Annotated in this window: 212 protein-coding genes, 1 tRNA gene and 3 pseudogenes (2 of these 216 cut by a window edge); 117 read left to right on the top strand and 99 right to left on the bottom strand. The window is 62.3% G+C overall.

What is annotated here, in order from left to right:
* The 5 genes from AU381_RS06795 to AU381_RS06770 form a co-directional block, all read left to right on the top strand.
* A protein-coding gene (locus AU381_RS06795) for a haloacid dehalogenase type II (RefSeq protein WP_064240995.1) crosses the window boundary here: on the top strand, positions 1 to 409 show its 3' portion. The gene continues 260 nt to the left of window position 1, outside the view; only the last 409 of its 669 coding nucleotides appear in the window; its start codon lies beyond the left edge, outside the window; the stop codon is at positions 407 to 409.
* 529 nt (positions 410 to 938) lie between these two features.
* Positions 939 to 1799, top strand: coding sequence for a phosphotransferase enzyme family protein (locus AU381_RS06785; protein ID WP_244520030.1), 861 nt, complete (start codon positions 939 to 941; stop codon positions 1797 to 1799).
* A gap of 105 nt (positions 1800 to 1904) precedes the next feature.
* Positions 1905 to 3239: an aspartate aminotransferase family protein gene (locus tag AU381_RS06780; protein ID WP_064240992.1), complete on the top strand. Its 1335-nt coding sequence runs from the start codon at positions 1905 to 1907 to the stop codon at positions 3237 to 3239.
* Between the two features lie 71 nt (positions 3240 to 3310).
* Positions 3311 to 3787: an Lrp/AsnC family transcriptional regulator gene (locus AU381_RS06775; protein WP_064240991.1), complete on the top strand. Its 477-nt coding sequence runs from the start codon at positions 3311 to 3313 to the stop codon at positions 3785 to 3787.
* Positions 3788 to 3862: 75 nt separating this feature from the next.
* A complete protein-coding gene (locus AU381_RS06770) occupies positions 3863 to 5137 on the top strand; it encodes an NAD(P)/FAD-dependent oxidoreductase (protein ID WP_064240990.1) in 1275 nt (424 codons plus the stop codon).
* Between the two features lie 352 nt (positions 5138 to 5489).
* Here AU381_RS06770 and AU381_RS06765 read toward each other — a convergent pair whose 3' ends face one another.
* Genes AU381_RS06765 through AU381_RS06755 form a run of 3 tightly spaced genes read right to left on the bottom strand, consistent with a single transcriptional unit; the run spans position 5490 to position 8357 of the window.
* Positions 5490 to 6188: a 4-hydroxythreonine-4-phosphate dehydrogenase gene (locus tag AU381_RS06765; protein ID WP_082909684.1), complete on the bottom strand. Its 699-nt coding sequence runs from the start codon at positions 6186 to 6188 to the stop codon at positions 5490 to 5492.
* A 1-nt stretch (position 6189) separates the two neighbouring features.
* Complete coding sequence (gene pdxA, locus AU381_RS06760; protein ID WP_064240989.1) at positions 6190 to 7191, bottom strand: 4-hydroxythreonine-4-phosphate dehydrogenase PdxA; 1002 nt, start codon at positions 7189 to 7191, stop codon at positions 6190 to 6192.
* Positions 7188 to 8357 carry a four-carbon acid sugar kinase family protein gene (locus AU381_RS06755; protein ID WP_064240988.1) on the bottom strand — a complete coding sequence of 390 codons (1170 nt, stop codon included), beginning with the start codon at positions 8355 to 8357 and terminating at the stop codon, positions 7188 to 7190. The genes pdxA (AU381_RS06760) and AU381_RS06755 overlap by 4 nt, the downstream gene beginning before the upstream one ends.
* 76 nt (positions 8358 to 8433) lie before the next feature.
* Between AU381_RS06755 and AU381_RS06750 the strand changes: the two genes are divergently transcribed.
* Entirely contained in the window at positions 8434 to 9318 is an 885-nt protein-coding gene (locus AU381_RS06750) for a LysR substrate-binding domain-containing protein (protein WP_064240987.1), read from the top strand.
* A gap of 94 nt (positions 9319 to 9412) precedes the next feature.
* On the opposite strand, the gene AU381_RS31020 is transcribed toward AU381_RS06750, so the two are convergent.
* Complete coding sequence (locus AU381_RS31020; protein WP_014761032.1) at positions 9413 to 10081, bottom strand: FadR/GntR family transcriptional regulator; 669 nt, start codon at positions 10079 to 10081, stop codon at positions 9413 to 9415.
* A gap of 227 nt (positions 10082 to 10308) precedes the next feature.
* Between AU381_RS31020 and AU381_RS06740 the strand changes: the two genes are divergently transcribed.
* The 7 genes from AU381_RS06740 to AU381_RS06710 all read left to right on the top strand — a co-directional run bounded on the left by AU381_RS06740 (position 10309) and on the right by AU381_RS06710 (position 19203).
* Entirely contained in the window at positions 10309 to 11973 is a 1665-nt protein-coding gene (locus AU381_RS06740) for an ABC transporter ATP-binding protein (protein WP_064240986.1), read from the top strand.
* 36 nt (positions 11974 to 12009) lie between these two features.
* Positions 12010 to 13674, top strand: a complete 1665-nt coding sequence (locus AU381_RS06735) for a peptide ABC transporter substrate-binding protein (RefSeq protein WP_064240985.1) — start codon at positions 12010 to 12012, stop codon at positions 13672 to 13674.
* A gap of 70 nt (positions 13675 to 13744) precedes the next feature.
* A complete protein-coding gene (locus AU381_RS06730; protein WP_064240984.1) occupies positions 13745 to 14695 on the top strand; it encodes an ABC transporter permease in 951 nt (316 codons plus the stop codon).
* A gap of 34 nt (positions 14696 to 14729) precedes the next feature.
* A complete protein-coding gene (locus tag AU381_RS06725) occupies positions 14730 to 15608 on the top strand; it encodes an ABC transporter permease (protein WP_064240983.1) in 879 nt (292 codons plus the stop codon).
* Between the two features lie 273 nt (positions 15609 to 15881).
* Positions 15882 to 17192 carry an NAD(P)/FAD-dependent oxidoreductase gene (locus AU381_RS06720; protein ID WP_064240982.1) on the top strand — a complete coding sequence of 437 codons (1311 nt, stop codon included), beginning with the start codon at positions 15882 to 15884 and terminating at the stop codon, positions 17190 to 17192.
* Positions 17193 to 17278: 86 nt separating this feature from the next.
* Positions 17279 to 18613: an NAD(P)/FAD-dependent oxidoreductase gene (locus AU381_RS06715; RefSeq protein WP_064240981.1), complete on the top strand. Its 1335-nt coding sequence runs from the start codon at positions 17279 to 17281 to the stop codon at positions 18611 to 18613.
* Positions 18614 to 18726: 113 nt separating this feature from the next.
* Positions 18727 to 19203 (top strand): Lrp/AsnC family transcriptional regulator, encoded by a 477-nt coding sequence (locus tag AU381_RS06710; RefSeq protein WP_064240980.1) that lies wholly within the window; start codon positions 18727 to 18729, stop codon positions 19201 to 19203.
* Positions 19204 to 19333: 130 nt separating this feature from the next.
* Here AU381_RS06710 and AU381_RS06705 read toward each other — a convergent pair whose 3' ends face one another.
* On the bottom strand, positions 19334 to 19807 hold the full coding sequence (locus AU381_RS06705; protein ID WP_064240979.1) for an Lrp/AsnC family transcriptional regulator: 474 nt from the start codon (positions 19805 to 19807) through the stop codon (positions 19334 to 19336).
* Positions 19808 to 20328: 521 nt separating this feature from the next.
* Here AU381_RS06705 and AU381_RS06700 point away from each other — a divergent pair.
* The 10 genes and pseudogenes from AU381_RS06700 (at position 20329) to AU381_RS06655 (ending at position 29626) form a co-directional block, all read left to right on the top strand.
* A complete protein-coding gene (locus AU381_RS06700; protein WP_064240978.1) occupies positions 20329 to 21729 on the top strand; it encodes an aspartate aminotransferase family protein in 1401 nt (466 codons plus the stop codon).
* Between the two features lie 16 nt (positions 21730 to 21745).
* Positions 21746 to 22525: an amino acid ABC transporter ATP-binding protein gene (locus AU381_RS06695; protein ID WP_064240977.1), complete on the top strand. Its 780-nt coding sequence runs from the start codon at positions 21746 to 21748 to the stop codon at positions 22523 to 22525.
* Positions 22526 to 22559: 34 nt separating this feature from the next.
* Complete coding sequence (locus AU381_RS06690; protein ID WP_064240976.1) at positions 22560 to 23375, top strand: transporter substrate-binding domain-containing protein; 816 nt, start codon at positions 22560 to 22562, stop codon at positions 23373 to 23375.
* A gap of 60 nt (positions 23376 to 23435) precedes the next feature.
* Positions 23436 to 24149 carry an ABC transporter permease subunit gene (locus tag AU381_RS06685; RefSeq protein ID WP_064240975.1) on the top strand — a complete coding sequence of 238 codons (714 nt, stop codon included), beginning with the start codon at positions 23436 to 23438 and terminating at the stop codon, positions 24147 to 24149.
* Between the two features lies 1 nt (position 24150).
* Positions 24151 to 24832 (top strand): annotated as a pseudogene (locus AU381_RS06680) (ABC transporter permease).
* Between the two features lie 23 nt (positions 24833 to 24855).
* Positions 24856 to 25209 carry a cupin domain-containing protein gene (locus AU381_RS06675; RefSeq protein ID WP_064240974.1) on the top strand — a complete coding sequence of 118 codons (354 nt, stop codon included), beginning with the start codon at positions 24856 to 24858 and terminating at the stop codon, positions 25207 to 25209.
* Positions 25210 to 25476: 267 nt separating this feature from the next.
* Positions 25477 to 26442: a hydroxyectoine utilization dehydratase EutB gene (gene eutB, locus AU381_RS06670; RefSeq protein ID WP_064240973.1), complete on the top strand. Its 966-nt coding sequence runs from the start codon at positions 25477 to 25479 to the stop codon at positions 26440 to 26442.
* A 16-nt stretch (positions 26443 to 26458) separates the two neighbouring features.
* The gene (gene eutC / locus AU381_RS06665) at positions 26459 to 27454 is read left to right on the top strand and encodes an ectoine utilization protein EutC (protein WP_064240972.1); all 996 of its coding nucleotides are present in this window, start codon (positions 26459 to 26461) and stop codon (positions 27452 to 27454) included.
* Between the two features lie 195 nt (positions 27455 to 27649).
* Positions 27650 to 29146 (top strand): NAD-dependent succinate-semialdehyde dehydrogenase, encoded by a 1497-nt coding sequence (locus tag AU381_RS06660; RefSeq protein WP_064241837.1) that lies wholly within the window; start codon positions 27650 to 27652, stop codon positions 29144 to 29146.
* A gap of 127 nt (positions 29147 to 29273) precedes the next feature.
* Positions 29274 to 29626: pseudogene (locus tag AU381_RS06655) on the top strand (cupin domain-containing protein).
* A gap of 180 nt (positions 29627 to 29806) precedes the next feature.
* On the opposite strand, the gene AU381_RS06650 reads toward AU381_RS06655, so the two are convergent.
* From AU381_RS06650 to AU381_RS06630, 5 genes and pseudogenes are all read right to left on the bottom strand, one after another.
* Entirely contained in the window at positions 29807 to 30646 is an 840-nt protein-coding gene (locus AU381_RS06650) for a GNAT family N-acetyltransferase (protein ID WP_064240971.1), read from the bottom strand.
* Between the two features lie 289 nt (positions 30647 to 30935).
* Positions 30936 to 31282: pseudogene (locus tag AU381_RS06645) on the bottom strand (cupin domain-containing protein).
* 129 nt (positions 31283 to 31411) lie between these two features.
* Positions 31412 to 32734: an NAD(P)/FAD-dependent oxidoreductase gene (locus AU381_RS06640; protein WP_064240970.1), complete on the bottom strand. Its 1323-nt coding sequence runs from the start codon at positions 32732 to 32734 to the stop codon at positions 31412 to 31414.
* 29 nt (positions 32735 to 32763) lie between these two features.
* Positions 32764 to 33189, bottom strand: a complete 426-nt coding sequence (locus tag AU381_RS06635) for a RidA family protein (RefSeq protein WP_064240969.1) — start codon at positions 33187 to 33189, stop codon at positions 32764 to 32766.
* Positions 33189 to 34367, bottom strand: a complete 1179-nt coding sequence (locus AU381_RS06630) for a DSD1 family PLP-dependent enzyme (RefSeq protein WP_064240968.1) — start codon at positions 34365 to 34367, stop codon at positions 33189 to 33191. The genes AU381_RS06635 and AU381_RS06630 overlap by 1 nt, the downstream gene beginning before the upstream one ends.
* A 91-nt stretch (positions 34368 to 34458) precedes the next feature.
* Here AU381_RS06630 and AU381_RS06625 point away from each other — a divergent pair, with 91 nt between their 5' ends.
* On the top strand, positions 34459 to 35388 hold the full coding sequence (locus tag AU381_RS06625) for a LysR family transcriptional regulator (RefSeq protein ID WP_064240967.1): 930 nt from the start codon (positions 34459 to 34461) through the stop codon (positions 35386 to 35388).
* On the opposite strand, the gene AU381_RS06620 is transcribed toward AU381_RS06625, so the two are convergent.
* From AU381_RS06620 to AU381_RS06595, 6 genes are all read right to left on the bottom strand, one after another.
* Positions 35382 to 36809, bottom strand: a complete 1428-nt coding sequence (locus tag AU381_RS06620) for an aldehyde dehydrogenase family protein (RefSeq protein ID WP_064240966.1) — start codon at positions 36807 to 36809, stop codon at positions 35382 to 35384. The genes AU381_RS06625 and AU381_RS06620 overlap by 7 nt on opposite strands.
* A 205-nt stretch (positions 36810 to 37014) precedes the next feature.
* Positions 37015 to 37458, bottom strand: coding sequence for an Lrp/AsnC family transcriptional regulator (locus AU381_RS06615; RefSeq protein ID WP_064240965.1), 444 nt, complete (start codon positions 37456 to 37458; stop codon positions 37015 to 37017).
* A gap of 18 nt (positions 37459 to 37476) precedes the next feature.
* A complete protein-coding gene (locus AU381_RS06610) occupies positions 37477 to 38262 on the bottom strand; it encodes a homoserine kinase (RefSeq protein ID WP_064240964.1) in 786 nt (261 codons plus the stop codon).
* Positions 38263 to 38275: 13 nt separating this feature from the next.
* Complete coding sequence (locus AU381_RS06605; RefSeq protein WP_064240963.1) at positions 38276 to 39691, bottom strand: aspartate ammonia-lyase; 1416 nt, start codon at positions 39689 to 39691, stop codon at positions 38276 to 38278.
* Between the two features lie 116 nt (positions 39692 to 39807).
* Complete coding sequence (locus AU381_RS06600) at positions 39808 to 41223, bottom strand: aldehyde dehydrogenase family protein (protein ID WP_064240962.1); 1416 nt, start codon at positions 41221 to 41223, stop codon at positions 39808 to 39810.
* Complete coding sequence (locus tag AU381_RS06595) at positions 41220 to 42281, bottom strand: homoserine dehydrogenase (protein WP_064241836.1); 1062 nt, start codon at positions 42279 to 42281, stop codon at positions 41220 to 41222. Before AU381_RS06595 ends, AU381_RS06600 begins: the two co-directional genes overlap by 4 nt.
* A gap of 824 nt (positions 42282 to 43105) precedes the next feature.
* Here AU381_RS06595 and AU381_RS29555 point away from each other — a divergent pair.
* The 6 genes from AU381_RS29555 (at position 43106) to AU381_RS06575 (ending at position 47782) form a co-directional block, all read left to right on the top strand.
* Positions 43106 to 43321, top strand: a complete 216-nt coding sequence (locus AU381_RS29555; RefSeq protein ID WP_156528555.1) for a hypothetical protein — start codon at positions 43106 to 43108, stop codon at positions 43319 to 43321.
* Between the two features lie 310 nt (positions 43322 to 43631).
* Positions 43632 to 44120, top strand: a complete 489-nt coding sequence (locus AU381_RS06590; protein WP_082909680.1) for a YdaU family protein — start codon at positions 43632 to 43634, stop codon at positions 44118 to 44120.
* Entirely contained in the window at positions 44113 to 44766 is a 654-nt protein-coding gene (locus AU381_RS06585; protein WP_064240961.1) for a hypothetical protein, read from the top strand. Before AU381_RS06590 ends, AU381_RS06585 begins: the two co-directional genes overlap by 8 nt.
* Before the next feature lie 157 nt (positions 44767 to 44923).
* Positions 44924 to 45091 (top strand): hypothetical protein, encoded by a 168-nt coding sequence (locus tag AU381_RS30080; protein ID WP_162273404.1) that lies wholly within the window; start codon positions 44924 to 44926, stop codon positions 45089 to 45091.
* Positions 45066 to 45812 carry a hypothetical protein gene (locus AU381_RS30445; RefSeq protein ID WP_174552520.1) on the top strand — a complete coding sequence of 249 codons (747 nt, stop codon included), beginning with the start codon at positions 45066 to 45068 and terminating at the stop codon, positions 45810 to 45812. The genes AU381_RS30080 and AU381_RS30445 overlap by 26 nt, the downstream gene beginning before the upstream one ends.
* 929 nt (positions 45813 to 46741) lie before the next feature.
* The gene (locus AU381_RS06575; RefSeq protein WP_064240959.1) at positions 46742 to 47782 is read left to right on the top strand and encodes a porin; all 1041 of its coding nucleotides are present in this window, start codon (positions 46742 to 46744) and stop codon (positions 47780 to 47782) included.
* A gap of 541 nt (positions 47783 to 48323) precedes the next feature.
* On the opposite strand, the gene AU381_RS29550 is transcribed toward AU381_RS06575, so the two are convergent.
* The 4 genes from AU381_RS29550 to AU381_RS06555 all read right to left on the bottom strand — a co-directional run bounded on the left by AU381_RS29550 (position 48324) and on the right by AU381_RS06555 (position 53722).
* Entirely contained in the window at positions 48324 to 49259 is a 936-nt protein-coding gene (locus AU381_RS29550) for a tyrosine-type recombinase/integrase (protein ID WP_064240958.1), read from the bottom strand.
* Between the two features lie 164 nt (positions 49260 to 49423).
* Positions 49424 to 50425, bottom strand: coding sequence for a porin (locus AU381_RS06565; protein ID WP_064240957.1), 1002 nt, complete (start codon positions 50423 to 50425; stop codon positions 49424 to 49426).
* 293 nt (positions 50426 to 50718) lie between these two features.
* Positions 50719 to 51615 carry an alpha/beta fold hydrolase gene (locus AU381_RS06560; protein WP_064240956.1) on the bottom strand — a complete coding sequence of 299 codons (897 nt, stop codon included), beginning with the start codon at positions 51613 to 51615 and terminating at the stop codon, positions 50719 to 50721.
* 40 nt (positions 51616 to 51655) lie between these two features.
* The gene (locus tag AU381_RS06555) at positions 51656 to 53722 is read right to left on the bottom strand and encodes a lytic transglycosylase domain-containing protein (RefSeq protein WP_064240955.1); all 2067 of its coding nucleotides are present in this window, start codon (positions 53720 to 53722) and stop codon (positions 51656 to 51658) included.
* 300 nt (positions 53723 to 54022) lie between these two features.
* Here AU381_RS06555 and dapA point away from each other — a divergent pair, with 300 nt between their 5' ends.
* Together dapA and smpB are read left to right on the top strand one after the other, a co-directional pair.
* Complete coding sequence (dapA, locus tag AU381_RS06550; protein WP_064240954.1) at positions 54023 to 54907, top strand: 4-hydroxy-tetrahydrodipicolinate synthase; 885 nt, start codon at positions 54023 to 54025, stop codon at positions 54905 to 54907.
* Positions 54907 to 55386, top strand: coding sequence for an SsrA-binding protein SmpB (smpB, locus tag AU381_RS06545; RefSeq protein ID WP_014327765.1), 480 nt, complete (start codon positions 54907 to 54909; stop codon positions 55384 to 55386). Before dapA ends, smpB begins: the two co-directional genes overlap by 1 nt.
* 114 nt (positions 55387 to 55500) lie before the next feature.
* Here smpB and AU381_RS06540 read toward each other — a convergent pair whose 3' ends face one another.
* On the bottom strand, positions 55501 to 56079 hold the full coding sequence (locus AU381_RS06540) for a LabA-like NYN domain-containing protein (protein WP_064240953.1): 579 nt from the start codon (positions 56077 to 56079) through the stop codon (positions 55501 to 55503).
* Between the two features lie 465 nt (positions 56080 to 56544).
* On the opposite strand from AU381_RS06540, the gene rpoZ reads away from it, so the two are divergent.
* From rpoZ to era, 8 genes are all read left to right on the top strand, one after another.
* Positions 56545 to 56949: a DNA-directed RNA polymerase subunit omega gene (gene rpoZ, locus AU381_RS06535; protein WP_064240952.1), complete on the top strand. Its 405-nt coding sequence runs from the start codon at positions 56545 to 56547 to the stop codon at positions 56947 to 56949.
* Between the two features lie 104 nt (positions 56950 to 57053).
* A complete protein-coding gene (locus tag AU381_RS06530; RefSeq protein ID WP_064240951.1) occupies positions 57054 to 59279 on the top strand; it encodes a RelA/SpoT family protein in 2226 nt (741 codons plus the stop codon).
* Positions 59280 to 59456: 177 nt separating this feature from the next.
* Complete coding sequence (locus tag AU381_RS27695; protein WP_064506653.1) at positions 59457 to 59609, top strand: DUF3563 family protein; 153 nt, start codon at positions 59457 to 59459, stop codon at positions 59607 to 59609.
* A gap of 251 nt (positions 59610 to 59860) precedes the next feature.
* Positions 59861 to 60415, top strand: a complete 555-nt coding sequence (locus tag AU381_RS06525; RefSeq protein ID WP_064240950.1) for a DUF2062 domain-containing protein — start codon at positions 59861 to 59863, stop codon at positions 60413 to 60415.
* Positions 60412 to 60831, top strand: a complete 420-nt coding sequence (gene acpS, locus AU381_RS06520) for a holo-ACP synthase (protein WP_064240949.1) — start codon at positions 60412 to 60414, stop codon at positions 60829 to 60831. The genes AU381_RS06525 and acpS overlap by 4 nt, the downstream gene beginning before the upstream one ends.
* A gap of 103 nt (positions 60832 to 60934) precedes the next feature.
* Positions 60935 to 61678 carry a signal peptidase I gene (lepB, locus tag AU381_RS06515; protein ID WP_064240948.1) on the top strand — a complete coding sequence of 248 codons (744 nt, stop codon included), beginning with the start codon at positions 60935 to 60937 and terminating at the stop codon, positions 61676 to 61678.
* Entirely contained in the window at positions 61678 to 62394 is a 717-nt protein-coding gene (rnc, locus tag AU381_RS06510) for a ribonuclease III (protein ID WP_156528575.1), read from the top strand. The genes lepB and rnc overlap by 1 nt, the downstream gene beginning before the upstream one ends.
* An 8-nt stretch (positions 62395 to 62402) precedes the next feature.
* Positions 62403 to 63332, top strand: a complete 930-nt coding sequence (gene era / locus AU381_RS06505) for a GTPase Era (protein ID WP_064240946.1) — start codon at positions 62403 to 62405, stop codon at positions 63330 to 63332.
* Between the two features lie 35 nt (positions 63333 to 63367).
* Here era and AU381_RS06500 read toward each other — a convergent pair whose 3' ends face one another.
* Positions 63368 to 64366: a glycerophosphodiester phosphodiesterase family protein gene (locus tag AU381_RS06500; RefSeq protein WP_064240945.1), complete on the bottom strand. Its 999-nt coding sequence runs from the start codon at positions 64364 to 64366 to the stop codon at positions 63368 to 63370.
* Between the two features lie 656 nt (positions 64367 to 65022).
* Here AU381_RS06500 and AU381_RS06495 point away from each other — a divergent pair.
* The 3 genes from AU381_RS06495 (at position 65023) to AU381_RS06485 (ending at position 69401) form a co-directional block, all read left to right on the top strand.
* On the top strand, positions 65023 to 66279 hold the full coding sequence (locus AU381_RS06495; RefSeq protein ID WP_064240944.1) for a cyclopropane fatty acid synthase: 1257 nt from the start codon (positions 65023 to 65025) through the stop codon (positions 66277 to 66279).
* 263 nt (positions 66280 to 66542) lie between these two features.
* On the top strand, positions 66543 to 68846 hold the full coding sequence (locus AU381_RS06490) for a Tex family protein (protein ID WP_082909677.1): 2304 nt from the start codon (positions 66543 to 66545) through the stop codon (positions 68844 to 68846).
* 240 nt (positions 68847 to 69086) lie between these two features.
* Positions 69087 to 69401: a hypothetical protein gene (locus tag AU381_RS06485; RefSeq protein WP_064240943.1), complete on the top strand. Its 315-nt coding sequence runs from the start codon at positions 69087 to 69089 to the stop codon at positions 69399 to 69401.
* Positions 69402 to 69564: 163 nt separating this feature from the next.
* On the opposite strand, the gene rkpK is transcribed toward AU381_RS06485, so the two are convergent.
* The 3 genes from rkpK to AU381_RS06470 form a co-directional block, all read right to left on the bottom strand.
* Positions 69565 to 70878, bottom strand: a complete 1314-nt coding sequence (rkpK, locus tag AU381_RS06480; RefSeq protein WP_064240942.1) for a UDP-glucose 6-dehydrogenase — start codon at positions 70876 to 70878, stop codon at positions 69565 to 69567.
* 131 nt (positions 70879 to 71009) lie between these two features.
* Complete coding sequence (locus tag AU381_RS06475; RefSeq protein WP_064240941.1) at positions 71010 to 72035, bottom strand: NAD-dependent epimerase; 1026 nt, start codon at positions 72033 to 72035, stop codon at positions 71010 to 71012.
* A gap of 71 nt (positions 72036 to 72106) precedes the next feature.
* Positions 72107 to 72439, bottom strand: coding sequence for an ArsR/SmtB family transcription factor (locus tag AU381_RS06470; RefSeq protein ID WP_064240940.1), 333 nt, complete (start codon positions 72437 to 72439; stop codon positions 72107 to 72109).
* Between the two features lie 51 nt (positions 72440 to 72490).
* Between AU381_RS06470 and AU381_RS06465 the strand changes: the two genes are divergently transcribed.
* On the top strand, positions 72491 to 72973 hold the full coding sequence (locus AU381_RS06465) for an SRPBCC domain-containing protein (RefSeq protein WP_064240939.1): 483 nt from the start codon (positions 72491 to 72493) through the stop codon (positions 72971 to 72973).
* 12 nt (positions 72974 to 72985) lie between these two features.
* A complete protein-coding gene (locus AU381_RS06460; RefSeq protein ID WP_064240938.1) occupies positions 72986 to 73348 on the top strand; it encodes a VOC family protein in 363 nt (120 codons plus the stop codon).
* 108 nt (positions 73349 to 73456) lie between these two features.
* Here AU381_RS06460 and AU381_RS06455 read toward each other — a convergent pair whose 3' ends face one another.
* Positions 73457 to 74203, bottom strand: a complete 747-nt coding sequence (locus AU381_RS06455) for a L,D-transpeptidase (RefSeq protein WP_064240937.1) — start codon at positions 74201 to 74203, stop codon at positions 73457 to 73459.
* Between the two features lie 217 nt (positions 74204 to 74420).
* Between AU381_RS06455 and recO the strand changes: the two genes are divergently transcribed.
* Positions 74421 to 75167, top strand: a complete 747-nt coding sequence (recO, locus tag AU381_RS06450; protein WP_174552519.1) for a DNA repair protein RecO — start codon at positions 74421 to 74423, stop codon at positions 75165 to 75167.
* Between the two features lie 54 nt (positions 75168 to 75221).
* Here the strand turns inward: recO and AU381_RS06445 are convergent, their stop codons facing one another.
* Complete coding sequence (locus AU381_RS06445; RefSeq protein ID WP_064240935.1) at positions 75222 to 77225, bottom strand: PhoX family protein; 2004 nt, start codon at positions 77223 to 77225, stop codon at positions 75222 to 75224.
* 253 nt (positions 77226 to 77478) lie between these two features.
* Here AU381_RS06445 and AU381_RS06440 point away from each other — a divergent pair, with 253 nt between their 5' ends.
* From AU381_RS06440 to AU381_RS06405, 8 genes are all read left to right on the top strand, one after another.
* Positions 77479 to 80277, top strand: coding sequence for a DUF2339 domain-containing protein (locus AU381_RS06440; protein ID WP_064240934.1), 2799 nt, complete (start codon positions 77479 to 77481; stop codon positions 80275 to 80277).
* The gene (locus AU381_RS06435; RefSeq protein ID WP_064240933.1) at positions 80274 to 80930 is read left to right on the top strand and encodes an HD domain-containing protein; all 657 of its coding nucleotides are present in this window, start codon (positions 80274 to 80276) and stop codon (positions 80928 to 80930) included. Before AU381_RS06440 ends, AU381_RS06435 begins: the two co-directional genes overlap by 4 nt.
* Positions 80931 to 81011: 81 nt before the next feature.
* Positions 81012 to 81863 carry an MOSC domain-containing protein gene (locus AU381_RS06430; RefSeq protein WP_064240932.1) on the top strand — a complete coding sequence of 284 codons (852 nt, stop codon included), beginning with the start codon at positions 81012 to 81014 and terminating at the stop codon, positions 81861 to 81863.
* A gap of 130 nt (positions 81864 to 81993) precedes the next feature.
* On the top strand, positions 81994 to 83235 hold the full coding sequence (locus AU381_RS06425) for an MFS transporter (RefSeq protein WP_064240931.1): 1242 nt from the start codon (positions 81994 to 81996) through the stop codon (positions 83233 to 83235).
* 167 nt (positions 83236 to 83402) lie between these two features.
* Positions 83403 to 84482 carry a quinolinate synthase NadA gene (nadA, locus tag AU381_RS06420; RefSeq protein WP_064240930.1) on the top strand — a complete coding sequence of 360 codons (1080 nt, stop codon included), beginning with the start codon at positions 83403 to 83405 and terminating at the stop codon, positions 84480 to 84482.
* Positions 84483 to 84527: 45 nt separating this feature from the next.
* The gene (locus AU381_RS06415) at positions 84528 to 86126 is read left to right on the top strand and encodes an L-aspartate oxidase (RefSeq protein ID WP_064240929.1); all 1599 of its coding nucleotides are present in this window, start codon (positions 84528 to 84530) and stop codon (positions 86124 to 86126) included.
* Positions 86127 to 86179: 53 nt separating this feature from the next.
* Positions 86180 to 87082, top strand: a complete 903-nt coding sequence (gene nadC / locus AU381_RS06410; protein ID WP_064241834.1) for a carboxylating nicotinate-nucleotide diphosphorylase — start codon at positions 86180 to 86182, stop codon at positions 87080 to 87082.
* A gap of 101 nt (positions 87083 to 87183) precedes the next feature.
* Complete coding sequence (locus AU381_RS06405) at positions 87184 to 87702, top strand: superoxide dismutase family protein (protein WP_162273415.1); 519 nt, start codon at positions 87184 to 87186, stop codon at positions 87700 to 87702.
* A gap of 57 nt (positions 87703 to 87759) precedes the next feature.
* Here the strand turns inward: AU381_RS06405 and AU381_RS06400 are convergent, their stop codons facing one another.
* From AU381_RS06400 to AU381_RS06365, 8 genes are all read right to left on the bottom strand, one after another.
* Complete coding sequence (locus tag AU381_RS06400) at positions 87760 to 88740, bottom strand: NUDIX hydrolase (RefSeq protein WP_064240927.1); 981 nt, start codon at positions 88738 to 88740, stop codon at positions 87760 to 87762.
* Positions 88730 to 89269 (bottom strand): tyrosine phosphatase family protein, encoded by a 540-nt coding sequence (locus tag AU381_RS06395; RefSeq protein WP_064240926.1) that lies wholly within the window; start codon positions 89267 to 89269, stop codon positions 88730 to 88732. The genes AU381_RS06400 and AU381_RS06395 overlap by 11 nt, the downstream gene beginning before the upstream one ends.
* Position 89270: 1 nt before the next feature.
* The gene (locus AU381_RS06390) at positions 89271 to 89879 is read right to left on the bottom strand and encodes a YfbR-like 5'-deoxynucleotidase (RefSeq protein WP_064240925.1); all 609 of its coding nucleotides are present in this window, start codon (positions 89877 to 89879) and stop codon (positions 89271 to 89273) included.
* Entirely contained in the window at positions 89876 to 90724 is an 849-nt protein-coding gene (ygfZ, locus tag AU381_RS06385) for a CAF17-like 4Fe-4S cluster assembly/insertion protein YgfZ (RefSeq protein WP_064240924.1), read from the bottom strand. The genes AU381_RS06390 and ygfZ overlap by 4 nt, the downstream gene beginning before the upstream one ends.
* Before the next feature lie 191 nt (positions 90725 to 90915).
* Positions 90916 to 91665, bottom strand: a complete 750-nt coding sequence (locus AU381_RS06380) for a hypothetical protein (RefSeq protein WP_064240923.1) — start codon at positions 91663 to 91665, stop codon at positions 90916 to 90918.
* Between the two features lie 28 nt (positions 91666 to 91693).
* A complete protein-coding gene (locus AU381_RS06375) occupies positions 91694 to 91963 on the bottom strand; it encodes a hypothetical protein (RefSeq protein WP_018239227.1) in 270 nt (89 codons plus the stop codon).
* Between the two features lie 262 nt (positions 91964 to 92225).
* Positions 92226 to 92669, bottom strand: a complete 444-nt coding sequence (locus tag AU381_RS06370; RefSeq protein ID WP_064240922.1) for a TIGR02301 family protein — start codon at positions 92667 to 92669, stop codon at positions 92226 to 92228.
* Entirely contained in the window at positions 92666 to 93136 is a 471-nt protein-coding gene (locus tag AU381_RS06365) for an NUDIX hydrolase (RefSeq protein WP_064240921.1), read from the bottom strand. Before AU381_RS06365 ends, AU381_RS06370 begins: the two co-directional genes overlap by 4 nt.
* Before the next feature lie 60 nt (positions 93137 to 93196).
* Between AU381_RS06365 and AU381_RS06360 the strand changes: the two genes are divergently transcribed.
* Entirely contained in the window at positions 93197 to 93973 is a 777-nt protein-coding gene (locus AU381_RS06360) for an SOS response-associated peptidase (RefSeq protein ID WP_064240920.1), read from the top strand.
* On the opposite strand, the gene AU381_RS30225 is transcribed toward AU381_RS06360, so the two are convergent.
* Positions 93970 to 94137 (bottom strand): hypothetical protein, encoded by a 168-nt coding sequence (locus AU381_RS30225; protein ID WP_164476166.1) that lies wholly within the window; start codon positions 94135 to 94137, stop codon positions 93970 to 93972. The two genes, AU381_RS06360 and AU381_RS30225, sit on opposite strands and share 4 nt — an antisense overlap.
* 513 nt (positions 94138 to 94650) lie before the next feature.
* On the opposite strand from AU381_RS30225, the gene cysS reads away from it, so the two are divergent.
* From cysS to rarD, 7 genes are all read left to right on the top strand, one after another.
* Positions 94651 to 96051 (top strand): cysteine--tRNA ligase, encoded by a 1401-nt coding sequence (cysS, locus tag AU381_RS06355; RefSeq protein WP_064240919.1) that lies wholly within the window; start codon positions 94651 to 94653, stop codon positions 96049 to 96051.
* Between the two features lie 39 nt (positions 96052 to 96090).
* Complete coding sequence (locus AU381_RS06350; protein ID WP_064240918.1) at positions 96091 to 96576, top strand: GFA family protein; 486 nt, start codon at positions 96091 to 96093, stop codon at positions 96574 to 96576.
* Complete coding sequence (locus AU381_RS06345; protein ID WP_064240917.1) at positions 96569 to 97045, top strand: GFA family protein; 477 nt, start codon at positions 96569 to 96571, stop codon at positions 97043 to 97045. Before AU381_RS06350 ends, AU381_RS06345 begins: the two co-directional genes overlap by 8 nt.
* Positions 97045 to 97545, top strand: coding sequence for a GFA family protein (locus tag AU381_RS06340; RefSeq protein ID WP_064241833.1), 501 nt, complete (start codon positions 97045 to 97047; stop codon positions 97543 to 97545). The genes AU381_RS06345 and AU381_RS06340 overlap by 1 nt, the downstream gene beginning before the upstream one ends.
* Positions 97542 to 98504 carry a prolyl aminopeptidase gene (gene pip / locus AU381_RS06335; RefSeq protein ID WP_064240916.1) on the top strand — a complete coding sequence of 321 codons (963 nt, stop codon included), beginning with the start codon at positions 97542 to 97544 and terminating at the stop codon, positions 98502 to 98504. Before AU381_RS06340 ends, pip begins: the two co-directional genes overlap by 4 nt.
* Before the next feature lie 44 nt (positions 98505 to 98548).
* The gene (cimA, locus tag AU381_RS06330; RefSeq protein ID WP_064240915.1) at positions 98549 to 100165 is read left to right on the top strand and encodes a citramalate synthase; all 1617 of its coding nucleotides are present in this window, start codon (positions 98549 to 98551) and stop codon (positions 100163 to 100165) included.
* A 178-nt stretch (positions 100166 to 100343) separates the two neighbouring features.
* Positions 100344 to 101282 (top strand): EamA family transporter RarD, encoded by a 939-nt coding sequence (gene rarD / locus AU381_RS06325; protein WP_064240914.1) that lies wholly within the window; start codon positions 100344 to 100346, stop codon positions 101280 to 101282.
* A gap of 1 nt (position 101283) precedes the next feature.
* Here the strand turns inward: rarD and AU381_RS06320 are convergent, their stop codons facing one another.
* Positions 101284 to 101901, bottom strand: coding sequence for an LOG family protein (locus AU381_RS06320; protein WP_064241832.1), 618 nt, complete (start codon positions 101899 to 101901; stop codon positions 101284 to 101286).
* Between the two features lie 242 nt (positions 101902 to 102143).
* Here AU381_RS06320 and AU381_RS06315 point away from each other — a divergent pair, with 242 nt between their 5' ends.
* From AU381_RS06315 to AU381_RS06300, 4 genes are all read left to right on the top strand, one after another.
* On the top strand, positions 102144 to 103865 hold the full coding sequence (locus tag AU381_RS06315; protein WP_064240913.1) for a LysM peptidoglycan-binding domain-containing protein: 1722 nt from the start codon (positions 102144 to 102146) through the stop codon (positions 103863 to 103865).
* A 160-nt stretch (positions 103866 to 104025) separates the two neighbouring features.
* Positions 104026 to 105918, top strand: a complete 1893-nt coding sequence (locus AU381_RS06310; protein WP_064240912.1) for an ABCB family ABC transporter ATP-binding protein/permease — start codon at positions 104026 to 104028, stop codon at positions 105916 to 105918.
* Positions 105919 to 106126: 208 nt separating this feature from the next.
* On the top strand, positions 106127 to 106825 hold the full coding sequence (locus AU381_RS06305; RefSeq protein ID WP_064240911.1) for a phosphatidylserine decarboxylase: 699 nt from the start codon (positions 106127 to 106129) through the stop codon (positions 106823 to 106825).
* A 9-nt stretch (positions 106826 to 106834) separates the two neighbouring features.
* Positions 106835 to 107698: a CDP-alcohol phosphatidyltransferase family protein gene (locus tag AU381_RS06300; RefSeq protein WP_064240910.1), complete on the top strand. Its 864-nt coding sequence runs from the start codon at positions 106835 to 106837 to the stop codon at positions 107696 to 107698.
* A 165-nt stretch (positions 107699 to 107863) separates the two neighbouring features.
* On the opposite strand, the gene AU381_RS06295 is transcribed toward AU381_RS06300, so the two are convergent.
* The 5 genes from AU381_RS06295 to alr form a co-directional block, all read right to left on the bottom strand.
* Entirely contained in the window at positions 107864 to 108604 is a 741-nt protein-coding gene (locus AU381_RS06295) for an SDR family NAD(P)-dependent oxidoreductase (RefSeq protein WP_064240909.1), read from the bottom strand.
* 12 nt (positions 108605 to 108616) lie between these two features.
* Positions 108617 to 110107: an amidophosphoribosyltransferase gene (gene purF, locus AU381_RS06290; protein WP_064240908.1), complete on the bottom strand. Its 1491-nt coding sequence runs from the start codon at positions 110105 to 110107 to the stop codon at positions 108617 to 108619.
* A gap of 144 nt (positions 110108 to 110251) precedes the next feature.
* A complete protein-coding gene (locus AU381_RS06285) occupies positions 110252 to 110851 on the bottom strand; it encodes a CvpA family protein (RefSeq protein WP_064240907.1) in 600 nt (199 codons plus the stop codon).
* Between the two features lie 142 nt (positions 110852 to 110993).
* Entirely contained in the window at positions 110994 to 112397 is a 1404-nt protein-coding gene (gene radA, locus AU381_RS06280) for a DNA repair protein RadA (RefSeq protein ID WP_064240906.1), read from the bottom strand.
* A 230-nt stretch (positions 112398 to 112627) separates the two neighbouring features.
* Positions 112628 to 113767, bottom strand: coding sequence for an alanine racemase (gene alr / locus AU381_RS06275; RefSeq protein ID WP_064240905.1), 1140 nt, complete (start codon positions 113765 to 113767; stop codon positions 112628 to 112630).
* A 127-nt stretch (positions 113768 to 113894) separates the two neighbouring features.
* Between alr and AU381_RS06270 the strand changes: the two genes are divergently transcribed.
* The 3 genes from AU381_RS06270 (at position 113895) to AU381_RS06260 (ending at position 115828) form a co-directional block, all read left to right on the top strand.
* On the top strand, positions 113895 to 114752 hold the full coding sequence (locus AU381_RS06270) for an AraC family transcriptional regulator (RefSeq protein WP_064240904.1): 858 nt from the start codon (positions 113895 to 113897) through the stop codon (positions 114750 to 114752).
* A gap of 120 nt (positions 114753 to 114872) precedes the next feature.
* Positions 114873 to 115526: an AzlC family ABC transporter permease gene (locus AU381_RS06265; protein WP_064240903.1), complete on the top strand. Its 654-nt coding sequence runs from the start codon at positions 114873 to 114875 to the stop codon at positions 115524 to 115526.
* Positions 115523 to 115828 (top strand): AzlD family protein, encoded by a 306-nt coding sequence (locus AU381_RS06260; protein ID WP_064240902.1) that lies wholly within the window; start codon positions 115523 to 115525, stop codon positions 115826 to 115828. The genes AU381_RS06265 and AU381_RS06260 overlap by 4 nt, the downstream gene beginning before the upstream one ends.
* Before the next feature lie 222 nt (positions 115829 to 116050).
* Here AU381_RS06260 and AU381_RS06255 read toward each other — a convergent pair whose 3' ends face one another.
* The 5 genes from AU381_RS06255 to rpsF form a co-directional block, all read right to left on the bottom strand.
* Positions 116051 to 117550 carry a replicative DNA helicase gene (locus AU381_RS06255; RefSeq protein ID WP_064240901.1) on the bottom strand — a complete coding sequence of 500 codons (1500 nt, stop codon included), beginning with the start codon at positions 117548 to 117550 and terminating at the stop codon, positions 116051 to 116053.
* Positions 117551 to 117878: 328 nt separating this feature from the next.
* Positions 117879 to 118454 carry a 50S ribosomal protein L9 gene (rplI, locus tag AU381_RS06250; RefSeq protein WP_064240900.1) on the bottom strand — a complete coding sequence of 192 codons (576 nt, stop codon included), beginning with the start codon at positions 118452 to 118454 and terminating at the stop codon, positions 117879 to 117881.
* Between the two features lie 35 nt (positions 118455 to 118489).
* Complete coding sequence (locus tag AU381_RS06245; protein WP_064240899.1) at positions 118490 to 119443, bottom strand: YybS family protein; 954 nt, start codon at positions 119441 to 119443, stop codon at positions 118490 to 118492.
* A 189-nt stretch (positions 119444 to 119632) separates the two neighbouring features.
* Positions 119633 to 119881 (bottom strand): 30S ribosomal protein S18, encoded by a 249-nt coding sequence (rpsR, locus tag AU381_RS06240; protein WP_012707461.1) that lies wholly within the window; start codon positions 119879 to 119881, stop codon positions 119633 to 119635.
* Positions 119882 to 119905: 24 nt separating this feature from the next.
* Positions 119906 to 120355 carry a 30S ribosomal protein S6 gene (gene rpsF, locus AU381_RS06235; protein WP_064240898.1) on the bottom strand — a complete coding sequence of 150 codons (450 nt, stop codon included), beginning with the start codon at positions 120353 to 120355 and terminating at the stop codon, positions 119906 to 119908.
* 354 nt (positions 120356 to 120709) lie between these two features.
* Between rpsF and AU381_RS06230 the strand changes: the two genes are divergently transcribed.
* Positions 120710 to 121042 carry a four-helix bundle copper-binding protein gene (locus AU381_RS06230; RefSeq protein WP_064240897.1) on the top strand — a complete coding sequence of 111 codons (333 nt, stop codon included), beginning with the start codon at positions 120710 to 120712 and terminating at the stop codon, positions 121040 to 121042.
* Positions 121043 to 121182: 140 nt separating this feature from the next.
* Here the strand turns inward: AU381_RS06230 and AU381_RS06225 are convergent, their stop codons facing one another.
* Complete coding sequence (locus AU381_RS06225) at positions 121183 to 122226, bottom strand: aldo/keto reductase (RefSeq protein ID WP_064240896.1); 1044 nt, start codon at positions 122224 to 122226, stop codon at positions 121183 to 121185.
* A 329-nt stretch (positions 122227 to 122555) separates the two neighbouring features.
* On the opposite strand from AU381_RS06225, the gene fabD reads away from it, so the two are divergent.
* The 7 genes from fabD to gmk all read left to right on the top strand — a co-directional run bounded on the left by fabD (position 122556) and on the right by gmk (position 129556).
* A complete protein-coding gene (fabD, locus tag AU381_RS06220; protein WP_064240895.1) occupies positions 122556 to 123500 on the top strand; it encodes an ACP S-malonyltransferase in 945 nt (314 codons plus the stop codon).
* A 25-nt stretch (positions 123501 to 123525) separates the two neighbouring features.
* Entirely contained in the window at positions 123526 to 124263 is a 738-nt protein-coding gene (gene fabG / locus AU381_RS06215; protein ID WP_064240894.1) for a 3-oxoacyl-[acyl-carrier-protein] reductase, read from the top strand.
* 338 nt (positions 124264 to 124601) lie between these two features.
* Complete coding sequence (locus AU381_RS06210; RefSeq protein ID WP_003531676.1) at positions 124602 to 124838, top strand: acyl carrier protein; 237 nt, start codon at positions 124602 to 124604, stop codon at positions 124836 to 124838.
* A 216-nt stretch (positions 124839 to 125054) separates the two neighbouring features.
* Positions 125055 to 126320: a beta-ketoacyl-ACP synthase II gene (gene fabF / locus AU381_RS06205; RefSeq protein WP_064241831.1), complete on the top strand. Its 1266-nt coding sequence runs from the start codon at positions 125055 to 125057 to the stop codon at positions 126318 to 126320.
* A gap of 290 nt (positions 126321 to 126610) precedes the next feature.
* Positions 126611 to 127801: an endolytic transglycosylase MltG gene (mltG, locus tag AU381_RS06200; protein ID WP_064240893.1), complete on the top strand. Its 1191-nt coding sequence runs from the start codon at positions 126611 to 126613 to the stop codon at positions 127799 to 127801.
* A gap of 204 nt (positions 127802 to 128005) precedes the next feature.
* Positions 128006 to 128893: a YicC/YloC family endoribonuclease gene (locus tag AU381_RS06195; RefSeq protein ID WP_064241830.1), complete on the top strand. Its 888-nt coding sequence runs from the start codon at positions 128006 to 128008 to the stop codon at positions 128891 to 128893.
* Positions 128894 to 128896: 3 nt separating this feature from the next.
* Positions 128897 to 129556 carry a guanylate kinase gene (gene gmk / locus AU381_RS06190; RefSeq protein WP_064240892.1) on the top strand — a complete coding sequence of 220 codons (660 nt, stop codon included), beginning with the start codon at positions 128897 to 128899 and terminating at the stop codon, positions 129554 to 129556.
* Positions 129557 to 129571: 15 nt separating this feature from the next.
* On the opposite strand, the gene rsmA is transcribed toward gmk, so the two are convergent.
* From rsmA to lptF, 6 genes are all read right to left on the bottom strand, one after another.
* A complete protein-coding gene (gene rsmA / locus AU381_RS06185; protein ID WP_064240891.1) occupies positions 129572 to 130396 on the bottom strand; it encodes a 16S rRNA (adenine(1518)-N(6)/adenine(1519)-N(6))-dimethyltransferase RsmA in 825 nt (274 codons plus the stop codon).
* The gene (pdxA, locus tag AU381_RS06180) at positions 130396 to 131424 is read right to left on the bottom strand and encodes a 4-hydroxythreonine-4-phosphate dehydrogenase PdxA (RefSeq protein WP_064240890.1); all 1029 of its coding nucleotides are present in this window, start codon (positions 131422 to 131424) and stop codon (positions 130396 to 130398) included. The genes rsmA and pdxA (AU381_RS06180) overlap by 1 nt, the downstream gene beginning before the upstream one ends.
* Positions 131425 to 131434: 10 nt before the next feature.
* A complete protein-coding gene (locus AU381_RS06175; RefSeq protein ID WP_064240889.1) occupies positions 131435 to 132379 on the bottom strand; it encodes a SurA N-terminal domain-containing protein in 945 nt (314 codons plus the stop codon).
* A 193-nt stretch (positions 132380 to 132572) separates the two neighbouring features.
* Positions 132573 to 134921, bottom strand: coding sequence for an LPS-assembly protein LptD (locus tag AU381_RS06170; RefSeq protein WP_064240888.1), 2349 nt, complete (start codon positions 134919 to 134921; stop codon positions 132573 to 132575).
* Positions 134921 to 136003, bottom strand: a complete 1083-nt coding sequence (lptG, locus tag AU381_RS06165; protein ID WP_064240887.1) for an LPS export ABC transporter permease LptG — start codon at positions 136001 to 136003, stop codon at positions 134921 to 134923. The genes AU381_RS06170 and lptG overlap by 1 nt, the downstream gene beginning before the upstream one ends.
* Positions 136000 to 137172: an LPS export ABC transporter permease LptF gene (lptF, locus tag AU381_RS06160; RefSeq protein ID WP_064240886.1), complete on the bottom strand. Its 1173-nt coding sequence runs from the start codon at positions 137170 to 137172 to the stop codon at positions 136000 to 136002. The genes lptG and lptF overlap by 4 nt, the downstream gene beginning before the upstream one ends.
* A 309-nt stretch (positions 137173 to 137481) precedes the next feature.
* Here lptF and AU381_RS06150 point away from each other — a divergent pair, with 309 nt between their 5' ends.
* Complete coding sequence (locus AU381_RS06150; RefSeq protein ID WP_064240884.1) at positions 137482 to 138975, top strand: leucyl aminopeptidase; 1494 nt, start codon at positions 137482 to 137484, stop codon at positions 138973 to 138975.
* Between the two features lie 23 nt (positions 138976 to 138998).
* Positions 138999 to 139448 (top strand): DNA polymerase III subunit chi, encoded by a 450-nt coding sequence (locus AU381_RS06145; RefSeq protein WP_064240883.1) that lies wholly within the window; start codon positions 138999 to 139001, stop codon positions 139446 to 139448.
* A gap of 230 nt (positions 139449 to 139678) precedes the next feature.
* Here the strand turns inward: AU381_RS06145 and AU381_RS06140 are convergent, their stop codons facing one another.
* Positions 139679 to 140605 carry a Gfo/Idh/MocA family protein gene (locus AU381_RS06140; RefSeq protein ID WP_064240882.1) on the bottom strand — a complete coding sequence of 309 codons (927 nt, stop codon included), beginning with the start codon at positions 140603 to 140605 and terminating at the stop codon, positions 139679 to 139681.
* Positions 140606 to 140798: 193 nt separating this feature from the next.
* Here AU381_RS06140 and AU381_RS06135 point away from each other — a divergent pair, with 193 nt between their 5' ends.
* Positions 140799 to 141638: a GNAT family N-acetyltransferase gene (locus AU381_RS06135; RefSeq protein WP_064240881.1), complete on the top strand. Its 840-nt coding sequence runs from the start codon at positions 140799 to 140801 to the stop codon at positions 141636 to 141638.
* A 37-nt stretch (positions 141639 to 141675) separates the two neighbouring features.
* Here the strand turns inward: AU381_RS06135 and AU381_RS06130 are convergent, their stop codons facing one another.
* Positions 141676 to 143565 carry an ABC-F family ATP-binding cassette domain-containing protein gene (locus AU381_RS06130; RefSeq protein ID WP_064240880.1) on the bottom strand — a complete coding sequence of 630 codons (1890 nt, stop codon included), beginning with the start codon at positions 143563 to 143565 and terminating at the stop codon, positions 141676 to 141678.
* On the opposite strand from AU381_RS06130, the gene AU381_RS29530 reads away from it, so the two are divergent.
* The 3 genes from AU381_RS29530 to AU381_RS06120 all read left to right on the top strand — a co-directional run bounded on the left by AU381_RS29530 (position 143552) and on the right by AU381_RS06120 (position 147043).
* Positions 143552 to 143821 carry a hypothetical protein gene (locus tag AU381_RS29530; RefSeq protein ID WP_156528552.1) on the top strand — a complete coding sequence of 90 codons (270 nt, stop codon included), beginning with the start codon at positions 143552 to 143554 and terminating at the stop codon, positions 143819 to 143821. The two genes, AU381_RS06130 and AU381_RS29530, sit on opposite strands and share 14 nt — an antisense overlap.
* 65 nt (positions 143822 to 143886) lie before the next feature.
* The gene (locus tag AU381_RS06125; protein WP_064240879.1) at positions 143887 to 144165 is read left to right on the top strand and encodes a hypothetical protein; all 279 of its coding nucleotides are present in this window, start codon (positions 143887 to 143889) and stop codon (positions 144163 to 144165) included.
* 214 nt (positions 144166 to 144379) lie between these two features.
* Positions 144380 to 147043, top strand: coding sequence for a non-ribosomal peptide synthetase (locus AU381_RS06120; protein WP_064240878.1), 2664 nt, complete (start codon positions 144380 to 144382; stop codon positions 147041 to 147043).
* On the opposite strand, the gene AU381_RS06115 is transcribed toward AU381_RS06120, so the two are convergent.
* The gene (locus AU381_RS06115) at positions 146984 to 147496 is read right to left on the bottom strand and encodes a DinB family protein (protein ID WP_064240877.1); all 513 of its coding nucleotides are present in this window, start codon (positions 147494 to 147496) and stop codon (positions 146984 to 146986) included. The two genes, AU381_RS06120 and AU381_RS06115, sit on opposite strands and share 60 nt — an antisense overlap.
* Before the next feature lie 135 nt (positions 147497 to 147631).
* Here AU381_RS06115 and AU381_RS06110 point away from each other — a divergent pair, with 135 nt between their 5' ends.
* The gene (locus tag AU381_RS06110; protein ID WP_064240876.1) at positions 147632 to 148321 is read left to right on the top strand and encodes a glutathione S-transferase family protein; all 690 of its coding nucleotides are present in this window, start codon (positions 147632 to 147634) and stop codon (positions 148319 to 148321) included.
* Between the two features lie 113 nt (positions 148322 to 148434).
* Positions 148435 to 148857: a nucleoside-diphosphate kinase gene (ndk, locus tag AU381_RS06105; RefSeq protein WP_012707487.1), complete on the top strand. Its 423-nt coding sequence runs from the start codon at positions 148435 to 148437 to the stop codon at positions 148855 to 148857.
* 104 nt (positions 148858 to 148961) lie between these two features.
* On the opposite strand, the gene AU381_RS06100 is transcribed toward ndk, so the two are convergent.
* Together AU381_RS06100 and AU381_RS06095 are read right to left on the bottom strand one after the other, a co-directional pair.
* Complete coding sequence (locus AU381_RS06100; protein ID WP_064240875.1) at positions 148962 to 149465, bottom strand: hypothetical protein; 504 nt, start codon at positions 149463 to 149465, stop codon at positions 148962 to 148964.
* Positions 149462 to 150022 (bottom strand): CGNR zinc finger domain-containing protein, encoded by a 561-nt coding sequence (locus tag AU381_RS06095; RefSeq protein WP_064240874.1) that lies wholly within the window; start codon positions 150020 to 150022, stop codon positions 149462 to 149464. Before AU381_RS06095 ends, AU381_RS06100 begins: the two co-directional genes overlap by 4 nt.
* A gap of 160 nt (positions 150023 to 150182) precedes the next feature.
* Between AU381_RS06095 and AU381_RS06090 the strand changes: the two genes are divergently transcribed.
* Entirely contained in the window at positions 150183 to 151079 is an 897-nt protein-coding gene (locus tag AU381_RS06090) for a branched-chain amino acid ABC transporter permease (protein ID WP_064240873.1), read from the top strand.
* 10 nt (positions 151080 to 151089) lie between these two features.
* On the opposite strand, the gene AU381_RS06085 is transcribed toward AU381_RS06090, so the two are convergent.
* The 5 genes from AU381_RS06085 to AU381_RS06065 all read right to left on the bottom strand — a co-directional run bounded on the left by AU381_RS06085 (position 151090) and on the right by AU381_RS06065 (position 155506).
* The gene (locus AU381_RS06085) at positions 151090 to 151554 is read right to left on the bottom strand and encodes a molybdenum cofactor biosynthesis protein MoaE (RefSeq protein WP_064240872.1); all 465 of its coding nucleotides are present in this window, start codon (positions 151552 to 151554) and stop codon (positions 151090 to 151092) included.
* A gap of 4 nt (positions 151555 to 151558) precedes the next feature.
* Positions 151559 to 151819, bottom strand: coding sequence for a molybdopterin converting factor subunit 1 (gene moaD, locus AU381_RS06080; protein WP_064240871.1), 261 nt, complete (start codon positions 151817 to 151819; stop codon positions 151559 to 151561).
* Positions 151816 to 152403, bottom strand: a complete 588-nt coding sequence (gene pgsA / locus AU381_RS06075; RefSeq protein WP_064240870.1) for a CDP-diacylglycerol--glycerol-3-phosphate 3-phosphatidyltransferase — start codon at positions 152401 to 152403, stop codon at positions 151816 to 151818. Before pgsA ends, moaD begins: the two co-directional genes overlap by 4 nt.
* A gap of 320 nt (positions 152404 to 152723) precedes the next feature.
* Positions 152724 to 154745, bottom strand: coding sequence for an excinuclease ABC subunit UvrC (gene uvrC, locus AU381_RS06070; RefSeq protein WP_064240869.1), 2022 nt, complete (start codon positions 154743 to 154745; stop codon positions 152724 to 152726).
* On the bottom strand, positions 154742 to 155506 hold the full coding sequence (locus AU381_RS06065) for an SDR family oxidoreductase (protein WP_064240868.1): 765 nt from the start codon (positions 155504 to 155506) through the stop codon (positions 154742 to 154744). Before AU381_RS06065 ends, uvrC begins: the two co-directional genes overlap by 4 nt.
* 370 nt (positions 155507 to 155876) lie before the next feature.
* On the opposite strand from AU381_RS06065, the gene AU381_RS06060 reads away from it, so the two are divergent.
* A complete protein-coding gene (locus AU381_RS06060; protein ID WP_064240867.1) occupies positions 155877 to 156515 on the top strand; it encodes an outer membrane protein in 639 nt (212 codons plus the stop codon).
* A 72-nt stretch (positions 156516 to 156587) separates the two neighbouring features.
* Here the strand turns inward: AU381_RS06060 and AU381_RS06055 are convergent, their stop codons facing one another.
* The 4 genes from AU381_RS06055 to AU381_RS06040 all read right to left on the bottom strand — a co-directional run bounded on the left by AU381_RS06055 (position 156588) and on the right by AU381_RS06040 (position 159373).
* Entirely contained in the window at positions 156588 to 157178 is a 591-nt protein-coding gene (locus AU381_RS06055; protein WP_064240866.1) for a glutathione S-transferase, read from the bottom strand.
* Positions 157179 to 157192: 14 nt separating this feature from the next.
* Positions 157193 to 157912 carry a ribonuclease T2 family protein gene (locus AU381_RS06050; protein ID WP_162273406.1) on the bottom strand — a complete coding sequence of 240 codons (720 nt, stop codon included), beginning with the start codon at positions 157910 to 157912 and terminating at the stop codon, positions 157193 to 157195.
* Positions 157894 to 158337, bottom strand: a complete 444-nt coding sequence (locus AU381_RS06045) for a hypothetical protein (protein ID WP_064240865.1) — start codon at positions 158335 to 158337, stop codon at positions 157894 to 157896. Before AU381_RS06045 ends, AU381_RS06050 begins: the two co-directional genes overlap by 19 nt.
* Positions 158338 to 158491: 154 nt before the next feature.
* Positions 158492 to 159373: a 23S rRNA (adenine(2030)-N(6))-methyltransferase RlmJ gene (locus tag AU381_RS06040; RefSeq protein WP_064240864.1), complete on the bottom strand. Its 882-nt coding sequence runs from the start codon at positions 159371 to 159373 to the stop codon at positions 158492 to 158494.
* 68 nt (positions 159374 to 159441) lie between these two features.
* Here AU381_RS06040 and AU381_RS06035 point away from each other — a divergent pair, with 68 nt between their 5' ends.
* The 4 genes from AU381_RS06035 (at position 159442) to AU381_RS06020 (ending at position 166317) form a co-directional block, all read left to right on the top strand.
* Entirely contained in the window at positions 159442 to 161574 is a 2133-nt protein-coding gene (locus tag AU381_RS06035; RefSeq protein ID WP_064240863.1) for a molybdopterin-containing oxidoreductase family protein, read from the top strand.
* A 59-nt stretch (positions 161575 to 161633) separates the two neighbouring features.
* A complete protein-coding gene (locus tag AU381_RS06030) occupies positions 161634 to 162230 on the top strand; it encodes an NUDIX domain-containing protein (protein ID WP_064240862.1) in 597 nt (198 codons plus the stop codon).
* A 95-nt stretch (positions 162231 to 162325) separates the two neighbouring features.
* Positions 162326 to 164938, top strand: coding sequence for a bifunctional lysylphosphatidylglycerol flippase/synthetase MprF (gene mprF, locus AU381_RS06025; protein WP_064240861.1), 2613 nt, complete (start codon positions 162326 to 162328; stop codon positions 164936 to 164938).
* Positions 164935 to 166317 (top strand): virulence factor family protein, encoded by a 1383-nt coding sequence (locus AU381_RS06020; protein WP_064240860.1) that lies wholly within the window; start codon positions 164935 to 164937, stop codon positions 166315 to 166317. The genes mprF and AU381_RS06020 overlap by 4 nt, the downstream gene beginning before the upstream one ends.
* A gap of 298 nt (positions 166318 to 166615) precedes the next feature.
* Here the strand turns inward: AU381_RS06020 and purN are convergent, their stop codons facing one another.
* Positions 166616 to 167281 (bottom strand): phosphoribosylglycinamide formyltransferase, encoded by a 666-nt coding sequence (purN, locus tag AU381_RS06015; protein WP_064240859.1) that lies wholly within the window; start codon positions 167279 to 167281, stop codon positions 166616 to 166618.
* Positions 167278 to 168348 (bottom strand): phosphoribosylformylglycinamidine cyclo-ligase, encoded by a 1071-nt coding sequence (gene purM / locus AU381_RS06010; RefSeq protein ID WP_064240858.1) that lies wholly within the window; start codon positions 168346 to 168348, stop codon positions 167278 to 167280. Before purM ends, purN begins: the two co-directional genes overlap by 4 nt.
* A gap of 238 nt (positions 168349 to 168586) precedes the next feature.
* On the opposite strand from purM, the gene AU381_RS06005 reads away from it, so the two are divergent.
* The 4 genes from AU381_RS06005 to ppx all read left to right on the top strand — a co-directional run bounded on the left by AU381_RS06005 (position 168587) and on the right by ppx (position 174212).
* Entirely contained in the window at positions 168587 to 169753 is a 1167-nt protein-coding gene (locus tag AU381_RS06005) for an AI-2E family transporter (protein ID WP_064240857.1), read from the top strand.
* Positions 169737 to 170426: a DnaA regulatory inactivator HdaA gene (gene hdaA / locus AU381_RS06000; RefSeq protein WP_064240856.1), complete on the top strand. Its 690-nt coding sequence runs from the start codon at positions 169737 to 169739 to the stop codon at positions 170424 to 170426. The genes AU381_RS06005 and hdaA overlap by 17 nt, the downstream gene beginning before the upstream one ends.
* A 64-nt stretch (positions 170427 to 170490) precedes the next feature.
* On the top strand, positions 170491 to 172677 hold the full coding sequence (locus AU381_RS05995; RefSeq protein WP_156528573.1) for an RNA degradosome polyphosphate kinase: 2187 nt from the start codon (positions 170491 to 170493) through the stop codon (positions 172675 to 172677).
* An 11-nt stretch (positions 172678 to 172688) separates the two neighbouring features.
* A complete protein-coding gene (gene ppx, locus AU381_RS05990) occupies positions 172689 to 174212 on the top strand; it encodes an exopolyphosphatase (protein WP_064240854.1) in 1524 nt (507 codons plus the stop codon).
* 57 nt (positions 174213 to 174269) lie between these two features.
* Here ppx and AU381_RS05985 read toward each other — a convergent pair whose 3' ends face one another.
* From AU381_RS05985 to AU381_RS05965, 5 genes are all read right to left on the bottom strand, one after another.
* Complete coding sequence (locus AU381_RS05985; RefSeq protein WP_064240853.1) at positions 174270 to 175625, bottom strand: esterase-like activity of phytase family protein; 1356 nt, start codon at positions 175623 to 175625, stop codon at positions 174270 to 174272.
* A gap of 144 nt (positions 175626 to 175769) precedes the next feature.
* Positions 175770 to 176837: an adenylate/guanylate cyclase domain-containing protein gene (locus tag AU381_RS05980; RefSeq protein ID WP_064241828.1), complete on the bottom strand. Its 1068-nt coding sequence runs from the start codon at positions 176835 to 176837 to the stop codon at positions 175770 to 175772.
* Positions 176838 to 176993: 156 nt separating this feature from the next.
* Positions 176994 to 178145 carry a ribonuclease D gene (rnd, locus tag AU381_RS05975; protein ID WP_064240852.1) on the bottom strand — a complete coding sequence of 384 codons (1152 nt, stop codon included), beginning with the start codon at positions 178143 to 178145 and terminating at the stop codon, positions 176994 to 176996.
* A 79-nt stretch (positions 178146 to 178224) separates the two neighbouring features.
* A complete protein-coding gene (locus AU381_RS05970; protein ID WP_064240851.1) occupies positions 178225 to 179625 on the bottom strand; it encodes a multicopper oxidase family protein in 1401 nt (466 codons plus the stop codon).
* A 74-nt stretch (positions 179626 to 179699) separates the two neighbouring features.
* Positions 179700 to 181193 (bottom strand): MFS transporter, encoded by a 1494-nt coding sequence (locus AU381_RS05965; RefSeq protein ID WP_342028724.1) that lies wholly within the window; start codon positions 181191 to 181193, stop codon positions 179700 to 179702.
* Between the two features lie 87 nt (positions 181194 to 181280).
* Here AU381_RS05965 and aspS point away from each other — a divergent pair, with 87 nt between their 5' ends.
* Both aspS and AU381_RS05955 read left to right on the top strand, forming a co-directional pair.
* Positions 181281 to 183068, top strand: coding sequence for an aspartate--tRNA ligase (aspS, locus tag AU381_RS05960; protein WP_064240849.1), 1788 nt, complete (start codon positions 181281 to 181283; stop codon positions 183066 to 183068).
* A 232-nt stretch (positions 183069 to 183300) separates the two neighbouring features.
* Positions 183301 to 183681, top strand: coding sequence for a rhodanese-like domain-containing protein (locus AU381_RS05955; protein ID WP_064240848.1), 381 nt, complete (start codon positions 183301 to 183303; stop codon positions 183679 to 183681).
* Between the two features lie 162 nt (positions 183682 to 183843).
* Here the strand turns inward: AU381_RS05955 and AU381_RS05950 are convergent, their stop codons facing one another.
* From AU381_RS05950 to AU381_RS05910, 9 genes are all read right to left on the bottom strand, one after another.
* Positions 183844 to 185169 (bottom strand): extracellular solute-binding protein, encoded by a 1326-nt coding sequence (locus AU381_RS05950; RefSeq protein ID WP_064241827.1) that lies wholly within the window; start codon positions 185167 to 185169, stop codon positions 183844 to 183846.
* An 81-nt stretch (positions 185170 to 185250) separates the two neighbouring features.
* Positions 185251 to 186102: a carbohydrate ABC transporter permease gene (locus AU381_RS05945; protein ID WP_064240847.1), complete on the bottom strand. Its 852-nt coding sequence runs from the start codon at positions 186100 to 186102 to the stop codon at positions 185251 to 185253.
* Positions 186099 to 187034, bottom strand: a complete 936-nt coding sequence (locus tag AU381_RS05940; protein ID WP_064240846.1) for a carbohydrate ABC transporter permease — start codon at positions 187032 to 187034, stop codon at positions 186099 to 186101. The genes AU381_RS05945 and AU381_RS05940 overlap by 4 nt, the downstream gene beginning before the upstream one ends.
* The gene (locus AU381_RS05935; protein WP_064240845.1) at positions 187027 to 188127 is read right to left on the bottom strand and encodes an ABC transporter ATP-binding protein; all 1101 of its coding nucleotides are present in this window, start codon (positions 188125 to 188127) and stop codon (positions 187027 to 187029) included. Before AU381_RS05935 ends, AU381_RS05940 begins: the two co-directional genes overlap by 8 nt.
* Positions 188128 to 188373: 246 nt before the next feature.
* Positions 188374 to 189885: an arabinosylfuranosidase ArfA gene (arfA, locus tag AU381_RS05930; RefSeq protein ID WP_064240844.1), complete on the bottom strand. Its 1512-nt coding sequence runs from the start codon at positions 189883 to 189885 to the stop codon at positions 188374 to 188376.
* Between the two features lie 106 nt (positions 189886 to 189991).
* Positions 189992 to 190918: an ArsR/SmtB family transcription factor gene (locus AU381_RS05925; protein ID WP_064240843.1), complete on the bottom strand. Its 927-nt coding sequence runs from the start codon at positions 190916 to 190918 to the stop codon at positions 189992 to 189994.
* Positions 190919 to 191155: 237 nt separating this feature from the next.
* On the bottom strand, positions 191156 to 192784 hold the full coding sequence (gene groL, locus AU381_RS05920; protein ID WP_064240842.1) for a chaperonin GroEL: 1629 nt from the start codon (positions 192782 to 192784) through the stop codon (positions 191156 to 191158).
* A 93-nt stretch (positions 192785 to 192877) separates the two neighbouring features.
* Complete coding sequence (locus AU381_RS05915) at positions 192878 to 193096, bottom strand: hypothetical protein (RefSeq protein WP_011975002.1); 219 nt, start codon at positions 193094 to 193096, stop codon at positions 192878 to 192880.
* A gap of 199 nt (positions 193097 to 193295) precedes the next feature.
* Entirely contained in the window at positions 193296 to 194489 is a 1194-nt protein-coding gene (locus tag AU381_RS05910) for a hypothetical protein (protein ID WP_064240841.1), read from the bottom strand.
* Positions 194490 to 194909: 420 nt separating this feature from the next.
* On the opposite strand from AU381_RS05910, the gene parC reads away from it, so the two are divergent.
* Positions 194910 to 197186, top strand: coding sequence for a DNA topoisomerase IV subunit A (gene parC, locus AU381_RS05905; RefSeq protein ID WP_064240840.1), 2277 nt, complete (start codon positions 194910 to 194912; stop codon positions 197184 to 197186).
* A 146-nt stretch (positions 197187 to 197332) separates the two neighbouring features.
* A complete protein-coding gene (locus AU381_RS05900; protein WP_064240839.1) occupies positions 197333 to 197656 on the top strand; it encodes an ArsR/SmtB family transcription factor in 324 nt (107 codons plus the stop codon).
* Between the two features lie 18 nt (positions 197657 to 197674).
* Here the strand turns inward: AU381_RS05900 and AU381_RS05895 are convergent, their stop codons facing one another.
* From AU381_RS05895 to hemB, 4 genes are all read right to left on the bottom strand, one after another.
* On the bottom strand, positions 197675 to 198586 hold the full coding sequence (locus AU381_RS05895) for a DMT family transporter (RefSeq protein WP_064240838.1): 912 nt from the start codon (positions 198584 to 198586) through the stop codon (positions 197675 to 197677).
* A gap of 3 nt (positions 198587 to 198589) precedes the next feature.
* Positions 198590 to 199369 carry an arginyltransferase gene (locus AU381_RS05890; RefSeq protein WP_064240837.1) on the bottom strand — a complete coding sequence of 260 codons (780 nt, stop codon included), beginning with the start codon at positions 199367 to 199369 and terminating at the stop codon, positions 198590 to 198592.
* 181 nt (positions 199370 to 199550) lie between these two features.
* The gene (locus AU381_RS05885; RefSeq protein ID WP_064240836.1) at positions 199551 to 200015 is read right to left on the bottom strand and encodes an RDD family protein; all 465 of its coding nucleotides are present in this window, start codon (positions 200013 to 200015) and stop codon (positions 199551 to 199553) included.
* 77 nt (positions 200016 to 200092) lie between these two features.
* Positions 200093 to 201106 carry a porphobilinogen synthase gene (hemB, locus tag AU381_RS05880; protein WP_064240835.1) on the bottom strand — a complete coding sequence of 338 codons (1014 nt, stop codon included), beginning with the start codon at positions 201104 to 201106 and terminating at the stop codon, positions 200093 to 200095.
* Positions 201107 to 201288: 182 nt separating this feature from the next.
* On the opposite strand from hemB, the gene AU381_RS05875 reads away from it, so the two are divergent.
* From AU381_RS05875 to AU381_RS05845, 7 genes are all read left to right on the top strand, one after another.
* A complete protein-coding gene (locus AU381_RS05875; protein WP_064241826.1) occupies positions 201289 to 201726 on the top strand; it encodes a DUF6163 family protein in 438 nt (145 codons plus the stop codon).
* A 130-nt stretch (positions 201727 to 201856) separates the two neighbouring features.
* Positions 201857 to 202369, top strand: a complete 513-nt coding sequence (gene ldtR / locus AU381_RS05870; RefSeq protein WP_064240834.1) for a transcriptional regulator LdtR — start codon at positions 201857 to 201859, stop codon at positions 202367 to 202369.
* A 347-nt stretch (positions 202370 to 202716) separates the two neighbouring features.
* The gene (locus AU381_RS05865) at positions 202717 to 204045 is read left to right on the top strand and encodes a L,D-transpeptidase family protein (protein ID WP_064240833.1); all 1329 of its coding nucleotides are present in this window, start codon (positions 202717 to 202719) and stop codon (positions 204043 to 204045) included.
* Between the two features lie 185 nt (positions 204046 to 204230).
* A complete protein-coding gene (gene glyA, locus AU381_RS05860) occupies positions 204231 to 205526 on the top strand; it encodes a serine hydroxymethyltransferase (RefSeq protein WP_064240832.1) in 1296 nt (431 codons plus the stop codon).
* Between the two features lie 12 nt (positions 205527 to 205538).
* Positions 205539 to 206012: a transcriptional regulator NrdR gene (gene nrdR / locus AU381_RS05855; protein WP_026612571.1), complete on the top strand. Its 474-nt coding sequence runs from the start codon at positions 205539 to 205541 to the stop codon at positions 206010 to 206012.
* Positions 206013 to 206027: 15 nt separating this feature from the next.
* Complete coding sequence (gene ribD / locus AU381_RS05850) at positions 206028 to 207218, top strand: bifunctional diaminohydroxyphosphoribosylaminopyrimidine deaminase/5-amino-6-(5-phosphoribosylamino)uracil reductase RibD (RefSeq protein ID WP_064240831.1); 1191 nt, start codon at positions 206028 to 206030, stop codon at positions 207216 to 207218.
* Positions 207203 to 207823 carry a riboflavin synthase gene (locus AU381_RS05845; RefSeq protein ID WP_064240830.1) on the top strand — a complete coding sequence of 207 codons (621 nt, stop codon included), beginning with the start codon at positions 207203 to 207205 and terminating at the stop codon, positions 207821 to 207823. The genes ribD and AU381_RS05845 overlap by 16 nt, the downstream gene beginning before the upstream one ends.
* A 63-nt stretch (positions 207824 to 207886) precedes the next feature.
* On the opposite strand, the gene AU381_RS05840 is transcribed toward AU381_RS05845, so the two are convergent.
* The 7 genes from AU381_RS05840 to AU381_RS05810 all read right to left on the bottom strand — a co-directional run bounded on the left by AU381_RS05840 (position 207887) and on the right by AU381_RS05810 (position 214772).
* The gene (locus AU381_RS05840; protein ID WP_064240829.1) at positions 207887 to 210106 is read right to left on the bottom strand and encodes a xanthine dehydrogenase family protein molybdopterin-binding subunit; all 2220 of its coding nucleotides are present in this window, start codon (positions 210104 to 210106) and stop codon (positions 207887 to 207889) included.
* Positions 210103 to 211080 carry an FAD binding domain-containing protein gene (locus AU381_RS05835; protein ID WP_064240828.1) on the bottom strand — a complete coding sequence of 326 codons (978 nt, stop codon included), beginning with the start codon at positions 211078 to 211080 and terminating at the stop codon, positions 210103 to 210105. Before AU381_RS05835 ends, AU381_RS05840 begins: the two co-directional genes overlap by 4 nt.
* A 2-nt stretch (positions 211081 to 211082) precedes the next feature.
* A complete protein-coding gene (locus tag AU381_RS05830) occupies positions 211083 to 211628 on the bottom strand; it encodes a (2Fe-2S)-binding protein (protein ID WP_082909823.1) in 546 nt (181 codons plus the stop codon).
* A gap of 295 nt (positions 211629 to 211923) precedes the next feature.
* Positions 211924 to 212802 (bottom strand): helix-turn-helix domain-containing protein, encoded by an 879-nt coding sequence (locus tag AU381_RS05825; protein WP_244520029.1) that lies wholly within the window; start codon positions 212800 to 212802, stop codon positions 211924 to 211926.
* A gap of 207 nt (positions 212803 to 213009) precedes the next feature.
* The gene (locus tag AU381_RS05820; protein ID WP_064240826.1) at positions 213010 to 213360 is read right to left on the bottom strand and encodes a hypothetical protein; all 351 of its coding nucleotides are present in this window, start codon (positions 213358 to 213360) and stop codon (positions 213010 to 213012) included.
* A gap of 327 nt (positions 213361 to 213687) precedes the next feature.
* A complete protein-coding gene (locus AU381_RS05815) occupies positions 213688 to 214224 on the bottom strand; it encodes a GNAT family N-acetyltransferase (RefSeq protein WP_064240825.1) in 537 nt (178 codons plus the stop codon).
* 2 nt (positions 214225 to 214226) lie between these two features.
* The gene (locus AU381_RS05810; RefSeq protein ID WP_064240824.1) at positions 214227 to 214772 is read right to left on the bottom strand and encodes a cupin domain-containing protein; all 546 of its coding nucleotides are present in this window, start codon (positions 214770 to 214772) and stop codon (positions 214227 to 214229) included.
* A gap of 245 nt (positions 214773 to 215017) precedes the next feature.
* On the opposite strand from AU381_RS05810, the gene ribH reads away from it, so the two are divergent.
* The 4 genes from ribH to AU381_RS05790 all read left to right on the top strand — a co-directional run bounded on the left by ribH (position 215018) and on the right by AU381_RS05790 (position 219633).
* Positions 215018 to 215479: a 6,7-dimethyl-8-ribityllumazine synthase gene (ribH, locus tag AU381_RS05805; protein WP_064240823.1), complete on the top strand. Its 462-nt coding sequence runs from the start codon at positions 215018 to 215020 to the stop codon at positions 215477 to 215479.
* Positions 215476 to 215958 (top strand): transcription antitermination factor NusB, encoded by a 483-nt coding sequence (nusB, locus tag AU381_RS05800; protein WP_064240822.1) that lies wholly within the window; start codon positions 215476 to 215478, stop codon positions 215956 to 215958. Before ribH ends, nusB begins: the two co-directional genes overlap by 4 nt.
* Positions 215959 to 215964: 6 nt before the next feature.
* Entirely contained in the window at positions 215965 to 217194 is a 1230-nt protein-coding gene (locus tag AU381_RS05795) for an MFS transporter (RefSeq protein ID WP_064240821.1), read from the top strand.
* 303 nt (positions 217195 to 217497) lie between these two features.
* Positions 217498 to 219633, top strand: a complete 2136-nt coding sequence (locus tag AU381_RS05790; RefSeq protein ID WP_064240820.1) for a sodium-translocating pyrophosphatase — start codon at positions 217498 to 217500, stop codon at positions 219631 to 219633.
* Between the two features lie 66 nt (positions 219634 to 219699).
* On the opposite strand, the gene AU381_RS05785 is transcribed toward AU381_RS05790, so the two are convergent.
* Entirely contained in the window at positions 219700 to 220206 is a 507-nt protein-coding gene (locus AU381_RS05785) for an outer membrane protein assembly factor BamE (RefSeq protein WP_064240819.1), read from the bottom strand.
* A gap of 137 nt (positions 220207 to 220343) precedes the next feature.
* Between AU381_RS05785 and AU381_RS05780 the strand changes: the two genes are divergently transcribed.
* The 6 genes from AU381_RS05780 to AU381_RS05755 all read left to right on the top strand — a co-directional run bounded on the left by AU381_RS05780 (position 220344) and on the right by AU381_RS05755 (position 224933).
* Positions 220344 to 220883: a ubiquinol-cytochrome C chaperone family protein gene (locus AU381_RS05780; RefSeq protein ID WP_064240818.1), complete on the top strand. Its 540-nt coding sequence runs from the start codon at positions 220344 to 220346 to the stop codon at positions 220881 to 220883.
* A 66-nt stretch (positions 220884 to 220949) separates the two neighbouring features.
* On the top strand, positions 220950 to 221501 hold the full coding sequence (locus AU381_RS05775; protein ID WP_064240817.1) for a YceD family protein: 552 nt from the start codon (positions 220950 to 220952) through the stop codon (positions 221499 to 221501).
* A 301-nt stretch (positions 221502 to 221802) separates the two neighbouring features.
* Positions 221803 to 222846, top strand: coding sequence for a phosphate acyltransferase PlsX (plsX, locus tag AU381_RS05770; RefSeq protein ID WP_064240816.1), 1044 nt, complete (start codon positions 221803 to 221805; stop codon positions 222844 to 222846).
* A gap of 18 nt (positions 222847 to 222864) precedes the next feature.
* Entirely contained in the window at positions 222865 to 223836 is a 972-nt protein-coding gene (locus AU381_RS05765; protein WP_064240815.1) for a beta-ketoacyl-ACP synthase III, read from the top strand.
* Positions 223837 to 223928: 92 nt separating this feature from the next.
* Positions 223929 to 224267, top strand: a complete 339-nt coding sequence (locus AU381_RS05760; RefSeq protein WP_064240814.1) for an integration host factor subunit alpha — start codon at positions 223929 to 223931, stop codon at positions 224265 to 224267.
* 135 nt (positions 224268 to 224402) lie between these two features.
* Positions 224403 to 224933, top strand: a complete 531-nt coding sequence (locus AU381_RS05755; protein WP_064240813.1) for a MerR family transcriptional regulator — start codon at positions 224403 to 224405, stop codon at positions 224931 to 224933.
* Positions 224934 to 225094: 161 nt separating this feature from the next.
* Here AU381_RS05755 and AU381_RS05750 read toward each other — a convergent pair.
* Positions 225095 to 225171, bottom strand: a tRNA-Pro gene (locus tag AU381_RS05750).
* Between the two features lie 195 nt (positions 225172 to 225366).
* Between AU381_RS05750 and AU381_RS05745 the strand changes: the two genes are divergently transcribed.
* Positions 225367 to 225579, top strand: a complete 213-nt coding sequence (locus AU381_RS05745) for a hypothetical protein (protein WP_064240812.1) — start codon at positions 225367 to 225369, stop codon at positions 225577 to 225579.
* A gap of 88 nt (positions 225580 to 225667) precedes the next feature.
* Here the strand turns inward: AU381_RS05745 and AU381_RS05740 are convergent, their stop codons facing one another.
* A complete protein-coding gene (locus AU381_RS05740) occupies positions 225668 to 226918 on the bottom strand; it encodes an O-antigen ligase family protein (protein ID WP_064240811.1) in 1251 nt (416 codons plus the stop codon).
* Positions 226915 to 227994, bottom strand: partial view of an undecaprenyl-phosphate glucose phosphotransferase gene (locus tag AU381_RS05735; RefSeq protein ID WP_064240810.1) — the 3' portion only. Its footprint extends 483 nt past the window's final position; only the last 1080 of its 1563 coding nucleotides appear in the window; the start codon falls outside the window, past its right edge; it ends in the stop codon at positions 226915 to 226917. Before AU381_RS05735 ends, AU381_RS05740 begins: the two co-directional genes overlap by 4 nt.

Raw genomic sequence — 227994 nt, 5'->3', positions numbered from 1 at the left:
GGTATACGAACGCGTTCCCACCTGGGGGCCGCATCCGGACGTTCCGGCTGGTCTTGCCAAGGTGGCCAAGGAAATTCCGCTGGTCATCCTGTCAAATGCAATGAACTCGCAGATCATGTCCAACGTCGAGAAGCTCGGCGCGCCGTTCCACGCCGTTTACACCGCCGAAGAGGCGGGGGCCTACAAGCCGCACTTCCGGGCCTTCGAGTATATGCTCGACATGCTTGGTTGCGGTCCGGAGGACATACTGCATTGCTCCTCCTCGTTCCGCTACGATCTGATGTCCGCACATGATCTCGGGATCAAGAACAAGGTTTGGGTCAATCGCGGTCACGAGCCGGCCAATCCCTATTACGGTTATACCGAGATCGCCGGCATCTCGGAATTGCCAGGCGTCGTCGGGCTCTGAAGGCCTCTCTCCGGCAACTCGATAACTCGATTCGCCGGAATGTCGACGACCGATGGAGGCCATCGCGGTGCCGCCGTCTTCGGCGGTGGCACCGCGGCCCCGCGCGGCGAGGTCATGCCCAAAGCGAACCGAGACGATCGTGCTGGAGGCGGGGGCGGTAGTTCCGGCGCCTTCAGCAGCAAACGCCCGACCTTAATCGAGGCTGGGCGCAGCCATACAGATGCCATCTCGACGGCCGCTTTTCGGATGAGCATGCCGCCTGGCTCCAAACAGTGCGAGGGTCTCTATCTTGGGTGCTTGTAACGATGCGGTTCCAGACGACGGCGAGGGTCATCTAGACGGCAACCAGTCGGTCTGCGCGCCTTTCACCGAAGCATATTTTCGAGCCGCTGCCGCTATTCTGGCGACAAAGCAAAGCGCTGCGGAAGCACGAGGGTCGGGTGGTGAGCTGCTACTACGCCATTACGGCTTGACGGGAACGATCATGGTACTGTCCTCGGAAGTCGAGTGTACCTCGGACGTCACCCTGTTGAACGGCGATCGGTTGATCCTCAAGACATCAGCGCGGCCGGAAGGACGAGACAGTTTCCGCTTCCAGGTTGCGGCCCTTGCAGGGCTGGAAGGCGCTTGCGGTTTCGCAGCACCTCACATCGTGCGTACCAGCGGTGGTACGCTGATGTTCGAAGAGGAGGAGATTTGCGGCTACCTGCAGACCCGACTTTCGGGTGTGCCGCTGCACCAGGCGAACGCAACTCCGGACGTCCTTTACCGGGTCGGCCAGGCGCTTGCTCGGCTCAGTTTAACTCTCGAGCCTCTGAAGTTGCCCGCCATGCACCGCCCGGTCCTTTGGCATGTTGGATGTTGGCCGAGGCTGATGGAACTGGAGGAGCATCTGCCTTCAGGGCCCGTTGCGGATTCCGTGCGTGTTGCCATGGGCAATTATGTCGAGCTTATCGAGCCGCAACTGCGCGAGATAGCATGGCAGGTCACGCACAATGACCCCAGCCCGTTCAATACACTCCTGACCGATGATGGTGTCGCGTTCATCGATTTCGGCGACGGCTGCTGGGGTCCACGGATTGAGGATCTCGCGGTTGCGGCCAGCCACGTGGTGACGGACCCGTCTTTGGCTCTGGGCGGCGCAGAAAATCTCATCGCTGGTTATGCTTCGGTACGCCCGCTTTCCGCGCTCGAGGCAAAACTGCTCGTTGGATTGATAAAGGCGCGGCAAAGCGCCCTCATCCTGATCAACTCCTGGCGAGCCGGGCTGTTTCCGGCCGAGGCAGCATACATCAAGAAGAACGTGGCCCGAGCCGAACGCGGGCTCTCTATCCTATCGGCACTAGGCGTCGGGGAGGCCGAGCTGGCTGTGCGTCGCGCGGTGCCTTAGCCCGGCGTTGCTGGAGGCACTCCAAGCGCTTCGTCACTCGCCTTGGTAATCAGTACGTAACTCGCGACCTTCTCGCGGATGGAAACCCTAAGCAGGATCAAATTCATGTCCACCGATCTCATGCCCAACCGCTTTACCCCCGGGGAAGCCACAATTCCTCCCCGGGAATCAGAGTTGATCGCCCGGCGCGACAGCGTACTGGGAGCCTCCTACAGGCTGCAATACCGCCGACCGGTCCATTTCGTTCGCGGCGAGGGGATATGGCTCTACGACCCCGACGGACATCGCTATCTGGATTTCTATAACAATGTGCCCTCTCTCGGGCATTGCAATCCCGAGATCAACGCTGCCATGGCAGATCAAGCCAACCGAATTAGCGCAAATACTCGCTATCTCGAACCGAGGCTAGTCGACTATGCCGAACGGCTCGTGGCCACCTTTCCCGAGGAGTTGAGCCGCGTTGTCTTCACCTGCACCGGCAGCGAGTCGAACGATCTGGCGCTGCGGATCGCCCGGCTGACCAGCGGCAGCGAGGGCGTGATCGTCTCTTCCCATGCCTATCACGGCACCAGCGCGGCCACGGCGATGGTGTCGCCCAACCTGGGCGACGCCGTCAAGCTCAGTCCTGCCGTGCGTATGGTGCAGTTGCACGGGCCCGCGGGCGTACCGGAACGGCAAGCCGCGACGTTCTTTGAAGAACAGGTTCGTTCCGCCATTGCCGATTTGAATCGACGTGGCAGCGGCGTCGCGGCCCTCGTCATCGACAGCATTTTCTCCAGTGACGGCGTCTGGGTGGACCCGCCTGGCTTCATCGCCGGCGGCGTTAGGGCCGTGCGGGAGGCGGGCGGTCTCGTCATCGCCGATGAAGTGCAGCCGGGATTCGGACGGACGGGCACGCACATGTGGGGTTTTGAGCGGCACGAAGTTGTTCCGGACCTCGTTACCCTCGGCAAGCCCATGGGCAATGGATTTCCAATCGGCGCGGTCGTCGGCCGTAAGGCACCGATGGACCGCTTTGGCGCCACTGCCCGGTACTCGAACACCTTCGGCGGCAATACCGTCGGGATCGCGGCGGCTGACACCGTCCTGACAATCTTGCAAAGGGATCGGATCCCCGAGCATGCGCACGCCATGAGTGAGCGCCTGAGGCTGGGGTTGGAGCATCTTGCCAAGCTGCACCCCGGCATTCGCAGTATTCGAAATGCCGGGCTGTTCTTCGGCATCGACATCGGGTTGGATGGAGCGGGAGAGGCCGGCCGGCGCGCCATGGCTTTGGATATCGTAAACCTGATGCGCGACGATGGCGTTCTGATCAGTACGACGGGCGCCAACGAGGATACCCTGAAGGTTCGCCCGCCGCTGATTTGCCAGGCGGAGCATGTGGACCGGTTCCTTGAAGCCATGGAGTGCGCGCTCAAGAAGGCCGTCGCGCAGGTGTAACCTAGGCTGCCTCGGCGGCCGAATTTACCGAATTGCGGGCTCGAGCGATCCTCATAAGCGAAAGTAAGTCCATGAAACTCGATCGGATCGACGTCAAGATACTGCACGTGCTGCAGCAGAATGGCCGAATGACGAATGTGGAACTTTCGGAGGTGGTGAACCTATCGCCGAGCCCGTGCCTCATGCGTGTGAAGAAGCTGCAGTCGGAGGGCTACATTGAGGGCTATTCGGCCCAGATCAATGTCGCCAAGTTGGGGCAGACGTTAACGGTGTTCACGGAGGTCACGCTCAAGAACCACCGGCAGACCGACTTTGCACGCTTCCTCGCCGCGGTCGAGAAGATCGATCAACTGATCGAGTGCCATGTGGTCTCCGGCGGCTACGACTACCTCTTGAAACTCGTGACCACCGGGATCGGCGAATATCAAGAAATCATGGAGCGGCTGGTCGAGTTGGACGTCGGCATCGACAAATATTTCAGCTTCGTCGTGCTGAAATCGCCGATCGTGAAGGGGCACCTGCCGCTGACGAACCTGTTTCGGCCATAGAATCTCATCAACACTTCGCCCTTTGCTCCGATGGGACAAAGGGCGTTTCGATCACTAGCGAGAAGGCGCACCGCCATGAAATTCCTCCCCTACTGGCACGACAATGCCCCGGCCTTCGCAGGGGCGGCACAGGGTCCCGTCGATGGCCACTATGACGTCGCAGTGATCGGCGGCGGCTTCACCGGTCTTGGCGCCGCCCGGCAGCTCGCCAAGGCAGGGGCCAAGGTCGTCGTGCTGGAGGCGGAGAATGTCGGCTGGGGCGCCTCCGGCCGCAATGGCGGCCACCTGAACAACGGACTTGCGCATAGCTATTTGGCGGCGAAGGCCGAACTCGGCAAGGAGCGGGCGATCGCACTTTACAAGGCCTTGGACGACTCGATCGACACGCTCGAGGGGCTGATCGCGCAGGAGGGCATCGACTGCAATTTCCGCCGCGCCGGAAAACTGAAGCTCGCCTCCAAGCCCCAGCATTTCCAAGCGATCGCCCGCAACTTCGAAGCGGTCAATGCAGAGGTCGATCCCGACACGGCGTTGCTCAGTGCAGACGACCTGAAGCGAGAAATCGGCTCGCCCTTCCATGGCGCGATGCTCTCGAAAAAGAGCGCAATGATGCATATGGGCCGCTATGTCGTCGGGTTGGCCGAGGCAGCCAAGCGTCACGGCGCGACGATCTTCGAGAAGGCAGCCGTCACAGAACATCGGCAGGCGGGCAGCCGCCATCATCTGAAAACGACCCGTGGCAGCGTCACCGCGGATGCGGTGCTTGTCGCCACCGGGGCCTATACGCCCTCGACCTTCGGCTATTTCCGCCGTCGGATCATCACGGTTGGCAGCTTCATCATCGCCACGCGGCCACTGACCGAAGCGGAGATCGCCGCGACGATGCCCGGGAACCGCACATACGTCACGTCGATGAACATCGGCAACTACTTCCGGCTCTCGCCGGACAACCGGCTGATCTTCGGAGGCCGCGCCCGCTTCTCGGCAAGCTCCGACCAGCGTTCGGACGCGAAGATCGGCGCAATTCTCCAGACACGCCTCGCAGAGATCTTCCCGCAACTTGCCAATGCCGAGATCGACTATTGTTGGGGCGGCCTTGTCGACATAACCAAGGACCGCTTCCCGCGCGCCGGCTATCATGACGGCGTATGGTACGCCATGGGCTATTCCGGCCATGGCGCCCAGCTTTCCACTCATCTCGGCATGATCATGGCGGATGCGATCCTTGACCGGCCGGACCGCAACCCGCTGAAGGGCCTCGATTGGCCGGCGGTGCCGGGACATTTCGGCACGCCCTGGTTCCTGCCGCTGGTTGGCATGTATTATAAGATGCTGGACAGGTTCCAGTAGGATACTTCTTCTCTGCCTGCGGAAGCGTCAGGGCCGAGGTTACGGAACGGTCGACGTAAGGCGAGTCGGAGGGCCTAGCCGATACACAGATGGCGTCCCGTTCGTGCTCAATCAACTGGAACTGAGCGCCGCTGATCGGAGACTCGCTCGACGCTCGAGGCAGTCGATTCTTTCATCGTAGATGAACGAGAGCGAAGTCCGGTGACCTTAACGAGCAGGGTCTGGACAACGCCGATCTCGACCTGTTCTTGGAGCCGACCGACATCAGCGGCGCCGACATGACCTTTATGCACCAATTTCCGGTTCGACGCAGAGGAGGAGGCTAGCGCCCTGACCAAGGCCGCATTTTCCGTTACTGGTCGATTAACGCTTTCGCCTGGTTCTTCATGGAGGTGATCGCAAGAAGCTGATGTGTCAAGCCTGGACCGCTTGCAGGGAAGCGTCCCTCCAGGGCGGCGGTGCCGACCGTGAAGCCGGCGGCCCGGCCGCTGACGACGGCGTGAATGCGTTCGGCGCGGTCAATCGAACCTGCGACGATGACCGGCTTGGCGACAGTGGCGCAGACGGCCCGGATGAGGTCTGCGACGTCGACATGGGCGCGATAGGCAAGGAGATCGAGGCCGTGGACGCCCTCGCGGGCGGCAAGGTCTTTAGCGCTTGCAACGATCTCCGTCGTGGAACCCTCAAGAACGCTGGGATGACCCGCAATGCGGCCGGGGAAGGGGTAGTAGCGGATCCCACTTCCCTTAAGGAGCGGAAGGACGTCGTCGACGTGGGTGCCGCCAAGCAGATAGTCGACCCCGAGCGTGAGGGCGGCGCGCACCGACGCGATTTCGCTGGCGCGGTCGAGTGAAACCACTTCGAGATAACTCTTCGCGCCTGCGGCCCGGATTTCCCGGTTCAGCTCGGAGAGCATTTGGAACGGCAGGCCGATATCCTTGAAGCCGATATGACGGACACCCGCAGAAAGCACCAAGGGAAGCTGCTCCAGCGCATCCGGGATCGTCCGGTCGTTGCGGGTCAGCATGAAGATAAAATCGATGGGGGGCACGTCAATTCTCCTGGTCGTGCGGTGCCTTCGCCAGTCGGCGGGCGTAGTCGATCGCTGTTTCGAGACTCCTCGGATCGGCAATGCCACGGCCGGCGATATCGAAGGCGGTGCCGTGGTCGGGGCTTGTGCGCACGAAGGGCAGGCCGAGCGTGATGTTCACGCCCTTTTCCAGTCCGAGATATTTGACGGGGATCAGCCCCTGGTCGTGATACTGGGCGACGACCACGTCGAAGCGGCCGTTTCGCGCCTGCATGAAAACCGTATCGCCGGGCCAGGGGCCACTGGCGTCTATGCCCTCCGCACGGGCTGCCGCGATGGCGGGCGCGATGATGCGGATTTCCTCGTCTCCGAAGAGACCGCCTTCGCCGGCATGCGGATTGAGCCCTGCAACGGCGATGCGGGGGCGGTCGATTCCCAGCGCAAGCCCACCCTGGTGGGCGAGGCGTATCGCGGACATCTGTGCCGGAAAATCGGCCTGGCGGATCGCGTCCGCCAGCGAACAGTGGATCGTCACGAGAACGGTTCGAATGTCGTCATTGGCGAGCATCATCGCCACGCGCCCCGCACCACCTTTTTCCGCGAGGATTTCCGTGTGGCCGGGGTAGGGAAGCCCCGCAGCGGCGAGCGCCTCCTTGTGGATCGGCGCCGTCACGATGCCGGCGACTTTGCCCGTCCTGGCGAGTTCGATTGCCGCAACGATGGCATCATAGGCCATGCGGCCGCTGGTGGCGCTCACCTTGCCGAGTGCAGGTGGGGTTTCGACGCGGGACGCGGCGATGATATTCAGGCCTCCATCCGGTTTCGCGTCGGCGATGTCATGGATCTCGTTCAGATGCAGACCACCGCCGAGGCTGGCGATCGCCTTCGCCATTACGGCCGGATCGCCGACGACGACACAGCGACGTAAGTCGGTACGGGCAAGCATTGTCTTTGCCGCGATCTCCGGCCCGATGCCGGAGGGATCGCCCATGGTGACGGCGAGCGGCGGCAGGGAGGTGTTCATGCGGTCTCCTTTCCAATTCGGCGAATCGTGTCGGCGGCATTGCGCAGCGTCATGGCGGAACCGAAGCCTCCTGCTTTCATGGCGAGCAGCGTCATTCGTCCATCGGCAAGACGAGCGCAGCCGAGGGGAAAGCCGGGCTCGAGTTCGCGGATCAAGTCGAAAGCGTGAAGGGAGAGCCGTTCCAAAAGAGCGTGCATCGTTTCGCCACCCGTTGCGATGATGGCGTCGTATCGATGCCGGGACAAAGCGATCTCTGCCTCGTCCACCAGAGTGGCGAGGGCCTTCGCCGGGTTGCTGGTGCGGATGTGCGGAGTACGGATACAGATGACAGAAGCTGCCTCGTCAATATCCGTCGCACGGATTGCGACCGAAGCGCCTGTCGCGGCCAAAGTCTCGCACTGCGAATGGCTGACATGGTTTGCGCTGCCGACAAGCACGAGAACACGGTGCGGCGTGGCTTCGGGCGTGAAGATGTCCTGGCCTGTGCGCCGCTCGATTACCGTGGCTAACGCTTCCGCCATACCTGGCGAGCCGACCCAAAGCGCCGGGCCGTGCTTCTGGATCTCCGCAATCCGACGATTCAGCATCACCTGCTCGCATGCATCGACGATGACTACCGGAGCGTCGCCGATGGCCTTGCCGATCTCGCCGTCCAAGGTGTGCGCGGAAATTCTGGCGATCCGGCCGAGGCTGGGCTCGATCAAGTCTTCGATGCGCGACGTGTGGGCGGGATGGACTGGGTCGCGGCTGTACGCCGTTTGTGCAACCGGCTCACCGTGCAGCAGTTGAATGCCCTCGATCGTCGTGCGCCCGGCAGCGGGAAAAGCAGGTGCGATGACCAAACGTGGCCGGCCGCTGGCCTGGAATGCGGCGGCAATTTCCACGCGGATATGGCCACGCAGGGTGGAGTCAATCGTCTTATAGAGGAACGGCCTGTCTGCAAGCGTCGTTACCGCCTGGCGCGTCACATGCGCTGCATTGGTCTCGTCGAGCGTGCGACTGCCGGTGTCTATGGAGACCAGACTGGCATGGGAATCGTCCGGTCTTACTCTGCAGATGCGGGGGATATAGCCGCGTTTCAGGAAAGCGATGGCCCCGTCCGCCGCGCTTGTCAGGTCGTCTGCGACGACGCCAATGTGTTTGATCTGGTCAATCGTTTCTGCCATGACCCTGAGGCTATTCTTCAAGACTTGAGAGGAATATCGATATGATTTCACAGGTATTGGTGATACATTGTCACCAATGAAGCGTTCGGACCTTCCTTCCCTCGATGATCTGCGTGCCTTTGAGGTCGTTGCCCGCCTGGGTTCCGTACGTGCGGCCGCGTCTGAGTTAAACCTGACGCATGGTGCCGTCAGCCGGCGCGTTTCGAAACTCTCCGAACACCTCGATATCCGTTTGCTGGAACCGGATGGGCGCGGCCTGAGGCTGACGGGAGAGGGCACGCGCCTGGCGCAGGCGACGACGGGCGCGCTGGCGCTCGTTGCGTCGGCGTTGCAGGATATCCGCAAAGTCGACGTGTCACCGCCGATCGTCGTTTCCTGCGAACGGTCCGTCGCCATGGGCTGGCTGATCCCGCGGCTCTCGGAATTCCAGGATCGCCATCCCGAGATCGACCTTCACCTCTCCGTCGGTGGTGGGGGCTTCGACTTTGCGCGCGACCGTATCACGCTCGCGATCCGCAGACTGGATTTCGCGATCGATGCGAACTGGCAGGTCGAACGGTTGATCGAAGAGGAAGTCGGTCCCGTCATGCATCCCGCCATGGCGGATCGGTTCGCGGCCGGTGGTTATGTTGCGCTCGCTGCAAAGACCCGCCAGGATGCCTGGCAGAAGTGGTCCGCCGCCCATCCGGACGCGCCGAAGCCGCGCTCGACGCGCTTTCTTGACCATCATTTCCTGATGGTGGAGGCCGCAGCCGGCGGTCTGGGCGTGGCCATGTGCCCCAAGATTATTGCCCTCGACGATATCCGGAAAGGCCGCCTCGCCGCGCCGCTCGGCTTTCAGCCTGATGGCTCACATTACGGCATCATTCGTTCGGCGCTGGCGAAGAAGACGGCTGCGATCGATCAATTTGTGTCTTGGCTTCTCGCCACCATTCAAGAAGATTTCTGTGCTGCGTCTTGAGCCAACACACCGTCGCGGTGTCCAACCTGATCTCAAAACCGGTCAGGCTTCGAAGCGCAACAACACGCTTCAATACCAGACCGCTATCAGGTGCTCAGGCATTCGGGCCAAGTATGTTTGCTCTGGCTTCGACAATGTGGTCGTACATGTTTCGCTCGGCCTCTCTGCTGTCGCGATCTTTGATGGCGTCAAGAGTGGCCTGATGCTTGGCGATATAGGCCTTCATGCGCTCAGGGGTTAGTGACTGCTCCTTCATTTTCCCCCAGAGGTTTCCTGCCCGTACTGTGTGAATACCTTCATAGAGCGAGGCGAGAAGGCCATTGCGGGCGGCTCCGACGATGATGCGGTGAAAGACAGCGTCCCATTTCTCGAATTCGACCAGGGTTTCCGCCGCGCTGCCCCGATCGATCGATTTCTGCATTTCGTCGATCTCCTGCCTGGTCGCCCGTAACGCCGCCAAGGCGGCGATCTTGGGTTCCATGATTAGCCGAGCCTCGAAGACTTCGGCCGGATAGGTGCGCAACGCGTCTCCCGTGCTGCCTGGCGGGCGACGGAGCGCCGTCGAGGTAACCCCGCTGCCAGCGATAAACGTCCCCCTGCCCACGTGCCTGATGAGCCTGCCCTCCTTCTCCAGAGAAGCAAGCATCCGCCGAAGTGCGGTGCGGGGCAGCCCGAGTTTCAGCGCCAGGTCGCGCTCAGGCGGTAACCGATCCCCGGGCTCCAGACCTTCAGCTTCGATGAAATCTTTCAAGACTACGCTCATGAGCCCTCGCTAATTATTTTCCGCAACCAAATTGATCTATATTGACACCAATTGCAAGACCAATCTTATATTGATTGAGGATCATACCCTGGATTGGTAGCGAATGGCGCTGAACCAGAGGGAATGTATGCTGCGTACTGCTTCAGAACGATTGTCGGATGGCAGCACGCATAGGGCCGGCGACTAAAATCGCAAGGTAACCGCTCCGTTGAAAGGGAGGAATCTCGATGGCCGATAGAACAGAGGCTGTTTCTGGAGACGACGCAGCGCTTTCGGTGCGTGGCCTGACAGTCGACTTGCCGAAAGGCATGGAACGGACCCATGCCGTCGAGAACATCTCGTTTGATCTCAAGCGTGGTCAGATCCTGTGCATTATCGGCGAGTCCGGCTCAGGCAAGTCGGTAACGGCCAACACAATCATGGGGCTCTTGCCGAAGCTGATCCCCGTCTCGTCCGGCGCTATTCATCTCGATGGTACGGCCATCATCGGCGCACCGGCGAAAAAACTGCGAGGACTGCGCGGCCGCGTCGTATCGATGATTTTCCAGGATCCGCTCTCGGCGCTGAACCCGCTGATGACGGTCGGCGAGCAGATTACCGAAGTCCTGACGGCGCATGGCGTCGGCACGAAGGCGTCGCGGCGCAAGCGCGCCATCGAGCTGCTGACGGAAGTCGGTCTGCCCGATCCGGAGCTCATGTACTACCAGTATCCGTTCCGGCTCTCGGGCGGGCAGCGTCAGCGCGTCATGATCGCCATGGCCCTGGCACTTGAACCCACGGTCCTGATCGCCGACGAACCGACCACGGCCCTCGACGTCACCACGCAGGCGCAGATCCTGAAACTGATCCGTGACATTCAGCGCCGCAAGGGCATGAGCGTGATGTTCATCACCCATGACTTCGGTGTCGTGGCTGAGATCGCCGACAGTGTCGTGGTGATGGAAAAAGGTCGCGTTGTCGAGCAGGGCAGCGCCGAGCAGGTTCTCAAATCCCCCACCCATCCCTACACCCAGCGCCTGATCGCCGCCGTCCCGCACCTTACGGGCAAGAATCGGGCTGTTCAGGAGAAGGCGAGCAACGAGACGATCCTGAAGGTCGAAGGATTGTCCAAGACTTATCGCAGCGGCAGTGCCCTGTTCGGCAGCCAACGCATTGTGTCTGCGGTGAAGGACGTCTCATTCGATCTGGCTGCGGGACGCACCCTAGGCGTTGTCGGCGAAAGCGGTTCCGGCAAATCATCGCTGGGAAGGCTTTTGATCAAGCTGCAGGACAGTGATGGCGGTCGGATTCTCTTCGAAGGCCGAGACATCGCAAAGCTTTCGGAATCGCAGTTCCGTCCGCTGCGGCCGCGGATTCAAATGATCTTCCAGGATCCCTTCGCGTCGCTCAACCCGCGTTCGACCATTGGACAAATTCTTACCGTCGGTCCCGTCGCGCACGGCATGCCTTATGCCCAGGCGCGTGAGGAGGCGCGAGCGTTGCTGGCCCATGTCGGTCTCGATGCCGGCGCCTTCGGCCGCTATCCGCACGAGTTTTCCGGGGGGCAACGCCAGCGTATCGGCATCGCCCGGGCTTTGATGTTCAAGCCCAAGCTGCTGATTGCCGACGAGGCGGTCTCTGCGCTCGACGTGTCCATCCAGGCGCAGATCCTCAAGCTGCTCGACCAGATCCAGCGGGAAACCGGCGTTTCAATGATCTTCATCACCCATGATCTGCGCGTCGCCAGCCAGATCTGCGACGAAATCGCAGTGATGCAGAAAGGGCGGATCGTCGAGCACGGCCCGCCGTCCCAAATCTTTCTGAACCCGCAATCGGCCTACACGCGCGAGCTGGTTGCTGCAATTCCCGGGGAGCGACCGAGGGACACTCGACCGATTGCCGTTAATTCTTGAGAGCTGCCGACGAAATACAACTAGGGAGGAAATATCATGACGAAAGATTCTACAACGAAATCGGGCTATTCACGGCGCGACGCGCTACGCTTAATGGCAGCGGGCGGCATTGCGTGCTTTGCCGCTCCCAACCTGCTCGGCAAGCCTGCCTTTGCCGATACTGCTAACCCAACCGGCCGCGTCGTCGTCGGGCTTTCGCAGGAACCCACCGTCTTCCATCCGCTGATGGCCCATATCGAGGTAGACGATGCGGTCCATTTTTCCCTATTCGACGCCCTCTTCCGCATCGATCCGAAGGGTGTTCTTCAGCCCAATCTTGCCGCCGAAGTGCCAACACAGCAGAACGGCGGCATTTCGGAGGACGGTCTGAAGTGGCGCGTCCGCCTGCGTGATGACGTTCGCTGGCACGATGGCGAGCCCTTTACCGCCGAGGATGTGAAGTTCACTCTCGAGCTCATCACCAACCCGAACTTCCGCGCCTGGCGCACGGGCGGGCATTCACTGGTACGAGATATCACGGTGGTTTCCCCGACTGAGCTTACCTGGCGGATGGAGGAGGCTTTCGCCCCTTATCTGTCGTTCCTCACCGAAACCTTTATGGTGCCCAAGCACATTCTTGAGAAAGAGGCCGATCCCAACGCTGCCGCCTTCAATCAGGCACCTGTCGGCACCGGTGCATTCAAATGGGCGCAGCGCGTCGCGGGCGATCATCTCGAGCTGGTCGCGAACCCTCAATATTTTGGGGACGGTCCCTATATCGAGCGGCTCGTCTTCAAGTACATCCCTGACATGACCGTGCTCTACACCCAGTTCAAGAGCGGCGACATCGACCTTACAGACCAGGCATACATCACCGCCGACCACTACGAGGAAGCCAAGACATTGCCGGGCCGTGTGGTGACGCTGGTATCTGGGGCATCAGTCGAGTCGATCTATCTCAATCTCGAGAAGCCGCAATTCAAGGACCCGGCTGTCCGCAAGGCGCTCTATGCCGCGATGGACAGAAAAGCAATTATCGACGCGATCTATTACGGCGTCGGCACGCTCACCGAGACGTTCATGCCACGGACGTCCTACTATTACAATCCGAACCTGCCGGCGCAGGAGTTCAACCTTGACCGGGCGCGACAGATCCTCGACGAGGCGGGCTGGGTTCCGGGGCCGGATGGAATACGTGCCAAGGACGGGGTGCGGCTGTCGTTCGCCAATTCGACGACGTCGGGCAACAATCTGCGCGAACAAGTGCAGCAGTTCCTGCAGCAGACATTCGCGGAGATCGGCGTCGAGATGACGATATCCAATCTGCCGGCGGCCGTCATGTTTGGTGAGTTCTGGCTCAAGTCGCAATTCGACTCGGCGATCGCGGGTGTTACCCATCTCATTGCGGCGGATCCGGACGCCACTAACCGCCTCGCTACCAGCGCAATTGCTGCCAAGGGCGGAAAAGGCTCGAATGTCGGCCAGTATTCCAATCCGGAGGTTGACGCGCTGCTCAAGAAAGGTGCCCAAACCTTCGATCCGGAGGCGCGTCGCGAGATCTACTCCCGTATTCAGGAAATCGTTCGTGAGGACCTGCCGTTCCTGCCGTTGTTTGCCGCTACCTATGTAGTTGGTCGCAAGGAAGGTCTCGAAGGGTGGGAGCCCAATTCCAACACCCGCACCGCCTCCTGGCATGCCGCCGGATGGCGCTGGCAAAGCTGACATACGCTGCCGCCGTCGCGAGTTGCGGCGGCGGCCTATCCATTGATGCTGTCATGAAGGAGGAGAGCCAATGCGCGGCTTCCTGCTCAATCGCCTTTCACAAAGCCTCGTCCTGCTCCTGATTGTTTCGGTCATCGGGTTCGTCGTCCTGAATCTCATTCCGGGCGGCCCGTTGGCGCAATTCGGGCTTGATCCCAGCATGACACAGGATGATCTCAATCGTCTGAAGGAGCAGCTGGGGCTCAACCGCCCGCTGTGGATGCAATATCTCGACTGGGCTTGGCGCCTCGTACAGGGCGACTGGGGTCACTCCTTCCGCGACGGCGCGCCGGTCTTGGATGTGATTGGCCGCCACCTTGTTGCAACGCTGTTGTTGATGGGTTCATCCACCGTCATCGCGATCGCCGTCGGCACGTGGATCGGCATTCGCGGCGCCACGCACCGCTATTCTGTCTTCGACTATCTGGCGACGGTCGGCGCGATGGTGGCGTTGTCGATCCCGACTTTCTGGTTCGGGCTTGTCGGCATCTATGTGTTTTCGCTCCGACTGGGCTGGTTGCCGGCCGGCAACATGTACACGATCGGCGACGGTTCGGTTCTGAACCATATCCATCACCTGATCATGCCGAGCATCGTGCTGGCGCTGGTCCATGTCGCCATCTGGAGCCGCTACATGCGCACGGCGACGCTCGACGTCATCAGCCAGGAATTCGTCAAGACCGCCCGCGCCAAGGGGCTGAGCGAGCGCCGCATCCTGATGAAGCACGTCGTCGGCAATGCGCTGCTGCCAATGATCACGCTGGCGGGAATGCAGCTTCCCAGCGTCCTCACGGGTGCTCTGGTCACCGAGACGGTGTTTACCTGGCCGGGCATGGGCCGACTGTTCCTCGACAGTCTCGGCTACAGCGACTACCCGGTGGTGATGGGGCTGCTCATGTTCTCGGCAATTCTCGTCGTGCTTTGCAACCTGATCGCCGACATCGTCGTCGCCATCATCGATCCCCGTATCCGTCTGAGCTAATCGCCTCATGGACGCTCAACAGGAGGCCACCATTATGACCGCCATTGTCGCAAATTCACGCCAGGAGCGTTGGTGGAACAGCCGAACGGCACACCGCTTCATGAACCACCATCTGGCTCTGCTCGGGATGGTGATGATCGCCATCCTGACGCTGGCGTGCGTCTTGGGCCCCTACGTGCTGCCGTATGATTCACTCTACATCGATCTGCGCGCCCGCTTTGCTCCGCCCTTCACGGGCCACCATTACATGGGCACCGATCCGCTGGGACGGGACTTGGCGGCGCGGCTCTTCATGGCGGGGCGGGTTTCCCTGCTGGTCGGCTTCTCCGCGATGCTGTTGTCGACGCTGATCGGCACCCTTGTCGGCGTGCTTGCGGGCTACCGGGGCGGCTGGATCGGCACGACGCTGATGCGCACGGTGGATGGATTCCTGTCCTTTCCGTCGATCTTCCTGGTGCTGGCGCTTGCCGCGGCGCTGAAGCCAAGCCCGATGATGATTACCGTTGTCATCGCTGCCACGAGCTGGATGGAGGTTGCACGGATCGTCGAGGCCGAGGTCCGCTCCCTTCGCGAGCGGGAATTCGTCCAGGCCGGTCGCATGCTGGGCTTAAGCGGAACCCATATCATGTTCCGCGAGATCCTTCCCAACGCCGTCGGCCCAATCATTGTCGCGGCCACGCTCACCGTCGCCCGCGCCATCCTCATGGAGGCCTATATCAGCTTCCTCGGCTATGGAATTCAGCCGCCGCTGCCCAGTTGGGGCAATATGCTGAACGGTGCGCAGCAGTATCTGGGTACCGCACCTTGGCTGGCGATCATCCCCGGAGCCGCCATTACCATCGCGGTCACCAGCTTCAACTTCATCGGCGATGGGCTCCGGGATGCGCTCGATGTTCGCGGTGATCACAGCTGAGGGAAATGACGTCCGGCCGGTCGCGGCAGCTTTATTGCATGTCGCTCCAAAACTTTACAGCGGTTTGGGACAACGACATGCATAAACCAAAGAGCTAAAGCGCGTCGCATGAACACGTTAATCGCGGCGCGCTTCAGGAAAATGCAGCTCGTGGATGGGTTCGACAGAGGGCGATCCGTAGCTGCTGGACTATGTCACCCGCTCGAACGTCGCCGCTCATTTCTGTCGATAGTCCCAAAAAAGCTTCGCCAAACGCAACGAGAAGTCAGTCCCATGGAAGACTCCAGAGTAGCAGACAAGAACACGCCCTACTGGTGGGAAGAGGCACCCGTCAAACCGCTGCCGCGGCGGCCGCTGGCCAAGAAGCTCGACGTGGCGATCATAGGGGCGGGATACACCGGGCTGTCCGCGGGTCTTGTTCTGGCGCGCGAGGGCCGTTCGGTCGCGGCCTTCGATGCGATGAACCCAGGCGAGGGGGCCTCGACGCGCAACGGCGGAATTACGAGCGGAAGCATTCGGCCCGATTACGCCACGATCACGCGGCGCTTCGGCGAAGAGAAGGCCATTGCAATCGAGGCCGAGGGCAAGATCGCCCGCGAGTTCCTTTATGACTTCATCAGGACCGAAGGGCTCGACTGTGACTTCCAGCTGGTTGGCCAGTTCAAGGGCGTGATCGGATATGACGATTACGAGAAGACGGCCCGCAGCGCCGAAGTGCTGACGAAGAGACTGGGGATCGAGGCCTATGCGGTGCCGTACGCCGAACAGCGCAACTTCATCGGCACGGACTTCTATCGCGGCGGCATGGCGCGGATGGATATTGGCGGGCTGCACCCGGCCAAGTTCCACGCGGAGCTCCTGCGGGTGGCGCTAGCATCGGGACTGACCGTCCATGCCGGTACGCGCGTGACTGCGGTAAAACGCGATGGCTCCGAGTTCCGTGTCGTGACTGAATCCGGCACCGTGCAGGCCCGCCAGGTTCTGGTCTGCACGAACGGCTATACCGATGGCGCGGTTCCCTTCTTGCGCCGCCGGCTGGTTCCGGTTCGCAGCCGGATCATTGTCACCGAGGAGCTCGCGCCGGAGGTGATGGACCGGCTGATGCCGAAGCGGATGATGATGATCGAGGGCCGGCAGCTTGGCTTCTATTACCGCCCGACGCCCGACGGCAAACGCATTTTGTTGGGGGGGCGCGACAGTTCTCGTTTCGGGGATCCCGCCGCGCCGAAGCTGTTTCTGCGGCGGGGCCTGGTAAACCTGTTCCCGGAGCTGGAGAACGTTCGCCTGTCGCACACCTGGTTTGGCAATGTGGCGATGCACCGCGACATGCTGCCCCGCATCTTCGAGAAGGACGGCGTGGTCTATGCCACCGGTTTCTGCGGTTCGGGCGTGGTCTGGGCGCCATGGATCGGAACGCGCGCGGCTCACAAGCTGCTGGGACATGGCGAGCAAGCGCGCACGGCGTTCGACTTCCGGCCGCCTGCGTTCATCCCCCTTTACCGTGGCAATCCCTGGTTCATGCCGGCGATCATTGAGGGCTATCGAATGCAGGACCGCATCGCCCTGTACCGCGCTCGCCGATAGAGCTTAACCATTGAGGATTCTAGCCCTCCTTCCGGGGGGCGCTATTCGAGAAACTCATGCCCAATTCCAGAGGAATACAAAAGATCATGCCGGTCGAGATTCAGAAGGTCCGTGATAGCGCCTCTTTTCCAACCCAGGTGGATGTCGTCGTCATCGGGGCAGGGATCGTCGGTACATGCACGGCCTATGAACTCTCCCGCCAAGGGGTCTCCGTTGCTCTGCTCGAAAAGGGCATCGTCGGCGGCGAGCAGTCAAGCCGCAACTGGGGGTGGGTCCGTCAGCAGAACCGCGATCTCCATGAGCTTGCCCTTGCCATGTACAGTCTGCGGCGCTGGGAGGAGTTGGGCCCCGAGATCGGCCGCGATCTCGGTTTTCGCCGGACCGGAATACTCTACTGCACCAAGAGCGAGGCGGATGTCGCCCGTTGGGAAAAGTGGGGCCAGGCAGCACGCGTCCAGGGATTTCACAGCGAGATACTCACTGCTTCCAAGGCGAACGAGCGGGCTTCGGGCGGTACTTCCTCCTGGATCGGCGGCGTCTGGTCTCCGACCGATGGGAGAGCGGAACCGAGCCTTGCCGTGCCTGCCGTCGCCGAGGCTGCCAAGGAAAGGGGCGTGTCGCTCCATCAGAACTGCGCCGTTCGAGGCCTCGACATTACCAATGGCCGGGTAACAGGGGTGTGGACGGAGCGGGGAAATGTGAAAGCGAGCACCGTTGTTTGCGCCGGCGGGGCATGGGCTTCCCGCTTTTCTCATCGCTATGGCATCGAACTTCCAGTCGCCAACATCGCCGGGACGGCGATCAAGACAACCCCGGCGCCCGAAATCGTTCGGGCAGGATGCCTATCGGCTTCGAACTTCGTGTTGCGGCGTCGGACCGACGGCTCCTACACCATTGCCGTACCCGGGCGCGGTACGCTCGACATCACGCCGCGAGGAATGCGATACGCTTTCAAGTTCTACGAGATGTATCGCAGCAAGATCGGCAAAAAGCTCAAATACCGCCTCAACAGCAGCTTCTGGAATGGTCCCGATGCCTTCGGCAGCTGGGAGAACGACGAGATCTCCCCGTTTGAAAAGAGCCGCATTCTGGATCCGGCGCCCGACGTGGAACTCGTCAAGCTCGCAGTGAAGAACCTTGAAAGCGAATACCCTGCGCTTAAAGGGATCGGGGTCGAGCGCGCCTGGGGCGGGCTCATCGATACCTCTCCGGACCTCGTGCCGGTTATCTCGAGAGTGGAGGAACTCCCCGGCTACGTCATCGCCGCGGGTTTTAGCGGACACGGTTTCGCGATCGGACCGGGGGCTGGCCGGCTGGTGAGCGAGATCGTCATGAATGAAGAGCCACTGACCGACATTTTGCCATACAGGCTGAGCCGGTTCAGCGATGGCTCGGCGATCCGCAGACCGGAAATGATGTAGCCGTTAGATCGGCTGCCGTTTGGAACCCAAGCGATTATTGTCACCGAGCCTCGTCCACTGACGAGACTCCCACCGCTCATGCAAAGGTCGTGGCAACAACCGGGTGGGCGCACATGAAACTGGATAGAATTGACATCAAGATCCTCTCTGAGCTCCAGAAGAACGGACGTATGACTTATGTCGAACTCGCTGAGCTAGTTAACCTATCCGCAACTCCTTGTCTCGTGCGAGTGAAGAAGCTGCAGGCAGAAGGCTATATCGGCGGCTATTCTGCGATGATCAATATTGGAAAGCTTGGCCCGGTTCTGACTGTCTTTACAGAGATAACCCTGAGGAACCATCGCCAGGCCGACATCGCCCGCTTCATGTCGGCCATCCAAAATATAGACCAAATTATCGAATGCCACGTCGTCTCGGGCGATTATGACTATCTCGTCAAGTTCGTGGCGAGCAGCATAGGGGAATACCAGTCGCTGATGGAGCGGTTGGTAGAAATGGACATCGGAATCGAGAAATACTTCAGTTTCGTCGTGCTCAAATCGCCAATCACGAAGTACCATATGCCCCTGACGAATCTGTTCGGCATTTAGTGAGCCTTGGGTCGACCGGACAACTCCCTTGAGAGAGTGGTTTATCAAGCATTTGTCGATAACGCCTCGTAAGGCGCAACAGCCGCAGTACCAAGCCAGCAGACCTGCTTACGCTGATTGAAACTGAAACTCAGAAGGCACTGAGGTCGATTGGCAATGCAAAGCCGACCTTCACTCTGTCCATTATCACCATTGTCTTGAATCCCTTGATATCCGGGTTCTCATAGAAGAACTTTCGCGTAAACACCTCATAGTCCTCCATGCTTTGGGCTGTCACGATCAAGACAAAGTCCGACTCGCCGGTGATGTAATAGCCGTTCATCACCTCAGGTGTTTGGCGGATAGATTGCTTGAACCGGTCCACTATGTCGGCGCGTTCCCGCTCCAAGGACACAAGCACCAGCATGGCGATCGGCCGGCCGATCATCTTCGGCTTCACAATCGAGACATCCGCCTCGATGACCCCATGCTCTCTCAGGCGCCTTACACGTCTTTGCACGGCCGTCGGCGACAGCCCCACCAGTTCACCAAGCACCTCATAGTTGTGCCGATTGTTTGTCTGCAAAACACTCAGTAGGCGAGCGTCTAGCCTGTCGAGTTCCACCCCACACTCCTATGCAGTTTATCTTCGCCTGAGCGCCGCAAAAGCAGGATTCCTGCGTGCGGGGCCCTCAGTCCGTTAAAATCGATCGCTCGGATGCACATAAGCTCTCGCTCATTGGACACGCCAATCCGAGAGAAAATATGCTGAATAATGGGCCATCGGCGCTGGATGCACTGAAAACAAGGAGCGATCTGACGCTTCTCCGCACCAGGGCTTTTGTCGCGGGTGGATGGCATGGGGCGGCCGCCACCGCGGTCGTCGATCCTGCAGGCGACGGAAAATCGCCGATGTCGACGACTGCGACCTTCCCCTCGATAGCGACGCGATCGAGGGCGGCCGGGCACCCGGTGTCTCTGGACAGCAACAATAGACCCGCAATGCGCCTCTTTTCGGCGATGTCAGATTCACCGCGGCGACGGCGTGCACCGATCCCCGTTGGCTTTTGAAGCAATCGGGTCCCCGGAGGCATTCATCGAACTTGAATATGTGTGTTGGCGGTCGCGCCGCCTGAGGAACTTGCAATGAAAACTGTTGTCGAAATAAGCGAAATGGATCGGCGATCTGTCCTACATCCATTCACATATCTGCAGGACTATGCCGAAGGTGCGATCGCGCCGACCATTGTGGAAACTGGCAAGGGTGTTCGCATCAAGGATGCGAGTGGGCGCGAATATATCGATGGTTTTGCCGGTCTTTACTGCGTAAACGTCGGTTATGGCCGAACGGAGGTGGCCGAAGCCATCGCTCGTCAGGCCTACAAGCTGGCCTATTATCACTCCTACGCCGCCCATACCACGGAAGAACTCGCCCGGCTTTCTGATCGGCTTGTGAAAATGGCGCCCGGGCGCATGTCCAAGGTCTTCTTTGGCCTTTCCGGGTCGGACGCCAACGAGACGCAAGCCAAGATCGTTTGGTATTACAACAATCTTCGCGGCAAGCCCGCGAAGAAGAAGATCATTGCGCGCGAACGCGGCTATCACGGATGCTCCGTCGTGTCGGGCTCGATGACCGGGCTCAGCTTCTACCACGACCACATGGACCTGCCCGTAGCCGGCATACTGCGCACCGGCGTGCCTCATCATTATCGCGGCGCATTACCGGGCGAGACGGAAGAGGCGTTTTCTGAACGTCGCGCGCGTGAGCTCGAAGCACTTATCCTGGCCGAAGGCCCGGAAACGGTGGCTGCATTCATCGCTGAACCGGTGCTCGGCACCGGCGGTATTATCCCGCCGCCGTCAGGCTACTGGTCAAGAATCCAGGCGGTGCTGAAGAAGTACGACGTCCTGTTGATTGCTGACGAGGTGATCTGCGGTTTTGGCCGCACGGGAGCAATGTTCGGCTCCGATTTGTACGGCATGGTGCCGGACCTCGTCACGGTCGCGAAGGGGTTGACATCGGCATACGTGCCGCTTTCGGCCGCGATCGTATCCGAACAGGTTTACGACGTCATGCAGGAGGCGACGCCTCAAGTGGGCGCCTTCTCGCACGGCTACACCTATTCCGGCCACCCGATCGGCGCAGCAGCCGCAAACGCGGTCCTTGACATCGTGGAGCGCGACGACCTCCCCGGGCAGGCGGCAAAGAAGGGAGACTATCTCCTGGGCCGGCTCAAGGCCGAATTGGAACAGAACCCAATCGTTGGCGAAGTGCGCGGCGTGGGCATGATGGCGGCGGTCGAATTTGTCCCGGACCGCGGCGTGAAAGTGCCATTCAGTCCCGCGTTGAAGGTCGGCGCGCGTATTTCTCAGGCCGCGCGCAACCGGAACCTCATCGCTCGCGCCATGCCCCATGGCGACATCCTGGGGTTCGCACCACCGCTTACCATGAGCGAAGCGGAGATCGACGAGATGGTCTTCATCGCAAAGGCTGCAGTGGATGAAGTCCTGCGCGAACTTTACGCGCAGGGTGCGGTGAAAGGCTGAGGATACGGCATTGGTCATGAAGGCAAACGTGCTGAAAGTCCGTGAACTCTGCAAATCCTTTGGACCGACGAAGGTATTGAACGGCGTCAGCTTTCGAATGACCGAGGGCGAGGTCATTTCGCTGGTTGGATCGTCCGGTTCGGGCAAGAGCACGGCGCTACGCTGCGTGAATTTCCTTGAGACGCCGACCTCCGGTGAAATCGAGGTCATGGGTGACGCCGTTTCGGCAGCCGTGAACCATCATGGCAAGACCGAGATCCACAGTGCTCACCACATCAGGAACTTCCGGCGTCGCATCGGCATGGTGTTCCAGAACTTCAATCTGTGGCCGCACCAGACCGCGCTTGGCAATGTGACCCTGGCGTTGCTCCACGTGCTCGGAAAGAACAAGCGCGACGCGAAGGAGATCGCGCTCTCGGCACTTGCGAAGGTCGGCATGGCCGATTTTCGCGACCGCTATCCCCATCAACTCTCCGGCGGCCAGCAACAGCGTGTCGCGATCGCCCGCGTGCTCGCGATGAGCCCGAAGATCATGCTTTTCGACGAACCCACCTCCGCGCTTGATCCGGAGCTTGTCGGGGAGGTTCTGAGGGTCATCAGAGGGCTTGCCGACGAGGGAGCCACCATCCTTCTCGTCACCCACGAAATGCGGTTCGCGCGAGACGTCTCGAACCGAATGATCTTCCTGCACAAAGGTGAAATTGAGCAGGACGGTACGCCGGAAGAATTGCTTCGCAATCCAGCGTCTGACGCTGTGGCGCGATTCCTTTCCAGCGTGATGCCACTGGCCGCCTGACGGCCGCTTTCAAACGAAAAGAGGGGTAACTCCAATGTCGACAATCACGAAGCTTCGCTCAGTTCTCGCATCCGGTCTCTTCCTGGCCTCAGCCGCGGCATCGCAAGCCGAAGAAGGCGTACTGCGGATCGGCACTGAAGGAGACGCACCGCTGTTCAGCATGGCCGACGCTGACGGCAACGTTACCGGCTTCGATGCCGACATAGCGAACGGCATCTGCGCTGAGCTCAAGTTGAAGTGCAAGTTCGTTGTCCAATCCTTCAGCACGCTCGTGCCTTCCATGGATAGCGACCGGTTTGACGTCATCATCTCCGGTTTGGGCATCACGGCGGAACGCCAGAAGAAAATCGACTACTCCATTCCGTATGCCACCACGCCCCTCTATTTCGTGGTGGCGAAGGACTCTCCGATCGCCGGCCTCAAGAGCCTGGATGAGATCGTAAAGGCGCTCGACGGCAAGAGCCTCGGCGTGGTCACCGGAACCACATACGCCAGGTTCATCCAAAAACATGTTCCCGGCGCAGATCTGAAAACCTACGACGCAACGACGCAGCAGACGGCTGACCTCGCCGCAGGCCGCCTTGATGCCGCCTTCGGCGACAACCCGACCTGGGCGGATTTCCTCGCCACTCCGGACGGGGCGGGGTTCACCCGAGTGAACGTCAAGATCATGGCGATGGACGATCCAGCGTCGCTCGGTCACGGCATGGGCGTCGGCATGCGCAAGGGCAATGCCGAGCTCAAGGCAAAACTGGATGCGGCGCTCTGCAAAATGGTCACCGAAGGCAAGGTGAAGAATGCCAGCCTTCATTGGTTCAAGGACGATTACACCATTCCCTGCACGAAGTGAGGCTGAGATCCACACGTCGTCGCGGCCGAAGTCGCGACGACGTAACGGGAGATATGTCCGATGTCTTTAGACCTATGGGTTCTACTGGTTGAGCGGGGGTGGGGATTTGCCCTTCTTCGCGGCGCGACGGTGACACTGGCGGTCGGCCTGCTCGGCATGCTCGCCGGGATCATCGTGGCGGTGCCGCTGGCCCTTTTGCGGTGGCGACGCCTTCCCATAATCTCGCAAGCGGTGGACGGCTACAGCATTCTTGTGCGCGGCGTTCCCGGACTGCTCGTCATCTACCTCTTGTTCTTCGGCTCGATCGAGTGGGTTCAGCGGCTGGCAACCGCGTTCGGATACCAAAATAGCGCCGACGACGCTTATCCCTTCGTCATCGGCGTTGTCGCGATCGCGGCAATATCATGTGCCTATTCGATCGAAGTGTTCCGCGGCGCGCTCGACGCCGTGCCGGTGGGCTTGCTGGAAGCGGCAAAATCCCTTGCCCTGCCGACCCACGTCACCTTCTTCCGCGTCACTCTGCCTATCGCTCTGCGACTGGCCCTCGGCGGCCTCAACAATGTTTGGCAGATGACCATCAAGGACACCTCGCTGGTGTCGGTCGTGGGTATGCAGGAATTGATGCGCTCCGCGGCGATCGCCGCCGGCATCACTCGCTCTCCGCTTTTGTTCTACTGCGCCGCTGCAGGGATGTTTTTTGCGCTGACGGCAGTCAGCCAGACGCTCTTCAGTCATACGGAGCGGTTCTTCAACCGTGGCTTCAGTCGGGGATAAGATGGAACTAGACCTTGTCACATATGCGGTTCCGTTCCTTCTGGTGGGCGCCAAGATAACCCTGCTGATCAGCGTCTTCGGCGTCGCTCTGGGATTGCCGTTCGGCATTGCATTGGCTGTCATCCGCACATCCAGGAACCGGATATTGAGCAGGAGCGCGGATATCTACTGCGCCATCTTCCGCGGCACGCCCATGCTGGTGCAGGTCTTCGTGATCTATTACGGACTAGGCCAGCTAGGTGCCGTTCGCAGCAACCCGGTGATCTGGTGGATTGTCGGCGACAGCCTGCATGCGGCGACCCTGGCCAGTCGTGCTCAACACCGGTGCCTATACGGCGGAAATCTTCCGGACCGCACTCCTTTCCCTTCCGCGGGGTCTAATCGAGGCTTCGCAAGCCTGCGGCCTTTCGGTGTGGTCCACTTTTCGCCACGTCAAGTTTCCGCTGGCGGTTAGGCAAGCCTTGCCTGCCTATAGCAGCGAAGTTGCGATCATCGTCAAGGAATCGAGCCTTGCATCGACGATCACGGTCCTCGAGATCACAGGCTATGCCAAACGGTTGATGAGCGAAACCTTCGCCATCATGGACATCTTCATCATCACATCGGCGTTCTACCTGATGATGAACGTGATCAGCTTAACTTCTCTAAAGCTGATCGAGAGAAAACTGTCTTTCGGAAAATAAACGTCACAGTAGAAAGGTGACCTATGTCAAAACTAACCTTCGTCGACCAGAACAATCTCCCGACGCCGCGCAAGGGCGCCCCGCCTCCCGAGCGGCTGGTCGACGGACAGCCGCAGTTTCTTAGCTGGGACATTGCCGCGACCGCAGACGGAAAGATGCGGACGGGCGTATGGGAGGCAACTCCAGGCGCCTACCGTTCGATCAAGGGCGAGACCTTTGAATTCTGCGTCATCCTTTCCGGAGTCTCCGAACTCACCGAGGATGGAGGCGAACCCCGCAGGATCAGCGCTGGTGACGCTTTTGTGATGCATCCCGGCTTCGTCGGCACATGGCGGGTTATCGAGACCACACGCAAACTTTGGGTCGCGCGCGACTGAGCGCGCCGGCATCCGTCGCAAATCCGTGAAGTGCGCGCGACCGCCATCTTTGTGAAAGGCGGCGCGCGCAACGACCTGAGCCTTGTTGCTAGAGCAGGCTTCCGATTGACGTCCCACTGGCTGTTCGACGCTGCCACCAACCCCGGTGCGGTAGGATGAACTGGGCCGCCGCGCCGAGTTGCTGCATGAGCACCTCCGATGAGGGAGCCCGGTACGCGACCACTTGGCCGATCATGACCGGTTTTGAAGCAGGTGAAATATAACGCAATGATTAGCCAACACCTCATCGAGCAGGCACGTGGGCGGATCGCCAATCACGTTGTCCGCACTCCTCTAGCGATATCGACATCGCTTTCCGAACGCATCGGAGCGCAGGTCAGCTTGAAGCTCGAGCATCGCCAATTGACCGGTAGCTTTAAGCTCCGGGGTGCAACCAATGCAGTTCTTCAACTCAGCCAATCGGAGCGCGATCGCGGCGTCATCGCAGCCTCAACCGGCAATCACGGAAGGGCACTGTCCTATGCTGCCCGGGTAGTCGGTTCTAGCGCGACCATTTGCATGTCGCGTCTGGTGCCGGAGAACAAGGTCTCGGAAATCCGACGGCTGGGCGCAACAGTACGGACAGTCGGCTCTTCGCAGGACGACGCACAAGCAGAAGTCGAGCGGCTGGTTGCAGAAGATGGGCTCAGCATGATCCCGCCTTTTGATCATCCCCACGTTATCGCCGGCCAGGGAACGGTCGGGCTTGAAATCGTCGAGGAGATGCCCGAGGTCGCGACTGTTCTCGTTCCACTTTCTGGAGGTGGGTTGGCCGCAGGCGTCGCGGCAGCCGTAAAGGCCAAGCGACCCCAGGCCACGGTCATCGGCGTCACCATGGATCGGGGGGCAGCCATGAAGGCTAGCATCGACGCGGGCCAGCCGGTGCAAGTGAAGGAGTATCGCAGCCTGGCCGACTCGCTCGGCGGTGGAATCGGGTTGGGCAACGCTTTGACTTTCCCGATGTGCAAAGCGCTTCTCGACGATATCGTTCTTGTCAATGAACGCGAGATAGCTGCCGGTGTGCGGCACGCTTACGAAAAAGAGCGGGAGGTCGTCGAAGGCGCTGGCGCAGTTGGTATCGCAGCGCTGCTTTCCGCTAAGCTGGCTCATCTTAAAGGTCCGGTAGCAGTCATACTGTCGGGTCAGAATATCGACATGACATTGCATCGAAAAGTCATCAACGGACTTATATAGAAACTGAGGTGGACTGATGCCTATTATTAGAATACTTACCGAGCCTGAGCTCAGACAGATCATTCCGCTCGACGTCGAGGCGGTTAAATGCACGGAAGGCGCGTTTCGCGCGCTGGCGGTCGATAGTGCGGTGCAGATGCCGCCCATTCTGCGTCTGGATGTGCCTGAGAGCAGAGGCGAAGTCGATGTGAAAACCGCCTATATTCCGGGCTTGACCGGCTTCGCGATCAAAATCAGCCCCGGTTTCTTTGACAATCCGAAGCTCGGCCTTCCGAGTACAAACGGGATGATGGTTTTGCTCTCAAGTAAAACCGGACTGATTCAGGCGCTTCTTCTGGATAATGGCTACCTGACCGACATCAGGACAGCAGCCGCCGGCGCAGTCGCGGCAAAACATCTGTCGCGACACGATGCATCGATCGCAACCATCTTTGGCGCGGGTGTTCAGGCGAGACTGCAACTCCAAGCGCTCACTCTGGTGAGACCAATCCAAGAAGTCCGTATTTGGGCGCGTGATCACTCCAAGGCGGAGGCGCTCGTCGAACAGTTGAAGTTCGAGCACAGCGTGCCGGTTACTGCGTTCGCCGATCCAAAGGAGGCAGTATCGGGTTCCCATATCATTGTGACAACGACACCCGCAGACCGCCCCATTCTTCATGCCTCCTGGCTAGAACCCGGGCAGCACGTGACAGCCATGGGCTCCGACGCCGAACATAAGAACGAGATCGATCCGGCCGCGATTGCGCGCGCAGACCTTTATGTGGCGGACAGCCTGAAACAGACGCGGAGGCTGGGGGAACTTCATCATGCCATAGAGGGTAGGCTGGTTGCGAGCGACACGGATTTTCCGGAACTGGGGCAAATCATTGCCGGCGGCAAGGTCGGACGTATTCGCGATGCAGACATCACAATAGCCGATCTCACCGGTACAGGTGTTCAGGACACCGCAATTGCCACGTTGGCCTTTCAGCGCGCCGAGGAACTCAACGCCGGCAAGATGTTCGAGTGCTGAGGCGGCCGTGTCTTTGCGCAACGCTCATGTTCGGACACCCACAGACTGCCGCCTCAAAGGTCAAAAGTCCGCAGCCGCGTTCATGAGCCTTCGCAGATTATTACCGCAACCAATTTGATCTATATTGACACCAATTGCAAAACCAATCTTATATTGATCGCGTGTCCAACCTGATTGGTAGCGAAGGTGCTGAACGTGAAACCAACTCCCGCGCAAAAAACAACCCCGCTTGTCTCTCCCGCCTCAGCTGCCGTAGTCCGCGATGCTCCTACGCAACTGTTCATCGGCGGCGAATGGGTTTCTGCAAAAGAAGACCGCACCTTTGAAGTGGTCGACCCCTCGACCGGAGATGTGATCGCCACAGTTTCCGACGGTGATATCCGCGATGGAATATCCGCGGTCGACGCAGCGGAAAAGGCCGCTGCGGTTTGGAAGGCGACCTCGCCGCGGCGTCGCTCGGACGTTTTGATGAAGTGTTTTCACCTTGTGCTCGAGCAGGCCGAATGGTTGGCACAATTGATCACCGTCGAAAACGGCAAGGCACTTGCCGACGCCAGGTCGGAGGTCGCCTACGCGGCGGAGTTTTTCCGCTGGTATGCGGAAGAAGCTGTACGGGCGCCGGGCGAATTCGGACCTGCACCTTCCGGCGCCAATCAGATCATCGTCAACCATGAGCCGATTGGTATCGCCGTGTTGGTGACCCCTTGGAACTTCCCGGCAGCAATGGCGACCCGAAAGATGGCGCCCGCACTGGCCGCGGGCTGCACGTGTATCCTGAAGCCCGCAGCGGAGACCCCGCTTACGGCGCTGGCGATCGGCGAAATTATGCGGCAGGCCGGCGTTCCGGCCGGAGTGGTCAACATCGTGACAACGAGGAAGGCCGGCCCCGTGGTCAGCGCCATGCTGCATGACAAGCGGGTACGGAAGCTGTCGTTTACCGGCTCGACAGGCGTCGGCCGGACACTGCTGCGCGAGGCTGCGGACCAGGTTGTCAGTTGTTCCATGGAACTCGGCGGCAATGCGCCCTTCATTGTATTCGACGATGCCGACTTGGAGACGGCTGTCGCTGGAGCAATGGTTGCCAAAATGCGCAACGGCGGCGAAGCATGCACTGCCGCGAACCGCTTCTATGTGCAGAAGGGGATTCTGGCGGACTTCACGCGCCGGTTTGCGGAAGAGATGGCCGCGCTCAAGGTCGGACCAGGACTGGCGCCGGACACGCAACTCGGGCCAATGATCACCGAGGCCGCGGTCGCCAAGGTGGAGCGCCTGGTTGACGACGCTGTTGCCAAGGGAGCCCGATTGGTTACCGGCGGCAGCCGGTTGAACGGGGACGGCTTCTACTATCCGCCTACCGTACTGGCAGACGTTTCTCGCGATGCCGAGGTACTTGGCGAAGAAATCTTCGGGCCGGTTGCGCCAGTCATTCCGTTTGAAACCGAGGACGAGGTCGTCCAGATGGCCAACGACACCGAATACGGGCTGGTGTCCTATGTGTTCAGCAGTGACCTCAAACGCGCGCTTGCGGTCGCCGGACGGCTGGAAAGTGGCATGGTCGGAATCAACCGAGGCGTCGTCTCCGATGCTGCCGCACCGTTCGGCGGCATGAAGCAGAGCGGCCTCGGCCGCGAGGGAAGCCATCACGGCATGCTCGAATATCTCGAAACGAAATACATCGCCGCAAGCTGGTAGGCACCCGACGATTCCGACCGCTCCGTCCTCCTACCGTTATTCACAACTTAAGGGGTCGGAGGCGACTCGCATCCATCTTGTCTAACGACGACGATTTGCTTTCACTCAGGTTAAAATGGAGAACTAGATGTCACTACTTAAATCGATCGACCTGGATCCATCGTTTGAACCGAAGCACGCGACCCCCGCGCCGGATCGCCTGATCGCGGGTGCACCCGTCTTCAAAACTTGGGCGCAGGATAGCGACAAAGAGGGTAAGATGAATACCGGCGTCTGGGAGCCACTCCCGGCGAGACGCACTCCATCAAGGGCGAAACCTTTGAGTTCTGCCATATCCTGCAGGGAGTGGTCGAATTGACAGAGAAGGGTGAGGAGCCGGTCATCTATCGCGCGGGCGACAGCTTCGTCATGAAACCCGGCTATGTCGGGGTCTGGAAAACGATCGAGACGGTACGAAAAATCTACGTCACCGTCACTTAACCGTTGCACCGAAGAGACCGTTCCAACTCACCCTACCTCCTATTTTAAAGCGGGAACGGAGCGACCTGGCAGGGGAGGTCTGCCGGTCGGCAATGCCCGAAAAAGGGCTGATCGGATTTCGTCCCAGCGTCTGCTAAACCCAGCTCGTGCTTCCAGCAGTATGCCCTTGAGATATTCAGGTCAGCCGAGAGCCTGGCTGGCCAAGACGAAAGTCCGAACCTTTGGCGTTTGCGACCCGGCTGTAGCACCTCGAGCCATCGCAACAACTCCGCCCTCGTGAGGGAGCCCCCAACCTTCGAGCAATGAGGAAAGGCCGCTCTGTTCAGGGATGTCGATGCGCACGAAACGGCCTTCCTTACCGGAGAGGATGAAGGCGATCAAATCCCTCGCCCGTTCGGCGTTCTCTGCCACTACCGGCCCGACGACTTCGCCGATCCCGAAAGACCGCGTGGCCGCGAAGGCGACGATATTGTCACCGTTCCGGACGACGGCAAACGGCCCCTCCTTCGCCAGCGCATCGTGGAGCGCGTCGCGATCGGCGTCGAAAGCCGCACGATCGAGCGCTTTGATTGCCGGCAGGGCGTCGTCGGGCCCGATCCACCCGACATTTTCAGGTGTATCGACGCGACCAACAACACCCTGATGGCGTACGACTTGATGCGTCGCAACGAAGCCGAGCTTCTCGTAAAGAGGTAAGCCGTCGCTCGTCGCCGTCAAACGGCATTCCCGATCCCCGGCGAGCTCGAGCACGGCGCTGGTCAATTGTCTTCCCAGCCCACGGCCGCGCTGGCTTTCATCGACAATAATCATGTTGATTGCTGAACAGGTGTTGCCGAAGGGAGTCATGAGCGCCGTGCCCACCACACGGTCACCCGCGAGGGCAACGCGTCCCTCGCTTATCGACCAAATCATTTTCCAGTCTTCTCTCCTGTGCGCCCAGCCCGCTGCACGCGACAGCGCCAGTGCACCGTCCAGATGGTGCGCCTCGAAAGGCGCGAGAGTGACCGTTTCCGTTTGCATAGGTTGATCCATTTCGTTGGTCTCTAAGCTCACCTCGGCGGGTTGTCGCGATACCGGGTGAAATATTGAAGTTTCAGGCTGTACCCGCGACGACAGCGGTGCGCGAGCCCTTCTTTGAAGGGGCTTCCGCTGCAAGCGCGAGCCGGTTTGGAAGACGGTATGGGCGGATAAACCGCCCATCCAATTTCGGGATGGAGCCGATCGAAAGGCCTTGCGTGCCGGATCGCCCCATTCCCGCCCTGAAATCAGGAGACGATGTACCTCGAAACAGCATCGCTCGCTCGAATGATCAGGTGACTGTGACGAAGATTTTCCGCACTGTCTCGATTGTCTTCCAGACTCCGACATAGCCGGGTTTCATGACGAAGCTGTCGCCCGCGCGATAAATGACCGGCTCCTTACCCTTCTCGGTCAATTCGATCACACCATGGACGTGAACTCAAAGGTTTCGCCCTTGATGGAGTGCGTCTCGCCCGGCGTCGCCTCGAAAACGCCGGTATTGACTCTGCCCTCCTTGGCGGTGTCCTGCAACCAGGTCTTGAAAGCGGGGCTGCCTGCGATGAGGCGATCCGGCTCGGCAGTTCTATGCTTCGGCTCAAACGAGGGATTCGGGTCGATGGTTTTCAGTAGTGACATCTGGTTCTCCATTTTTTACCTGAGTGAAAGCGATTTCTGCGTGGTCGTTAGATGACGGATGCAGATCCAATCAGCCAGCTTCCCTCTGCGCGTCGCACTAGCCGCTTAGTCCTGATCTAACCTTCACAATCAGATTGCGCCGACTTTGACTTTCGAACCATCGACGAAACGCGACAGGCGGAAGGGGCTGGGGTCGACACAAGGTTGATCGTTGGCAACCAGGTCGGCCGCCAGACGGCCGATGCCCGGGCCAAGGCCGAAGCCGTGGCCGGAACCGCCCGCGGCCAGGTAAAGGCCCTTCACGCCATCGGCCGGCGAGATGACCGGCACCGCGTCCGGCGTGCAATCCACATAGGCTCCCCAGCTGTCGGCGATTTCGATGCCTGCCATCGCAGGGAACTGCTCCGTGACCCGCTTCAAAATAGTCGCAATCGTGCGACGGCTCGGCGCGGGGTCGAGAACGCGCATCCGTTCGAAAGGCGACGTCGTGTCGCCATTCCAGCTAGCGAATGCCTCCGGACCATGAAAGAAGGACTCGCCGATGCCTATTTGCACCGCTTTCAGACGTGCCAGGAACATCGGCATAAACCAGCGGGCGTAGCGAATGCCTTGTGGGGTGATATCCAGTGTAGCCCTGCCGCTGATCGCAAGCGTGTAGCTGCCATCCAACCGGCGGGTCAACGCACACTCCGGCGTGTAGATCGCTTCGCCCAGATCCGTTGTAGGTCGCGTACGAAGCGCTGTCTGGCGCACGCTCGCCTGCGGAAACAGAACTCCGTACTGTCGACAGAACATGGACGTCCAGGCACCGCCGGCGCAGAGAACGGCTTGTGTCCGGATGATCCCCTTTTCGGTGATCACCCCAGCCACCGCTCCATTGACCAGATCGAGGCCTCGCGCCGCGCACTCCTGATGGATCGTCGCCCCAAATCTGCGAGCGCCGTTCGCGATCGTCGGCGCGGCGATGGCAGGCTCGGCCTTGCCGTCATCGATCGAATGGACTCCGCCCAGCCATCGGCGGCCTTTCGCCGGAATAGCGGCAGCCGCTTCCTTGGCGCTCAGCATCTTCGTATTGACGTCGAACGGGCGCGCCGTATCACGCCATGCTTCCCATTCCGCAAGCTGCCGGGGATCATCCGTAGCGTAGAGCAGGCCGCATCGGCGGAAGCCGACGTCCTCACCGATCTTCGCCGCAAACTCATCCCAGACTTGCAAAGCGACGCCTGAGAGCGGCAGTTCGCGCTCATCCCGGTTTTGCCGCCGGCACCAGCCCCAGTTGCGGCTCGACTGCTCGCCTCCGACATGGCCTTTTTCGACCAGGGCGACGGACAGTCCTCGCTCGGCGAGAAGGAATGCCGCCGTTGCACCAACAATGCCGCCGCCGATGACGACGACATCCGCCTTGGCGGGAAGCTCTTGATCGTTCTGGATGCGTTTGACAATTGGAGACATGGGGGCTGACCTGAGCTCTGGCGGCCGATCTATTCGGCACTGTTTCCTGCCCCTGTGGCAGGAGCATCGGAGGCAATGACGGCTATTGCATCGACTTCCACGAGGTAGCCGTAGTGAAGTTCCGGTACCGGAACGACGGTGCGAGCCGGGCGGGAATCCGCTAGTCGCGCCACATAAACCTGGTTGAAGCGAGGCCAATTCGCCACGTCGACGATGTAGGCGGTTACCCTCACGAGATCGGCCGGGGTTCCGCCTGCGGCTTCCAGAATCGCCAGTAAGTTATCGAGGGCCTGCGCCGCCTGGGTCTCGAAGCTGTCGTCCGCCAGGGCCTCTCCACCCGGTCGTATCGGTAGCTGGCCCGAAATGTAGAGGTGCTGACCGACGAGCTTCGCTTGTGAGTAGTGGCCCGCCGGGCTTGGTACTCGATCGGTATTCACAGTCAGGGATTTGGGCATCACCAGCCTCCGAAGCGGGTCCAGCAGGTCTCGACAGCGTGCGAGCGGCCGCGGACCACGTGATAGGTTTCGTGCTGCGCAGCAGTCGCGCAGGCGTGGTTCGGCAGGATCCGCACCCGGTCTCCGACCGCCAGGTCCGGGAGTCGTACATTCGATCCGGGGCGTACCGCTATAATTCCATGTTCCTGGTTCGCGTCGGCAACGATGACGTCTTGATACGGCGTGCCATCCACGTCACATACCAGACCATAGCCCTGGTCGACGGCCTGCTTGCCAGTGCCACGGTCCCGCGACAGCGACATCCATCCGCCGTCGGTTATGATCCAGCCTTTCTCGCGTTGGTGTCCGATGACGGTCGCGAGCACGCTCAGCGCGATGTCGTCGATTTGGCAAACACCGAGCCCAGCCATTACCAGATCGAAGAAGACGAACACGCCCGCGCGGACTTCCGTCACTCCAGCGAGATCCGTCGCGTGATGGGCCGTCGGTGTCGAGCCGACGCTGACAATCGGGCACGGCAGCCCCGCGGTCCGCAGAATGCGCGCGGACTCCACGACTGCCAATCGTTCCGTCTCCGCGTAGAGCCGCAGCGCCTCGACGCCTCCGCCCTTGTAGCTGTCGCCGGCATGGGTGAGAACGCCACGCAGCTCGGCACCTGCCGTCAGCGCCTGGCCGATTTCCAGCAGCTGCGCCTGATCAGTGGGTCGCACACCGGAGCGATGGCCGTCGCAATCGATCTCGATCATGGCCGGGATGCGCGTCCCGGTCCACCGAGACACCTCGGCCACCGCTTCTGCCTGCTGAACGGTATCCAGAGTGACTACGAGATCGACGCCGCTCGCCCGCAGTTCCGCGACACGCGCGAGCTTGGCTGGGGCGATGCCGACCGCATAGATTATGTCCCGGACGCCTGCCGCTGCGAACTGTTCAGCTTCCTTCAGGGTAGAGACGGTCGCCGGTCCCTCCGGCGAGCTCATCACCTGCCGTGCCACTTCGATCGACTTAGCGGTCTTCAAATGGGGCCGGAGCGACACTCCCATGGCGTCAAGTCGGCTCCTGAGCCGCTGAACATTCCTGTCCATTCGGTCGGCGTCCAGGACCAAACAGGGTGTTTCCAGGTCCTCAAGGCTGGTCGAGGCGGCCAGCCGGGTGGTCGGGTCGATCGTCGCTAGGACCATGATCTGATCTCCAATTCGGGATTTCAGCTTGCGGTCAAATCATAAAGATGACAATTAATGACAAGTGAATGTTCGATTCAGGTTCTCATTAATGTTGACGTCCGACGATCTTGCCTTCTTTTCGGTGCTGACAGACTCGAAATCTCTCGCGGAAAGCGCGAGAAAGCTGAACGTGACGCCTCCGGCGGTGACACAGCGGCTGCGTGCGCTGGAGGAGAAAGTCGGGGTGCGGCTGATCGACAGGTCCGGACGGCGGCTGCGGCTTACGGAAGAGGGCTCGCTGGTCGCTTCTCACAGCGTTATCGTCAGCGAGGCCATCGATTCGCTTGCTGAAGCCTTAGCTGATCGCAGGGGTGCGGTTCGCGGACACCTCAGGGTCGCCGCACCGCACGGGTTTGGACGGCTCTATGTGGCCCCGGTCGTGGAAGCGTTCGCACGAGAGCACGGCGGCGCGACCGCTACGCTGCAGCTGTCCGACCATCCGGCGGCTCTGCTCGTCGAAAGCTATGATGTCGTTGTTCACATCGGGGCGCCGGGGCATCTGGACCAGGTCGTTACGACATTAGCGCCGAACCCTCGAATACTCTGCGCAAGTCCGAGGTACCTCGACTCGGCACCGCCCATTTCAGCGCCTGTCGATCTTGCTCAACATCGCTGTCTTGCCGTGCGCGAGAACGAGGAGGACGTGACGCTGTGGCGTTTCAAGGGGCCGCGGCAGGAGATTGCGACGGTGCGCGTCAATCCGGTCATGTCGAGCAACGATGGTGCCGTCATCCGGGAGTGGGCGCTTGCCGGTCAGGGCATCATGATCCGTTCGGAGTGGAACGTGGCAGAAGATCTCGCTGACGGACGGCTGCGGCAGGTGCTGCCCAACTGGAAGCTCCCACCGGCCGACATTGTCGCGATGCTCGGTTCGCGTCACGGGCGAAGCGCCCGGACTGCGGCCTTCCTGACGATGCTTCGACAGGCGCTGAAGCCGCCGCCCTGGCAAGCCCTTAGCGCGGGGTCTCCTCGTCAGTAACCGAGGATGGCCTTCGTCTCGAGATACTCCTCGAGCCCGTGAACGCCATATTCGCGACCATTGCCTGACCGTTTGTAGCCACCAAACGTGGCCGCCCCGTCCCATGCCGGATAGTTGATATGAACCTGCCCGGCGCGGATCCGGGAGGCGACCCGCCGTGCCCGCTCGGGATCCGAGGACTGGACGTGGGCTCCCAGTCCGTAAACCGTGTCATTGGCGATCGCGATTGCCTCTTCTTCGTCCCGGTACGGCATGATCGCCAGGACCGGCCCGAAGATTTCCTCGCGAGCGACGCGCATCTCTGGCCGAACCTCGGAAAAAATCGTCGGCTGCGTGAAGAAGCCTCGATCGAGACCTGCTGGGCGTCCCAGTCCGCCGCACAGGAGCTTCGCGCCTTCGTCGATTCCCACCCGGATCATGGCCTGCACCCGCTCATACTGAGCGCGATTGGCGATGGGCCCCATGGTGGTCGCCGGATCCTTCGGATCGCCGACACGGATGGCAAGCGCGGTTTTGCTGGCCAGACGCTCGACCTCGGCGAGCCGATGGGCGGGTACGAGCATGCGCGTCGGGGCGCTGCATGACTGGCCGACATTGCGCATGCCGGCAAGGACGCCCTTTGGCACCGCCTCGGCGAAATCAGCATCATCGAGCAGAATATTGGGGGACTTGCCGCCAAGTTCCTGGACCACTCGCTTGACCGTCGGGGCCGCCGCCTGCGCGACGAGTACCCCCGCGCGCGTCGAGCCGGTGATTGAGATCATGTCGACATCGGGATGGCTTGAGAGAGCTGCACCAACACTCTCTCCGGTGCCATTGACCAGGTTGAACACTCCTGGCGGAGTACCGGCGTCGTGCATCAGTTGGGCGAAGAGCAAGGCGCTGTAGGGGGACAGCTCACTGGGTTTGAGAACGACGGTGCAACCGCCCGCGATCGCTGGGGCAAGCTTGGCGGTGATCTGGTAGAGTGGCCAGTTCCACGGGGTGATCAAAGCACAAACGCCGATCGGTTCCTTGGCCGTTGCGGTGTGCCCATTTATCGTCAGGAACGGGTAGTTCTGAAGCACCTCCATCTGGATGCGAACGTGCTCGGCAGCGAAGAAAACCTGCGAGGCACGCGCGAAGCTGATCGCTGCGCCCATCTCCATGACGAGAGTCTCCGCGAATAATTCCGCTCTCTCCTTCAGTAGCGCATGCACCCTGCCGAGCAGCTCGAGCCTCTCGGACACAGATGATTGAGAGAAGGCAGGGAAGGCCTTGCGCGCTGCCGCAACTGCAAGATCGACGTGGTTTGCGTCTCCGGCGGCGATACGCCCAATAATCCGTTCCGAGGCGGGATCAACGACGGGCAGACTTGGTGCGTCCGCGTGTTCTTGCCACTCCCCGCCAATATAGAACTGGGTTCCTCGTTCGGTTATCATGGTTTGAACCTTTCGACAGTGCAATGCGGCCGGGGCGGGCCTACGTCAGAAGCATGCCCCATTTCACCTGAAGACGGCAATTTATGTCGCCTGAATGTTCGCTTAAGAAGGGCGTTAACAAACGCATCTACGCGCTCGATGTCGAACGATAGCTGATGTAAACGTGTCTTCTGTTGGGGCAAGATGTGCATCTGCTTTGCGGCGTCTACTTTCGGATCACCGAGGAGAGAGCAAAGGCAGTCAGCGTATCGCGCACCCCGGGCATCTCGGCTATCAACTGCCAAATTTGCCGGATGCGGTCGGCCTCGGGAGACTCGACCCTGACGAGGAGATCGAAGTCACCAGTCATAACGTCGCAAGCCACGACTTCCGGGATTTTCCGCAGCGCCTGAATAACGTCGCCACCCCTCATGCGATCGTGCCGATACACGAAGATCAGTGCGGTCGTGACGTGTTGGCTACTCCCTCCCTCGCCGGTGACGATCGTATATCCCTTGATGAAGCCTTCGCGCTCAAGTCGTTCGATCCGCACTCGCACGGCGTTACGCGAGAGATTCACCTTCGCCGACAACTCCGCGTGCGAGATCCGGGCGTTTGCCTTCAATTCGGCAAGTATCTGTTCGTCAGTTCGATCGAGAAGGTATTTCATGGGGTTAGTGCCGGTCGATTAACCTAAAATGTCGGGCGTTACCGATCGATAAGCTACCACGGCGATTTCCGGTAGGAAGGCTCTTTCCTTCTGGCTCGCAAATCGCTTCGATGTCGAAGCCATTATGAAACCTGGCAATGCCTCCTTTTCCGCGGCGGTCAGGTTTCGAACCTCTTCATAACCCTGCAGTAGCGCGCGCGCCCGTTCTTTGTTCAGTTCTCCGTTGGTTTCCCCCGCCCAACCGACAAGCACATCCGCAACCTCCGACAACAGCGCATCATCGTGCCGCAGCCTGAAGTTAATGACCCCGCTTACTTCCTCTCCAAGGAAAAAGACATTCTCTTGGACCAACGCGCCGTGAACAGCCCCAGCTGGAAGATCCGTTGATGCGCGCTTTTCCTTCCGTTCCGAGACAGTATGGATTTGAGCCATCACACGACCCAGGCTTCGGCATTTTGCCGCGCCTGCAATGGTGGATGAGGAGCCCGGTACGAAGCTGACGACGGCAACCAATCGACCTGCGGCCCTGCAAGTGGCGTGGCCTTCGACAGTGCGCAGCGGTTTGGGGCAGGGGACGCCCTTTCGATGGAGCGCCTCCATGGTCTCGAAGGCTCTTTCGAGATCTGAAGGCTGGGCTCCGTTCTCGAAGAGCGTAACGATGAATTCGCCTTCCTGGGCGCGAAACAGGTAGGTCGTCTCGCTGTCGCCGTCCGCGATCCCAATCACTGACAAAAGCGACTTCAACCCATAGGCTGCAGTGATCGATTGGCGATCTTCATCAGAAAGCTCGGTAAAAACAGCCATTTTTCCTACCCTATCAGGCCGACGAACTCAGCGACGTATTTCCGAACTCCGCGCTGTCTTCAAAGAGCTCGTCAATTTGGCCACGCGCCAAAATTCCTTCCTCCTCGACGACCTGCCGCAACTCCCGCTTTTCGGCCAGCGCCTTTCTGGAAAGATACGCTGCCGTGCTATACCCGATAAGCATTGCCAACGGCGTTGCGAGCACGAGAGACTGGTCTAGGAGGGCCTTGCAGCGGTCGACGTCGACTTCAATTCCGTCGATGCATCGCTGCTTAAAAATATCCATCCCCCGCGTCAGCATCCGCATGGATTGAAGGATGTTGAGAACCATCACTGGCTCCATTGCATTCAGTTGCAACTGCCCCGCGCTGGCCGCGAGCGTTACCGTGAGATCATTTCCGATAACCTGGAACCCGATCTGGTTCATCATTTCTGGAATGACGGGATTGACTTTGCCGGGCATGATTGAGGATCCCACCTGCACAGGCGGCAGTCGGATTTCACCCAGGCCCCCGCGAGGTCCACTGCTCAACAGACGCAAATCATTGCAGATCTTAGTCAGCTTCACTGCAATTCGTTTCAGAACACTGGAGAAGGAAACGAACCCGCCTGCATCAGATGTGGCTTCAATCAGGTTTCGGGCCGGAATGACGTGGATCCGCGAAATCTGCGTCAGGTGCACGCAAGCTGCGCCGGAAAAACCGGGAGGGACGTTGATTGAGGTGCCGATCGCAGATCCACCGAGATTGACCTCTTTCAACAGCTCGGACGCCGACTGCAGTTGGATGATATCTTCGTCGATGAGCTCCGCAAACGCTTCAAATTCCTGCCCTGCTGTCATCGGAACAGCATCCTGCAACTGAGTGCGGCCGACCTTCAGGGCAGTCGCATACTCACTCGCCTTAGCACGGAATGCGTCGCGCAAGCCGACCTGGGATGCTATCAGTCCGTCACAAGCGCGAAGAATGGTCAGACGGAGCGCGGTCGGATAGACATCGTTGGTCGACTGGGAAAGGTTCACATCATCATTGGGATGCAGCTTTGCGTAGTCGCCCACATTGGCCCCGAGCTTCAAGAGCGCCAGGTTGGTTACCACCTCATTAACGTTCATATTCGTGGACGTGCCAGCGCCACCCTGCATCATATCGATCGGGAAGTTCTCATCGACACCCTTCAACTCGATGAGATCATCACAGGCCTCGGAGATCGCCGATGCTTTTTCCACCGGCAGAAGGGCAAGCTCAGCATTCGCGAGCGCGGCGGCTTTCTTGACCATAGCCATAGATTGAACAAGTTCGGGGAAGTCTTTCAGCCGGAGGCCCGAAACGTTGAAGTTGAGCTCGGCTCGACGAGTGTGGACGCCGTACAGAGCATCGCGCGGGATCGGAAGGGATCCGATCAAGTCGGTCTCTATGCGTTCAGTTCCCATTCTTTACTCCTCCTAGTCCAGAATTCCGGCGTGGTGCATTGCATCAGTGATTGCCTTTTAGAGCACGTGGGCTCAGCTCGACGCATTGATGGGCTGAGCTGGAGGAAGCGTTGCTGCTACCACTTCAGCCGATTGATGCAGACGACCTTCGGCTGGGTCATGTCTTCATAGGCAAACCGAACGCCCTCACGTCCCATGCTGCCGTATTTGAAGCCGCCAAAGGGCATCGCGTCGAACCGATAGTCGGACGAGTCATTGATCATGACACCCCCGGCGTCGATTTGATTGGCGGCATCGAGAGCCTCCTCCAGATCGTTGGTGAAGATACCAGCGTGGAGGCTGTATTCCGGGCTGTTTGCCAACCGGATTGCCTCCTCCAGTTCATCGAACGTCTGCAGGATGGCTATCGGTGCAAAGACCTCCTCATTCCACAGGTCGCACGTTGCCGGCGCGTTCTCCAGCACTGTCGGGGGGTAGAGAGTGCGGGAGGGCTTGTGCCCGCAAAGGAGCGTTGCGCCAGCGGCGATTGCACGCTCGACCATGGCAGCAGCTCTGCTAACCGCCTTTTCGGAAATCATCGGGCCTACGTCAGTATCTGATTCCATCGGATTGCCGGTCTTGAGCTTTGCAGTCCGAGCGACGAACGCTGCTTTGAACCGCTCGTAGATCGGTCGCTGGACCAGAATTCGCTGCGTGCCGATGCAGTTCTGGCCCGCCGCCCAGTAAGCTCCAGACGCGCACGCTTCAACCGCCGCGTCAAAATGGCTATTCTCCATGACGATAACCGGCGCATTTCCGCCGAGATCCATCGCTAGCTTCTTGATGCCGGCGCTCTTCGCGATGGCCTCGCCGGTCGAAAAACCGCCTGTAAAGGAGATCATCCGAACGTCCTTGGCCGAAACGAGCGCTTTGCCCAGCTCCGCCCCGCCGACAGCTACCGTGATGACTTCCTCCGGCAACCCGCTTTCGAGCAGCACTTCCACCAGCTTGATGGCCGACAGAGGCGTAAGCTCCGAGGGCTTCAGGAGTACCGCATTGCCGCCGGCGATCGCGGGGCCGAGTTTGTGGGCCACGAGATTGAGCGGGTCATTGTAAGGCGTGACTGCAGTGATGATGCCGAGCGGCTCGCGGGTGTACCAGCCTTGACGGGATTCCGAGCCGGCATAGGAATCGAAGGGGATCACCTCGCCAGCATTCCGCTTGGCTTCGTCCGCCGAGAGCTTCAACGTATTGACACACCGCGTAGCCTCTTTGCGGGCTTGGGTGATTGTCTTCCCTGCTTCCCGCACGATAAGGAGTGCAAATTCCTCCTTGCGGGCTTCGACGGTCGCTGCCGCCTTTTCGAGAATTGCGGAGCGTCTATGACGGGGCAGGGACCGTGCGATCTGCGCACCCCGATTGGCGCGCTCAAGCAGCAGGTTTACACTGTCGGCACTGGTCTCAGAGACCGCTCCGACAAAGCTGCCGTCGAAGGGGTTGCAGATAATGATCTGGTCTACGGACGTCTCCTTGAGGGCGAGGCTCTGCATCATGCGGCCTCCTTGGTAGCGGCGGCCGTCTGGGCTTTGTGGATGGCGACGATATCGGACAGCAGCGCATAAGCGGTCTCAATCCGGCCGGCGCCAGGTCCGGTGATGGTGACAGAGCCGAGTAGTTCGGTGTTAAGCGATACGGCATTGGTCGCGCCGTTTACACCAGCGAGTGGATGCTCGAAGGGAAGTTGCTTCGGAGAAACGCTGCCTGTTACCGTCCCGTCTTCATTCCGAACCGCCGATCCGATTAACTTCCAACGGTTATTTGCTGCTTTTGCGTTTTCGATATCGGATGGAGAAAGCTTGGAGATCCCCGTGCACGTGACCTCTTCGGGCTTGAGGCTTGCCCCCAGCAGCTCGTTTGCCAGGATCACCACCTTGAGGCGAACGTCAAAACCTTCGACATCGGCGGTCGGATCGGCTTCCGCATAGCCGAGTATCTGGGCTTCCTTGACCGCAGTGGCGAAGTCAAGGCCGCCTTCCATGCGGCCGAGGACAAAGTTCGAGGTACCGTTCAAGATCCCCTCGAAGCCCTTCACCTCTGCGCCGGCAAGTGTCTTTTCTGCCATCCGGATGACAGGGGTGCCACTCATGACGGAGCCCTCATATTCGAAATGAACGCCGTTCGCCTTTGCAAGAGCCTTCAGTTCCTGCGCAGCGATCGCGACCGGCCCTTTGTTCGTGGTGACGACATGCTTGCCGGACTGCAGGGCCCAGCGGCAGTGCGAAACAGCGGGCTCGCCGTCCTTCGGGTTTGTAAATGTCGCTTCCACGATGATGTCAGCAGGCGCCGTCTTGATGATTGTCTCGTTGTCGGCTTCCGCACTGCCGCCAGAGAGCTGTCCAAACCCGCCTTTTGCGAAGTTCGCTTCAACGAGGGTTTTGGCATCGAGCCCGTTCGGCGAAATAACGGAACCGAGATAGAGGTCGCTGACAGCAACAATGTTCAGGCGGAAGCCGAGGTCTCGTTCCCAGAGCGGGTTCTTCGTCGCAATGAGTTCGGCCAAGGCGCGATTGACGCCACCAAACCCGATAAGAGCAATGTTGTAGAGTGTCATTGGATCCTCCGGTGAAGCGTTCTTCTCCGCAATGATGAGATGCGGATCGCTCAGTCGGAACGGCACAAACAGACCAATCTACCGAGCGTTTTGCTCATTCCACCGCCGCCGTGGCCGGTGACCCGGGGTTGAGCCGACGGCAAAACCATGCCCAACGCCGCAGCGTGCGGGCAGACAGAACTCTGATCAATGAGGATCTGGCCGATTATTGCTGAACCTTGTGTGTCTCCTTTTCGTACGCATTCCTGTCCTGCCGGACTCTGCGGGCGAATGACCGCCACGGGTCGAAACGCGTCGATCGCAGCTTCAGAGGGTAAGGTCTGGAAGTGGTGCAAACCTGCAGCTCGGCGGCATGTATGCATGTCCGCTTCTGGGATGCCACCGTGCTCTGCTCAGTGCCCGACTTGGGCGCGAAGCGGTCATTTGGCGTTGATCAGAGGTCGTAGGAGGGTGGAACCAAGGTTCGGCAGCGCTTGGATCCGGTACGGCCAAGACCGGCAAACTCGGGCTCAAGTTGAGCGCGTGCCGTCTAGAATTGTCAACTTAATGGCCCAAGCATAGCTCTGCCATGCAGATCGAATGTATGACGCTCAAGAACTAGCCGTCGTGTACTGTGGACTGTGAATGCAAGCGGCATACACGTCGGAGAAGTCTCAGCAAAATAAGTTTCACGTTAGCAGATCTGGAAATCAACTCATACGTGTTGGACTTTTCTGCGAGCCGGCATTACCGCTTTAAGTGACTTGTAACGGTTGAGGCCACTCGATTCGTTTCGGGTTCTTATTCCGGCGGACAGGGAATATGACGACAGGCTGACCCGCTGCATGATCGCGATCGATCATGCAGCGGTTTTGGTCAAGTCGGCGATTCCGCGCGAACCGTTGAGTGATCTTCCAATCTCCTCACCCGCTTGGTTTAACGCCCGTCTTCGCCATACCGTGATGCGTCTCGCGATGTCTGTCGCGGATTACGCGGCGACCTTCCTGTCTATTCCACCTGAACTGCGACGAAGAAATCGTCGCCGAAGTCACGATGCCTAACGCCGACGGCGGCAAGGTCACGGACGCAATTTGCAGAGGATAGAATGTTCGACCGAAATGCACGAAATGGAAGTGCCAAGCGCCACCCATCTTCCACTCCTGATGTTCCGATCCCGACGATAGCATCCTGCAATTTCTGTGGCCGGGGTGATGCGCAGCTGCGCGCAAAGCATACTGTGATGGTATGGGCAGGAACTTTGCCCGCGGGGCGCCGGCAACACTCCATTCTGATTGCGCCGTATCCCGAAGTCGGTGCCGCACCTTGCAAGCCGGCCGCCTCACCGTCATCGTTGCTCTCAGGAGGGACCTCATGAGCGAACGTCCCTTCATGCAGCTTTATGTCTCCGATTTCATCGGGGATACCCTACATCTCAGCACCGAGCAGATTGGGGCTTACATGCTGCTGCTCATGGCCATGTGGAACGCTGGCGGGAAGCTCCCTCGCGACCCGTCGAAGCTCGCCCTGATCACTCGAATGAGCCTAAAAAAGTGGCGTGCCATCGAAGGCGATTTGCTCGCTTTCTTCGAAGTTGGGGAGCACGAAATCTCCCATAATCGTCTGACGAAAGAGCTTCAGAAAAGCGAGAGGAAATCCAATTCGAGAGCCGCCGCAGGGGCAAAGGGTGCAGCGGCTAAGTCGTTGAAAAATAAGCAACGGCCTTTAGAAAATGACACAGGTTTGCTCAAGCATTCTCCAGATACCATAACCAATAAGAAATCTAACGATTTCTTTTTGGGCGCTGGCGCGCAGAAAAAATCCCCACGAGACGAGATATTGGAGGCTTTGAGCGATGTCTGAGCTAGTCACCGGAGAGGTGTTCAATCGGCTTCCCGAGCGATACCGGAACCGAGCACGCCAAATCGCCGCTCGAGTCGCGGAAATCGATGCTGTTCTTGCCCGGGCCCAGCCGACGGCAGTAGGCGACGCTGTGCTGCGCCTGCGGAGCCAACTACGCCCGCAGCCGGATATCGCCCTTACCGAAGTAGCCAGCGAGTTCCGCGTCGCGTGCTCGGACCTGCCGGAGTGGGCGATATCGGAGGCGGCCAACGATTATCTCGCCGGGCGCGTTGAGAACCATACCGGCCAGTTCATGCCAACCTGCGCCGAGTTTGCCCGGCATGCCCGCTCGATCATCCGGCCGTTCATAGCCGAGCGTGCCAGCCTCAAGAACGAGGCCGAGAGGCTGCTGCAGCGCGCCGAGGATGAAGCACGGCGGAATCGGATGGAGTTGGAGCGCGCAGACCCTAAGATGAAGGAGCGCATCGCCGACCTCGTGAGCTCTGTCCGTGCTGGCGCGGTCAAGGCTCACAATGGGCAACCCCATCAGGGCATCACCGACGATACGCGGCAGAAGCTGGACGCGCTCCGGAAGCCCCGGCCGGACCAGCCTTCCCGCCTTTTTGAAACGCGCGTGGTGAAGGGCGCGCAAGTAGGGGTGCACTGATGGCAGCGAGGAAGGAACCGACCAAATCCGCCGGCAAGCGCCAGACGAAGGCGAACGCCGGCGAGGTTTTGTCACCCCTAAAGGAAAATCCGCAGCGAAACCGCAAAAATGCGGGCCCCGTCGCAAGGCTGTCGACAAGCCGGAAGAGCCGAAGCCGGTGAAGTTTCAGAAGCGGTTCGTCAGCATCGCTCGGCTGATGTTCCTGTCGAAGGTCAACGACAAGGACATCGCCGAATCGTTCGGTATCGATGTCGAGACGCTGGAATGGTGGAAGGAGGAGCACCCGGCATCTGGTCGGGATGACCGCGGAGGAGTTGAAGGCTAAATGCGCCGACCCGATGTGGCGCATCGAGAACCTGTATTACATCCTCGACAAGAAGGGCGACACGGTCCTCTTCCAGCCGAATGAGGCACAGCGCAAGCTTCTTCGCCGCATGTGGCACCGGAACATCGTTCCGAAGGCACGCCAGCGCGGTTTCTCGACGCTGATCCAACATCATCCTCGATGCGTGCCTCTTCAACGAGAACCAGAAGGCCGCGATCATTGCGCAGGACCAGTTCACCGCGTCCAAGATCATGCGCAACAAGGGGTCCCGAACTGCGGACTGACCATCGCCAGGCAGAAGCTGATCAACGGGGAGTACGCCGGCAACCCTGATGTTCTGCTGGGGACGATCCTTAAGCCGCCGGTCCTGGCTGCGCTAGCGATGGCAGAATGGCGGCTGATACGCGAGGACTTGATGCGCAAACGCGAGACCGCGGCGACCCTCAGCGAGGCGGCCGCTCGCGCGAGCAACGCCGAGAGCGACGAAGGAACGTGCCGTGATCCAGAAGCCCGTGCGCGCGTCCGCTGGCACATCGCGGAGAAGGAGAAGCAGACACCTGCTCTGCCGCCCTCTCCGAAGCAAGTGGAGATGTCGGAGAAGATCACGGCGCTTCCGGCCACCGAACATCACTGCCGAGCGAATGGCCATTGCCGCAGGGTTCAGGCAGACATCGATGCCGTGATGCCGGAAGTGCCGACTGGGAATCTGCAGGCGGCGTAAGCGAAAGTGGCACAAGGTGCGGAGGTTTTGTCACCCCTAAAGGAAATCGGCACGAAACGCCGGAAGCCACAGCGCCTACAAGGCGGTGACAAGTCGTTCCAACCCATTGATCCGGATAGCGCCGGACGTGGCTGACGTCGGTCTCGCCGTTCACGAATGCGCTCGGAAGCCATCCCTAGGGATTTTTTGCGGGTACCTTTGCGGGCATGTGCCAAAAAATCTCGTTTTCTCCAAATGATATTTCAATCGCTTACCAAGACCAATTCGAATCCCTTCTTCTCCGCCATTTCTTGCAAAGCCGTTTACAAGCTGCGGACGGTGTCGCCGTAGAGTTCATGCGCCACATCTGTCGGCGCGGGTCGAGGCCTCTCCAGGGCTGCATCGCCAGATGCTTTCTTACGCTTAAGTACGCCTGTCCGATTTCCTCGGACTCTGCGCGATGTGTGCCGGACTGTCGCGAATCTCCGGATGCTGATTCTCCGGGAATCGCCCGGAAGCGGCTCCGGCTCCGTTTCGCCGTGCGGCCCTCCGGACGCGCCGAGGCTTGTGCAAAGTCGGCGCCTCACAACCCCGCTGCCCGGTTTTGCCCCTGTTTTGGGCCCTTTTCTGCCTCTTTCTGAAACAAAAGCTACCCTGCGGGCCAGGGCTAACCCCCCGTGCCTAAAGGATTTTCTTAATGGTTTGTTAATAACCCCGGGTGGTCTGGGGCGATTTTGTGTCGTTTCAGCAACAGGGATCAGGGAAGGGCGGCGCAAAGGAGTTGATCTGACAAGTTGGACATTGCGCGCCCCTCTCGGTTTTGTATTTTCAACTCCGGAAGCAAGGGCGGTTGATCGTCCGACTTCTTGAACGTTGGGGATGGGGCAGGGAACGCTGTCCTTCAGCAAAGAAACCCAGACCCGTTTGAAACTTTTGACTGGAGGTCAGAAATGAACATCAAGAGCCTTCTTCTCGGCTCCGCTGCCGCTCTCGCAGCAGTATCCGGCGCTCAGGCTGCCGACGCTATCGTCGCTGCCGAGCCGGAGCCCCTGGAATACGTTCGCGTCTGCGACGCTTTCGGCACGGGCTACTTCTACATCCCGGGCACGGAAACCTGCCTCAAGATCGGCGGCTTCATCCGCGTACAGGGCTCGTTCGGCCGTGACGCTGCCGACAGCCGTTACAACGAGGAAGATTTCGGCGGTCAGTCCACGTCTGACTGGGACATGTTCTCCCGCGCTTACATCTCGTTCGACGCCAAGAGCGACACCGAGTTCGGCACGCTCACCGGCTTCTTCGCCGCTGAGTTCAACGCCGACAACGACACCGACGTTGGTGATAGCTTCATCGACGTCGACGAAGCCTACATCCAGCTCGGCGGCCTCAAGGCCGGCTTCTTCTACAGCTGGTGGGATAAGGGTCTGAACGGTGAAACCGACTCGCTCGGCAACGTCACCGAATTCAACTCGATCGCTTACCTCTACGATGGCGGCACCTTCCAGGCCGGTATCGCAGTCGACGAGCTCGAAGGCGCTACCACGAAGGCTAACGGCGTCGGCGTCGAAGGTATCGTCTCCGCTACGCTCGGTGGCGTAAGCTTCGACCTGCTCGGCGCTTTCGACACGGAAGTTGAAGAAGGCGCGATCCGCGCTCTGCTCTCTGCAGACCTCGGCCCGGGCGTCTTCCAGGCTGCTGCGATCTGGGCATCCGACCCGAACGCTTACTGGGCTGCTTCCGAGTGGAGCGTTGCTGCTTCGTACCGCTTCAACGCAACCGAAAAGTTCGCAATCACCCCCGGCGCTCAGTACTGGGGTGACCTGAACGACGGCGCTGGCGGCTTCGACTCCGGTGACGATCAGTGGCGCGTTGGTATCACGGCTGATTACCAGATCACCGAAGGCCTCGCTTCGCGTTTCACGATCAACTACACGGATCCGGACAACGCCGAAGAGGAAGTCAGCGGCTTCCTCCGCCTGCAGCGTGACTTCTAATCTGACCTGACCTCGGTCAGTAGTGAGAAGCCCGGCTCTTGAGCCGGGCTTTTTCATTTAATGCATGTCGTCCAAAAGTGCAGCGGTTTTGGGGTAACGACATGCATAAGAACAAGGACCTAAAGCGCGCCGCGTGAATACGTTCACACCACACGGCAGCAGCCTACTGGGCTTCGTCGGTTGCGGTACGGCAGGGTCTCTCCTCGGTCCTCATTCCTGTGCTTGTCACAGGAATCCAGCCAGCCCAAGTCCTTGGGCTGAAGACCCTTTCCGCGCCGCGGAGGCGGCGCTGCTGGATCCCTGTGACAAGCACAGGGATGAGGGCGGAAAAGCATCCCCAAGCCCAATTGCGCTATTGTCGTGTACTGTGGAATACATTTGATTCGACGCGCTTTAGTGGCGGCGGTTGGATGGATGAGTTGGCGAAACGACTCGGGGGTGCTTTCGCTTTGCCGATCTGCCGGCACAACACACCTATGCGCCCAAGACTTGGCCGCTGGGTTCCTGTGAAAAACACGGGGATGACGGACTGTTGATACGTCTAACTTGCCAGATGCCGCTCGAGCACGGGCACGCACATGTCCAGATCGTGCGTGGCCAAATGCGCATAGCGCATGGTCATGGTCAGCGTCTGATGGCCAAGCCACATCTGAACCCGCCGGAGATCGATGCCGCCCCGCACCAGCCGGGAAGCGCAGGTGTGTCTTAGGATGTGGGGAACGATGTCTTCCTCTTCTCCCAGCCCCGCATCCAGCTTGGCCGCATTCCAGGCAGCCCGGTATTTTTGCGGATCAACGGCGGTAAAAGGTCCCGGAGACCTGTTTGCAAGGGCATTCAGGACCTCCTTGGCTCTCGCGGTCAGGGGAACGGTGCGGCTGCGTCCTGATTTCGTGATCCAGAACGTTGCCCGACCTTCATGGATGTCATTCCATTTGAGGCCGATTGCCTCGCCAAGGCGGGCGCCTGAATCGACCAGGAATATCGAGAACTGCAAGAAGTAATCGGAACGGATCCCGATCTCTCGGAACAAAGCTTCCTCTTCATCAGCTTCGAGGAAACGCAGCCGTCCGGCTCTCTCCTTCTGACGCCGGAACTCCGGCAGACTATGGACATCGCCCATCTTGTACGCTTTCCGAAGCAACTTGCTCAGCGCCGCCATCTTTCGATTGATGGTCGCGTTGCTGTTGCCACGTTTGCGTAACGCGCCGATCAGATTGTCGAGCAAGTCTTGCGAGAAGGTGGAAAACCGCGCACCGAGTAGAATCTCGTCGAGCTCGCCGATGAAGGCCTTCACATTATATTTGTGGTGTCCTTCGTCCCACAGAATGTCGGCATAGCGATGAAACAACTCGGCAAGCGAGGTCTCCTTGACGACCCCGGTCGGCCCCTGCTGGCCAAAACAATAATTGACCTCGTACCCCGAACGCATGCCCGGGATCCCGAAGTCGCTCACCAATTTGTCGGCGTCCAACGTCACGTTTGCTGTTTCCTTCCCACTCTGCTGCGAATGGACCAAGAAACCGCTGGCGTTCAAGCCAGCGCTTATATTTCAGCAATCTCAATGAGCTAGGCGGCACGCATATGTTGCATAACAGCAACAGCCCGCAACTCTTAGAGTTGCGGGCTTGACGCTAAATCAGATTAGAAGTCGCGCTGCAGGCGGAGGAAGCCGGTGACCTCTTCGTCACCGTTATCCGGATCCGTGTAGTTGATCGTGAAACGGGAAGCGAGGCCTTCGGTGATCTGGTAATCAGCCGTGACGCCAACGCGCCACGCATCGTCGTCACCGAAGCTGGTGAGCGAGTCTTGCAGGCTACCCCAGTACTGGACACCGGGGGTGATTGCGAACTTCTCGGTTGCGTTGAAGCGGTACGAAGCAGCAACGCTCCACTCGGAGTCAGACCAGTAGGCGTTCGGGTCGGATGCCCAGATTGCGGCAGCCTGGAAGGTGCCCGGACCAACGTCTGCAGAGAGCAGGCCGCGGATCGCACCTTCTTCCCGTTCGGTGTCGAAGCCGCCGAGCAGGTCGACGCTTACGCCACCGAGCGTAGCGGAAACGATACCTTCGATGCCGACGCCGTTCGGCTTCGTGGTAGCAGCTTCGAGTTCGTCAACAGCAATACCGGCCTGGAAGGTGCCGCCGTCATAGAGGTAGGCGATCGAGTTGAACTCGGTGTTTTCGCCGATCGAGTCGGTTTCGCCGTTCAGGCCCTTATCCCACCAGCTGTAGAAGAAGCCGGCCTTGAGGCCGCCGAGCTGGATGTAGGCTTCGTCGACGTCGATCAGGCTGTCGCCAGCATCGCTGTCGTTGTCGGCGTTGAATTCACCAGCGAAGAAGCCGGTGAGCGTGCCGTACTCGGTGTCGCTCTTGGCGTCGAACGAGAGGTAAGCGCGGGAGAAGACATCCCAGTCGGAAGAACCTGAGCGATCTTCGCCGAAGTTGCCCTGAACGCGGATGAAGCCGCCGATCTTGAGGCAGGTTTCCGTGCCCGGGATGTAGAAGTAGCCCGTGCCGAAAGCGTCGCAGACGCGAACGTATTCCATGGGCTCCGGCTCGGCAGCGACGATGGCGTCGGCAGCCTGGGCGCCGGATACTGCTGCGAGAGCGGCAGCAGAGCCGAGAAGAAGGCTCTTGATGTTCATTTCTGACCTCCAGTCAGAATTGAAAATCGGGTGACCTGCTGCCTGTCCAAGGCAGCAGCTGTCAGCAGCTGCGGAGGGTGATTGGCAAGGTCCACATGGGTAAGATCGCAGTTGGCAGGCCCCGGTGCGCCCATCAAAGCGGCCGAAATCTGCAAGAGCCTTTGCTCACGGCAGATCCCTGCATCGGGTCGACCGCTCTTGCCGGGAAATGCCCCGCGGGGCAGAAGGGGGAAATCTGACCGCCGTCACCAGCCAATTTGGAGAGGGGGTGGAGGCATATGGCGCCTCCTTCGCTACTTCCGAACGAAGTCGTCGATCACCTGTTTCAGCCCGTCGAGATGCAAAAGCGGCGCGTGGCCCTGGCCGGGCGCGGTGACAGCAACCAGGCCGGGATGGCGCCGGGCCATTTCCTTCACGGTCACCGTGCTTAGCAATCGTGAATATTCGCCGCGGACCACCATTGTGGGGATGCCTGCAAAGGCTTCGAATTGCGGCCACAGCGACGGCAGCACGGCTTCGTTGGTGAGGCCTTGCAGTTGTGCCGCGATCGCCGGATCGAAATCGGCAACCGGAATCCCGTTTTCGTTGCGATAGAGCGCTTCGGCCATCTCGCGCCAGTCCGCTGGGCCGAGACGAGGGAAGTCTGCTCCGTGCATGCGCTGCAGGAAGCCTGGCGCCTCGGCCCAGCTGCTCGGCGCTCGTGGAGCGTTGAGGTAGTCCCTGATCCTCAGCAGCCCCTCGAGCTCGATCACCGGACCGATGTCGTTGAGCACGACGCGGGTGATGAGGGCAGGGGCTAAGGTGATAAGGTGATGCAGGATGAGGCCACCCCGCGACGTTCCGATGAAGGTCGCCTTGTCGATGCCGAAATGCCCGCAGGCTGCGATGACATCCTCTGCCTCGACGGCGATCGCGTAGCGGCGCGTGTCGCTGTCGCGCTCCGATTGCCCGCGGCCCCGATAGTCCAGGGTGACGACGGGATGGGCACCGCCCTCCGGAGAGGCAAGGAAGGCCGCCAGCGGATGAAAATCGCGGCTGTTGCGCGTCAACCCGGGCAAGCAGACGATGGGTGCCTTCTCGCGCCGCAGGACTTCGCTGCCGTAGCGCCTGCCGTAGAGCCTGAGGCCGTCGCTTGCGCGGAAATAATGGTCCTCGAACACTCGCGCCTCGCGCGCCACATGCACTCGCATGGTTCCACCTTCACCATTGCCGGATTATCCTCGCCACTGCTCAGGACGGGTTGCGGCCCATCCTCAGGTCGGCGACGATGTCCGCCTTTTGCCCAAGGCGGGACTTGTAGACCTGGTAGTTCTCCATCACCCGCTGAACATAGTTGCGCGTTTCCTGAAAGGGAATGCGTTCGATCCAATCGACCACCTCGTCGATCGGCTTGCCGCGCGGGTCGCCATAGCGCTCCAGCCATTCCGGCACACGGCCCGGTCCGGCATTGTAGGCGATGAACGTCAGGATGTAGGAGCCGCCGAACGTGTCGATCTGCTCGCCGAGATAGTGCGAGCCGAGGGTTGCGTTGTAGCCGGCGTCCGTCGTCAGGCGGTCCTTGGAATAGGCCAGGCCGTAGCGGCTGGCGACGCCCTTGGCGGTCGCCGGCAGAAGCTGCAGCAGGCCGCGGGCATTGGCCGCTGACACGGCGGCCGGATTGAAGGCGCTTTCCTGGCGGGCGATCGCGTAGGCAAGTGCCTTGCCGGCCCCGCTGATATTGGCGTCCGACGGGATGACGCCGAGCGGAAAGGCGAGTGCGGCGACATCGATGCCGCGTCCGAACGCGATCTTGCCGATCTGCAGGGACAGCTGGTGGTTGCCCGCCTTTTCCGCGCGGGCCGAGAGAATGGCGAGTTCGCCAGGGCTGGTCAGGTCTTCAGCGAGCGCCCGGTAGAGGCTCTCCGCACGCCAGCCGTGGCCGGCCGCTTCCAGCCGTTCGATCGCCCGCACCGGTTCGCGACCCTCCAGTCGTGCGCGATCCTCTGGAGTAGGCGAGGGATAGGTGACGTTGAGGGTTGGGCGCCCAAGTCGCGCCGCGGCGAGTTGGCCGTAGAATGTGCCTGGATAGCGCGCCGCATTGGCGAAATACTCGTCCGAACTCCCGGGACCGCCGGCCTCGGCGGCACGTCCCAGCCAATACCAGGCTCGCGACGCAGAAATCGGCCGGCTGGACGCCTCAAGGATCTTGCGAAAGTGACGAGCTGCCGTGGACGGATCTTCCAGCCCGCGAAGCGCGTACCACCCAGCATGGAATTCCGCGTCGACCCTGTCGGCCGATTCGGTTGCGGCGTGATTGGCGGCAACCCGGTAGGCTCGGCGGAAATCGCCCTTGTCGAGCAGCCCCCGGCTGACGATCCTTCGTTCCGTCCACCATTCGCCGGGATCGACGAGAGAATTGCTGGTCTTCGGCGCCAGGGCGAGGAGCTCTGCCGCGTCCTCGAACTTCTCCTGCTTGCGCAGATGTTCGATGCGCACGAAAAGATAGGCGGGATTGTCGCGCCACGAGGGGTCGACCGCTTTAATCAGAGCCGCCGCCTTGCCATTGCCGCGAATGACGGCAGCCCACGCCCTGTAGAGCGATTGCGCCTGCCCGAGTTCGCTGAACCGCTGCGCCTGCTCGACACGGCTGCGGTAGAGAAGCATCTCCATGCGGCGCCTGTGGTCGGCAGGCGCAAGCAGGGAGGAGAACTCCGAAAGGATCTTGCTTTCCGTATCCGTGTCCAGCGCCTCCTCTAGCCAGAAAGCACGGAGGTGCTGTGCCGCCGCGTCGGCCTTCCCCGCGGTCACGAGAGCCCGCGCGAGGATGATGGCGCCCTCCGCCGTTTCCGGCCGGGTCGAGCCGAAGGCGGCGATCACGTCTGCCGCACGCGGATTTTCGCGATAGAGCGCCCGCTCGGAACGGTCGCGCAGCGTCTTCAGGCCGGGCCAGCCCTGAAGCTCGCGCTGCGCTTCGGCGATCTCGTAAGACGGTATGTCCTTCTGCCCGGAAACCGCGATGGCCCAGGTGAGGATATGCCGGTCGAGCGTTGCCGCACGCATGCGGTTGCGGATGGTGATCGCCTCGGCTGGGTTGCGGTCGGACAGGGCATCGAGGCCGGCTTTAAGATCTCCGTCGACAGGCGCGACCGCGGCCCGTATGGCGCCGGTGACTTCGCTGGCCACGACGCGAGCCGATTTGCCGGTAGAGCCGGGCTTGCCCGTCGGCACGGGTATGCGAGTCTCGTTTGCAAGGGCGGAGGACGCCAGCATCGCGGCACCGAGAATGGCGGCGACAGGCAGAAAGAGTGGTCCGCGCATCAAGCCCCGTGCTTCCCCGTTTCTCTCAACTTCATTAGCTGCCGGATTCACCAGCGAAACGTTAGCGGACAACCGTCGTCGCTGCAATCGCCGGCAAAAAGCCAATCCTCCCGCATCCCTGGCTGGCCCCTGCCGAGCGGCGCGCGTCGCGCGGTCGAATTGCAGGAAACTGCTAGGAAATGCGCCTGTCCGACGCTTGCCGCGGCCATGTCACATGATTATGGTGCGGCAGTTTCTAACCGTCGATTGCGGCCAAAGCGTGGGCGCGTGTCTTGCCCCTTCAGCCGTCAGGAGTTGTGCATGTTCAAGGGTTCCATTCCCGCACTCGTAACCCCGTTCACGTCCACCGGTGCGGTGGATGCGGAAAGTTTCGCCGCGCATGTGGAATGGCAGATAAAAGAGGGCAGCCACGGTCTGGTGCCAGTCGGCACGACCGGTGAATCGCCGACCCTTTCCCATGACGAACACAAGCAGGTGGTGGAACTCTGCGTCGAAGCGGCGGCGCGGCGCGTGCCGGTCATCGCCGGCGCCGGCTCGAACAACACGACCGAGGCGGTCGAACTGGCACAGCATGCCGAGCAGGCCGGCGCGGATGCAATCCTGGTCGTGACGCCCTATTACAACAAGCCGACGCAGAAGGGCCTCTTCGCCCACTATGCCGCGATCGCCGAAAGCGTGAAGCTGCCGATCGTGATCTACAACATCCCGGGTCGCTCGGTGGTCGACATGAGCGTCGAAACCATGGCCGCGCTGGCAAAGGCCTATCCGACGATCATCGGTGTCAAGGACGCGACCGGCAAGATCGAGCGCGTTTCCGAGCAGCGCATGGCCTGCGGCAAGAGTTTCGTCCAGCTCTCCGGCGAGGATGCGACGGCGCTCGGCTTCAACGCGCATGGCGGTGTCGGCTGCATCTCAGTGACTGCCAATGTCGCACCGCGTCTCTGCGCCGAATTCCAGGAGGCGACCCTTGCCGGCGACTTCGCCAAGGCGCTGGAATATCAGGACAAGTTGATGCCGCTTCACAAGGCCATCTTCCTCGAGCCCGGCCTCTGCGGCGCGAAGTATGCGCTCCATCGCCTCGGGAGGATGAGCCGCGCCGTGCGCTCGCCCCTGCTGCCGACGCTCGAGCCGTCGACCGAAGCGGCGATCGATGCGGCGCTCAGGCATGCAGGATTGATGAACTGATGGCACCCAAGGGCAGCGAGCGTACGGTCCGGAAAGTGGTGGCGGAAAACCGCAAGGCCCGCTTCAACTACGAGATCGTCGACACCTACGAGGCCGGTCTCGTGCTGACCGGCACGGAGGTCAAGTCGTTGCGCGAGGGAAAGGCCAATATCGCGGAATCCTACGCGACCGACGAGGGTGGCGAAATCTGGCTGATCAATTCCTACCTGCCGGAATATCTCCAGGCCAATCGTTTCAACCACGAAACCCGGCGTCGTCGCAAATTGCTGTTGTCGAAGCGCGAGGTGAACCGGCTGCAGGGCGCCGTCAATCGCGAAGGCATGTCGCTGATCCCGCTCAGGATTTATTTCAACGAGCGGGGCAGGGCGAAGCTGGAACTGGCGCTCGGCAAGGGCAAGAAACTGCACGACAAGCGCGAGACCTCCAAGGAGCGCGATTGGAACCGGCAGAAGAATCGCCTGCTGAAGGAGCGCGGCTGATCCGCTGCCGCGCCGCCCTTCCCTCTCCGCGGGAGGGAACCAAATAGCGGACTCGATTCGCGTCGTTCCCACTCGCGCGATGGCCGGGTTAATCGGGATCCGTTGGTTTCTATATTAAAGCTCGGCGTCGTTGGCGACGGGCTCGGCCGGGCGCGGCACGCGTTCGGACGGCTCACGGCCGATCTCGCCCCTGAGTGTGGCGAGATCGATGAAGTGATCGGCCTGGCGACGCAGGTCGTCGGCGATCATCGGCGGCTGCGTCGACATCGTCGACACGACGGAGACCTTGCGTCCCTTGCGCTGCAGCGCCTCGACAAGTGTGGTGAAATCGCCGTCGCCCGAGAAGATCACCAGGTGATCGACGGTTTCGGACTGCTCCATGGCGTCGATCGCCAGCTCGATATCCATATTGCCCTTGATCTTGCGCCGTCCGAGCGAGTCCGTGAATTCCTTGGCCGGTTTAGTGACGACCTTGTAGCCGTTGTAGTCAAGCCAGTCGATCAGCGGGCGGATCGAGGAGTATTCCTGGTCCTCGATAAGGGCGGTGTAATAATAGGCGCGCAGCAGGTAGCCACGCTTCTGGAACGCCTTCAGCAGCTTTCGATAATCGATGTCGAAGCCCAGGCTCTTCGAGGCGGCGTAGAGATTGGCGCCGTCGATGAAAAGAGCGATTTTTTCGCGAGGATCGAACATCGTAATTTCCTTTTCCATGCCCTGCGCATTATACCCGACCGCCGCGGCGGGGCTGCGCAGAAAATAGGTGCATTACATTAATAATTGCTGATATTGCAAATAATGTAAGTTATGCCACGCATTAATCCAAGCGGCGTACGGTGCATATAGCAAGTTTTAGCAGTTGCTCCAGTTCATCCACACTTCAATTTACGATTGCTGGTGGAGTTTTTGGCTGATAGCTCCTGAAATACAATCCGTATCTGTATCCCTCGGCCGCATCGCGCGCATGTCGTATTCTAACATGAGGCCGGGCATGATGTGAGCGCCGGACGCAGGAAAAACTTGAACTTATGCTGTTTTGATTGTATCCGGGCGGCTAATTCCAGAAATCGGAGCTGCAAGTGCCGTCCTGTCGCGGCTGTTCCGGTTTCATGTCGTTAATCCTGCCGCGGCTGCCGCCGCGCTCTCGCAAAGGACAAGGCCATGGCCCGCGTCACCGTCGAAGATTGTATCGACAAGGTCGAAAACCGTTTCGAACTCGTCCTGCTTGCCAGCCACCGCGCACGCCTGATCTCGCAGGGCGCCCCCATCACGGTCGACCGCGACAACGACAAGAACCCGGTTGTTGCCCTGCGTGAGATCGCCGATGAGACCCTTTCGCCCGGCGATCTCAAGGAAGATCTGATCCATTCCCTGCAGAAGCATGTGGAAGTGGACGAGCCCGAGCCCGACGCGGCCGCGATCGCTCAGGCGGAACCCGCTGCTTTTGCGGAGGCTGCGGAAGACGAAGACCAGCCGGAAGCGCTGACCTTCGATCGCATGTCCGAAGAGGAGCTGTTGGCCGGCATCGAAGGGCTGGTACCTCCGGAAAAGAGCGACGACTACTGAGATCCGTTCGCGAACAGACGTTCCAAACGTGTTTTCGAAGCAGTGCGCCACTCATATGATTGGCGCACTTTTTGTTTGTCTGACTTTGATGGAGCCGCCTGCGGATGATGCGCCAATACGAGCTCGTTGAGCGCGTGCAGAAATACAAGCCCGACGTGAACGAGGCCTTGCTGAACAAGGCCTATGTCTATGCCATGCAGAAACACGGCCAGCAGAAGCGGGCAAGCGGCGATCCTTACATTTCCCATCCCCTGGAAGTGGCGGCGATTCTCACGGAAATGCATCTCGACGAATCCACGATCGCCGTTGCGCTGCTGCATGACACGATCGAGGACACGACCGCGACGCGGCAGGAGATCGACGAACTCTTCGGCGAGGACATCGGGGCGCTTGTCGAAGGCCTGACGAAGATCAAGAAGCTCGATCTCGTCACCAAGAAGGCCAAGCAGGCGGAGAACCTGCGCAAGCTTCTATTGGCGATATCGGATGATGTTCGCGTGCTCCTGGTGAAGCTCGCGGACCGGCTGCACAACATGCGCACCCTCGAGCACATGTCGGCTGAAAAACGCGCGCGCATTTCCGAGGAGACGATGGACATCTATGCGCCGCTGGCTGGGCGCATGGGCATGCAGGACATGCGCGAGGAGCTCGAGAACCTCGCCTTCCGCCATATCAATCCGGAGGCCTACGAGACCGTCACGAGGAGACTGGAAGAGCTCTCCCAGCGCAACGAGGGCCTAATCAAGAAGATCGAGGAGGAGCTGAGCGAGCTGCTGCAGGCCGAAGGCTTGAAGAATGCGCAGGTGAAGGGACGTCAGAAGAAGCCCTATTCCGTCTTCCGCAAGATGCAGTCGAAATCGCTTTCCTTCGAGCAGCTGTCGGATGTCTGGGGCTTCCGCATCGTCGTCGACGATATCCCCTCCTGCTATCGGGCGCTCGGCATCGTGCATACCCGCTGGCGCGTCGTTCCCGGCCGCTTCAAGGACTATGTCTCGACGCCGAAGCAGAACGACTATCAGTCGATCCACACGACGATCATCGGGCCGTCGCGCCAACGCATCGAACTGCAGATCCGCACCAGGCGCATGCATGAGATCGCCGAATACGGCATCGCCGCCCATGCGCTTTACAAGGACCGCGACGCTGTCACCGGTGACCCGACACGGTCTCCGACGTCGAATGCCTACGCCTGGCTGCGCCGCACGATCGAGTCGCTCGCCGAAGGCGACAATCCCGAGGAATTCCTGGAGCACACCAAGCTCGAGCTCTTCCAGGATCAGGTTTTCTGCTTCACCCCCAAGGGACAGTTGATCGCACTGCCGCGTGGCGCGACGCCGATCGACTTCGCCTATGCGGTGCACACCAATATCGGCGACACCTGCGTGGGCGCCAAGATCAACGGCCGCATCATGCCGCTCGTCACCCGCCTCAACAATGGCGACGAGGTCGAGATCATCCGCTCGGGCATCCAGGTGCCGCCGCCCGCCTGGGAGGAGATCGTCGTCACCGGCAAGGCGCGCGCGGCGATCCGGCGCGCCACCCGTGCCGCAATTCGCAAGCAATATGCGGGTCTTGGCTACCGCATCCTGGAGCGCACCTTCGAACGAGCCGGCAAGATCTTCTCGCGCGAGGGGCTGAAGCCGGCGCTGCACCGGCTTGGCCAGAAGGAAGTCGAGGATGCGATCGCCGCGGTCGGCCGCGGCGAACTCTCCTCGCTCGACGTGTTGCGTGCTGTCTTCCCCGATCACCAGGACGAACGCGTGACCGTCAAGCCGAGTGCCGACGACGGCTGGTTCAACATGCGCAGCGCCGCAGGCATGGTCTTCAAACTGCCGGAGCGCTCGAAGGAGGTCGCCGCGGCGGGGCAGGTGGAGGGACCGGAGGCGCTGCCGATCCGCGGCCTATCCGGCAATGCCGAGGTGCATTTCAGTCCAGCGGGGGCCGTTCCCGGCGATCGCATCGTCGGTATCATGGACAGGGACAAGGGGATCACCATCTATCCCATCCAGTCGCCGATCCTGCAGAAATTCGACGAGGAGCCGGAGCGCTGGATCGACGTTCGCTGGGACCTCGACGAGGCCAACAATAGCCGCTTCATGGCGCGAATCGCCGTCAGCGCGCTGAACGAGCCAGGCACCCTGGCGGAGATCGCGCAGGCAATCGCCACGAGCGACGTGAACATCCGCTCCCTTTCCATGGGCCGCGTGGCCGCTGATTTCAGCGAATTGCAGTTCGATCTCGAGGTCTGGGATCTGCGACAGCTCAATCACCTGATGACGCAGCTCAAGGAATTGCCCTGCATTTCGATGATCAAGCGCCTCTTCGAATAGGCCGCGCCGAGGTCGGTGCGGGCATCGGTCTGCTTTCTCTGCCTTCTTCTTGAGCAGTGGGCAACGTTGAATCGGCATGCCATGCGCAACACGCATGGCTGCCGATTGATCATGACGCTGGTGGAACACCGATCGCTAAATTACTTTCGGCTCGGGAGGTAAACGAAGAGGTTTGCCATGTTCAAGCAGTTGAAGAAAATCACCCGTGCCCTGCACATTCCTACCGTCGCGGAGCGCGAGATCGCCTATCTGAACGGTTCGGTCGACCGCATCGACCTCGAGTACCGTCAGCGCCAGATCGACCGCGGCCTGTTCCGTAAGGGTTTCTGATCCGCAGGCGGCGCCCGCGCGACGGTTCCCGGATCCGAAGGATCCGGCTTCCCTGGCGGCCTGGGAGTACGGCGCGACGTTGCGAGAAGACGATCTCGAGCTATGCGTTTACCGAATGGCTCGGATGCGTGTTTCGCCCGTCCGCGGCACAGCCTTGCGCCTGGCGGGTCCGGCGCCTATCTTGCGCCCGTCAAAAAGGCGGGCGGGCCGTCTTGCGCCGATGGGCGGTTTCACGATGCGACAACGTCAGAATGCTATTTAGGCGCAGAGAACCGGTCACGATTTCCGAAAGGCTTCGCGCCTTCGTCTGGCCGCGCAAAGGGCTGTCGCGCGGTCCGCGTTATATCGCCCTGCGCATTCTTCGCCTGAATTCCTCTCCTCATTCGATCGCCGTCGGCGTGGCCGCGGGCGCTGCTTCTGCCTGCACGCCGTTGTTCGGCTTGCACATCGTCCTTGCCATCATCCTCGCGTGGCTCTTCTCCGGGAATCTGGTGGCGGCCGTGATCACCACTGCACTCGCCAATCCAATCACCATTCCCGTTATCCTGGCGGCGTCCTACGAGATCGGCACCGCTCTCACCGGTCCGCAGGCCGGTCCGAGCGTCGGCTCGGCGGAGATCGCCCGGTTGGTCGAGCACATGCAGATCGGCGAGCTTTGGGGGCCGGTACTCAAGCCGACGCTCGTCGGCTCGCTGGCCCTTGCGCTGGCCGGCGCCTCGATCTTCTACCCGCTCGCTTTCCAGACCGCCCGGATCTTCCAGGTGCGTCGGCGGGAGCGTCTGCAAAAGGCCGGATACACGTCATGATCATCGGCATCGGCAGCGACCTCATAGACATTCGCCGCATCGAAAATTCGCTCGAACGTTTTGGCGAGCGCTTCGTCAATCGCTGTTTCACCGACATCGAGATCGCCAAGTCGGATGCGCGCAAGAACCGCGCGGCTTCCTACGCCAAGCGCTTCGCCGCCAAGGAGGCCTGTTCGAAGGCCCTGGGCACCGGGCTCGCCCAGGGCGTCTTCTGGAAGGACATGGGCGTCGTCAACATGCCGGGCGGAAAGCCGACGATGCAATTGACCGGCGGTGCGGCAGCTCGCCTTCAGGAGATGCTGCCCGTCGGACATCGCGCCGCCATTCATCTGACGATCACCGATGATTTCCCGCTTGCACAAGCTTTCGTGATTATCGAGGCGCTCCCGGTTGCCCCCGCCGAGGGAACGGTTTAGAGCACTGCCGGGATAGTGCCGGCTCCCGCCTTCGCTTGAAGCGAAGTAATCCGGTGAGCATATAGATGCGATTGCCCGGCAGGATGACAAGGAAGAACTGAGCGTGGAAGAAAAGACAGAAACGCACCAGAGCGCCCTCTGGGAGAATGTCAAGGTCATTATTCAGGCGCTGCTCCTGGCTTTGGTCATCCGCACCGTTTTCTTCCAGCCCTTCACGATCCCGTCCGGCTCGATGATGCCGACGCTCCTCGTCGGCGACTATATCTTCGTCAACAAGTTCGCCTACGGCTATTCGAAATACTCGCTGCCCTTTTCGCCGGACCTTTTCAGCGGCCGGATCTTTGCCAGCGAGCCGAAGCGCGGCGATATCGCCGTCTTCCGCTTTCCGCCCAACCCGGACATCGACTACATCAAGCGCGTCGTAGGCCTTCCCGGCGACCGCATTCAGGTCAGGAACGGCGTGCTGCATGTCAACGACAAGCCGGTCGATCGTATCCCTGATGGTACTTTCCGTGCAGACGACAAATACGACACCGGCGGCGACGTACCGGTCTATCGCGAGACGATGGACACGGGTGTCACCTATGACACCCTCGACCAGTTCCCGGACTCCAGTGGTGACAACACCCGCGAGTTCCTGGTGCCGGAAGGCCATTATTTCATGATGGGCGACAACAGGGACAATTCCTCCGACAGCCGCTTTGACGTCGGCTTCGTGCCGGCGGAAAACCTGGTCGGCCGCGCCAGCATGATCTTCTTCTCGCTCGGCAACGGCACATCCTTCCTGAAGGTCTGGAGTTGGCCGGCGAATCTGCGTTACGACCGGCTGTTCAAGGTTGTCGAATGATGAAGGGCCGCTCGCTGAGCGCGGAGGATCGGGCGAGGCTCGAAGCCGCGATCGGTTATCAGTTCGCCGAGAAGGAGCGCCTCGACCGCGCGCTGACGCATTCCAGCGCCCGCAATGCGCGGGCGAGCAACTATCAGCGCCTTGAATTCCTGGGCGACCGCGTGCTCGGGCTTTGCGTCGCCGAACTTCTGTTCCAGACCTTTCTCGATGCCAATGAGGGAGAACTGTCGGTTCGCTTGAATCAGCTTGTCAGTGCCGAAAGCTGCGCCAATGTTGCGGATGAACTGTCGCTGCACGAGTACATTCGCACCGGCTCCGACGTGAAGAAGATCACCGGCAAGCACATGATGAATGTGCGGGCCGATGTGGTAGAGTCGCTGATCGCCGCGATCTATCTCGATGGCGGCCTGGAGGCAGCGCGTCGCTTCGTGTTGCGGCACTGGGCCGGTCGCGCGGCGAGCGCCGACGGTGCGCGCCGTGACGCCAAGACGGAATTGCAGGAATGGGCGCATGCCAGGTTCGGCGCCGCGCCGAGATACAGGACGGATGATCGCTCCGGTCCGGACCACGATCCGCGCTTCACGGTGACCGTAGAGGTCGACGGGATCGCGCCGGAAACGGGGACCGATCGCTCGAAGCGCGGCGCCGAGCAGGTCGCCGCCATGCGATTGCTGGAACGCGAAGGTGTTTGGCAGAAACGGTCTGCCGGGAATTGACGGAAGCCATGACGGACAAGGAACAGGACACGGGCGCCGAAACCACGGCGACCCGCTCGGGCTTCGTGGCGCTGATCGGCGCGACGAATGCAGGCAAATCGACTTTGGTGAACCACCTGGTCGGCGCGAAGGTATCGATCGTCAGCCACAAGGTGCAGACGACGCGGGCGATCATTCGTGGCATTGCCATCCACGACAACACCCAGATCGTGTTCATGGACACGCCCGGCATCTTCAAGCCGCGCCGCCGGCTCGATCGCGCCATGGTGACTTCGGCCTGGGGCGGCGCAAAGGACGCCGATCTGATCGTGCTGCTGATCGACAGCGAGCGCGGCCTGAAGGGGGATGCCGAAGCGATCCTCGAAGCCCTGAAGGACGTTCCCCAACCGAAGATCCTTGTGCTCAACAAGATCGACCGGGTGCGCTCCGAGGACCTCTTGAAGCTTGCGGCGGCCGCCAACGAAGCCGTTTCCTTCGAGCGCACCTTCATGATCTCGGCGCTCAACGGCTCCGGCTGCAAGGACCTCATGGATTATCTCGCCACGGCGCTGCCGGAGGGGCCGTGGTACTATCCGGAGGACCAGATCTCCGACCTGCCGATGCGCCAGCTCGCAGCCGAAATCACCCGCGAGAAGCTGTTCCTGCGCCTGCATCAGGAGCTTCCCTACGCGTCTCACGTCGAGACGGAGAAATGGGAAGAGCGCAAGGACGGCTCGGTGCGCATCGAGCAGGTGATCTATGTCGAGCGCGACAGCCAGAAGAAGATCGCGCTGGGCAAGGGAGGGGAGGCGATCAAGGCGATATCGACCGCAGCCCGGAAGGAAATTTCCGAGATCCTGGAGCAGCCCGTGCATCTCTTCCTCTTCGTCAAGGTGCGCGAGAACTGGGGCGACGATCCGGAGCGCTTCCGCGAAATGGGCCTCGATTTTCCGAAGTAGCCGCTTTTACGTGGTCGGCGCCGGAGTGCCGTCCGCTATTTCTGGTCGTTCGAGGCAGCGAGTCTCTTGTTCAGCAGCGGCCCGATCGTCTCGGCCCGGTTGGTCCAGACGTAGCCGGAAAAATTCTCCGGAACGAGTGCGAGCTCATCGGCGCTGTCGATGCCGGAGGTGAACTCGCCGCCGCTATCGGGCCCAAGCAGGATGATCTCGCTTCCGGCGGCCTGCATCCGGGCGGCAAACCGATAGGGCCAGCCCCACAGGAAAGGCGCGTAATTGGCGGGCACGACGATCAACGTGTCGCGGCACGCATCCGGCACCATTCCGGTCCAGCCATAGGCGGCGTAGCGGCCGAGGCAGGCCATGGTGGAGCGCCTGTCGTAGCCCCTCAGCCCTGTTACGAGCCGCAGGGCCTCCTGGGTCGGCGTTCTGCCTCCGTATACCCCGAAGACCAGCTTGCGCCACTCCGGCCGAAATCGCAGCATGACCGCCAGGGTAGCGCCTTCCTCCCGCCGCTCGCTCTTGAAATTGATCAGGAAACGGCCGTGGGGCAGGGCTGCAAAGACCTCCGTCAGTGTCGGCATCTGGCCTTCTCCCTGGCCGCGGAAGGGAAAGGTCTTGCCACCATCGGCCGTGTAGCCGTAGCCGATGTCGAGCGTTTTCAGCTTGGCCATCGGCGTCTCCTCGGTGACACCCGCTCCATTGGTGCGGCAGTCGAGCGTCCAGTCGTGGAAGACGGCGAACTGGCGATCCGGTGTGAGATGCACGTCCAGTTCGATCACCTCGGCGCCGCTGTCGAGGGCCGCGCGCATGGACGCGATGGTGTTCTCGAGATAGCCATGACGGGGTGGTTCGATGCGCTGAGCCGTGCAGGTGTCGTTGCCCACTCCGTCCGGATTATAGACCTGATGGATGCCGCGATGGGCGACGACTTTAGCCGCACCGGCCGGCGGCGCTGCCAGGTAGGATGTGTTGAGGACCCAGACGACGCCGACGATGATGACCGCGACGACGGCGATGACGGCAAACTTCCTCATCGTAAGTCCTCCTCTCGTACCGCGCTTTGCTCTGTGGCGACGCCGAACGTGCGCTCCCACGCTCCCTGTCATGCGGACTGCGAACAAGCTGTCATCTTCGCGCGGTTGACCGGTAGTGGGCCCTATGGGAGGTAGGCTTCCGTGCCGCCCGATGCAATGCCGCCGGAGAACTTAGCTGCCGCAACTCGTCCAGGGTCAAGGATGATATCGCCGCAAGGGGGATGAACAACGGTTTCGACGACGCGGATATCCCTCTGTTTATGACCCTGGTCCGTTTCGACGTCGCGGGTGGGGTATACTGGCGGCTACGCTGCTCGGCCGACGCTCGATTTGCTTCAACATCTACTAAGGAAACAAATCCTTGAGGGGCCACAAAACAGCCCCATTGATTAACCGCCGAACACCGCTAAGTTAATGGAAGTTCTGATGGATAGGAGCCTGAAGAGGCTGGCCTGACGACATCCCGGTTGCAGCCCGTGCCTCATGCACGGCGCCGGCCCGCCGGAGACCGTGAGGCTTGCCCGAACCGGTTTCTCGCTGCTTCTGGACCCACCGTCGCTGTCGACTGGCGCGCACCTTTCCGGAAGCCGACCGAACCGTGCGCTCCATGCGGAAGAACCAACATGGTCCGTGTAGGTCTGGCGCTGAGGTTGGAAATGAATGCAGCATTGTTGAAGTTGCTTCGCCGTCTTGTCCAGAAGGGAACTTTGACGGTCATTTTTTCATCGGGAAAAAAAGTCGTCCTGGGTGACGGCACGGGAAAGCCCGCAGCCATCCGCATAGCGGACGCCGAGGCGGAAAGGGCGATACTGCACGACCCGGGCCTGAAATTCGGGGAGATGTACATGGACGGCCGTGTGGTGGTCGAAGAGGGAGATATTTTCGATGTCCTGTCCATCATCAAGAACAATGGTGTGCAAAAGGCGGCGACCTTCGCCAACTCCCTCGTCGGTCTTTGGCATGTACTGCGCCAGCAGATGAAAAGCCGGCTGCCGGTCAACCGCAACCGCTACAACGTTGCGCACCACTACGATCTGGACGGCAAGCTCTTCAACCTCTTCCTGGACGAGGACTGGCAATATTCCTGCGCCTATTTTCATCCGCCGGGCATTTCGCTCGACGAGGCGCAACGCGCCAAGAAACGCCATATCGCGGCGAAGCTGCTGCTCGAGCCCGGTCAGCAGGTGCTGGAAGTCGGTTCAGGCTGGGGAGGCCTGGCGATGTACCTTGCCGAGGCGACGGGAGTCGAAGTCACCGGCATCACATTGAGCGAAGAGCAACTGAAGGTCTCGCGGGAACGCGCCGCCAGGCGCGGACTTTCCGATCGCGTGCGGTTCGAGTTGCAGGATTACCGCACCATGCAGGGACGGCAGTTCGACCGCGTCGTCTCCGTCGGCATGTTCGAACATGTAGGCATCGGCAACTACGGCAATTTCTTCCGCAAGATGAAGGAATTGATGAGACCCGACGGCGTCATGCTGCTTCATTCGATCGGCCAGGTCTACAAGCCCTGGGCAACCAACCCGTGGATCGAAAAATACATCTTCCCGGGCGGCTACATCCCCGCGCTTTCCGAGGTCTTGCCGCCGGTCGAGAGCACGCGCCTGCTCGTCAAGGATATCGAGATCCTGCCGATGCACTATGCCTGGACGCTCAGGGCCTGGCGCGAGCGCTTCGTCGCACGCCGAGATGAAGCGGTGAAGCTCTATGACGAGCGCTTCTTCCGGATGTGGGAGTTCTATCTCGCCGCTTCCGAGACCGCCTTCCTCTATGACAGGCACTTCATCTTCCAGCTGCAGCTTTCGCCATCACTGGAGACGGTGCCGGTCTCGCGCGATTACATCGAAGCGAAGGAGCGCGAATTGCTGGAATTCGAGAAGACGCGCTCGCGGCTGGAATTGGTGGCGGTCTAGCGCTGCCCCGCTTACAGGCAGGCGAAATAGCCCCTCATCCTAGCCCTCTCCCCGCAAGCGGGGCGAGGGGACGGAGAGCGCGCAGCTTGCCCCTTCGCCCCGCTTGCGGGGAGAAGGTGCCGGCAGGCGGATGAGGGGCATGCCAGTCTTTAAGTCATCTCCTATCTTCTGTGGAGTGCGACTGACCCAATCGCGGCCCTCACTTGGCCTTCATCGTCTGCGCCACTATGGTCCGGCCTGAAACAGCAGACGGAACGAGAGAGATGACCGCAAAGCCCATCGCCGCCATCATTGCAAGCGAGATCAAGGCAACTGCCGCGCAGGTCGGCGCCGCCGTCGAGCTTCTCGACGCCGGCGCGACGGTGCCTTTCATCGCCCGCTACCGCAAGGAGGTTACCGGTGGTCTCGACGACACGCAATTGCGCACCCTCTCGGAGCGGCTCGCCTATCTGCGCGAACTCGAAGCGCGCCGGGCGTCCATCCTCGAATCGATCCGCGGCCAAGGTAAGCTCACAGACGAGCTGGAAGGCAAGATCGCTGTCGCCGTTACCAAGGCCGAACTCGAGGATATCTACCTGCCTTACAAGCCGAAGCGGCGGACCAAGGCGGAGATTGCCCGGGAGCGGGGGCTCGGGCCCCTCGCCGAGGCGATCCTCGCCGATCGCTCGATTGTGCCCGCCGATCGGGCGGCGGCCTTCCTCTCCGCCGAGGTCCCGGACGCAAAGGCGGCACTCGACGGCGCCCGCGACATCATTGCCGAAGCCATGACCGAAAACGCCGACCTCCTCGGGCGCCTGCGCAATCATATGCGGGAGGCGGCGTTCCTGAGAGCCAAGGTCGTCGACGGCAAGCAGGAGACAGGCGCGAAGTTCTCGGACTATTTCGATCACTCGGAGCGCTGGGCGACGGCGCCTGGTCACCGCGCCCTGGCGATGCTGCGCGGCTGGAACGAAGAAATCCTGTCGGTCGACATCGTCGTCGACCAGGACGCGGCATCTCAACAAAAACCCGTCGAGCGCATGATTGCCGCCGCGTACGACGTCGGCGCGCACCTGCCCGGCGACAAATGGCTGCTGGACGTCATCGGCTGGACCTGGCGGGTCAAGCTTTCACTGTCGCTCTCGCTCGATCTGATGCGCGAGTTGCGCGAGCGGGCCGAGGAGGAAGCGATCCGCGTCTTCGCACGCAACCTCAAGGACCTGTTGCTTGCTGCGCCCGCCGGCTCACGTCCGACCATGGGTCTCGATCCCGGCATCCGGACCGGCGTCAAGGTCGCGGTCGTCGACGGCACCGGCAAACTGCTCGACACGACGACGGTTTACCCGTTCCCTCCGAAGAACGACATTCGGGGCACCCAGGCGGAGCTCGCGGCGCTCGTCCGCAAACACAAGGTCGAGCTGATCGCCATCGGCAACGGCACCGGCAGCCGCGAAACCGAGAAGCTCGTCGCCGATATGCTCGCGCAGATGGCGGCGCCGAAGCCGACCAAGGTAATCGTCTCCGAGGCGGGCGCTTCCGTCTATTCCGCTTCGGAAACGGCGGCGGCGGAATTTCCGAATCTGGACGTCTCGCTGCGCGGTGCCGTGTCCATCGCCCGAAGACTGCAGGACCCGCTTGCCGAACTGGTCAAGATCGAACCGAAATCGATTGGCGTCGGCCAGTACCAGCACGACGTCGACCAGACGCATCTCAGCCGTTCCCTGGATGCGGTCGTCGAGGATGCGGTGAATGCCGTCGGGGTCGATCTCAACACCGCATCGGCACCCTTGCTGGCACGTGTTTCGGGCCTGGGAAAATCATCGGCGGAAGCGATCGTCGCGCATCGCGATGCGATGGGCGCCTTCGCAAACCGGCAGCAACTCCTCAAGGTGCCGCGCCTCGGTGCCCGCACCTTCGAGCAATGCGCCGGTTTCCTGCGGATTTCCAACGGTTCCGAGCCGCTTGACGCCTCGGCCGTTCATCCGGAGGCCTATGGCGTGGCCAAGAAGATCGTCGCCGCCTGCGGCCGCGACGTGCGCTCCCTGATGGGAGACAGTGCGGCTTTGAAGGCGCTCGATCCGCGCACTTTCGTCGACGAACGTTTCGGCCTGCCGACTGTCAAGGACATTCTTTCCGAACTGGAGAAGCCGGGCCGCGATCCGCGCCCGAGCTTCAAGACGGCGACCTTCGCCGAGGGGGTCGACGACATCAAGGACCTGAAGGTCGGGATGCAGCTCGAAGGGACGGTGACCAATGTCGCGGCCTTCGGAGCCTTCGTCGATATCGGCGTGCATCAGGACGGGCTCGTGCATGTTTCCCAGCTCGCCGATCGTTTCGTCAAGGATCCGCATGAGGTCGTGAAGGCCGGCGACGTGGTGCGGGTCCGCGTCACCGAGATCGATGTGGCGCGCAAGCGCATCGGGTTGAGCATGCGCAAGGATGACGGTGCCGATGGTGGCGGGCGCGAGGCAAGGGGACCGTCGCCGAACGGTGGCAATCGTAATGCAGCCGTCAGATCAGCAGGCAAGCAGGCGCCGGCTCAGGGCGCATTTGGTGCGGCGCTGATGGAAGCAATGAAGAAAAAATGAGCGGGGCATGGAACGGCCCCGCGCCACGGATCGTTACGTGCTCATCGGCGAGTGGCGCGACGGGTGCAGGCAATGATCTATTTATTAGCTAATTGAAATATAACCTGCCCTCCGTCATACTGATTTCGTGGCGATGTTGGTTCGTCGCGGGCAGTGTCGCCACGGAAATGCCGGTCTACGGCGGAACAGGTCAGCGGAAAATCCTCTTCCGCCGGGGCTCCCGGCGAAAGGAGGTGCGTCATGGTACGCAATGTGATCCGCGGCCTTCCGTGCGCCGTCGTCTTGGCGGCGGCGGTAAGCGTATATCCCCAAACAGCAGGCGCGCAAGGTGTCGTGAATTGCGCCGAGCGCTCGCAGGTGATCGAGTTTCTCACTCGACAATACGCCGAGAAGCAAGCCGCGGTTGGAATGATCAATCAGCAGGCGGTCATGGAACTCTACGCCGCCGATAGCGGCAGCTGGACCTTGATCATAACCGACGTCTCGGGCCGAAGCTGCGTGATTCTCGCCGGCAAGAGCTGGGAGACGATTATTCCCGTAGGCCCCAAAGCCTAAGCAGCCGGATCGCTTTTCCGGCGGTGCGTCTTGTTCACTCCATGCGCGATGGCGCGCTCGCCAGCGCGCGAAATCCCGAGCCCATTGACCATCGTTTCAGCTCCAGATCTCAAAAGCGGGAGCGGGACGAGCATGTCCTGCTCCCGCCAGTCTTTTTCGCCGGTCAGTCCGGTCGGCCGACGCTGGCATAGGTGAAGCCGTGCCGGGCGATCTCCTCCTTGCGGTAGATGTTGCGCAGATCGACGAGCAACGGTGTGCTCATGGTGCGTTTCAGCCGCGTGAAGTCCAGTGCCCGGAACTCGTTCCACTCGGTGACGATCACCAGTGCATCCGCTTCCGCCGCCGCATCATAGGGATCGGTCGCACAGTCGAGGCCGTCGATGACCTTGCGCGCGTTCTCCATGCCCTCCGGGTCGTAGCCCGTCACTCTGGCGCCCGCATCCTGCAGCGTCTGGACGATGGCGATCGCCGGGCTGTCGCGCATGTCGTCGGTGTTCGGCTTGAAGGTGAGGCCGAGCACGGCGACCTTGCGGCCGCGCACATCGCCGCCGACCGCGGTAATCACCTTGCGGCCCATAGCCCGCTTGCGGTTGTCGTTGATCGCGACGGTAGTCTCGACCAGCCGTACCGGACTGTCGTGATCCTGCGCGGTCTTGACCAGTGCCAAGGTGTCCTTGGGGAAGCACGAGCCGCCGTAGCCCGGGCCGGCATGCAGGAACTTGGCGCCGATACGCCCGTCGAGGCCGATACCGCGGGCGACATCCTGGACATTGGCGCCGACCTTTTCGCAAAGATCGGCCATCTCGTTGATGAAGGTAATCTTCATCGCCAGGAAGGCGTTGCCCGCATATTTGATCAGTTCGGAGGTGCGACGGGAAGTGAAGACGAGGGGGGCCTGGTTCAGATACAGGGGGCGATAGACTTCGGTCATCACGTCGCGGGCCCGCTGATCGTTGTCCGCAAGGCCGATGACGATGCGGTCCGGCCGCTTGAAATCATCGATCGCCGCGCCCTCGCGCAGGAACTCCGGGTTGGAGACGACGGCAAAGTCCGCATCAGGATTGGTTTCGCGGATGATGCGTTCGACCTCGTCGCCGGTGCCGACCGGCACGGTCGATTTGGTGACGACGACGGTAAAGCCATTGAGATTCGCCGCGATCTCGCGCGCGGCGGCATGGACATAGGAGAGGTCCGCGTGGCCGTCGCCGCGCCGCGACGGCGTTCCGACGGCGATGAAGATGACTTCGCTGTCGGCAACGGCCGAAGCGAGATCAGTGGTGAAGTGCAGGCGTCCTGCAGCGACGTTGCTGGCCACAAGATGGTCGAGACCCGGCTCGAAAATCGGGATCTCACCCTTCTTGAGGGCCGCGATCTTGCCTTCGTCCTTGTCGAGGCAGACGACATCGTGGCCGAAATCCGCGAAACAAACACCGGACACGAGGCCGACATAGCCGGCGCCAATCATCGTAATCTTCATCCGCTCTTCCTTTGTTGTTGGGTCCTTGTTGAGCCTTGGGAGCTACTCATCCATTGATAGGCAAATAGGACCGTTTTTCGACCTGCAAATGACAGGGGAGTTTTCCGGCGCGACAAATCGCCCGGTTGTCCTCAGGCGGTGGTTCCTGCAGGGCGATAATATTGTTGATACCATTCGACGAAGCGGGCGATGCCCTCCTCGATGGGCATGGTCGGCTTGAAGCCGGTCAGCGCTTCGAGCAGGTCCGGGGACGCGTAGGTGCGCGGCACGTCGCCCATCTGCATCGGCAGCATATTGCGCACAGCTTGGCGACCGACGGCCCTCTCGACGGTTTCGACGAAAGTCATCAGCTCCACCGGCTGGCCGCCTCCGACATTGACGACGCGGAACGGCGCGTGGCGGGAAAGCGTGTCCTGCGCCAGGTCCAGGTCGACGCGATTGGCTTCTGAGGGTGCGACGTGGGAAAGCCGCAGGATGCCCTCGACCAGATCGTCGATATAGGTGAAGTCGCGGCTCATCCGGCCCTCGCCATAAATATCGATCGGCCGGCCGTTGAGGATGGCATCGACGAATTTGAAGAGCGCCATGTCTGGCCTTCCCCAGGGGCCATAGACGGTGAAGAAGCGAAAGGCGGTGGTCGGCACCTTGTAGAGATGGGCGTAGCTGTGGGCCATCAGCTCCATCGATTTCTTCGTCGCCGCATAGAGCGTCATCGGCTCGTCGGCCCGGTCCGCCTCGGCAAAGGGTATCTTCTCGTTGGCGCCGTAAATCGACGAGGTCGATGCCAGCATCAGATGCTTCGGGCCGATCGCCCTGGCAAGCTCGAGGATGTTCCATGAACCGACAAGGTTCGCGTCCACATAGGCCTTCGGGTTTTCAAGGCTGTAACGAACGCCCGCCTGCGCGGCGAGGTGGATGATGACCTCCGGCTCTGCAAGCTCTGCGGCGCGGTCGAGGGCATCGCGGTCCTCGAGCATCGCGGTTACCGCTTTGAAGCCGTTGGAACGCTCAAGGATCGCGTGGCGGCGTTCCTTGAGCGTCACGTCGTAATAGGGCGTCATGCCGTCGAAGCCGACCACGAAATGCCCATCGTCTATCAGCCGCTTGGCGATGTGAAAGCCGATGAAACCTGCGGTGCCGGTGATGAGGTAACGCACGGAAATTATCCCAGTTTTCTTGAACTTGATCGTTCATACGAAGAAAGCCGGGCAATGGAAAGACGAAACAGTCACTCCGGCTCGCCGTCGAGTTGCTGTTGCAAGGCGGTGAGCACGGACATCGCGTGGCCCGAATACCGGCTGATCCAGCGGTCGTGAATGGCCTGGATGGGCAAGGCATTCAGGTGGTTCCATCGCTCCCGGCCGTCGCGCCTGACCAGAACGAGATTTGCCTCTTCCAACACCTTCAAGTGCTGCATCACGGTACAGCGGTCGAGATCGGAAAATCGCTCGCACAACATGCCTGTCGTCCGGGGCGCCTCCTTCAGCGCATCGAGAATCTGCCGGCGCAGGCCGTTGGCGAGCGCCTTGAAAACCGCATCGTCCTTCGAATCATTTGACATGTTATATTTTTATAACATATTATGCGCCGACACAATCGAGAGGAGGTCGTCATGGCTTTCGAATTTCGTGTGAACGGGCGAATTGCCCGTCCCGTCGAGCAGGTCTTCGACGCGGTGGTCAATCCCGATAAGCTCGGCCGCTATTTCGTGACGCTCGGCGGCATAAGCGGGCCATTGCTCGCCGGCGCCACCGTGACCTGGTGGGGCGAAGTGCCGGTCGAAGTGGAAGTCGTCGAGCCCAATGAGCGGATCGTCTTCCGCTGGGATGCGATGGTTGCGAAGGAAGAAGCCCCGTACCAGACGCGAGTCGAAATGCGATTCCAGCCGCTCGAGGACGGCGCCACAATGGTGACCATTGCCGAAAGCGGCTGGCGCGAGAACGAGCAGGGGCAGAAGAGCTCCTATCTCAACTGCGAGGGCTGGTCCCAGATGCTCGCCTGCATGAAGGCCTGGGTCGAATACGGCATCAACCTCAGGGAAGGCTATTATGTCAGCGAGCTCTCCGGCAAGCCGGCGCTCGAGCCGCAGACATAGGAGGAGCGCGCGATGGCAGTGGAGATAAGGGGCGGCATCAACATCGCCATGAAGGTACCGAGCCATGAGTACGAGGCCGTGGTCGCCTTCTACCGCGACGTCGTCGGCCTGCCGCCATTCGACGAGAAGCAGCCGGCCAAGGGCTTCATCCTCGGTCCGAACCGTCTTTGGATCGATGAAATGCCGCATTTGAGCCAGGCGGAGGTATGGCTGGAGCTGTTCACGGACGACCACGAACGGGCATTGACCCATCTTGCGGCGAACGGGGCGGTGCGCTGCGATGCTGTGGAGGAGCTGGGCGAGGGCTTTCGCGGCGGCTGGGTAATGAATCCCGCCAATATCGTGCATCTCGTGCGCACGCCGGACGCTTGGTGATACGCTAATGCATGCCGCCCAAAAGTGTGTAGCGGTTTTGGGATAACGACATGCATCAAAACAAAGACCTACAGCGCGTCGCGTGAGCCCGTTTGAACGCGACGCGCTTTAGAACGAAAGCAGCGGGTTGTCTGCCGCTGCTTCGACCGGCGCGTCAATCGGAGGCTCGATCGGCGGCATCGGCGCACTCATCGGCTCTTCCGCCTGGATAACCACTACCCGGGTCCCCTCCGGCACTCGGTTGTATAGATCGATGACGTCTGGATTGAACATGCGGATGCAGCCGCTCGAGACGGCACTGCCGATCGACCACGCCTCGGTCGTGCCGTGGATGCGGAACAATGTGTCGCGGTTGCCCTGGTATAGATAGAGCGCGCGCGGCCCAAGCGGATTGGTGGGACCCGGATCCATGCCGCCGGCGAGAGGCCCGTAACGTTCCGGCTCGCGGGCGACCATGTCCGATGTCGGTATCCAGCGGGGCCATTGCGCTTTGCGGCCGATCCGCGCCTCGCCGGCAAATTCCAGCCCTGCCTTGCCGACACCGATGCCGTAGCGCAATGCCATGCCGCCGCCCTGCACGAGATAGAGGTGTCTGTTCGGCGTGTCGATGACGATCGTGCCAGGCGGCTCGTGGGTGACGTAGGGCACCTGCTGGCGGAGATAGCGCGGATCGACCTTGCTGATGTCCGTCGCAGGCAGCGGGAATGCCTCGTCCGGCTGCGGTCCGTACATCGTTGTGAAATAGGGATCCGGTCCTCTCGGCCGGGGCGGCTGGGCGGCACTCGTCGCGCAACCCGCCAGTGCGGCTAGAACAAGGAGGAGCGTGAGAAGCTGGGCGAGGCGGAACACACACATACTCCAGACAAACCTGATGATGCCAATTTCGAGATCGGCAGCCAGCGTCGACTCGCGAGTGAAGCATGGCCGCGATTCGGCAGGTAATGACAGAATTGTAGTGCGGCGAACATGTCGCGAAAAGGGGACACTTCATTGGGCCCGCTCCGCTGCCGTGCCCCGTTGCACGCGTCATCGTCGCTTGATCCGCCTTCCGCCCCAGGTGTATGCCTTTTCCATGCAATGGAGCGATCAGGCCATCATCCTCGGCGTCCGGCGGCACGGCGAAAGCTCTGTCATCGCCGAGGTCATGACGTCCGCACACGGGCGGCACCTGGGTCTCGTGCGCTCCGGCCGGTCGCGGGCGATGCAGCCGGTGCTGCAGCCGGGCAATTCGGTGGAGGTGACCTGGCGGGCGCGGCTCGACGAGCATCTCGGCGAATTCCGCGTCGAGCCGCTCGAACTCAGGGCGGCGAGGCTAATGGAGGCGGCAACTTCGGTCTACGGCATCCAGGCGCTCGGCGCCCTCCTGAGACTGCTGCCGGAGCGCGATCCGCATCCGCATCTCTACGAGGCGCTCGCCGTCATCGTCGATCACCTTCAGGACCCGGCCGATGCCGGCGAATTGTTCGTGCGCTTCGAACTGGCGGTGTTGAACGATCTCGGCTTCGGGCTCGACCTTTCGGAATGCGCGGCGACCGGAAGCCGGGCCGAACTTGTCTACGTTTCGCCGAAAACTGGCCGCGCCGTCAGCCGTGCGGCGGGCGCACCCTATGCGGAGCGCATGCTCGCCCTTCCGGATTTCCTGTCTGGAGCGCACAGCGCGGCCGATCACGACAGCCTCGCCGCAGCCTTCCGACTCACCGCGTATTTCCTCAATCGCCACGTCTATGAACCGCGCGGTGTCGACGTTTCCTCGGCGCGCGACGGTTTCGTTCATGCGACGCTGAAGGCGCTGAAGCCAGCCGCACCCTCCGCGGCATGAACATAAGAAAAGGCGCCGCACATCTTATGCGGCGCCTGAAGTCTGCGAACCTGATTAGCCGATCTTGCCGCCGCCCTGCTTGGTCACGGCGACCACGGCCGGGCGCACCGGCATGTCGTCGCGGAAGTCGGGCCAGCGCGTGGCCGGCTTCTCATAGGTGGCGAGGCCGGCATCGCCCGGGTGCTGAACGGCAAGGAAGAAGGTGTCGCTCGTCGGGTTGAAGCTCGGGCCGCACATTTCCGCGCCGACCGGAACCCGGAAGAACAGCTTCGAGGTGCCGCGGCCTTCGCCCTCCGTTTCGACGGCCCAGACGCCGTCGGTGCGGCCCGTCTCCTTCTCGTTGTTGCCGTCGGTCGCAACCCACAGGCGGCCGTCCGCGTCGATTGCGCAGTTGTCCGGCATGCCGAACCAGCCGTTCTTCGTCGTCGCGGTCGAGAAGGAGGCGCCCACATCCGCAACGCTCGGGTCACCGCACTTCAGCAGGATGTCCCACTTGGATTTCGTCGAGGCGAAGTCTCCGTCCGTCTCGGAGATCTCGACGATGTGGCCGAAGGCGTTCTTGGCGCGCGGATTGGCAGCATCCGCCTCTTCCTCCTTGCGCTTGGTGTTGTTGGTCAGCATGACATAGACCTTGCCGGTCTTTGCATTCGGCTGGATGTCTTCCGGCCGGTCCATCTTGGTCGCGCCGAGCGCATCGGAGGCAAGACGGGTGTTGATCAGCACGTCGGCCTGCGAAGCAAAGCCGTTCTCGGCCGTCAGCGGACCCTCGCCATGGACGATCGGCATCCAGGTGACGGTGCCGTCCTCGTCGAACTTCGCCACGTAGAGCGTGCCTTCGTCGAAGAGGTCCATGTTGGCGGCGCGATCGTCCGGGTTGTAGGTGCCCTTGGTCACGAACTTGTAGACATAGTCGTAACGCTCGTCGTCGCCGCTATAGAGAACGACGCGGCCATCCTTGTTGACGATCGATTCGCAGCCCTCGTGCTTGAAGCGGCCTATCGCCGTGCGCTTCTTCGGCACTGAAGTCGGGTCCAGCGGATCGACCTCGACGACCCAGCCGAAGCGATTCGCCTCGTTCGGATCCTTCGATACGTCGAAGCGGTCATAGAATTTCGACCACTCATATTGGCCGCCCGGCGCGCCGAGGCGCTTCAACTGCTTGAATTCCGGATGATCCTCGGCGAGCTCGCCGCCGAAATAGCCGTTGAAGTTTTCCTCGGCCATCATGTAGGTGCCCCAGGCGGTAACGCCGCCGGCGCAGTTGTTGATGGTGCCGAAAACCTTCTTGCCGCTCGGGTCGGCGGAGGTCTTGACGCGGTCATGACCGGCCACCGGACCGGAAAGCTGCATCTCGGTATTGGCCGTGATGCGGCGGTTGTACTTGCCGTCGAGAACCGGCTGCCACTTGCCGTCCACCTTGCGGATCTCGATGACCGTGCCGCCGTGGGCGGCCATCTCGATATCGACCAGTTCCTTGGTGTACTCGCCGAGAACGACCTTGTCTTCCTCCTTGCCGTCCTCGGTCACCTTTTCGACGCGCGCGAAGTTCGGGAACATGATCTCGGCATTGGTGTATTCATGATTGACGACCAGCAGGCCGTGGTCCGGGCTGCCGTCGAGCGGGATGAAGCCGACATAGTCGTTGTTGTAGCCGAACTGGCGGTTCTGCGCTTCGGCCGTCTGCTTCAGCGGATCGAATTCCGGACTGTCGGCGAAGATCTTGTCGCCCCAGCGCAGCAGGATGTCGGCGTCGTAGCCTTCGGCGACGTGATGCTTCTCGTCGACGCCGGCTTCGATCTCCTTGAAGTCGAAGCGCGAAGCGCTGTCGCTGGCGCGCGCTTCCTCGGCGGAGAGCAGCGCAAGCGGGCTAACCGTCGTCGAAATCGCAGCAACCGCGAGCGAGCCGCCAATGAACGACCGGCGCGAGAAGCGGCGATTGATGATGTCGCCCATGGTCGGATTGGCGGAACAGTTCTGGCCGATGTCTTCCAGTTCCTCCCTGCGTTCCGTCAGCGTCTTGAATTCGGTTTCTTCCGTCGAGCCGAGGTACTTGTCCATGGTCATTCTCCCCTTTGAGGACGATAGAAGCGCCGTTGGTGGTTGGCGTCCATCGTCGCTCTATCAGCTAGCTGATGACAGTTCTGCGACAGTTCGATGAAGAGATTACGGCTCTTCTGCCCTTATGCATATTCGTGTCCACGGCAAAAACCTGCGGTTGCGAGGAAGGGGATGTTCAAGCGGATGTCTCCGCTGGCATTCCGGGCTAACTTGTGCGAATCGTTTCACCAGTCGTCGTGGTGTCGGGGGACCCATGCTTGAGCTTATCGCCCTTGTTGCCTTTGCCATGGCGCTTGCCGCCTTCCTCGGTGGCCGCAGGACTGCCGATCGTCTGGATGCCGAAATCGAGAGCCTGAAGGCGCAGATCGCACGGCTCGCGAAGCAGGGTGTTGTGGAGGAGGCGTCGGATCTTGCATCCGCCGACCGAAACGAGGTCGAGGTGCCTGCTGCTCCCGTAGTGGAAGAAGAGGCCGCCCCCGGACCGTGGTCGCAGGCGCGGGAGGGGGCCCGGATCTTCAGCGGCGCCGCGTCGGGCACAGAGGGCGCGGAGGCCGCGGCAAGCAGCGAGCCTGCAAGCGTCGCGGCCGCCCAACCGGTTGCCGCGCGGTCCGCTGAGAGCCTCGAAAGCCGGATCGGCGGGCGCTGGCCGGTCTGGGTCGGCGGGCTGGCACTCGCGCTTGGCGGTTACTTCCTCGTGCAATACTCGATCGAAGCGGGACTGCTGAGCCCGGCGGTTCGCCTGACGCTTGCGGCGGTGTTCGGGCTGGCGCTGGGGGTCGCCGGCGAAGTGATACGGCGCCGGGCGGTGCCGACAATCGCGGACGAGTTCCGCAATGCCATGATCCCCGGCGTGCTGACCGCGGCTGGCGCCGTCACGCTGTTCGGCGTCGTCTATGCCGCCCATGACATTTACGGCTATATCGGCGCAACTTCCGCTTTCACCCTGCTGGCGGCTGTCTCGCTGGCGACCGTCGGCCTCTCGCTGCTGCATGGCCAGGCGCTCGCCGGCCTTGGTCTCCTGGCATCGCTCCTCACGCCCTTGTTCGTCTCGAGCACCGAACCGCGGCCTTGGGTGCTGTTCGGCTTCCTCGGTACCGCCTGGCTTGCCACGCTCGCCGCTTCGCGCCTGCGGCGATGGACGGCCGTGCCGACACTCGCCAATGCCGGTCTCGGCCTCTGGGGACTTGCCTATGTTGCCTTGACCATGCCCTTCGAGGCGCCTCCGGTGACCGCCGCGCTGGCCGTCATGATCGCCGGGATCAGCCTGATCTGGCCCGGCGGCGTAGTCCGCGGGGACCGCGCAACGGATGCCGTAGACCCTTGGGAGAGGCTGTTTAAGCCGCCCCATGCAGCGATCACCCTCTCGGGGGCGATCGTGGCCACTCTATTGGCCCTTCTCTTCATCAGTCCGGCCGTCGAGGCCGCGCGTTTCCCGGTCGCCGAATTCGTGATCGTGGTCACACTGCTTGCCGCCGTCGGCGCCCTGCGGGCAACGGCGCCCTATCCTGCTCTGTTTGCCGCGGTCGGCTCGATCGTCGGCACATGGAGCCTGACGGCGCTGAGCGGTGTCCTGGCCCATATCGAGCCGTCGCTCGCGGCGCCGGAGATCGTCATTCCAGGCCGAACGGCCATGCTGACGGCGATGATCCTGGCGGCGCTCTTTCTTATGCTGGCCGCCGTCGTGCTTTCGCGGTTTGCCAGTGAGCTGCAGTTCGCGATGCTCTGGGCAGGCATCGCCGCCGTCGTGCCGAATGCGCTCCTCGCCATGTCCTTCGTGATGACGGCCAATTTCGCCTTCGATCTGCCGCACGGGCTTGCCGCCTTCGCGGGCGGCCTGTTCATGCTTGGGCTTGTCGAATGGCTCTACCGTCGGAACGCCGAAAGTCATGAGCTTAACATTACAGCCGGCCTTTTGGCGCTCGGCTCCTTGGACCTCTTTGTCATTGGCCTGCACGCCTGGACGGACGGACTGGCCACGACGCTTGTCATCGCGCTCCTCGGCTCTGCGTACACTTTTGCAACGCGCGTCCGCAGCTGGCCGGTCCTGCCCTGGGTGACCGTGGCTGCCGCCATAGCCGTCCTTGCGAGGATCGCCTGGGAGCCGACCATCGTCGGTCCCGGCAATCTCGGAACGACGCCAGTCTTCAATGCCCTTCTGCCGGGTTACGGCATACCGGCAGTGCTGCTCGTCGCCTGCGCCTATTTCCTGCGCGCTTCTCGGGACCTGCGCGTGCGCAACCTGCTGCAGGCGCTCGCGAGTCTCTTCGTGCTCCTGACGCTCGCGATCCTGGTGCGCCACGCGATGAACAACGGGGTGCTCGATAGTTCCGTGCCGACCCTTGGCGAGCAGGCGATCTACACGCTGCTTGCCATCGGCGCTTCCGGCATCTTCATGACGCTCGACGGGAGATCGCCAAGCCCGGTGTTCAGCTATGGGGGCATGGCGCTTGGCGCGCTCTCCATGCTGTCGGTGCTCGCGGCGCATCTCGTGGGGCTCAATCCTTATTTCAGCGGCGAGCTGCTCGGCAGAATTCCCTTCCTCGACCTGCTCTTCATCGGCTATCTGCTGCCTGCCATCGGCTATGCCGGCCTCGCCTGGTATGCGCGAGGCCGACGCCCGCAGCCCTATGTCATGGCGCTTGCGGTGAGCGGCGCGGTGCTTGCCTTCGCCTGGGCGACTTTGAGTGTGCGTCGCTTCTGGCAGGGAGAAAGCGTCGCCGACTGGAAAGGCTTCCTCCAGGGAGAGACCTACTCCTACTCGGTGGTCTGGCTGGTGCTCGGCGTTCTGCTGCTCGTGGCCGGCTCACGCTTCAACGCGAAGAGCATCCGCATCGCCTCCGCCGTGCTGGTCTTTATTGCCGTGCTCAAGGTCTTCCTCGTCGACATGTCGAATCTCGAAGGTTTCCTGCGGGCACTCTCCTTCATCGGCCTCGGCGGCGTGCTGATCGGCATCGGGCTTTTCTATCAGAAGATACTCTCCAGCAGGGGGAGCGGTTCGGCTGATCCGTCGGGAGCGGTTGAAGCGCCAGGAGAGGGAGCGCGCCAGGCATGACGCACCTTCACGCCCTGGCCGCCGCCTTCGCGCCGCATGATGAGCTCGCCGGCCAGCTCCTGCCGCATGCATTCTCCGGCGACGATGGTTCGCACGACGCCGCACATCTCATCCGGGTCTGGAAGAACGCGGCGCGCATACAGGAGGAGGAGGGCGGTGACAGCCGTCAACTCGCCGCCGCCGTCCTGCTGCACGATTGCGTCGCCGTCGAGAAGAACTCGCCGCTGAGGGCCGGGGCATCGCGGCTCGCCGCTGAAAAAGCCTGGCAGATTCTCGACGGCCTCCGCTGGCATACGCTGGAAATTTCTGCCGTTGCCCATGCCATTCTGACGCACAGCTTCTCGGCCAACATGGCGCCCGAGACGCTCGAAGCGAAAATCCTGCAGGATGCGGACCGGCTCGACGCGATCGGCATGGTCGGCGCCGCACGTTGCTTCTATATCGCCGGCCGCATGGGAAGCGGCCTCTATGATCCGCTCGATCCCTTGGCCGAGGACAGGCCGCTCGACGACAAGGCCTTTGCGATCGACCATTTCGAGACGAAGCTCTTCCGTCTCGCCGACGGGTTCCAGACCGCGGCGGGGCGTCGCCTGGCGCTGGAGCGGCAGACGCGGCTGCGCAGCGTGCTTGCCATGCTGCTCGATGAAATCTAGACGAATTTTCAGTATGTTGCTGCAGCGCGATGAATCAAATCGCGAACGGCCTGAATCGATCTCTGAACTTGGAAAGGCGCGATGAAAGTCACCGGTCTCAATATCTATCCATTGAAGAGCGGGCGCGCCGTGCCGCTAACGGCCGTGACGGTCAATCTCGACGGGTTGGCAGGCGACCGGCGATTCATGGTCGTCGAGCCCGATGGCCAGTTCATCACGCAGCGCGAATTGCAGGCGCTGGCTAAGGTCGAAGCGACGCACATCGAAAGCGGCGTGCATCTGAAGATGAATGCCAACGAAGTCTCCGTCCGGTTCGATCCGGATAACAGGCTGGATGTCCGCGTCTGGTCGAGCGACGTGAATGCTGCCGTTGCCGATGACGGCACGAACGAAACGCTGTCGGCCTGGTTCGGGCGGCCGGTGAAGCTCGTGTACATGGACGAGGTGGCGGAGCGTTTCGTGGGCGCCGAATGGGCCGGCATCGCTGCTCCGGTCGGCTTTGCAGACGGTTTTCCGGTGCTTATCACGACGACTGGTTCTCTGGCAGACCTCAATCGAACGCTCGCCGACAAGGGCCAGGAGCCGGTCGGCATGGAGCGCTTCCGCACCAACATCCTCATCGACTGCGACGAGTCTTGGGCCGAGGACGTGTGGGAAAGCCTGGAGATCGCCGGCATTGTCTTCGATCTCGTCAAGCCCTGCGCGCGGTGCATCATGACCACGCAGGATCAGAGGACCGGCGAACGCATCGGCGGCAACCCGATCCAGGGGCTCGCCGAAAAGCGCATGTCCGCGGATCGCCGGGTGCCGGGCGTGCTCTTTGGCTGGAACGCCGTGCCAAGGGGCGAAGGGATTGTGAAGCTCGGCGACGAGGCGAAGGTCGTTCGCCGCCGGAGCGAACGCTGGCCGATGAAGCGGCGCGGCGTTGAATGACGCGCTCGGCCGGCGGGACAACTGCACCTGCAGGCGGCCATCAATTCCTGTGAACCGATCGTCAATTTAATTGGCTTGGCTCAATTTGAGCGCCGACATAGCATGCGCCCTCAAGAAACCGGAGCATCCAATGTCTGCTGCCAATCAGGGCGACGCCCACGCACTCCATCACCATCATCACCTGCCGTGGCTGATCATCGCCGCTGGTTCGATGATTGCGATGCTGACCTTCGGTCCACGGTCGGCCATGGGCTTCTTCCAACTGCCGATGCTCGCCGACACCGGCTGGGACCGGACGACATTCGGTCTTGCCATGGCGATCCAGAACCTTTGCTGGGGCCTCGGCCAGCCCGTCTTCGGGGCCTTGGCCGACAAGTTCGGCACCTGGCGCATGCTGGCGCTGTCCGGTCTTCTCTATTCCAGCGGGCTCTTCATCATGGCTTTCGCCAGTGCGCCGATCTGGCTGCATGTCGGCGGCGGCGTGCTCGTCGGTCTGGGCGTTGCCTCCGGTTCCTTCGGCATCGTGCTGTCGGCCTTCGCCCGCAATGTCGCGCCTCACCAGCGCGCGCTTGTCTTCGGCATCGGCACGGCGGCGGGATCGGCCGGCATGTTCTTGTTCGCGCCGCTGAGCCAGGGGCTGATTTCCGCATATGGCTGGTCCGACAGTCTCGTCTATCTAGGCTTCCTGATGCTGCTCGTGCCGCTCTTCGCCATCCCGTTGCGCGGCAACGCGGCCTCCGGGCGGCACTCCGAAGCGCTTTCCAAGCAGACCGTCGGAGAGGCGCTCAAGGAGGCTTTCGCGCACAGAAGCTATCTCCTGCTCGTCTCCGGCTTCTTCGTCTGCGGCTATCAGGTCGCCTTCATCACGGCGCATTTCCCCGCCTATCTCGGCGACATCGGCATCGACGCGCGCTATGCGGTGATCGCTCTCGCCCTGATCGGCTTCTTCAATATCATCGGTTCGCTGTCGGCCGGCTTCATCAGCCAGCGCTATTCGAAGCCGTATTTCCTGGCACTCATCTATCTTGGCCGATCGATTGCCGTTGCAGCCTTCCTGCTTCTGCCGCAGTCGCCGACCTCGGTCGTCATCTTCGCGGTGGTCATGGGCCTGTTGTGGCTCTCGACGGTGCCGCCGACCAATGCGCTGGTGGCGATCATGTTCGGCACGCGCCATCTCGGACTTCTCGGCGGAGTCGTTTTCCTCTCGCACCAGATCGGCTCTTTCCTGGGCGTTTGGATGGGCGGCTATCTCTACGACCGCTTGGGGTCCTATGATCCTGTCTGGTGGCTGGGGGTCGGGCTCGGCGTCTTCGCGGCCATCGTCCATTGGCCGATCGAGGAGAGGGGCGTCGCGCGTCCGGCGATGGCCTGAAGCTGATCCGACGCGCCCGAGAATATCTCGGGCGCGACATTCGATCCTTGAAATCTGTCACAAAACTTTCTAAATCAGTCGCCGCGGCTCAGCCGCTTTTGTTTTGACCTAATTATGCTCATTTTGAGCATAATGGGAGGCCGGCAACGGCGAGAGAGGAGAGCTCGATGACCAGTCTTGACCTTCGCGCGGACGTAGCACCTGCGCCGGCCTTCCTGAGTGCCGCGGCGCGCTACGGCATCATCGAAAGGCCGGACCTCACCTTCACGCCGGCAATCGCCCGCGAGACGGAGCATCTCTACGAAAGGGTCAAGGACTTCATCCCGCCGTTCGAGTGGGCGGCCTATGCACCCTATGTTCATGCGATCAATCGGCTTAAGAAGGAGCGCAACGCCGTCATCCTGGCGCACAATTACCAGACGCCGGATATCTTCCACTGCGTCGCCGATATCGTCGGCGATTCCCTGCAGCTCGCCCGCGACGCCACCAGGGTCGATGCCGAGATCATCGTCCAGTGCGGGGTGCATTTCATGGCCGAGACTTCGAAGCTGCTCAATCCGGAAAAGACCGTGCTGATCCCCGACGCCAAGGCAGGCTGCTCGCTTTCCGAGTCGATCACCGGTGCGGATGTAAGGCTGCTCAAAGAGCGCTACCCCGGCGTGCCGGTCGTCACCTATGTCAATACCTCGGCGGATGTGAAGGCGGAGACGGACATCTGCTGCACCTCGTCCAACGTGCTCGCCGTCGTCGAGAGCCTCGAATCCGATACGGTGCTTTGCATTCCCGACGAATATCTGGCGATGAACGTCGCCCGCCAGACCAACAAGAAGATCCTGACCTGGAAGGGCCATTGCGAGGTCCACGAGCGCTTCACGGCGGCCGAACTTCTCGCCTACAAGGAGGCCAATCCGGGCATCGAGATCATCGGCCATCCGGAGTGCCATCCGGATGTGATCGAAGTCTGCGATTTCTCGGGCTCCACCTCCGGCATGATCAACTATGTCAAGGACAAGCGGCCGCAGCGGGTGCTGCTCGTCACCGAATGCTCGATGGCCTCAAACATCCAGGCGGAGGTGCAAGGCGTCGATTTCGTCAAGCCCTGCAATCTCTGTCCGCACATGAAGCGCATCACGCTGCCGAAGATCCTCGACAGCCTGCTCAACATGACGGAAGAGGTTCTGGTCGAGCCGGCGATCGCCGACCGCGCGCGCCTCGCGGTCGAGCGCATGGTGAACCTCAAGCAGTAATTTGCGCCGGCTGCGAGCCGGCACCGTTGGAGGAGTTACCGAGCCATGCTGACTGACCACTTCCGCCCGCAATCCTTCAACGGGATCGATGACATCGTCATCGTCGGCGGCGGCCTTGCCGGGCTTTTCTGCGCGCTGAAGCTGGCGCCGCGCCCCGTCACCATTCTTGCCGCCGCGCCGATCGGCCACGGCGCTTCCTCCGCCTGGGCGCAGGGCGGGATTGCCGCGGCGATGAACACCGGCGACACTTTCGAAAAGCACGTCGCCGATACAGTCGCTGCCGGTGCCGGCATCGTCGACGAGAAGATGACCCGGATGATGGTCGCCGAAGGTCCGGCGCGTATCCACGATCTTCTTGAATACGGCGTGCCCTTCGACCGGGATCTCGAGGGCAAGCTGCTCTTGTCCCGCGAGGCGGCACATTCCGAGCGGCGCATCGTGCGCGTCAAGGGCGACATGGCCGGCAAGGCGATCATGGAGGCGCTGATCGCCGCCGTGCGCAGCACTCCGTCTATCCGCGTGATCGAAGGCTATGTGGTCGAGGAACTGGTGCGCGAGGGACGATTCATTTCGGGCGTCGTCGCGCGGCCGGATGCCGGCCAGTCGAAGACCCGCGTATCCTTCCCGGCCCGCGCCGTCGTGCTTTGCTCCGGCGGCCTCGGCCACCTTTACGCCGTCACCACCAATCCGTGGGAAGCCTGCGGCCAGGGCGTCGGCATGGCGGCCCGGGCAGGGGCCATCATCGCCGATCCGGAATTCGTGCAGTTCCACCCGACTGCGATCAATATCGGCAAGGATCCGGCACCGCTTGCGACCGAAGCCTTGCGCGGCGACGGCGCGATCCTGGTCAATTCGAAGGGCCATCGCTTCATGCTCGACATCCATGCGGATGGCGAGCTTGCACCGCGCGACGTCGTTTCCCGCGGCGTCTTCGCAGAGGTCAAGGCCGGGCGCGGCGCTTTCCTCGACTGCACCAAGGCGATCGGCACGCATTTCCCGGAGATGTTCCCGACCGTTTACGCTTCCTGCATGGCGGCTGGAATCGATCCCGTGACGCAACCGATCCCCGTCGCTCCGGCGGTTCACTACCACATGGGTGGTGTGCTGACGGACGGAGAAGGCCGTACCTCGATCGATGGTCTCTGGGCGGCGGGCGAAGTGACCTCGACCGGCGTCCACGGCGCCAATCGGCTGGCCTCCAATTCCCTGCTCGAGGCGGTGGTCTTCGCCGCGCGGATCGCAGAAAACATCAAGGGTACGCTCCCGGCGCCGAAGCTCACGGAATGGGGAGACAATGCTGGCGAGAGCGACGATCCGGTGACCGTCGAGGACAGCCCGCCCTTCAAGCGGCTGCGTGGCCTGATGAGCGAATGCGTCGGCGTCGTGCGCACGCGCGAAAGCCTGCTGCACGCCATCCGCGAGATCGCCGAATTGGAGCGGGTCAATACGCGGCTGCGCTTCTCCAACATCATCACCACGGCCAAGCTCATCGCCGTCGCCGCCCTGCAGCGCACCGAAAGCCGCGGCGGTCATTTCCGCGCCGATTGCCCGACCGAACGTCCGGAGTGGCAGCGGCGCACCTATCTGACGCTGGCGCAGGCGGAGCGCCTGGCCGCCGAGGCAATCGAGACGGAGCCGGCTTGATGCCGGGGGCCGTTCCCGTTGCGGAGAACAACGACGAAATCGGAAGGAAGCTCATGACCGCCGCCCTACGTCCTGAACTGCCCGCCCTTATGGTCGAGGAGCAGGTGAAATCAGCACTTCTGGAAGACCTCGGCCGAGCCGGCGACATTACCACCTTGGCGACCATTGGACCGGACATGACGGCGACCGCGAATATGAGCGTGCGCGAAGCGGGTGTCGTTGCCGGGCTGGACCTGGCGCGCACCGCCTTCCGCCTCGTTGATCCTTCGATCCGCTTCGAAGCGCTGGTTGCGGACGGCGATCGCGTCGCGCCGGGTGCCTCGGTCGCGCGGATCTCGGGCCGGGCCCGGGGCGTGCTTTCGGCCGAGCGCGTGGCCCTCAATTTCCTCATGCACCTCTCGGGAATTGCCAGCTACACGGCGAAGTTCGCCGACGAAATCGCCCATACGGCGGCCAAGGTCTGCTGCACCCGCAAGACCATCCCGGGCCTTCGCGCGCTCGAGAAATACGCCGTTCGCCTCGGCGGCGGCTCCAACCATCGCTACGGCCTCGATGACGCGGTGCTGATCAAGGACAACCATATCGCGGTGTCCGGGGGCGTCGCCGGCGCGATCCGTGCGGCGCGCGCCTATTGCGGCCATCTGGTCAAGCTAGAGGTCGAGGTGGACGGACTGACGCAGCTGCGCGACGCGCTGACCGCCGCACCCGACGTCGTCCTGCTCGACAATATGGGTCCGGACCTCCTGCGCGAGGCGGTGGCCGTCAATGCCGGACATTGGGGGCTGAGCGCCGCTGCCTATCCAGGCGATCCGCGCCGCACCCGGCTCGAGGCATCCGGCAATGTGAAGATCGAGACGATACGGGCGATCGCCGAGACCGGCGTCGACTATATCTCGACGTCGAAGATCACCATGGCGGCGCCGACCCTCGACATCGGGCTCGACATTTCGATCTGACCCAAGCTGCGCCATCAGTGCCACATCGTCCGGAATGGCCACGGGAACGAGATGGGCAACCGCGCGTTGCTCCTCAAACCGACAGCGAGGAAGGAACGATGATGATCAGGGTGGTAATCGCGCTCGCCGCCGCCGTGGGACTGGCGGCGGATGCCTCGGCGCAACAATCATCGCAGACGGCGACGGCCGAATTCGTCGGTAAGGATGGCACGGACACCGGACGGGCGACGTTGACCTCCGGCGGCAAGGGCGTGCTGATCGAGATGGAGGTCAGCGGCCTCCCCAAGGATACATGGATCGCCTTCCACGTTCACGAAACGGGACGCTGCGACGTTGCGGACGGATTCGAGTCTGCCGGCAAGCATTTTGTCGACGGAAACGAGGGCGCGGAGCATGGCTTCCTCGCCGCCCAAGGGCCGCATGCCGGCGACATGCCGAACCAATATGTGGGTGCCGACGGCGTGCTGCGCGCTCAGATTTTCAACAGCTTCGTCTCGCTGGACGACAAGGCGACGGCGATCCGCGGGCGCGCTCTGGTCCTCCATGCGCGCTCGGACGACAACCGCAGCCAACCGGCCGGAGATGCCGGTGACCGGCTCGCCTGCGCCGTCATCAAATAGTGCATGTCGCCCAAAAGTGTGCAGCGGTTTTGGGACAACGACATGCACAAAAGCAATTCATCGTCCACCGACCTTGAGGCCGGGGGCAGGGCGCTCGTCGAGAATCTGTCGGCGGAAGCGGAAGAGCGCGGCCGGCCGGCCGCCGGTGGAGGCAAGCGTGCCTCCCGTCGGCTCGACGAGTTCCGCGCCTTCGACCAACCGGCGGAAGTTCTGCTTGTGCAGATGGCGGCCGGAGATCGCCTCGACCGTTGCCTGAAGGTCCGTGAGGGTGAATTCCGGCGGCATCAATTCGAAGACCACTGGCCGATACTTGATCTTGCCACGCAGCCGGGCGACGGCGGTTGCGACGATGCGGCGATGATCGTGCCGCATCGCCAGCCCAGCAGCCGGCTTGCCGGACTCGCGGCAATGGCCGTCGATCACCGCTTCACGCACCAGCCCGGCTTCGTAGAGCAGTTCGTAGCGTTCCAGCACGCGTTCCTCGTCCCAGGGGAAATCGTCGAGGCCGAAGGCCAGCCGCACGCGCGACCGTCGCTGCGCACTCGCAACTGATTTCTCGTCGGCGGCGAGACCGACTTCCCAGCGGACAAGTGCAGGCAGGATCGTCTGGTCGAGCACTTGAGGTCGTCCCTGCCGCCAGTCTTCCCAGGGCAGATATCCGTACCAGTCCCGCCAATTAGCGCCGGCCTCCGCCAGTCTCTCGTTGTTCTCAGCATCGGTGCGCGTCAGCGCCAGATAGCCGACCGAGACCATATGCTTGCCTTCTTCACCCGGCAGGCGCTGGCGCCCGCGATCGCCGAACGTGTAGAGTTGCTCGATATAGCCGAGCTTGAGCGCGGTTCGCTTTTCGACGCGGGCGCGAAGGCTCGCCTCGAACGTGCGGTGGCGGGCCGGATCGAAGGGGCCGAAGGGCAGGCTGTCGCGTGCGTCGCCGTCGGTTTCGCTGACCGCCAGGATGCGCGGACTGCGGTTGACGACGGCGACGATGACCGCGTTGAGGCCAATCTCGACGGTGACCGGCAGCCCCTCAGTCTGCATGACGCTGATTTTCCGGGAGGAGAGGCAGCAGGAAGGGGGCATTCCCGTCGGCATCCGCGCCGCGGCCGATAGCCTTCACTGCAGCGACGAGTCTTCCCCGCCGCGATAGCGCCTCGTCGCCGATCTCCACGATCCGAGTATTCGGCGTCGCAAAGGGCGAGGCAAGCCGCAGGCGCTTCGCGAGCGCGTCGTCGTCCTGGTCCGGCTCGACGGCAAGCGCCGCGATCAGCGCCGCAGCGGGCGAGCGCGAGACTCCCATCCAGCAATGGACGAGCAGCGGGCGCGAGCGGTCCCAGTTGCGGGCGAAGTCGATGATCTGCGCGACATGCGCCTCCTGCGGCGCGATCAGGTCGCCCGTGCCGGCAAAGCTGATGTCGTTGACCCCGATCGTCAGATGCTTGTCTCGATCGATAATGCCGGGGCGGTGAAAATCCTGTCCCTTGGCGACCAGGCTGAGCATTTCGCGGCAGCCGTGGCGGACTGCCATTTCCGCGATGCGGCCGAGCGGCGATACGACGATGCCTGCCATGTCAGGCCTCCTGGCTCATCCTGGCGCGCTCCGCCTCCAGGAACGTGAAGCGCTCGGCGAAAAGCCGTTGCGCGTCGACGGCCGGCAAGGGGGCGATCAGCAGCGTCTCGCGCGTGACGCCACGCGGCTGGCCGAAGAATTTGCGCGCCTCCTCCGGTGCGAAGCCGGCAAGTTCGGTCGCTTCGAAATAGGCGGCGACGCGATCGGCTTTCTTGATCCGCTCCTTGAGTTCCCTGGGCGTATGGGGCGGCAGGCCGAAGCGCAGGTGGACGGCGCTTTCGAGGCGCTTTTCGACCGTCTTGTAGCCACCGCCCACAACCGCCTTGAACGGCGAGATCATGTCGCCGATGACATATTCGGGCGCGTCGTGGAGGAGCGCCATCAGGCAGTCGGTCGCGTTGCAGCGGTTGGTGCGGCGAAAGATATCTTCGACCAGCAGGCTGTGCTGGGCGACGGAAAAGGCGTGGTCGCCAATCGTCTGCCCGTTCCAGCGGGCCACCCGGGCAAGCCCGTGGGCGATATCCGAAAGTTCGACGTCGAGCGGCGAGGGGTCGAGCAGATCGAGCCGCCGGCCGGAAAGCATACGCTGCCATGCGCGCGCATTCATCATGCGCTCGCCTCGTCCGTCTCGGACGGAAAGGCAAGCCCGGTCCAGGCGGGCAGTGTCAGCGTCACCGGCACCTCGCCGGCGACAATGGGGTCGCCCTTGGTGATCGCTTCGCCCGCCTTGTCGATGCGCACGATTGCAAGCCCCGCCTTGTCCTGCACGGTACCGAGCGCGCCGATCGGACGCCCATTGACGGAAACATTCGTGCCCGTCGGCGGGAGCGGGGCCTCGCCGGAGACGATGACGACACGGCGCCGCGCCGTGCCTCGGTGCTGCATTCTTGAGACGACCTCCTGGCCGACATAGCAGCCCTTGCGGAAGGAAAGGCCACCGTTCAGATCCATCAGCACGTCGTGTGGAAAGGCGTCCTGCAGCGCGTAGTCGCGTTCAGCAACCGCGATACCAGCTTCAATCCGCAGCCGGTCGTAATCGGCGACCCTGGCCTCTGCGCCGGCGATTTCGTGATAGAGGCGGAACACCGACATGCCTGCCTTCTCGAACCGATGGTCGCGATACCCGGCTTCGGGCCGTTCCTCCCCGAAGGTGACCACGACCGGCGCCGGGGTGAGAAGGGAGAGCTCAACCGCCGAGCGCAGCTTGTACATGGTCAGCCGCTTCAACAGCGTGTCGGCCTGGTCGCGGGACGTTTCCAGCCGCAGCACCCCTCCATCGCGAGAGATCAGGAAGTCGAAAAAAATCTTGCCCTGCGGCGTCAGCAGCGCACCCGGTCTCACTTCGTGCTCGGCCAGCGCGCCGAGGTCGGTCGTGACCAGCCCCTGCAGCAGTGCTTCAGCGTCGTTGCCGGAAACGCTGATGATTGCGCGGTCGTCGAGGCGAAGTTTGGGCATGGTTTTCGAATCCCGTTCTCTTTGTCGAAGAGGTAGGATTTCCGCTGCGGAAGGGCAAGCGCGCAGAGCGGGATGAGGAAAAGTGCGAAGCGGTTTTCCGCCCGCATCCCGCGTCCGAACTTCCAGCGGGATGAGGAAAAGTGCGAAGCGGTTTTCCGCCCGCATCCCGCGTCCAAAATCAGGAGCAATGCTCAATCGCCCGCGACGAAGAATTTCCACTGGCCGTCGGGTGCGATCCCGACGCGATAGAAATTGTAGTTGCCCAATTCTTCCATGCCGGCGAAATCGCCGGCGGTGACCAGCCGGAGGAGGTCGACCTTCTCCGGAGGGGTCAAGGAAGACAAGGGTTTTTCGGCGAAATAGGGCCAGACATAGGCTTCCTCCGGTGTGCCCTTGTCGGCAAGGACGAAGCCGGTCGAAAGAACATCGAGCAGGATCGCGAGGATTTCGACGCCATCCTGGTCGCCGGACAAACCCTTCAGAGTCGCGATCGGATCCTCATCGCCGCCGCTGCCGCTGACCTGCGTCTGGGTCGGCCCCTTGCCGAGCAGGGGGCGCAGCCGCTCGATGTCGCCGGAAGCTGCGGCTTCGACAATCAGCTCGCGCATCCGGGCGACGGGAGCTGGAATTTTCGAGACGTCGGTCAGAACCTCGACCGGCTGGACCACTTCGGGTGCGCCCTGATCCTTGGCCTCGGTCGCAGCCTTGTCGACGAGCGGATCGGGCATCGGAATTTCGAGCGGCTCTTCCGGCCCAGCCTCGGGCGTCTCCGCCGGCGCCGAGTTCTCAGCGCTGTCAGCGGGAGCGGGAGGAGGCGTGCCCTTGAGTTCGCTCAACGCATATGCAGCCGGAGCCGCCATGGGGACGTAAGAAACGGCGCCCGCCAGCAACAGCATGACGAGGCGCGCCGCTCTGGCACGGCCTGCAAGGTTCCGGGTCATGGGCAGTCCTGATGCTATTGGCCTGATGCTATTGGATTGACCGCTGTGGGGAGAACTCTCCGGCGAGCATGCGCTCACGAAGCGAATTCAGCATGGCCTCGGCGCCATCTTCGCCATGCAGCCGAATGGTTTCCCGCATGGCCAGCGCAATTGCCGCGTCGGCGATGATTTCCGGCTCGATTCCATCCGCCATGCCGTCCGCCCAGGCTTCGTTCTGGTGTTCCAGGGCCGCCTGCATTTTCTCGTGAACGATCATGTCGTCGATGTCGGTCAGGCTTGGTTCCATCATTCGTTCCATGCGGGCTTCCATCACGTACAGTTGGCTAACCTACAGCGCCGCGCGTCTTATCAGACGTGCAAAGGTCGCTGTAGCACTTCAAGTTGCTGCATGTTCTATCCTTAAATCGGATCCGATCTAAGGATACATGCAATAGCGCCTCTCCGCTGAACCGGAACTGAACGGGCAGACAGGCCGGCTACTCCTTACCACTCTCTTAACGGACTTTAGCAGCCTTTTCCCGAAACGACACGGGCCGGCGGAAAAAGAGGTTAATATCCCCCTAATTTCCAAAGCGCGCGACGATTTCGGAAGCAAGTGTTGCACCTTCGGCACGGTATCGCTCCTCGGCGAGCGTCGCGGGCTCGGTGCAGACCGTATAGACCGAGGCGAAGGTTCTGTACCCACGGTTGAACGCGGCCGTCATGCGCTCGCGCCGCTTCGGCTCGTCGGCACTCTCCTTGTCGATCAGCTCCTGCATCGAGCGGCGCCAGCTGTCTTCGGGCTTGCCGAGGCAGAGATTGCGCAGATAGTGGACCGATCCGAGGATTTCGGCCAAGCGGATGAGGCGCTGCTCATAGGGAGGCGGCTTGTCTTCGACTGGAGGCGGAGCGGCGGCCTGCGTGTCCTGAGGGGCGGGGGCCGCCTCCTGCGCGGCGGCCCCCGCCGCGATCGCGAGCGCGGTGCCGGCCAGGAGGAGTCGGAAGATAAACGGCGCAATGGTCATGGGTCCATCAAATCCGAATCGGCGCCGCTTGCAAGGGCGTCGCGGCTCGGGCGGATCGACGGCCGACCACCGGCCAGTTTTTCCACACAATGACGGACGCTCTCCGGAATGGGCAGGGCGAAGATCTCCTCCGGCGTGAACCAGCCGACATCGGCCGCATCGTCCGCGGCAATGGCGTCACAATCGGGATCCGCCTCGACCGTAAAGACGGAGAGCAGGAAATGCCGGCTCTCCGCGCCGCTCGGAACGAGGTCGTAGCTCTCGAAAAGCACCGGATCGCGGCCGCAGATCCCGGTCTCCTCAGTGAGTTCGCGCAAGGCGGTTTCGGCCGGAGTCTCGCCCGGCTCCGCCCGGCCGCCGGGAAAGGCATACATGTCGGCCGACGGCGGATTGGCCCGGCGGACGAGCAGATAGCGTCCATTCCGTTCGATGATGGCGGAGGAAGCGAGTTGGGGCTGGCGTGTCATCGTGTGGCTAAGTTCATATAGGTCGTTGACCCATCCTACGTGAAGTGCCACATCGATGTCATGTGCGGACGTTTTGCGCTGACGGCGAGCCCGGAAGAATTGCTGGAACTGTTTGGCCTGCTGAAGGTGGAAGACTTTCCACAGCGGTTCAATATTGCCCCGACCCAGCCGATTCTCATCATCGTCGCTTCCGAGCGGGCGGAGCCGGGCAGCAACCTGCCCGATCGCAGGGCGCTGCTGGTCCGCTGGGGCTTCACGCCGGGCTGGGTGAAGGATCCACGGACATTTCCGCTGCTGATCAATGCGCGCTCCGAGACCGCGACCGACAAGGCTGCCTTCCGGGCCGCGATGCGCCACCGCCGCATTCTGGTGCCGGCATCCGGCTTCTATGAATGGCACCGCCCGCCGAAAGGCAGCGGTGAGGCCTCGCAAGCCTATTGGGTCCGGCCGAAGAAGGGCGGCATCGTCGCCTTCGCCGGTCTCATAGAGACCTGGTCGTCAGCCGACGGTTCCGAAGTCGACACTGCCGCCATTCTCACCACGGGCGCCAACAGGGCGATCCGGCACATCCACGATCGCATGCCCGTCGTGATCCCGCCGGAGGAATCTTCCCGTTGGCTGGACTGCAGGACGCGGGAACCGCGCGACATTGCCGACCTCCTGGTTCCGCCGCCCGAGGATTTTTTCGAGGCGATACCGGTGTCGGATAGGGTCAACAATGTCGCGAATGTCGGGCCCGATCTCCAGGACGAAGTCGCGCCCATGGCATCGATCTCGGCGAGACGAACTCCCGCCGAGGACGGTCAAAGGGACAACGGACAACTGACCCTGTTTTAGTACGCGCTCCGTCCTGTCGCGCGATGCTTGGCGAGTGTCTTGCCGGCAGGTTTGGCCTTGGCCTGTAGTGCGGCGGCGAGTACGGCCTTGAGACCGACCGGCCGGTATTTCGCCACGAGATCGGCTGCCGGTGGCTTGGAGCCGGGCGTCTTGGCGGGTTTCATGTGAATGTTCTCCTTGATGCTTCCCTACTGCATGTTTCCTTAAATCGGAGCCGATTTAAGGAAAAAACATGCAGCATTTCAAAGTGCTACAGCGACCTTTGTGCGTCTGATAAGACCACGGCGCTGTAGATCGGAAACGCTTCGTCTTCGCTTTTGTGCCCGAAAACGGCGTTTCTCCTTGTTCCGCGGGAAACACGCATCCGATGCAGCACGAAAGTGCAGCGCGAATCGCGTTTCCCGCTCGATGCTCCGGTCGAGCCAAATCGTGACAAATCCATGGCCGTCCAATTGCCTGTTCCCACCTTTGCTTGCATGCGGCTGACCTCTTGACCGGCGCCATGCGACGCGCGATAAGGATCGCCATGAAAACGGTTATCTGCATTATTTGCCGGAAGATTATTCGCTAGCGATCCGCTGGCCTGGCCGTTTTCGTCTCCCGAAATCCAAGATGACAAACGCGCGGGCCGCCCCGTCGCATAGTGCTACGGTTGCATGCAGACTTGGAGATTTGGGATGGGCGGAATGCCGACTTTGAAACTGTACAACACGCTGACGCGGGAAAAAGCCGATTTCCGGCCGATCGACCCTCTAAACGTCCGCATGTATGTCTGCGGCCCGACCGTCTACGACTATGCCCATATCGGCAATGCGCGGCCGATCATCGTCTTCGACGTGCTGTTCCGGTTGCTTCGCCATGTCTACGGCGAAAGCCATGTCACCTATGCGCGCAACATCACGGACGTCGACGACAAGATCAATGCGCGGGCGCGGCGCGATTATCCCGGCCTGCCGCTGAACGAAGCGATCCGCCGCGTCACCGAGAAGACCGAGACGCAGTTCCTCGACGATGCCGCGGTGCTCGGCTGCCTCGACCCGACCGTTCAGCCGCGCGCCACCGAGAGCATTGCAGAGATGGTCGAGATCATCGAGAAGCTCCTCGCCAAGGGCCATGCCTATCAGTCCGAGGGCGAGGTGCTCTTCGACACGAAGTCGATGACGGACTATGGTCAGCTTTCGAAGCGGAACCTCGACGAGCAGCAGGCCGGAGCCCGCGTCGCGGTCGAGGCGCACAAGAAGAATCCTGGCGACTTCGTGCTCTGGAAGCTCTCGCAGGAGCATGAGCCGGGCTGGGACAGTCCATGGGGACGCGGCCGGCCCGGCTGGCACATCGAATGCTCGGCGATGAGCGGCCGCTATCTCGGCGAAGTATTCGACATTCACGGAGGCGGGCTCGATCTCATCTTCCCGCATCACGAGAACGAAATCGCCCAGTCGCGCTGCGCGCACGGCACGGACGTCATGGCCAATGTCTGGATGCACAACGGCTTCCTGCAGGTCGAAGGCCGCAAGATGTCGAAGTCCGAGGGCAATTTCGTCACCATCTACGAGCTCCTGCACACGGAGACGTTCGGGGGGCGCAAATGGCCGGGCGAGGTGCTGCGGCTTGCGATGCTGATGACGCACTATCGCGAGCCGATCGACTTCTCCATCAAGCGGCTGGAGGAAGCCGAGCACCTGCTCTCCAGATGGCCGGTTCCGGGCGACGCGACGGGGGAGGTGGACGCCGCGGTCGTGGCTGCGCTGGCGGACGACCTCAACACCGTCGCGGCGATCCAGGCCCTGCACGGCCTGGCGCAGAAGGCGTCGGCGGATGCGCAGTATCTCGGCGCCTTCGCTGCAAGCGCGGCGCTGATCGGCGTTCTGCCGAAGGAGATCGAACTCGACGAGGCGGTCGTAGAGGAGATCGATGGTCGGGTGCGGGCCCGCCTCGAACTGCTGAAGGCGAAGAACTATACTGAAGCAGACAGCATTCGCGCCGATCTCCTGGCGCGGGGCATCCAGCTCAAGGACGGCAAGGATCCGGAAACAGGTGAACGGGTGACCACCTGGGAAGTGAAACGATCGCAGATCTGAAGGCGCGGCCACGGCGGCACCTGCGGACGAGGAGGAGATATGGCTGACGATATCCGTACCGGCGGATGCCAATGCGGCGCGGTCCGCTTCCGCGTCGAGGGCAAGCTCGGCGACGCCTCGGTTTGCCATTGCCGCATGTGCCAGAAGGCGAGCGGCAATTTCTATCTGCCGCTCGTTTCGGTGCGCGGCGCGAACGTCGCCTGGACACGGGGGCAGCGCAAGCGGTTCCAGTCGTCCAATGCGGTCTGGCGCGGCTTCTGCGGCGATTGTGGCACGCCACTCACCTTCGAAGCGCCGGACGGCATGGCGCTGGCGATCGCCGCCTTCGACAGGCCCGAAGGCATAGCGCCGATCATTCAGTGGGGTACCGAGGCGAAATTGCCCTATGTCGATCGCGTGCCGAGCCTCCCCGGCGAGGAGACGATGGCCGACGTCGACGCGGCCTCTTACCTGGCCCACCTCGTTTCCTATCAGCATCCCGATCATGACACCGAAACCTGGCCCCGGAGGAGAGACGATGAGTGACGCCATCAGAACTGGAGGATGCCAGTGCGGTTCTGTCCGATTCCGCATCCGCGGCGAGCTCGGACGCCCGTCGATCTGCCATTGCCGCATGTGCCAGAAGCAGTTCGGTTCGTTCTTTTCGGCCCTGGTGACGGCGCCGAAGGACGGGATCGAATGGACGCGCGACGAACCGAGCTATTTCCAGTCCTCGGTCAACATCGATCGCGGCTTTTGCCCGAAATGCGGTACGCCGCTGACCTATCGGCACCCCGGCGGTTTGGAGATCGCGATCGGCGCCTTCGACGACCGCTCCGATCTCGCGCCGCGGATCCAGGTCAACTACCAGGCCCGCCTGCCATGGGTCGACACGATCTTCGACCAGCCGGTTCACAATGATCAGGATTACTACGCGCGGCAGGAACAGATCATCTCCTTCCAGCATCCGGATCACGAGACGGAGCAGTGGCCGTCGGCAGGGCACTGGGCATGATGATCCGGCGCATCTTCACGGGCGGGTGCCAATGCGGCCAGGTGCGTTACCGTGCCGAGGGCACGCTCGACGATCCGCATATCTGCCACTGCCGCATGTGCCAGAAGGCGGCGGGAAATTATTTCCTGCCGCTTGCCAATATCGCGCGCGAGGATTTCAGCATCACACGCGGCCAGCCTTCCTGGTTCCGTTCCTCCGATCTGGTGCGACGCGGCTTCTGCCGCAATTGCGGGACGCCGCTGTTCTACGACATGCCGGACGCGAATTTCCTGAACATCGCGCTCGGCTCGCTCGATGACCCGGACGACGTCCATCCTGTCTATCAGTCCGCTGTCGAGTCGCGCATGGTCTGGTTCTCGCATCTGCCACGCCTTCCGGAACGTGAAACGGACGACGGCAGCGAAGAAGCCGCCGCGCGCCATCTGCGTGTGCTGGAATCGAACCGTCAGCATCCCGATTTCGACACTATCCACTGGCCGCCCGAGGAAGACCTGCCGTGAGTACTGTGCTCAGAACTCTCTATCCTGAAATTGAACCCTATGCCTCGGGTCGCCTCGAGGTTGGCGACGGCCATGGGATCTACTGGGAGAAGGCAGGCACGCCCGGGGCGAAGCCAGCCGTGTTCCTGCACGGTGGTCCGGGCGGTACGGTCTCGCCGAACCATCGGCGCCTCTTCGATCCGGCGCTCTACGACGTGACGCTGTTCGACCAGCGCGGCTGCGGCAAGTCGACCCCGCATGCCGAGATCGAGGCCAATACGACATGGCATCTTGTCGCTGACATCGAACGGCTGCGCGAACTCGCCGGCGCTGAAAAATGGCTGGTCTTCGGCGGCTCCTGGGGATCGACGCTGGCGCTCGCCTATGCCGAAAAGCATCCCGAGCGCGTCTCCGAGCTGGTCGTCCGGGGCGTCTATATGCTCACCAGGGCCGAGCTCGACTGGTACTATCAGTTCGGCGTGTCGGAGATGTTTCCGGACAAGTGGGAACGCTTCCTCGCCCCGATCCCGCCGGACGAGCGTCACGAGATGATGCGCGCCTATCACCGCCGCCTGACCAGTGATGACCGCACGACGCGGCTTGCGGCGGCCAAGGCCTGGAGCATCTGGGAAGGCGAGACGATCACGCTTATGCCCGAGCCGGCGACCAGCACCCGCTTCGAGGAAGAAGAGTTCGCCGATGCCTTTGCGCGGATCGAGAACCATTTCTTCGTCAACGCCGGGTGGCTCGAGGAAGGGCAGTTGCTCCGTGATGCGCACAAGCTCCACGGCATTCCTGGCGTGATCGTGCACGGCCGCTACGACATGCCGTGTCCGGCCAAATATGCCTGGCAGTTGCACAAGGCCTGGCCCGAGGCCGAATTCCATTTGATCGAAGGGGCAGGGCATGCCTATTCCGAGCCGGGCATTCTCGATCGTTTGATCCGCGCGACCGACAGATTCGCCGGCAAGACCGAATAGCGGAACCCCGCACCGATTTAGACTACGCATTTTGGAACCAGCCCATGACCAAGGAACGCATCTACCTCTTCGACACGACGCTTCGGGACGGGCAGCAGACGCCCGGCATCGACTTTTCCGTGGAGGACAAAATCGCCATCGCGGCAATGCTCGATGAATTCGGCATGGACTATGTCGAGGGCGGTTATCCGGGCGCCAATCCGACCGACACCGAGTTCTTCACGAAGAAGCGTACGCAGAAGGCCGCCTTCGTCGCCTTCGGCATGACCAAGCGCGCCGGCGTCTCCGCCTCCAACGATCCGGGTCTCAACGCGCTGCTGACGGCCAAGAGCGATGCGATCTGTCTCGTTGCCAAGAGCTGGGACTACCATGTGGAGGTGGCGCTCGGCTGTTCCAACGAGGAGAACCTCGAGAGTATCCGTGCCTCGGTCGCGGCGGTGGTCGCCTCCGGCCGCGAGGCAATGGTCGATTGCGAGCATTTCTTCGACGGCTACAAGGTGAATCCTGCCTATGCGATCGCCTGCGCGAAAACGGCGCTCGAGGCAGGGGCGCGGTGGGTGGTGCTCTGCGACACCAATGGCGGCACGCAGCCGCCGGAAACCCGCGAGATCGTTTCGGCCGTGATCGCGTCCGGAGTACCGGGCGCCAATCTCGGCATCCACGCGCACAACGATACCGGCCAGGCGGTGGCGAATTCCCTGGCTGCGGTCGAGGCCGGGGTGCGGCAGATACAGGGAACGCTGAACGGCATCGGCGAGCGCTGCGGCAACGCCAATCTGGTCACGCTGATTGCGACGCTTGCGCTGAAGGAAGCCTATGCGGAGCGCTTCGAGACCGGTATCGATGCCGACAGGCTTCAGGAACTGACGACGCTCGCCCACGCTTTCGACGAACTCCTCAATCGCTCGCCGGATCCGCAGGCACCCTATGTAGGCGCTTCGGCCTTTGCCACGAAGGCGGGCATCCATGCTTCGGCGCTGCTGAAGGATCCGCGCACCTACGAGCATGTCGCGCCCGAGTCGGTTGGCAACCTGCGCAAGGTGATGGTCTCCGACCAGGGAGGCAAGGCGAACTTCATCAACGCGCTCAAGCGGCGCGGCATCAATGTCGCCAAGGACGATCCGCGGCTCGACAAGCTGATCGAGATCGTCAAGGAGCGCGAGGCGACCGGCTATGCCTATGAGGGCGCGGATGCGAGTTTCACGCTGCTCGCCAGCCGCATCCTCGGCACCGTGCCCGATTTCTTCCACGTCGAGAGCTTCCGGGTCATGGTCGAGCGCCGTTTCGATGCGAACGGAAATCTGAAGACCGTGTCGGAGGCCGTGGTCAAGGTCATCGTCGACGGGGAGGTGATGATGTCGGTCGCCGAGGGACATGGTCCGGTCAATGCGCTCGACCTCGCTCTGCGCAAGGACCTCGGCAAGTTCCAGTCGGAGATCGCCGATCTCGAACTCGCCGACTACAAGGTACGCATCTTGAATGGCGGCACCGGGGCCGTCACCCGCGTGCTGATCGAGTCGACGGACCGGACCGGCGCGCGCTGGTGGACCGTCGGCGTCTCCGACAACATCATCGACGCCTCCTTCCAGGCGCTGATGGACAGTATCGTCTACAAGCTGCTCAAGAACCGCGACCAGGTCGGGCTGATCGCCGCCGAATAGTGCCTGCTCTGCGTTCAGCGTCGTTCACGCATCGGTTCACGGAAATGAATTGGTGCATCAGCGTTCGTTGGAGTAGGACGCAAGGAGGAGGGACGGCAGTTCTCCGCTGATGACTGGCCGTCGTTTGACACCGGAGCGGTCCCCGCCTGGCTCCGGTCTAGTTTTCAGGATCAAGGTCATGGCCGAGCCGAACGCGAAACAGCCCGCCGAGAATACCGATTCCGCGAGAGGCTTCGCCTTCGCGCTGACGGCCTATCTGCTCTGGGGTTTCCTGCCCTTCTTCATGAAGGCCGTAGCGCACATCCCTGCGCCCGAAGTCGTCGCCCACCGCATCGTCTGGTCGGTGCCGCTCGCGGGCCTCGTGCTTCTTTGGCTTGGCCGCACGCAGGAGATCAGGACCGCGTTGCGCTCGCCCCGCATGCTGAAGATGGCGACGCTCACGGCCGCCCTCATCACCGTCAACTGGGGCATCTACGTCTGGGCGATCGGGGCCGGCCGGGCGATCGAGACGGCACTCGGCTACTACATCAACCCGCTGTTTTCGATTTTCCTCGGGGCCCTCCTGCTCAAGGAGAGGCCGAATCCGGCGCAGATGGTGGCGATCGGGCTCGCCGCGCTCGCCGTCGCCGTGCTCGCCTTCGACGCCGGCGGCCTGCCCTGGGTCTCGATCGGGCTCTGCATCTCCTGGGGCTTTTACGCCTTCTTCCGCAAGACGCTGCCGATCGGGCCGAATCAGGGCTTCTTCCTCGAAGTGCTTCTGCTCAGCGTCCCGGCCGCCGGCTACATCATCTGGCTCGAAGCGACGGGGCAGGGGCATTTCGGCGACACGAACATGACCGACGTCGTCCTGCTTCTCTCCTGCGGTCTCGTGACCGCCGTGCCGCTGATGATATATGCCAATGGCGCCAAGCTCCTGCGGCTCTCGACCATCGGCATCATGCAATATATCGCTCCGACGATGATCTTCGTGATCGCTGTCTTCGTGTTCCACGAGCCCTTCGGCGCCGCAAAACTCATCGCCTTCGCGCTGATCTGGGCAGCACTCTTCATCTATTCGGGAGCGATGCTGGCCGAAAGCAGGGCGCGCCGCGCCGCGCAGCCGACGCCGGCGGAATAGTTCACATCTTGGAAATGATCTCGGATTCGCCTTCGCGGCCATTCGCGGCGGCGGAGGCCAGGATCCCGGGGATGATGTCTTCGATCCGGTCGATCACCAGCGGCTGAACCAGGTGCGCCGTGTGGACGAAGCCTTGCTCGCGCATGTGCTGCAGAAGTTCCAGCATCGGCGCCCAGAAGCCGTTGATATTACCGAACACCATCGGCTTGCGGTGACGGCCGAGCTGCGCCCAGGTCATGATCTCGACGATCTCCTCGAGCGTCCCGATGCCGCCGGGAAGCGCGATGAAGGCGTCGGCGCGCTCGAACATCGTGTGCTTGCGCTCGTGCATGTCGCCGGTGACGATGAGTTCGTTGAGCTGTCCGAGCGAGTGGCGGGTCGCTTCCTTGTCCATCAGGAACTCGGGAATGATGCCGGTGACGTGACCGCCGGCCGAAAGCACGCCGCTCGCAACCGCACCCATGATGCCGCGGGTGCCGCCGCCATAGACGAGCTGCAGGCCATGATCGGCGATCGATCTGCCGAGAAGCCGCCCCGCCTCCATATGCGCGGGGTCCCGCCCGGGCTGTGAACCGCAGTAGACGCAGACGGATCGAATCGGGGTAGGACGCGTGCTCATGAAGGCAAAAGACATTGCAGCGCAGCACGGGTCAAGGAAAATGCGCGAAAACGCGTCACGCCGTTGCTTGCCTGCGCAGTCGAAGCTTGTGCTTAACTACAGGAAACGTTAGCAATTTCAGCAATACATTGAAGAATTCGGACGGAAGACCGCCGTTGCGCTATAATGTAGCAAAGGCTTGCATGTTGTGAGCCGATAAAGGGGCATGCGCGGAGCACCGCTCCGCTCCTGTGGAGAGTGGCATGATAAAGAACACGGCCAGCTGGGTGGCCCTCGGTGTGCTGGCGATTGCGACTGCATTGATGGTCTTCGTGGTTCAGCCGAACCTCGATCTGAACGAAGATGACAAGGAGCAGACGGCGCAATCCGAGGCAACCGGCAGTGAGACCGCAGGAGCGCCGGCCGCCAAGGTCGAAGACGCTCCGGGCACCGCGCAAGATGCGACCAAGGAACGGGCGGCCACGGCTGCCGGCAGCACCGCTGCCGGTGCGGCCGACGCGGCTACCGACTTGGCCGTTCCAGGCTTTGATCTTCTTCGGGTCGAGCCGGACGGGTCGACCGTCGTCGCCGGCCGTGCTCCGCCCGGTACGAAGCTCGAAATTCTAAGCGGCGATACCGTCGTTGGTACGGCCGATGTCAGCGCCGCCGGGGACTTCGCCGCCGTCTTCGACAAGCCGCTTGCCGCTGGAGACCACCAGCTGACGCTCAGAAGCGTCGGTGCCGACGGCGCCAGCAAGATCTCGGAGGAGGTCGCGACTGTTTCGGTGCCGAAGGAGCCGGGCGGGCAACTGCTCGCGATGGTCTCCAAACCGGGCGAGGCCAGCCGGCTGATCACCACGCCGAAGACCGAGACCAGGCCGATCGAGGCTGCCGCCGCGCCCGCCACGCAGAATGGCGCGACGGAGGCGGCGCCTGCGATACCGGCCCCCTCCAATATCGTGCCGGGATTGCAGGTGACGGCCGTGGAGATCGAAGGAAAGAGGATATTCGTTGCCGGCAATGCGAAACCCGGAGCGCTGGTGCGCATCTATGCCGACGACAAGCTCGTCGGTGAGATGAAGGCCGACGACAAGGGGCACTTCGTCGTCGATGGCTCGATTGACCTTGCCGTCGGCAGTCACATCATCCGTGCGGACATGTTGAGCGAAGACGCCAACAAGGTGGCGATGCGCGCCTCGGTGCCTTTCGACAGGCCGGCCGGCGCCCAGGTTGCCGCCATTGCCGGCTCCTCCGTGGACTCCGCTGCCGCTGCGCTCGATGGCTTGAGGACGGAAGCGGGCAAGGCGCTCGCCCTGTTGAAGGGACTCTTCGCCGATGGCAAGCAGCCCTCCGCCGAACAGCTTGCTGCAGCCCGGTCCGCGACGGAATTTGCGCTCAAGTCGCTTGCCGAATTCAAGCCGGCCGACAGTTCCGATGCGGCGCGGACGGCCGCGGCGGCCGAGGCTTCCAAGGCAGCCGCCGAGGCCCTGAACCTTCTGAGAAACTCTCCGCAGGATATGGCAAGCGTCGTTGCGACGCTGGGCAAGGTTGACGGGGTCATCGGCCCTGCCTTGCCGCAACGGGCGGCTGGGGAGGCGGTTGTGGCTGCTGCCAAGCCTCGGACGACGGCGAGTGACGCGCAGCAACCGCCGAAGCCCGAAATAGCGACGAATGCCGCAACTCAGCCTTCGGGCGAACAGATCGCCGCATCGCCGCCGGCTGACGCGGCGCCTGCAACGATCGAGCAGCCGCCGCTCAAGGAAAGCAAGGAATCCGTGATCATCCGCCGCGGCGATACGCTCTGGCAGATCTCGCGGCGTGTCTATGGCGCCGGCGTGCGTTACACGACGATCTATCTCGCCAACCGCGAACAGATCGACAATCCCGACCTGATTCGCCCGGGCCAGGTGTTCGGGGTTCCGAACGAGGCTCTCTCCGACGAGGAATCGCGGGAGATCCATCGCAAGCGCGTGAGACGCGAATAATTATCCTTGTTCCACCGCAATTCCATTGCGGCGGCGCGGGGGCAGACCTATCTGTAAGGAAACGCGGCGTCTTCAAAGGACGCCGCTTTTCATTGAGTGCAGGGGATCGCGGGCGGCCCGGGCGGCCGGCGTGGTCCAAAAGCATTGGAAGCAGACAGACGTGGCACCTCAGAAGCAGAAGAAGACGGTTTCCGCCGATGCCGCCAGTCCGTTGGGTACGATCGCCAATCTCTGGCCCTATATGTGGCCGACCGAGCGTCCCGATCTCAAGCTTCGGGTCATTTGGGCGACAGTCATCCTTGTCGCGGCCAAGGTTGTCCTTGTTCTCGTTCCCTATTTCTTCAAATGGGCGACGGATGCACTGAACAACAAGCCGGACGCGCTCGGCTTCCTGCCGCAATTCCTGACCGGTGCCGTGATGCTGGTGCTCGCCTACAATCTGGCGCGCCTTCTGCAGTCCGGCCTAAACCAATTGCGGGACGCCCTTTTTGCAAGTGTCGGCCAGCACGCCGTGCGGCAGCTTGCCTTTAGAACCTTCGTCCACATGCATCAATTGTCGCTGCGCTTCCATCTGGAGCGGCGCACCGGCGGGCTCTCGCGCATCATCGAGCGGGGTACCAAGGGCATCGAGACGATCGTTCGCTTCACGATCCTGAACAGCGTCCCGACATTGATCGAGTTTGTACTGACGGCGGCGATCTTCTGGTGGGGCTATGGCTTCAGCTATCTCGCCGTCACCGCCATCACCGTCTGGCTCTACATCTGGTTCACCGTGCGCGCCAGCGACTGGCGGATCGCCATTCGCCGGTCGATGAACGACAGCGACACCGATGCGAACACCAAGGCGATCGATTCGCTGCTCAACTTCGAGACCGTCAAATATTTTGGCAATGAAGAGATGGAGGCGAAGCGCTTCGACAAATCGATGGAGCGCTACGAACGCGCCGCGACCCAGGTCTGGACCTCTCTCGGCTGGCTGAACTTCGGCCAGGCGCTGATATTCGGGGCCGGCACGGCCGTGATGATGACGATCTCGGCGCTCGCCGTCAAAAGCGGGGAACAGACGATCGGCGATTTCGTCTTCATCAACGCCATGCTGATCCAGCTTGCCATTCCGCTGAACTTCATCGGTTTCGTCTATCGTGAGATTCGTCAGGGACTGACGGACATAGAACATATGTTCGATCTCCTCGACATTCAGGCGGAAGTGGTCGATCGGCCGGACGCGAAGGAACTCGACATCGGGCACGGCGCGATCGCCTTCAAGGACGTGCATTTCGCCTATGACGCGGCCCGGCCCATCCTCAAGGGAATTTCCTTCGAGGTACCCGCCGGCAAGACTGTGGCGGTCGTCGGTCCGTCCGGGGCCGGCAAGTCGACCCTGTCGCGGCTGCTCTATCGCTTCTACGACGTGCAGCGGGGATCGATCACCGTCGACGGTCAGGACGTGGGCGACGTCACCCAGAAGAGCCTGCGCGCCGCGATCGGCATGGTTCCCCAGGACACGGTGCTCTTCAACGACACGATCGCCTACAACATCCGCTACGGCCGGATGGCGGCCTCGGATAGCGAGGTTGAGGCGGCTGCCGAGGCGGCGCAGATCGCTGATTTCATCCGCGGCCTGCCGGAGGGCTATCGGGCCATGGTCGGCGAGCGTGGGCTGAAGCTCTCGGGCGGCGAGAAGCAGCGTGTCGCGATCGCGCGGACGATCCTGAAGGCACCGCCGATCCTGATCCTCGACGAGGCGACCTCCGCGCTCGACACGAAGACGGAGCAGGAGATCCAGGCGGCACTCGACGTCGTGTCGCGCAACCGCACCACGCTCGTCATTGCGCACCGTCTGTCGACCGTCATCAACGCCGACGAGATCATCGTTCTCAAGGACGGCGTCATCGCCGAACGGGGCACGCATGGCGAATTGATCGACCGCGACGGCCTTTACGCCTCCATGTGGAGCCGCCAGCGCGAGGCAACGCAAGCCGAGGAGCAGTTGAAGCGGGTGCGCGAACGCGACGATCTCGGCATCGTCGACCGCGGCGCGCCGGCGGCCTGACGAGGATCGCTGCAAACCGCATCGTCGCAACCCCATCGCCTTCGCCGTTGCCGGGGCCTCGAAATCGCGCTACTGCATGTTTCCTTAAATCGTAGCCGATTTAAGGACAAAAACATGCAGCAATTCAAAGTGCTACAGCGTCCTTTGTGCGTCTGATAAGACGCACGGCGCTGTAGTTCACGTTCGGCGTCATATCTGGAGTAAGTTCATGAGCTTGGTCGAAACGGTCCGCAACACGCTGGTCCCGGTGCACAAGGAAGGCTATCGCTTCATTGCGATCTTCTTCGTCGTTTCCCTGATCCTTGGCTTCCTTTGGGAACCGCTGATGTGGATCGGCTTTCTGTTGACCGCCTGGTGCGCCTATTTCTTTCGCGATCCGGAGCGCATGACGCCCATCGACGAGGATCTCGTCATCAGCCCGGCCGACGGGCGCGTATCCTCGGTCGCCACCGTCACTCCGCCGGAGGAACTGGGGCTAGGCTCGGAGCCGATGCTGCGCATTTCCGTGTTCATGAATGTCTTCGATTGCCATGTGAACCGGGCGCCGATGAGTGGCACCGTCAGGCGCATCGCCTATCGGGCCGGCAGCTTCCTGAACGCCGAACTCGACAAGGCGAGTCTGGATAACGAACGCAACGGCCTGGTCGTCGAAACGAGCCACGGCCCCATCGGGGTCGTCCAGATCGCCGGCCTGGTCGCGCGGCGCATCCTCTGCTGGACGACGGAGAATGCCGCGCTGGAAGGGGGCGAGCGTTTCGGTCTCATCCGGTTCGGCTCGCGCGTCGACGTGTTTCTGCCGGAGGGCGCGCAGCCGCGCGTCAGTGTCGGCCAGAAGGCAATTGCCGGCGAAACGGTGATCGCCGAATACGGCTCGCCGAAGGGGCCGGTCATCAGCCGACGCGCGTGAGGAACCGATATGGAAAATCCCCGGCAGGAAGAAGCGGCCGAGACCCCGGAAGCGGCGACCGATACGAACGACGCCCATGAAAAGGCCCGTGGCCCTCGGCTGCGGGAAATCCCTCTGCGCCTGATGGTCCCGAACACGATCACCGTCCTGGCGATTTGTGCGGGCCTCTCCGGCATCCGCCTTGCCTTCGAGAATCGCTTCGAACTCGCCGTCGCGATGGTTCTGTTTGCGGCATTCCTGGATGGCATCGACGGGCGCGTGGCGCGGCTGCTCAAGGCGACGTCGAGCTTCGGAGTCCAGATGGACTCGCTTGCCGACATCATCAATTTCGGCGTCGCCCCGGCTCTCGTCCTATACGTCTTTCTGCTCGATCAGGCGCGCTCGGTCGGCTGGATCGCCGCGCTGATCTATGCGATCGCGGTCGGCCTGAGACTCGCCCGCTTCAACGTCATGGCCGAGCGCCCCGTCAAGGCGGCCTGGCAGTCGGAATATTTCGTCGGCGTGCCGGCCCCGGCCGGCGCCATGCTGGTACTGCTGCCGGTCTATATCGGTCTCCTCGGGCTGGCGCCCGGCAGGATCTTCGCCTTGATAGCGGCGGTCTATACCGTTCTGATCGCCTTCCTGCTGGTCAGCCGCCTGCCGGTCTGGTCCGGCAAGTCCGACAATCGCGTGCGCCGCGATCTGGTGCTCCCGGCCATCCTGATCGTCGTTCTCTATGTCGCGACGCTGATGACCTACACCTGGGAGACGATGGTTGTTACGGCAGTCGCCTATCTGATCAGCCTGCCGTTCGGCGCCCGCTCCTGGCAGCGCAAATACGGCGACTGGCCTGCCGGCCAGGGCGGTGATGGCTTGCCGGGAGACAGCGAGTAGGCAAACGGCATATTGGGTTTTGCCCCTCATCCGCCTGCCGGCACCTTCTCCCCGCAAGCGGGGCGAGGGGACTCGCGGCAACGCCTCAGTCCCCTCTCCCCGCGTGCGGGGAGAGGGCTAGGGTGAGGGGCAATTGCAACCTTGGCAAGATCCGCTGCCGCCAGCCTACTCCGGCAGATGATAGTCGACGATCTTCTTTTCCCGGACAAGGAAGAGCTTGCCGGTCTCGGTCTGCTCGGGCCCGAGCAGGGGCATCAGCGCGGCGGCGACCTCGGAGGGGTGCGGCACGGTGGCCGGATCTTCGCCTGGCACGGCCTGGGCTCGCATCGCGGTCCGCGTCGCGCCCGGATCGACGCTGAGGATGCGGAGCGGCAGACGCTGCGTCTCGTATGCCCAGGTCCGCGCCAATGCCTCGACGGCGGCCTTGGAGGCGGAGTAGGGGCCCCAGAACGGCTTGCACTTGTGCGCGGCACTCGAGGAAAGGATGAGGGCCCGGCCGGCGTCGGCCTTGACGAGCAGCGGCTCGAGCGAGCGGATCAGGCGCCAGGTGGCGGTGACGTTGATCGTCATCACCTTTTCGAAGACCTTGGACTCGACGTGGCCGATCGGCGAGATCGTGCCGAGCACGCCGGCATTGGCAACCATGATGTCGAGCTTGCCCCAGCGTTCGTTGATGGCGCCGCCGAGCTTGTCGATCGCGGCCATGTCGGCAAGGTCGAAGGGGACCAGCGTCGCCGACCCGCCCACTGCCTTGACGGCGTCGTCCAGCTCCTCCAGGCCGCCGACGGTGCGGGCGCAGGCGATGACATGCGCGCCGGCCTTGGCGAGTTCGAGGGCGGTGAAATAGCCGATACCGCGCGATGCGCCGGTGACGACGGCGATCCGGTCTTTCAGATTGAGCGTCATTGTGTTGTCTGGTTATCCGTTGCTGGCAAGAACCGAAAGTTTGCGGACGTTGCTCGCGCCTTCCTGGTCGAGCAGGCGGGTCGGATAATCGCCGGTGAAATAATGATCGGTGAATTGAGGCGCCTGCGGATCGCGCGAGGTGCCGCCGACGGCCCGGTAGAGACCGTCGATTGTCAGAAACTCGAGCGAATCCGCGCCGATGTAGCGGCACATCGAGGCGAGATTGGCATGCTGGTTGGCGAGCAGCTTGTCTCGGTCGGGCGTGTCGATGCCGTAGAAATCCGGGTGAAAGATCATCGGGCTCGCGACGCGGATATGCACTTCGCGCGCACCGGCATCGCGGATCATCTGGACGATCTTGACCGACGTCGTGCCGCGGACGATGGAATCGTCGACGAGCACGACGCGCTTGTCCTTGATCATGGCGCGGTTGGCCGAATGCTTCAGCTTGACGCCGAAGGCGCGGATCTGCTGCGTCGGCTCGATGAAGGTCCGTCCGACATAGTGGTTGCGGATGATGCCGTATTCGAAGGGAATGCCGCTCTGCTGTGCGTAGCCGAGTGCGGCCGGAGTGCCGCCGTCGGGCACGGGAACGACGACATCCGCCTCGACGGGCGATTCCTTGGCGAGATTGATGCCCATGTTCTTGCGCGCCACATAGACGCTGCGGCCGCCGACGACCGAATCCGGACGGGCGAAGTAGACATATTCGAAAAGGCACAGCCGTTCGGGCTGCGGTGCTTCCGGCTTGCGCGCGTCGATCGAGACCGAGCCGTCCGGCTGGATTTCGCAAATGACCACTTCGCCGTTTTCGACATCGCGGATGTATTTGGCGCCGATGATGTCGAGCGCGCAGGTTTCCGAACAGAAGATCGGCTTGCCGTCGAGTTCGCCCATGACGAGCGGGCGGATGCCGATCGGGTCGCGCGCGGCGATCAGCTTGGTTCGCGTCATCGCCAGCATCGAATAACCGCCTTCCATCTGGCGAATGGCGTCGATGAACCGGTCGGACGAGGAGGTCTGCTTCGAGCGGGCGATCAAGTGAAGGACGACTTCGGTGTCCGAAGTCGACTGACAGATGGCGCCGTCGGCAATCAACTGGCGGCGGAGCGTCAGGCCATTGGTGAAATTGCCGTTATGGGCGATAGCGATGCCGCCGACTTCGAGTTCGGCAAAGAGCGGCTGGACGTTGCGCAGCGCCACCTCACCGGTCGTCGAGTAGCGCGTGTGCCCGATGGAAATATAGCCCGGCAGCTTGGCGAGCGTGGCGGGGTCGGTATAGTGGTCCCCGACGAGGCCCATGCGCTTTTCGGTATAGAACTGCTTGCCGTCGAAGGTGACGATACCGGCCGCTTCCTGGCCGCGATGCTGGAGCGCGTGCAATCCAAGCGCCGTCAGGGTGGCCGCGTCCGGATGACCGAGTATGCCGAACACGCCGCACTCCTCGTGCAGGGTATCGCCGTCGAGTTCGTCGTGGATTTCACTGGATCTGAGATCGGTCATCGCAGTCGCCTTTGCTCCGTGCCGGTGCGCATATCGTGATCAGGCTGCCAGACGTCAAGCAATCTTAGCCGAAATGACTGGCAAGGGTGATTCCAAATGGACAAAGCCCGCACAGCGGGCTTTGTTGCAAAATTTTCTCGTGTCTCAGCCGTTCGTGGCCGGTGCTTCCTCGGCGGGCGACTGGTCGGTCGCGGCCGGCGGCGCATCGCTTTCGCCTTCGCCCGTCGTGTCCTTGCCGCGCAGGCGATCGAGAATGGTGGCATCCGCCTCTTCCGGCAGCAGCGCGACCAGCCTGTTTCCGAGGTCGTCGAGCAGCGGCTTCGATTTTGCCTCGGTAACCCAGATCGGCTGCTGCGGCGGCGCCACAAGCCAGTTGAAGAACAGCATGGCGACCACGACGAGCAGGATGCCGCGCGCGGCACCGAAGAGGAAGCCGAGCGTGCGGTCGAGCGCACCGATGCGGCTGTCGATGATGAAATCGGCGATCCGCATGGTGATGAAGGAAATGATGATCAGCGCCACCAGGAAGATCACGGCTGCCGAGCCGATCATCGCGACCGTGTCATTGGTGGTGTATTGCTTGGCATAAGGCAGCAGGTGCGGATAGAGGAAATAGGCCGCCGCCGCCGCACCGACCCAGCTCGCGACAGAAAGGACTTCGCGCGAGAAACCGCGGACCATGGCGAGGATGGCGGAAAACAGTGCTACGCCGAGAACGATACCGTCGAGAATTGTAATGGGCATGTTGTCCTTACTCCGACCCCGTCTTTTCTCGGGTCTTACCAAGCTTATCCGCCGCAGGTCCCGTCCGCACGCGCCCAGACCATCTTTCCACCGCTTGTCGACCGTGCCGCACTGGAAGTCCCCTTCGGTGGCGCTCGATCCTTCACTCCGCCTCGTCTGCCTGCTGCAGGGCACGTCGCGATCCGGCGATGCGCGCCACCAGGTCCGGAAGGCTTTCCATCTCGCTCCACCGGCCATTGCCGCTCCTCGGCAGGTCGGCTGTTGCAGATGGCAATACGGCCTGGGAGAAACCGAGCTTCTCGGCTTCCTTGAGACGTTGACCAGTATGCGAAACCGGCCGGACTGCGCCCGACAAGCTGACTTCGCCGAAATAGACGCAATCGGCCGGAAGAGCAAGCCCGGCGAGCGACGAAACCAGCGCGGATGCGACGGCGAGATCGGCCGCCGGTTCGGAAATCCGGTATCCGCCGGCGACGTTCAGATAGACGTCGTGCTGGCCGAGCCGGACGCCGCAATGAGCCTCGAGCACCGCGAGGATCATGGAGAGCCGCGCCGAGTCCCAGCCGACGACCGCCCGCCGCGGCGTGCCGAGCGACGTCGGCGCGACCAGCGCCTGCACTTCGACGAGCAGCGGCCGGGTTCCTTCCATGCCGGCGAAGACGGCGGCGCCGGGCGATTTCTCGTTGCGCTCTCCGAGAAAGAGTTCGGACGGGTTGGCAACTTCGCGCAAACCCCGGTCCGACATCTCGAACACGCCAATTTCGTCGGTCGGCCCGAAGCGGTTCTTCACGGTCCTGAGGATGCGGTAATGATGGCCGCGGTCGCCCTCGAAATAGAGGACGGCGTCGACCATGTGCTCGACGACGCGTGGGCCGGCGATCTGGCCTTCCTTGGTGACATGGCCGACGAGCACGACGGCCGTCCCGGTCTGCTTGGCAAAGCGGATCATCGCCTGAACGCCGGTGCGGACCTGCGTCACCGTTCCGGGGGCGGAGTCGACCGTATCGCTCCAGAGCGTCTGGATGGAATCGATTATGACGAGATCCGGTCGCTTGCCCTCGGCAAGCGTCGCCAGGATGTCCTCCACATTGGTCTCGGCGGCGAGCAGCACGTCGCTTTCGGCGGCGCCGAGCCGTTGGGCACGCAGGCGCACCTGGGCGACCGCCTCTTCGCCCGAGACGTAGATCACCCGGTGCTTGCGGCGCGAAAGCGCTGCCGCCGCCTGCATCAGCACGGTCGACTTACCGATACCGGGATCACCGCCGACGAGCAGTGCCGAGCCGCGCACGAAGCCGCCGCCGGTCACCCGGTCGAGTTCGGAAATGCCCGTTTCGATGCGCGGCGCGTCCTCGATGTCGCCGGAAAGGGTGGTGAGCGCCACCGGCCGTCCCTTCTTGGGCGCGCGCGTCGGACCGCCGCCGATGCCGCCCGTCGGATCTTCCTCGATGATCGTGTTCCACTCGCCGCATCCGTCGCACTTGCCGGCCCAGCGGGAGTGCACGGTGCCGCAATTCTGGCAGACGAACTGGGTACGGGTTTTCGCCATCGGGATCAGCTTTCGGCAAGTTGCAAGAGGCAGGGGCGGCCCGCCTCGGGAGAATCACTGTGAGCGGTCACATAATGACGTGAAATGCCGATCGAAAGGATGATTTTCGACACGTCCGAAACGACGGCTCAGGCGCCGCCGACATACAGCGCCGCGCGTCTTAAGACGCGCAAAGGTCGCTGTAGCACTTTTGAACTGCTGCATGTTTTTATCCTTAAATCGGCTACGATTTACGGAAACATGCAGTAGGTTCGGCAATAGCGGTGTCCGAGGCTCGTCAGCAACTCGTAGCCGATCGTACCGCCGGCACGCGCGACATCGTCGATGGCGACGTTCCGACCGAAAAGCTCGATATAGTCGCCGGCGCGCACGGCCCCTTCCGGCAGGTCGGTGACATCGAACAGGCTGAGGTCCATCGTGACCCGGCCGACATGCGGCACCTTCGTCCCATGCAGGAAGCCGAAGGCACCTGACGGCATCGACTGCCGGAGCGTGACCCCGCCGCCGGACACCGAGCGGTGATAGCCGTCGGCATAGCCGATTGCCACGGTCGCGATGCGGCTGTCGCGGGTAAATCGTGCCGAAGCGCCGTAACTTGCCGTTCCGCCCGACGGGACTTTGCGCAGTTGCAGAATGCGGGCTTCGGCGGTCACGACCGGCTTCATCGGGTTGATGGCGTCGCTCACCGCTTCGCCGCCATAGACCGCGATGCCCGGGCGGGTAAGGTCGAAATGGTAATCTTCGCCGAGAAAGACGCCGCCGGAATTCGCAAGGCTCGCGGGCACGCCTTCGAACGCGGCTGTCACCTCGCGAAAGCGCTGGAGTTGGTAGAGGTTCATCGGATGCTTGGGATCGTCGCCGCAAGCGAGATGGCTCATGACCAGCACGGGCGAAAAGCTCGCCGGGCGCGCCGGATCGTGAGCCAGCGCAATGGCCTCTTCGACCGAAAGGCCCAGCCGGTTCATGCCGGTGTCGACATGGAGAACGCAAGGATGGTCGCCCCGCTCGGATAGCGCCGCCATGAAGACGGCAAGCTGCTCCTCCGAGTTGATGATCGGCACGAGGTCGTTGGCGAAGAAAAGCTCCTCGTTGCCGGGCCACATGCCGGCGAGAACATAGATGCGGGCGTCCGGCAGGTGCGGGCGGAGCTCGGCACCTTCCTCGGCATCGGCGACGAAGAAATCCCGCGCGCCGGCCGCGTAAAGCGTGGGTGCCGCATGCGCGACGCCGATCCCATAAGCATTGGCTTTGAGCACGGCGGCGGCACGAGCCTTGCCCGAGCGCGCGTTCATCGCCCGCCAGTTGTCGGCGAGCGCCGTCAGGTCGATGGTGAGCCGGTTCGAGACAGCGAGGAATTCGGGACTGTGCATGGGCGAACTCTTGCATGGGCGACATGTGAGCAATACATCCAAGCGCCCGTTGCCGCAAATACCGCACTCGTTAAAGCTGAGCACTTTTGTGCAAGAGGAACAATCTCGGCACCGCTAGGATCGGCCGATGCATACGATCTCCCAGAAAGAGGCCATCGAGGCCATGCCGCTCAAGGGAGCCGAGCAGACCCGTTTCTGGCGGGATGCGCGGTTCAAGGGCATGGAATGCCTGAGTGCGACATTCATCACCCACGAGTTCGCGCCGCACGCGCACGACACCTTCAGCATCGGCGCCATCGAGGCGGGATCGCAGATCAGCACCATCAAGGGCGAGCGTTCGCAGACGGGACCCGGTGATCTCTACCTGATCAACCCCGACGAAACTCACGACGGGCATCCTGGCAGTGAAGGCTATCGTTACCGGATGATCTATCCGTCCGTGGAACTGTTCGCCGAAGTTCTCGAGGATGTCACCGGCCGTCCGTTTCGAGGCACCCCCTGTTTTTCCCGGCAGTGGCTGACGGACATCGAGCTTGCAGCCGCGTTCCGTCGCGCCCATCAGGTGCTGGAGGGAAATGCGGGAACGCTAGAGGCGGACGAAGGCATGTTCGGCTTCCTGGCGACACTGTTCGAGCGGCATGGCAGCGCCATCATCGTTCCGGTCCGCACGCGCGAGAGTTCCGCGGTGCATCGCGCCCGCGATTATCTGCTCGAAAACTATTCGAGCGACATCGGCCTCGACGAGCTTGCGAAAGTGGCCGGCCTCAGCCGCGCCCATCTGATCCGGGCCTTCCGCAAGGAGTTCCACATCACCCCGCATGCCTTTCTCACCGACAAACGGGTGCGCGAGGCAAGGACGCTCTTGCGAGAGGGCTGGTCGCCGGCCGATACCGCCTATCATTGCGGCTTTGCGGACCAGGCGCACTTCACCCGTCACTTCAAGGCGCGCACCGGCGTCACGCCGGGGGCCTTCCGCGCCGGCTGATCACTTTCGTTCAAGACCGGCCGTCGCTGCCCCTCTATGACTTCTCGGCAAAACAATGCGGAGATCGTCGACGTGAAAAGGGCAGGGATATCTCAGGAGTTTTTCGGCGGCATGAGGGCGATGGCGCCCTTGACCATCGCGGTGATGCCGATCGGCCTGGTCTTCGGTGCCGTTGCCGCGGGCAAGGGCCTGAGCAGCCTGGAAGCGACGCTGATGAGCGCCCTGGTCTTTGCCGGAGGGTCGCAGTTCGTCGCCATGGACATCTGGACGCATCCGGCCTCCTCGGGCGCGCTCGCCTTTTCGGCGCTGCTCGTCAATATCCGTCACCTGTTGATGAGCGCTTCGATCGGCACGAAGATGCCGGCCTTCTCTAGCCCGGCGAAATATGCCGCGATGCTGCTGCTCGCCGACGAAATCTGGGCGATGGCGGAGGTCCGCGCCGGCGAGACTCGGCTGACGCCCGCCTGGTATGCGGGCCTTGCCGTGCCGTTCTATTGTGCGTGGGTTCTGGCGAGCCTCGCCGGGGCCGCGGCCGGCGCCTTCCTCGGCGACCCGCAGGCGATCGGCCTGGATTTCGCGTTTCCGGCCGTCTTCACCGTCCTGGTAATGGGCTTCTGGAAGGGGCGGGACACCGGCGCCGTGCTCGCCGCCAGTGCCGCGGCGGCGGTTCTTGCTTATCAGCTTATACCCGGCGTCTGGTACATCGCGGCCGGTGCCGCTGCCGGCGTTGCCGCGACGCTCGTCACAACCCGACGTCAGGAGGCCTGCGCATGACGCTCGATCCCGATACTTTCCTCGCCATTGTCGCAATGGCCGCAGCCACGATGCTGACGCGCGTTGCCGGCATTGTCGTCATACGCTTCGTGACGATCGGCTCGCAGCAGAAGCGCGCCTTGGAGGCGATCCCTCCTGCCGTGCTGATGGCGGTCATCGCCCCAACGGCGCTCGTCACCGGGCCGGCCGAGACCCTCGCGACCGTAGCGACGGCGCTCGCCGCAATGCGACTGCCGTTGCTCCCAGCTGTGGCTATTGGGGTGTTTGTCGTCGCCGTCGCGAGAGCGCTGATCGGGGCGTAAAGAGCCCGATGTCCACCTTCGGATCGAATATTCTGTGTGTTTTGCCCCTCATCCGGCTGCCGCCACCTTCTCCCCGTGACCACGGGGAGAAGGGACCAGCGGCGCCGACTTTAATTCTTTCCGCAAGTTAAGCGAGGGGACTGGGAGAGTGCGGCTTGCCCCTTCTCCCCGTTATGACGGGGAGAAGGTCGCGGCAGCGGGATGAGGGGCAGAAAAATTGCCTCAATGCTCGTACTGCGTGAACGACGGATCGGCGAGGTCCGAGAAGCGGGTGAACTCCGACTGGAAGGCGAGCTTGACGGTGCCGGTCGGGCCGTGGCGCTGCTTGGCGATGATCACATCGGCCGTACCTTTCACCCGCTCCATCTGCATTTTCCACTCTTCGTATTTCGGATCGAGCTCGTCGCGCGGTTCCATGTTCTTCACATAGTATTCTTCGCGGAACACGAAGAGCACCACGTCGGCGTCCTGCTCGATCGAGCCCGATTCACGCAGGTCGGAAAGCTGCGGACGCTTGTCCTCGCGGCTTTCGACCGCGCGCGACAGCTGCGAGAGGGCGATGATCGGCACGTTGAGCTCCTTGCCGAGAGCCTTGAGGCCGGTGGTGATCTCGGTGATTTCCTGTACGCGGTTTTCGCCGGACTTCTTCGAGCCGGTCATCAGCTGGACGTAGTCGACGACGAGCACGTCGAGACCGCGCTGGCGCTTCAGGCGGCGGGCGCGCGCCGCAAGCTGGGCGATCGAGATACCGCCGGTCTGATCGATAAAGAGGGGCACTTTCTGCATCATCTGCGAGCAGGCGACGAGCTTCTCGAAATCGGCCTCGGAAATATCGCCGCGGCGGATCTTCGACGATGAGACTTCGGTCTGCTCGGAGATGATGCGGGTGGCGAGCTGTTCGGATGACATTTCGAGCGAATAGAAGCCGACGACGCCGCCGTTCTTCGCTTTGAACGAGCCGTCGGGCTGCACTTCCGGTTCATATGACGCGGCGATGTTGTAGGCGATGTTGGTCGCAAGCGATGTCTTGCCCATGCCCGGGCGCCCGGCGAGGATGATCAGGTCCGAGCGCTGCAGGCCGCCCATCTTGCCGTCGAGCGAATGGATGCCCGTGGAGATGCCGGAGAGGTGCCCGTCGCGCTCGAAAGCCTGTCCGGCCATGTCGATCGCCAGCGCCACGGCGTCGTTGAAGGATTGAAAGCCGCCGTCGTAGCGGCCGGTCTCGGCGAGTTCGAAAAGGCGCCGTTCGGCGTCCTCGATCTGGCTTTGCGGCGGCATGTCGAGCGGCGCATCAAAGGCGATGTTGACCATGTCCTCGCCGATGGTGATCAGCGATCGCCGAAGTGCCAGGTCGTAGATCGCCCTGCCGTAATCCTCCGCATTGATGATCGAGACGGCTTCCGCGGCAAGGCGCGCGAGGTACTGCGCGACCGTCAGATCGCCGACCTTGTCGTCGGCCTTGAGAAAGGTCTTGACCGTCACCGGGTTGGCGGTCTTGCCCATGCGGATGATTTCGCCGGCGACCTCGAAGATCTTGCGATGCAGGGGCTCGTAAAGATGCACCGGCTTGAGGAAATCGGAGACGCGGTAGAAGGCGTCGTTGTTGACCAGGATGGCGCCGAGCAGGGCCTGCTCGGCTTCCAGGTTGTTCGGCGCTTCGCGGTAATGCTGGTCCGCCTGATCCTTGGCCAAGGGAGCGAGCTTTCGCGCTGCGTCGTTCATGGTCGATCCGTATCCGCCTCTATTTCCCGTGTGCCAATCGGTTTGCTGCCTACCCTCCGACAAGTCTAGTGTAGCTATGCAACAGTGCCGGAGCTTGCGAGTCCGTCCTTGGTTTTTGGCGGTTGTTCACACTGATCCACAGGGGGGCGCGGGTAGACCCGAGACATGCCACGCCGGGCACTTGCACAATGGCGGAGGTCGGCCGCAAATCTAACTGATTCGTGGTCGCGCGTCGTCCGCCAATCGCCTTCGCGCGCTCTTCGTGATGGCAAAAGAAAAGCCCGGATCGCGGGGATCCGGGCTTGTCGTTGAGCTCTGTCGCTGAAGCTTATTCTTCTTCGGCCCCGAACTCGGCTTCCGGGTTGAAGAAGTCTTCCGGCTTCAGGGCGTCCTCGTCGACGCCGTAGATCGCGTCGGCAGACGTCAGGCTTTCGCCCTTGGACTGGCGCTCGGCTTCTTCGGCCGAACGGGCGACGTTGATATCGACGACCGCATCGACTTCCGCATGCAGGTGCAGGGTGACCTTGTGAAGGCCGATCGACTTGATCGGGTGGTTGAGGTTGACCTGGTTGCGGTTGATGTTGAAGCCTTCGGCAGCCAGCACGTCGATGATGTCGCGAGCGGCGACCGAGCCGTAAAGCTGGCCGGTTTCGCCGGCGGAGCGGACGATGACGAAGGCCTTGCCGTCGAGCTTCTCGGCGACCTTCTGGGCTTCCGACTTGCGCTCGAGGTTGCGGGCTTCAAGGGTTGCCCGCTCGGACTCGAATCGAGCCTTGTTGGCGGCGTTGGCGCGCAGAGCCTTGCCGAGCGGCAGCAGGTAGTTGCGGGCAAAGCCGTCGCGGACCTTTACGGTTTCGCCCATCTGGCCGAGCTTGGCGATGCGCTCGAGGAGAATGACTTCCATGTTGAGTTTCCTTTCAGGTTGGCATTGTTCGTTGGTTAGCTTTTTCCCGTCGGCGTGACCGCGATGGTTCGTCGCGTGTCGGTCAGGCCGGACAGGAGGAAGAAGACCGCCGGGATCGTGAAGACGAGCACCGACAGATAGGCGATCCACAGCACGGGAAGCCGCCAGGACTTGCCGCGCGTGCGGAAATGGAAGGAGGCGAAGCCCGAAACCAGGAAGCCCGCCCCGAATGTTCCGCAGACGAGGGCGCCGATCGCCGCCGGCGCGCCGCCCAGGAAGGTAAGGATCAGGCCGCCGAGGAAGATGAAGATGGCGTTGCGATGCATCCTGAGGGAAGAGGGGATGTCTTCGCGCGGCCGGACGGATCTTCCGGACATCTGCACGATGCGGGTCGCGACATAGTAGGCGGCAAACAGCATGACGACCCAGATCGCGCCCTGCACCAGCGGCAGCGCCAGCGTGAACATCGACTTGAGCTGGGCAATTGCGGCCGCGTCCGGATTGTAGAGCGGCTCCTGCGCCTTCACCGCCTCGATGACCATGTCGACCATCAGGTCGGAGACGCTTGAATCATATCCGATGATGGTCGCGACGATGATCATGCCGAGCGTAACCAGCCCGGCCAGGTGGCTGAGGATGTCGGAAAGCGGATACCAGGCGAGCGCGCCCTCGGGGCCGCCGAGTTCGGAGGCCGGTCGTGCCAGATTGGCGAGATGGCTGAGCCAGCCGGCCGGAACGAGCGTGACGACTAGGATGAGCAGCGCGAAATAGGGCGAAATCAGGCTTGCCGCCGTCGCGCCGGCCGCGATGATCGCGGTGAGCGCCGCGGCATTGCCCCAGCCGAGGCCGGCAATAAGGATCGGCAGTGCGGAAGCGGCATAGAGGACGATCGCGAGGGACGACTGCGTGTTCGCGCCCATCGAAAGAAGGGCGGCGGTAACACCGGCAAGCGCGCCGGTGATCAGCGATGTCCTGCGCCAGTTCTTCAACGTTCGCTGTCCTGCTGCAAGGGCAGTTAGGGGCGCGCCTTTGCTGCCCCAACATGGGATTTGGCGCTTTTCGCGCCGGTTCCGATCCGCGCCCACCGCGGAAGGGAGGCGTCAAGCCGCTCACCCGAAGGATGCGGCTTGACGCGGAGTCGGTTACCGTTGAGTCAGGCGACCAACGGAGAGAAAGCCTTACGATACGACGTAGGGCAGCAGGCCGAGGAAGCGTGCACGCTTGATCGCCTGGGCGAGTTCGCGCTGCTTCTTCTGGGAAACGGCCGTGATGCGGGACGGAACGATCTTGCCGCGCTCGGAAATGTAGCGCTGCAGGAGGCGAACGTCCTTGTAGTCGATCCGCGGAGCGTTTGCGCCCGAGAAGGGGCAGGTCTTGCGGCGACGGTGGAAGGGGCGGCGTACCGGAGCGGAAGAAACTTCAGCCATTGTCTTGATCTCCTAGGCTTCGGGTTACGCGCGGTCTTCGCGCGGGCGGCGCGGACGGTCTTCACGATCGCCACGGTCCGGACGCGGACCACGGTCACCGAAACCACCACGGTCCGGACGGTCGCCGTCGCGGCGCGGACGGTCGTCACGGTCGCGCTTCTGCATCATCGCGGACGGGCCTTCCTCGTGCTTCTCGACGGCGATCGTCATGTAGCGCAGGACGTCTTCGTTGATGCGCATCTGGCGCTCGACTTCGTGGACTGCCGGTGCCGGAGCATCGATGTCCATGAGGACGTAGTGAGCCTTGCGGTTCTTCTTGATGCGGTAGGTGAGGGACTTCAGGCCCCAGTTCTCGACGCGGCCGACCTTGCCGCCGTTCGCTTCGATGACACCCTTGTACTGTTCGACGAGGGCGTCGACCTGCTGCGGCGTGATGTCCTGCCGTGCCAGGAATACGTGTTCATAAAGAGCCATTGTGGCTTGCCTTTCTTGCATTAGTCAGCCCGGACCTCGGCGGCTAAGCCTCAACGACTGTTCTTATTGGCTCAGATGAGCCGGCAAGAAAGTGTTGTATCGAGACGGTCGAGAGCGGAGACACGGGAGGCCGGAACAGCTTGTCGTTCCTGGCGGCCTCCGGGATGGAAGCCGGCCCTCCGTTCAGCCACCAGCCAGAAGACCGGGCGTTTCGAACAGCGCGCTTATACGGATTTTTGGCCGAAATGCAAGGCGTCATCGGAAGATCGTGCGCGAAGCCGCCGAGGCGCAAAGTTGCGGAACAATGGCCCCCCTTCCTTGTTGGCTCCTCGTTGGAAACCACAGGAGAAGACAATGCACCACATCGATCCGAAGATGCAGGAGTGCATAGAGAATTGCCTCGCCTGCTACCGTGCCTGTCTTTCGACGGCGATGAACCATTGCCTGGAGGCGGGCGGCAAGCACACGGAGCCAGATCATTTCCGGCTGATGATGGCCTGCGCCGAGATCTGCCGGACGTCGGCGCATTTCATGCTGATCGGAACGCCCCATCACCGGCATGTCTGCGCCGAATGTGCAGAAATCTGCGGCGAATGCGCAGCTGACTGCGAACGCATCGGCGACATGGCCGAATGCGTCGACGCCTGCCAGCGCTGCGCCGAAAGCTGCCGTCAGATGGCAGCCTGAGATGTGGTTCCCTACAGCGCCGTGCGTCTTATCAGACGCACAAAGGTCGCTGTAGCACTGTGAATTGCTGCATGTTTTTGTCCTGAAATCGGCTACGATTCAAGGAAACATGCAGTAGTCCCGAGCAGAGACGGCGTCGCTCAGATCGGCGCCGGATAGAGCCGATGCAGGCGGCGAATTCCATTCAGCACATCCTGCGACAGGGTCACGTCGGCGGCGCTGATATCGGTCTTGAGCTGCGGGATCGATGTTGCGCCGATGATGACGGACGCCATGAACGGCCGCGTCAGGCAGAAGGCGAGCGCCATCTGCGCTGGATTGAGTCCATGCTCGCGCGCAAGCGCCACATAGGCGGCGACCGCCGGCTCCTGATGCGGCGTGAAGCGGCCGCCGAGATCGCCGTTGATCGACAGGCGCGACCCCGCGGGCCTTGCCCCGTCCAGATATTTGCCCGTCAGAAGGCCGGCCGCGAGCGGCGAATAGGCAAGCAGCCCGACATCTTCATGATGCGACAGTTCGGCGAGATCGAGGTCGTAGGGTCGGTAAAGCAGATTGTATTCGTTCTGGATGGTGGCGACGCGCGGCAGGCCATGTCGCTCGGACAGGTCGAGCATCTTCATCGTGCCCCAGGCGGTATCGTTCGAAAGGCCGATGGCGCGGACCTTGCCGGCCTTCACGAGGTCGCCGAGCTTGTCGAGAATGGCCTTCAGATCGGCGGCGACATGCTCCTTGTCCTGCCGCGACGGGTCGTAGGACCAGGCGTTGCGGAAGTGGTAGTGGCCGCGGTTCGGCCAGTGGAGCTGATACAGATCGACATAGTCGGTCTTCAGCCGCTTGAGGCTCGCGTCGAGGGCTTCGTCTATGCCTTCCGGCGTCATCGGCCCGCCGTTGCGGATATAGGGACGGCCGGGGCCGGCAACCTTCGTGGCAAGCACTACGTCGTCGCGCCGCCGACGGCCTGCCAGCCAGTCGCCGATGATGCGCTCGGTATTGCCATAGGTTTCGGCCGAAAGCGGCGTCGTCGGATAAAGTTCGGCGGTGTCGATGAAGTTGACGCCGCGTTCGATGGCATAGTCGAGCTGCCCGTGGGCTTCGATCGGTGTGTTCTGTGAGCCCCAGGTCATCGTGCCGAGGCAGATTTCGGAAACCTTTATGCCGGTGCGGCCGAGTGTGTTGTAGCGCATGCGGTGACGTTCCTTGTGCAGGCGGAAACGCGCCGCGGGAGGAAAAGGCGCGCCGCCCTCGAATAGGGTGATGCCGCAACCTGGAGGTATCGGGTGCGTGCGGCGTTGCGGGGCAAACTTAAGCCTTGGTTGTCGAAGATCAAGGGCAAAAGCCCGCAACGGGCATAGCCGTGCGCTTGACTCGCCGTTCAGGAATGTGAATGGAGAGGAAAAGGCGGGCGGAGTAAGAAAGTCGGGCGGTCATCGCCTGCATGCCGCTCCGACACCAAGAGAGCAGATAGCGACGAGCCCGAAGATCGCCCGTCGAGATCCAGGGAAGGGCACTCCTGATGAACATTGCATTCACGTTCCCCGGTCAGGGCAGTCAGGCTGTCGGCATGGGCAAGGAACTGGCCGAAGCCTTTCCGGAGGCCGCTGCCGTTTTCGCCGAAGTCGACGACGCGCTGGGCGAGAAGCTTTCCGACACCATGTGGAACGGCCCGGAGGAGGTCTTGACGCTGACGGCGAATGCACAGCCGGCGCTGATGGCGGTCTCGATCGCCGTGATCCGGGTGCTCGAGGCCAAGGGGCTCGATCTCAGGAGCAAGGTCTCCTTTGTCGCCGGCCACTCGCTCGGCGAGTATTCGGCGCTCTGTGCCGCCGGAACCTTTTCGCTTGCCGATACGGCGCGGCTGCTGCGCATACGCGGCAATGCGATGCAGGCGGCCGTCCCGGTCGGCAAGGGCGCGATGGCGGCAATCATCGGCCTGGAGCACGCGGATGTCGAAGCGGTCTGTCGCGAAGCGTCGTCGTTCGGTGCTTGCCAGATCGCCAACGACAACGGCGGCGGACAGCTGGTGATATCGGGCGAGAAGCAGGCCGTGGAAAAGGCGGCCGCACTCGCTTCTGAAAAGGGTGCCAAGCGCGCCCTGATGCTGCCGGTCTCGGCTCCCTTCCATTCCGCCCTGATGGCGCCTGCCGCTGAGGCCATGCGCGAAGCCCTTTCCAAGGTCGAGAAACGCGACCCGGTCGTGCCGGTCGTCGCCAACGTGCTGGCCGCCCCGGTCAGCGATGCGGGCGAGATCGCCCGGCTGCTGGTCGAGCAGGTGACCGGCCAGGTGCGCTGGCGCGAAACGGTTCAGTGGTTCGCCGCCAACGATGTGACGACACTCTATGAGATCGGCTCGGGCAAGGTGCTGACCGGGCTTGCCCGGCGGATCGACAAGGCTGTCAACGGCATTGCCGTCAATACGCCCGCCGATATCGACGCGGCGCTAGCCGCCCTTCTGGCCTAGCGCCTCAATCACAAGGGAGAAATCCATGTTCGATCTTTCCGGCCGCAAGGCTCTCGTTACCGGCGCATCCGGTGGCATCGGCGAGGAGATCGCCCGCATGCTGCATACCCAAGGCGCCATCGTCGGCCTCCACGGCACCCGCGTCGAGAAGCTCGAGGCGCTCGCCAATACGCTCGGCGAGCGTGTCCAGATCTTCCCGGCAAATCTTTCCGATCGTGCCGACGTCAAGGCGCTCGGCGAGAAGGCGGAGGCCGAACTCGGCGGGGTGGACATCCTCGTCAACAATGCCGGCATCACCAAGGACGGCCTTTTCGTTCGCATGAGCGACGACGACTGGGACAATGTCCTGGAGGTCAACCTGACGGCCGTCTTCCGGCTGACCCGTGAGCTGACGCATCCGATGATGCGCCGGCGCTTCGGCCGCATCGTCAACATCACTTCGGTCGTCGGTGTGACCGGCAACCCGGGCCAGGCCAACTATTGCGCGTCGAAGGCCGGCATGATCGGCTTCTCCAAGTCGCTCGCCCAGGAGATCGCCACCCGCAACGTCACGGTCAATTGCGTGGCGCCGGGCTTCATCGAGAGTGCGATGACGGGCAAGCTGAACGACAAGCAGAAGGAAGGCATCATGGCGGCGATCCCGATGCGCCGGATGGGAAGCGGTGCGGAAGTCGCCTCTGCGGTCGCCTATCTTGCTTCCAACGAGGCGGGCTACGTCACTGGCCAGACCATTCACGTCAATGGCGGCATGGCGATGATCTGACCCGCGGTTTTCGGCGGTTGGGTGGTGCAACCCGCAACCCGCCGCCGGACGCTCGGTCAGCGCCTCTGCACCTTGATGCCAAATGCCTGAAATTCAATGTTGAGCAAGCGAATGTCGGGCAATTTCGGACTTTGCGGCAGACCTAAACCGTGTTAATCGGGCCATGACTGTGCGCAGTCGACCGGTCCGGCCAGGTGTCCGGCAGCCTCTGCTGCCACGGGTTTCCGCGGTTTCGGTTGAATGGATTGCCCGGTGGGCCATCTTGGTCTATCAGGCGTGAACGAGTACCGGCGCCAAGAAAGGCGCCGCAGAGAAAACGAAGGTCGAGGAACTCCGACATGAGCGATATCGCAGAACGCGTGAAGAAAATTGTTATTGATCATCTTGGCGTCGATGCCGAAAAAGTGAGCGAAGGCGCAAGCTTCATCGATGACCTCGGCGCGGACTCGCTCGACACGGTCGAACTGGTCATGGCCTTCGAAGAAGAGTTCGGCGTCGAGATCCCGGACGACGCGGCCGATTCGATCCTGACCGTCGGCGACGCCGTCAAGTTCATCGAAAAGGCCCAGGCCTAATCGTCGCTGCGGCCTCAAGGCCGCCCGGCGGGCCGCAACGCGCGGCCCGTACAGCCCTGGGGATGTGGGCTGGCCCGCCGAGATTGCGGGTCGCGATCAGCAAAGCGCTCCCGCCTTTCCCTCTGATCGTCAAAGCTGCAAGGGATGCAGGGATCGGGCTCGTCGAACGCGTACCGGTTCAGCTCCGGAATGGAACGTTCAGGGTGGATCATGGGCATGAGACGTGTCGTTATCACCGGTACCGGCATGGTATCTCCTTTGGGTTGCGGAACCGAGGCTAGCTGGTCGCGGCTTATCGCCGGCGGCAATGCGGCGCGCAGGGTCACCGAGTTCGAGGTCGAAGACCTCCCCGCCAAGATCGCCTGTCGCATCCCCTTCGGTGACGGCTCCGACGGCACCTACAATGCCGACGACTGGATGGAGCCGAAGGAACAGCGCAAGGTCGATCCCTTCATCGTCTATGCGATGGCCGCCGCCGACATGGCGCTGGCGGACGCCGGCTGGAAGCCGGAAAGCGACGAGGATCAGGTTGCGACCGGCGTGCTGATCGGCTCCGGCATCGGCGGCCTGGAAGGCATCGTCGAGGGAGGCTACACGCTGCGCGACAAGGGCCCGCGACGGCTTTCGCCCTTCTTCATCCCGGGCCGCCTGATCAATCTTGCCTCCGGCCAGGTTTCCATCCGTCACAAATTGCGCGGGCCGAACCATTCGGTGGTCACGGCCTGCTCCACCGGCGCACATGCGATCGGCGACGCGAGCCGCCTGATCGCGCTCGGTGACGCCGACGTGATGGTGGCGGGCGGCACCGAATCGCCGATTTGCCGCATTTCGCTGGCCGGCTTTGCCGCCTGCAAGGCACTCTCGACTCAGCACAACGACAATCCGGAAAAGGCATCGCGCCCCTATGATGCCGATCGCGACGGCTTCGTCATGGGCGAGGGCGCCGGCATCGTCATCCTTGAGGAACTTGAGCACGCCAAGGCGCGTGGCGCCAAGATCTATGCCGAGGTGGTCGGCTACGGCCTTTCCGGCGACGCCTTCCACATCACCGCTCCGTCGGAGGATGGCGACGGCGCCTACCGTTGCATGCAGATGGCGCTGAAGCGCGCGGGCCTGACGGCAGCCGACATCGACTACATCAACGCGCACGGCACATCCACCATGGCCGACACGATCGAGCTCGGCGCGGTCGAGCGGCTGGTCGGCGACAGCGCTTCGAAGATCTCGATGTCTTCGACGAAATCGGCGATCGGCCATCTGCTCGGGGCTGCAGGCGCGGTCGAGGCCATTTTCTCGGCACTGGCGATTCGCGACAACATCGCTCCGCCGACCCTCAATCTGGACAATCCGTCGGTAGAGACGAAGATCGATCTGGTGCCGCACGTTGCCCGCGAGCGCGAGATCAACGTCGCCCTGTCGAATTCCTTCGGTTTTGGCGGCACCAATGCATCTCTGGTGCTGCGCCGCTACAACGGCGACTGATAGCGGCGGATCGGCTCCGGTAGCGTGAGCGGAAATACCGCTCGCGCATTCCTTTGCCGCATCCGTGTTTGATCCCGCTTTTTGCCGCAATGCTCGCTACATGCTGTCGACGGCAGATGCCGTGTCGGCATCGCCCCGATTGGCTATGTTCGCGCAAGGCATATCTGGTAATTGTAGAACATCTATTGCTCTGACACATTCGTGCACGTTTGCGCTCGCCGCCGGTCTAAGCCGAAACTCGCACCGGCGACAGCTCGATTGAAATTGCGGGTTTCGGATTCGGGATAATCGTGAGCGACTCAAACGATAGCGGCGCGGCGCAGTTCGGCCGCAATGAAACCGGGAGCAACGGGCCGATCATTCCGAAATCGGCAAGCGAGGCACTGAGACCGGAGCGGGTGCCGGAGCCTCCCAAGCGTTCCCGGAAGGCGCGCAGCCAGGTTGTCATCTTCCTCAATTTCCTGATGACCGTCGTCGTGTTCGTGGCGCTGGCGGCGGCGGGCGCCGTCTACTATGCGATGCATGCATACGAGAAAGCCGGACCCTTGGAGGCAAACAGGAACTTCATCGTTCGCAGCGGAGCCGGTATCATCCAGATTGCCGAGGACCTGGAGCGCAACAACATCATCACCGACGCACGTGTGTTCCGCTTCGTCTCCGAAGCCTATCTCGACAACGAAACGCTGAAAGCCGGCGAATACGAGATCAAGGCGCATGCGTCGATGCAGGAGATCATGGAACTCCTGAAATCCGGCAGGTCGATCCTCTATGCCGTTTCTCTTCCGGAAGGGCTGACCGTGAAGCAGATGTTCCGCAAGCTTGCGGACGACCCGGTGCTCGTCGGCGACCTGCCGACGGAACTGCCGGCCGAAGGCTCGCTTAAGCCGGACACTTACAAATTCACCCGCGGCACCAAGCGCGCCGAAATCCTCCAGCAGATGATTGCGTCGCAGAAAGCGCTGGTCGAGCAGATCTGGGACAAGCGTGATCCGGAACTGCCGGTCACGTCGGTCGAGGAGTTCGTCACGCTCGCCTCGATCGTCGAGAAGGAGACAGGCCGCGCGGACGAACGGCCGCGCGTCGCGTCCGTGTTCATCAACCGGTTGGAAAAGGGCATGCGCCTGCAGTCCGATCCGACGATCATTTACGGCATCTTCGGGGGGGAGGGTAAACCAACCGACCGGGCGATCCTGAAGTCGGACCTGGAAAAGGAAACCCCGTACAACACCTATGTCATCAAGGGGCTGCCGCCGACGCCGATCGCAAATCCGGGCAGGGCGGCGCTGGAAGCGGTGGCCAATCCCTCGCGCACGCCCGAGCTTTACTTCGTCGCCGACGGGACGGGCGGGCATGTTTTTGCCGCGACGCTCGAAGAGCACAATGCCAATGTGCGGCGGTGGCGGAAGCTCGAGGCCGACAAGGCGGCCGAGGCGGCAAAGGCGGCCGCGGACGCCGCCAGTGCGCCGCCCGAGGCGCAGTAAAAGACCGGCTGCATTGTGGAAGATTGGCGGACGGCGCGGATATCCCTTGCGGGATGCCGCGCCGTCGCCCTATTGCTTCTGCACCACAGCGCCGTGCGTCCTTTCGGACGCACAAAGGTCGCTGTACTTAAGAATGCTGCGTGTTGTTGTCCTTAGAATCGGCATGCGATTTAAGGGAGCACGAAGCAGCGAATGGAGGAAACCATGCCGCTCCAGTCGATGACCGGCTTTGCCAGGAGAGAGGGGAGCAGCGGCCGTTATCGCTGGGCCTGGGAATTGCGCTCGGTCAATGGCAAGGGGCTCGATGTGCGGCTGCGCCTTCCACAGGGGCTCGAACGTTTCGAGCCCGACTGTCGACGCCTCGCTCCGCAGTATTTCTCTCGCGGCAACCTGCAGATCGCCCTTTCTGTCAGCGGCGGCGAGACGGCCGTCGAAGCCGTCGTCAATCGTGGTGCCCTGGATGCCGTCCTGAAGCTGCGCGAGCAACTGGGCGATCTCATCGACCCGGCGCCGCTCAAGTTCGATACGCTTCTGTCGCTCCGCGGCATTATCGATTTTCGCGAGCCGGAGGAAACCGAGAGCGAGCGCGCCGCCCGCGACGCCGATATCGTCAAGGCGCTTGAATTTTCGCTGGCCGACCTCATGGCCATGCGCGAAGACGAGGGGGCTGCGCTCGAAAAAATTCTGCTGGCGCAGGTGGAGCGCATTGAAGAACTGACCGCGACGGTCGAGAACGACCCCTCCCGGAGCCCTTCGGCAATCGCGGCGCGGTTGGCACAACAGGTCGCACTGGTCATGGACAACGCGTCATCGATCGACCGCGAAAGATTGCATGCCGAGGTCGCGCTGCTCGCCACAAAGGCGGATCTCAGGGAAGAGATCGACCGGCTTCGTTCGCACATTGCCGCCGCCCGCGAGCTTCTGATGAAAGGCGGCCCGGTCGGTCGCAAGCTCGATTTCCTTGCACAGGAATTTAACCGGGAATCGAATACGATCTGCTCGAAGTCGAACGCCGCCGCCGTCTCCGCGGCCGGCATCGAATTGAAGGTTGTGATCGACCAGTTCCGGGAACAGGTTCAGAATCTGGAGTAAGACATGAAATCGGCGACCGCTTCGCCCATCAGGATCGCCCGCCGCGGATTGATGCTTGTGATCTCATCGCCATCTGGCGCCGGGAAATCAACGATCGCGCGCAATCTCCTCGAAGCCGATCCGGAACTGAGCATTTCGGTGAGTGTCACGACGCGCGCCAAGCGGTCGAGCGAGATCGAAGGGCGACATTACTATTTCAAGACCATCCGCGAATTCGAAGCCTTGAGGGCGACCGACTCGCTCCTGGAATGGGCCGAGGTCCACGGCAACTTTTACGGAACGCCGCGTGACGCCGTCGAGGCCGCGATGGCCGAAGGGCGCGACATGCTCTTCGATATCGACTGGCAAGGCGCGCAGCAATTGCAGGAAAAGATGGCGGGCGACGTTGTCTCGATCTTCATCCTGCCGCCGTCCATGGCCGAACTGCAGTCGCGCTTGCACCGGCGCGCCGAAGACACCGAGGAAGTGATCGCCACCCGGCTCGCCAATTCGCGCGCGGAGATCGAGCATTGGCGGGAATACGATTATATCGTCCTCAACGACGATCTCGACCGCGCCTTCTCTTCAGTCCGGTCGATCATCGAAGCGGAGCGCCTGCGCCGCGATCGTCGCCCCGGTCTGTTCGAATTCGTCAACGGTCTGCTGACGGAAAACCCCTTCTAAGTCCTTTCTATCGGCTCAAAGGCAATTCGCCAGGCGGCAGAATTCTTCGACCGTCAGCGTCTCGGCGCGGCGCTGCGGATCGATGCCCGCCTTGCCGAGCAGCGTTTCGCCGCCGAGCGGCTTCAGGCTCTGGCGCAGCATCTTGCGGCGCTGGCCGAAGGCTGCATGCGTGACCTTCTCGAGCGCCGAGACTGCGCACGGAATCGGCTTGTCGATCGGTTCGAGATGCACGACCGTGGAGGTGACTTTCGGAGGAGGGGTGAAGGCCTGCGGCGGCACGTCGAAGGCCAGTCGCGCCTTGGTCCGCCAGCCGCAGAGGACGCCGAGGCGGCCATAATGATCGTCGTCGGCGCTCGCCACGATGCGCAACCCGACTTCCCGCTGGAACATCAACGTCATCGACTGCCAGAAGGGCGGCCAGCGCTCGGGCAGCAGCCAATTGACGAGAAGCTGCGTGCCGACATTGTAAGGCAGGTTGGCGATGATACGGACTGGACCGTTGGCGAGGCTTTCGAAATCGACCTTCAGGGCGTCGCCTTCGACGACATCGAGCCGGCCGGGATAATGGGCGCCGATTTCGGCAAGTGCCGGCAGGCAGCGCGGGTCGCGTTCGATCGCCACGACCTTCCTGGCGCCGAGCGCAAGGATGGCGCGCGTCAGCCCCCCGGGACCCGGCCCGACCTCGATGACCGTAACATCTTCGAGAGGGCCCGCCGTACGGGCGATCTTCTGGGTGAGGTTGAGGTCGAGCAGGAAGTTCTGACCGAGCGCCTTCTTCGCGTCCAGCCCGTGGCGCTGGATGACGTCGCGAAGCGGCGGCAGACCGTCGAGAGCAGCCATCAGCCCTGCGCCTTCCCGGCATTGGCCGCAAGTTCGGCGGCAAGCCGCAGCGCCGCTTGCAGGCTGTCCTCGCGGGCAATTCCCTTGCCGGCAATCGCGAAGGCGGTGCCATGGTCCGGCGAGGTTCTGATGAAAGGCAAGCCAAGCGTCACATTGACACTGTCATCGAAGCCGAGCGCCTTGGCCGGTATCAGCGCCTGATCGTGATACATGCAGATCGCGACGTCGTAGGTCTCTCTTGCCCTATCATGAAACATGGTGTCGGCCGGCAGCGGTCCGACGACGTTGTGGCCTTCGCCGCGAAGCCGGTCGATGACCGGGCGGATGATCGCATCGTCTTCGAGACCGAGCGCGCCCGCTTCGCCGGCATGCGGATTGAGACCGGCGATGGCAAGGCGCGGCGCCTCCAGCCCGAAGCGGCTCTTCAGATCGGTGGCGGTTACCGTACAGGTTCGATAGAGGAGATCCGGCGTCAGCGCGGCGGGAACATCCTTGAGTGGAATATGGATCGTCACGGGAACGGCGCGCAGCCTCGGCCCCGCCAGCATCATCACCGGCAGGGCGGAGGTCCCGGTTGCCTTCTCGGCGAGATCGGCAAGATATTCCGTATGGCCGGGGAAACGAAAACCCGCCTCGTAAAGCACGGCTTTGGCAATGGGATTGGTCGTCACGGCCGAGGCTTCACCGGTCATGACGAGCCGTGCTGCGGTGTCGATCGCACCGGTGACGGCAGCGGCATTCTCGGCGTTCGGCTGACCGGCGACAACAGGAGCGGGACAACGGATCGGCAATACCGGCAGGGCGTCCGCGAAACGGGTGGATGCATCAAGACAATCGGTTTCCACGATCCGCACGCTTTGCCCGAGTTCTTTGGCGCGTGCCGATAGCACCGAAGGGTCACCAATGAAGAGGAAAGGCGCAGTCGCCTGCGCCTCCCGCCTTGCCCAAACGGCAAGAGTTATGTCCGGGCCGATACCGGCCGGGTCGCCCATCGTCAGGGCGATCGGCCTGCCGCTCGTCTCGCTCATGGTAGCCCGACTATTTATTGACGATCTGCGCCTTGGAGCGCAGTTCCTCGAGATATTTCTCGCTGTTCGGATCTTCGCCGCTGGCCTTCTTCTTGCCGATATCCTCGGCGCGGAAGACGACTTCGGCGGCGGCGTCGTCATTGACCTGCCGCTTCTTGCAGATTGCCAGATATTCGACGCCCTTTTCGGTGACGCGCGTGCCGGTCGTCATTCCGTCGCCCGCCTTTTCGACGAGCGGCTTCCAGTCCTCGGGCAATTGCTGGGCGAGCACGCGGCCGAGACTGCGGATCGATACGTCGCGGTAGTTCGCCGCAAAGACTTTCGAGGTTTCGCAGCCGGGGAACTTCTCGCGGGAGGCATTGGCTTCTGCCTGCCGCTTGGCGGTGATCGCGCCGCGCTTCGATTCCGGGATGACGAAGATGACCTGCTGCAGGAAATATTCCGTCGTCACCGGCTTGTCGCCGCCGCCTTCCATCATGCGCTTGACGAGGTCCCCGCCGGACAGGCGGCTGGCGCTGCCATAGCGGAAGTTGACGACCCGCGGCCAGCTCATCTGGACTGCGATATATTGCTTGAAATGCTCGATACCGACGCCGGACTGATCGAGGATCTTGCCGAGTTGCTCGGTCGACAGCTTGTTGCCGGCGGCAAATCGCGCATAGGCGGCGTCGACCTCCTGGGTGCTGACAGATTGCTGGACGCGTGCGATCTCGGCGCGCTTCAGGACTTCGTCCACCAGTTGCTTCTTGGCTTCGGCCGAACCGCCGCCCTGGCGCTGCAGGCGAAGGAATGCCACGCGCTTGGCGATATCACCCGAGGTGATAACCGTATTGTTGACGATCACACTCACTCCGCTCGCAGCCTCAACGGCCGCACCGGAAGCAATGCTCAGCACCCCGGCGACCGCCAGCGCGGAGAGCGCCTTCACGATCGAGAATTTCCCGCCCATCATCATTCCCTGCTCATCCCGCGCCGATTGCTCGCAGCCGTTGCCACAGCCTCAACCGTCCGCTTTCCCACTGTCAATTTGTGGGAAATGCATAATACATGCGGCCAAACGATGACAAGAGCGCGTGATCAATCGATCGCGTCACTTTTATGCGGCGGGGAGACGACGCGCACGATAAAAAGAGGGAACGGGGAACGTCTCAGAAATAGTCCAGCTCTTCGAACCTGGTCTCGCCCACATTGATGTCTCCGAGCGTACGGAAACTGATGCGGGCACCGATCGACCAGTCGTTGGCGACCGTGCTGTCGGTGTCCCGCTCCGACTTGTAGACGATCGAGAACAGCGTGTCCTGATCGTCATAGGTCAGACCCAGGCCGTGGCGGGAGACGATGCCGTCATTGATGTCATAGGTCAAAGCACCGAACACCGACCAGTAGTCATGGAATCGATAGGCCGCGGCTGTCTGGATTTCATCCTGGTCGGATTGCGATCCGTAGAGCGGTTGTGCCTCGATCCGCGTATAGGTGAAGGCGGCCTGCCAGGTCAGCCCGAGGTAGCCGACCGTCGCGTCGGCGCGGCGGAGGTCTAAATCCTTCTCGTCCAGTCGACCGGAGAGGCTCGCCATCAGGCCGGAAGGAGCGTCGACGCCGACCATCGCGACATAGTCGGACCGGTCGGTCTCCAGGCCGGAATTTGCGCCTGCCTTGACGAGATCGTCCGTAGCGAACGAGTTGACACCGCCGAGATGGAACGATTGGCCGGCAATGGCGCGCAGGCCGTAGCCGCTGTCGAAGCTTCCCGTGTAACGGAAGCCGACATTGGCACGCGTCCCGCCCTCGATACGGTCGAAACCGGAAAACTTGTCGCGATCGAAGAGATTGGTCGCGTCGAAGACGAAGCTCTGTGCGTCTTCATTCGGCAGTGCGCCGGCATATTGTTCATTCGGGCGCGCGTAGAGCTGCGCGATCGGCTCCAGCACGTGGCTGCTCGTTTCACCGGCGAAAAGGATCGGATACCGCGCCTCGAGACCTGCGGTGAGCATGCTCCGCGTCACGGCATCGCTGCTGGTGAAATCGCCGGTATAGCCGACGGGGTCGTCCACATTGACTCCCACAGCGTCGCCGCGCGCCGCAAGCAGCGGCGTCAACGCCAGTCCGCCGGGCGCGATGAAGGTCCTTTTCCATTCGAGTTCGCCAGTCAGGCGATGCGAGCTGCCCTCGAGCCCGCGGAAGCGATCCACGCCGAACACCGTGGTATCCCGGTCCAGCCGGTTACGCTTGACATTCGTGAAGTTGAAGTCAGCGTTGAGTTCCCCGCCCAGCACCGGCTCGGGCGCGGTGTAGGAATAGTCCAGGACCTGCGCGATCGGCTGCTGGTTTTCCGCGATGCTGTTCGGATCGGCGTCCTGGATGTCGAAATAGAAGGCGCGCAGGTCGAAATAGTTGCGCTTGCCGAGGCCCGACAGATAGGCCTGGTTGACATAGGTGGTGCCGTCGAAGGTCGAGAGATCGTAGGTCTTGGCGAAGTTGTTGTCCGATTGGACGAGAACGTTCCAGCCGAAGGTCCAGCGCGGATTGATCTCGAAGCGGCCTCTGGATGCCACCATGCCGCGCGCGGTCTCTTCCGCATCGACGGTTCCGGGCGTGAACTGGTCCCGGTCCATCTGGCTGATGCCGGCCACGTTCAGCGTGTGCATGCCGTTGTGGAACCGCTGGCGGAACTCTCCCTCCAGCAGGAAGCCTTGACGTGTCAATCCGGTTGCGGTGACGGTCGCGTCCATATAGGGCGAGATCGCCCAATAATAGGGGATGCCGACGCCGGCCCCGAGCTTCTGCGCGTAACGGAACGTAGGGAACAGGAATCCGCTCTTGCGCTTGACCGTGTGGTCGGGGATTTCCATCACCGGAATGTAGGCGATCGGCTTTCCGAACAGCTCGAAATAGGCGTGTTCAAGTCGGATTGTGTGGGTGCGGCCGTTCTGAATGACGCGCTGCGCCTTGATGTGCCACAGAGAGCGGTGCTCCGGCTTGGTCGCGCACGGGGTGCAGGCGGTGTAGACGGCCTTGTTGAGGATGAATTCTTCGCCGTTGCGCCGTTCGCCGGTTTCGGCGGCCAGCCGGGTCAGATCCGTCGTCTCGATACGCAACGACTCGACGAAGCCGTTACCAAAATCGTCGGTGACATCCATCTTGTCGGCATAAACGACATTGCCATCGGGCTCGATCAGCTGAATGTCGCCGGTCGCGAGGATGCGGCCGGTCTTCTGATTATACTCGACTTGGCGGGCCACCATTTTGTAGCCGCCATACTCGATCTGCACATTGCCGCGCACGCTGACGATTTCCGTGTCGCGGTTGTAGACCAGCTCGTTGGCGGTCAGCAGCAGTTTTGCGTCAGCCGGGATGTTCGGCTGCAGCTCATCGATTCGGGTAGACGTGTCCTGCGCCATGGCCGGCGCATGCATTCCGATGGCAAGCGCATGCAGCGCCACGCCTGCAAGGAGGGCGGCGTTGATAAGCTTCATAGGTCCGCGGTTGCCTGCCGCCACTAGCCATCCTCCTGATGCAATAGAATCGTCGAGCCCAGCGCCATCGCTACAACAACTGGCAACCAGGCTGCAACGAACGGAGGCACGATGCCGCTGCTCCCGAATGCTTTGACAAGCACGGTGACGACATAAAGCACGAAGCCTGACAGGATTCCACCGAGAATTACGGAGCGCGATTGGTTGAACCGGCTAAATTTCAATGACACGCAGGCGGCGATCAAAGTCATTGCAACGAGAAGCGGCGGCAGCGACAGGAGCGAGTGAAGCTGGGTTTCCATGGCGTCGGTCGAGAAGCCGAAGGAGCGGGCCACGTCGATTTTATGCGGCAGGTCAAAAAACTGAATGGAATCAGCCTTCGCCAAGCGTTCCTGGACGAAGTCGGCCTTCAGATTCGTGCGGAGTTGTACCGTTTCCAGACGTCGAGGCAGGCGTCCGTTGCCGCTTTCGGTGACGCCGTTAAGGAGCCAGTAACCATCTTCGAGTTTCGCCGATTTCGCATCCTGCCTCAGGATGATCGTTCCCTGTGGATCAAAGTGGATGACGGTGACGTTGATGAGTTCCGTGCCGCCCTTCTGGACCGACCGGGCGCCAATGATCGTGTCCGTGCCGTCATAGATCTGTCTGAGCCACGGAATCGAATTGGATTGCGCCGAGCGGGACGAGCCCCACTCCGCCTCCAGCGCTTCGGCTTTCTTCGTGCCCCAGGCGGCAAGCGGGTTGAGCGCGGCGACGGCGAGAACGCCGAAGAGAAACGCGCCCAGAACGAAGGGCCTTAGAAACTGCCACACGGATATGCCGGCGGCTCGCGTCACGACCAGCTCATAGCGGCGGTTGAGCGATATCAGGGCCGCCATTGCAGAAAAGAGCGCCACGAAGGGAACCGTCTGCTGCAGGATCGTCGGGATGCGGAACGCCGTCATCAGCAGCGCGCCGGTGACCGTGTAACGCGGCAAGGCCGACATTCGGCTGGTGAGCTCGCTGAAATCGATGATGAAGACCAGCGCGAAGATGCCGACCAGAAACCAGAACGTCGTGACGATGTAACGCTTGAAGAAATAGCGTCCGAGGGTGCTGAGGATCATGACGCCTGCTCCCCATCGGCACTGGCCGCCCGCAGGAGCCGAAGCCGCAGCAGGAAGTCGGTGAGCTTTTCCTTCCACGTCGTCGGTATATCGAGGCGCCGGTTGCTGGCGAGCTGGCGAATCACCAAGGCGCCGGTGACCAGCGGCACCAGATACATGAGCGGCACGAACCATATCGAATCTTCCGCGCTGTTGCCCGCGTAGAACGTCATCCAGCGTATGACGAGGGCCGCACCCACGGCGCTGATCGTCGGATGCAAGCGCGCCTCCCGGTGCGAGCGGGCATCGCTGCTGACGACGAGTGCGATCAATCCGAAAAGAAGCGGGTAGGTCCATTCGGTGAGGCGACGGTGCAGTTCCGCCGCAAAGGTCAGCGGCGAGCGCTTGTAGGAAGTATCGTTCGGATCGGGGTCGATGAGATAGAAGAGGTCCCGATCCTTGGCGCGGATGGTGGCCTCGCCCGCCGCCCTGGTCATGTCGGTAAGATCGAAGGCATAGGAGTCGAATTTGATGACCGAGACGCCGCCGTCCGGCAACTTGCGATGGACTTCGCCGTCCTTCATCACAAGCGCCGAGCGTTCCTCGTCAACCGCGCCCTCGCGGGCATAGTACACCAGTTCGAAATTCGGATTGCGCGAATCGGCGACGAAGATGCCGTGCAGGACACCGCCGCTGCGCCGGGCGGCGACCTGGACGTAAAGCCCGTCGGTAATCTTCCGGAAGGCGTTTTCCTGCACGACGGAGGAAAGCAGGTCGGCATGCGCAGTCGCAATCATCTTGCGCACGGCAACGCGCGAATAGGGCTCGACGAAATTGTCGACGACGAAGGAAAGGACGCTCAGCCCGACAGCGAGATAAATCACCGGCCTGATCACCGACATGCGCGAACTGCCCGCGGCGTTGAGCACCGTCAGTTCCGAATCCGTGTTCATCACGCTCAGCGTCTGGGTGACCCCGATCAAGAGTGCGAAGGGCAGAATGATCGGAACCACCGAAGGCAGGATCAGCGTCGCAAGCTTGAGGAAGGCGAAGATCGACTGGCCGCTATCCGTGACGAGGTTGACGTTGCTCAGTGCCTGCGTGGTCCAGACGATGCCGAGCAGCGGCAGGAGCGTTGCCAGGAACATGATCGTGGCGCGCCGGAAGATGTAGCGTTCGATCAGCTTCATACCCGTTTCCGACCCAATCCTGCTCTTCCTTCATGCCGTCCACGCGTCCACGGGCCTCGTGTTCGCTGTCCGGCCATACCGGTCCCCGCTCCTGCGTTCGAAATCCAGAGTGTCGAACAACAGGGATAACATAAGGCGAAGAACTGCGGTTAACCGCATGTAAACATGTGCGGGCATCTTGCCAAGCGCCTCAAAAGCGAGAAGGGTGCGCGCCACAGCTTTGATCACGGCCGACGTCGCGAATGTCCGCTACTGTAGCCGTCCGGTAACAGCCGGACGGAAGCCCGTCAGAAATGCCCGGAGTCCTGCATGCCGATGAAGTTCGAGTTCGCTTTCAGCAAATCCCATCGCCCGGCCGGGGGCGCCGCAGTCCTCCTGCAGGTCGCCGGCGCGAAGGAACCGGCCGGCGCCGCTGTCGTTGATCCCGAGGCCGTCCTGCCGAAGGCGGCGAAGATCGGTAAATTCACCGGCAAGGCGCTATCGACCCTCGACATCGTCGCTCCACACGGTTCGCCGGCGGATCGGATCATCCTTCTCGGGCTTGGAGACGCGGCGGCGCTCACGAGCCATGATTGGCTAAAAGCCGGCGGCGCGGTGGCCGCGAAACTGCGCTCAGCCGAAAAGGCGACGATCTTCCTGGATGCACCGGGCGTTGACGTCACAGGCAAGGCGGCCGCCGACTTCGCGCTCGGCATGGAAATGAACGCCTATGCCTTCGACAGCTACAAGACCCGCAAATCCGACGACGAGTCGAAGACTTCTCAGAAAGTGGTGAAGGTCACCATCGTCACCGGCATGGTCATCGCTGCGAAGAAGGCCTTTTCGACGGTCCAGGCCATTGGCGAAGGCGTCTTCCTGGCGCGCGACCTCGTCAACGAGCCCGCCAATGTGCTCGGCCCGGTGGAGTTCGCGGCGCGTGCCAAGGACCTCGAGAAGCTCGGAGTCGAGGTCGAGACCCTGACCGAGCGGGAAATGAAAAAACTCGGAATGGGTGCGCTGCTCGGCGTCGCACAGGGATCGTCCCGTCCACCGCGCCTTGTCGTGATGCAGTGGAAGGGCGGCAAGGCAAAGGACAAGCCGATTGCCTTCGTCGGCAAGGGGGTCGTATTCGATACGGGCGGCATCTCGATCAAGCCAGCCTCCGGCATGGAGGAAATGAAGGGGGATATGGGCGGTGCCGCCGCGGTCACTGGTCTCATGCATGTGCTGGCGGCCCGCAAGGCCGGCGTCAATGCCGTCGGCATCATCGGGCTGGTCGAGAACATGCCGGACGGCAGCGCGCAACGGCCGGGCGACATCGTGACCTCGATGTCCGGCCAGACGATCGAGGTGATCAATACGGATGCCGAGGGCAGGCTCGTCCTCTGCGATGCGCTTTGGTATTGCAACGATCGCTTCAAGCCGAAGGCGATGATCGATCTGGCGACGCTGACCGGCGCGATTATGGTGGCGCTCAGCAATCACTACGCCGGCCTGTTCTCGAACGACGATCGCCTCGCCGAACAGTTGCTGAAGGCCGGCACGGCGACGCAGGAGCGCCTCTGGCGGATGCCGCTCGGCAAGGAATACGACAAGATGATCGACAGCAAGTTTGCCGACATGAAGAATACCGGCGGCCGCCACGGCGGTTCGGTGACGGCGGCGCAGTTCCTGAAGCGGTTCGTCAAGGACACGGCTTGGGCGCATCTCGATATCGCCGGTACGGCCATGGGCTCGCCGACCGACGAGATCAACCAGTCCTGGGGCTCCGGCTTCGGCGTGCGCCTCCTCGACGAACTGGTCCGGGCAAATTACGAATCCTGATTGCCTGGTAGGTTCCGATCGGCATGACCGAAATCCTTTTCTACCATCTCACGGAATCGAAACTCGAGGACGCCCTGCCGCCGCTGCTCGACAAGAGCATCGAGCGCGGCTGGCGCGTGGTCGTCCAAACGGTCGACGCGGAAAGGCGCGACTCGCTCGATACGCACCTCTGGGTCTATCGCGACGACAGCTTCCTGCCGCACGGCACGGACGCCGGCGAGTTCGCGGCCGAGCAACCGATCCTGATCGTCGCCGGCAATGGCAACCAGAACGGGGCGGCCGTGCGCTTTCTCGTCGACGGCGCGGAGCCGCCGCCGGTCTCCGAATACGAGCGCGTCGTCTTCATGTTCGATGGCTACGACCAAGGACAGCTCGAGGCGGCGCGCGGCCAGTGGAAGCGGCTGAAGGGCGAGGCGCACGACCTCACCTATTGGCAGCAGAACCGCGACGGTCGGTGGGAGAAGAAGGCGTGACGCCGGGCTCGCATCGGCGGACCGGCGTTGCCCCTCATCCGGCCTGCCGGCCACCTTCTCCCCGCAAGCGCGGCGAAGGGGACTCGCCGCAACGCTTCAGTCCCCTCTCCGGTGTGCGGCGTGTGCGGGGAGAGGGAATGGCGCGGCAGACCCCTTCTCCCCGTCAAAACGGGGAGAAGGTCCCGGCAGGGGGATGAGGGGCAAGCCCAGGTCCGCCCGTACCGGCGCCATCAATCGTGGAACTCTTCCACGAACTTCCGCCGGCCGAGCATGAAGGCGTCGGCGACGTGCCGGAGCGGCGACAGGTCCACGTCCGACCGGCCTTCCTTGATAATCTCGGCGAAACGCCGATAGAGCATCGGATATTCCTGTTCCGGCTCGTCGTGAACGATCTTGCCGTCGACGGCGAGCTTGGCGCCGCCTTCGGAGAGAACCATCTCGCCGGCCTCGGTCTCGGCAACGATATCCCAGCTCTGCTTGCCCGTCTGGCGCCAGTCGAACTCAGCCGAAACGTCGAGCTTTTGCGCATCGCTGAAGGCGATCGAGGCGGCAATCGGCGCGTCGCGGTTCTCCGGAAACTCGAGGGTCGCCGAGGTGATGAAGATCGGACGCGGGAGGATATGCGTGATGATCGACAGGGCATTGATGCCCGGATCGAACACGCCGAGGCCGCCGGCCGCCCAAATCCATTCCTGGTTCGGATGCCAGTGCCGGACATCCTCCTTCCAGATGATCTTGACGTTCCGGATCGTAGTCGACGCGAGAAAGGCCTTCGCCGCTTCGACCGCCGGCGCGTAGCGCGAATGCCAGCTCGCGAAGAGCGAACGGCCCTTGGCCGCCGCCAGCGCCTGCAGGTCCGCGACCTCGCTCAAGGTCGCGCCCGGCGGCTTCTCGAGGAAGACGTGCTTGCCGGCCTCGAGCGCCGTGCGGGCCGCTTCATAGCGGTATTGCGGCGGCATGCAGAGCGAAACCGCCTCGATTGCCGGCACCGCCTCGATCATCGCTTCGATAGACTTGAAATTGTCGATACCATCCACAGTTCCATGGCGGCTCGCCGCTGCGATCAGTTGATAGTCGGCATTCTTGGCAAGCGCCGGCAGATGCTGATCGCGCACGATCTTTCCGACGCCGACAATGGCAATTCGAATGGGAGACATGGGTGCTTCGCTCTTTATTAGTATGACTTATTGTCGCCCCTTGTAGCAGATTGGGGGCAGCGGGCAAGCGGGGTTCCGTGTTGAAATAAGCTGGCACCTGAGGGGACAAGATGCAAACAAATCTGTTAAGTCTCCGGTGAAGACGGGGCGGTTTTCGCTGATCTGGGATGCGAAGGACAGTTGAGGAATTGCCATGCCGAACATCCGCCGTGCGACCCGCGCCGAGCTTGACACGATCATCGACTGGGCGGCGAGGGAGGGATGGAATCCGGGTCTTGAAGACGCGAATGCGTTCTGGGCCGCCGATCCGGAGGGATATTGGGTCGCGACCGAAGGCGAAACCCTGGCGGCGGCCATCTCCCTTGTGCGCTACGGCGCCCAATATGCCTTTCTTGGCCTCAATATCGCCGATCCGGCCTTTCGGGGCAGGGGCATCGGCCTCGCTCTCTGGAAGCGGGCGATCGCCAGCGCCGAAGGTCGTGTGATCGGCCTCGACGGGGTGGTGGCCCAGCAGGATAACTATCGAAAGTCGGGCTTCGCCTGGGCGCATGCGAATGTCCGCTATGGCGGCGCTCTCGATGTCTCCGAGCCTCCGGGCACGCATCTGATCGATGTGGCTCCCGTCCATGTCACGGCCCTGACCGATTACGACCGCCGCTTCAATCCGGCGCGCCGAGAAGCCTTTCTGTACGAATGGACGAAGCAATTGCCGACACGGCGAAGCGTCCTTCTCCTGCGCGATGGCACCATAGTCGGCTACGGGACGATCCGCGGCTGCCGCGAAGGGTTGAAGATCGGCCCGCTCTTTGCCGACAACGAGACCGGTGCCGACCTCATTTTCCGCAAGCTCGCCGCGGGCGCGAAAGGGGCGCGGGTCTACCTCGACATTCCCGAGCCGAATTCCTCGGCGCGGGCGCTTTGTGAACGCTACAACATGAAGCCGGTTTTCGAGACGGCCCGCATGTACCGCGGGCCGTCGCCGGACCTGCCTCTTCCACGGATTTACGGGATTACGACGTTCGAACTCGGCTGATCCGGTCGAGAACCGTCCGCCGTCTGCGTCTGCCGATCTAGCTCGCCATCGCCTCCTCGTATTCGGCCGATAGTTCGAGCCATTGCTCTTCGGCATGGGCGAGTTTCGCCACTGCTTCCGACCGTTCCTTGGCCCTTTGGGCGGCCTTGGCTGGTGCTTTCTCGTAGAGGGACGGGTCGGCCAATTCGGCGTCGAGCGCCTGAATCAGTTTCTCCAGTTTTTCCGTCAAGGATTCGATCTCGTTGATCTTTTTCTTGAGCGGCGCCAGCGACGCGCGCCTGTCGGCATTGGCCTTGCGCTGGTCGGCTTTCGACAGGCCCTCGTCCGAGCCGTTGGTCCTGGGCTTCTCGTCCTTCGTCTTGGCGCCGCCGACGATCACGCTTCGATAATCGTCGAGATCGCCGTCGTAACTCGTCACTGTTCCGTCCCGCACCAGCCACAGCCGGTCGGCGGTCGCTTCGATCAGGTGCCGATCATGCGAGATCAGGATAACGGCGCCGGAATAATCGTTGAGCGCGGTGATCAGCGCATTGCGGCTGTCGATGTCCAGATGGTTGGTCGGCTCGTCCAGGATGAGCAGGTTCGGTTGATCGAAGGCGGCGAGCCCCATCAGGAGGCGCGCCTTCTCGCCACCGGAGAGGTCCTTTGCGGGCGTGTCCATCTTCTCGGTCGACAGTCCCATCTGCGCGACACGCGAGCGGACCTTCGCTTCCGGCGCATCCGGCATGCGGCGGCGCACATGTTCCACGGCGCTCTGCGTCGGGACGAGGTCGTCGAGCTGATGCTGGGCGAAGAAGCCGGTCTTCAGGCCAGGTGCGATCCGCACTTCGCCGGCTTCTGCCGCAAGCCGGCCCGAAATGAATTTCGCGAAGGTCGACTTGCCGTTGCCGTTCGAGCCGAGCAGCGCGATGCGGTCGTCGGCGTCGATGCGCAGGTTAAGCCTTTTGAGGATCGGCTTGCCCGGATCGTATCCGACCGCGCCGCCCTGAATGGCGACGATGGGGGAGGCGACCTGCTTTTCCGGATCGGGGAAGGAGAAACCCTGGACATGCTCCTCGATCACCGCCGCCACTGTGCCCATGCGTTCCAGCGCCTTGATGCGGCTCTGCGCCTGGCGAGCCTTTGTCGCCTTCGCCTTGAAGCGGTCGATGAAGCTCTGCAGATGCTTGCGGGCCGCTTCGTTCTTGGCTTTCGCCTTCATCTGCAACTCGTCGGCTTCCGCCTTCTGCCGCTCGAACTGGTCATAGGAGCCGCGATAGAAGTTGAGCTTCTTCTGGTCCAGGTGGACGATGGCGTTGACGGCCGTGTTCAACAGGTCGCGATCATGGCTGATGATGATGACCGTATGCGGATAGCGGCGGATGTAATCCTCCAGCCACAGGGTCCCCTCGAGATCGAGATAGTTGGTCGGCTCGTCCAGCAGCAGCAGGTCCGGCTCGGAAAAGAGCACGGCTGCAAGCGCCACGCGCATGCGCCAGCCGCCCGAGAAGGAGGAGGCGGGGCGCCTCTGTGCTTCGTGATCGAAGCCGAGACCGGCGAGAATGCTCGCCGCCCGCGCTTCCGCCGAGTGGGCGCTGATATCGGCAAGCCGCGTCTGGATGTCGGCGATCCGGTGCGGGTCGGTCGCAGTTTCGGCCTCCGCTAGAAGTGCGGTGCGTTCCTTGTCCGCCCTCAGCACGATCTCGATGAGCGGCTCTTCCGTCCCCGGCGCCTCCTGGGCCACCTGGCCGATCCGCGCATTCTTCGGCGAGGAAACGCTGCCCGTTTCTGCCGCAAGCTCGCCGGTGATGATCCGGAAAAGCGTCGACTTGCCGACGCCGTTGCGTCCGACGAGGCCTGCCTTCGTGCCCGCAGGGAGCGTCACGGAGGCGTTTTCGATGAGAAGGCGGCCCGCGACGCGGGCGGAAAGGCCGGTGATCTGGATCATCGGGGCCTTTTGCCCGGAGTTTTTCGCGAAGGCAAGGGGTCGCCAGAGCAGCAGACGGCTGCCCGATAGACGTGAAGCGGGCGTTTTCAAGGGCTCATTGTTATCGAATCTTGGACGACGTGTTCCGGTAATCAACACTTCCAAACCTCATCATGAGGTCCCACATCTATCACCGAAGAGCGCAGGTATTGCTCTTCCGATCATCCGCCTCGGATCGAACGTCATCGGCAAGGCCGCCGCGTTCGAAAAAGACTGATCCGATCACAGGTGGTCGCGACCAACCCATCGTTCCAAAGAACGAGATAATCAGGAGTGTTGAACATGAGAAATGCAGTCCACACCGCTCTCGCCGCCGCCCTTGTCGCCACTGCCGTTCTTGGCGGCGCCTCCGCGGCCTTTGCCGGCGGCAGCTATTACGAAGGTATCAGCGACAAGCCACTCTTCACGGAACGCGCTCTGAAGGCCGGCGACGAGGCCGCGGTTCGCCGCGCCAACGGGTCCATCGACCGCACCGCCACTGGTTCCGTCTCCGACTTCGCCGTTCAGCCGAAGCTCGTCCGCGGCGGAGAAGGTGAATATTACCAGGGCATCAGCCGCTAAGTCGAAACCCCAACAACAGAGCGTTCGTCCTCCCAGACCGCTCATTCCAAGGCCCGGCCCCGCTGAGTGGGACCGGGCCTTTTCGTCTTGCACAAGTGATGAGCACCGGCGAGCGTGCCGCCATTTGTCGCGGTCTTTCCTGCGCAGGTTGCGGATTTAGTTCGGCGCTTATACTTGACGACAGGAGTCAGCAATAATATGTCGCCTCGCTAAAATGGAGGCGGCCTTGGGCGCAGGCGATTTGTCGATATTCCCCTTCTGTGTTGCGCACCTGGCCGCCCAGGGCGAGAAGCCGGCTCTCGTGTTTCCCGGCGGGAGGGTCGTCAGCTATCGTGAACTCGCCGCCCGCGTCGATCGCCTGGCATCGCATTGGCGCGACAGGCGCGGATTGGTGATGCTCGAAGCCGATCTCTCGGAGCACGCGATCATCGCCTATCTGGCCGCACTCGATGCCGGACACGCCATCGCGTTGCAGGGCCCTGCGGCCATGAAGGCGGATCGCGAGATCTTCAAGCCGGACTTCTGCCATCGCCGGATCGACGGACGCTGGCGCACCGAGCGGCTGGAGGGAGGCCGAGAGGTCCCCCATCCCGATCTCGCCGTCCTGCTCTCGACCTCTGGCAGTACCGGCCAGGGAAAATATGTCCGCCTGTCCAGGACGAACATCGAAGCCAACGCACGTTCGATCGCCGAATATCTCGGCCTGACGGATCAGGATCGGACCTGCCTCGTTCTGCCTCTTCACTATTCCTACGGCCTCTCTGTCCTGAACGCGCACCTGGCAGTCGGCGCAAGCATTTACATTCCCGGAGGATCCATTCTGGACGACGGCTTCCTCGACGGACTTGCCGCGAGCGGCTGCACCAATCTTTCCGGCGTTCCCTATTCCTACGAGCTCCTGGAAAAGGCGGGATTCCGCGGCCGGGAGTTCCCGCAACTGCGATTCATGACCGTGGCTGGCGGACGCCTGGCGGCCGAGAAAGTTCGTCTCTTCAATGAACACCTGCTTGCACGCGGCGCATCCTTCTTCGTTATGTACGGCCAGACGGAGGCGACCGCCCGTATGGCCTACGTGCCTCCGGAGCGGCTGCGGGGCAGGGAGGACCGGATCGGTGTCGCGATACCGGGCGGCAGCCTGGCGATCGAGGACGAAAGCGGGCGGCTGATCACCGGTTCGGACGAATCTGGTGAACTGATCTATCGCGGCGCGAATGTGATGATGGGCTATGCCACCTCGCGGGCCGAGCTCGCCGGAGGCGCCGGGCTCTCGGAATTGCGCACCGGCGATCTGGCGGTGCGGGATGCGGAAGGGTTCTTCCGCATCGTCGGGCGGACGAAGCGGATATCGAAGATCGCGGGGCTGCGCATCGGCCATGACGGCCTCGAAGCGGCTCTGGAGCGGCACGGTATCGCAGCCGCAATCATCGGCAGCGATGCCGAAATCCACGCCTACTTCGTGGGAGAACACGGTCCCGACGAGGTCCGCCAGCTGCTCGTCTCCGCAAGCGGATTGACCCTGCTGCAATTACGGGCGACGCGCATCGACGCGCTGCCGCGCCTGGCATCCGGCAAGCTCGATTACGAAGCCCTCCGCCAGAGGAGGGGAGGCGACGGCGGTTCTTCGCACCGACAAGGCGTAGAGGCCCTGTTCGACCAGCTTTTCTACCCGCAGAAGGTTCGACCGGATGACAGTTTCCTGTCGCTCGGCGGGGATTCGCTCCGTTTCGTCCAGCTGTCGATGGGACTCGAGAAAATCCTCGGCGAGGTGCCCGAGGGCTGGGAAAGCATACCGGTCAAGTCATTGGCGGCCATGGTTCGTCGGGAGCGCAAGACACCGCGGATCGGCACGGACCTCCTGATCCGGGCGCTGGCCATCCTGCTCGTCGTACTTCACCACGAAACGCTCTGGCCGATTCCGGGCGGCTCGGCGGCGATGGTCGTCCTCGCGGGATTCGGCCTGGCGCGGTTCCAAAGCGGCGCGCTTCTGTCGGGTTCGTTCGGGCGGTTGCTGCGGCCGCTCGCGCAGATCCTGGTTCCCTACTATCTGATCGTTGCGGTTTACGCCCTTGCCTGGGGGGAGGTGCCTTGGGCCTCCGTCTTTCTCGTCGGCAATTTTGCCTTCGCCGCCCCTGAGCGCCACGGCATGGTGCCTTATCTCTATTGGTTCATCGAAGCCTATTGCCAGATGCTGCTGGTGTTTGCCGCTCTGTTCGCCATGCCGTTCGTCAGGCGCTTCGCGGCAGTTCGGCCCTTTGACGCCGGCATGGCGCTGCTCGCCGCCGCATTTGCCGCTCGTATGGCACTGCCGCCGCTTTGGGAAATCGGCAACCGCCAGATCTTCACGCTGCCTTGGATCTTCCATCTGGCCGTGATCGGCTGGTGCGCGGCGTTGGCGCAGAACTGGGCCCAGCGGCTCGCGGTTATGGCGGCTGGAACAGGGATCTATCTGTTCCTCGGTCTTTACGAGGGCGTCTGGATCGGCACGAAGATCAAATACCTGCTGCAAATCCCCGTTGTCGCGGCCCTGTTGTTCCTGCCTCGCATCCGCCTGCCGCAATTGGCAGTGCAACTCGTCCTGCCGCTCGCGGCGGCAGGCTTTCATATCTACATCCTGCACCGCTTCGTGCCGGAGCTCCTGCTGGCGCCGGTGCAGCCGTATCTCCCGCCGCTGGCCTTCTCCCTTTGCTCGATCGTTGGCGGCGTCGCTTTGGGGATTGCAGTCTGGTGGGGGCAGCGCCAGCTATTCAAAGGGCTCGTGCGCGCCCGGGCGGGCACTCTCGCGACGGATTGGCCCGCCGCGCTCAAGCCCAGGCTCTATTCAGGCCGCCCACTTTTCGCCCTCGGCCCGCAGGAAGAAAGCCAGGTCCAGCGTCAGTGATGGCCGGCCGAGCGCGGTCAAGGTCGCGTGCGCCTGTCCGCGGTGATGGGTCTGGTGGTTGAAGAAATGGGCGAGCGTCGGAGCGACTCTCTGTGTGATCTTGCCGGGCATGGTGAGCGGCGAGTAGGTGAAGTGCGCGTTGAGCCGTTCCTCGTCGAGACTGTCGACCCAGGCGATGATGCGCTCGTCTTCCGCCATCCGAGCCGCCGTCAGTGCGGTCAGATCTTCATGGAGGATAGCATCGAGCCGCGTGGGGGCCTCGCCTTGGCCGGTGAATCGCTTCATCCAGATCCGGTCGGCCGCCAGGATATGGTTGAACGTCGCGTGCAGCGGGCCGAAGAAGGCGCCCTTGTCTTCCCGGTATTCCGCCTCGGAAAGTTCCGCCGCCGCGGCGTAGAGCAGCCGGTTGGCCCAGCGATTATAGTCGGCAAACATCCGGTAATGGTCGAGCATCAACTTTTCTCCTTTCGTGGCAGTCTAGCGCGGATTGATATTCCCGTGTCGAATGCAACTCATGAAAATTACTGATTTGATTGGCCGGTCTCCGTCCCGTCTTATGCGCCGCACGACGCCCAATCAGGAGGTGAGATGACCCGCAAACTCTATGCGCTCTGTGGTACGGACCGGACGCGCCCTTTTTCGCCGCATGTGTGGAAGACCAAGCTGTCGCTCGCCCACAAGGGCCTCGACTTCGATGTGGCGCCTGTCGGCTTCACCGAAATCCCCAAGCTCGAGCAAGGGGTGACGAAGATCGTCCCGTTGCTCCGCGACGGCGAAAAACTCGTCAGCGACAGCTTCGACATCGCCCTTTATCTGGAAGAGGCCTATCCGGAGCGCCCGACTCTGTTCGGCGGCGAGGGCGGCAAGGCGATGGCCCGCTTCGTTGAAGGCTGGTCGCAGATGACCCTTCATCCGCCGATCGGGCGCATCGCCATCATGGATATCCACGACAGCCTCGAACCGGTGGACCGGGCCTATTTCAGGCAAAGCCGCGAGAAGCGCTTCGGCACGTCGCTCGAGGCGACGGCGGCGGCGGGCCGGGCGGACCTCGAAACCTTCTCGGCCAAGCTCGAGCCGCTTCGCCACATGCTGAAATTCCAGCCTTTCATCGGCGGCGACAGACCACTCTTTGCCGACTACATCGTCTTCGGTGCCCTGCAATGGGCGCGCATCGTCTCGCCGCATCGTCTGCTCGCCGCCGGCGACGTCGTCTCGGACTGGTTCGAGCGTTGCCTCGATCTTCATGATGGCCTCGGTCGCTCCGTGACAGCGGCGTGAAACTTGCCGCCGCGAATCATCGCCGCGGCCCTTGTTTTGCGCGGCCCCCTTGTCTTGCTCGGCATTGGCGGCTAATGAACCGCCACTTTCTCCAGAGCAAGGGAACTGAGCCAATGGCGATTGAACGTACCTTTTCGATGATCAAGCCGGATGCGACGAAGCGCAACCTGACCGGCGCCATCACCAAGATGCTCGAAGATGCCGGCCTGCGCGTCGTCGCCTCGAAGCGCGTCTGGATGAGCCGCCGCGAAGCCGAAGGCTTCTACGCCGTTCACAAGGAGCGCCCCTTCTTCGGCGAGCTGGTCGAGTTCATGTCCTCCGGTCCGACCATCGTCCAGGTTCTCGAAGGCGAAAACGCCATTGCCAAGAACCGCGAAGTCATGGGCGCCACCAATCCGGCCAACGCCGACGAAGGCACCATCCGCAAGGTTCATGCGCTGTCGATCGGCGAGAACTCGGTTCACGGTTCCGATGGCCCGGAAACGGCTGCCGAAGAAATCGCCTACTGGTTTGCCGGCACCGAGATCGTCGGCTGATTCGTTTGCTTCGTTTCGCGCTCTAAAGGCTTGAAACGATTCTTCGAAACCGGGGCGGAGACGCCCCGGTTTTGTTATGCACGCCGCCCAAAAGTGTGCAGAAGCTATGCCGGGCAGGCGGCCGTGTCGAAATGCGTCGGGGCCAGCCCGTTCCTGAAGACTTCCGGATTCTTGTCATAGGCCGGCCCGACGACCAATGGTCTTGCCGGCAAGACACTTTGGTCGGTGTCGGAAATCACCGTCGTTTCCAGCTTCTGCAGCGTTGCTCCGTCCGGACCCTTGACCTCGATCGTCACCGCATAAGGCCTTTCCTTCTTGACGCAGGTGAGATCGGGGCTCTCCAGCACCACCTTGTCGAGCTTCGGGAAGAGCTTGCGTGTCAGCGTCAGCGGTTCGCCGCCGGCCGGGTTCTCGAACGTCGCCACGACGACGCTGCCGTCCGGCACCGGTTCCGTCTTTTTGAGCGTGATCGTATAGGTGGCATAGGCCAGCCGATAGTTGAATACGAACATCTTGCCGGTCAGCTCCAGCGGGTCCGGCCCGGTCTCGCGCTGACAGCCGGCAAGCATCGCTGCCGCGGCGAGCGCCGATAGAATGATTTTTCTCATGGCTGGTTTCCCTCTTTATTGCGGCGGTAGTGGCGTTTTGCCTTCGTGCGGTTGCCGCAAACCGCCATGTCGCACCAGGTCCTGCTCCTGTTGCGGCTGCGGTCGAGGAACAGCCATTCGCAGTTCGGGCAAATCTTCAGGCGATCGGGCTCCGGATTGGCAACCAGGCTGAGTGCCGACTGCGCGGTGGCCACATCGAGGGCAATGGACGGGCCGCTATGGGCCGGCTGACGTATCACGGCGGCGATCGCCTCGAGCAGATCGGCGAGCAGCTCCGGCCGTTCTTCGGCCAGCACCTGCGCCCGGAAATGCCGGTCCGCCGCCTCGCGCAAACCGATCAGCGACGCCCGCCTTCCGGGCCCTATCGGCCCGAGCGTGCCGAAACGCTCCTTCTCGGCGCCGTGGAGATTGGCCGCTTCCGCGAAGCTGTCGATCGCCGCTTCATCGGCGAAACGATCGATCCGCCGCTGCGGGTCGAAGCGCAGAACCACGGAATTTGCGACATCCAGCGCCAAAGCGCCGCCTGAGAATCTATGCGCGGTCCAGGTAAAGCTCATGCAAAAAAATCCTAACTAGTAAAACTCATTTTACCAGTTATATTGCTTCTGTCACTAGAGCCGCAGAGGAAAGTTGGCCTCCGCGTCCACGTATTGAATTTGACGCGGTTTCGCTCTTGGATCATTTCGATCCCGAGCGCCGCGACCGACCGGATAAGTCATGGCCTATTTTCTTCAGCAGATCGCCAACGCCGTGCCCGTGGCAGCGCTCTATGCGGCGCTCGCCTTTGGCTACGCCATTGCCTTCGCCGTGACGCGGCGGGCCGATCTGACCTACGGTGCGCTCTTCGCCTTTGCCGGGCAAATCTTTGTGCTCTTTGCGGATTTCGGCTGGAACCGGCTGTGGCTGGTGCTGCCGGCAGCCCTCGGTGTCGGCGCCGTTGCGGCGCTAACTTTCGGGCTCGGCGCGGGCCTGGCCGCTGGCCGTTACGTCATGCGGCCGCTGGCTTTTTCCTCGGCGAACGCAGTGGTCGTCGCCTCGCTAGGCAGCCTCATCGTGCTCATGGAAACGGCGCGTCTCGCATCAGACACGAGAAGCCTCTGGCTGCCGCCCTTTTTGAACGAGGTCATCGTCTTCTGGCCGGACCCGGAATTTCCCGTGACGCTGACAGTCGTGCAACTCCTGAATACCGCACTGATGGCAGCGTTGGTCGCCGGCGGTCATTTCCTGATCAGCCATTCCTATGCCGGGCGCTACTGGCGCGCCGTGTCGGAGGATCGTGAAGCGGCTGCCCTTTGTGGCGTCGATCCGTCCACCGTCTACATTCTCGCCTACGGCGTGGCGTCGCTGGTTGCGGCCTTTTGCGGGATTCTTGCCGCTTCCTACTACGGCAATATGGATTTCGGCATGGGCCTGAGCTTCGGCGTCAAGGTGCTGTTCATCGCAGCGATCGGCGGCCAAACGGCGCCACTCTATGCAGCCCTCGGCGCGGCCGGTATCGGGCTCCTGGAAACACTGTGGAGCGCCTACGGCCCGATTCTTTGGCGGGATTTCGCGATTTTCGGATTTCTGGTCATCGTGCTCGTGGTGACGCGCCGGGAAAAGGTCATTCCCTGAAGGCGCTCGCTCAGCGGCTCCAACGCTCGCGCGCCGCGTCGTCGGCATCCTTGGCGCTCACCCAATCGCCGGCGCTGCCGTCGGCGCGGTGTTCCTTCTTCCAGAAGGGCGCCGAGGTCTTCAGGAAATCCATGATGAAATTGGCGCCGTCGAAGGCTGCCTGGCGGTGTAACGAAGCGGTTAGTACCAGCACGATGTTCTCACCGGGCTCGATGCGGCCGAAGCGGTGAACGGCCGTCGCAGCCTGCAGGCCGAAACGCTGCACCGCCTCGTGACAGATGCGGCTGATCTCGGCTTCCGCCATGCCCGGATAGTGTTCGAGTTCGAGCGCGTCGAGAGACCCTGCCTCGTCGCGGCAGAGGCCCAGGAAAGTGACCACCGCACCGATGTCCGCCCGCCCGCGGGTGAGCGCGGAGACCTCGGCGGCAAGATCGAAGTCCTCGCGTTGCACACGCACGCTGACCGGGGCGGCCATCGCCTCAGCCGCCCGTCATCGGCGGGAAAAGCGCGATCTCGCGCGCGCCGGCGATCGGCTCGCCGTGATCGACATGTTCCTGGTTGATCGCCGCGCGGATGACGTTCTGGTGTTCGAGCGCCGCTTCATACTCGGCGCCGAGGGTCTTCAGATGTCCCAGCAGATCGCCGATCGTGACGACCCCCGCCGGCAGTTCCAGCGTTTCCTCACCCTTGCCGATGCGCTCGCGCACCCAGGAAAAATAGACGAGGTTCACGGTGCTCATTCGTTGACCACGTGTTTCAAGCCGGCGCGGAAATAGTCATAGCCGGTATAGAGCGTGATTGCTGCGGCGATCCAGAGAAGGACGATGCCCGCCTCGGTTATATAGGGAACGATCTTGTCGCCGGCCGGACCGGCAAGCAGGAAGGCGATCGCCACCATCTGGATGGTGGTCTTCCACTTGGCGATCCGCGTCACCGGGACGCTGACCTTGAGCGCGGCAAGATATTCGCGAAGTCCCGAAACGAGAATTTCGCGGCAGAGGATGATGATCGCGGCCCAGATCGACCAGCCGGCGATCGTTCCATCCGCGGCGACCAGCAGCAGGATCGAAGCGACCAGCAGCTTGTCGGCGATCGGATCGAGCATCCGGCCTATATTCGACGTCTGCTTCCATATGCGCGCGAGATAACCGTCGAAGAAATCGGTGATCGAGGCGGTGACGAACAGCACGAGCGCCGTCCAGCGCGCGAAATCGGAGCTGTGCAGCCGGCCCTCGATGAAGAAGCAGAGCACGATCAGCGGCACGATGAGAATACGGAAATAAGTCAGCAGATTCGGGACGCTGTAGGCGATGGGCGTTGGCATGGACTCGGTTTCTCTGGACACGACAATCCCCCATTTCCCGCGATCTAGGGTCATCGACGCGATTTTCTTGTTCGGATCGCATGGCTTTTCCCATGCTCTCCGGGTTTCAGGTGTACAGAATGACTTTGCGACCACAAGGTCAACAGGTCATTGCGCGACGCATGTCATATTTGGCGGATTTCGTCTGAACGCAGTCTGAATTGCGTCCCTACAGCGCCGCGCGCCTTATCAGGCGCGCAAAGGTCGCTGTAGCACTTTGAATTGCTGCATGTCTCTGTCCTTTAATCGAGGTCGATTTAAGGAGACATGCAGTAGTGCGTTTATTTGGCGTCTTCATGAAAATGTTCGTAGACGAGGCGGGCCACCGTCTCCGAGATGCCGTTGACGGCCATCAGATCGTTGATGCCGGCGCGGGAGACCGCCTTGGCGGTTCCGAAATGGGTGAGAAGCGCCCGCTTGCGCGTCGGGCCGATGCCGGCGATCTCGTCGAGCGGGTTCTTGACCATTTCCTTCTTTCGCCGCGCCCGGTGAGAGCCGATTGCGAAGCGATGCGCCTCGTCGCGCAGCCGCTGGATGAAATAGAGCACCGGATCGCGCGGCGGCAGGGTGAAGCTTTCCTTGCCCTCGGCGAAGAAGCGCTCGCGCCCGGCGTCCCGGTCGACGCCCTTGGCGACCCCGATCGCCGTCACGCAGTCTTCGACGTCGAGTTCCTTGAGGATGGCGCGAACGGCCGTCATCTGGCCCTGGCCGCCATCGATGAGGATGACGTCCGGCCAGGCCGGGAAGGCGGCCTCCTCGCTCGCTTCGGCCGAGCGGTCCGGCTTGCCTTCCTCTTTCAGGAGACGCGAGAAGCGCCGCGTCATGACCTCGCGCATCATGCCGAAATCGTCGCCCGGCGTGATGTCCGTCGATTTGATGTTGAACTTGCGATACTGGCCTTTGACGAAGCCCTCGGGACCGGCCACGACCATGCCGCCGACCGCATTGGTGCCCATGATGTGCGAGTTGTCGTAGATCTCGATCCGACGCGGCGTGTGGGGCAATTTGAAAGTTTCGGCGAAGCCCTCGAGCAGGCGTGACTGGGAGGCCGTCTCCGCGAGCTTGCGGCCATGTGCCTCGCGCGCATTCGCCTGCGCGTGCTCGACGAGGTCCTTCTTCTCGCCGCGCTGCGGTACGAGGATCGAAACCTTGTAGCCGGACTTCTCGCTCAGCGCCTGGGCGAGCAATTCCTGCTCGTCGACCGCCTCACAGAGCAGGATCTGCCGCGGGCACGGCTTGTCGTCGTAGAATTGGGCGAGGAAGGCGCTCAGCACCTCGGCTGCGGGGAGCGATGGATCGGCCTTGGGGAAATAGGCGCGGTTGCCCCAGTTCTGGCCGGTGCGGAAGAAGAAGACCTGGATGCAGGAAATGCCACCCTCGTGGTGGATAGCAAAGACGTCCGCCTCCTCGACGCCGGCCGGGTTGATCCCCTGGTAGCTCTGGACATGGCTGAGGGCGGCCAGGCGATCGCGGTAGAGCGCCGCCCGCTCGAAGTCGAGGTTCTCCGACGCTTCGGCCATCGCTGAAGCGATCGTCGCCTTCACCGCCTGGCTCTTGCCGGAGAGGAAGTCCTTGGCCTCTTGCACGAGTTCCGCATAGTCCGGATCGCTGATCTCGCCCGTGCAGGGCGCCGAACAGCGCTTGATCTGGTAAAGAAGGCAGGGGCGCGTGCGCGTTTCGAATACACTGTCCGTGCAGGTCCTCAAGAGAAAGGCCCGCTGCAACGAATTGATTGTTCGCCCGACCGCACCGGCGGAGGCGAACGGGCCGAAATAGTCGCCCCTGCGGCTGCGCGCGCCGCGATGCTTGTAGAGCGCGGGTGCCCGGCTATCGCCGGTGACGACGATGTAGGGGAAGGACTTGTCGTCGCGCAAAAGCACGTTGAAGCGCGGACGCAGGCGCTTGATGAGGTTGGCCTCGAGCAGCAGCGCCTCGATCTCCGTTCGCGTCGTCACGAACTCCATGTTCGCCGTCTCGCGCACCATGCGCGCGATCCGGTTCGAGTGACCGCGCCCTTGCGCGTAGTTGCCGACACGCTTCTTCAGGCTGCGGGCCTTGCCGACATAGAGCACGTCGCCGGCCTCGTTGAACATCCGGTAGACGCCCGGCCCGTTCGGCAGCAGCTTGACGAAGGCCTGGATCAGTTCGGCGCCCTTGAGGCCTTGTGTCTCCGGCGTGCTCTCCGCCCAGTCCACCGCGGGCGCCGGCCGTTCGCTTTCCGCGACCTCGACGAGATCGTCTTCGTCGTCGGTTTCGCTGCCGTCATAGAGGATGCCGCCGTCCGTGGGCGTCCGCCCGTTCATTCCACTATCTCCCGAATATCCGGCGTCTCCCAGGCAAGATGCTGGCCGCCGTCGAGCGCGATCATCTGTCCGGTAACCGACGGCGTGTCGAAAAGGAAGCGGATCGCCCGTCCGAACTCGTCCAGCGCCGGTCCGCGCCTGAGGATCAGCGCGTTCACCTGCGCCTCGAAATCGCGCCGGTCCTGCCGGTCGCTCGGCAGCGTCGGCCCCGGTCCGATGCCATTGACGCGAATGTCGGGGGCAAGCGCCTGCGCCATCGTCTGGGTTGCCGTCCAGAGCGCCGATTTGGAGAGCATATAGGAATAAAAACGCGGATTTGGAGACCAGACGCGCTGGTCGATCACGTTGACGATAAGGCCGGAGACGTCGCCGGCACGCTGGCGCGCAAAGTCACGGGCAAGCAGGGAAGGGGCCTTTACGTGCAGGGCGAAGTGCCTCTCCCAGACCTCGTCTTCGAATTCGTCGAGGCTGTCCTTGTTGAAGACCGAGGCGTTGTTGACGAGGAGATCGAGCGGGCCGAGGCGGGAAGTCGCCTGCGCAATCAATCCCGACGCCGCGCTCACATCGGTGAGGTCCGCTTCAAGGGCGACGGCCTTGGCGCCGGCCGCGCTGAGGTCCGCCGCCAGCGCCTCGGCTTCGGCGAACGAGCCGTTCGCATGGATGGCGACCGCAAAGCCGTGGGCTGCGAGATCCTCAACTATTGCCCTGCCGATGCGCCGAGCGCCGCCTGTAACCAGCGCCGCCTTCAATGTCCTTCTCAACGTTCTTTCCCGTTCCGCGAATCCTGTATCCGATCGGACAAAGATATAGGCTGGAAAGGCGGGGCTGAAAAACTCCCCGGACGATTGATTTCGTAAAAATTAACGCGACCGGCGTAATTTGAATTATCTTTTATTCTTATAGTATATATTTGGTTAAACTTGAATCATGGTTAATAAGTCCTCTGTGTCGCCAAGGCAACATCAAATTTTGGACGCGCCTGCGCCACTAAAATTTCACATTTTGGCTCTTGAGAATCCGCATTTGCTGTCCAATTTTCGGTCAACCGGACGGGTTGATTGTAGATGCCCGGTGTCCCGATAAAGCACGCCAAAGAGATGCTTCGGAACGCCGGTCTGAAAGGAGAATAGTATGCGTACCCTCACCACCACTCTCATGGCTTCGGCCATTGCCCTCGTCGCCTTCCAGGCGGCTCACGCCGCCGACGCCGTCGAGGAGATTCCGGCTGCCCCGGCTGCCGAATACACCGAGCCGGCCGTGAAGAACTGGTCCGGCGCCTATGTCGGCGGCACGGCCAATTGGCATCACGGCGAAGCCGATGCGACCGGCGGCAATACGTCGGCCGGCTTTGGCGGCGGTCTCTATGGCGGCTACAACGTGCAGGACGGCCAGATGGTCTACGGTGGTGAAGCCGACTTGAACTATGCCGGCAACGACTCGCACTCCAGCGGTCGCCGCGTCAAGCAAGGCCTCAACGGCTCGGTCCGCGGCCGCGTCGGCGTCGATGTGAATCCGGTCCTGGTATACGGCACGGCCGGCCTTGCCGTCGGCAATGCCAAGCTCTCGACCCCGACGGGCTCTGACGACAAGACCCTCGTCGGCTGGACGGCTGGCGCCGGTGCCGAAACCTTCGTCACCGACAACGTCACCGCACGCGTCGAATACCGCTACACGGACTATGCCTCCAAGGACTTCCGCACCGGCGGCTCGACCGTCTCGTCCGGCTATGACGAGCACAGCGTCCGCCTCGGTATGGGCGTCAAGTTCTGATCCGCCCAAAACGGATCGAAAAAGGCCGGGGCGACCCGGCCTTTTTCATGGCATGAATTTGAGGCCGTGCCATCAGGCCCTGAATTTCGAGTAGTCGGGAAAGTGCTTCTCGAACTTGGCGGGCCAGTTCTTGAGCTTCGGCCGCCCCTTCTGCCACTCGCCGGCAAAGCGCAGCTCGATATAGCGCAGCGTGGCGGCGAGGGCGAAATGACCGGCATTCAGCTTGCCGCCGGTCTTCGGCAGGTTGGCTTCGAGATGGTCGAGCCCCCGTTCGACCTTTTCCCATTGCCGATCGATCCAGGGCTGATGCACCTTTTCCGGCGGATGGAAGCGCTTTTCGTAGACGATCGCCAAGAGGCTGTCGCATATGCCGTCGCAGAGCGCCTCGAAGATCTCGACCTGGGTGCGCTTCCCGGCATTCTTCGGATAGAGCTTTCCCTTGGTCTCGCGGTCAAGGAAATGCATGATCGCCCGGCTGTCATAGACCGACTGGCCGTCGGCAGTGATGAGCGTCGGGATCTTGCCGAGGGGATTGTTGTCGGTCAGTTCGGGCGGACTGGCGTTGGTGTCCGTCAGGACGCTCTCCGCAGCGATCCCGACGTAATGGGCGGCCATCCGGACCTTGTTGGAATAGGGCGAGGCGGGTGAGTAGAGGATCTTCATTCGTCTTTCCGTTCTTATGGTGCGGCCGGGAGTAGCACCGCGTCCCGTCTGCAGGCGCGGCGATCTATTTCAGGGCAGGCCCTGAAACGCAATTCCTTGTCGAAGCAGATCCGGATTTCCTCGATCAACCGGCCCTCGCAGGTCACAGCGATCATCTCTTTGGTCATTCCGGGATTTTTCGCTGCGAATGCCGTCTCGATCGAGGCGACGGAGAGGTCACGCGATTCACCTGTGGAAGCAAGTTCAGCAGGGAGGGCAAGGCGCTCGCGCGCCGCCCGCGTCACGGCGAAATAGTCGCTCTGGGTGAGGCCGGAACAGGTGCCGTGCTTGCGCCATTGATGGCCTATCAAGCCCATCGACGGAACGATGTCGAGATATTGCCGCCCCAGCGATTCCGGCACGCGATCCGATTGCCTTGTCGGGCAAAATTGCGGATAGCCGTGTTCATTCTGCGGCCACAGGCCGTGGACGATCAGACCACGACCACGCTCGCATTGTTCCGATCTTCCCTTTGGGTCATTGGCCCGGCACCACGTCGGCGACCAGGATAGCGAAAGCACATAGAAGTCGAAGCCCTTGCCGATTGGAACGCTGGCCGATGCGGCACCTGCGGGGGCCACCGTCCCGAAGCCGGGTTTCTCGTCACCTTCGTCACTACAGCCGGTGATCGCCAGCAGGGCCAGGAACGCCGACAGTAGCCGTTTGCTTGCGGAAATCAACGAAGCGAGGAGCAATGCGCGCCGTAGACGTACCAGGGATCGAGGCCGCCGATGCAGAACTCGATGTTGCGGCCAACGCCGGCAAAGCCCCAGGGCCGCTCGATAAGATACCAGAGCGGACGCCGATCGCCGTCGCTCATCACTGCCGTCGCGTAGCAATATTCGCGTTCGACCAGATGCGTATAGTCGCGCGGCTCGAAGCGGCTTTGGCCCATCTCGCGAATTTCGGCAATGGCGAGGTTCGCATGAAGATAGTTAGCAGCCTTGTAGTCGAAGCGCCGTGTGATGAAGCCAAGTACGGACGGGTCGTCGCAAATGCCGATGTCGAGGGTGTGGCGCGCGACGGGTACCTCTGCAAAGTCAGCGGCCGCGGCGCTATTGGCCGCACCGGCGGCAAGCGAAAGCGAGAAGAGAAGCATTGCGGCAAGCTTGCAAGTCATGGCTACCTCCCTGAATCGTCTCTACAGCGCCGCGCGTGCTTTCAGACGCGCAAAGGACGCTGTAACACTTTGAATCTACGCATCGTGCTTTCCGAAAATCGATTCCGATTTTCGGGCCGATGCGGTAGAGATTGAAGCCACGTGGCCCGGCGCGTCAAGGCCCTCGGTTGAGAGCGGCTTCGCCACGCAGCCAGAAGCAGCGTGCCGATGCGAAGCGATCCTGGCGGAGCCGTTCCTTCAGGAACGGCAGCAGGATGTCGAGTTCGGCCTTGAGCGTATAGGGCGGATTGACGATGACGAGACCCGATCCTGCTAGCCCCGTTATCTCGCGATCGCTGCGGACCGAGAGCTCGGCGCAAAGCATCTTGGGGATCTCCAGCGCCTTCAGGGCGTCGTGAAATTCCTTGACCGGTGCGCCCTTCTTCAGCGGGTACCAGAGGCAGTAGATGCCGCCGGCAAATCGCCGATAGGCCTTGGCGAGCCCCTCGGCCAGCCGCTCGTATTCGCCGTCCTTCTCGAAGGGCGGATCGACGAGGACAAGGCCGCGCTTTTCCTTCGGTGGCAGATGCGCGCCGAGTGCCAACCAGCCGTCGAGCTGCGTGATCCGGCTCTGGAAATCGCCGTCGAACAGCCGGTGCAGCGTCTCGAAATCGTCCGGGTGCAGTTCCATCGCCGAGAGCCGGTCCTGCGGCCGAAACAGCATGCGGGCCAGCTTGGGCGAGCCGGGATAGTGCGTGATGCCGCCACCCGGCCCACCCTGCGGGTTGAGATCGCGCACGGCCGCGAGATAGGGCTCGATAATGGCGGCTACGGGGGGAGGGAGTTCGGCTTCGACCAGCCTTCCGATGCCGTCGCGCCATTCGCCGGTCTTTTGTGCCTCGTCGCTGGAGAGGTCGTAAAGACCGATGCCGGCGTGGGTATCCAGCACCCGGAAGGCCTTGTCCTTCTGTTTGAGGTAGGTGACAAGCCGGGCCAGCACCGCGTGCTTCAGGACATCGGCGAAATTGCCCGCGTGATAGATGTGCCGATAATTCATAAGAGCCGCCGATGGCTGCGATCAATTGTTTCGATGGGTGACGAATGGGACTTTGAGCCCCCTGGCGGATGCCATATAGAAAAGCCATGAACGTTGCGACCCCCATCAGAGCAGAAAAATCGGTCGGCCACTCGGTCTGTCCGCATGACTGTCCCTCCGCGTGCGCGCTGGAAGTCGACCTGACCGCCGAGGGGCGGATCGGCCGTGTCCGCGGCGCCGCCGCAAACAGCTATACGGCCGGTGTCATCTGCGCCAAGGTGGCGCGTTACACCGAGCGCATCTACCATCCCGGGCGGCTGATGGTGCCGCAGCGCCGCACCGGCGCGAAGGGCGAGGGGAACTGGCAGGAAATCTCCTGGGAGGCCGCGCTCGACGAGATCGCCGACCAATTCGTCAAGGCCGAGCAGAAGCACGGCCCGGAAGCGGTCTGGCCCTATTTCTATGCCGGCACCATGGGGCAGGTGCAGCGCGATTCCATCGAACGCCTGCGCCATGCCAAGCGCTATTCCGGCTTCTTCGGCTCGATCTGCACGAACATGGCCTGGACCGGCTTCACCATGGCGACGGGAGCCTTGCGCGGCCCGGACCCGCGCGAAATGGCCAAGTCCGATTGCGTAGTGATCTGGGGCACCAATGCGGTGGCGACCCAGGTCAATGTGATGACCCATGCGGTCAAGGCCCGCAAGGAGCGCGGCGCCAAGATCGTCGTCATCGACGTCTACGACAACCCGACCGTCAAGCAGGCCGATCTCGGCCTTGTCCTGAAGCCCGGCACCGATGCCGCGCTCGCTTGCGCCGTCATGCATATCGCCTTCCGCGACGGCTATGCGGATCGCGGCTATATGGCGGAATTCGCCGACGATCCGGCCGGGCTCGAGGCGCATCTCGAGACACGCGGACCGGAATGGGCTTCGGCGATCACCGGGCTGTCCGTCGACGAAATCGAGACTTTTGCGAGGCTCGTCGGGACGACGCCGAAAACCTATTTCCGCCTCGGCTACGGCTTCACCCGCCAGCGCAACGGCTCCGTCGCGATCCACGCAGCCGCGTCCGTTGCGACCGTGCTCGGTTCCTGGAAGCATGAGGGCGGGGGCGCCTTCCATTCGAACAACGACATTTTCAGGCTCGACAAGCGCGAGCTTGTCGGCACTGCGCTGCACGACCCCGATGTGCGCATGCTCGACCAATCGCAGATCGGCCGGGTGCTGACCGGCGATGCCGAGGCGCTACGCCATCGCGGCCCCGTGACGGCGCTGCTGATCCAGAACACCAATCCCGTCAATGTCGCGCCCGAGCAGCGGCTGGTGAAGCGGGGTTTCCTGCGCGACGATCTCTTCGTCGCCGTGCATGAACAGTTCATGACCGACACGGCCCTTCTCGCCGACATCGTCCTGCCGGCGACGATGTTCCTCGAGCATGACGATCTCTACCGCGGCGGCGGACACCAGCACATTCTGCTCGGTCCGAAGATCGCCGAGCCGCCCCCGACGGTGCGCACCAATCTTTTCGTCATCGAGGAACTGGCCAAGCGCCTTGGCGTCGCCGATCGCGCCGGTTTCGGAATGTCGGAGCGGCAACACATCGACCGATTGCTCGCCAATTACGAGATCGGCTACGAAGAGATGAAAGAGAGGAAATGGCTTGATTGCCAGCCGGACTTCGAGGAGGCCCATTTCCTCAAAGGCTTCGGGCACCCCGACGGCAGGTTCCGCTTCAAGGCCGACTGGACCGGCACGCCCGCGCCGAACCGGCCGCCGAAGTCGATGGGCCCGCAGGGACCGCACGGCAGCCTTCCTGAGTTTCCAGACCATGTCGATCTGATCGAAGTCGCCGACGACAGCCATCCGTTCCGGCTGGCAACCTCACCGGCGCGTTCCTTCCTGAACTCGACCTTCGCCGAGACGCCCTCCTCGATCGAGAAGGAAGGCCGCCCGGAGGTGATGATCCATGCGGAGGACGCCGCCGGGCTCGGCATTGCAAATGGCGACGTCGTCAGGCTGGGCAACGACCGCGGCCAGATCCGGCTTCATGCCAGGATCGGCGGCGGCGCGCGCCGCGGCGTCGTGATTGCCGAGGGTCTCTGGCCGAACGGCGCCCATCTCGACGGCGAGGGGATCAATGTCCTGACTGGCGCCGATTCGGTTGCTCCCTACGGCGGAGCGGCTTTCCACGACAATCGCGTCTGGATGCGCAGGGCCTGATCAATCATTCGCAACGCGCGCCAGCATGCGTGCGAAACTTTTCCACCCAGGGTTCACCGATGACAACACATGACGACCCGCGCATCCGGATCATCGATCGCCAGTCTCTCTGGAAGGGCTTCATCAGCCTCGAGCAGGTTACCCTTGAGCAACAGATGTCCGACGGCAGGACTGCACGTCTCGTTCGCGAGGTGCATGACCATGGCCGAGCCGCGACGATCCTGCTTTTCGACCCGGAGCGCCAGATCGTCGTGCTCGTACGGCAGTTCCGTCTTCCCGTCCTTCTGCAGGGAGAGCCTGCCTATCTGATCGAGACGCCGGCCGGCCTTCTCGATGGGGAGGCGCCGGAAGTGGCGATCTGCCGCGAAGCTATGGAAGAGACCGGCTATCGCATCGAGAGCGTCCTGCATCTCTTCGACGCCTATATGAGCCCTGGCTCGATAACCGAGCGGACGAGTTTCTTCCTCGGTCGCATCGACACCTCGAAGAAGGTGGCGGCAGGCGGCGGGCTCGCCCATGAGGGGGAAGACATCGAGGTGCTTGAAATTGCCCTGGACGAGGCCGTCGCAATGATCGACACCGGCGAGATCTGCGACGCCAAGACGATCATGCTGCTGCAATGGGCCACGCTGAACCGGGCGGCGCTGGCAGGTTAAGCTATTGATACAGCATACATTACCGATTATTCACTTTTTGTCCGCGCCCTAGTGCGGTAAATCGCTCGTGTCCTCTTCAACGACACGGGCGATCCATGACGTCCCCTTCCTCCCTCCGCGGAATTGAAGCGCAAGACGAGACGGCCGAGAGTGGGTGGCGGCCGTTCCTGAGGCGTCATCAGCGTTACCTTTCCGCCACAGGCACTCTCGTCGTAATAGCCCTCTTCGGGGCGGCGATATTCCATCTCACTGCCGAGGTGCAGTATGGGGATGTGGTCGCAGCACTGGCTGGCACAAGCTGGACCGCCGTGGCGACCGCCATCCTGTTCACCGGCCTGAGCTTTCTCGCACTCACCTTCTACGACGTCGGCGCGCTCGACTACATCAAGCGCAAGCTTCCCTATATGGATGTCGCCTTGACGGCGGCCTGTGCCTATGCGGTTGGCAACACGGCGGGCTTCGGCCCCTTGAGCGGCGGCGCGATCCGCTATCGGTCCTACTCCCGTCTCGGCCTGGAGCCCGACGATATCGGCCGGGTCATCGCCTTCGTCACGCTCGCCTTCGGTCTTGGGCTTGCCGCCGTCGCCTGCGTGAGCCTGCTTGTCGTCGCGGAATATGTCGCGCCGCTGATAGGTATCGATCCTTTCTGGCTGCGGGCAGTTGCGGTGCTCGTGCTTGCCGGCATGCTGGCGGTCATGGTGGCGGCGCGAAGCGGTCACGAGGTGAGCATTGGCCGCTTCACCCTGCGTCTGCCGGATACCAGGACCTCGTCGCGCCAGTTCCTGGTGACGGCGCTTGATCTCGCTGGCTCCGCCACCGTGCTCTACGTGCTGCTGCCGGCAGGCACGATCGGCTGGCCGGCATTCCTGGCGATCTATTCCGTGGCGGTCGGCCTCGGCGTGCTGAGCCACGTGCCGGCCGGTCTGGGAGTCTTCGAGACCGTGATCGTGGCAACGCTCGGTCGCGCGGCCGATGTCGACGCTATCCTCGGGGCATTGGTCCTCTACCGCTTGATCTACCATGTGCTGCCGCTGTTGATCGCCATCGTCGTGATCATCGGCATGGAGGTCCGCCAGCTCGCTGGTCACCCGGCGGCGTCCAGCCTGCGCCGCGCCGGCGGTCGCATGGCGCCGCTTCTGCTTGCGACTCTCGCTCTCGTGCTCGCCCTCATGCTGGTGCTTTCGAGCGTCACGCCGACCCCGGACGAGAACCTTGCATTCCTTGCAAGCCATGTCTCCCTTCCGATCGTCGAAGGGGCGCACTTCCTCGCAAGCCTGCTCGGTCTGGCTCTGGTCATCGTCGCGCGCGGTTTGGCGCTGCGGCTCGACGGCGCCTGGTGGGCGTCGGTCGTCATTGCGCTCGCCGCTCTTCTGCTGTCGCTTGCCAAGGCGGTGGCGCTGGTGGAGGCAGGGATGCTTGCCTTCTTCATCCTCGGGCTCATCGCCAGCCGCCGGCTGTTCGTTCGCCCGGCCTCGCTGTTCGGGCAGGCGCTGACAGCCCCCTGGCTGATGGCGATGGGCGTCATCTGCCTCGGTGCCTATGTCGTTCTGCTCTTCGTCTATCGAAACGTTGAGTACAGCCACGAACTCTGGTGGCAGTTCGAGTTTTCGGCGGAGGCGCCGCGCGGGCTGCGCGCGCTGCTGGGAGTAACGATCGGCGCGACCGCCGTGGCGATCTGGAGCCTCATGCGGCCGGCCACGACGGCGATTGCGCCGGCATCCGAAGAGGAGTTGGAGCGCGCCCTCGCCATCGTCGACGCCCAGGACATGTCGGATGCCAATCTGGTGCGCATGGGCGACAAGAGCATCATGTTCTCCTCCGATGGACGCGCATTCATCATGTATGGCCGGCGGGCGCGTTCCTGGATCGCGCTTTTCGATCCCGTCGGCCCCGTGGATGCCTGGCCGGATCTCATCTGGCAGTTCATCGAGACGGCGCGTTCCAACGGCTGCCGTGCGGTCTTCTACCAGGTCTCGCCGAGGGGACTCGCCTATTACGCCGATGCGGGTTTGAGAGCGTTCCGCCTCGGCGAGCTCGCCGACGTCGACCTCGAGCGGTTCGAAATGAGGGGCGGAAAATGGGCGAACCTGCGCCAGCAGGTCAGCCGCGGCCTGCGGGATGGGCTGGAATTCTCCGTGGTCGAACCCACGGATGTGCCGGCGATCCTGCCGGAACTTGCGGAGATATCCGATGCCTGGCTCGCGCACCACAGCGCGCGCGAGAAGGGCTTTTCTCTCGGCGCCTTCGATCCCGACTATATCTTGACACAGCCGGTCGCGATCCTCAGATGCGATGGTCGAATTGTCGCCTTCGCCAATGTTCTGACGACCCAAACCAAGGAAGAGGGTTCGATAGACCTGATGCGCTTCTCGCCCGAAGCGCCCAAGGGTGCGATGGATTTCCTGTTCGCGCAGCTCATGGAATATCTGAAGGGGCAGGGCTATCGGCGCTTCAATCTCGGCATGGCGCCGCTCTCCGGCATGTCGTCCCGACGGCTGGCACCGGTCTGGGACCGCGCCGGCCGGACTTTCTACGAGCACGGCGAGCGCTACTACAACTTCAGGGGCCTGCGCGCCTTCAAGTCCAAATTCCATCCGCATTGGCAGCCACGCTATCTTGTCGCGAGCGGCGGGCTCAACCCGATCCTGGCGCTGATGGACGCGACATTCCTGATCGGCGGCGGCCTCAAGGGAGTGATAAGGAAATGAGCCTCACGGGGAAGATCTGGAAGGGCGCGTTTTTTGCGACACTGCTCGCGGCGGCGGTCAGCCTCCCGGCCGCGGCCGATGAATTGCAGAAGTTCGACACGGGCACGATCCCGTCGCCGCATATCCTGTTCCCCAAGCAAGCAGCGACGGGACTCATAGTGCTGCTTTCGGATGCCGGCGGCTGGACGGCGAAGGAGGATGCCGCGGCTCGCTCGCTTTCCGACGAGAACGCGATCGTCATCGGGATCGACCTCAAGGCCTATCTGGCGTCCCTCGCCAAGGATGACGGCGACTGCATCTATACAGTCTCCGACATCGAATCCTTGAGCCAGCAGGTGCAGCGCGCGGCGGGCACCGGTGCCTATCGTCCGCCAATCGTTGCAGGGGTGGGCGCCGGTGGCGCGATGGCCCTGGCGATCGCCGCGCAATCGCCCGCTGCAACGATCGGCAGGACGCTCGCGATCGATCCCGAAGAAGGGATAGCCCTGACGAAGCAGCTCTGCACGCCGGCGGAGAAGACGCGGAAGGACGACCGCATGGTCTACGGCTTGTCCGATGGAGCCTTGCCCGACCCGGTGGCCGTCACCTTTTCCCCGGCAGCGTCTGCGGACGGCCGCGACCATGTCGCCGCGCTCGTCCAGAAGCATTCGGAGATCGCGACCGACGATACCGACGACGATGCCTATGCAGCATTGTCCGACGCCCTCTCAGGCTATCTGGGCGAGGATGACGAAGGCGACAATCCGTTCGGCCTGCCGCTGACGATTCTCGACGCCAAGCCGAGCCGCGACACGATGGCGGTGATCTATTCCGGCGATGGCGGCTGGCGCGATATCGACAAGGAGGTCGGCAATGTCCTGCAGCAGCAGGGTGTTCCGGTCGTCGGCGTGGATTCGCTGCGTTACTTCTGGGCGGAGCGTCAGCCGCAGGAGACCGCCGGCGATCTTCAGCGGATCATCGGCTATTACGGCAAGCGGTGGAATGTCCGCAACGTGCTGCTGATCGGTTATTCGTTTGGCGCCGATATCCTGCCGCGCACCTACAACCTCCTGCCCCCCGCCGAAAGGGCGCGCGTCCGCCAGGTGACCCTCATGGCGCTGTCGCATCAGGCCGACTTCAAGATCTCCGTCCTCGGGTGGCTCGGCGCGGAAGGGGCGGGGAGCGCGGGAGACCCTGTCGACGACATCAAGGCGATCGATCCGTCGCTGCTCCAGTGCTTCTACGGAACCGAAGAGGAGGACGACGCCTGTCCGGAACTGAAATCCTCCGGCGCGGACGTGGTTGCGATCGAGGGCGGTCATCATTTCGACGAGGATTATCCGGCCCTGACGCGGCGCGTCCTTGATGGTCTGGACCGCAGGCTCGCGGCGGCGAAGTGAGCGGTGCTTACGGCGCGCCTACGTAGTCGGTCGGACAACAACCAGTGTCGCGGGGAGGGGCATAGCACCCCCTCTGCCCTGCCGGGCATCTCCCCCGCAAGGGGGGAGATTCGCCAGAGGCGCCGATCTGCCCTTAAGTTCAATGTCTCGAAAGTCACGCTTCAATCACGGCAAACGTGTAGCGGACGAACGGGACATCGCCGTTTGCCAATCTCCTCCCTTGCGGGGGAGATGCCCGGCAGGGCAGAGGGGGGTTAGCTACAATACGCGACAGGGCGTGGGAACAGAGCCGGGCGCATCAGATGGCTGGCGAAATCAGCGTTCCCGAGGCTTCGCCGACCGCGTGGCTGACGGCGCGTCCCTCCTGCATCGTCACCTTACCCTCGGCGACCAGCCTGAGCGCCAGTGGATAGGTCTTGTGCTCGACGGTCAGAACGCGCGCGGCAAGCATTTCCGGCGTGTCGCCGGCAATGATCGGAACGGCGGCCTGGGCGATGATCGGGCCGTCATCCATGGCCTCGGTGACAAAATGCACGGTGCAGCCGGCGAGCTTCATGCCCGCCTCGAGCGCACGCTGATGCGTATTGAGCCCCGGGAAGAGCGGCAGCAGCGACGGGTGGATGTTGAGAATCTTGCCTTGGTGGCGTTGGATGAAGGCGGCGGACAGGAGGCGCATGTAGCCCGCAAGGCAGATGATGTCCGGCTGGAGCCGGTCGAGTTCCGCGAGGATCGCCGCCTCGTGCAATTCCTTGCTCTGGAAGTCCTTGCGCACGAAAGAGGATGTCGCGATGTCGAGTGCTGCCGCCTTGGCGAGGCCGCCGGCCTCCGCCTTGTCGGAGATGACCGCAATGATCTCCGCCGGGAAATCCGGTGCGGCCGCGGCCTGGGCCAGCGACAGCATGTTGGAGCCGCCGCCCGAGATGAAGACGACGACCTTTTTCTTCCTGGCGGGGGTCAGGCTCATAGGGTGAGGCTGCCCTTGTAGATGGTGCCCGGCGCACCCTCTTGGCGCGCTACCATGCGACCGAGGGTAAAGACTGCTTCGCCTTCGCCGGCAAGCACCGCCGCGACCTTGTCGACTTCCGTCGCCGGTACGACGGCGATCATGCCGACGCCGCAATTGAACGTGCGCAGCATCTCGTTGGCGGCGACGCCCCCGGTCTTGGCCAGCCAGGAGAAAACGGCCGGCGGCTTGATGGCGTCGAGGTCGATCTCGGCGGCGAGATGCTTCGGCAGGACGCGCGGAATGTTTTCCGGGAATCCGCCGCCGGTGATGTGCGCCAGCGCCTTGATCGCACCGGTGGCGCGGATCGCCTTCAGAAGCGGCTTCACATAGATGCGGGTCGGCGTCATCAGCGCTTCGGCAAGCGTGCCCTCGCCGAAGGGTGCCGGCGCGTCCCAGCCGAGGCCCGAGACGGCGACGATCTTGCGCACCAGCGAATAGCCGTTCGAATGCACGCCGGAGGAGGCGAGGCCGAGGATGACGTCCCCTTCGGCAATGTCGCCCGCCGGCAGAAGCTGACCGCGCTCGGCCGCACCGACGGCAAAGCCGGCGAGGTCGTAATCGCCCCCCGAATACATGCCCGGCATTTCGGCCGTTTCTCCGCCGATCAGCGCGCAGCCCGCCTCGCGGCAGCCGGCGGCGATGCCGGCGACGATCGCCGCGCCCTGGTCGGGATCGAGCTTGCCGGTGGCGAAATAGTCGAGGAAGAACAAGGGTTCGGCGCCCTGCACGACAAGATCGTTCACGCACATGGCGACGAGGTCGATGCCGACCGTGTCGTGCTTGTCGGCGTCGATGGCAATCTTGAGCTTGGTGCCGACGCCGTCATTGGCGGCGACCAGGACCGGATCGGTGAAGCCGGCCGCCTTGAGATCGAAGAGGCCGCCGAAACCGCCGATCTCGCCGTCGGCGCCGGGACGCCGGGTGGAGCGCACATGCGGCTTGATCTTCTCGACCATCAGGTTGCCGGCATCGATATCCACGCCCGCGTCGCTATAGGTGAGGCCGTTCTTTCCCGACTGGCTCATGCTCGTTCTCCAAGGCTCGTCGTATTTTGCGGATGCGATTGGCACGGTAAGCTGAGGAGTGCAAGCGGAGAGGCCGGGCGTTGCGGCCTTTTTTCACGTTTTTGCTTTTCTCACATTGCCCGCAGACGCCAAGGGAGCGGATTGGGGCTTCGGGCTTGACCTTCGTGCGCGCAGCGCCCTATCTCGTCGGGCGAAGAGACGCGCGGCGCTATGCGCCGGACGCGCGACGGGGAACGCCATGGGCAATCGGGTCAGCAGTTTGGGACTTCAGCGCCAGATTTTCTTCTGGCTGCTCGTGCTTGCCGCCTTCATCGCCTTCCTGATGGTCTTCAGTTCCATCCTCCTGCCGTTTCTCGCCGGCATGGCACTTGCCTATTTCCTCGATCCCGTAGCCGACCGGCTGCAACGCCTTGGCCTCAGCCGCCTGATGGCGACGATCGCCATTCTCGTCGCCTTCATCGTCCTCTTCGCGCTGTCGATGATCATCATCATACCGCTGATTTTCACGCAAGCCGCCGACTTCATCCAGAAGATGCCCGGCTATGTCGCGAGACTCCAGGCCTTTGTGGCGGATACCACCCAGTCGACGCTCGTGCCCGACTGGCTCGAAGCTCAAATGGCGGCGATCAAGCAGAATTCGGCCAAGCTCCTGGAGCAGGGGGCGGCCTTTCTCGGCACCTTGTTCCAGCAGCTCTGGAATTCGGGCATGGCCCTGCTGGATATCCTGTCGCTCTTCATCATCACCCCGGTCGTCGCCTTCTATCTGTTGCTCGACTGGGACCACATGGTCGAGAAGGTGGATAGCTGGGTGCCGCGCGACCATGTCGACGTCGTGCGCCAGATCGCCCGCGACATGAACACGACGATTGCCGGGTTCGTGCGCGGCCAGGGTTCCCTGTGCCTCATACTGGGCGTCTACTACGCCGTCGGTCTGTCGCTCGTCGGGCTCAATTTCGGCCTGCTGATCGGCTTTTTTGCCGGGATGATCAGCTTCATCCCCTATGTCGGTTCGCTGGTCGGTCTCGTGCTCGCCGTTGGCGTGGCGATCGTCCAGTTCTGGCCCGATTATGTCTGGATCCTGCTCGTCCTTGCCGTCTTCTTCACCGGCCAGTTTCTCGAAGGCAACATTCTCCAGCCGAAGCTGGTCGGCAAGAGCGTTGGCCTCCATCCCGTCTGGCTGATGTTCGCTCTGCTTGCCTTCGGAGCGCTTTTCGGTTTCGTCGGCCTGCTCGTCGCGGTGCCGGCGGCCGCCGCGATCGGCGTCCTTGTCCGCTTCGGCATCCAGCGATACCTTGATAGCGACCTATATCACGGGCACAGGACGGCCGCGAACCAGCAGTCGGAGGGCCAGGAGCCCGACCGACACATGCCATCCTCCAGGGCAAAGCATGACCAGACGCCGTAACGAACAACTGCCGCTCGTCTTCGGCCATGATCCGGCAACCGGCCGGGAGGATCTGCTCGTTTCCGATCGCCTGAGCGCGGCCATCGCGATCGTCGACCACTGGCCGGCTTGGCCGTCGCCGGTCGTCATCATCGCCGGACCGGTGGGTTCCGGCAAGTCGCACCTCGCCAGCATCTGGCGCGAGAGGTCCGGCGCCGAGACGATCCACCCCGTCGGCGGCTCGAATGCCGCCGACATCGCCGCCGCCAGGCCGGTGCTCTTCGAGGATGTCGACCGGCAGGGTTTCGACGATACGGCGCTTTTCCATGTCATCAACAGCGTCCGCCAGAACGGTACGGCCTTGCTCATGACCTCGCGGCTGTGGCCGATGTCCTGGCCGGTGACGCTTCCGGATCTCAAGTCACGCCTGAGGGCCTCCACCGTCGTCGAGATCGGCGAGCCGGACGACGAACTGCTGACCCAGGTGCTCTTCAAGCTGTTCGCCGATCGCCAGCTTCTCGTCGACGAGCGCCTGGTGGCCTATATAGTTACCCGGATGGAACGCTCCCTGGAAGCGGCGCAGACGATCGTCGAGCGGCTGGATCATGTCGCGCTTGCCCGCGGAACCCGGTTGACGCGTGCTCTGGCGACGGAAGTGTTGGAAGACCTTGCAAATGCCTGCGCCTCCGATTGACTGTCACAGTTCCGTCGTCAAACTGGGATAGCTCGTTCATCCGGAGCAATGGGGTCTGATGGGCATGGATAACGCGACGTCTGCAATTACAGAACAAAAGGCGCCCGCGGAGCAGCTTGACCTTCTGACGAGCCCCGAGCGCTTCATCAACCGCGAATTCTCCTGGCTGCAGTTCAACCGCCGGGTGCTCGAGGAAACGTTGAACACCGCGCATCCGCTCCTCGAGCGCATCCGCTTCCTGTCGATTTCGGCCGCCAACCTCGATGAATTCTTCATGGTCCGCGTCGCCGGCCTTGAGGGGCAGGTGCGATCGGGACTTTCGCTGCGCAGCCCCGACGGCAAGACGCCGGCCGAGCAACTCGACGAGATCCTGAAGGAGATCGACAATCTCCAGATGGAGCAGCAGGCCTCGCTCGCCGTCCTGCAGCAATATCTCGCCAAGGAGGATATCCTCGTCGTTCGGCCCGCTTCCTTGTCCGCCCAGGACAGAAGCTGGCTTGCCAATGAATTCGACCAGTCGATCTTTCCGGTGCTCACGCCGCTTTCGATCGACCCGGCGCATCCGTTTCCGTTCATCCCCAATCTCGGCTTCTCGATCGGCCTGCAGCTCGTCAGCAAGACCGGCCGCGAGCCGATGACGGCGCTCCTGCGCCTGCCGGTGGCGCTCGACCGGTTCGTGCGCCTGCCGGACGTCAAGAACGTCATCCGTTACATCACCCTTGAAGATGTCGTCGGCCAGTTCATCGACCGCCTTTTCCCGGGCTACGAAGTTCAGGGTTCGGGTACGTTCCGCATCATCCGCGACAGCGATATCGAAGTAGAGGAAGAGGCCGAAGACCTGGTCCGCCTGTTCGAGACCGCGCTCAAACGCCGCCGCCGCGGGTCGGTGATCCGCATCGAGACCGATTCCGAGATGCCCGCGTCGCTCCGCCAGTTCGTCGTCCACGAGCTCGGCGTTCCCGATAACCGGGTCGCGGTGCTACCGGGGCTGCTCGCGCTCAACACGCTGTCCGAAATCACCAAGGCGCCGCGCGAGGATCTGCGTTTCGAGCCCTATAACCCGCGCTTCCCGGAGCGTGTCCGCGAGCATGGCGGCGATTGCCTCGCCGCGATCCGCGAGAAGGACATGGTCGTCCATCATCCTTACGAGTCCTTCGACGTCGTGGTGCAGTTCCTGCTGCAGGCGGCGCGCGACCCGGACGTGCTGGCGATCAAGCAGACGCTCTACCGGACCTCCAACGACAGCCCGATCGTCCGCGCCCTGGTCGACGCTGCCGAGTCCGGCAAGTCGGTGACCGCGCTTGTCGAGCTCAAGGCCAGGTTCGACGAGGAGGCGAACATCCGCTGGGCGCGCGATCTCGAGCGCGCCGGCGTCCAGGTGGTCTTCGGCTTCATAGAGTTGAAGACGCACTCGAAAATGTCGATGGTGGTGCGTCGCGAGGAAGGCAAGCTCCGCACCTATTGCCATCTCGGCACCGGCAACTATCACCCGGTCACCGCGAAAATCTATACGGACCTCTCCTTCTTCACCTGCAATCCGGTGATCGCCCACGATATGGCCAACATCTTCAACTTCATCACCGGCTATGGCGAGCCGGAGGCGGGGATGAAGCTGGCGGTCTCCCCGCACACGCTGCGTCCGCGTATCCTCAAGCACATCGACGAAGAGATCGCGCATGCCGAAGCGGGCCGGCCGGCGGCGATCTGGATGAAGATGAACTCGCTCGTCGATCCGGAGATCATCGACGCTCTCTATGAGGCCAGCCGCGCAGGCGTCGAGATCGATCTCGTTGTTCGCGGCATTTGCTGCCTGCGTCCGCAGGTGCCGGGTCTTTCCGACAATATCCGTGTCAAGTCCATCGTTGGCCGCTTCCTCGAGCATTCCCGGATATTCTGCTTCGGCAACGGCCACGGGCTGCCTTCGGAAAATGCGCTTGTCTATATCGGTTCGGCGGATATGATGCCGCGCAATCTGGACCGGCGGGTCGAGACGCTCGTGCCTCTCATCAACCGGACTGTGCACGAACAGGTTCTTTCGCAGATCATGCTGGGCAATCTCATCGACAACCAGCAGAGCTACGAAATCCTTCCCGACGGCACTTCGCGCCGCATGGAAGTCGGCAAGGATGCCGAGCCGTTCAACGCGCAGCATTATTTCATGACCAATCCCAGCCTCTCGGGCCGGGGTGAGGCCCTGAAGTCCAGTGCACCGAAGCTGATTGCCGGCTGGAAAAGCGGCTGGCGCAAGTAAACTGGAATCGCATGGTCGAATCTGAAGCGCAGGGGCGTCTGCCCGGCATCCGCCCGGTGTCCGTCGTGGACATCGGCTCGAACTCGATTCGCCTCGTCGTCTACGAGGGGCTCAGTCGCGCCCCGGCGGTGCTCTTCAATGAAAAGGTGATGTGCGGCCTCGGCAAGGGCATCGACGCAACCGGCCGGATGGAGGAGGAGAGCGTTAAGCGGGCGCTGAAGGCCCTGCACCGCTTTCGTGCGCTGTCCGACCAGGCGCGCGCCACGCAGATGTATGTGCTGGCAACGGCCGCGGCGCGCGAGGCTTCGAACGGCGCAGCCTTCATCGAGAAGGCGGAAGCCATTCTCGACCAGAGAGTGCGGATCCTGACCGGCGAGGAGGAAGCCTATTATTCCGCCATGGGGGTCGTCAGCGGCTATCACGACCCGGACGGCGTCGTCGGTGACCTTGGCGGCGGCTCGCTCGAACTGGTCGAAGTCGAGGGCCGGCGCATCGGCAACGGGATAACCCTGCCGCTCGGCGGCATCCGGCTCTTCGAACACAGCAACGGCTCCTTGAGCCGGGCGCGCGCATGGGTGCGGAAGTTCATGAAGGGTGCGGACGTCCTGAGGAGGGGTACCGGCCGCACCTTCTACGCCGTCGGCGGAACCTGGCGTTCGATCGCCAAGCTGCAGATGGAAACGCGCGACTACCCGCTGCATATGATGCAGGGTTACGAGATCTCCTATGACGAGGCGATGGCGATCCTGGCGGAGGTGATCGAGCCCAAGACCTTGAGACCCTCTGCTTTTGCAACGATTTCCAAGAGCCGTCGTAGCCTCTTGCCGTTCGGCGCCGTGACGATGCAGGAGGCGATCTCGATCATGCGCCCCGAGCGCATCTCCTTTTCGGCGCTCGGTGTTCGCGAAGGTTATCTTTACTCGCTGCTTTCCGATGAGGAGCGGCTGCAGGACCCGCTGCTCACCGCGGCCGACGAAATCGCCATCCTGCGCGCCCGTTCGCCGGAACATGCGCGCGAGCTCGCCGAGTGGACCGGTCGGATGGTGCCCCACTTCGGCATCGAGGAAACCGAGGAGGAGCGCCGCTATCGCGAGGCCGCCTGCCTGCTGGCGGACATAAGCTGGCGGGCGCATCCGGATTATCGCGGCCTCCAGGCGCTGAATATCATCGCCCACTCCGCCTTCACCGGCATTACACATGCCGGCCGGGCTTACATCGCACTAGCCAACTACTATCGGTTCGAGGGGCTCAACGACGACGGCGCCACCGGCCCTCTCGCCGGCATCACCACGCCACGCCTCCTCGAACTGGGGAAGCTGCTCGGCGGGCTGTTGCGGGTTGCCTATCTCTTCTCCGCCTCCATGCCGGGCGTCGCCCGCCATCTCACCCTGCGACAGTCGTCGCGGCCAGATGTCGACCTCGAATTCGTGGTGCCCGCGGCTTATCTCGATTTCGAGGGCGAACGCCTCGACGGCCGCCTGCAGCAGCTCAGCCGGCTGACGGGCAAGAAACTCGCTTTCCACTTCGAGGGCTGATCGCCGTCAATCGTGGAGCGATGGTCGCGCGAGGTTTTCCACGCGCGACCATTACGGCTATTCGGCCTTGAGGAACTCGCCGACTTCGAGCAGCACGAATTCGTTGTCGTCTGCCTTGTCGAGCGCGCGGCCGGCGGAGAAGGGCAGGTTGTTGTCGTTGCCGACGATGATATGCGTTCCGTCCACGCGATCGACGTTCTCGATGGTGACGAAAGGCATGTCATAATAGCGATCGCCACCGCCCTGGCGCTTCCGCTTGTCCGGATCGGCTATCTTCAGGAGATCGATGTAGCCGATCTTGCGCGCGGCCTTGCCGACGTTTTCCTCGGTCATCTCAATTTTGTAGACACGCTTAAGCTTCGATCCGACTGCAAAGCAATCCGGCTTCGGATCCTTGGGGTCGGCGCAGGCCTTGTCGACGGTGCCGGCGCCGTTGTCGCGCTCGATCACCAGCGCCGTTCTTTCGTCGAGCATGTTGAAGTCGCCGATCGCCTCACCGCCTTCGGCAAGCGGATAGAGCCAGCTGCGTCCAGTCCAGGTTTTGGCTGCGGCATCGAGCTCGATGATGCGGAGCGCCGGACGGCCATCCGCCTGCTCTACGGTCTCGCCATCCGTCCAGATCGGTCCTTCGAGAAGCCCGTAGAGCTTGGTGCCGTCCTTGGACAGCGCCAGACCTTCATAGCCACCGGAGCGCTTGAGGTTGAAGGCTGGCGTCTTCTTGGATGGGTCCGCCTGCAGAGCCAGTGTCGGGTTGTCCGGCGAGAGGACCGTCTGGCCGTCGACTGCAGTGGGGATCGCGTCGGTAAGCCTTCCGTTCGTGTCGAACTTCAAGATATAGGGACCGAACTCCTCGCCGACCCAGAAGCCGTCGGCGACCGGCTGAATGGACTCGACGTCGAAGTCTCCGCCGGTCAGATAGCGCACCGGGGAGCCTTCCATGACGATCGGGAAGGGAGCCTTGCGGTCGGGATCGGAGAGGAAGATGGTCTCCAAGGCTTCGACTTTGCCTGCGTCCCAGTCGATCTTCAGGTGATGGAGCATCAGCACGGCGTCGGTCGAATTGAGCTTGTTGCCGAAGCCGTTGTCCGAGAGGCTCCAGAAGGTGCCGTCCGGCATCGCCTTTATGCCGGAGAAGCCCTGCATCGGCTGGCCGTTGAAGGGGAGGGACAGGCCGGTCAGGCGAACGCCGTCCTTGCCCGGGACGCTGCCCAATTCCGCCGCGCGCTTGCGATCTGCAGTCGAGAACTTGCCCGAGGTCTTGAGATAATCGGCCGCATCGGCCGGGGCAGCAATGATCGTATTGGCGGGAAGGATGGCATGCGCCTTCAGCGTCGCCGGAAAGGCCTTCTCCTCGGCGAGTGCGGTCGTCGCCATCAACAAAGTCATGGCGACGGTAAGAACGGATTTCGTCATCAAGTTCACCCTGGGTTGGAGGTCGGAACCGATCCCCGATAGGCGGCTTTGATGACGGTTGCTTGATACTTGCTTTACAGCCCGATGAAGCTTTGATGACAGCCAGTTACCGTCGCAACCGGGTTTCTCCGAAGGGCAGTCAGGTCACTTGGCGGGCGACCGATGATGGTTGCCCATGCGTGGCCCCCTCGACCCCAGCAGGCCGGCGTGAAGCGAAAACACTCCGAGCTTCTGACCTCGGCCCTTGACCTCGTGTTCGCCCAGATCTTCGCTTCGCACGAAGGTGGGGAGGCGCATGCGCCGCAAAAGATCGGCGGAAATCAGCACCTGCCGGTCAAGTGTCCGGCAGAGGCCCTCAAGACGCGCCGTCATGTTCACCGTGTCTCCGAAATAGGTGATCTTGTGTCTGTCGACACCGATCTCCGCGGCAATGATCGTACCGCCGTGGAGCGCGGCGCGAAGACGGGGAACCTCGCCATAGGCCTTGCGCCAGCGGCTGGTATCCGCTTCGATCTGATCAAAAATATCGAACACGCAGCGAATGCAGGCGGCATCCGCCACCGCACGGTCGAAGGGCCAGCTGATGATCACGGAGTCGCCGATGTAATCGTCGATGGAGCCGCGGTGGCGCAGCACCGGATCGGCCATGGTTGCAAACAGTTTTCCGAGATATTCCTGTGTCTTGAGATCGCCGAAGCGCTCGGCAAAGGATGTCGAGCCGACGAGATCGATGAACAGGAAGACACGCTCCTCTTGCACGGGTTTGCGGTAGCGACCGGTCAGGAGGCTCAGGAAGACATTGCGGCCGAGCAGTTCCCGCACCCGCAGGACGAAGATGATCGGCCCGGAAACGACGAGTGCATAAAGGAGCGCATCGAAGGACGGGACCATCGCCTCGCTCCAACTCTGCTGCAGGAGGCCCGTCAGCTGTAGAACCACACCCGCTGCCGCAAACCCGATATTCTCGATGGCGAAATAGACCGCCACCGACGACAGCAGAAAGCCCGGGGTCGGCAGGCTGTGAATTTTCCGGTAGAGACGGCGGAATATGATGTGCCGTTCAAAGGCAAGGATCGGCATGCGGATGAAGACTGCATAGGTCGCGCCGATCAGCGAGCCGTCGCCGTAAACGGCCCAGGCATAGCCCACGCCGCTGCCGGCCACGATCAGCATCAGGAGTGTGAACTCGAGCGTGGAAAATCTCCACCGCATGCGGCAGGCCTCGGATGAGAACATAGGAGTAGCCGCGGTGCCGGACCGAACCGCAGCATAGTGGAAATGTCTGATCTGGCGGTTGCCGAATCAGCCTCTTGCTTCCTGTTGGCTAAGGTCGGATTCGGGCGGAAAGGTGTTGGCGGCTGCAGCCGTTCAACCGGCGATTTCCATCGCCTCGATTTTCTTTCCGACAAAGCGCAGCGCCACCTCGCCATTGATGAGCTTCAGCGCCATCTCGCCGAACAGCTCGCGGCGCCACCCGTGCAGCGCGGCGACGTCGGCCTTTTCGCCCTCGGCGGCGATCCGGTCGAGATCGTCGCTGCTGGCGATGATCTTGGCCGCCACGCCTTCCTTCTCGGATATGAGCTTCAAGAGCACCTTCAGCATCTCGACCGCTGCGGCAGCGCCCTCCGGCGTATGATTCTGCCGCGGCAGGCGCGGCAGTTCGGCCTTCGGGATCGCCAGGGCCTCGGTCACCGCGTCGACGATTGCAGCGCCCGCAGCGGAGCGCTCCCATCCCTTCGGAATGGTCCTCAGCCGGCCAAGCGCCTCCGCGTCCTTCGGCTGCTGCTGGGCAATCTCGTAGATCGCATCGTCCTTGATGATCCGGCCGCGCGGCACGTTGCGCGCCCGCGCTTCGCGCTCGCGCCAGGCGGCGATCTTCTGTAGAACCGCCAGCTCGATCGGCTTTCTGACGCGCATCTTCAGACGCTGCCAGGCATTCTCCGGATGGAGGTCGTAGGTCTCGCGGCTCTCCAGAATCGCCATTTCCTCGGCGAGCCAGGAGGAGCGTCCTTCTCGTTCGAGCTCCGCTTTCAGGTAGTGGTAGACGTCCCTGAGATGCGTCACGTCGGCCAGCGCATATTCCAGCTGCTTGTCGGTGAGGGGCCGGCGGCTCCAGTCGGTGAAGCGCGACGACTTGTCGATCTGCACGTTCTTGATGCGGCTGACGAGTTGGTCATAGGAGACGCTGTCGCCGAAACCGCAGACCATGGCCGCAACTTGCGTGTCGAAGAGCGGATGCGGAATGAGATTGCCGAGATGGTGGATGATCTCGATGTCCTGGCGCGCCGCATGGAAAACCTTGACGATGTCGGCATTGGCCATCAGCGCGAAGAACGGCGCGAGGTCGATCCCCGGCGCCATCGGATCAACGATCACCGCCGTGTCGGGGCCGGCCATCTGGATCAGGCAGAGTTCAGGCCAGAACGTGGTCTCGCGCAGAAATTCCGTATCGATCGTAATGTAGCTCGAGAGCGCCAGCTCTTGGCAGGCGGCCTCCAGTTCTGCTGTCGTCTGAATCATCGGGGCTTAAATCACTATGGCGAAAATGAGGCTTGAACTTCCCTCTATAGTTTCGCTGCGGCCGTCTCAATCGAAATTGTCAGATAATTCTGAAATAGCCGGTCATTCCGGTCTTTTGATGTTCGATGATGTGGCAGTGGATCACCCAGTCGCCGAGATTGTCGGCAACAAGCGCCACCTCCGCCTGCTCGTCCGGCAGAAGCAGGATCGTGTCGGTCGGTGGCGGCAGAAAGCTCCGCTTGTTCGAGCTGAGGATGCGGAAGCTCAAGCCATGCAGGTGGATCGGGTGCGCGTGCGGGGTGCGGTTGGCGATCTCGAGCACATAGCTTTTGCCGAGCTTCAGTTCCTCGATCGGTGCAATCGGGTCGGGCGTGTCGCCCGGCCACGGAACCTTGTTGAGCGCCCAGAAGGTATAACCGAGCGAACCGCAGACCGATGGTACCGCCTTGTGTTCGGCCGTCGCCGTGAGCTCGAGCGGAATCCGCTGCGCCGTCGACAGGTCGGCTCTAGCGATCGGATTGGCCGGAAGGGGGGCGACATCGCCAAGGTCGCGTTTCAGGGAAGGGCCGGTCGCCCGCAGGCTTGCGATCGTCCACGGTTTCGAGCCGCGGAAATTGCCGAGCGTCGCCCGCGCCCCTTCGCTGCCCGGCATGCGCATGACGAGGTCGACGCGCTGCCCCGGACCGATGTCCAGGCGGTCGAGCAGGAACGGATGATCCACCGGATTGCCATCGAGCGCGACCACTTTTGCCTCAGCGCCCTCAACACCAATCGTATAGATGCGCGTCACGTCGGTGGCGGCGATCCTGACGCGAACGAGCCCGCCGGCGGGTGCATCATATCCGGGCTCCTGCTGCCAATTGGCAGTTCTGACCGTTCCGTAGGTGCCGCCGCGTGCCGCATCCCGGGGTTTGAACGGATCGATGAACTTGCCCTCCGCGCCGAGCCGCCAGTCGCGAAGGTTAAGGACGAATTCCGCGTCGAAAATCGGGTCTGCCGGGTTTTCGACGACGATCACTCCGGTGAGCCCGTGGCCCATCTGCGTCAGCGTGTTGCAATGCGGATGGTACCAGAAGGTTCCGGCGTCGGGCGGGGTGAAGACATAGTCGAAGTGATCGCCGGGATAGACGTAGGGCTGGGTCATCTCCGGCACGCCGTCCATCGCATTGCCGATCCGCAAGCCGTGCCAGTGGACCGTCGTCGGTTCGTCGAGACGGTTCACCAGCCGCGCCGCATAGGCTTCGCCCTTGCGCATCCTCAGGACCGGCGGCACGCCGGCATGGGGCGCGTCGCCGAGTCCGTATGTCATGACAGGCGTGATGCCGTCGGCCGCGATCCGCGCCTGCGCCAGTTGCGCCGTGAGGACCTGGGCTTCGGGCGCCGCACCGGCGCGTGCGGCGAGCCCGGCGCCGAGCGCAAAGGCGCCGCCAAGGAAGGCCGAGCCCTGAAGGAAAGTGCGGCGGCTGAGCATCGGCGTCATGGCGTCCACATTGCGAAAGGACCAGGCGGAGGGCGGATGACCTCGCCCTGCAGCGGTCTTGGGAATGGCGCGTTTTAAACCTGATCCTCCCGTTCAGCAATTCGATCCGATCGCGCATCTTGCCGCAGCTCCGGCCCATTTCGCTGCGGCTGGCTGCCGCCCGCCAGCTTGTTGAAGAAGGACGAGGTGCGCAGCAGATTGCGGAACGGCATGGAGCGTTCATCGGTCGGTATAGGCTTGCGCGCCGTCATGCGCTGGAGCGTGTAGAGCATGAAGAGAAAAAGGATGGCGGCGGTATAGATGAAGAGCGCGCGTGGCCCGAAGAGGTCGAGCAGGAAGGAGGCGAAGAGCGGTCCGATGATGGCGCCGAGCGACCAGAAGAACAGCATGCCGGCGGAGACCAGCGCATGCTGTCCTTCCGCCGCGTGGTCGTTGGCATGGGCCGAACAGAGCGAATAGAGCGGCATGGCGAAGGCGCCGAAGGCGAAGATGCCGGCGAAGTTCAGCCACTCGTCGCTCCCGGCGCCGAAAGCGAGGAAGAGGCCCGCGACGAGTGAGCCGAAGGTGGCGATCAGGATGATCAGCCGGCGGTCGATCTGGTCCGAGTAATGCCCGAGCGGGTATTGAAGCACGACGCCGCCGATGATGCCGGCGCTCATGAATGTTGCAATGGCGGTGACCGAAAGCCCGATCTCCTGCGCATAGATCGGTCCGAGCGAGCGGAAGGCGGCATTCGTGAGCCCCACCACGATGCAGCCGATCGTAGCAAGGGGAGAGATATTCCAGAGCGCCTTGACGTCGAAACGGATCGCTTCCGGCGCGATGGGGCTTGAGCGGTCGGCAAAGGAGATCGGCACGAGCGAGAGAGTCAGCGCCATGGAGATAATGGCGAAGAGCTCGAAGCCGCCGATCCCCACGCCCGGAATCAAGTATTGCGCGGCGGTCACCGAGCCGAGGTCGACCAGGCGGTAGATCGACAGGGTGCGGGCCCGGTTGGCATTGGTGACGCTGGCGTTCAGCCAGCTTTCCACCGTTGCAAAGAGACCGGCGAAGCAGATGCCGGCGACGAGCCGCATCAGGAACCAGAAAGCCGGTTCGATGACGAGCACCATCGCGATCGCTGCCGCCGAGGCGATTGCCGCCATCGCTGAGAAGGTACGGATATGACCGATCGACCGGAGGATGCGGGTCACGTAAACGCAGCCGATCGCAAAGCCGACATTATAGCCTGCGCCGACGAGGCCGATCAGCGATGTGGAAAAGCCTTCCTCGAGCGCCCGCAAGGATATGAAAGTGCCCTGCAGCCCATTGCCGCCGATCAAGATGCCGGCGGTGAGGAGGAGGGGGATGAGCGGGCGAATCTGGGACATGGCGCATCCGGCTTTACGGCGGCGACTCGTGGGCTGGTGGGGTCTCTTCTGTTTAGCGATACATGGTAGGCGGGGACAGTAGCGATTTGTGACCTTCCGAAACGTAATGTCCGCCGAGACGCGCTGTGTCGCGCGGCGTGACGATGGACAGCGCCGATCAGGCGGGCATGCGCCGCGGCCTTGACAAATCCGGCGCATCATGCGCTTTTCCGCCCGACTTTGGCTATGCCGTCGCGCCCGCCTTGGCGAGCCTCGCGCGGCCTTCTGCAATTCCAGGACTAGACGATGCACCGTTACCGCAGCCACACCTGTGCCGCTCTCCGCAAGTCGGACGTCGGCTCCACCGTTCGCCTTTCCGGCTGGGTTCACCGCGTCCGCGACCATGGCGGCGTGCTCTTCATCGACCTGCGCGATCACTACGGCATGACTCAGGTTGTCGCCGATCCGGATTCGCCGGCCTTCAAGATGGCCGAAACAGTGCGCGGCGAGTGGGTCATCCGTGTCGATGGCACGGTGAAGGCCCGCACCGACGACACCGTCAACAAGAACATGCCGACCGGCGAGGTCGAACTCTATGCCCGCGAGATCGAGGTGTTATCGGCCGCCAAGGAGTTGCCGCTGCCGGTCTTCGGCGAGCCGGAGTATCCGGAAGACGTGCGGCTCAAGTATCGCTTCCTCGATCTCCGCCGCGAGACGCTGCACAGGAACATCGTCAAGCGCACCGAGGTCATCGGCGCCATGCGCCGGGGGATGACCGAGATCGGCTTCACCGAGTATACGACGCCGATCCTGACGGCCTCGTCGCCGGAAGGCGCGCGCGACTTCCTCGTGCCGAGCCGCATTCATCCCGGCACCTTCTACGCGCTGCCGCAGGCGCCGCAGCAGTACAAGCAGCTGCTGATGGTTGCCGGTTTCGACCGCTATTTCCAGATCGCGCCGTGCTTCCGCGACGAGGACCCGCGTGCCGACCGGCTGCCCGGCGAGTTCTACCAGCTCGATCTCGAAATGAGCTTCGTCGAGCAGGAAGACGTCTGGGACACGATGGAGCCAATGATCCGCGCGATCTTCGCGGACTTCGCCGGCGGCAAGCCGGTCACCGACAAGTTCCCGCGCATCCCCTACGACACGGCGATCCGCAAGTACGGTTCCGACAAGCCGGACCTCCGCAACCCGATCGAGATGCAGGAAGTCACCCAGCATTTCGCCGGCTCCGGCTTCAAGGTCTTCGCCAACATGATCGCCTCCAACCCGAAGGTGGAAATCTGGGCGATCCCGGCCAAGACCGGCGGCAGCCGCGCCTTCTGCGACCGCATGAACGCCTGGGCGCAGAGCCAGGGCCAGCCGGGGCTCGGCTATATCTTCTGGCGCAAGGAAGGCGAGAAGCTCGAAGGGGCAGGACCGCTTGCCAAGAACATCGGCGAGGAGCGCACCGATGCGATCCGCACGCAGCTCGGCCTCGAGGACGGCGACGCCTGCTTCTTTGTCGCCGGCGAGCCGGCCAAGTTCTACAAGTTCGCCGGCGAGGCGCGCACCAGGGCCGGCGAGGAGCTGAACCTCGTCGATCGCGACCGCTTCGAACTGTGCTGGATCGTCGACTTCCCGTTCTATGAATGGAACGAGGACGAGAAGCGCGTCGACTTCGCCCACAACCCCTTCTCGATGCCGCAGGGCGGGCTCAAGGCGCTCTCGGGCGACGATCTGCTGTCGATCAAGGCGTTCCAATACGACATGGTCTGCAACGGCTTCGAGATCGCATCGGGTTCGATCCGCAACCAGTCGCCGGAACTCATGGTCAAGGCTTTCGAGAATGTCGGCCTCAGCCAGGCGGATGTCGAAGGTCAGTTCGGTGGTCTTTACCGCGCCTTCCAGTACGGTGCCCCGCCACATGGCGGCATGGCCTTCGGCATCGACCGCATCGTCATGCTGCTCGTCGGCGCCAAGAACCTGCGCGAGATCTCGCTTTTCCCGATGAACCAGCAGGCGGTCGATCTCCTGATGGGCGCGCCGTCGCCCGCGACACCGGAGCAATTGCGGGAGCTGGCGATCCGGCCGATCCCGCAGAAGAAGGACTAAGCTTCACTGATGCCAAATCCCTGATGCCAGAAAAACCCGGCGAAAATCTCGCCGGGTTTTCTTTGGTTGTGGGAACCAAATTGGAGTCCGTCAGGTCGGCCAGCCGACTGTCGGGGGGTATACCTGCAGCTCCGCCCCAAAAGGGTTATTCCAGCTCGCCTTGACAGGGTTTCTTTCAAGGCGCTTCCTTTCTCCCGGATGCTGCATGGTAACGCACCGGTTGGAGGAAATGATGGTGAAGAACGTCAAGGACTTGCTGGCGGAAGCAAATAGTGCCGTCCCGAAGTTGTCTCCTAACGAAGCCGCCGAGAAGATGCGCTCCGGCGACGTGCTCATTGTGGACGTCCGCGACCCGACAGAGGTTCAGCAAACCGGCAAGATCAAAGGGGCGGTGAACGTCTCGCGGGGCATGCTGGAGTTTCGAGCGGACCCGGAAAGCCAGTACCACAACCCAGCCTTTCAGAAGGGCAAGACCATCCTTCTGCATTGTGCTTCGGGCGGCCGCTCGGCACTTGCGGGCAAGACACTCCTGGATATGGGATATTCGACGGTTTTCAACATCGGTGGCTTCAAGGAACTGGCGGAGGCCGGTATCGATACGGAACCCGCGTGACGGTGAAGCCGTGGTCGAGCCTTGACCATTCCGCGTAATCACGGCCGATGAACATGCAACGGATTAGAGCGGGATGAGGCGGAAAGAGTTCCCCATCCCGCTCAGGCTATTCCCCCGACCGGGACCGATTCAATTCAGGGCCGGCGCCGCGGGCAACGCGCCTCAGATATTCGCGAGCAACTCGTTGATGCGGGACTCCATGTCCGCCAGAGCGGCGTCGATGTCCTTCTGGCCGGTGATCGCCGCATTCATCTCCTGGCCAATGATGTCCTGAATTGCGAACTGGCGCTGCACGGTCGACGGTAGCGGCGTGCCGAGCGTTGCGATCGGCGCGATCGTATCGCGATGCGGTAGCTTCTTGAACGCATCCGATTCGAGAACGGCCTTCACCGCCGGAAGGTGTCCGGTGCGCGACCATTCGTAGTCATTGTCGTTGAAGAACTTCAGGAACTTGCCGATCGCCGCCTCTTCCTCCGGCGAGCGGTCCTTCTGCGAAACGGCCCAGCTGTGGCCGTCGGCATATTGGGCCTTTTTGCCGGAGAAAAGCTGCGGATAAGGGTAGACCGCGTAGCCGCCGGCGTTGAGGGCGGTGCCCGACGTTTCGGACGAGGCGGTATAGTCGCCGATCACCCACGTACCATTTAAATGCACGCCGCCGTCGCCCGCGAGAAAGGCATTGATGCTGGCAGCGTAGTCCAGGTCCTTCGTGGTGTAGTCGTTGTCGTAGATCGCCTTGTACATCTCGAGGACCTTCTTCGCCTCGAGCGTGTTCATCTTCACCTGCTTGGGATCGGCAAAGAAGTCGGAATCCTGCTGGAAAAGATAGGTGTAGAGGTTGCGCGTATAGAGCGCCACTTCGTTCGCGAGATTTTGGACGAAGTAGGGCTTGCCGGTCTTTTCCTTGAACTGCTTGGCCTGTGCCATGAGTTCGTCGACGCTGGTCGGCAACTTCGGCGTGCCGTCGGCATTGACGAGGCCCGCCTTCTTGAAAAGGTCCACGTTGACGTGGAACAGCATCGTCCAGTTGTCGATCGGCAAGCCGTAGATCTTTCCGTCCTTGGTCACGCCGCTGAGGCTCGCATCGGTGAAGTCCGAGGGCGAGACGCCAACCGTTTTCAGGAGATCGTCAAGCGGCATCAACAGGCCCTTGGACTGGTAGTCGCCGAGCACGGAGTGGTGGACGGTGACGATGTCCGGCGGGTCGCCGGCCGCAAATTGCGCAGTCAGTTGGTCGTAACCCGGCCATTCGACGGTGGTCACCGTCACATGCACGTCCGGGTTGTCGGTGTTGAACTTGTTGATCAGCGAGGTGATGATGCCACATTCCCCGACGGCCTTGCTGACGTCGGTATTGCCGCCGAACTCCGCGTCGCAGGCGCCGAAGAAGCGCTGCACGGTAAGTTCGGTTGCCGCCAGGGCAGGCGTCGCGACCGCGAGCGCGAGCGCCGAGGCGGCCGCCAGCATGTACTTCCTCAGGCTATGCGTCATGTTCATCTCCTCCTCGTCGGGGCCTCGCCCCTGGCTTGGCTCCCCTCCCAGAGAGCCGGTTGCGACCTATGGGTGGTGGCTTCAGCGCACGGCGGCGCCGGAGACAGCCGTCACGATGTATTTCTGGAAAAACAGGTAGAGAATAAGGATCGGCGCGCCCGCAAAGACCGCCTGCGACATCAGGAAGCCGAGGCCTTCCGACTGTGCAAAGTTCGTCTGCGTCGAAGCGATCCCGATCGTCAGCGTGTACATTTCCTTTTTGGTGCCGGAGATCAGCGGCCAGAAGTAGTCGTTCCAGGACGACAGGAAGGTGAAGATGCCGAGGGTTGCCTGCGCCGGGATCGTCAGCGGCAGCAGCACCTTCCAGAAGATCTTGAAGCGGCTGGCATTGTCGAGCAGTGCCGCCTCGTCGAGCTCCTTCGGTATGGCGCGAAAATATTGCGTCATCAGGAACACCCCGAAGGGAGCGGCCAGGCCCGGCAGGATCAACCCGTGATAGGTGTTGTGGAATTTCAGCCAGCTGAAGAGCTGATGGCGGGCGATCAGTACCGCCTGTTCAGGAACGGCAAGGCCGAGCAGCACGATTACGAACAGCGTGTTGCGGAACGGAAAGCTCAGCCGCGCAAAGCCGTAGCCGGCGAGCGACGACAGAACCAGTGTCATGATCGTCAGGCCGCCTGACACGATCACGCTGTTCAGGATCCAGCGAAAGACCGAGGACGTCGCCAGGATGTTGACGTAGTTGTTGATCGTGTAGGGAGCGTGGAAGACGGAGTTCATGTCCGTCATCAGTTCCTTGTTGTCCTTGAGTGACAGCGCGATGATCCAGGCGATCGGCGCCATCATGATCAGCGCAAGCGCGATCACCAGGACGAGAATGATGCGGTCGCCGGTCGAGCGGCCAACGATCCGGCCCGAAGACATGGAACTCATCCTTCCTCTCCTCTCCGGCGAGAGATGAAATACTGCGCCATGGCGGCGATCATGATCAGGATGAAGAGAATTTCGGACGCGGCGGCGCCGAGGCCGAGGTCCCACTTGGTAAAGGCGGCCTCGTAGATGTAGAGCACGATCGGCTTTGAAACATTGTTCGGGCCGCCCTGGGTCATTAGCCGCGCCTGTCCGAAGAGCTGGAACTGCAGGACGATCTCGATGATGATCACGAGGACGAAGGTGCGCCGGATCGAGGGCAGGGTGATGTGCCAGAGCGTTCGCCACCGGCTTGCATTGTCGAGCGCCGCGGCCTCGTAGATTTCCCGAGGCACCTGTTGCAGAGCCGAGAGAAAGAGCATCATCGGCAGTCCGATGCACCACCAGACCGTCGCGATGGCAATTCCGATCATGGTGAGCTTTGGGTCGGACAGGAAGGCGGGCGCGGTCGCGCCGAACCAGCCGTAGACCGTGGCGAGCAGGCCGAAATTGCCGATGAACACGATGCGCCAGATGAGCGTCACGATCGTCACGGAGAGAACCGACGACGAGAAATAGACGGCGCGGAGCGCGGCCGCCGACTTCGTCTTGCGATTGAGCGCCAGCGCAAGCAGGAGGCCAATCAGGGCGAGGGCAGGGACGGTCAGGAAGACGAAGTAGAAGGTGTTGCCAACCGACTGGATGAAGATCTTGTCCCGGAAGAGCCGAAGGTAATTGTCGATACCGACGAACCGCCCGACGCCGAAGGCATCGGCCTTGTGAAGGCTGAGCCACATGCTCCAGAAGAGCGGCACCACGAGAAGCGTCACGAAGAAGAACAGATAGGGCGCCACGAAAACAGCGTGGCGCCAGAGCGGGGCATTGACATTCTGTACTGCCTGCCGGGTTGCCGCCTTGGCGGCCGACGCGCTGCCGGAAAGGGTCGCTTCAGCCATGGCCGACGCCCTCATTGTGCCAGGCTCGGCCTTCGGCGTTAAAGAGGTGCGTGCGGGCGCCATCGAGCGCCAGGGCAACCTGATCGCCGATCGCGATGCGGCTGTTGCCGACATCCTCGGCAATCACAACGCTCCCCTCCTTAAGACGAGTATAGAGCAGCGTGCGGTCGCCGAGACGCTCGATCACCTCGACTTTGCCCGTCGTCGTCGCGGCGGTTCCGTTGGCGAGTTTGACGGCCTCGGCGCGGATGCCGAGCGAATGCCCGCTGCCATTGATGCCCTCAAGGCGGATTGCTGTCTGCAAGTCGGTGCCGTCCGGCAGCTTTGCCCGCGCGAAGCCGTTCTCGCCCGACAGGCCGACCGGCAGGAAATTCATCGTCGGAGAACCGACGAAGGTGGCGACGAAGCGGCTTGCCGGCCGCGAGTAGATCTCCATCGGCGTGCCGATCTGCTCGATCTTCCGGTTGTTCATGACGACGATGCGATCGGCGAGCGTCATCGCCTCGATCTGGTCGTGCGTGACGAAGATCATTGTCGATCTGACCCGGTTGCGAAGCTGCGCAAGCTCGACGCGGGTGCGCACGCGCAGCGCCGCATCGAGGTTCGACAGCGGCTCGTCGAACAGGAAGGCCTTCGGCTCCTTGACGATGGCGCGCCCGATCGCGACGCGCTGGCGCTGGCCGCCGGAAAGCTGGCCGGGCTTGCGTTCGAGGAGATGGCCGATTTCGAGCATGCGCGCGGCTTCTGCGACGCGGGCGGAAATGACCTCGGCCGGCAGGCCTATGTTGCGCAGCCCGAAGGCCATGTTGTCGGCAACCGTCATATGCGGATAAAGCGCATAGCTCTGGAAGACCATGGCGATGTCGCGCTGGCCCGGCGGCAGATTGTCGATGCGCTCGCCGTTGATCGAGATCGTTCCGTCATCGACGCTTTCGAGCCCGGCGATCATCCGCAGAAGCGTTGACTTGCCGCAGCCGGACGGGCCGAGAAAGACCATGAACTCGTTGGCATTGATCGTCAGCGACAATCCATCGAGCACGGTCAGCGAACCGTAGCGTTTGCTGACGTTCTGGATTTCGATATGGGCGGTCATCCGGCGGCTCCGAGTTTCTTCTCAGAACCGCAAAGACCGGTTGCGACGCTCGGCCGGGCCGTCGCAGAACGGCGGCTCCTCCCGTCGGGCCGCGAAGCCGGATTGATCAACGATAGTGCCAAAACAGAAGCTCTTGCTCCCATCTTCTCCTCCCAGCGGCACGTCGAAGCTGTGTCGCGACGTTAAATCATACAATTCTTCTGTCAAGATATCTCCGATATATATCGGAAAACGCGATATGCAGAATTACGCTTTCAGCCGGATCATCCGGTAGGACAGCGGCGCGATCTTCGCCCCGAGCCATCCGTTTACGAAGTCGGCGCCTTCTCCCCTTTTTGGCACCACATTGTCGGGCTGCTCGGCGGTGTTGGTGATGTTGATGTCGGAATGGGCGAGCACCTGGTCGTCGATGATTTTCATCGTGCCGAACTCGAGGAGGCTGACATCAAGCTCGATCGCTTCGCTGCCATGCCGGTTGACGATGAAGAATGTGACGGCATTTCTGTGCGCATCGTGGACGGCGGAAATATCGAGATAGGGCACCTCGCCAAGGCCATCGACCCTGTAGCTCGGGCTGTCGACCAGCAGCTTGAGCGCCGTTCCGCGGCCATAGACCGAAGCGAAGTAATAGGGATAGAAGATTGTCTGGCGCCAGGCCGGGCCGCCCGGCACGGTCATGATTGGGGCGATGACGTTTACGAGCTGTGCCATGCAGGCGATCTTCACCACGTCGGCGCGGTTGATGAAGGTATTGAGGATGCAGCCGACCTGGAGCACGTCCTCGAAATTATAGTCGTCCTCCAGCAACGCCGGCGCATGCGGCCAGCCATGGGCGCCTGCAAGGGTTGCCTTGTCGCGCTCCTTGGAATGGTACCAGACGTTCCATTCGTCGAAGGAAATATAGACGTCCTTGCTCGAGCGCTTCTTCGCTTTCACATAGGCGATCACGCCAGCCACCGTGCCAATATAGTTGTCGAGCTCGATGCTGCGGGCGAGATAGCTGGCGGTGTTCTTGGCGCGGTTCTCGAAATACATGTGCAACGAGATGAAATCGATCTCGTTATACGTGTGATCGAGGACGGTCGCCTCCCATTCCGGGTAGGTAGGCATGTGCGCATTGGAGGAGCCGCAGACGACGAGCTCGAGCGAGCTGTCGAAGGCGCGCATCGCCTTGGCGGTCTCGTGCGCCAGCCTGCCATATTCGTCGGCCGTCTTGTGGCCGATCTGCCAGGGGCCGTCCATCTCGTTGCCGAGGCACCAGAGCTTGACGTCCCAGGGCTCGTCGCGGCCATTGGCGCGGCGCTTGTCGCTCCATTCGCTGCCGCCCGGGTGGTTGACATATTCGAGGAAGTTGCGAGCCTCGTCGAGCCCGCGCGAGCCGAGATTGACGGCAAGCATCATCTGCGTATCGGCGGCCGCGCACCATTCGGCGAATTCATGGATGCCGACCTGGTTGCTTTCCGAGGTGTGCCAGGCGAGGTCGAGGCGTGTCGGGCGGCTCTCCTTCGGGCCGATGCCGTCTTCCCAGTTATAGGCGGAAACGAAGTTGCCGCCCGGATACCGGACGATCGGCATATTGAGTTCCCTGACGAGTTCGATCACGTCCCGGCGCATTCCGTTTTCGTCGGCGGTCGGATGATCGGGCTCGTAGATGCCGGTATAGACGGCACGGCCGAGGTGCTCGATAAAGGACCCGTAGAGACGCGGATCGATGTTCGAGATCGTGAACTTGCTGTGCACCGTTACCGCGGCCTTCATGGCTTCCCTCACTGAATCCGGATTTGTGATTTATATCACGAATTGGAGTGAGTAAAACGGAAGGCGCGCCCGAGGTCAAGTAGTGAGATTCTGTAGGCCGGTGAGCTCAGCGCGTTTTCAGGCGCAAGAGGATGTCCTGGTCGTAATTGCCGAAGCCTCGGCCGAAGATGTTGATGCCCCCGGGATGACGGGCGTCGTCCCGGACGCCGATGCGAAGTCGGATCGAATGATGTTGTTCGAGCTTCAGCTCGGCGAGCTTGACGTTGGTGATCCGCAGGCCGTCGACGAAGGAGCCGTCGTCATTGATCCGAAAACTCTTGAGCTTGCCGTATTGCGAGCCTTTGAGCTTCCACCAGTCCGGCGTGAAAACGCCGCGTTTGTCGCCGAAATCGCCTGGGGAAGTCCAGGTTCCGATGTCCACTCCGTTGATCGTCAGGGTGATATCGGACGGCCAGTCGGCGCTGGTTCCCGGCACCTCCGAGCTCAATTCCATGACGAATTCGACCTCGCGAACGCCGGTGTTGGTCAGGCGCGCATTGTTGGGGAACTGGTACTCCACATAGCCGCGGGTGAACCAGATCAATGCTGCCTTCATGCGGTCCGGGTCGAGGAACGTGTCGGGTACATCGAGCAGTCCGATGATGCCGTCGACCGAGCAGAGGCCGCAAGGAGCGGTCACTTCGAAGCTCGTATAGAGTCCCAACGGCATCGACACCTCGATCGCGTCCGGTTCAGTTTCCTTGATTTCGTTCTTGAAGACGACGAGGACCTCGTCATAGACGCTGTGGCAGACCTTCTGGTTTCCCTTGCGCGCTCTCTGCGTCTCCGTGCGGATGAGCCCCGCCTCTTCCAATATCTGCACGTTGGTCGAGACGCTCGACTGCGGCAGATCAAGAACATCCGCGATTTCGTTGACGTTCAGCGGTCCCTTTTCGTGCAGCAGCTTCAGCACCGAGACCCTTGCCGGCGACGCAAGCCCCTTCAGTACGGGCATGCCTTCCTGGGGGTCGACGACAAGAAAATTACGGCTCATGGGGCTCCGATCGGCGGGACTGAAATGCAACTGGATAATGCATATCAAAAAATCTGATCTAATCAACCGCCAGCAAGGTGTCGCGGGGACACTTACGATGGCAACCGCTCTTTCTCAAAAGGCAAAGGCAGGAATGCACGCCCCGCGGCAGGCTGAGACCGGCCGTCGGATGGCGCGTGGGGCGCGCGCGGCCGTCGCCTCGCGACGACGCCCGCGCCGGCGCTGTTTAGCCGGTAATTAGAAGTCCATGCCCGGAGCCGGGGGCATTGGCATCTGGCCCTCTTTCTTCGGCTTCTCGGCAATCATCGCTTCCGTCGTTACCAGGAGACCGGCGACGGATGCCGCGTCCTGCAACGCCGCACGCACGACCTTTGCCGGGTCGATGACGCCCATTGCGAAGAGATCGCCGAATTCTCCCGTCTGGGCATTCCAGCCATAGGCGAAGTCGGTCTTCTCGCGCAGCCGTCCGACGATGATCGATCCCTCGGCTCCGGCATTCTCGGCGATCTGGCGCACCGGCGCCTCGATGGCGCGGCGGACGATCTCGACGCCGACGCGCTGGTCGTCATTGGCCGTCGGCACGTTTTCGAGCGACTTGACGACACGCAGCAGGGCGACGCCGCCGCCCGGCAGAATGCCTTCCTCGACCGCTGCGCGCGTCGCATGGAGGGCGTCGTCGACGCGGTCTTTCTTCTCCTTGACCTCCACTTCCGTCGATCCGCCGACGCGGATCACAGCGACGCCGCCGGCGAGTTTGGCAAGCCGCTCCTGCAGCTTCTCACGGTCATAGTCGGAGGTCGTTTCCTCGATCTGCGCCTTGATTTGCGCGACGCGGCCGCTGATATCCTCCTTCGTGCCGCCGCCGCCGACGATGGTGGTTGCGTCTTTCTCCACCATCACGCGCTTTGCGCGCCCGAGGCTTTCCATCGTCGTATTCTCGAGCTTGATGCCCAGCTCCTCCGACACCACCGTGCCGCCGGTCAGAACGGCGATATCCTCCAGCATCGCCTTGCGCCGGTCGCCGAAGCCGGGCGCCTTGACGGCGGCGATCTTCAGCCCGCCGCGCAGCTTGTTGACGACGAGCGTCGCGAGCGCCTCGCCCTCGACGTCCTCGGCGATGATCAGCAGCGGCTTGCCGGCCTGGATCACCGCTTCGAGAATGGGGATCATCGCCTGCAGGTTGGAGAGCTTCTTCTCGTGGATCAGAATGTAGACATCCTCCAGCTCCGCCCGCATCTTGTCCTGATTGGTGATGAAATAGGGCGACAGATAGCCGCGATCGAATTGCATCCCCTCGACGACTTCGAGCTCGATTTCGGCGGTCTTGGCCTCTTCGACGGTGATGACGCCCTCGTTGCCGACCTTCTCCATCGCCTCGGCAAGATAGCGGCCGATCTCCGCGTCGCCATTGGCCGAGATCGTTGCCACCTGGGCGATTTCCTCATTTTTGGAAACCTGGCGCGCCTTACCCTTCAATTCGGTGACGAGCGCATCGACGGCGAGATCGATACCGCGCTTCAGGTCCATCGGGTTCATGCCTGAGGCGACCGCCTTGGCACCTTCCCGGACGATCGCCTGGGCCAGCACGGTCGCAGTCGTCGTGCCGTCGCCGGCAACCTCACTGGTCCTCGAGGCAACCTCCCGGAGCATCTGGGCGCCCATATTCTCGAACTTGTCCTCGAGCTCGATCTCCTTGGCGACGGAGACGCCGTCCTTGGTGATCCGCGGCGCGCCGAAGGACTTGTCGATGACCACGTTCCGCCCCTTGGGACCAAGGGTGACCCGGACAGCGTTGGCCATGATGTCGACCCCGCGGAGCATCCGGTCACGCGCATCGGTATTGAACTTGACGTCTTTGGCAGCCATGTAACCCTCCCTCAACACGATAAATCAGGTACTCATTACCGACCGACGGCGCCGGACCTCACGATTGAACCCTTGCCGCCGGCCGGAGTGCAGTCATTCCTCATCGACGTCGGGTGTCAGGATGTCGATCAGGGCGGCAACCCGGCCGGCCGGAAGATGGCGGCCTTCGCCAATCAGAGCCTCGTCGTTGTTGACCCAGGCAATCGCTTCAGCAAGTTCACTCGCGGTCGCGCCCGTCGCAAGGAGTTCGGCCATCAAGGTTTCATCGACCGGGCCGAGAATGGCGGTGATATCCGAATGCTTCAGTCCCATTGCGTCCTCCTTCCGCTTTGCTTCGGTCGGGAATGCACAAACCTGCCGGCAACCATGTCGAGATAGATAGGCCGGCGCATGCGAGCATCAAGCGTCACATCATAACATCGATCGCAGTGACAAAAAAAAGCCCGGCGGAGGTCCGCCGGGCTTGAATCCGAAAGAAGCGCGTCGCCCCGGACTGGGGCTTTGTGAAGCGTCAATCGTTCGCCGTCACCTTGACGCCGAGGACCGACGGGATGGTGTTCGGCGCGCCCATGGCGGCCCCCATGATCATCGGGAACGGCACGGGCTTTTCCGGTTCGGCGGCGATCGTCAGGCTCTTCGGCGCGTCGAGATAGTCGTTGACTGCGGCCGACACCTGGTTCTGCAGCTCCGGCAGGTTCAACTGCGCCATCATGATCGGAACCAGGCCCTTCAGCGACTGTGCCAGCTGCTCGCCGGTAACGCCCTGCTGGCTGCCGGCGTAATCGAGTGCCTTCTTGGTGATCGAGGCATCGTCGAAACGGATCGAGGCGCTGTTGAACGTCAGTTGCTGCATGAGGCCGAGCATGGCGAGGCCCATTGCCTGGTTGGCTTCTTCCTTGTTCGGATTGGCTTGCGCGGCTTTGTTCGCCTCCTGCAGCGATTTCAGGAACTGGAGCGTATATCCCGAGAAATCCATCGCGATGTTCAGCCGTCCGATATTCTTGAAGTCGAAGGCATATTCATCAAGGGCGACCTTGCCGCTCGCGATTTCCCAACTGCCTTTCATCGTCACCTGGCCGTCGATCTGCTTCAGCCCGAGCTTGTCGATCGCGTCCTTTGCCTTGGCGTCCTCGACATCCGAGAGGTCCGCGTTAAGGCCGGCCATCGTCGCATCGAAGTCAAATCCGGCGTCATTTTCCTGCCGCGTCAGTTTGCTCTCGATGCTCGCAATCTTGAAGACATCCTTGCCCTTGACCTTGACCTCTATCGGCCCCGTGCCGAAAGACTCGTAGAGCAGAATGTCGTCGATGGTGCCGCCGGAGGCGTTGCCGGGAATGGAAAGGCCGCCAATCGCAATATCCTTGACCGATACGCTGTCCTCTTTTTCGCTCACATTGACGTCGGGAAAGGAAACCGTTTCGGCGTAATAGCCGCCGCCATCGGTCTCTTCCACGCCCTCAAGTGTCATCTCGCCGATATTCACCGAGTCGCCGGGTTTCGTTGCGACTTGAAATTTGACGCCGGTGGCCGTCACAACGTCGCCGTCTACTTCCGCCTTGTCGAAAGCAAGGGAAGTGCCGTTCACTTCGAGCGCTGCGCTGAGTTTTTTCATCACATCTGCGCCGTCCAGGGCGAATGCCGGGCCGGCAAACGTGAGGAGGGCGGCGCTGGCCATCATCAGACGGATCTTGCGCGTATGCATCATTGCGGAGTTCCTTTGAAAATAGGATTGAGTGTGAGGCTGTTTCCGAAGTCGTCTGTCATCGATCTGGGCGATCTTCGCGGACTGCGTCAACGCTGGCCACGGTCCGGGGGCGATTTGCCAAACGGCGCGCCGGGCCTATCCGATGCGCCCGATCGTCCACGATGAAATTCATTCCTTGCACTTGATCTCCCAGTCTTAAATCGGCCAAATCAGCAGGATCGACCCTAATACGAAACGGGGCAGATTTATATCGTCAGTCGAAATGACGCCTGTTCCCTATGGATCATGCTTTCCGGAAGATTACTCCCGGGATTTTGATGGCCGCAACCCCTGGTATAAGCAAGTGCTTCAGGCGCGTTCTCCACAGTGCGATGGCCTTGGATTCTTGCCGCGGCGGGCCGGTTGCGGTAGCAAGGAGGCATGGGACAAAGCCTTTTGCCGCCTTCTGGCGGGGACGACAACATTCAGCCGGTTGACCTCAAGGCGGCGCTGGAAGAGCGCTATCTCGCCTATGCGCTGTCGACCATCATGCATCGCGCCCTGCCGGACGTCCGCGACGGATTGAAGCCGGTTCATCGCCGCATCATCCACGCGATGAGCGAGATGGGCTTGAGGCCCAATTCCTCGTTCAAGAAATGCGCGCGCATCGTCGGCGACGTCATCGGTAAGTTCCACCCGCACGGCGACCAATCGGTTTACGATGCGCTGGTCAGGCTCGCGCAGGACTTCTCGCAGCGCTATCCGGTCGTCGACGGGCAAGGCAACTTCGGCAATATCGACGGCGACAACGCCGCCGCCTACCGTTACACCGAAGCCAAGATGACCGAGGTCGCGGCGCTCCTCCTGGAGGGCATCGACCAGGATGCCGTCGATTTTCGCCCGACCTACAATGAGGAGGACGAGGAGCCGACGGTGCTTCCCGGTGCCTTCCCGAATCTGCTTGCCAACGGCGCGTCGGGCATCGCCGTCGGCATGGCGACGTCCATTCCGCCTCACAATGCGCATGAGCTTTGCGACGCGGCGCTCTATCTGATCCGCCATCCGAAGGCGACGGTTGAGGAACTGCTGTTCGATCCGGCCAATCCGCAGCGCGGCGGCATCGAGGGGCCGGACTTTCCGACCGGCGGCATCATCGTCGAAAGCCGCGCCAGCATGCTCGAATCCTACCGAACGGGTCGCGGCGGCTTCCGCGTCCGCGCGCGCTGGAGCGTCGAGGACCTGGGGCGCGGCGGCTATCAGATCGTCGTGACGGAAATCCCCTATCAGGTTCAGAAGTCGCGGCTCATCGAAAAGATCGCCGAGCTCCTCATTGCGCGCAAATTGCCGCTGCTCGAGGACATTCGCGACGAATCGGCCGAGGACGTCCGTGTCGTGCTCGTGCCGAAGAGCCGCTCGGTCGACGCCAATATCCTGATGGAATCGCTGTTCAAGCTGACCGAGCTCGAAAGCCGCATTCCGCTCAACATGAACGTGCTGTCGATGGGCCGCGTGCCGCGCGTCATGGCGCTCAACGAGGTGCTGAGCGAATGGCTGGCGCATCGCCGCGAGGTATTGCAGCGGCGCTCCCGCCACCGGCTTGCCGCCATAGACCGCAGGCTCGAGATCCTCGGTGGTTATCTTGTCGCCTATCTCAACATCGATGAGGTCATCCGCATCATCCGCGAGGGGGATGAGCCGAAGGCCGTGATGATCGAGCGTTTCGCGCTGACGGATGTCCAGGCCGAAGCGATCCTCAACATGCGGCTTCGCTCGCTGCGCAAGCTCGAGGAGTTCGAAATCCGCACCGAATTCGACGCGCTGTCGAAGGAGAAAGCGGAAATCGAGGCGCTGCTCGCCTCCGATGACAAGCAGTGGCAGGCGGTCGCCTGGGAAATCGGCGAGGTCAAGAAAAAGTTCGCCAAGGCCACCGAGCTCGGCAAGCGCCGCAGCACCTTCGCCGATGCGCCCGAGGCGGATGTCGAGGCGATCCAGCAGGCGATGATCGAGAAGGAGCCGATCACCGTCGTCATCTCGGAGAAGGGCTGGATCCGGGCGCTCAAGGGGCACATCTCCGACACGTCCTCGCTGCAGTTCAAGGACGGCGATGCGCTGAAGGTGGCATTCCCGGCGCAGACAACCGACAAGATCCTCGTCTTCACCACCGGCGGCAAGGCCTATACGCTCGGCGGCGACAAGCTGCCGGGCGGGCGCGGTCACGGCGAGCCGTTGCGAATCATGGTCGACATGGAAAACGATCAGGACGTACTGACGGCGCTCGTTCACGATCCGGCGCGCAAGCTTATCGTCTCGTCGGCAGCGGGCAACGGCTTCGTCGTCACCGAAAGCGACATCGTCGCCAACACCCGCAAGGGCAAGCAGGTGATGAACGTCGTGATGCCGGACGAGGCGAAGCTCGTCGTGCCGGTCAAGGGCGATTACGTCGCCGTCGTCGGCGACAATCGCAAGATGCTGGTCTTCCCGTTGGTGCAGATACCGGAAATGGCGCGCGGCAAGGGCGTGCGCCTGCAGCGCTACAAGGACGGCGGTATTTCCGACATCCGCTGCTTTACCATGGCCGAGGGCTTGACCTGGGAGGACAGCGCCGGTCGTGTCTTCACGAAGACCAGGGACGAATTGATCGAGTGGCAAGGCGACCGCGCCGGTGCCGGCCGCATCGTGCCGAAGGGCTTTCCGCGGAGCGGCAGGTTCAGCGGTTGATCAGCGGGTTCAGGCCTGCAATGCGGTCGTTCCGCGCACTTGGTTATCCACAGCTTAGAGGTATTTTCCGGCAACTGACGCAACTCTTCGATGTTTCCTTAAATCGGCCGCGATTTGCCGAATGATGCGCCGTAGAGAGGAACGCGATGATCTCGGCCCTTGACGATACATTGTTGGCGCTCGCCGATCCCACACGCCGCCGCATATTCGAATTGCTGTTTGCCGGTGAAATCCCGGTTGCGGATGTCGCCACCGCGGTGGGCACCGAACAGGACGAGCTGTCAAGCCACATGGTGATTCTCGAGGAGGCGGGGCTGATTACCCGCCGGCACCGGGACGACCGCGAGATGATCGCCGCCAATCCGGGCCCTCTGGAGGTCGCGGCGGAATGGATCAATACCAATCGCGAGCTCTGGGCGATGCGCTCGCAGATCGAGGAGACGGGGCCCGCTCCCGCCAGCCCGCAGTGACCGGCAGGCAGATCGCCGTCATCCGGTGAACGGCAATTCCGCACAGGGAAGCTCGGCCTTTGCCGCCTTGCTGCGCATCTGCCAGAGCGAATGGCCGAGCAGGGCGACGATCAGGATGGCGCCGCCGACGAGGGTTTGGAACGTGGGCATCTCGCTAAAGACGATCCACACCCAGATCGGCGCCAGGATCGTCTCGAGCAGATAGAACATCCCCACTTCCGGAGCTGAAAGATAACGCGGTCCGGTCGCCAGGCAAAAGAAGGCGACAGGGATCATCACCAGCCCATTGAAAAGGATAAAGCCCGGCTCAGCGATGGCGATTCCGCCGGGCGGCAGGAGCGTGAGCGCCGCCAGCGCCGGGAAGATCGCCGTCGTCAGCGGCACCAGCGCCATGTCCCTTCCGCTCGCGCGGCTGATGGTGATGGCACTTGCCAGCAGGAATGCCGAGCAGGCGGCCATGGCGTCGCCGAAGAGGTGCCCGCTTTCAAGCCCGTCCTGGACGATCACTCCGACACCGAGGAGCATGATCGCCATCGTCAGCAGCGTGGCGTTGGAGGGCCGCTCATGCAGGAAGATCCAGGAAAGCATCGCGGCGAACATCGAGGTGAAGGCGAGGATGAAGACGACGTTTGCCGTCGAGGTGTTGAACACCGCGAGCAGGAAGGTGAAGGAATTGATGCCGTAGAAGAGGCCGGCGATCAGCCCGGCCTTGCCGGGGATCAGCGCGATGCGGCGGCCCAGCACGCGATTGATGAAGAACCAGGCGGCGATCGCCACCGCAAAGGTCGACAGGCTGCGCACGGCGAGGATCGACCAAACCTCGCCGTCTGCCGAAAGGATCAGCGGGATGTCGAAGGAAAGCGCAAGGCCGCCGAGGCCGGTGATGGCAAGGCCGCGCCGGTGCCGCGCGGCTTCAGGGGAGGGGGTCAATCGTCAATCCGTGGCGGTTTCAGGAGAATCTTGCCCGCCAGCATAACGCTCCCAACCGCGGGCCATAAGGTGCTCCTGCGGCAAAAACTTTGTCTTGTACCCCATCTTGCGGGAGCCCTTGACCCAATAGCCGAGATAGACGTGCGGCAGGCCCCGTTCCTTCGCCCGGCGGATATGGTCGAGGATCATGAAGGTGCCGAGGGAGCGGTTTGCGAGGCCAGGATCGAAGAAGGAATAGACCATCGACAGCCCGTCGCCCATCCGGTCGGTGAGCGCCGTGGCGATCAGCGGCCCCTTGGCTTTCTCGCTGATGCCATCGCCTTCGGCCCGAAGCCGGTATTCGATGATCTTCGTGTGGACATGGGTGTCCTCGACCATCATGGCGTAGTCGAGCACCGACATGTCCGACATGCCCCCCCTCTGGTGCCGGCGATCCAGGTAGCGGCGGAAAAGGTTGTACTGCTCGCTCGATGGTTCGGCAGCGTATTCGGTGGAGACTACGTCCTGATTGGCCGCGAGCACGCGACGCATCGATCGGGTGGGCCTGAACTCGTTGGCGAGGATGCGGACCGAGATGCAGGCGCGACAGGTCTCGCATGCCGGGCGGTAGGCGATATTCTGCGAGCGGCGGAAACCGCCCTGGGTCAGAAGATCGTTCAGCTCAGGCGCGCGCTCGCCCACCATGTGCGTGAAGACTTTCCGTTCCATCTCGTTCGGCAGGTAAGGACAGGCTGCCGGCGCGGTCAGATAGAATTGCGGAGACGATGTGGTCTGCGTGTTCATCGAGCGCGGGGGTCACTCTTCGCGAGGTTACTCTGCAATAGGATGGCCGAAGAATGAAAAACGTCAACACACTCGTTCGGCGAGAGCGAGCAAGTGCCGGCAATTTTTCCGGGAGATCGCTTCCGGCTTGGCCGGATTCATCCAAGCCGTGAAACGGCCACGTTGGATCGACCCGCCGCCGTTAATACATGTCGCGCCGCACGGCGACGGTGCCGATCAGAAGATCGTGCAGCAGCCTGCCGCGATCCGTGAACAGCCCGATCAGCAGGATGAGCGGCGTCAACAGCGCATTGGCGATCCAGAAGATCGCCAGGTGGACGATAGCAGTCAGGAAATCCATTGGCCGGCCATCGGTCCGCGCGATCGCTACGCCCATGATCCTCATCCCCGGTGACGCCTGCTCGCGGCCGCCGACCGTCAGCCCGAAATAGAGCATCGCCACCAGCGCAAAGAGCACCGGATAGAGGAAGAATCCGAGGCCGAGCGTCAGGATGCCCAGAAAGAACACGACGACCGCAGCCGGGATCCACAAGAGCGCGACGATCAGATAGTCGATTATGAACGCAAACACCCGGCGCGACAGAACACCCTGGTAGGCGCGCCAGTCCTGGCTCGGGAGTCGGAGTTCCTGGTTGTGCATGCTCATGTCAGCCTCGCGTCGTTTCGATCACATATGGGGACCGAATTCGACAAAACAATGCGTCTCTCGTGCGGACTGGCCGTTCATCGCTTTGCCAGGATCTTTGCCACTTCGACGGCGAAATAGCTGAGAATGCCGTCGCAGCCGGCGCGCTTGAAGGAGAGCAGCGTTTCGAGCATCACGCGCTCGCCGTCGATCCAGCCGTTCGCCGCTGCCGCCTTGATCTGCGTGTATTCGCCCGAGACCTGGTAGGCGAAGACCGGCAGGCCGAAGGCCTCCTTCATCCGCCAGCAGATGTCGAGATAGGGCAGGCCGGGCTTCACCATCAGCATGTCGGCGCCTTCCTCGACGTCGAGCGCGGCGTCGCGGATCGCCTCGGTGCCGTTGGCAGGATCGATATAATAGGTTTTCTTGTCGCCCTTCAGCAGGCCGCCGGTGCCGATCGCCTCGCGATAGGGGCCGTAGAAGGCGGATGCGAACTTCGTCGCATAGGACATCAGGCCGACATTCTGGTGGCCGGCTGCATCCAGCGCCTCGCGGATCGCGCCGATCCGCCCGTCCATCATTTCGGAAGGTGCGATGATGTCGGAGCCGGCCTCCGCCTGGATGACTGCCGCACGCGCGACCGCTTCCACCGTCTCGTCGTTGACGATCTCGCCGCCGCGCAGGATGCCATCGTGGCCGTGGCTGGTGAATGGATCCAGCGCCACGTCGGTGATGACGCCGATATTCGGAACGGCCTTCTTGATCGCCCGCGTCGCCTGGTTGATGAGATTGTCGGCGGCAAGGCTGTTCGACCCGGTCTCATCGCGGAGTCCCATCTCGATGTTCGGGAAGGTGGCGATTGCGGGAATGCCGAGGCCGGCCGCCTCCTTGACCGCCTCGACGGCCTTGTCGATGCTCATGCGGTTGACGCCCGGCATGGCGTCGATCGGCTGAACGACGCCACTGCCCGGCACGATGAAGATCGGCCAGATCAGATCGTCCACGGTCAGGCGGTTCTCCTGCACCAGGCGGCGTGTCCAGTCCGCCTTGCGGTTGCGGCGCATCCGACGGTGCCCGGTGATCCTGTCCACGAGATTTGTCCTGTCGTTCATCGCGCCAGCGTCCTTCTTCTTTCATCTGCGTCGGTGAAGGGCGGTTTATCACGCGTCTCGGCAGAATGAAAACCGAGTTGCGAGGGCGAGAGGCTCCGGCATTTCCTTCCGCGCGCAGCGCTCGGGCGGGCTCCCGTGCTTTGCGCTGGTGGTTCGGAGGCACTCGGCCTATGTTGCCGGCCATGCTTCACGATTCTGCTCATGTGCCGAAGCCATCGCTCACTGAGGTGCTGTTCGGCTGGTTCCTGCGGCTTGTCTCGGCCTCCTGCTTCTGGTTCGCGCTGAACTACTGGGCGATGCTGATCGGCTTTTCCCATGAAGGCGCGGGGCGTTTCGATCTGCTGACGCCGGAGTGGCGCGCCGCGGCAACCGCGCTTGCCGTTCTCTATCCGGTCGCCGCCATCGGGCTCTGGCTGCTCGTCTCCTGGGGGCCGGTTATCTGGGTGCTTGCGGCCGCGATCGAGGCCGCCATGGTCGAGTTCTATCCCGGCATGCTCGGCGCACGTCCGCTGCTTCTCGTGCTTCATGGATCGGTCGTCGTCACCTTCGTTCTTTTCCGTGCGGCGCTCTTCTGGCAGCGCCTGCGCCAGGCGCGGCAGGTAAGGGTTGATTCACCGTGAGACAGGCTTCGCGGATGGTAAGTACATGTTAAGGCTGCGGTTTAAGTAGAATTTTATACGTATTCGATAGGGTCTCACTCAAGGCGGGAAGACAAAGAAACACCGCCAAACGAAACAGTGAGGCACGACAATGAACACCAAGATGAAGCCGCAGGCAGCTGCGCCCCGGGACCCGCAGGAAGAGACGATCCGTGGTCTCTATATGGAATCCCTCCACCTCGTCGAGCGTCTGCATCGCCGTCTGCTCGACGTCATCAAGGACGAATTCGACCGGCAGGGCCGCAGCGACGTCAACGCCGTGCAGGCGCTGTTGCTCTTCAACATCGGCAATTCCGAACTGACGGCCGGCGAGCTTCGCTCGCGTGGCTACTATCTCGGTTCGAATGTCTCCTACAACGTCAAGAAACTCGTCGATCTCGGCCTCATCAACCATCAGCGCTCCCGCGTCGACCGGCGCTCGGTCCGCATCAGCCTGACGGAAGATGGCCAGGAGATTGCCGAGACCGTTGCCAGGCTCTACGAGCGCCATATCGGCTCGATCCACAAGGTCGGCGGCATCGGTTCGGATGAGTTCACCCAGATGAACAAGCTCCTGCAGCGCCTCGACCGCTTCTGGAACGACAGCATCATGTATCGCCTGTAATCACGGGCACACTCACCTCCAGCTCCAAGGGTCGGGCGCAATCCCTGCGTGTCCGGTCCTTGCTGGGTTTTCACGACCGGGTTGTCGTCCACAACTCCGCCGCACTACCATCAGGAGAGGCCGAGACACGAATTGGCCATATTGCTATGACAGCGACGCTTCGATGCGGCGGGTGCGCAAGTGCGAGGGCGGCGACGATTCGTTTGCGGCCGGCCTGCCGAATGGCTCTCGCTCGCGCCATCGTGAACGCACTTGGAGAGCCGAGCGGCACGGGGGTTTACCTTTGTTAACCATGTTCGTGCTAGGGGTCGGGCAGCGCGCGTTTTGCGCTTTGGATGGTAGGGACTATGTCGAAAAAGAACGGAATTGATGCTTTCTCGCGCCGTGCGTTTCTGCGCTCGGCCGCAACGCTCGGTGCTGCCGCATGGGCAGGCGCCGCCAGTGCCCAGGATGCTCTGGGCGAGCTCATCAATTCGCCGCGCCGCGGCTCCTGGGACGACCAGTTCGACGCCAAAGCCTCTCGCACGGCAACGGCAGTCCTTTCCAATACGCCGGTATTCGGCCCCCAGACGATCGGTCATGTGCAGCAGGCGATCTTCGATTACCAGCAGATCGTTGCCGCCGGCGGCTGGCCCCAGGTTCCGCAGACCGGCGTAAGGCTTGAGCTTGGAGTCACGGATCCCTCCGTGCAGCAGCTGCGGCAGCGCCTGATGGTTTCCGGCGACCTGCCGCGCGCCGCCGGGATTTCCTCTTCGTTCGATTCCTATGTCGACGGCGCGGTCAAGCGCTTCCAGGCGCGTCATGGCCTGCCGGCGGATGGCGTGATCGGCGAATACACCTTCAAGGCGCTGAACGTCGACGCCTCGACGCGACTGGCCCAGCTCGAGACCAATCTCGTGCGGCTTCAGTCGATGTCGGGCGATCTCGGCCGGCGCTATGTCATGGTCAACATTCCCGCCGCCTATATCGAGGCGGTCGAGAACGGTCGCGTCGTGCTGCGTCACACCGCCGTCGTCGGCAAGATCGACCGCCAGTCGCCGATCCTCAATTCGAAGATCTACGAGGTCATCCTCAACCCCTACTGGACCGCGCCGCGCTCGATCGTCCAGAAGGACATCATGCCGCTGATGCGCAAGGATCCGACCTATCTCGAGCGCAACGCCATCCGCCTCTTCGACGGAAGCGGCAACGAAGTGTCTCCCGAAACGGTGGACTGGAACGCCGAGAAGGCGCCGAACCTGATGTTCCGGCAGGATCCGGGCAAGATCAACGCGATGTCCTCGACGAAGATCAACTTCCACAACGAGCATTCGGTCTACATGCACGACACGCCGCAGCAGGGCCTGTTCAACAAGCTGATGCGCTTCGAATCGTCGGGCTGCGTGCGCGTGCAGAACGTCCGCGACCTCTCCAACTGGCTGCTCAAGGAAACTCCAGGCTGGTCGCGCCAGCAGATCGAGGCGACCATCAAGTCGGGCGTCAATACGCCGATCAAGCTTGCCGAAGAGGTGCCGGTCTATTTCACCTACATCACCGCCTGGTCGGCAAAGGACCGCGTCGTCCAGTTCCGCGACGATATCTATCAGCGCGACGGCGCGGCGGAGCTCGCCCTGCAGACAACGTCCGGAGTCGAGCAATCGCCAGGCCCGATCGACGCCGACGCTTTGCCGCAATAAGCAAAGTGCTGAATTCTTGGATCAAAGCCGCGCATCCCTAGCGATGCGCGGCTTTTTCATGACGGCCCGGCCGCGATATTTGGGCGCGGCGGATGGTGGAAATGGCGCAAACCGCACAGCGGATATTGCTCTTGGCGTGCGAGGAAGCTAAAGGAACAGCCACCTTTGAGAGGAGCCTCGAGCCGATGCTTTCACAGTCCAATGACGCCTTCTTCACCCGCTCTCTCGCCGACAGCGATCCGGAAATCTTCGGTGCGATCGAGAAGGAGCTGGGTCGCCAGCGCCATGAGATCGAGCTGATCGCTTCCGAGAACATCGTGTCCCGCGCCGTGCTCGAGGCCCAGGGCTCGATCATGACCAACAAATATGCCGAGGGCTATCCGGGCAAGCGCTATTACGGCGGCTGCCAGTATGTCGATATCGCCGAGGAACTGGCGATCGACCGTGCCAAGAAGCTGTTCGGCGTCAATTTCGCCAACGTGCAGCCCAATTCCGGTTCGCAGATGAACCAGGCGGTGTTCCTGGCGCTCCTGCAGCCGGGCGACACCTTCATGGGCCTCGACCTCAATTCCGGCGGCCACCTGACCCACGGTTCTCCGGTGAACATGTCGGGCAAATGGTTCAACGTCGTTTCCTACGGCGTGCGTGAAGGCGATCACCTGCTCGACATGGACGATGTCGCCGAGAAGGCGCGCAAGCACAAGCCGAAGCTGATCATTGCCGGCGGCACCGCCTATTCGCGCATCTGGGACTGGAAGCGCTTCCGCGAGATCGCCGACGAGATCGGCGCCTGGCTGATGGTCGACATGGCCCACATCGCCGGCCTCGTGGCCGGCGGCCAGCATCCGTCGCCGTTCCCGCACTGCCATGTCGCGACGACGACGACGCACAAGTCGTTGCGCGGCCCGCGCGGCGGCATGATCCTCACCAATGACGAGGACATCGCCAAGAAGATCAACTCGGCCGTCTTCCCGGGCCTCCAGGGCGGTCCGCTGATGCACGTCATCGCCGCAAAGGCGGTTGCTTTCGGCGAAGCGCTGCAGCCCTCCTTCAAGGACTATGCGGCCCAGATCGTCAAGAATGCCCGCACTCTTGCCGAAACGCTGAAGGCCAACGGCCTCGACATCGTATCCGGCGGCACCGACAACCACCTGATGCTGGTCGATCTGCGCAAGAAGAATGCGACCGGCAAGCGCGCCGAGGCGGCTCTCGGCCGCGCCTACATCACCTGCAACAAGAACGGCATCCCCTTCGATCCGGAAAAGCCCTTCGTCACCTCGGGCGTTCGCCTCGGCGCACCGGCCGGCACGACGCGCGGCTTCAAGGAAGCGGAATTCAAGGAAATCGGCGAGCTCATCGTCGAGGTGCTTGACGGTCTCAAGGTCGCCAACTCCGACGAGGGCAATGCCGCCGTCGAAGCCAGCGTCCGTGAGAAGGTGGTGAAGCTCACCGACCGCTTCCCGATGTACGGCTACATGTGATCGGAAGGTTGCATGCGCTGCCCGTATTGCGGTTCCGAAGACAGCCAGGTGAAGGATTCCCGTCCGGCCGAGGACGGGAACGCCATTCGCCGCCGCCGCATCTGCCCGGATTGCGGCGGCCGGTTCACGACCTTCGAGCGGGTGCAGCTGCGTGAGCTGATGATCATCAAGAAGACCGGCCGGAAGGTGCCTTTCGACCGGGACAAGCTATTGCGCTCCTTCGAGATCGCGCTGCGCAAGCGCCCGGTCGATCGCGATCGCATCGAGCGGGCGGTATCCGGCATCGTCCGCCGCCTCGAAAGCTCCGGCGAGACCGAAATCCCCTCCGAGGAAATCGGTCTCCAGGTGCTCGAAGCCCTGAAGAGCCTCGACGACGTCGCCTTCGTGCGTTACGCCTCCGTCTATCGGGATTTCTCCCACGCCGAGGATTTCGAGAAGGTCATTGCCGAGATCAGCGCCAAGATCGCGCGCGATCCCAGCGAATAGCTGGTGGAGCGACATATGAGCGGGCCGACGCGTGAGGACGAGAGATTCATGGCGGCGGCACTGCGCCTCGCCCGCCGCAATCTCGGTCTGACATCCACCAATCCCTCGGTCGGTTGCCTCATCGTCATGGACGGAACGATCGTTGGCCGTGCTGTAACCGCGTCCAGCGGCCGCCCCCATGCCGAGACCCAGGCGCTCGCGGACGCCGGCGACAAGGCGCGGGGTGCGACCGCCTACGTCACCCTCGAACCCTGTTCGCATCACGGCAGGACGCCGCCCTGCGCCGATGCACTGATCGCCTCGGGCGTCGCCCGGGTCGTCGTTTGCATTCTCGATCCGGACGAGCGCGTCGCCGGCCGTGGGGTGGTGATGCTCCGCGACGCCGGCATCGATGTCGATATCGGTGTCCTTCGCGATGAGGGTGAGCAGGTGCTCGAAGCCTACCTCATGCGCCAGCGCATGAAACGCCCGCATGTGACTCTGAAGCTTGCGGTTTCCTCCGACGGCATGATCGGCCGAAAGGGGGAAGGGCAGGTCAGGATCACCGGTGCGGTCTCGCGCGCCCAGGTCCAGGTGCTGCGTGCCGAGACGGATGCCATCCTCGTCGGGGTCGGCACGGCAAATGCCGACGACCCGGAACTCACCGTCCGGTTACCCGGGCTTGAAGAGCGTTCGCCGATCCGCATCGTCCTTGATCGTCGTCTCGATCTGGCGGTGGGGTCGAAACTGGTGAGCTCGGCGCGCAACGTTCCGCTGATCGTCGTCGCCGGCGACGCGGCGTACCCTTCTCCCCGCGAGCGGGGAGAAGGTGCCCGAAGGGCGGATGAGGGGCAGAACAGTTTGCCCCTCTCCCTGCAGGCGGGGAGAGGGGGCGATTACGCCGCACGTCGAAAAACCCTTGAAGCTGCTGGCGTCGAAGTGTTGAATGCGGACACCGTCCAAGACCTCCTAACCGCACTCGCCTCGCGCGGCATTTCCTCGCTTCTCGTCGAAGGCGGGGCGCGGGCGGCGCGCCAGTTTCTCGATGCGGGTCTCGTCGATCGAATTCTGCTTTACACAGGCCCGGCGACCATTGGCGAAGAGGGTATCCGATCCCCATTTGATCGGGCGACCGTACCGGCGGGATTCTCGCTTGAGCGCGCGGCCCGGTACGGGGACGACATTTTCGAGGATTACGAAAGAGATACCGGATGTTCACAGGCATAATCACCGATATCGGTACCGTGGAGAAGGTCACGGCGCTCAGGGAAGGCATCAAGCTTCGCGTCGCGACCAGCTATGATCCGACGACGATCGACATGGGCGCCTCGATCGCCCATGCCGGCGTGTGCCTGACCGTGACGGCGCTGCCGGAGGCCGGCAGCAACGATCGGTGGTTCGAAGTCGAGGCCTGGGAAGAGGCCCTGAGGCTGACGACGATTTCCGACTGGCGGGAGGGGACGTGCATCAATCTCGAGCGCTCGCTGAAGATCGGCGACGAGCTTGGCGGCCACATCGTCTCTGGCCACGTGGACGGCCAGGCGGAAATCCTCGCCGTCGAGGCGGAAGGCGACGCCGTGCGATTCCGGCTCAGGGCACCGGAACATCTCGCCCGCTTTGTCGCGCCGAAAGGCTCCGTTGCACTCGACGGTACATCGCTCACCGTCAATCGGGTGGATGGCGCCGAGTTCGACGTGCTGTTGATTCGCCATTCGCTCGAGGTCACCACCTGGGGCGAGCGCAGGGCCGGCGACCACGTCAATTTCGAGGTCGACACCATGGCGCGCTATGCCGCTAGGCTTGCCGAATTTCCGGCTCCGAAGGGGGAGTGATCCTTTCTGTCGACGGCCGGTTGGCCAAAGGGTCGATGCGCTCCAGTGGATGCGAAGGGCAAGCTAAGCAGTCAGTACATCCTCTATTCGGATCGGCAGGGTGCGCACGCGCTTGCCGGTCGCGTGGAAGACGGCATTGGCGACCGCCGGGGCCATGCCGACGAGGGCGATCTCGCCAAGTCCCTTGACGCCGAGCGGGTTGACGTGCGGATCGACCTCCTCGACGAAGTACGCCTCAAGCCGCGGGATATCTAAATTTACCGGCACAAGGTAGTCAGCCATGTGGGCGTTGACCGGGCGCCCGTCGCGCGGGTCGAGAACGGTCCGCTCCATGAGTGCCATGCCGATTCCGCCGATCATGCCGCCGGTACACTGGCTCGCGGCAAGGCGTGGATTGACGACGCGGCCGATGCCGTAGGCGCCGACAGCGCGGCGCACGCGGATCGTACCGACGTCAGGATCGACGGCGACCTCGACAAACACTGCTCCGAAGGAATGCATGGAATAGCGCTCGGCCGCGTCCTTGTCTCGCTGCGAGGAGGCCTCGGCCTCGATCGGCGCCCCGAGACTCGAAACGACCTCTCCGTAGGATTGGCCTGCCGACAGGTCGCCCGGACGGCGCAGCCGGCCGTCAGTCCATTCGATAGCGTCGAGCGCCGCGCCGAACACCGGCAGTCGCTGGTCGGCAACAGCCTGCCTCGCAGCTTTCTCCTGCACCGCGATGCAGGCGGCCCGAATTGCCGAGCCGACGGAGGCCATTGTCCATGAGCCTCCATGGGACGGAGCAGGCGGAAAATCCGAGCTGCCAAGGCTGAAACGCACCTGGTCCATCGGCAGGCCGAGCGTTTCGGCAGCCACCTGTGTCATCGACGTATAGGTCCCCGGACCCATGTCGCTCGCCGCCACGGCGACTTCGGCAGTGCCGTCAGGGAGCAGGCGCACGCGTGCGCTGGAGGGCGCGTGGTAGGCCGGATAGGTGGCCGAGGCCATCCCCATGCCGATCAGGAGACGTCCGTCGCGCATGGAGCGCGGCTCCGGAGCTCGGCGTGACCAACCGAAGTGCCCGGCGGCGAGTTCGTAGCATTTCATCAGCGAGCGGCTGGAGAAGGGCTTGTTCTCGCTCTCGTCGATTTCAGGTTCGTTACGCCGCCGCAGTTCGACAGGATCGAGCCCGAGGACGTAGGACAGTTCGTCCAATGCACATTCGAGCGCAAAGATGCCGCTCGCCTCGCCGGGCCCGCGCATATGATTCGGCGTACCGATGTCGAGCTGCCGCAGTCTGTACTGCGTGCGCACGTTCGGACAGGAATACATGTAGCCGCTGGCGCTGGTAAGCGCCTCCGTGAACTGTTCGTAGCGGCTGGTTTCGCCAGAACCCTCATGGAGGAGACTTGTCAGCTTGCCGTCCGCCGTTGCGCCGAGCGCCACTCGCTGCAGCGTGCGCGGCCGGTGACCGGTGGTGAAGAACATCTGCTTGCGCGTCAGCACGAGCTTGACGGCTCGCCCGGTCTGCCGCGCCGCCATGGCAGCAAGGGTTACATGCGGCCATGTCCTGAGGCTCGTGCCGAAGGCGCCGCCGATGAAGGGACAGATGACCTGCACATTCCCGGCCGGAATGCCGAATATCGCTGCGATCTCCGCCTGTTCATTGACGACGAACTGGCTCTTGCTCCAAAGCGTGAGACGATCGCCGCTCCAGGCGGCGATCGTCGCATGCGGCTCCATCGGGTTATGGTTTTCCCGCGCAATCTCGTAGATTTGGTCGATCTTCACGGGCGCACCGGCAAGCCTGCCATCCGCGTCGCCGCGCGAAGTGTCGGCGTGTCCCGCGGCCGCTTCCGGAACGATCGGTGTTACTGTCGGGTCGGACGGATCGACGGTCGGCCGCTCCGCTTCGTAGACGACCTCCAGCGCCGAGGCGGCCCGTTCGGCACGGTCGGGTGTGTCGGCGACGACGATTGCCACCGGTTGCCCGTAGAAGCGCACGCGGTCGTCCTGCAGCACATGGAGCCGCTCTCCGACCGCAGGGTCAATGTAGCTCTTATGCTCGCCATAGGGCAGGCGAGGCGCGTTCTGATGCGTAATTACCGCAATGATGCCGGGCATGGATTCGGCCATGGCGCTGTCGATGCCGGCGATGCGGCCAAGGCCGACAGTGGCGCTGACGATCACCGCATAGACCTGGCCCGGCTGATTGAAATCCGCCGCGTATCGCGCACCCCCGGTCACCTTGGCGCGCCCGTCCACTCGGGGCAGCGGTTTTCCGATGACACTCGTTGTCATGCGACTTCTCCCGTCATTTCGAGCGCCCGGACGATCGTCCGTGGCAGGAGCTCGACTTTATAATGGTTGTGCTTCAGCGGCCGGGCGTCCTGCACCGCCAATCGAGCGGCCGCCTCAAACGCCGGGCGGTCCGGTGCCTTGCCGATCAGCGCCTCCTCCACGGCGCGTAGGCGCCAGGGCCGCGTGCCCACGCCGCCGGCGGCGAGCCGCGCCTCGCGGATCCGGCCGCCTTCGATGTCCAGCGCAGCCGCCGCCGAGACGAGCGCGAATTCATAGGAGGCCCGATCGCGCACTTTCAGATAGCGCGCGCGGCGGCTGTAGGCTCCTGCTGGAACATGCACGTCAATGATAAGCTCGCCCGGCAACAAAGTGTGTTCGAGATGCGGCGTATCGCCTGGCAGACGGTAGAGGTCCTCCACCGGAAAGTTGCGTTCCCCCTGCGGACCCATGACCCGCATGGTCGCGTCGAGAGCGACGAGAGCGACCGCGAGGTCCGAAGGATGCGTTGCTAAGCAATGATTGCTCGTGCCGAGAATGGCATGCCCGGCATGGAGACCGTCGATCGCCGCACAGCCCGAGCCCGGCTCGCGCTTGTTGCAGGGCGCGTCGAGCATCCGGAAATAGGGACAGCGGACGCGCTGGAGCAAGTTGCCGCCGATCGAGGCCATGTTCCTGAGTTGCGGCGAGGCGCCCTCGATCAGGCTCTCGGCGATGAGCGGTTGAAGGGCCTGCACCTCCGGGTGAGCCGCGACGTCAGCCATCCGAGCGAGCGCGCCGATTACGAGAGCGTCGCCTTCGACATGGATGTCGGCCAATGGAAGTGCGTTGATGTCGATGAGCCGTTCAGGACGCTCCACCTCCTCGCGCATGAGATCGACAAGCGTGGTTCCGCCGGCGATAAAGCGCGCGCCGGCTGTGGCGGCCGCCATCGCCTCCTCGACCGTCTGCGCCTTCTCGAGAGTGAAGGGGAGCATTGTCAGGTCCTCTCCGCTGCATCCGCTATCGCCGCGACGATCCCCGGATAGGCGCCGCACCGACAGATATTGCCGCTCATCCAGAACTGGATTTCCTCAGGCGAGCCCGCGTGGCCTTCCGCGATGCAGCCGACGCCCGACATGATCTGGCCGGGAGTGCAGTAGCCGCATTGCAGCCCCTCATGCTGAATAAAAGCCGCCTGCAGCGGATGGAGTTCTTCGCCCTTGGCAAGGCCCTCGATCGTCGTGATTTCGGCGCCGTCGTGCATGGCGGCCAGGGTCAGACAGGAAACGACCCGCCTGCCGTTGAGAAGAATAGTGCAGGCACCACAGGCACCCTGGTTGCAGCCCTTTTTCGTACCGGTGAGGTCGAGAGTTTCGCGCAGCACATCGAGCAGGGATTGCCGAGGATCGAGCTCGAGTTCTCGTGCCTCACCGTTGACGATCAAACGGACCCGTTCGAGGGCTTTGCCGATTTGGCCAGGAGCAGGGGCCGACTGGGCGGACATGTTGGGGATTGTCACGAGCGAAGCGGCGCCTCCTGTCATTTGAAGCACCGTCCGGCGCGAGATTGGCAGGGTCGGGACGGGCCGCGAACCTGCTTCTGCATTGCTGGATGTTGGCTCTCGGTCGATCATCAGATCCTCCTGAGAATGCGGTGCGACGGCTGCGATCTAAGGGAACATGCATTCCTGTCCGCGATGCCCACGGCTTCGGATGAAACGCTATTTATTTCCCTGATGCCCGCCAGTGATCAGAGTGCTGTTTTTTGTACGAGAGTGCTGTCTCCCATCAGCGCGACAGGCCGCCGATACTTACGCGTGAACCGGAGGTTGGATCTATCTACGAGAGACGAAGGCGGCGCCAATGGCCGGGCGTTACATTCATGGCTTTGACGAAACTGCGGGTGAGGTGACTTTGATCCGCAAAGCCGCAGCGACTTGCGATCTGCTCGATTGGCAAGTCTGATTTGAGGAGGAGCTCCTGCGCGCGTTCTATACGCCGCGCGAGCAGCCACTGCAGAGGAGACGTTCCGGTCGTTGCCTTGAAGGCGCGGGCGAAATGACTGCGCGAGAGCCGACAGGCGCGGGCGAGTTCATCGAGGCCGACCTTTCCGTCCATATGGGCCAGCAGCATCTCCTTCGCCCGGCGTTCCTGCCACGGCGCCAGTCCTCCTGTCGGACGCGCGACGGCAGGGTTCTCTGCGTAATGGGTGGTGAGATGAGTGAGCAGCGCCAGAGCGATGTAATCGACAAAAAGGCGGCTCGTGGTTTCCGGGCGCTCGAATGCAGGAGCCAGGCATCCTGCGAGATTCCTGATGATGTTGTCGCTGAAAGCCACACCGTTGGCCGTCCGAAGCTCTCCTACCGATTTCAGATCGTGCTCCTGCTCGAACTGACGAAGCGCCTCGCGCGGCGTGTACATGGAGACGCAATCCACCGTTCCACGCGTTACCGAGGCGTGCTCCTCGTTCAGGTCGAGAAATAGGAACTGCCCTCGATCAAGCGGCATCATGGCGACTGGCTTGCCGTTTACCCAATACGGAATGGCGGGCAATTCGCGCCGCTGGAGGCAAAGCAGATAACCATTGCTGGTTTCCATTCGGACGGGCGCCGCGGCTGCGGAGTCGTTCCAACAGTGCCGGCTACCTGAGATTTCTGCCAATTGCAGGTAACGGGTGGTTAGAGTGGGAGGCTCATCCAGCCCCACGAACCTGCCCAAGCGCTGCCCAAGTTTCCCACTCATTGGCGCCCCCCAACAGTCGAACTGCAGGCGAACTATACTTTGTCGGTTGCGCAATTGAAACGCGCTTACTGCAGTTGCAGTGGGCGAAATGTCGGGCGGCATCCCTCGATTGAGGACGCCTCCACGCGGCGGGCTGGGAAACCCACGCCGTTTCCCAGCCCCCTTACCGCTTTTTCGACGAGATCAGCGCACGTAGATTGTCAAACCACCATCGGCGGCTTCCTCGGCGCCGGCGATGTTGTTCATCTCGACGTTTTGCGCCTTCAGTTTGGCGGACAACGGCCTGTTGGCCTCGACTGCGGCAAGCAGGCTGGCGCGTTGTTCCGCCGAGGCCTCATCGATCCACATGCGGGTCTGGTTCTCCTGCTTCAACGTATCGACGTCGACGATCCTGACGTTGTCGCCCTTGAAGTTGCGAACGCTTTGGTCGATGTGGCTCGGCCAGTTCATCTTGGCGTCGGTGGCATAGGTGATGCCGCCGAAGCTCAGTGTGGAGAGGGCGGCGATGATGGAGAAAGTCGCAATGCGGTTCATTGTCATGCTCCTTTGGTTGGCGGCTCGGCCCGGCCGGTCGATCGAACGCGTGACTCGTTGCGATTGCTGAGCCGGTCGGGCGAGCTCCGCATGGCCAGCACGGACCGTTTGCGGGTGGGGCCATCCGCAGCGAGAGCGCTGGACTGTTTCGACTGGTTGAGGCGGCGTTTGCCCTTTCGCTGTCGGGTGCCGCGCCGTGCCAACGGTTACGAAACTGAGCCGGAATGTGGCCCTTTCGATGACGTAAGCCGCTGAAAATAATTAAAAATTGTTCATGTTCGCCGATGCCGAGGGGGCATGCAAAAGCGCCGAAGCCCGGCGTTCGGATCAGGCTGCGCCAGCTAGCCGCCGCTCGAACATGAGCATCGGTCTGCCGTGATAGGTCGTGCGCCAGAATTCCTTGAACCCGTGCTTGAGCGCGACCCTGATCGAAGCCCCGTTGCCTGGCTCGATGATGCAGGTCTTTCTGAGGGAAGGAAACTCGCGGTCGCCCCAGGCGAGTGCGGCGGAGACGGCCTCCGACGCGAGGCCGCGGCCATGGCTCTTCGGCGAAAGCGCCCAGCCCATCTCCATCGTTCCCTCGAGCGATGGTGTGATCTGGCGATGGGGATCGTGGAAGCCGGCTTCGCCGATGAACGCACCGCCCTCCTTCTCCTGGATCGCGAAGAAACCGAAGCCGAAATAGTGCCACATCCCGACCTGGCGCAAGAAGCGAGTCCAGGATTGTTCGCGCGTGTAGGGAACGCCACCTACGTGACGCGTCACCTCCTCGTCCCCGAAGAGCGCGCTGTAGGAGGGAAAGTCGTCGCGCCGGTAGGGGCGCAGTAGAAGCCGCTCGGTTTCGATTACGGGCACACGATGCATTTTCACTCCGGTTTGGCTGATAGGGGAAGTGGAGTCAGGTCCGGAGCACAGCCCGGCTCGCCGTCCCAATAGTCCGTTGCCGATCGAGGGCGGCCGATAAAGTCGAACGAAGTCTCGCCTATGTCGGCCCGCCGGGTCCTGGCCAGGAACTTCCCGGAATCGGGATATTCGCAGATTTCCGTCGCCGCCATGGTCGATATGGACAGGTACTTGAGCGGCAGTGTTCCGGTATTGATCAGGTGATGCGCCGTCTCGGGGCCGCCGGCCGGTGCGCCGAGCACGTCGCCGGGGCCGACGGCGTAGCGTTCTCCGCCGAAGCGGTATGTTCCCTCTCCCTCGAGAATGACGAACAGTTCTTCCTCGACATGGTGGTTGTGAAAGGGGCAGCCGGATTTGCCGGGCGGCACCTCGCCATAGCTGATGCCGAGGTCCTTCAGGCCAAGAAGCGCGCCGAACGAGGCGTCGCGCGATTCGAAGAAGGAGCCTCTGTGCCAGTGATTGAGGCCAAGCTCGCTCAGGCTGACGATCGGCTTTTGGACTTCCGTCATGGCTTTCCTCCCGGCCGTGGCTGCCCTTCGTCAGAATGGACAGCTTCACCTTGCAGAATCGGCTGCAATATACTTGAGGTTTAAATACTAGTATACGCCGGAATTGTCTTCGTGTGGCCTGGAGCGCCGCGTGGCGCGGCAAATGACCACCGCAAGGAGGAATTTGCTTGCCATTCGGCGCAGGCCGTGGTTTGACCGCCGCCTGCGCCGGCCAAGCCCGGCCGATATTTCAAGACAGGTGATCCATGGCGAAGACCAAGCCCGTCCGCATCCTGATTGTGGAAGCGCGCTTCTATGACGAAATGGCGGATGCAATGCTCGACGGAGCGAAACATGCGCTCGACGCAGCTGGTGCGGCCTATGATATTGTCACGGTCCCGGGGGCGCTGGAAATTCCCGCGGCCATCGCCATGGCGCTCGACGGCGCCGACGACGGCGGCATCGAATATGACGGCTTCGTTGCGCTTGGCATGGTGATCCGCGGCGAAACCTACCATTTCGACATCGTCGCCAACGAGTCCGCGCGCGCTTTGATGGATCTTGCCGTGAGCGAAAGCCTGGCTCTCGGCAACGGCATCCTGACGGTGGAGAATGAGGAACAGGCGTGGGCGCGTGCCCGCCGGTCGGAAGGCGACAAGGGCGGCTTTGCCGCGCGCGCCGCGCTGACCATGATCGAACTGAAGAACAAGCTGAGTAAAGAACAGTGACGAACACTCCCTCGGATCAGCCGCAGAAGCAGGTCAACCAGCGCGGTGCCGCGCGTCTTGCGGCCGTTCAGGCGCTTTATCAGATGGAAATCGGCGGAACAGGCGTCCTCGAGATCGTTGCGGAGTTCGAGGCGCATCGGCTCGGCCAGGAACTGGACGGCGAGACTTATCTCAAGGCAGACGCCTCCTGGTTCCGGTCGATCGTCTCCGGGGTCGTGCGCGACCAGCGCAAACTCGACCCGCTGATCGGATCGGCCCTGCAGGACGATTGGGCGCTTTCACGGCTCGATTCCACCGTCCGCGCCATTCTGCGTGCCGGCACCTTCGAGCTGCTGGAGCGCAAGGACGTCCCGGTTCCGGTGATCGTCACCGAATATGTCGAGATCGCCAAGGCCTTCTTCGAGGACGAGGAGCCGAAGCTCGTCAACGCCGTCCTCGACCGGATCGCCAAGCAGATCCGCGGCGAAAGGCGGAAATAGCCCCTCATGTTTGTTGCGGCCGCTGACGACATCGGAACGGTTTTTCGCGATGCCCGCCGCAACGTTCTTTTACTGACCGTCGCACAGGCCTTGCTCGGCGTAGTTGGGCCGATCAGCTTCGCCGTCGGCGGTATTGCCGGCCATCAATTGCTCGGCGACGACAAGTCGCTCGCGACCGCGCCTCTGACCGCGTTCAATGTCGGCATGGCGCTTGGCGTCATCCTGGTGGCGATCCTGTCGAGATCGGTCGGGCGGCGCTTTGCATTCATGACCGGCGCGACGATTGCCGTGATCGGCGGCACGATCACTGCGGCCGCGCTTTTCCAGGAGAGTTTCTGGCTTTTCGCCGCCGGATTGGCCATTCTCGGGTCTTCGAGCGGCTTTACCCAGAAACTGCGGTTCGCCGCCGCGGATGCATCGCCGTCATTCTACAAGGCAAAGGCGATTTCCTGGATTCTCGGCGGCGGCATCGTCTCGGCGATCCTTGGGCCACAGATCGTCATCTTCGCCGGCGACTATTTCGCACCTGTCTGGTTCGCCGGCGCTTTCGTCGCTCTCATCCCCGTCTGCCTCTTCGCCCTTCTCTTCTTCATGCCCCTGCGGCTTCCGGAGACCACGGCGGCGTCTTCCGTGCAAGCGGGCTTGCCGGCCCGGTCGCTCCGCGAGATCGCCGGCAGCCAGCGCTTTCTGACCGGAATGGTCTGCGGCATCTCCTCCTATGCGCTGATGACCTTCATGATGACCGGCGCCCCGGTTGCCATGGTCGTCGACTGCGGCTTTTCGAGCGATCTCGCGACGCTCGGTATCCAGTGGCACGTGCTTGCCATGTTCGCTCCAAGCTTCGCCACCGGCTGGCTGATAAGCCGCTTCGGCGCGGAGCGCGTCGTCGCCTGTGGGCTCTTGCTGCTCATGGGCTGTGCGGCCGTCGCCCATCTGGGCGTGGCGCTCTGGAATTTCTGGGGCGCGCTGGTTCTCCTCGGGCTCGGCTGGAACTTCGGCTTCATCGGTGCGACGGCAATCGTTGCCCAGAGCTACCGCCCGCACGAGGCGGACAAGGTCCAGGGCTTCCACGACTTGGTGCTGTTTTCAACCGTCGCCGGCTCGTCTTTCGCCTCCGGCAAAGTTCTGGCCGTATACGGCTGGGACATGCTCAATGCCGTCATCTGGCCGGTGGCGGGCCTTTGCCTCTTGCTCCTCTTTCTGCTGATGCGTGCAGGCAAGAGAGCTGCAGCCTGAAGCCGCTCCCGCTTTCCTGACGAAACCTGACCATCAGGGGGAAGCCTTCCGCATTTTCAGGGGCTTGACGATCCACATTCGCAACCGCACTCTGGCCGCGCCGTGAGGGGATGCCGCTTGCATGATTCCTCAAATCGGAAACGATTTGAGGACAAAATCATGCAGCAATCCAAAGTGCTACAGCGACCTTTGCGCGTCCAATCGGACGCGCGGCGCTGTAGAGGAGGCGGTATGCGATTCGCGGTGTAGAGGGGCCTGCGGCAGGGAGTTGAGGCCGCGGGTTTAAACGGAGGAAAGTGCGAAATGACCATACTTTTGGGCGTTATCGCATGCGGGTTGCTTTCGGTGGCCTACGCCATCTGGGCGACACAGTCGGTGCTGGCCGCCGACCAGGGGAATGCCCGCATGCAGGAGATCGCAGGTTTTATCAGAGAGGGGGCACAGGCCTACCTCGCCCGTCAGTACACAACCATTGCCATCGTCGGTGTCGTCGTCTTCATCGCCGCATGGGTTCTGCTCTCGAGTGCGGCCGCCATCGGGTTCCTGATCGGCGCGGTGCTTTCGGGCGCGGCCGGCTTCATCGGCATGCATGTTTCGGTCAGGGCCAATGTCCGCACGGCCCAGGCCGCCTCGGTCAGCCTCGCCTCCGGTCTTGAAATCGCCTTCAAATCCGGTGCGATCACCGGACTCCTGGTGGCCGGCCTCGCTCTCTTGGGCGTCTCGGTCTACTACTTCATACTCACCGTCGGCCTCGGCCATGAACCGGCCGGGCGCGAGGTCATCGATTCACTTGTCGCACTCGGCTTCGGCGCTTCGCTGATCTCGATCTTCGCCCGCCTCGGCGGCGGTATATTCACCAAGGGCGCCGACGTTGGCGGTGACCTCGTCGGCAAGGTGGAAGCCGGCATCCCCGAAGACGATCCGCGCAATCCGGCGACGATCGCCGACAATGTCGGCGACAATGTCGGCGACTGCGCCGGCATGGCGGCGGACCTCTTCGAGACCTACGCGGTGTCCGTCGTGGCAACCATGGTGCTCGCATCTATCTTCTTCGCCGGTGCGCCGGTGCTCGCGACCGTGATGGTCTATCCGCTGGCGATCTGCGCCGCCTGCATCATCACCTCGATCATCGGCACCTTTTTCGTCAAGCTCGGCACCAACGGTTCGATCATGGGAGCGCTCTACCGGGGACTGATCGTTACGGGCGCACTATCGATCTTCGGTCTCGGCGCCGCGACGTCGCTGACGATCGGCTGGGGTTCGATTGGAACCGTTGCAGGCCAGGACGTCACCGGCTGGGCCCTGTTCGCGTGCGGCATCATCGGCCTCGTCGTCACCGCGCTCATCGTCGTGATTACCGAATATTACACGGGCACGAACAAGCGGCCGGTGAACTCGATCGCGCAGGCCTCGGTCACCGGTCACGGCACCAACGTGATCCAGGGCCTGGCCGTCTCGCTCGAATCGACCGCCTTGCCGGCAATCGTCATCGTCGGCGGCATCATCACGACCTATCAGTTCGCCGGCCTTTTCGGGACTGCGATCGCCGTCACGGCCATGTTGGGCCTCGCCGGCATGATCGTCGCGCTCGATGCCTTCGGCCCGGTCACCGACAATGCCGGTGGCATTGCGGAGATGTCGCACCTGCCGCCCGAGGTGCGCAAGTCGACCGACGCCCTCGATGCGGTCGGCAACACGACGAAGGCGGTGACCAAAGGCTACGCGATCGGCTCTGCGGGGCTCGGTGCGCTCGTGCTGTTCGCGGCCTATTCCAACGACCTCACCTATTTCGCCGCGAATGGCGACAAGCATCCCTACTTCGCCGACGTCGGCACGATATCGTTCGATCTCTCGAACCCTTATGTCGTCGCCGGGCTGATCTTCGGCGGTCTCATTCCCTATCTGTTCGGCGGCATTGCCATGACCGCCGTCGGAAGGGCAGGGGGCGCCGTCGTCGAGGAAGTGCGCCGTCAATTCAAGGAAAAGCCGGGCATCATGGAAGGCAAGGACCGGCCGGACTATGGCCGCGCCGTCGACATGCTCACCAAGGCGGCGATCCGGGAGATGATCATTCCCTCGCTCTTGCCGGTGCTGGCACCGATCGTCGTCTATTTCGGCGTGCTGCTGATTTCCGGGTCGAAAGCCTCGGCCTTTGCGGCGCTCGGCGCCTCGTTGCTTGGCGTCATCGTCAACGGCCTGTTCGTGGCGGTTTCGATGACCTCCGGGGGCGGTGCCTGGGATAATGCGAAGAAGAGCTTCGAGGACGGTTTCGTCGACAAGAACGGCACGCGTCACATGAAGGGCTCGGAGGCGCACAAGGCGTCGGTCACCGGCGACACGGTCGGCGATCCTTACAAGGATACGGCCGGTCCGGCCGTCAATCCGGCGATCAAGATCACCAACATCGTGGCACTGCTGCTGTTGGCCGTGCTCGCCTGACCGAGACCGCAAAAGCAAAGACCCGCGGAACCTGGTTCCGCGGGTCTTTTGTGTTTTGAGGCGTGTTTACTTACCAAAATCCTTGAAGAGATTTCGCGCCGCTGCCTGTCCGGCACCCGGGCCGCTCAGCAACTGCCCGAGGAAGCTCGTTTCCTTGCCGCCCGTCGGCGTCGTGCGCGACAGCATGTCGAAGACCTTGCCGTCCTTCATGGTGTAGTGGGCAAGCTGGCTGACGACGCCTTCCTTGTCGAAATAGACGGCGAGGATCGACTGGTCGATGATCTTCGGCTTCATGAAGGCAACCGGCCGCTTGCGCTTCTGCGAGATGTAATAGAACACCTCGTTGTCGAAAGTCGCTGTGGTTGACGGGGTGCCCAGCGACAGCATGACCTGTTCCCGGCTCGATCCGACGGGAACGAGGTTCAGCGTTTCCTGATCGACGACATAGCCCTGGTGCAGGACTTCGCCAACATCCATTGCCTGGCAGCCGCCAAGCACTCCAGTGCATAGGGAAGCCACGACCACGGCACGGCCAAGAACTTTCAGGTTTGATGTCAGATACCGCTTCGTCAAAGACTGCTCCCCTGGAGTAACGATGGCATATGCGCCATTGCAATTCGTGCCTGCTTCGGTAAACCAGCTTCGGCTATCATGCAATAACGTCATGGGCGCGTGCCCGTGAATCGAGAAAGCCACGGCTGGGCTTTGTTATGATTTTTGGACTGTTCAAGAGAAAAAGCGGCAACATTGCGATTGTGGAGCGCCAGTATGGGCTTCTGACCGCGGCGGCGCGCCAGCCGTTTCTCTATAGCGACCTCGATGTGCCGGACACGGTGATGGGCCGTTTCGAGATGTTGTCGGCGATCCTGATCCTCTATTTCCGCCGCACCCGGGCCTCGGCACGCACCGGCCAGGAAATCGCGCAGGAGATCGTCGATGCCTTCTTCGAGGATGTCGACCATTCGATCCGCGAGCTTGGCGTCGGCGATGTCAGCGTGCCGAAGAAGATGAAGAAGTTCGCCGGCATGTTCTACGGCCGGTTGGAGTCCTATGCGGCGGCGCTCGAGAACGGCGACAGGCAGGCGCTTTCCGGCGCGCTGCGGCGCAATTTCCATCCGCAACAAGAAGATGCGCCGCCGATGGCAGGCTTGGCGCGCTATCTCATTTCCGTAGAAGCCGCACTCGCGGAGGTCCCGGAAGAGCTGGTAGAAACGGGACAGTTGCGCGTTCCGCCGGCAGGGAGCCAATAGGCGCTCGGCAACGCAGCGGCATCTTAGCATCGTTAGAGGCGCGGTGCTGCAGAAAGGATCTTTGTCATGAGGCACGAAAACAAACCGGCATTTTCCTACCCGGTGAATGTAGGGCATATTTCGGCCAATCCGGTCGGCGTGCGTCTGTCTGCCAGCGAGGCCGAGCGAAGGGAACTCGCTGCACTTTGGAAGGTCAATGAGGTTCGCTCGCTTGTCGCCGACCTGCAGATCGGTCGCTGGAAAAAGGACGGGGTCAAGATCAAGGGCGAGGTGCGGGCCGAGCTCGTCCAGACCTGCGTCGTCACCCTGGACCCCGTGGAGTCGGAGATATCCGAGCCGGTAGAGGCGATCTTCGTGCCGGAGGGCTCCCGCCTGGCGCGGCAAGCCGACAATGACGGCGGCGAGATGATCCTCGATCCGGGCGGGCCGGACATTCCCGACACTTTTTCCGGCGATACGATCGACGTGGGCGTGGTCGTCAGCGAGCATGTGGCGCTGGCGATCGATCCCTATCCCCGCAAGGAGGGCGCCGTCTTCGGCGAGCGCATCGAAAGCTCGGCGGCGGATGACAAGCGGCCCAACCCGTTCGCGGTCCTGAAGGATTTGAAAAAGGATTGAAACGGAGTCGGCCGGGCTTACAATTCGGTTGTCACGCAGACGAAAAGCAGTATTTTGGCCCGACTCCAGCCGAAGGGGCCGCTGTGCCGACACGCTGCATGCTGGCCCACTGCATGTCTCCTTAAATCGACCTCGATTTAAGGACGAAGACATGCAGCAATTCAAAGTGCTACAGCGACCATTGCGCGCCTGGTAAGGCGCGCGGCGCTGTAGGTGTCAGAAGGAAGGACGGATGGCCGTTGCGTGAAGATTGCGCAGCGGCGGAATGCGTCGCGTGGCGGGAAAAAGGGATAAGACACGCGTGGTCAGAATTTCACTTGACGTTATGGGGGGCGACTATGGTCCGGAGGTCGTCATCCCCGGCGCTGCCAGGGCGCTCGAACGTCACCCGGACATTAAGTTCGTCCTGTTCGGCCAGGAAGCGCGTTGCGCCGAACTCCTTTCCAAGTACCCGAAGCTTCAGACGAGCAGCACTTTTCATGATTGTGAAATCGCCGTCGGCATGGACGAGAAGCCGAGCCAGGCGCTGAGGCGCGGCCGCGGCAAGTCGAGCATGTGGAAAGCGATCGACGCCATCAATGCCGACGAGGCCGATGTGGTAGTCTCGGCCGGTAACACGGGCGCGCTGATGGCCATGTCGGTCTTCTGCCTTCGCACCATGCAGGGCATTCAGCGTCCGGCGATCGCGGCCATCTGGCCGACGCTCAAGGGCGAGAGCATCGTGCTCGATGTCGGCGCGACGATCGGCGCCGACGCGCAGCAGTTGATGGACTTCGCCTTGATGGGCGGTGCCATGGCCCGTGCCCTCTTCGAGGTCGAACGCCCCTCCGTCGGCCTTCTGAATGTCGGCGTCGAGGAGATCAAGGGACAGGAAGAGGTCAAGGAGGCCGGCAGGCTCATCCGTGAGGCCAATATCGAGGGGATCGATTACTACGGTTTCGTCGAGGGCGACGACATCGGCCGCGGCACCGTCGACGTCGTCGTCACCGAAGGCTTTTCCGGCAATATCGCGCTGAAGGCGGCCGAGGGCACGGCCCGCCAGATTGCCGAATATCTCCGGGCCGCGATGTCGCGTACGCTTCTGGCGAAGATCGGCTATGTCTTCGCCAAGGCTGCCTTCGACCGGGTGCGCGAGAAGATGGACCCGCGCAAGGTCAATGGCGGCGTGTTCCTCGGGCTCAACGGCGTGGTCATCAAGAGCCACGGCGGCACGGATGCGGAAGGCTTCGCCGCCGCGATCGACGTCGGCTACGACATGGTGAAGAACGGCCTGAAGGCCAAGATAGAGGCCGACCTCGCACGCTATCACGGCGCCGAGCCGACCGAAGCCCTGCCGCCGGCATGATTGAAGAGGTTTGATTAGATGATCCGTTCTGTCGTTCGCGGCTTCGGTGCAGCGCTGCCGAAGCGGGTGATGACCAATAAGGAAATGGAATCCAGGGTCGACACGTCCGACGAATGGATCGTGCAGCGGACCGGCATCCGCCAGCGCCACATTGCCGGCGAGGGCGAGACGACCGCTTCTCTCGGTGAGGGGGCGGCGCGCGCGGCTCTCGATAGGGCCGGCCTGACGGCCGATGATCTCGACCTGATCATCGTTGCGACCTCGACCCCCGACAACACTTTCCCGGCGACCGCCGTCAATATCCAGAACCGCCTCGGCATGCGCCATGGCGCGGCCTTCGACCTGCAGGCGGTCTGTTCTGGCTTCGTCTATGCCGTCGCGACGGCCGACGCCTATATCCGCGGCGGTCTCGCCAAACGCGCCCTGGTCATCGGTGCCGAGACCTTCTCGCGCATTCTGGACTGGTCGGACCGTACGACCTGCGTGCTCTTCGGTGATGGCGCCGGCGCCATCATCCTCGAAGCGCAGAAGGGCGAAGGCACCAAGGCCGATCGCGGCGTGCTGACGGCGCAACTGCGCTCCGACGGCATCCATGGCGACAAGCTCTATGTCGACGGCGGCCCCTCGACGACCGGCACCGTCGGTCATCTCCGCATGGAGGGGCGCGAGGTCTTCAAGCATGCCGTCGGCATGATCACCGACGTGATCGAGGCGGCCTTCGAGGCCACGGGAACGACTGCGGACGACGTCGACTGGCTGGTGCCGCATCAAGCCAATCGGCGCATCATCGACGGTTCGGCGAGGAAGCTGGGCATTCCGAACGAAAAGGTTGTGGTGACGGTCGACCTGCATGGCAATACGTCGGCCGCTTCCATCCCGCTCGCGCTCGACGCCGCCGCCTCCGACGGGCGCATCAAGAAGGGTGACCTCGTGATGCTGGAAGCCATGGGCGGTGGCTTCACCTGGGGTTCCGTTCTCATCCGCTGGTAAAAATAATTGAATGACCGCAGGCGCTTGACCGAAAAAGGCAAGGGCAATAGTCTTCCATCGCTGATCGGCGTGCCAGACATCGGTGGGGGAAGATGAGCGGAAAAACAGTAACGCGAGCAGACTTGGCTGAGTCGGTATTTCGCAAGGTCGGTTTGTCTCGGACGGAGTCTGCCGAGTTGGTGGAGACCGTCATCGACGAGATCTGCAACGCAATCGTTCGCGGCGAGAGCGTGAAGCTGTCTTCTTTTGCAACCTTCCAGGTACGCGACAAGAACGAGCGCATCGGGCGCAACCCCAAAACGGGGGAGGAAGTGCCGATCTCGCCGCGCCGGGTGATGACGTTCAAGGCGTCCAACGTGCTGAAGCAGCGGGTCTTGAAGGCGCATATCACCCGCAAGGCCAAGCAGAAGCAGACCGGCACCGCCTCCTGAGGCGCGCCCGCAACCACAATGTGGTTGAAAACCCATCCATAAGCCATTGAAATGGACCTGATTCGTGCGATCATCGCTCACGAATCCTGTCATTGCGGGCGGTTGCCGTTGCGTGAATATGGAGATGGGGACGACATGGAAAAAAGCCCGGACGCCTTCCGCACCATCAGCGAGGTCGCAGACGAACTCGACCTGCCGCAGCATGTGCTGAGGTTCTGGGAGACGCGTTTCCAGCAGATCAAGCCGATGAAGCGTGGCGGCGGCCGACGCTACTACCGGCCCGAGGACGTCGATCTGCTCAAGGGCATTCGCCACCTGCTCTACGATCACGGCTACACGATCAAGGGCGTGCAGAAGCTTCTGAAGGCCAACGGCAACAAGTTTGTCGCGGCGATCGCGAGCGGCGACCTCGCCACCGTCGAGGCGCTTGCGGCTTCCAGCCACGAAGAACCGCCGGCGCCGAAGATCGGTGTCGCCGATGAGGACCAGATCGTCGGCCGCCCCAAGGCGCCGGCAAGTCGACGCTTCTTCTCCTTTGGCGCCAGCAGCGACGATGCGGAAGTATCGATCGGCAAGACCTCCGTCAGCAAGGAGGACCGGGCGCTGCTGCAGGAAGCGCTTTACGATCTTCTGGAGTGCAAGCGCCTGCTCGACCAGGTGCGGTGACGGCTGGTCGCCGGACCACTTGGTAAGTTGTGGCGAACATGGCTTTCGGCGCGTGAACTCTTGCCCACTCGGCGCGCTGCCGCCGGCCTGCACCGGCGGTCCAGAGCCCACCGACAAGTCGGCGAGAACGCACGCGAACTAATCATGATTCGGGGAATAAATGGTCGGAGCGGCGGGATTCGAACCCACGACCCCTTGACCCCCAGTCAAGTGCGCTACCGGGCTGCGCTACGCTCCGACCCGCTTTGTTACAAGCCCGCTCTCATTAGTCGGAACATACGGGCGGCGCAAGGGGAAAATGGATTCTCGCCGGTGCTTCCCGCAGCTTTGGGAAAGCCGGAGTGGTGCCAGAAGCACTGGAGCGAACGGTTTTGTGATTTGGACGGCGGCAGGGGCGCGGATACACTACGCCCGCAACAACAGGAGAAGCCCTATGAAGCGCATCCTCGTACTTGCAGCCGCCCTCGCGCTTTCCGCGACGGCAGCATCAGCCGCGTGCCTCGGCCACAACACCACGGCCTCGGCGGACCCGGTAGACAAGGAGATCACGACGGCCAGCGTGACCGAGACCGAACAGTCAAAGCCGGCCGACGAGCTTCTCCTGCAGCAGAAGCTGCAGCAAGAACAGCCGGCTGCCGAAGACTAGGCCAGGAGAGCGGCGAACGCGGGTCTCGCCGGGCGCCCCATGGCGCCTTCGAGGCCCGCTTCCCGCGTCTGGGCCTAAACTCTCGGTTTCATGGCAGGGCGGGCCCTTCGGCACCGACCTGCCGCCGACTGCGGTATTCGAGCGCGGCGCATCCCCAAACAGTTCCGAGCAGCATATAGAAATGACGCCAGTGGTCGGTGTCGATGACATTGCCGATTCCGACATGGCCGAGCAGCGTCACCCACGCAATCATCAGATAGGGCTGCCAGGGCCGGTCGAGCAGAAGGAAGCGGAAGCCGAGTGTGAGCGTCCATGCAATCAGCGTCACGTAGGTGACGAAGCCCAGCCAGCCATAGGACGTGAGGCTTTTCAGCCAGACATTATGCTCGTCCTCCAGAAAGATGGTGCCGAACATCAGCGGCCCTATGCCGAGCGGGCTTTCCATCGACATCAGAAAGCCGATCCGATGCCGGTCGAAACGCCCGAGGTGCCCGCCGTCGTAATCCTGCACGAGTTGCGAGCGGCTCGAGAACAGTGTCGCCACCTGCTCCGATTGCAGCGCGGCGGCGAGTGCGGCCATGATGAAGAGGGCGCCGCAGAGTGCAATTACGAGAATTCTGAGCCGGAACAGGCCGCTGCGCTCCTTGAGGAGCATGACGAAGATCAGCGCGACGACGCAAAAGAGATTGAGCGCCCAGGCAGCGCGGGAAAAGGAGAGGAAGACGCCGAGGGTCAAGACAATCAGACCGGCGATTTTCAACGGAGCGCGCCGGATCGGCTGCGTCAGCAGGCCATGCACCAGGTAGAGCACCGGCGCGGCGAGAAACGGCCCGAACACGTTCGGGTCCTGGAATGCACCCTTGGCACGGTCGTAAAGGGTGAAGTTTTCCGCCCCGGGGATTGCGCCGAAATAGCCGAGAATACCGAGAAGGGCCGTGATGACCGCGCCCGAGACCCAGGCGTCGAAGATCAACCGCAGGCGCTGGTGGCGATCCTCGACAATCGCGGCGAAGAAGACCGCCGTAAGTGCCAGGAAGCCGGAAACGGCCATGTACATCGGTGCGGTTGCGAGTTCGGCCATTACCGTCAGCGACAGGATGCCACCGACCATGAAGAGCGTGAGCAGGGCGAGAAGGGGAGCGACGGAGCGTGAAATCTTCAGCCCGAACAGGAACCAGAGGCCGATGAGGCCGGCCATGAAGACTTCATAGGGCGCGGGCTCCGCAATGACGAAACCCGACAGGAAAACGCCGATCGTGACCAAGCCGGAGCCGATGATCGAAACCGCGGCGAGCTGCGGCCGGATGATGGCGAACGGAGGGGCGTTGGCGGCGATCAATACGCGCTTTCCGTGTTGAGCAGCCGGATGGGCGTTAGGAACAGAATCTTGAGGTCGAGGAGCAGCGACCAGTTCTCGATGTAGTAGAGGTCGAAGGCGGTGCGGAAGCGGATCTTTTCGTCATTGTCGATCTCGCCGCGCCAGCCGTTGATCTGTGCCCAGCCGGTGACGCCGGGCTTGACGCGATGACGGGCGAAGTAACCCTCTACGACATCCGAATAGGTGCGGTTGTGGGTCTGGGCGAGAACGGCATGCGGGCGCGGTCCGACAAGCGAGAGCTCGCCTTTCAGCACGTTGAAGATCTGCGGCAGTTCGTCGATCGAGGATTTGCGCAGGAAACGGCCGACAGGCGTGACGCGGGGATCCCCCTTGGTGACCGCGTTGCGGGCCGTCGGATCGCTCATATGCGTGTACATCGAGCGGAACTTGTAGACTTCGATGACCTCGTTGTTGAAGCCGTGGCGGTGCTGTTTGAATATGATCGGGCCGGGGGAGGTGAGTTTGACCGCGATCGCGGCGATCAGCATGACGGGCCAGAGCACAACGAGCGCCACGATGCTGAAGAAGATGTCGAAGCATCGTTTCGCGACGGAATCCCAATCGGCAATCGGTTTGTCGAAAATGTCGAGCATCGGCACCTGGCCGACATGGGAGTAGCTGCGCGGCCGGAAGCGCAGATTGTTGGCATGGGCGGCGAGGCGAATGTCCACCGGCAGCACCCAGAGTTTCCTCAGAAGTTCGAGGATGCGCTTCTCCGCCGTCAGGGGCAGCGAAAAGATCAGCATGTCGATCCGGGCGAGGCGCGCGAATTCGACGAGTTCGTCAATGGTTCCGAGCTTCGGGTAGCCGGCGATCACGTGCGGCGAGCGCCGCTCGTCGCGGTCGTCGAAGATGCCGCAAACGCGGATGTCGTTGTCCGGCTGGTGCTCGATGGTACGGATCAGGTCTTTTGCCGGAGCGCCGCCGCCGACGATCACCGCGCGGCGCTCCATCGTACCGTTGCGTGACCAATGCCGGATCGAGTAGGCGATGAAGGCGCGTTCGGCGACCAGGAAGAGCGCACCGGCGACGAACCA

This window comes from Sinorhizobium glycinis (assembly GCF_001651865.1).
Classification (GTDB): Bacteria; Pseudomonadota; Alphaproteobacteria; order Rhizobiales; family Rhizobiaceae; genus Sinorhizobium; species Sinorhizobium glycinis.
This window is presented reverse-complemented; position numbering and strand designations above follow the sequence as displayed.

Bases quoted from the DNA above. Each gene is read 5' to 3' on its own strand.
- AU381_RS06780 (WP_064240992.1), top strand. From the start codon at position 1,905: ATGTCCACCGATCTCATGCCCAACCGCTTTACCCCCGGGGAAGCCACA.
- AU381_RS06775 (WP_064240991.1), top strand. From the start codon at position 3,311: ATGAAACTCGATCGGATCGACGTCAAGATACTGCACGTGCTGCAGCAG.
- AU381_RS06770 (WP_064240990.1), top strand. From the start codon at position 3,863: ATGAAATTCCTCCCCTACTGGCACGACAATGCCCCGGCCTTCGCAGGG.
- pdxA (WP_064240989.1), bottom strand. From the start codon at position 7,191: ATGAACACCTCCCTGCCGCCGCTCGCCGTCACCATGGGCGATCCCTCC.
- AU381_RS06755 (WP_064240988.1), bottom strand. From the start codon at position 8,357: ATGGCAGAAACGATTGACCAGATCAAACACATTGGCGTCGTCGCAGAC.
- AU381_RS06750 (WP_064240987.1), top strand. From the start codon at position 8,434: ATGAAGCGTTCGGACCTTCCTTCCCTCGATGATCTGCGTGCCTTTGAG.
- AU381_RS31020 (WP_014761032.1), bottom strand. From the start codon at position 10,081: ATGAGCGTAGTCTTGAAAGATTTCATCGAAGCTGAAGGTCTGGAGCCC.
- AU381_RS06740 (WP_064240986.1), top strand. From the start codon at position 10,309: ATGGCCGATAGAACAGAGGCTGTTTCTGGAGACGACGCAGCGCTTTCG.
- AU381_RS06735 (WP_064240985.1), top strand. From the start codon at position 12,010: ATGACGAAAGATTCTACAACGAAATCGGGCTATTCACGGCGCGACGCG.
- AU381_RS06730 (WP_064240984.1), top strand. From the start codon at position 13,745: ATGCGCGGCTTCCTGCTCAATCGCCTTTCACAAAGCCTCGTCCTGCTC.
- AU381_RS06725 (WP_064240983.1), top strand. From the start codon at position 14,730: ATGACCGCCATTGTCGCAAATTCACGCCAGGAGCGTTGGTGGAACAGC.
- AU381_RS06720 (WP_064240982.1), top strand. From the start codon at position 15,882: ATGGAAGACTCCAGAGTAGCAGACAAGAACACGCCCTACTGGTGGGAA.
- AU381_RS06715 (WP_064240981.1), top strand. From the start codon at position 17,279: ATGCCGGTCGAGATTCAGAAGGTCCGTGATAGCGCCTCTTTTCCAACC.
- AU381_RS06710 (WP_064240980.1), top strand. From the start codon at position 18,727: ATGAAACTGGATAGAATTGACATCAAGATCCTCTCTGAGCTCCAGAAG.
- AU381_RS06700 (WP_064240978.1), top strand. From the start codon at position 20,329: ATGAAAACTGTTGTCGAAATAAGCGAAATGGATCGGCGATCTGTCCTA.
- AU381_RS06695 (WP_064240977.1), top strand. From the start codon at position 21,746: ATGAAGGCAAACGTGCTGAAAGTCCGTGAACTCTGCAAATCCTTTGGA.
- AU381_RS06690 (WP_064240976.1), top strand. From the start codon at position 22,560: ATGTCGACAATCACGAAGCTTCGCTCAGTTCTCGCATCCGGTCTCTTC.
- AU381_RS06685 (WP_064240975.1), top strand. From the start codon at position 23,436: ATGTCTTTAGACCTATGGGTTCTACTGGTTGAGCGGGGGTGGGGATTT.
- AU381_RS06675 (WP_064240974.1), top strand. From the start codon at position 24,856: ATGTCAAAACTAACCTTCGTCGACCAGAACAATCTCCCGACGCCGCGC.
- eutB (WP_064240973.1), top strand. From the start codon at position 25,477: ATGATTAGCCAACACCTCATCGAGCAGGCACGTGGGCGGATCGCCAAT.
- eutC (WP_064240972.1), top strand. From the start codon at position 26,459: ATGCCTATTATTAGAATACTTACCGAGCCTGAGCTCAGACAGATCATT.
- AU381_RS06650 (WP_064240971.1), bottom strand. From the start codon at position 30,646: ATGCAAACGGAAACGGTCACTCTCGCGCCTTTCGAGGCGCACCATCTG.
- AU381_RS06640 (WP_064240970.1), bottom strand. From the start codon at position 32,734: ATGTCTCCAATTGTCAAACGCATCCAGAACGATCAAGAGCTTCCCGCC.
- AU381_RS06635 (WP_064240969.1), bottom strand. From the start codon at position 33,189: ATGCCCAAATCCCTGACTGTGAATACCGATCGAGTACCAAGCCCGGCG.
- AU381_RS06630 (WP_064240968.1), bottom strand. From the start codon at position 34,367: ATGGTCCTAGCGACGATCGACCCGACCACCCGGCTGGCCGCCTCGACC.
- AU381_RS06625 (WP_064240967.1), top strand. From the start codon at position 34,459: ATGTTGACGTCCGACGATCTTGCCTTCTTTTCGGTGCTGACAGACTCG.
- AU381_RS06620 (WP_064240966.1), bottom strand. From the start codon at position 36,809: ATGATAACCGAACGAGGAACCCAGTTCTATATTGGCGGGGAGTGGCAA.
- AU381_RS06615 (WP_064240965.1), bottom strand. From the start codon at position 37,458: ATGAAATACCTTCTCGATCGAACTGACGAACAGATACTTGCCGAATTG.
- AU381_RS06610 (WP_064240964.1), bottom strand. From the start codon at position 38,262: ATGGCTGTTTTTACCGAGCTTTCTGATGAAGATCGCCAATCGATCACT.
- AU381_RS06605 (WP_064240963.1), bottom strand. From the start codon at position 39,691: ATGGGAACTGAACGCATAGAGACCGACTTGATCGGATCCCTTCCGATC.
- AU381_RS06600 (WP_064240962.1), bottom strand. From the start codon at position 41,223: ATGATGCAGAGCCTCGCCCTCAAGGAGACGTCCGTAGACCAGATCATT.
- AU381_RS06595 (WP_064241836.1), bottom strand. From the start codon at position 42,281: ATGACACTCTACAACATTGCTCTTATCGGGTTTGGTGGCGTCAATCGC.
- AU381_RS29555 (WP_156528555.1), top strand. From the start codon at position 43,106: ATGATCGCGATCGATCATGCAGCGGTTTTGGTCAAGTCGGCGATTCCG.
- AU381_RS06590 (WP_082909680.1), top strand. From the start codon at position 43,632: ATGAGCGAACGTCCCTTCATGCAGCTTTATGTCTCCGATTTCATCGGG.
- AU381_RS06585 (WP_064240961.1), top strand. From the start codon at position 44,113: ATGTCTGAGCTAGTCACCGGAGAGGTGTTCAATCGGCTTCCCGAGCGA.
- AU381_RS30445 (WP_174552520.1), top strand. From the start codon at position 45,066: ATGACCGCGGAGGAGTTGAAGGCTAAATGCGCCGACCCGATGTGGCGC.
- AU381_RS06575 (WP_064240959.1), top strand. From the start codon at position 46,742: ATGAACATCAAGAGCCTTCTTCTCGGCTCCGCTGCCGCTCTCGCAGCA.
- AU381_RS06565 (WP_064240957.1), bottom strand. From the start codon at position 50,425: ATGAACATCAAGAGCCTTCTTCTCGGCTCTGCTGCCGCTCTCGCAGCA.
- AU381_RS06560 (WP_064240956.1), bottom strand. From the start codon at position 51,615: ATGCGAGTGCATGTGGCGCGCGAGGCGCGAGTGTTCGAGGACCATTAT.
- AU381_RS06555 (WP_064240955.1), bottom strand. From the start codon at position 53,722: ATGCGCGGACCACTCTTTCTGCCTGTCGCCGCCATTCTCGGTGCCGCG.
- dapA (WP_064240954.1), top strand. From the start codon at position 54,023: ATGTTCAAGGGTTCCATTCCCGCACTCGTAACCCCGTTCACGTCCACC.
- smpB (WP_014327765.1), top strand. From the start codon at position 54,907: ATGGCACCCAAGGGCAGCGAGCGTACGGTCCGGAAAGTGGTGGCGGAA.
- AU381_RS06540 (WP_064240953.1), bottom strand. From the start codon at position 56,079: ATGTTCGATCCTCGCGAAAAAATCGCTCTTTTCATCGACGGCGCCAAT.
- rpoZ (WP_064240952.1), top strand. From the start codon at position 56,545: ATGGCCCGCGTCACCGTCGAAGATTGTATCGACAAGGTCGAAAACCGT.
- AU381_RS06530 (WP_064240951.1), top strand. From the start codon at position 57,054: ATGATGCGCCAATACGAGCTCGTTGAGCGCGTGCAGAAATACAAGCCC.
- AU381_RS27695 (WP_064506653.1), top strand. From the start codon at position 59,457: ATGTTCAAGCAGTTGAAGAAAATCACCCGTGCCCTGCACATTCCTACC.
- AU381_RS06525 (WP_064240950.1), top strand. From the start codon at position 59,861: ATGCTATTTAGGCGCAGAGAACCGGTCACGATTTCCGAAAGGCTTCGC.
- acpS (WP_064240949.1), top strand. From the start codon at position 60,412: ATGATCATCGGCATCGGCAGCGACCTCATAGACATTCGCCGCATCGAA.
- rnc (WP_156528575.1), top strand. From the start codon at position 61,678: ATGAAGGGCCGCTCGCTGAGCGCGGAGGATCGGGCGAGGCTCGAAGCC.
- era (WP_064240946.1), top strand. From the start codon at position 62,403: ATGACGGACAAGGAACAGGACACGGGCGCCGAAACCACGGCGACCCGC.
- AU381_RS06500 (WP_064240945.1), bottom strand. From the start codon at position 64,366: ATGAGGAAGTTTGCCGTCATCGCCGTCGTCGCGGTCATCATCGTCGGC.
- AU381_RS06495 (WP_064240944.1), top strand. From the start codon at position 65,023: ATGAATGCAGCATTGTTGAAGTTGCTTCGCCGTCTTGTCCAGAAGGGA.
- AU381_RS06490 (WP_082909677.1), top strand. From the start codon at position 66,543: ATGACCGCAAAGCCCATCGCCGCCATCATTGCAAGCGAGATCAAGGCA.
- AU381_RS06485 (WP_064240943.1), top strand. From the start codon at position 69,087: ATGGTACGCAATGTGATCCGCGGCCTTCCGTGCGCCGTCGTCTTGGCG.
- rkpK (WP_064240942.1), bottom strand. From the start codon at position 70,878: ATGAAGATTACGATGATTGGCGCCGGCTATGTCGGCCTCGTGTCCGGT.
- AU381_RS06470 (WP_064240940.1), bottom strand. From the start codon at position 72,439: ATGTCAAATGATTCGAAGGACGATGCGGTTTTCAAGGCGCTCGCCAAC.
- AU381_RS06465 (WP_064240939.1), top strand. From the start codon at position 72,491: ATGGCTTTCGAATTTCGTGTGAACGGGCGAATTGCCCGTCCCGTCGAG.
- AU381_RS06460 (WP_064240938.1), top strand. From the start codon at position 72,986: ATGGCAGTGGAGATAAGGGGCGGCATCAACATCGCCATGAAGGTACCG.
- AU381_RS06455 (WP_064240937.1), bottom strand. From the start codon at position 74,203: ATGTGTGTGTTCCGCCTCGCCCAGCTTCTCACGCTCCTCCTTGTTCTA.
- recO (WP_174552519.1), top strand. From the start codon at position 74,421: ATGCAATGGAGCGATCAGGCCATCATCCTCGGCGTCCGGCGGCACGGC.
- AU381_RS06445 (WP_064240935.1), bottom strand. From the start codon at position 77,225: ATGGACAAGTACCTCGGCTCGACGGAAGAAACCGAATTCAAGACGCTG.
- AU381_RS06440 (WP_064240934.1), top strand. From the start codon at position 77,479: ATGCTTGAGCTTATCGCCCTTGTTGCCTTTGCCATGGCGCTTGCCGCC.
- AU381_RS06435 (WP_064240933.1), top strand. From the start codon at position 80,274: ATGACGCACCTTCACGCCCTGGCCGCCGCCTTCGCGCCGCATGATGAG.
- AU381_RS06430 (WP_064240932.1), top strand. From the start codon at position 81,012: ATGAAAGTCACCGGTCTCAATATCTATCCATTGAAGAGCGGGCGCGCC.
- AU381_RS06425 (WP_064240931.1), top strand. From the start codon at position 81,994: ATGTCTGCTGCCAATCAGGGCGACGCCCACGCACTCCATCACCATCAT.
- nadA (WP_064240930.1), top strand. From the start codon at position 83,403: ATGACCAGTCTTGACCTTCGCGCGGACGTAGCACCTGCGCCGGCCTTC.
- AU381_RS06415 (WP_064240929.1), top strand. From the start codon at position 84,528: ATGCTGACTGACCACTTCCGCCCGCAATCCTTCAACGGGATCGATGAC.
- nadC (WP_064241834.1), top strand. From the start codon at position 86,180: ATGACCGCCGCCCTACGTCCTGAACTGCCCGCCCTTATGGTCGAGGAG.
- AU381_RS06405 (WP_162273415.1), top strand. From the start codon at position 87,184: ATGATCAGGGTGGTAATCGCGCTCGCCGCCGCCGTGGGACTGGCGGCG.
- AU381_RS06400 (WP_064240927.1), bottom strand. From the start codon at position 88,740: ATGCAGACTGAGGGGCTGCCGGTCACCGTCGAGATTGGCCTCAACGCG.
- AU381_RS06395 (WP_064240926.1), bottom strand. From the start codon at position 89,269: ATGGCAGGCATCGTCGTATCGCCGCTCGGCCGCATCGCGGAAATGGCA.
- AU381_RS06390 (WP_064240925.1), bottom strand. From the start codon at position 89,879: ATGATGAATGCGCGCGCATGGCAGCGTATGCTTTCCGGCCGGCGGCTC.
- ygfZ (WP_064240924.1), bottom strand. From the start codon at position 90,724: ATGCCCAAACTTCGCCTCGACGACCGCGCAATCATCAGCGTTTCCGGC.
- AU381_RS06380 (WP_064240923.1), bottom strand. From the start codon at position 91,665: ATGACCCGGAACCTTGCAGGCCGTGCCAGAGCGGCGCGCCTCGTCATG.
- AU381_RS06375 (WP_018239227.1), bottom strand. From the start codon at position 91,963: ATGGAACGAATGATGGAACCAAGCCTGACCGACATCGACGACATGATC.
- AU381_RS06370 (WP_064240922.1), bottom strand. From the start codon at position 92,669: ATGACCATTGCGCCGTTTATCTTCCGACTCCTCCTGGCCGGCACCGCG.
- AU381_RS06365 (WP_064240921.1), bottom strand. From the start codon at position 93,136: ATGACACGCCAGCCCCAACTCGCTTCCTCCGCCATCATCGAACGGAAT.
- AU381_RS06360 (WP_064240920.1), top strand. From the start codon at position 93,197: ATGTGCGGACGTTTTGCGCTGACGGCGAGCCCGGAAGAATTGCTGGAA.
- AU381_RS30225 (WP_164476166.1), bottom strand. From the start codon at position 94,137: ATGAAACCCGCCAAGACGCCCGGCTCCAAGCCACCGGCAGCCGATCTC.
- cysS (WP_064240919.1), top strand. From the start codon at position 94,651: ATGGGCGGAATGCCGACTTTGAAACTGTACAACACGCTGACGCGGGAA.
- AU381_RS06350 (WP_064240918.1), top strand. From the start codon at position 96,091: ATGGCTGACGATATCCGTACCGGCGGATGCCAATGCGGCGCGGTCCGC.
- AU381_RS06345 (WP_064240917.1), top strand. From the start codon at position 96,569: ATGAGTGACGCCATCAGAACTGGAGGATGCCAGTGCGGTTCTGTCCGA.
- AU381_RS06340 (WP_064241833.1), top strand. From the start codon at position 97,045: ATGATCCGGCGCATCTTCACGGGCGGGTGCCAATGCGGCCAGGTGCGT.
- cimA (WP_064240915.1), top strand. From the start codon at position 98,549: ATGACCAAGGAACGCATCTACCTCTTCGACACGACGCTTCGGGACGGG.
- rarD (WP_064240914.1), top strand. From the start codon at position 100,344: ATGGCCGAGCCGAACGCGAAACAGCCCGCCGAGAATACCGATTCCGCG.
- AU381_RS06320 (WP_064241832.1), bottom strand. From the start codon at position 101,901: ATGAGCACGCGTCCTACCCCGATTCGATCCGTCTGCGTCTACTGCGGT.
- AU381_RS06315 (WP_064240913.1), top strand. From the start codon at position 102,144: ATGATAAAGAACACGGCCAGCTGGGTGGCCCTCGGTGTGCTGGCGATT.
- AU381_RS06305 (WP_064240911.1), top strand. From the start codon at position 106,127: ATGAGCTTGGTCGAAACGGTCCGCAACACGCTGGTCCCGGTGCACAAG.
- AU381_RS06300 (WP_064240910.1), top strand. From the start codon at position 106,835: ATGGAAAATCCCCGGCAGGAAGAAGCGGCCGAGACCCCGGAAGCGGCG.
- AU381_RS06295 (WP_064240909.1), bottom strand. From the start codon at position 108,604: ATGACGCTCAATCTGAAAGACCGGATCGCCGTCGTCACCGGCGCATCG.
- purF (WP_064240908.1), bottom strand. From the start codon at position 110,107: ATGACCGATCTCAGATCCAGTGAAATCCACGACGAACTCGACGGCGAT.
- AU381_RS06285 (WP_064240907.1), bottom strand. From the start codon at position 110,851: ATGCCCATTACAATTCTCGACGGTATCGTTCTCGGCGTAGCACTGTTT.
- radA (WP_064240906.1), bottom strand. From the start codon at position 112,397: ATGGCGAAAACCCGTACCCAGTTCGTCTGCCAGAATTGCGGCACCGTG.
- alr (WP_064240905.1), bottom strand. From the start codon at position 113,767: ATGCACAGTCCCGAATTCCTCGCTGTCTCGAACCGGCTCACCATCGAC.
- AU381_RS06270 (WP_064240904.1), top strand. From the start codon at position 113,895: ATGCATACGATCTCCCAGAAAGAGGCCATCGAGGCCATGCCGCTCAAG.
- AU381_RS06265 (WP_064240903.1), top strand. From the start codon at position 114,873: ATGGCGCCCTTGACCATCGCGGTGATGCCGATCGGCCTGGTCTTCGGT.
- AU381_RS06260 (WP_064240902.1), top strand. From the start codon at position 115,523: ATGACGCTCGATCCCGATACTTTCCTCGCCATTGTCGCAATGGCCGCA.
- AU381_RS06255 (WP_064240901.1), bottom strand. From the start codon at position 117,550: ATGAACGACGCAGCGCGAAAGCTCGCTCCCTTGGCCAAGGATCAGGCG.
- rplI (WP_064240900.1), bottom strand. From the start codon at position 118,454: ATGGAAGTCATTCTCCTCGAGCGCATCGCCAAGCTCGGCCAGATGGGC.
- rpsR (WP_012707461.1), bottom strand. From the start codon at position 119,881: ATGGCTGAAGTTTCTTCCGCTCCGGTACGCCGCCCCTTCCACCGTCGC.
- rpsF (WP_064240898.1), bottom strand. From the start codon at position 120,355: ATGGCTCTTTATGAACACGTATTCCTGGCACGGCAGGACATCACGCCG.
- AU381_RS06230 (WP_064240897.1), top strand. From the start codon at position 120,710: ATGCACCACATCGATCCGAAGATGCAGGAGTGCATAGAGAATTGCCTC.
- AU381_RS06225 (WP_064240896.1), bottom strand. From the start codon at position 122,226: ATGCGCTACAACACACTCGGCCGCACCGGCATAAAGGTTTCCGAAATC.
- fabD (WP_064240895.1), top strand. From the start codon at position 122,556: ATGAACATTGCATTCACGTTCCCCGGTCAGGGCAGTCAGGCTGTCGGC.
- fabG (WP_064240894.1), top strand. From the start codon at position 123,526: ATGTTCGATCTTTCCGGCCGCAAGGCTCTCGTTACCGGCGCATCCGGT.
- AU381_RS06210 (WP_003531676.1), top strand. From the start codon at position 124,602: ATGAGCGATATCGCAGAACGCGTGAAGAAAATTGTTATTGATCATCTT.
- fabF (WP_064241831.1), top strand. From the start codon at position 125,055: ATGAGACGTGTCGTTATCACCGGTACCGGCATGGTATCTCCTTTGGGT.
- AU381_RS06195 (WP_064241830.1), top strand. From the start codon at position 128,006: ATGCCGCTCCAGTCGATGACCGGCTTTGCCAGGAGAGAGGGGAGCAGC.
- gmk (WP_064240892.1), top strand. From the start codon at position 128,897: ATGAAATCGGCGACCGCTTCGCCCATCAGGATCGCCCGCCGCGGATTG.
- rsmA (WP_064240891.1), bottom strand. From the start codon at position 130,396: ATGGCTGCTCTCGACGGTCTGCCGCCGCTTCGCGACGTCATCCAGCGC.
- pdxA (WP_064240890.1), bottom strand. From the start codon at position 131,424: ATGAGCGAGACGAGCGGCAGGCCGATCGCCCTGACGATGGGCGACCCG.
- AU381_RS06175 (WP_064240889.1), bottom strand. From the start codon at position 132,379: ATGATGATGGGCGGGAAATTCTCGATCGTGAAGGCGCTCTCCGCGCTG.
- lptG (WP_064240887.1), bottom strand. From the start codon at position 136,003: ATGATCCTCAGCACCCTCGGACGCTATTTCTTCAAGCGTTACATCGTC.
- lptF (WP_064240886.1), bottom strand. From the start codon at position 137,172: ATGAAGCTGATCGAACGCTACATCTTCCGGCGCGCCACGATCATGTTC.
- AU381_RS06150 (WP_064240884.1), top strand. From the start codon at position 137,482: ATGCCGATGAAGTTCGAGTTCGCTTTCAGCAAATCCCATCGCCCGGCC.
- AU381_RS06145 (WP_064240883.1), top strand. From the start codon at position 138,999: ATGACCGAAATCCTTTTCTACCATCTCACGGAATCGAAACTCGAGGAC.
- AU381_RS06140 (WP_064240882.1), bottom strand. From the start codon at position 140,605: ATGTCTCCCATTCGAATTGCCATTGTCGGCGTCGGAAAGATCGTGCGC.
- AU381_RS06135 (WP_064240881.1), top strand. From the start codon at position 140,799: ATGCCGAACATCCGCCGTGCGACCCGCGCCGAGCTTGACACGATCATC.
- AU381_RS06130 (WP_064240880.1), bottom strand. From the start codon at position 143,565: ATGATCCAGATCACCGGCCTTTCCGCCCGCGTCGCGGGCCGCCTTCTC.
- AU381_RS06125 (WP_064240879.1), top strand. From the start codon at position 143,887: ATGAGAAATGCAGTCCACACCGCTCTCGCCGCCGCCCTTGTCGCCACT.
- AU381_RS06120 (WP_064240878.1), top strand. From the start codon at position 144,380: ATGGAGGCGGCCTTGGGCGCAGGCGATTTGTCGATATTCCCCTTCTGT.
- AU381_RS06115 (WP_064240877.1), bottom strand. From the start codon at position 147,496: ATGCTCGACCATTACCGGATGTTTGCCGACTATAATCGCTGGGCCAAC.
- AU381_RS06110 (WP_064240876.1), top strand. From the start codon at position 147,632: ATGACCCGCAAACTCTATGCGCTCTGTGGTACGGACCGGACGCGCCCT.
- ndk (WP_012707487.1), top strand. From the start codon at position 148,435: ATGGCGATTGAACGTACCTTTTCGATGATCAAGCCGGATGCGACGAAG.
- AU381_RS06100 (WP_064240875.1), bottom strand. From the start codon at position 149,465: ATGAGAAAAATCATTCTATCGGCGCTCGCCGCGGCAGCGATGCTTGCC.
- AU381_RS06095 (WP_064240874.1), bottom strand. From the start codon at position 150,022: ATGAGCTTTACCTGGACCGCGCATAGATTCTCAGGCGGCGCTTTGGCG.
- AU381_RS06090 (WP_064240873.1), top strand. From the start codon at position 150,183: ATGGCCTATTTTCTTCAGCAGATCGCCAACGCCGTGCCCGTGGCAGCG.
- AU381_RS06085 (WP_064240872.1), bottom strand. From the start codon at position 151,554: ATGGCCGCCCCGGTCAGCGTGCGTGTGCAACGCGAGGACTTCGATCTT.
- moaD (WP_064240871.1), bottom strand. From the start codon at position 151,819: ATGAGCACCGTGAACCTCGTCTATTTTTCCTGGGTGCGCGAGCGCATC.
- pgsA (WP_064240870.1), bottom strand. From the start codon at position 152,403: ATGCCAACGCCCATCGCCTACAGCGTCCCGAATCTGCTGACTTATTTC.
- uvrC (WP_064240869.1), bottom strand. From the start codon at position 154,745: ATGAACGGGCGGACGCCCACGGACGGCGGCATCCTCTATGACGGCAGC.
- AU381_RS06060 (WP_064240867.1), top strand. From the start codon at position 155,877: ATGCGTACCCTCACCACCACTCTCATGGCTTCGGCCATTGCCCTCGTC.
- AU381_RS06055 (WP_064240866.1), bottom strand. From the start codon at position 157,178: ATGAAGATCCTCTACTCACCCGCCTCGCCCTATTCCAACAAGGTCCGG.
- AU381_RS06045 (WP_064240865.1), bottom strand. From the start codon at position 158,337: ATGACTTGCAAGCTTGCCGCAATGCTTCTCTTCTCGCTTTCGCTTGCC.
- AU381_RS06040 (WP_064240864.1), bottom strand. From the start codon at position 159,373: ATGAATTATCGGCACATCTATCACGCGGGCAATTTCGCCGATGTCCTG.
- AU381_RS06035 (WP_064240863.1), top strand. From the start codon at position 159,442: ATGCCATATAGAAAAGCCATGAACGTTGCGACCCCCATCAGAGCAGAA.
- AU381_RS06030 (WP_064240862.1), top strand. From the start codon at position 161,634: ATGACAACACATGACGACCCGCGCATCCGGATCATCGATCGCCAGTCT.
- mprF (WP_064240861.1), top strand. From the start codon at position 162,326: ATGACGTCCCCTTCCTCCCTCCGCGGAATTGAAGCGCAAGACGAGACG.
- AU381_RS06020 (WP_064240860.1), top strand. From the start codon at position 164,935: ATGAGCCTCACGGGGAAGATCTGGAAGGGCGCGTTTTTTGCGACACTG.
- purN (WP_064240859.1), bottom strand. From the start codon at position 167,281: ATGAGCCTGACCCCCGCCAGGAAGAAAAAGGTCGTCGTCTTCATCTCG.
- purM (WP_064240858.1), bottom strand. From the start codon at position 168,348: ATGAGCCAGTCGGGAAAGAACGGCCTCACCTATAGCGACGCGGGCGTG.
- AU381_RS06005 (WP_064240857.1), top strand. From the start codon at position 168,587: ATGGGCAATCGGGTCAGCAGTTTGGGACTTCAGCGCCAGATTTTCTTC.
- hdaA (WP_064240856.1), top strand. From the start codon at position 169,737: ATGACCAGACGCCGTAACGAACAACTGCCGCTCGTCTTCGGCCATGAT.
- AU381_RS05995 (WP_156528573.1), top strand. From the start codon at position 170,491: ATGGATAACGCGACGTCTGCAATTACAGAACAAAAGGCGCCCGCGGAG.
- ppx (WP_064240854.1), top strand. From the start codon at position 172,689: ATGGTCGAATCTGAAGCGCAGGGGCGTCTGCCCGGCATCCGCCCGGTG.
- AU381_RS05985 (WP_064240853.1), bottom strand. From the start codon at position 175,625: ATGACGAAATCCGTTCTTACCGTCGCCATGACTTTGTTGATGGCGACG.
- AU381_RS05980 (WP_064241828.1), bottom strand. From the start codon at position 176,837: ATGCGGTGGAGATTTTCCACGCTCGAGTTCACACTCCTGATGCTGATC.
- rnd (WP_064240852.1), bottom strand. From the start codon at position 178,145: ATGATTCAGACGACAGCAGAACTGGAGGCCGCCTGCCAAGAGCTGGCG.
- AU381_RS05970 (WP_064240851.1), bottom strand. From the start codon at position 179,625: ATGACGCCGATGCTCAGCCGCCGCACTTTCCTTCAGGGCTCGGCCTTC.
- AU381_RS05965 (WP_342028724.1), bottom strand. From the start codon at position 181,193: ATGCGCCGGATTTGTCAAGGCCGCGGCGCATGCCCGCCTGATCGGCGC.
- aspS (WP_064240849.1), top strand. From the start codon at position 181,281: ATGCACCGTTACCGCAGCCACACCTGTGCCGCTCTCCGCAAGTCGGAC.
- AU381_RS05955 (WP_064240848.1), top strand. From the start codon at position 183,301: ATGGTGAAGAACGTCAAGGACTTGCTGGCGGAAGCAAATAGTGCCGTC.
- AU381_RS05950 (WP_064241827.1), bottom strand. From the start codon at position 185,169: ATGACGCATAGCCTGAGGAAGTACATGCTGGCGGCCGCCTCGGCGCTC.
- AU381_RS05945 (WP_064240847.1), bottom strand. From the start codon at position 186,102: ATGAGTTCCATGTCTTCGGGCCGGATCGTTGGCCGCTCGACCGGCGAC.
- AU381_RS05940 (WP_064240846.1), bottom strand. From the start codon at position 187,034: ATGGCTGAAGCGACCCTTTCCGGCAGCGCGTCGGCCGCCAAGGCGGCA.
- AU381_RS05935 (WP_064240845.1), bottom strand. From the start codon at position 188,127: ATGACCGCCCATATCGAAATCCAGAACGTCAGCAAACGCTACGGTTCG.
- arfA (WP_064240844.1), bottom strand. From the start codon at position 189,885: ATGAAGGCCGCGGTAACGGTGCACAGCAAGTTCACGATCTCGAACATC.
- AU381_RS05925 (WP_064240843.1), bottom strand. From the start codon at position 190,918: ATGAGCCGTAATTTTCTTGTCGTCGACCCCCAGGAAGGCATGCCCGTA.
- groL (WP_064240842.1), bottom strand. From the start codon at position 192,784: ATGGCTGCCAAAGACGTCAAGTTCAATACCGATGCGCGTGACCGGATG.
- AU381_RS05915 (WP_011975002.1), bottom strand. From the start codon at position 193,096: ATGGGACTGAAGCATTCGGATATCACCGCCATTCTCGGCCCGGTCGAT.
- AU381_RS05910 (WP_064240841.1), bottom strand. From the start codon at position 194,489: ATGATGCATACGCGCAAGATCCGTCTGATGATGGCCAGCGCCGCCCTC.
- parC (WP_064240840.1), top strand. From the start codon at position 194,910: ATGGGACAAAGCCTTTTGCCGCCTTCTGGCGGGGACGACAACATTCAG.
- AU381_RS05900 (WP_064240839.1), top strand. From the start codon at position 197,333: ATGATCTCGGCCCTTGACGATACATTGTTGGCGCTCGCCGATCCCACA.
- AU381_RS05890 (WP_064240837.1), bottom strand. From the start codon at position 199,369: ATGAACACGCAGACCACATCGTCTCCGCAATTCTATCTGACCGCGCCG.
- AU381_RS05885 (WP_064240836.1), bottom strand. From the start codon at position 200,015: ATGAGCATGCACAACCAGGAACTCCGACTCCCGAGCCAGGACTGGCGC.
- hemB (WP_064240835.1), bottom strand. From the start codon at position 201,106: ATGAACGACAGGACAAATCTCGTGGACAGGATCACCGGGCACCGTCGG.
- AU381_RS05875 (WP_064241826.1), top strand. From the start codon at position 201,289: ATGCTTCACGATTCTGCTCATGTGCCGAAGCCATCGCTCACTGAGGTG.
- ldtR (WP_064240834.1), top strand. From the start codon at position 201,857: ATGAACACCAAGATGAAGCCGCAGGCAGCTGCGCCCCGGGACCCGCAG.
- AU381_RS05865 (WP_064240833.1), top strand. From the start codon at position 202,717: ATGTCGAAAAAGAACGGAATTGATGCTTTCTCGCGCCGTGCGTTTCTG.
- glyA (WP_064240832.1), top strand. From the start codon at position 204,231: ATGCTTTCACAGTCCAATGACGCCTTCTTCACCCGCTCTCTCGCCGAC.
- nrdR (WP_026612571.1), top strand. From the start codon at position 205,539: ATGCGCTGCCCGTATTGCGGTTCCGAAGACAGCCAGGTGAAGGATTCC.
- ribD (WP_064240831.1), top strand. From the start codon at position 206,028: ATGAGCGGGCCGACGCGTGAGGACGAGAGATTCATGGCGGCGGCACTG.
- AU381_RS05845 (WP_064240830.1), top strand. From the start codon at position 207,203: ATGTTCACAGGCATAATCACCGATATCGGTACCGTGGAGAAGGTCACG.
- AU381_RS05840 (WP_064240829.1), bottom strand. From the start codon at position 210,106: ATGACAACGAGTGTCATCGGAAAACCGCTGCCCCGAGTGGACGGGCGC.
- AU381_RS05835 (WP_064240828.1), bottom strand. From the start codon at position 211,080: ATGCTCCCCTTCACTCTCGAGAAGGCGCAGACGGTCGAGGAGGCGATG.
- AU381_RS05830 (WP_082909823.1), bottom strand. From the start codon at position 211,628: ATGACAGGAGGCGCCGCTTCGCTCGTGACAATCCCCAACATGTCCGCC.
- AU381_RS05820 (WP_064240826.1), bottom strand. From the start codon at position 213,360: ATGAACCGCATTGCGACTTTCTCCATCATCGCCGCCCTCTCCACACTG.
- AU381_RS05815 (WP_064240825.1), bottom strand. From the start codon at position 214,224: ATGCATCGTGTGCCCGTAATCGAAACCGAGCGGCTTCTACTGCGCCCC.
- AU381_RS05810 (WP_064240824.1), bottom strand. From the start codon at position 214,772: ATGACGGAAGTCCAAAAGCCGATCGTCAGCCTGAGCGAGCTTGGCCTC.
- ribH (WP_064240823.1), top strand. From the start codon at position 215,018: ATGGCGAAGACCAAGCCCGTCCGCATCCTGATTGTGGAAGCGCGCTTC.
- AU381_RS05795 (WP_064240821.1), top strand. From the start codon at position 215,965: ATGTTTGTTGCGGCCGCTGACGACATCGGAACGGTTTTTCGCGATGCC.
- AU381_RS05790 (WP_064240820.1), top strand. From the start codon at position 217,498: ATGACCATACTTTTGGGCGTTATCGCATGCGGGTTGCTTTCGGTGGCC.
- AU381_RS05780 (WP_064240818.1), top strand. From the start codon at position 220,344: ATGATTTTTGGACTGTTCAAGAGAAAAAGCGGCAACATTGCGATTGTG.
- AU381_RS05775 (WP_064240817.1), top strand. From the start codon at position 220,950: ATGAGGCACGAAAACAAACCGGCATTTTCCTACCCGGTGAATGTAGGG.
- AU381_RS05765 (WP_064240815.1), top strand. From the start codon at position 222,865: ATGATCCGTTCTGTCGTTCGCGGCTTCGGTGCAGCGCTGCCGAAGCGG.
- AU381_RS05760 (WP_064240814.1), top strand. From the start codon at position 223,929: ATGAGCGGAAAAACAGTAACGCGAGCAGACTTGGCTGAGTCGGTATTT.
- AU381_RS05755 (WP_064240813.1), top strand. From the start codon at position 224,403: ATGGAAAAAAGCCCGGACGCCTTCCGCACCATCAGCGAGGTCGCAGAC.
- AU381_RS05745 (WP_064240812.1), top strand. From the start codon at position 225,367: ATGAAGCGCATCCTCGTACTTGCAGCCGCCCTCGCGCTTTCCGCGACG.